214 protein-coding genes and 2 tRNA genes (2 of these 216 only partly in view) are annotated in these 230,686 nt (G+C 29.8%); 117 read left to right on the top strand and 99 right to left on the bottom strand.

Translation table 11 applies throughout. The features are described 5' to 3' along the window. The 4 genes from secA to Q0684_RS06295 form a co-directional block, all read right to left on the bottom strand. On the bottom strand, positions 1–1,525 hold the start of the coding sequence (gene secA, locus Q0684_RS06310; protein WP_299013936.1) for a preprotein translocase subunit SecA. The gene continues 1,817 nt to the left of window position 1, outside the view; 1,525 of the gene's 3,342 nt are visible here — the first part of the coding sequence; it begins with the start codon at positions 1,523–1,525; the stop codon falls past the left edge of the window. Between the two features lie 145 nt (positions 1,526–1,670). After that, positions 1,671–1,892, bottom strand: a complete 222-nt coding sequence (locus Q0684_RS06305; protein WP_299013934.1) for a DUF2795 domain-containing protein — start codon at positions 1,890–1,892, stop codon at positions 1,671–1,673. 268 nt (positions 1,893–2,160) lie between these two features. Further along, positions 2,161–2,733, bottom strand: coding sequence for a cob(I)yrinic acid a,c-diamide adenosyltransferase (locus Q0684_RS06300; protein WP_299013931.1), 573 nt, complete (start codon positions 2,731–2,733; stop codon positions 2,161–2,163). Between the two features lie 136 nt (positions 2,734–2,869). Continuing rightward, positions 2,870–3,622: a class I SAM-dependent methyltransferase gene (locus tag Q0684_RS06295; protein WP_366140195.1), complete on the bottom strand. Its 753-nt coding sequence runs from the start codon at positions 3,620–3,622 to the stop codon at positions 2,870–2,872. Positions 3,623–3,735: 113 nt separating this feature from the next. On the opposite strand from Q0684_RS06295, the gene Q0684_RS06290 reads away from it, so the two are divergent. From Q0684_RS06290 to Q0684_RS06280, 3 genes are read left to right on the top strand one after another with little or no spacing between them, the layout of a single operon-like run. Then, positions 3,736–4,539: a polysaccharide biosynthesis/export family protein gene (locus Q0684_RS06290; RefSeq protein ID WP_299013925.1), complete on the top strand. Its 804-nt coding sequence runs from the start codon at positions 3,736–3,738 to the stop codon at positions 4,537–4,539. Positions 4,540–4,543: 4 nt separating this feature from the next. Further along, positions 4,544–7,006 carry a polysaccharide biosynthesis tyrosine autokinase gene (locus Q0684_RS06285; protein WP_299013922.1) on the top strand — a complete coding sequence of 821 codons (2,463 nt, stop codon included), beginning with the start codon at positions 4,544–4,546 and terminating at the stop codon, positions 7,004–7,006. A 57-nt stretch (positions 7,007–7,063) separates the two neighbouring features. Beyond that, on the top strand, positions 7,064–7,573 hold the full coding sequence (locus tag Q0684_RS06280) for a DinB family protein (RefSeq protein WP_299013919.1): 510 nt from the start codon (positions 7,064–7,066) through the stop codon (positions 7,571–7,573). A gap of 8 nt (positions 7,574–7,581) precedes the next feature. Here the strand turns inward: Q0684_RS06280 and Q0684_RS06275 are convergent, their stop codons facing one another. Beyond that, positions 7,582–8,025, bottom strand: coding sequence for a type I restriction enzyme HsdR N-terminal domain-containing protein (locus Q0684_RS06275; RefSeq protein ID WP_299013916.1), 444 nt, complete (start codon positions 8,023–8,025; stop codon positions 7,582–7,584). Positions 8,026–8,097: 72 nt separating this feature from the next. Between Q0684_RS06275 and holA the strand changes: the two genes are divergently transcribed. The 3 genes from holA (at position 8,098) to Q0684_RS06260 (ending at position 10,258) form a co-directional block, all read left to right on the top strand. After that, positions 8,098–9,099 carry a DNA polymerase III subunit delta gene (gene holA / locus Q0684_RS06270; protein WP_299013913.1) on the top strand — a complete coding sequence of 334 codons (1,002 nt, stop codon included), beginning with the start codon at positions 8,098–8,100 and terminating at the stop codon, positions 9,097–9,099. 116 nt (positions 9,100–9,215) lie between these two features. Then, positions 9,216–9,809, top strand: coding sequence for an MCP four helix bundle domain-containing protein (locus tag Q0684_RS06265; protein ID WP_299013910.1), 594 nt, complete (start codon positions 9,216–9,218; stop codon positions 9,807–9,809). Beyond that, on the top strand, positions 9,806–10,258 hold the full coding sequence (locus Q0684_RS06260) for a DUF1569 domain-containing protein (RefSeq protein WP_299013907.1): 453 nt from the start codon (positions 9,806–9,808) through the stop codon (positions 10,256–10,258). The genes Q0684_RS06265 and Q0684_RS06260 overlap by 4 nt, the downstream gene beginning before the upstream one ends. 8 nt (positions 10,259–10,266) lie before the next feature. Here the strand turns inward: Q0684_RS06260 and Q0684_RS06255 are convergent, their stop codons facing one another. Both Q0684_RS06255 and Q0684_RS06250 read right to left on the bottom strand, forming a co-directional pair. Then, positions 10,267–10,824: an acyl-CoA thioesterase gene (locus Q0684_RS06255; protein ID WP_299013904.1), complete on the bottom strand. Its 558-nt coding sequence runs from the start codon at positions 10,822–10,824 to the stop codon at positions 10,267–10,269. Continuing rightward, the gene (locus tag Q0684_RS06250; RefSeq protein ID WP_299013901.1) at positions 10,817–11,200 is read right to left on the bottom strand and encodes a 6-phosphogluconate dehydrogenase; all 384 of its coding nucleotides are present in this window, start codon (positions 11,198–11,200) and stop codon (positions 10,817–10,819) included. Before Q0684_RS06250 ends, Q0684_RS06255 begins: the two co-directional genes overlap by 8 nt. 259 nt (positions 11,201–11,459) lie before the next feature. On the opposite strand from Q0684_RS06250, the gene Q0684_RS06245 reads away from it, so the two are divergent. Both Q0684_RS06245 and Q0684_RS06240 read left to right on the top strand, forming a co-directional pair. Further along, positions 11,460–12,233 (top strand): choice-of-anchor V domain-containing protein, encoded by a 774-nt coding sequence (locus tag Q0684_RS06245; RefSeq protein WP_299013898.1) that lies wholly within the window; start codon positions 11,460–11,462, stop codon positions 12,231–12,233. A gap of 96 nt (positions 12,234–12,329) precedes the next feature. After that, positions 12,330–13,505 carry a GlmU family protein gene (locus Q0684_RS06240; protein ID WP_299013895.1) on the top strand — a complete coding sequence of 392 codons (1,176 nt, stop codon included), beginning with the start codon at positions 12,330–12,332 and terminating at the stop codon, positions 13,503–13,505. A gap of 74 nt (positions 13,506–13,579) precedes the next feature. On the opposite strand, the gene Q0684_RS06235 is transcribed toward Q0684_RS06240, so the two are convergent. Continuing rightward, entirely contained in the window at positions 13,580–13,966 is a 387-nt protein-coding gene (locus Q0684_RS06235) for a DUF2306 domain-containing protein (protein WP_299013892.1), read from the bottom strand. 176 nt (positions 13,967–14,142) lie between these two features. On the opposite strand from Q0684_RS06235, the gene lon reads away from it, so the two are divergent. Beyond that, entirely contained in the window at positions 14,143–16,614 is a 2,472-nt protein-coding gene (gene lon / locus Q0684_RS06230; RefSeq protein WP_299013887.1) for an endopeptidase La, read from the top strand. 43 nt (positions 16,615–16,657) lie between these two features. Here lon and Q0684_RS06225 read toward each other — a convergent pair whose 3' ends face one another. After that, entirely contained in the window at positions 16,658–17,740 is a 1,083-nt protein-coding gene (locus Q0684_RS06225) for a serine hydrolase (RefSeq protein ID WP_299013885.1), read from the bottom strand. Positions 17,741–18,117: 377 nt separating this feature from the next. Further along, a complete protein-coding gene (locus Q0684_RS06220; RefSeq protein ID WP_299013883.1) occupies positions 18,118–19,476 on the bottom strand; it encodes a hypothetical protein in 1,359 nt (452 codons plus the stop codon). Between the two features lie 163 nt (positions 19,477–19,639). Here Q0684_RS06220 and Q0684_RS06215 point away from each other — a divergent pair, with 163 nt between their 5' ends. The 3 genes from Q0684_RS06215 (at position 19,640) to Q0684_RS06205 (ending at position 23,543) form a co-directional block, all read left to right on the top strand. Further along, a complete protein-coding gene (locus Q0684_RS06215) occupies positions 19,640–21,295 on the top strand; it encodes an amidase family protein (protein ID WP_299013881.1) in 1,656 nt (551 codons plus the stop codon). A 112-nt stretch (positions 21,296–21,407) separates the two neighbouring features. Next, positions 21,408–22,760, top strand: coding sequence for a 30S ribosomal protein S12 methylthiotransferase RimO (rimO, locus tag Q0684_RS06210; RefSeq protein WP_299013879.1), 1,353 nt, complete (start codon positions 21,408–21,410; stop codon positions 22,758–22,760). 51 nt (positions 22,761–22,811) lie between these two features. After that, entirely contained in the window at positions 22,812–23,543 is a 732-nt protein-coding gene (locus Q0684_RS06205) for a diphthine--ammonia ligase (RefSeq protein ID WP_299013875.1), read from the top strand. A gap of 261 nt (positions 23,544–23,804) precedes the next feature. Here Q0684_RS06205 and Q0684_RS06200 read toward each other — a convergent pair whose 3' ends face one another. Further along, positions 23,805–26,288 carry a M14 metallopeptidase family protein gene (locus tag Q0684_RS06200; protein ID WP_299013872.1) on the bottom strand — a complete coding sequence of 828 codons (2,484 nt, stop codon included), beginning with the start codon at positions 26,286–26,288 and terminating at the stop codon, positions 23,805–23,807. Positions 26,289–26,487: 199 nt separating this feature from the next. Here Q0684_RS06200 and bshC point away from each other — a divergent pair, with 199 nt between their 5' ends. Both bshC and rlmF read left to right on the top strand, forming a co-directional pair. After that, on the top strand, positions 26,488–28,080 hold the full coding sequence (gene bshC / locus Q0684_RS06195) for a bacillithiol biosynthesis cysteine-adding enzyme BshC (RefSeq protein WP_299013869.1): 1,593 nt from the start codon (positions 26,488–26,490) through the stop codon (positions 28,078–28,080). A 126-nt stretch (positions 28,081–28,206) separates the two neighbouring features. Then, positions 28,207–29,061, top strand: a complete 855-nt coding sequence (gene rlmF / locus Q0684_RS06190; protein ID WP_299013867.1) for a 23S rRNA (adenine(1618)-N(6))-methyltransferase RlmF — start codon at positions 28,207–28,209, stop codon at positions 29,059–29,061. A 193-nt stretch (positions 29,062–29,254) separates the two neighbouring features. On the opposite strand, the gene Q0684_RS06185 is transcribed toward rlmF, so the two are convergent. The 5 genes from Q0684_RS06185 to argS all read right to left on the bottom strand — a co-directional run bounded on the left by Q0684_RS06185 (position 29,255) and on the right by argS (position 34,191). After that, a complete protein-coding gene (locus Q0684_RS06185) occupies positions 29,255–29,854 on the bottom strand; it encodes a hypothetical protein (RefSeq protein WP_299013865.1) in 600 nt (199 codons plus the stop codon). Next, positions 29,844–30,137, bottom strand: a complete 294-nt coding sequence (locus Q0684_RS06180; RefSeq protein ID WP_299013863.1) for a hypothetical protein — start codon at positions 30,135–30,137, stop codon at positions 29,844–29,846. Before Q0684_RS06180 ends, Q0684_RS06185 begins: the two co-directional genes overlap by 11 nt. A 76-nt stretch (positions 30,138–30,213) precedes the next feature. Beyond that, complete coding sequence (locus tag Q0684_RS06175; RefSeq protein ID WP_299013861.1) at positions 30,214–30,588, bottom strand: LysM peptidoglycan-binding domain-containing protein; 375 nt, start codon at positions 30,586–30,588, stop codon at positions 30,214–30,216. A gap of 175 nt (positions 30,589–30,763) precedes the next feature. Continuing rightward, a complete protein-coding gene (gene lpdA, locus Q0684_RS06170; protein ID WP_299013859.1) occupies positions 30,764–32,152 on the bottom strand; it encodes a dihydrolipoyl dehydrogenase in 1,389 nt (462 codons plus the stop codon). Positions 32,153–32,415: 263 nt separating this feature from the next. After that, positions 32,416–34,191 (bottom strand): arginine--tRNA ligase, encoded by a 1,776-nt coding sequence (gene argS / locus Q0684_RS06165; protein WP_299013857.1) that lies wholly within the window; start codon positions 34,189–34,191, stop codon positions 32,416–32,418. A 155-nt stretch (positions 34,192–34,346) separates the two neighbouring features. On the opposite strand from argS, the gene Q0684_RS06160 reads away from it, so the two are divergent. The 6 genes from Q0684_RS06160 (at position 34,347) to Q0684_RS06135 (ending at position 38,722) form a co-directional block, all read left to right on the top strand. Further along, on the top strand, positions 34,347–35,168 hold the full coding sequence (locus Q0684_RS06160; RefSeq protein WP_299013855.1) for an ABC transporter ATP-binding protein: 822 nt from the start codon (positions 34,347–34,349) through the stop codon (positions 35,166–35,168). Further along, positions 35,169–36,050 carry a hypothetical protein gene (locus Q0684_RS06155; RefSeq protein WP_299013853.1) on the top strand — a complete coding sequence of 294 codons (882 nt, stop codon included), beginning with the start codon at positions 35,169–35,171 and terminating at the stop codon, positions 36,048–36,050. Positions 36,051–36,052: 2 nt separating this feature from the next. Beyond that, complete coding sequence (locus tag Q0684_RS06150; protein ID WP_299013852.1) at positions 36,053–36,418, top strand: GntR family transcriptional regulator; 366 nt, start codon at positions 36,053–36,055, stop codon at positions 36,416–36,418. Next, a complete protein-coding gene (locus Q0684_RS06145) occupies positions 36,419–37,105 on the top strand; it encodes a hypothetical protein (RefSeq protein ID WP_299013834.1) in 687 nt (228 codons plus the stop codon). A 184-nt stretch (positions 37,106–37,289) separates the two neighbouring features. Then, positions 37,290–37,811 carry a YkgJ family cysteine cluster protein gene (locus Q0684_RS06140; RefSeq protein WP_299013831.1) on the top strand — a complete coding sequence of 174 codons (522 nt, stop codon included), beginning with the start codon at positions 37,290–37,292 and terminating at the stop codon, positions 37,809–37,811. Between the two features lie 74 nt (positions 37,812–37,885). After that, positions 37,886–38,722 carry a sterol desaturase family protein gene (locus tag Q0684_RS06135; RefSeq protein ID WP_299013829.1) on the top strand — a complete coding sequence of 279 codons (837 nt, stop codon included), beginning with the start codon at positions 37,886–37,888 and terminating at the stop codon, positions 38,720–38,722. A gap of 62 nt (positions 38,723–38,784) precedes the next feature. Here Q0684_RS06135 and Q0684_RS06130 read toward each other — a convergent pair whose 3' ends face one another. Next, complete coding sequence (locus Q0684_RS06130) at positions 38,785–40,068, bottom strand: DUF1343 domain-containing protein (protein WP_299013826.1); 1,284 nt, start codon at positions 40,066–40,068, stop codon at positions 38,785–38,787. Positions 40,069–40,072: 4 nt separating this feature from the next. Between Q0684_RS06130 and Q0684_RS06125 the strand changes: the two genes are divergently transcribed. Continuing rightward, positions 40,073–41,308, top strand: a complete 1,236-nt coding sequence (locus tag Q0684_RS06125) for an FtsX-like permease family protein (protein WP_299013820.1) — start codon at positions 40,073–40,075, stop codon at positions 41,306–41,308. Between the two features lie 4 nt (positions 41,309–41,312). Here Q0684_RS06125 and Q0684_RS06120 read toward each other — a convergent pair whose 3' ends face one another. Further along, positions 41,313–42,236, bottom strand: coding sequence for a LysR family transcriptional regulator (locus Q0684_RS06120; protein ID WP_299013817.1), 924 nt, complete (start codon positions 42,234–42,236; stop codon positions 41,313–41,315). Between the two features lie 116 nt (positions 42,237–42,352). On the opposite strand from Q0684_RS06120, the gene Q0684_RS06115 reads away from it, so the two are divergent. Continuing rightward, positions 42,353–43,315: a sodium-dependent bicarbonate transport family permease gene (locus tag Q0684_RS06115; protein WP_299013814.1), complete on the top strand. Its 963-nt coding sequence runs from the start codon at positions 42,353–42,355 to the stop codon at positions 43,313–43,315. Positions 43,316–43,686: 371 nt separating this feature from the next. After that, the gene (locus Q0684_RS06110; protein WP_299013812.1) at positions 43,687–45,057 is read left to right on the top strand and encodes a pyridoxal-phosphate dependent enzyme; all 1,371 of its coding nucleotides are present in this window, start codon (positions 43,687–43,689) and stop codon (positions 45,055–45,057) included. Between the two features lie 298 nt (positions 45,058–45,355). On the opposite strand, the gene lipA is transcribed toward Q0684_RS06110, so the two are convergent. From lipA to Q0684_RS06075, 7 genes are all read right to left on the bottom strand, one after another. Beyond that, entirely contained in the window at positions 45,356–46,231 is an 876-nt protein-coding gene (gene lipA / locus Q0684_RS06105; protein WP_299013809.1) for a lipoyl synthase, read from the bottom strand. A 236-nt stretch (positions 46,232–46,467) separates the two neighbouring features. After that, positions 46,468–47,697, bottom strand: coding sequence for a divalent metal cation transporter (locus Q0684_RS06100; protein ID WP_299013806.1), 1,230 nt, complete (start codon positions 47,695–47,697; stop codon positions 46,468–46,470). A gap of 14 nt (positions 47,698–47,711) precedes the next feature. Then, a complete protein-coding gene (locus Q0684_RS06095; protein WP_299013803.1) occupies positions 47,712–48,284 on the bottom strand; it encodes a sigma-70 family RNA polymerase sigma factor in 573 nt (190 codons plus the stop codon). Beyond that, a complete protein-coding gene (locus Q0684_RS06090) occupies positions 48,275–49,378 on the bottom strand; it encodes a glycosyltransferase (RefSeq protein WP_299013799.1) in 1,104 nt (367 codons plus the stop codon). The genes Q0684_RS06095 and Q0684_RS06090 overlap by 10 nt, the downstream gene beginning before the upstream one ends. Positions 49,379–49,391: 13 nt before the next feature. Next, complete coding sequence (locus Q0684_RS06085; RefSeq protein ID WP_299013796.1) at positions 49,392–49,595, bottom strand: membrane or secreted protein; 204 nt, start codon at positions 49,593–49,595, stop codon at positions 49,392–49,394. 81 nt (positions 49,596–49,676) lie between these two features. Beyond that, a complete protein-coding gene (murB, locus tag Q0684_RS06080; protein ID WP_299013793.1) occupies positions 49,677–50,687 on the bottom strand; it encodes a UDP-N-acetylmuramate dehydrogenase in 1,011 nt (336 codons plus the stop codon). Further along, positions 50,688–51,878, bottom strand: a complete 1,191-nt coding sequence (locus tag Q0684_RS06075; protein ID WP_299013790.1) for a pyridoxal phosphate-dependent aminotransferase — start codon at positions 51,876–51,878, stop codon at positions 50,688–50,690. Between the two features lie 272 nt (positions 51,879–52,150). Here Q0684_RS06075 and Q0684_RS06070 point away from each other — a divergent pair, with 272 nt between their 5' ends. Beyond that, on the top strand, positions 52,151–53,374 hold the full coding sequence (locus Q0684_RS06070; protein WP_299013786.1) for a PDZ domain-containing protein: 1,224 nt from the start codon (positions 52,151–52,153) through the stop codon (positions 53,372–53,374). Here the strand turns inward: Q0684_RS06070 and Q0684_RS06065 are convergent. Next, positions 53,371–53,775 (bottom strand): DUF1573 domain-containing protein, encoded by a 405-nt coding sequence (locus Q0684_RS06065; protein WP_299013783.1) that lies wholly within the window; start codon positions 53,773–53,775, stop codon positions 53,371–53,373. The two genes, Q0684_RS06070 and Q0684_RS06065, sit on opposite strands and share 4 nt — an antisense overlap. Before the next feature lie 124 nt (positions 53,776–53,899). Here Q0684_RS06065 and Q0684_RS06060 point away from each other — a divergent pair, with 124 nt between their 5' ends. Further along, a complete protein-coding gene (locus tag Q0684_RS06060) occupies positions 53,900–56,617 on the top strand; it encodes a valine--tRNA ligase (RefSeq protein ID WP_299013780.1) in 2,718 nt (905 codons plus the stop codon). Positions 56,618–56,773: 156 nt separating this feature from the next. On the opposite strand, the gene Q0684_RS06055 is transcribed toward Q0684_RS06060, so the two are convergent. After that, a complete protein-coding gene (locus tag Q0684_RS06055; protein ID WP_299013766.1) occupies positions 56,774–57,229 on the bottom strand; it encodes a hypothetical protein in 456 nt (151 codons plus the stop codon). A gap of 190 nt (positions 57,230–57,419) precedes the next feature. Here Q0684_RS06055 and kdsB point away from each other — a divergent pair, with 190 nt between their 5' ends. The 4 genes from kdsB (at position 57,420) to Q0684_RS06035 (ending at position 59,466) form a co-directional block, all read left to right on the top strand. Continuing rightward, on the top strand, positions 57,420–58,151 hold the full coding sequence (kdsB, locus tag Q0684_RS06050; RefSeq protein ID WP_299013763.1) for a 3-deoxy-manno-octulosonate cytidylyltransferase: 732 nt from the start codon (positions 57,420–57,422) through the stop codon (positions 58,149–58,151). Positions 58,152–58,153: 2 nt separating this feature from the next. Further along, on the top strand, positions 58,154–58,846 hold the full coding sequence (locus Q0684_RS06045; protein ID WP_299013759.1) for an HAD family hydrolase: 693 nt from the start codon (positions 58,154–58,156) through the stop codon (positions 58,844–58,846). A gap of 40 nt (positions 58,847–58,886) precedes the next feature. After that, positions 58,887–59,144, top strand: coding sequence for a hypothetical protein (locus Q0684_RS06040; RefSeq protein ID WP_299013757.1), 258 nt, complete (start codon positions 58,887–58,889; stop codon positions 59,142–59,144). 127 nt (positions 59,145–59,271) lie between these two features. Further along, positions 59,272–59,466: a hypothetical protein gene (locus Q0684_RS06035; RefSeq protein WP_299013754.1), complete on the top strand. Its 195-nt coding sequence runs from the start codon at positions 59,272–59,274 to the stop codon at positions 59,464–59,466. A gap of 49 nt (positions 59,467–59,515) precedes the next feature. Here Q0684_RS06035 and Q0684_RS06030 read toward each other — a convergent pair whose 3' ends face one another. Genes Q0684_RS06030 through Q0684_RS06015 form a run of 4 tightly spaced genes read right to left on the bottom strand, consistent with a single transcriptional unit; the run spans position 59,516 to position 62,593 of the window. After that, positions 59,516–59,965 (bottom strand): hypothetical protein, encoded by a 450-nt coding sequence (locus Q0684_RS06030; RefSeq protein WP_299013753.1) that lies wholly within the window; start codon positions 59,963–59,965, stop codon positions 59,516–59,518. 1 nt (position 59,966) lies between these two features. After that, on the bottom strand, positions 59,967–60,506 hold the full coding sequence (locus Q0684_RS06025) for a hypothetical protein (protein ID WP_299013752.1): 540 nt from the start codon (positions 60,504–60,506) through the stop codon (positions 59,967–59,969). Between the two features lie 33 nt (positions 60,507–60,539). Continuing rightward, complete coding sequence (locus Q0684_RS06020; protein ID WP_299013751.1) at positions 60,540–61,088, bottom strand: RNA polymerase sigma factor; 549 nt, start codon at positions 61,086–61,088, stop codon at positions 60,540–60,542. A gap of 56 nt (positions 61,089–61,144) precedes the next feature. Then, positions 61,145–62,593: a TonB-dependent receptor gene (locus Q0684_RS06015; RefSeq protein ID WP_299013750.1), complete on the bottom strand. Its 1,449-nt coding sequence runs from the start codon at positions 62,591–62,593 to the stop codon at positions 61,145–61,147. A 76-nt stretch (positions 62,594–62,669) separates the two neighbouring features. Between Q0684_RS06015 and Q0684_RS06010 the strand changes: the two genes are divergently transcribed. The 5 genes from Q0684_RS06010 (at position 62,670) to Q0684_RS05990 (ending at position 66,751) form a co-directional block, all read left to right on the top strand. After that, positions 62,670–63,452 carry an MBL fold metallo-hydrolase gene (locus Q0684_RS06010; RefSeq protein ID WP_299013749.1) on the top strand — a complete coding sequence of 261 codons (783 nt, stop codon included), beginning with the start codon at positions 62,670–62,672 and terminating at the stop codon, positions 63,450–63,452. 106 nt (positions 63,453–63,558) lie between these two features. Then, the gene (locus Q0684_RS06005) at positions 63,559–63,903 is read left to right on the top strand and encodes a hypothetical protein (protein WP_299013748.1); all 345 of its coding nucleotides are present in this window, start codon (positions 63,559–63,561) and stop codon (positions 63,901–63,903) included. Beyond that, positions 63,904–64,710: a cell envelope biogenesis protein OmpA gene (locus Q0684_RS06000; RefSeq protein ID WP_299013747.1), complete on the top strand. Its 807-nt coding sequence runs from the start codon at positions 63,904–63,906 to the stop codon at positions 64,708–64,710. 16 nt (positions 64,711–64,726) lie between these two features. Next, positions 64,727–65,212: a Rab family GTPase gene (locus tag Q0684_RS05995; protein WP_299013746.1), complete on the top strand. Its 486-nt coding sequence runs from the start codon at positions 64,727–64,729 to the stop codon at positions 65,210–65,212. 6 nt (positions 65,213–65,218) lie between these two features. Then, a complete protein-coding gene (locus Q0684_RS05990) occupies positions 65,219–66,751 on the top strand; it encodes an ATP-binding protein (protein ID WP_299013745.1) in 1,533 nt (510 codons plus the stop codon). Here Q0684_RS05990 and Q0684_RS05985 read toward each other — a convergent pair. Next, positions 66,748–67,917: an MFS transporter gene (locus Q0684_RS05985; protein ID WP_299013744.1), complete on the bottom strand. Its 1,170-nt coding sequence runs from the start codon at positions 67,915–67,917 to the stop codon at positions 66,748–66,750. The two genes, Q0684_RS05990 and Q0684_RS05985, sit on opposite strands and share 4 nt — an antisense overlap. Before the next feature lie 83 nt (positions 67,918–68,000). Here Q0684_RS05985 and Q0684_RS05980 point away from each other — a divergent pair, with 83 nt between their 5' ends. Continuing rightward, positions 68,001–68,858 (top strand): hydroxymethylglutaryl-CoA lyase, encoded by an 858-nt coding sequence (locus Q0684_RS05980; RefSeq protein WP_299013743.1) that lies wholly within the window; start codon positions 68,001–68,003, stop codon positions 68,856–68,858. Positions 68,859–69,045: 187 nt separating this feature from the next. On the opposite strand, the gene Q0684_RS05975 is transcribed toward Q0684_RS05980, so the two are convergent. Beyond that, positions 69,046–69,816, bottom strand: coding sequence for an alpha/beta fold hydrolase (locus Q0684_RS05975; RefSeq protein WP_299013742.1), 771 nt, complete (start codon positions 69,814–69,816; stop codon positions 69,046–69,048). A 206-nt stretch (positions 69,817–70,022) separates the two neighbouring features. On the opposite strand from Q0684_RS05975, the gene Q0684_RS05970 reads away from it, so the two are divergent. From Q0684_RS05970 to guaB, 6 genes are all read left to right on the top strand, one after another. Then, positions 70,023–71,216, top strand: coding sequence for a DUF4856 domain-containing protein (locus Q0684_RS05970; protein ID WP_299013741.1), 1,194 nt, complete (start codon positions 70,023–70,025; stop codon positions 71,214–71,216). Between the two features lie 83 nt (positions 71,217–71,299). Continuing rightward, positions 71,300–72,388 (top strand): imelysin family protein, encoded by a 1,089-nt coding sequence (locus tag Q0684_RS05965; protein WP_299013740.1) that lies wholly within the window; start codon positions 71,300–71,302, stop codon positions 72,386–72,388. A 78-nt stretch (positions 72,389–72,466) separates the two neighbouring features. Then, positions 72,467–73,855: an HTTM domain-containing protein gene (locus Q0684_RS05960; protein WP_299013739.1), complete on the top strand. Its 1,389-nt coding sequence runs from the start codon at positions 72,467–72,469 to the stop codon at positions 73,853–73,855. A 3-nt stretch (positions 73,856–73,858) separates the two neighbouring features. Continuing rightward, positions 73,859–76,276, top strand: coding sequence for a TonB-dependent receptor (locus Q0684_RS05955; RefSeq protein WP_299013738.1), 2,418 nt, complete (start codon positions 73,859–73,861; stop codon positions 76,274–76,276). An 87-nt stretch (positions 76,277–76,363) separates the two neighbouring features. Next, a complete protein-coding gene (locus Q0684_RS05950) occupies positions 76,364–77,086 on the top strand; it encodes a hypothetical protein (RefSeq protein WP_299013737.1) in 723 nt (240 codons plus the stop codon). Between the two features lie 65 nt (positions 77,087–77,151). Continuing rightward, a complete protein-coding gene (guaB, locus tag Q0684_RS05945) occupies positions 77,152–78,627 on the top strand; it encodes an IMP dehydrogenase (protein WP_299013736.1) in 1,476 nt (491 codons plus the stop codon). A 432-nt stretch (positions 78,628–79,059) separates the two neighbouring features. Here the strand turns inward: guaB and Q0684_RS05940 are convergent, their stop codons facing one another. The 9 genes from Q0684_RS05940 to Q0684_RS05900 all read right to left on the bottom strand — a co-directional run bounded on the left by Q0684_RS05940 (position 79,060) and on the right by Q0684_RS05900 (position 92,400). Next, positions 79,060–80,259 carry a glutamate-5-semialdehyde dehydrogenase gene (locus Q0684_RS05940; protein WP_299013735.1) on the bottom strand — a complete coding sequence of 400 codons (1,200 nt, stop codon included), beginning with the start codon at positions 80,257–80,259 and terminating at the stop codon, positions 79,060–79,062. Between the two features lie 11 nt (positions 80,260–80,270). After that, complete coding sequence (gene proB, locus Q0684_RS05935; protein WP_299013734.1) at positions 80,271–81,041, bottom strand: glutamate 5-kinase; 771 nt, start codon at positions 81,039–81,041, stop codon at positions 80,271–80,273. Between the two features lie 2 nt (positions 81,042–81,043). Beyond that, positions 81,044–81,850, bottom strand: coding sequence for a pyrroline-5-carboxylate reductase (proC, locus tag Q0684_RS05930; protein ID WP_299013733.1), 807 nt, complete (start codon positions 81,848–81,850; stop codon positions 81,044–81,046). Between the two features lie 30 nt (positions 81,851–81,880). Further along, the gene (locus Q0684_RS05925; protein WP_299013732.1) at positions 81,881–82,324 is read right to left on the bottom strand and encodes a GNAT family N-acetyltransferase; all 444 of its coding nucleotides are present in this window, start codon (positions 82,322–82,324) and stop codon (positions 81,881–81,883) included. A gap of 371 nt (positions 82,325–82,695) precedes the next feature. Then, entirely contained in the window at positions 82,696–84,684 is a 1,989-nt protein-coding gene (gene uvrB / locus Q0684_RS05920) for an excinuclease ABC subunit UvrB (protein ID WP_299013731.1), read from the bottom strand. 89 nt (positions 84,685–84,773) lie between these two features. Next, positions 84,774–89,276, bottom strand: a complete 4,503-nt coding sequence (locus Q0684_RS05915) for a T9SS type B sorting domain-containing protein (protein ID WP_299013730.1) — start codon at positions 89,274–89,276, stop codon at positions 84,774–84,776. 44 nt (positions 89,277–89,320) lie between these two features. Continuing rightward, the gene (locus Q0684_RS05910) at positions 89,321–90,166 is read right to left on the bottom strand and encodes an ABC transporter permease subunit (RefSeq protein WP_299013729.1); all 846 of its coding nucleotides are present in this window, start codon (positions 90,164–90,166) and stop codon (positions 89,321–89,323) included. A gap of 55 nt (positions 90,167–90,221) precedes the next feature. Next, positions 90,222–91,121, bottom strand: a complete 900-nt coding sequence (locus Q0684_RS05905) for an ATP-binding cassette domain-containing protein (RefSeq protein ID WP_299013728.1) — start codon at positions 91,119–91,121, stop codon at positions 90,222–90,224. 775 nt (positions 91,122–91,896) lie between these two features. Beyond that, positions 91,897–92,400 carry a hypothetical protein gene (locus Q0684_RS05900; protein WP_299013727.1) on the bottom strand — a complete coding sequence of 168 codons (504 nt, stop codon included), beginning with the start codon at positions 92,398–92,400 and terminating at the stop codon, positions 91,897–91,899. Between the two features lie 70 nt (positions 92,401–92,470). Between Q0684_RS05900 and Q0684_RS05895 the strand changes: the two genes are divergently transcribed. Together Q0684_RS05895 and Q0684_RS05890 are read left to right on the top strand one after the other, a co-directional pair. Then, positions 92,471–92,893, top strand: a complete 423-nt coding sequence (locus Q0684_RS05895) for a PaaI family thioesterase (RefSeq protein ID WP_299013726.1) — start codon at positions 92,471–92,473, stop codon at positions 92,891–92,893. Between the two features lie 8 nt (positions 92,894–92,901). Continuing rightward, positions 92,902–93,972 carry an isochorismate synthase gene (locus Q0684_RS05890; RefSeq protein ID WP_299013725.1) on the top strand — a complete coding sequence of 357 codons (1,071 nt, stop codon included), beginning with the start codon at positions 92,902–92,904 and terminating at the stop codon, positions 93,970–93,972. A 165-nt stretch (positions 93,973–94,137) separates the two neighbouring features. On the opposite strand, the gene Q0684_RS05885 is transcribed toward Q0684_RS05890, so the two are convergent. Both Q0684_RS05885 and Q0684_RS05880 read right to left on the bottom strand, forming a co-directional pair. Next, positions 94,138–94,527 carry a PUR family DNA/RNA-binding protein gene (locus Q0684_RS05885; RefSeq protein ID WP_299013724.1) on the bottom strand — a complete coding sequence of 130 codons (390 nt, stop codon included), beginning with the start codon at positions 94,525–94,527 and terminating at the stop codon, positions 94,138–94,140. Positions 94,528–94,599: 72 nt separating this feature from the next. Then, positions 94,600–96,354 (bottom strand): ABC transporter ATP-binding protein, encoded by a 1,755-nt coding sequence (locus tag Q0684_RS05880; protein ID WP_299013723.1) that lies wholly within the window; start codon positions 96,352–96,354, stop codon positions 94,600–94,602. 206 nt (positions 96,355–96,560) lie between these two features. On the opposite strand from Q0684_RS05880, the gene nusB reads away from it, so the two are divergent. The 9 genes from nusB to Q0684_RS05835 all read left to right on the top strand — a co-directional run bounded on the left by nusB (position 96,561) and on the right by Q0684_RS05835 (position 103,579). Beyond that, on the top strand, positions 96,561–97,499 hold the full coding sequence (gene nusB, locus Q0684_RS05875; RefSeq protein ID WP_299013722.1) for a transcription antitermination factor NusB: 939 nt from the start codon (positions 96,561–96,563) through the stop codon (positions 97,497–97,499). A gap of 53 nt (positions 97,500–97,552) precedes the next feature. Beyond that, positions 97,553–98,017 (top strand): DUF1573 domain-containing protein, encoded by a 465-nt coding sequence (locus Q0684_RS05870; protein WP_299013721.1) that lies wholly within the window; start codon positions 97,553–97,555, stop codon positions 98,015–98,017. A 5-nt stretch (positions 98,018–98,022) separates the two neighbouring features. After that, positions 98,023–98,340 (top strand): preprotein translocase subunit YajC, encoded by a 318-nt coding sequence (gene yajC, locus Q0684_RS05865; protein ID WP_299013720.1) that lies wholly within the window; start codon positions 98,023–98,025, stop codon positions 98,338–98,340. Between the two features lie 102 nt (positions 98,341–98,442). Beyond that, positions 98,443–99,381 carry a CdaR family protein gene (locus Q0684_RS05860; RefSeq protein WP_299013719.1) on the top strand — a complete coding sequence of 313 codons (939 nt, stop codon included), beginning with the start codon at positions 98,443–98,445 and terminating at the stop codon, positions 99,379–99,381. Continuing rightward, positions 99,382–99,972: a dephospho-CoA kinase gene (gene coaE, locus Q0684_RS05855; RefSeq protein ID WP_299013718.1), complete on the top strand. Its 591-nt coding sequence runs from the start codon at positions 99,382–99,384 to the stop codon at positions 99,970–99,972. It begins immediately after the preceding gene. A gap of 144 nt (positions 99,973–100,116) precedes the next feature. Then, positions 100,117–101,652, top strand: coding sequence for a HAMP domain-containing sensor histidine kinase (locus Q0684_RS05850; RefSeq protein WP_299013717.1), 1,536 nt, complete (start codon positions 100,117–100,119; stop codon positions 101,650–101,652). 11 nt (positions 101,653–101,663) lie between these two features. After that, on the top strand, positions 101,664–102,365 hold the full coding sequence (locus tag Q0684_RS05845; protein ID WP_299013716.1) for a response regulator transcription factor: 702 nt from the start codon (positions 101,664–101,666) through the stop codon (positions 102,363–102,365). A gap of 95 nt (positions 102,366–102,460) precedes the next feature. Beyond that, positions 102,461–103,078 carry an L-threonylcarbamoyladenylate synthase gene (locus Q0684_RS05840; RefSeq protein WP_299013715.1) on the top strand — a complete coding sequence of 206 codons (618 nt, stop codon included), beginning with the start codon at positions 102,461–102,463 and terminating at the stop codon, positions 103,076–103,078. A gap of 18 nt (positions 103,079–103,096) precedes the next feature. Continuing rightward, complete coding sequence (locus Q0684_RS05835) at positions 103,097–103,579, top strand: SRPBCC family protein (RefSeq protein ID WP_299013714.1); 483 nt, start codon at positions 103,097–103,099, stop codon at positions 103,577–103,579. Here Q0684_RS05835 and Q0684_RS05830 read toward each other — a convergent pair. Continuing rightward, complete coding sequence (locus tag Q0684_RS05830) at positions 103,576–104,574, bottom strand: glycosyltransferase family 2 protein (RefSeq protein WP_299013713.1); 999 nt, start codon at positions 104,572–104,574, stop codon at positions 103,576–103,578. The genes Q0684_RS05835 and Q0684_RS05830 overlap by 4 nt on opposite strands. A 174-nt stretch (positions 104,575–104,748) precedes the next feature. After that, entirely contained in the window at positions 104,749–106,149 is a 1,401-nt protein-coding gene (fumC, locus tag Q0684_RS05825; protein WP_299013712.1) for a class II fumarate hydratase, read from the bottom strand. Between the two features lie 151 nt (positions 106,150–106,300). Between fumC and Q0684_RS05820 the strand changes: the two genes are divergently transcribed. Beyond that, on the top strand, positions 106,301–106,474 hold the full coding sequence (locus Q0684_RS05820) for a hypothetical protein (RefSeq protein ID WP_298764578.1): 174 nt from the start codon (positions 106,301–106,303) through the stop codon (positions 106,472–106,474). Between the two features lie 199 nt (positions 106,475–106,673). Here Q0684_RS05820 and Q0684_RS05815 read toward each other — a convergent pair whose 3' ends face one another. From Q0684_RS05815 to prfB, 3 genes are all read right to left on the bottom strand, one after another. Next, on the bottom strand, positions 106,674–109,136 hold the full coding sequence (locus Q0684_RS05815) for an outer membrane beta-barrel protein (protein WP_299013711.1): 2,463 nt from the start codon (positions 109,134–109,136) through the stop codon (positions 106,674–106,676). Positions 109,137–109,235: 99 nt separating this feature from the next. Continuing rightward, positions 109,236–109,577, bottom strand: a complete 342-nt coding sequence (gene arsC, locus Q0684_RS05810) for an arsenate reductase (glutaredoxin) (RefSeq protein ID WP_299013710.1) — start codon at positions 109,575–109,577, stop codon at positions 109,236–109,238. 224 nt (positions 109,578–109,801) lie between these two features. After that, on the bottom strand, positions 109,802–110,893 hold the full coding sequence (gene prfB, locus Q0684_RS05805; protein WP_299013709.1) for a peptide chain release factor 2: 1,092 nt from the start codon (positions 110,891–110,893) through the stop codon (positions 109,802–109,804). 164 nt (positions 110,894–111,057) lie between these two features. Here prfB and Q0684_RS05800 point away from each other — a divergent pair, with 164 nt between their 5' ends. The 3 genes from Q0684_RS05800 to Q0684_RS05790 all read left to right on the top strand — a co-directional run bounded on the left by Q0684_RS05800 (position 111,058) and on the right by Q0684_RS05790 (position 115,695). Next, complete coding sequence (locus Q0684_RS05800) at positions 111,058–112,059, top strand: PDDEXK nuclease domain-containing protein (protein WP_299013708.1); 1,002 nt, start codon at positions 111,058–111,060, stop codon at positions 112,057–112,059. 23 nt (positions 112,060–112,082) lie between these two features. Continuing rightward, positions 112,083–114,500 carry a zinc-dependent metalloprotease gene (locus Q0684_RS05795; RefSeq protein ID WP_299013707.1) on the top strand — a complete coding sequence of 806 codons (2,418 nt, stop codon included), beginning with the start codon at positions 112,083–112,085 and terminating at the stop codon, positions 114,498–114,500. Between the two features lie 175 nt (positions 114,501–114,675). Then, positions 114,676–115,695 carry a GntG family PLP-dependent aldolase gene (locus Q0684_RS05790; protein WP_299013706.1) on the top strand — a complete coding sequence of 340 codons (1,020 nt, stop codon included), beginning with the start codon at positions 114,676–114,678 and terminating at the stop codon, positions 115,693–115,695. On the opposite strand, the gene Q0684_RS05785 is transcribed toward Q0684_RS05790, so the two are convergent. The 3 genes from Q0684_RS05785 to Q0684_RS05775 are packed head-to-tail and all read right to left on the bottom strand — an operon-like array spanning position 115,692 to position 117,299. Further along, positions 115,692–116,177, bottom strand: a complete 486-nt coding sequence (locus Q0684_RS05785; RefSeq protein WP_299013705.1) for a hypothetical protein — start codon at positions 116,175–116,177, stop codon at positions 115,692–115,694. The genes Q0684_RS05790 and Q0684_RS05785 overlap by 4 nt on opposite strands. 10 nt (positions 116,178–116,187) lie before the next feature. Continuing rightward, positions 116,188–116,802, bottom strand: coding sequence for a hypothetical protein (locus Q0684_RS05780; protein WP_299013704.1), 615 nt, complete (start codon positions 116,800–116,802; stop codon positions 116,188–116,190). A gap of 2 nt (positions 116,803–116,804) precedes the next feature. Then, on the bottom strand, positions 116,805–117,299 hold the full coding sequence (locus Q0684_RS05775; RefSeq protein WP_299014363.1) for an RNA polymerase sigma factor: 495 nt from the start codon (positions 117,297–117,299) through the stop codon (positions 116,805–116,807). A 118-nt stretch (positions 117,300–117,417) separates the two neighbouring features. On the opposite strand from Q0684_RS05775, the gene Q0684_RS05770 reads away from it, so the two are divergent. The 9 genes from Q0684_RS05770 (at position 117,418) to Q0684_RS05730 (ending at position 126,019) form a co-directional block, all read left to right on the top strand. Beyond that, positions 117,418–118,311 (top strand): MerR family transcriptional regulator, encoded by an 894-nt coding sequence (locus Q0684_RS05770; RefSeq protein ID WP_299013703.1) that lies wholly within the window; start codon positions 117,418–117,420, stop codon positions 118,309–118,311. 62 nt (positions 118,312–118,373) lie between these two features. Next, positions 118,374–119,840 carry a phytoene desaturase family protein gene (crtI, locus tag Q0684_RS05765; protein WP_299013702.1) on the top strand — a complete coding sequence of 489 codons (1,467 nt, stop codon included), beginning with the start codon at positions 118,374–118,376 and terminating at the stop codon, positions 119,838–119,840. Position 119,841: 1 nt separating this feature from the next. Then, the gene (locus Q0684_RS05760) at positions 119,842–120,684 is read left to right on the top strand and encodes a phytoene/squalene synthase family protein (RefSeq protein ID WP_299013701.1); all 843 of its coding nucleotides are present in this window, start codon (positions 119,842–119,844) and stop codon (positions 120,682–120,684) included. A gap of 40 nt (positions 120,685–120,724) precedes the next feature. After that, a complete protein-coding gene (locus Q0684_RS05755) occupies positions 120,725–121,138 on the top strand; it encodes a carotene hydroxylase (RefSeq protein ID WP_366140194.1) in 414 nt (137 codons plus the stop codon). 90 nt (positions 121,139–121,228) lie between these two features. Next, positions 121,229–122,707, top strand: a complete 1,479-nt coding sequence (gene crtD, locus Q0684_RS05750; RefSeq protein WP_299013699.1) for a 1-hydroxycarotenoid 3,4-desaturase CrtD — start codon at positions 121,229–121,231, stop codon at positions 122,705–122,707. Next, a complete protein-coding gene (locus Q0684_RS05745; protein WP_299013698.1) occupies positions 122,700–123,338 on the top strand; it encodes a carotenoid biosynthesis protein in 639 nt (212 codons plus the stop codon). Before crtD ends, Q0684_RS05745 begins: the two co-directional genes overlap by 8 nt. Further along, positions 123,338–124,477: a lycopene cyclase family protein gene (locus Q0684_RS05740; RefSeq protein WP_299013697.1), complete on the top strand. Its 1,140-nt coding sequence runs from the start codon at positions 123,338–123,340 to the stop codon at positions 124,475–124,477. Before Q0684_RS05745 ends, Q0684_RS05740 begins: the two co-directional genes overlap by 1 nt. A gap of 151 nt (positions 124,478–124,628) precedes the next feature. Further along, positions 124,629–125,417, top strand: coding sequence for a metallophosphoesterase (locus Q0684_RS05735; RefSeq protein WP_299013696.1), 789 nt, complete (start codon positions 124,629–124,631; stop codon positions 125,415–125,417). An 11-nt stretch (positions 125,418–125,428) separates the two neighbouring features. Beyond that, complete coding sequence (locus Q0684_RS05730; protein ID WP_299013695.1) at positions 125,429–126,019, top strand: hypothetical protein; 591 nt, start codon at positions 125,429–125,431, stop codon at positions 126,017–126,019. 100 nt (positions 126,020–126,119) lie between these two features. On the opposite strand, the gene argH is transcribed toward Q0684_RS05730, so the two are convergent. From argH to Q0684_RS05675, 11 genes are all read right to left on the bottom strand, one after another. Then, positions 126,120–127,397: an argininosuccinate lyase gene (gene argH / locus Q0684_RS05725; RefSeq protein WP_299013694.1), complete on the bottom strand. Its 1,278-nt coding sequence runs from the start codon at positions 127,395–127,397 to the stop codon at positions 126,120–126,122. Positions 127,398–127,605: 208 nt separating this feature from the next. Continuing rightward, entirely contained in the window at positions 127,606–128,673 is a 1,068-nt protein-coding gene (locus tag Q0684_RS05720) for a M20 family metallo-hydrolase (protein WP_299013692.1), read from the bottom strand. Beyond that, on the bottom strand, positions 128,674–129,450 hold the full coding sequence (gene argB / locus Q0684_RS05715) for an acetylglutamate kinase (RefSeq protein ID WP_299013690.1): 777 nt from the start codon (positions 129,448–129,450) through the stop codon (positions 128,674–128,676). A gap of 73 nt (positions 129,451–129,523) precedes the next feature. Further along, positions 129,524–130,462, bottom strand: a complete 939-nt coding sequence (locus Q0684_RS05710; protein WP_299013688.1) for an N-acetylornithine carbamoyltransferase — start codon at positions 130,460–130,462, stop codon at positions 129,524–129,526. An 86-nt stretch (positions 130,463–130,548) separates the two neighbouring features. After that, positions 130,549–131,313, bottom strand: coding sequence for a glutamate 5-kinase (proB, locus tag Q0684_RS05705; RefSeq protein ID WP_299013686.1), 765 nt, complete (start codon positions 131,311–131,313; stop codon positions 130,549–130,551). Positions 131,314–131,498: 185 nt separating this feature from the next. Then, a complete protein-coding gene (locus Q0684_RS05700; RefSeq protein ID WP_299013684.1) occupies positions 131,499–132,668 on the bottom strand; it encodes a glutamate-5-semialdehyde dehydrogenase in 1,170 nt (389 codons plus the stop codon). A gap of 75 nt (positions 132,669–132,743) precedes the next feature. Beyond that, positions 132,744–133,874 (bottom strand): aminotransferase class III-fold pyridoxal phosphate-dependent enzyme, encoded by a 1,131-nt coding sequence (locus Q0684_RS05695; protein ID WP_299013682.1) that lies wholly within the window; start codon positions 133,872–133,874, stop codon positions 132,744–132,746. Positions 133,875–133,944: 70 nt separating this feature from the next. Beyond that, entirely contained in the window at positions 133,945–134,739 is a 795-nt protein-coding gene (proC, locus tag Q0684_RS05690) for a pyrroline-5-carboxylate reductase (RefSeq protein ID WP_299013680.1), read from the bottom strand. A gap of 248 nt (positions 134,740–134,987) precedes the next feature. Then, complete coding sequence (gene argC, locus Q0684_RS05685) at positions 134,988–135,968, bottom strand: N-acetyl-gamma-glutamyl-phosphate reductase (RefSeq protein WP_299013678.1); 981 nt, start codon at positions 135,966–135,968, stop codon at positions 134,988–134,990. Between the two features lie 99 nt (positions 135,969–136,067). Continuing rightward, positions 136,068–137,243: an argininosuccinate synthase domain-containing protein gene (locus Q0684_RS05680; RefSeq protein WP_299013676.1), complete on the bottom strand. Its 1,176-nt coding sequence runs from the start codon at positions 137,241–137,243 to the stop codon at positions 136,068–136,070. Between the two features lie 39 nt (positions 137,244–137,282). Continuing rightward, positions 137,283–137,894 carry a GNAT family N-acetyltransferase gene (locus Q0684_RS05675; RefSeq protein WP_299013674.1) on the bottom strand — a complete coding sequence of 204 codons (612 nt, stop codon included), beginning with the start codon at positions 137,892–137,894 and terminating at the stop codon, positions 137,283–137,285. 499 nt (positions 137,895–138,393) lie between these two features. On the opposite strand from Q0684_RS05675, the gene Q0684_RS05670 reads away from it, so the two are divergent. From Q0684_RS05670 to Q0684_RS05635, 8 genes are all read left to right on the top strand, one after another. Then, on the top strand, positions 138,394–138,807 hold the full coding sequence (locus Q0684_RS05670) for a DUF2141 domain-containing protein (RefSeq protein WP_299013672.1): 414 nt from the start codon (positions 138,394–138,396) through the stop codon (positions 138,805–138,807). Between the two features lie 40 nt (positions 138,808–138,847). Then, positions 138,848–140,209 carry a 2TM domain-containing protein gene (locus tag Q0684_RS05665; RefSeq protein ID WP_299013670.1) on the top strand — a complete coding sequence of 454 codons (1,362 nt, stop codon included), beginning with the start codon at positions 138,848–138,850 and terminating at the stop codon, positions 140,207–140,209. Next, positions 140,209–140,514 (top strand): 2TM domain-containing protein, encoded by a 306-nt coding sequence (locus tag Q0684_RS05660; protein ID WP_299013668.1) that lies wholly within the window; start codon positions 140,209–140,211, stop codon positions 140,512–140,514. The genes Q0684_RS05665 and Q0684_RS05660 overlap by 1 nt, the downstream gene beginning before the upstream one ends. A 12-nt stretch (positions 140,515–140,526) precedes the next feature. Next, positions 140,527–141,099 (top strand): 2TM domain-containing protein, encoded by a 573-nt coding sequence (locus tag Q0684_RS05655; RefSeq protein WP_299013666.1) that lies wholly within the window; start codon positions 140,527–140,529, stop codon positions 141,097–141,099. A gap of 1 nt (position 141,100) precedes the next feature. After that, a complete protein-coding gene (locus Q0684_RS05650) occupies positions 141,101–141,415 on the top strand; it encodes a 2TM domain-containing protein (RefSeq protein WP_299013664.1) in 315 nt (104 codons plus the stop codon). Between the two features lie 104 nt (positions 141,416–141,519). Beyond that, positions 141,520–142,275, top strand: a complete 756-nt coding sequence (locus tag Q0684_RS05645) for a LytTR family DNA-binding domain-containing protein (protein WP_299013662.1) — start codon at positions 141,520–141,522, stop codon at positions 142,273–142,275. Between the two features lie 195 nt (positions 142,276–142,470). Further along, positions 142,471–144,354 carry a sodium:solute symporter gene (locus tag Q0684_RS05640; RefSeq protein WP_299013660.1) on the top strand — a complete coding sequence of 628 codons (1,884 nt, stop codon included), beginning with the start codon at positions 142,471–142,473 and terminating at the stop codon, positions 144,352–144,354. Positions 144,355–144,422: 68 nt separating this feature from the next. Continuing rightward, positions 144,423–145,388, top strand: coding sequence for a Gfo/Idh/MocA family oxidoreductase (locus Q0684_RS05635; protein ID WP_299013658.1), 966 nt, complete (start codon positions 144,423–144,425; stop codon positions 145,386–145,388). 187 nt (positions 145,389–145,575) lie between these two features. Here Q0684_RS05635 and Q0684_RS05630 read toward each other — a convergent pair whose 3' ends face one another. Then, entirely contained in the window at positions 145,576–147,780 is a 2,205-nt protein-coding gene (locus tag Q0684_RS05630; protein ID WP_299013656.1) for a DNA mismatch repair protein MutS, read from the bottom strand. Positions 147,781–147,826: 46 nt separating this feature from the next. On the opposite strand from Q0684_RS05630, the gene Q0684_RS05625 reads away from it, so the two are divergent. Together Q0684_RS05625 and priA are read left to right on the top strand one after the other, a co-directional pair. Continuing rightward, positions 147,827–148,492 (top strand): uracil-DNA glycosylase, encoded by a 666-nt coding sequence (locus Q0684_RS05625; protein ID WP_299013653.1) that lies wholly within the window; start codon positions 147,827–147,829, stop codon positions 148,490–148,492. Positions 148,493–148,718: 226 nt separating this feature from the next. Beyond that, a complete protein-coding gene (gene priA, locus Q0684_RS05620; protein ID WP_299014361.1) occupies positions 148,719–151,163 on the top strand; it encodes a primosomal protein N' in 2,445 nt (814 codons plus the stop codon). Between the two features lie 400 nt (positions 151,164–151,563). On the opposite strand, the gene Q0684_RS05615 is transcribed toward priA, so the two are convergent. Next, positions 151,564–152,760, bottom strand: a complete 1,197-nt coding sequence (locus tag Q0684_RS05615; RefSeq protein ID WP_299013651.1) for a tRNA modification GTPase — start codon at positions 152,758–152,760, stop codon at positions 151,564–151,566. Between the two features lie 232 nt (positions 152,761–152,992). Between Q0684_RS05615 and Q0684_RS05610 the strand changes: the two genes are divergently transcribed. The 8 genes from Q0684_RS05610 (at position 152,993) to Q0684_RS05575 (ending at position 158,783) form a co-directional block, all read left to right on the top strand. Further along, the gene (locus tag Q0684_RS05610) at positions 152,993–153,550 is read left to right on the top strand and encodes a sigma-70 family RNA polymerase sigma factor (protein WP_299013649.1); all 558 of its coding nucleotides are present in this window, start codon (positions 152,993–152,995) and stop codon (positions 153,548–153,550) included. After that, the gene (locus tag Q0684_RS05605; protein ID WP_299013647.1) at positions 153,537–154,394 is read left to right on the top strand and encodes a hypothetical protein; all 858 of its coding nucleotides are present in this window, start codon (positions 153,537–153,539) and stop codon (positions 154,392–154,394) included. Before Q0684_RS05610 ends, Q0684_RS05605 begins: the two co-directional genes overlap by 14 nt. Positions 154,395–154,506: 112 nt before the next feature. Then, complete coding sequence (locus Q0684_RS05600; RefSeq protein ID WP_299013645.1) at positions 154,507–155,619, top strand: hypothetical protein; 1,113 nt, start codon at positions 154,507–154,509, stop codon at positions 155,617–155,619. Positions 155,620–155,825: 206 nt separating this feature from the next. Then, positions 155,826–156,914, top strand: a complete 1,089-nt coding sequence (ald, locus tag Q0684_RS05595; protein ID WP_299013643.1) for an alanine dehydrogenase — start codon at positions 155,826–155,828, stop codon at positions 156,912–156,914. Positions 156,915–157,013: 99 nt separating this feature from the next. Continuing rightward, positions 157,014–157,355, top strand: coding sequence for a 30S ribosomal protein S6 (gene rpsF / locus Q0684_RS05590; RefSeq protein WP_299013641.1), 342 nt, complete (start codon positions 157,014–157,016; stop codon positions 157,353–157,355). A gap of 3 nt (positions 157,356–157,358) precedes the next feature. Further along, complete coding sequence (gene rpsR / locus Q0684_RS05585; RefSeq protein ID WP_026777666.1) at positions 157,359–157,655, top strand: 30S ribosomal protein S18; 297 nt, start codon at positions 157,359–157,361, stop codon at positions 157,653–157,655. Between the two features lie 13 nt (positions 157,656–157,668). Continuing rightward, complete coding sequence (gene rplI, locus Q0684_RS05580) at positions 157,669–158,115, top strand: 50S ribosomal protein L9 (RefSeq protein WP_299013631.1); 447 nt, start codon at positions 157,669–157,671, stop codon at positions 158,113–158,115. A gap of 200 nt (positions 158,116–158,315) precedes the next feature. Beyond that, positions 158,316–158,783 carry a DUF6495 family protein gene (locus tag Q0684_RS05575; protein WP_299013629.1) on the top strand — a complete coding sequence of 156 codons (468 nt, stop codon included), beginning with the start codon at positions 158,316–158,318 and terminating at the stop codon, positions 158,781–158,783. Positions 158,784–158,868: 85 nt separating this feature from the next. Here Q0684_RS05575 and Q0684_RS05570 read toward each other — a convergent pair whose 3' ends face one another. After that, positions 158,869–159,552: an NAD-dependent deacylase gene (locus Q0684_RS05570; RefSeq protein ID WP_299013628.1), complete on the bottom strand. Its 684-nt coding sequence runs from the start codon at positions 159,550–159,552 to the stop codon at positions 158,869–158,871. A 55-nt stretch (positions 159,553–159,607) separates the two neighbouring features. Here Q0684_RS05570 and Q0684_RS05565 point away from each other — a divergent pair, with 55 nt between their 5' ends. Then, positions 159,608–160,285, top strand: coding sequence for an RNA methyltransferase (locus tag Q0684_RS05565; protein ID WP_299013626.1), 678 nt, complete (start codon positions 159,608–159,610; stop codon positions 160,283–160,285). A 176-nt stretch (positions 160,286–160,461) separates the two neighbouring features. Here Q0684_RS05565 and Q0684_RS05560 read toward each other — a convergent pair whose 3' ends face one another. The 3 genes from Q0684_RS05560 to tsaE all read right to left on the bottom strand — a co-directional run bounded on the left by Q0684_RS05560 (position 160,462) and on the right by tsaE (position 162,575). After that, positions 160,462–160,830 carry a DUF4258 domain-containing protein gene (locus Q0684_RS05560; protein ID WP_299013624.1) on the bottom strand — a complete coding sequence of 123 codons (369 nt, stop codon included), beginning with the start codon at positions 160,828–160,830 and terminating at the stop codon, positions 160,462–160,464. Between the two features lie 129 nt (positions 160,831–160,959). Beyond that, positions 160,960–162,156 (bottom strand): alanine dehydrogenase, encoded by a 1,197-nt coding sequence (locus Q0684_RS05555; RefSeq protein WP_299013623.1) that lies wholly within the window; start codon positions 162,154–162,156, stop codon positions 160,960–160,962. 5 nt (positions 162,157–162,161) lie between these two features. Then, entirely contained in the window at positions 162,162–162,575 is a 414-nt protein-coding gene (tsaE, locus tag Q0684_RS05550; protein WP_299013621.1) for a tRNA (adenosine(37)-N6)-threonylcarbamoyltransferase complex ATPase subunit type 1 TsaE, read from the bottom strand. A gap of 127 nt (positions 162,576–162,702) precedes the next feature. On the opposite strand from tsaE, the gene Q0684_RS05545 reads away from it, so the two are divergent. Continuing rightward, entirely contained in the window at positions 162,703–162,915 is a 213-nt protein-coding gene (locus Q0684_RS05545; RefSeq protein WP_299013610.1) for a DUF4160 domain-containing protein, read from the top strand. Positions 162,916–162,919: 4 nt separating this feature from the next. Beyond that, entirely contained in the window at positions 162,920–163,150 is a 231-nt protein-coding gene (locus Q0684_RS05540; RefSeq protein ID WP_299013608.1) for a DUF2442 domain-containing protein, read from the top strand. A gap of 90 nt (positions 163,151–163,240) precedes the next feature. Here the strand turns inward: Q0684_RS05540 and Q0684_RS05535 are convergent, their stop codons facing one another. Then, entirely contained in the window at positions 163,241–164,785 is a 1,545-nt protein-coding gene (locus tag Q0684_RS05535) for a bifunctional response regulator/alkaline phosphatase family protein (protein WP_299013606.1), read from the bottom strand. Between the two features lie 192 nt (positions 164,786–164,977). On the opposite strand from Q0684_RS05535, the gene Q0684_RS05530 reads away from it, so the two are divergent. The 10 genes from Q0684_RS05530 (at position 164,978) to Q0684_RS05485 (ending at position 175,996) form a co-directional block, all read left to right on the top strand. After that, positions 164,978–166,201 (top strand): HD domain-containing protein, encoded by a 1,224-nt coding sequence (locus tag Q0684_RS05530; protein ID WP_299013604.1) that lies wholly within the window; start codon positions 164,978–164,980, stop codon positions 166,199–166,201. 73 nt (positions 166,202–166,274) lie between these two features. Continuing rightward, on the top strand, positions 166,275–167,306 hold the full coding sequence (lpxD, locus tag Q0684_RS05525) for a UDP-3-O-(3-hydroxymyristoyl)glucosamine N-acyltransferase (protein WP_299013601.1): 1,032 nt from the start codon (positions 166,275–166,277) through the stop codon (positions 167,304–167,306). A gap of 2 nt (positions 167,307–167,308) precedes the next feature. Continuing rightward, on the top strand, positions 167,309–168,700 hold the full coding sequence (locus Q0684_RS05520; protein ID WP_299013599.1) for a bifunctional UDP-3-O-[3-hydroxymyristoyl] N-acetylglucosamine deacetylase/3-hydroxyacyl-ACP dehydratase: 1,392 nt from the start codon (positions 167,309–167,311) through the stop codon (positions 168,698–168,700). A gap of 4 nt (positions 168,701–168,704) precedes the next feature. Further along, positions 168,705–169,490 carry an acyl-ACP--UDP-N-acetylglucosamine O-acyltransferase gene (gene lpxA, locus Q0684_RS05515; protein ID WP_299013598.1) on the top strand — a complete coding sequence of 262 codons (786 nt, stop codon included), beginning with the start codon at positions 168,705–168,707 and terminating at the stop codon, positions 169,488–169,490. A 43-nt stretch (positions 169,491–169,533) separates the two neighbouring features. After that, positions 169,534–170,100 (top strand): elongation factor P, encoded by a 567-nt coding sequence (gene efp / locus Q0684_RS05510; RefSeq protein ID WP_299013596.1) that lies wholly within the window; start codon positions 169,534–169,536, stop codon positions 170,098–170,100. A gap of 61 nt (positions 170,101–170,161) precedes the next feature. Next, positions 170,162–171,091, top strand: coding sequence for a UDP-3-O-(3-hydroxymyristoyl)glucosamine N-acyltransferase (locus tag Q0684_RS05505; protein ID WP_299013594.1), 930 nt, complete (start codon positions 170,162–170,164; stop codon positions 171,089–171,091). Positions 171,092–171,196: 105 nt separating this feature from the next. Further along, positions 171,197–172,069 carry a succinate--CoA ligase subunit alpha gene (gene sucD / locus Q0684_RS05500; protein ID WP_299013592.1) on the top strand — a complete coding sequence of 291 codons (873 nt, stop codon included), beginning with the start codon at positions 171,197–171,199 and terminating at the stop codon, positions 172,067–172,069. 110 nt (positions 172,070–172,179) lie between these two features. Then, positions 172,180–172,926, top strand: a complete 747-nt coding sequence (gene fabG, locus Q0684_RS05495) for a 3-oxoacyl-[acyl-carrier-protein] reductase (RefSeq protein ID WP_299013590.1) — start codon at positions 172,180–172,182, stop codon at positions 172,924–172,926. Between the two features lie 127 nt (positions 172,927–173,053). Continuing rightward, on the top strand, positions 173,054–175,081 hold the full coding sequence (locus Q0684_RS05490) for a VWA domain-containing protein (protein ID WP_299013588.1): 2,028 nt from the start codon (positions 173,054–173,056) through the stop codon (positions 175,079–175,081). A gap of 84 nt (positions 175,082–175,165) precedes the next feature. Continuing rightward, positions 175,166–175,996 (top strand): prohibitin family protein, encoded by an 831-nt coding sequence (locus Q0684_RS05485; protein WP_299013586.1) that lies wholly within the window; start codon positions 175,166–175,168, stop codon positions 175,994–175,996. A gap of 329 nt (positions 175,997–176,325) precedes the next feature. Here the strand turns inward: Q0684_RS05485 and Q0684_RS05480 are convergent, their stop codons facing one another. The 3 genes from Q0684_RS05480 to Q0684_RS05470 all read right to left on the bottom strand — a co-directional run bounded on the left by Q0684_RS05480 (position 176,326) and on the right by Q0684_RS05470 (position 177,391). Then, on the bottom strand, positions 176,326–177,129 hold the full coding sequence (locus tag Q0684_RS05480; protein WP_299013584.1) for a carboxypeptidase-like regulatory domain-containing protein: 804 nt from the start codon (positions 177,127–177,129) through the stop codon (positions 176,326–176,328). 62 nt (positions 177,130–177,191) lie between these two features. Continuing rightward, positions 177,192–177,275: transfer RNA gene (locus Q0684_RS05475), tRNA-Leu, on the bottom strand. 43 nt (positions 177,276–177,318) lie between these two features. After that, positions 177,319–177,391 (bottom strand) — tRNA-Lys (locus tag Q0684_RS05470). 93 nt (positions 177,392–177,484) lie between these two features. Between Q0684_RS05470 and Q0684_RS05465 the strand changes: the two genes are divergently transcribed. Next, complete coding sequence (locus tag Q0684_RS05465; protein ID WP_299013582.1) at positions 177,485–178,000, top strand: shikimate kinase; 516 nt, start codon at positions 177,485–177,487, stop codon at positions 177,998–178,000. Here the strand turns inward: Q0684_RS05465 and Q0684_RS05460 are convergent. Further along, on the bottom strand, positions 177,992–178,495 hold the full coding sequence (locus Q0684_RS05460) for a phosphoribosyltransferase family protein (RefSeq protein ID WP_299013580.1): 504 nt from the start codon (positions 178,493–178,495) through the stop codon (positions 177,992–177,994). The genes Q0684_RS05465 and Q0684_RS05460 overlap by 9 nt on opposite strands. Continuing rightward, a complete protein-coding gene (locus Q0684_RS05455) occupies positions 178,492–178,872 on the bottom strand; it encodes a S4 domain-containing protein (protein WP_299013578.1) in 381 nt (126 codons plus the stop codon). Before Q0684_RS05455 ends, Q0684_RS05460 begins: the two co-directional genes overlap by 4 nt. Positions 178,873–178,952: 80 nt before the next feature. Between Q0684_RS05455 and Q0684_RS05450 the strand changes: the two genes are divergently transcribed. Continuing rightward, positions 178,953–179,783 carry a peptidylprolyl isomerase gene (locus Q0684_RS05450; RefSeq protein ID WP_299013576.1) on the top strand — a complete coding sequence of 277 codons (831 nt, stop codon included), beginning with the start codon at positions 178,953–178,955 and terminating at the stop codon, positions 179,781–179,783. Positions 179,784–180,184: 401 nt separating this feature from the next. Here Q0684_RS05450 and Q0684_RS05445 read toward each other — a convergent pair whose 3' ends face one another. The 5 genes from Q0684_RS05445 to smpB all read right to left on the bottom strand — a co-directional run bounded on the left by Q0684_RS05445 (position 180,185) and on the right by smpB (position 183,937). Beyond that, the gene (locus Q0684_RS05445; RefSeq protein ID WP_299013574.1) at positions 180,185–180,787 is read right to left on the bottom strand and encodes a porin family protein; all 603 of its coding nucleotides are present in this window, start codon (positions 180,785–180,787) and stop codon (positions 180,185–180,187) included. Positions 180,788–180,830: 43 nt separating this feature from the next. Further along, positions 180,831–181,784 (bottom strand): transketolase family protein, encoded by a 954-nt coding sequence (locus Q0684_RS05440; RefSeq protein ID WP_299013572.1) that lies wholly within the window; start codon positions 181,782–181,784, stop codon positions 180,831–180,833. Positions 181,785–181,899: 115 nt separating this feature from the next. Further along, the gene (locus Q0684_RS05435; protein WP_299013570.1) at positions 181,900–182,478 is read right to left on the bottom strand and encodes a Maf-like protein; all 579 of its coding nucleotides are present in this window, start codon (positions 182,476–182,478) and stop codon (positions 181,900–181,902) included. A gap of 97 nt (positions 182,479–182,575) precedes the next feature. Next, a complete protein-coding gene (locus Q0684_RS05430; protein ID WP_299013568.1) occupies positions 182,576–183,424 on the bottom strand; it encodes a geranylgeranylglycerol-phosphate geranylgeranyltransferase in 849 nt (282 codons plus the stop codon). A 51-nt stretch (positions 183,425–183,475) separates the two neighbouring features. Continuing rightward, positions 183,476–183,937 carry an SsrA-binding protein SmpB gene (gene smpB, locus Q0684_RS05425; RefSeq protein ID WP_299013566.1) on the bottom strand — a complete coding sequence of 154 codons (462 nt, stop codon included), beginning with the start codon at positions 183,935–183,937 and terminating at the stop codon, positions 183,476–183,478. A gap of 139 nt (positions 183,938–184,076) precedes the next feature. Here smpB and Q0684_RS05420 point away from each other — a divergent pair, with 139 nt between their 5' ends. Together Q0684_RS05420 and Q0684_RS05415 are read left to right on the top strand one after the other, a co-directional pair. Beyond that, entirely contained in the window at positions 184,077–184,805 is a 729-nt protein-coding gene (locus Q0684_RS05420) for a DUF6503 family protein (RefSeq protein ID WP_299013564.1), read from the top strand. 129 nt (positions 184,806–184,934) lie between these two features. Beyond that, complete coding sequence (locus tag Q0684_RS05415; RefSeq protein WP_299013561.1) at positions 184,935–185,756, top strand: class I SAM-dependent methyltransferase; 822 nt, start codon at positions 184,935–184,937, stop codon at positions 185,754–185,756. Between the two features lie 175 nt (positions 185,757–185,931). Here the strand turns inward: Q0684_RS05415 and Q0684_RS05410 are convergent, their stop codons facing one another. Both Q0684_RS05410 and clpB read right to left on the bottom strand, forming a co-directional pair. Then, positions 185,932–186,432: a phosphoglycerate mutase family protein gene (locus Q0684_RS05410; RefSeq protein WP_299013559.1), complete on the bottom strand. Its 501-nt coding sequence runs from the start codon at positions 186,430–186,432 to the stop codon at positions 185,932–185,934. Between the two features lie 222 nt (positions 186,433–186,654). Next, the gene (gene clpB, locus Q0684_RS05405) at positions 186,655–189,264 is read right to left on the bottom strand and encodes an ATP-dependent chaperone ClpB (protein ID WP_299013556.1); all 2,610 of its coding nucleotides are present in this window, start codon (positions 189,262–189,264) and stop codon (positions 186,655–186,657) included. A 202-nt stretch (positions 189,265–189,466) separates the two neighbouring features. Between clpB and ytxJ the strand changes: the two genes are divergently transcribed. The 7 genes from ytxJ to Q0684_RS05370 all read left to right on the top strand — a co-directional run bounded on the left by ytxJ (position 189,467) and on the right by Q0684_RS05370 (position 197,052). Beyond that, the gene (gene ytxJ, locus Q0684_RS05400) at positions 189,467–189,847 is read left to right on the top strand and encodes a bacillithiol system redox-active protein YtxJ (protein WP_299013554.1); all 381 of its coding nucleotides are present in this window, start codon (positions 189,467–189,469) and stop codon (positions 189,845–189,847) included. A 59-nt stretch (positions 189,848–189,906) separates the two neighbouring features. Then, positions 189,907–191,451: a DEAD/DEAH box helicase family protein gene (locus Q0684_RS05395; RefSeq protein WP_299013552.1), complete on the top strand. Its 1,545-nt coding sequence runs from the start codon at positions 189,907–189,909 to the stop codon at positions 191,449–191,451. Between the two features lie 370 nt (positions 191,452–191,821). Next, positions 191,822–193,213: an arginine decarboxylase gene (locus Q0684_RS05390; RefSeq protein ID WP_299013550.1), complete on the top strand. Its 1,392-nt coding sequence runs from the start codon at positions 191,822–191,824 to the stop codon at positions 193,211–193,213. A gap of 42 nt (positions 193,214–193,255) precedes the next feature. Further along, positions 193,256–194,197, top strand: a complete 942-nt coding sequence (gene speB / locus Q0684_RS05385; protein WP_299013548.1) for an agmatinase — start codon at positions 193,256–193,258, stop codon at positions 194,195–194,197. Between the two features lie 12 nt (positions 194,198–194,209). Further along, positions 194,210–195,739, top strand: a complete 1,530-nt coding sequence (locus tag Q0684_RS05380; protein ID WP_299013546.1) for a bifunctional GNAT family N-acetyltransferase/carbon-nitrogen hydrolase family protein — start codon at positions 194,210–194,212, stop codon at positions 195,737–195,739. A 6-nt stretch (positions 195,740–195,745) separates the two neighbouring features. Continuing rightward, entirely contained in the window at positions 195,746–196,714 is a 969-nt protein-coding gene (locus Q0684_RS05375) for a deoxyhypusine synthase family protein (RefSeq protein WP_299013544.1), read from the top strand. 56 nt (positions 196,715–196,770) lie between these two features. Then, positions 196,771–197,052 (top strand): hypothetical protein, encoded by a 282-nt coding sequence (locus Q0684_RS05370; protein WP_299013542.1) that lies wholly within the window; start codon positions 196,771–196,773, stop codon positions 197,050–197,052. A 176-nt stretch (positions 197,053–197,228) separates the two neighbouring features. On the opposite strand, the gene Q0684_RS05365 is transcribed toward Q0684_RS05370, so the two are convergent. Together Q0684_RS05365 and meaB are read right to left on the bottom strand one after the other, a co-directional pair. Next, positions 197,229–198,464, bottom strand: coding sequence for a DEAD/DEAH box helicase (locus Q0684_RS05365; protein ID WP_299013540.1), 1,236 nt, complete (start codon positions 198,462–198,464; stop codon positions 197,229–197,231). 68 nt (positions 198,465–198,532) lie between these two features. Next, the gene (meaB, locus tag Q0684_RS05360; RefSeq protein ID WP_299013538.1) at positions 198,533–199,600 is read right to left on the bottom strand and encodes a methylmalonyl Co-A mutase-associated GTPase MeaB; all 1,068 of its coding nucleotides are present in this window, start codon (positions 199,598–199,600) and stop codon (positions 198,533–198,535) included. 199 nt (positions 199,601–199,799) lie between these two features. On the opposite strand from meaB, the gene cysS reads away from it, so the two are divergent. The 5 genes from cysS to Q0684_RS05335 all read left to right on the top strand — a co-directional run bounded on the left by cysS (position 199,800) and on the right by Q0684_RS05335 (position 206,802). Next, positions 199,800–201,278, top strand: a complete 1,479-nt coding sequence (cysS, locus tag Q0684_RS05355) for a cysteine--tRNA ligase (RefSeq protein WP_299013536.1) — start codon at positions 199,800–199,802, stop codon at positions 201,276–201,278. Positions 201,279–201,449: 171 nt separating this feature from the next. Continuing rightward, complete coding sequence (yidD, locus tag Q0684_RS05350) at positions 201,450–201,698, top strand: membrane protein insertion efficiency factor YidD (RefSeq protein WP_299013534.1); 249 nt, start codon at positions 201,450–201,452, stop codon at positions 201,696–201,698. Positions 201,699–201,756: 58 nt separating this feature from the next. Further along, the gene (lgt, locus tag Q0684_RS05345) at positions 201,757–202,581 is read left to right on the top strand and encodes a prolipoprotein diacylglyceryl transferase (protein ID WP_299013531.1); all 825 of its coding nucleotides are present in this window, start codon (positions 201,757–201,759) and stop codon (positions 202,579–202,581) included. 77 nt (positions 202,582–202,658) lie between these two features. Continuing rightward, on the top strand, positions 202,659–206,450 hold the full coding sequence (locus Q0684_RS05340; RefSeq protein WP_299013529.1) for a beta-propeller fold lactonase family protein: 3,792 nt from the start codon (positions 202,659–202,661) through the stop codon (positions 206,448–206,450). A 40-nt stretch (positions 206,451–206,490) separates the two neighbouring features. Continuing rightward, positions 206,491–206,802: a DUF6787 family protein gene (locus Q0684_RS05335; RefSeq protein WP_299013527.1), complete on the top strand. Its 312-nt coding sequence runs from the start codon at positions 206,491–206,493 to the stop codon at positions 206,800–206,802. Between the two features lie 133 nt (positions 206,803–206,935). Here Q0684_RS05335 and Q0684_RS05330 read toward each other — a convergent pair whose 3' ends face one another. Beyond that, positions 206,936–207,202: a hypothetical protein gene (locus tag Q0684_RS05330; protein WP_299013525.1), complete on the bottom strand. Its 267-nt coding sequence runs from the start codon at positions 207,200–207,202 to the stop codon at positions 206,936–206,938. Between the two features lie 81 nt (positions 207,203–207,283). Between Q0684_RS05330 and Q0684_RS05325 the strand changes: the two genes are divergently transcribed. Both Q0684_RS05325 and Q0684_RS05320 read left to right on the top strand, forming a co-directional pair. Next, positions 207,284–207,913 (top strand): CoA pyrophosphatase, encoded by a 630-nt coding sequence (locus Q0684_RS05325; protein ID WP_299013523.1) that lies wholly within the window; start codon positions 207,284–207,286, stop codon positions 207,911–207,913. Between the two features lie 54 nt (positions 207,914–207,967). Beyond that, positions 207,968–208,783, top strand: a complete 816-nt coding sequence (locus Q0684_RS05320; RefSeq protein WP_299013521.1) for a lysophospholipid acyltransferase family protein — start codon at positions 207,968–207,970, stop codon at positions 208,781–208,783. 19 nt (positions 208,784–208,802) lie between these two features. On the opposite strand, the gene Q0684_RS05315 is transcribed toward Q0684_RS05320, so the two are convergent. Together Q0684_RS05315 and Q0684_RS05310 are read right to left on the bottom strand one after the other, a co-directional pair. Next, positions 208,803–209,234: a DUF4268 domain-containing protein gene (locus Q0684_RS05315; RefSeq protein ID WP_299013519.1), complete on the bottom strand. Its 432-nt coding sequence runs from the start codon at positions 209,232–209,234 to the stop codon at positions 208,803–208,805. 227 nt (positions 209,235–209,461) lie between these two features. Beyond that, positions 209,462–210,043, bottom strand: coding sequence for a tRNA-(ms[2]io[6]A)-hydroxylase (locus tag Q0684_RS05310; protein WP_299013518.1), 582 nt, complete (start codon positions 210,041–210,043; stop codon positions 209,462–209,464). Between the two features lie 310 nt (positions 210,044–210,353). Between Q0684_RS05310 and Q0684_RS05305 the strand changes: the two genes are divergently transcribed. Next, positions 210,354–212,174 carry a sodium:proton antiporter gene (locus tag Q0684_RS05305; protein WP_299013516.1) on the top strand — a complete coding sequence of 607 codons (1,821 nt, stop codon included), beginning with the start codon at positions 210,354–210,356 and terminating at the stop codon, positions 212,172–212,174. Positions 212,175–212,617: 443 nt separating this feature from the next. Here Q0684_RS05305 and dnaX read toward each other — a convergent pair whose 3' ends face one another. Next, positions 212,618–214,324 (bottom strand): DNA polymerase III subunit gamma/tau, encoded by a 1,707-nt coding sequence (gene dnaX / locus Q0684_RS05300; protein WP_299013514.1) that lies wholly within the window; start codon positions 214,322–214,324, stop codon positions 212,618–212,620. Between the two features lie 290 nt (positions 214,325–214,614). Between dnaX and msrA the strand changes: the two genes are divergently transcribed. Then, positions 214,615–215,274: a peptide-methionine (S)-S-oxide reductase MsrA gene (gene msrA, locus Q0684_RS05295; protein WP_299013513.1), complete on the top strand. Its 660-nt coding sequence runs from the start codon at positions 214,615–214,617 to the stop codon at positions 215,272–215,274. Between the two features lie 262 nt (positions 215,275–215,536). Here the strand turns inward: msrA and Q0684_RS05290 are convergent, their stop codons facing one another. From Q0684_RS05290 to Q0684_RS05280, 3 genes are all read right to left on the bottom strand, one after another. Then, a complete protein-coding gene (locus Q0684_RS05290; protein WP_299013511.1) occupies positions 215,537–216,721 on the bottom strand; it encodes an aspartate aminotransferase family protein in 1,185 nt (394 codons plus the stop codon). Continuing rightward, a complete protein-coding gene (locus Q0684_RS05285; protein ID WP_299013509.1) occupies positions 216,722–218,344 on the bottom strand; it encodes an OstA-like protein in 1,623 nt (540 codons plus the stop codon). Positions 218,345–218,412: 68 nt separating this feature from the next. Further along, entirely contained in the window at positions 218,413–219,117 is a 705-nt protein-coding gene (locus tag Q0684_RS05280) for a DUF542 domain-containing protein (RefSeq protein WP_299013507.1), read from the bottom strand. Positions 219,118–219,373: 256 nt separating this feature from the next. On the opposite strand from Q0684_RS05280, the gene Q0684_RS05275 reads away from it, so the two are divergent. Beyond that, positions 219,374–221,170, top strand: a complete 1,797-nt coding sequence (locus Q0684_RS05275) for a hypothetical protein (protein ID WP_299013505.1) — start codon at positions 219,374–219,376, stop codon at positions 221,168–221,170. 68 nt (positions 221,171–221,238) lie between these two features. Here the strand turns inward: Q0684_RS05275 and Q0684_RS05270 are convergent, their stop codons facing one another. From Q0684_RS05270 to Q0684_RS05235, 8 genes are all read right to left on the bottom strand, one after another. Then, complete coding sequence (locus Q0684_RS05270) at positions 221,239–222,510, bottom strand: adenylosuccinate synthase (RefSeq protein ID WP_299013503.1); 1,272 nt, start codon at positions 222,508–222,510, stop codon at positions 221,239–221,241. A 129-nt stretch (positions 222,511–222,639) separates the two neighbouring features. After that, positions 222,640–223,086 carry a transcriptional repressor gene (locus tag Q0684_RS05265; RefSeq protein ID WP_299013501.1) on the bottom strand — a complete coding sequence of 149 codons (447 nt, stop codon included), beginning with the start codon at positions 223,084–223,086 and terminating at the stop codon, positions 222,640–222,642. Between the two features lie 72 nt (positions 223,087–223,158). Next, positions 223,159–225,381 carry a RelA/SpoT family protein gene (locus Q0684_RS05260; RefSeq protein ID WP_299013499.1) on the bottom strand — a complete coding sequence of 741 codons (2,223 nt, stop codon included), beginning with the start codon at positions 225,379–225,381 and terminating at the stop codon, positions 223,159–223,161. A 70-nt stretch (positions 225,382–225,451) separates the two neighbouring features. After that, positions 225,452–226,684, bottom strand: a complete 1,233-nt coding sequence (locus tag Q0684_RS05255) for a M48 family metallopeptidase (RefSeq protein ID WP_299013496.1) — start codon at positions 226,682–226,684, stop codon at positions 225,452–225,454. A 7-nt stretch (positions 226,685–226,691) separates the two neighbouring features. Beyond that, entirely contained in the window at positions 226,692–227,435 is a 744-nt protein-coding gene (gene ppgK, locus Q0684_RS05250; protein ID WP_299013493.1) for a polyphosphate--glucose phosphotransferase, read from the bottom strand. A 30-nt stretch (positions 227,436–227,465) separates the two neighbouring features. Continuing rightward, on the bottom strand, positions 227,466–228,257 hold the full coding sequence (locus Q0684_RS05245; RefSeq protein ID WP_299013490.1) for an RNA methyltransferase: 792 nt from the start codon (positions 228,255–228,257) through the stop codon (positions 227,466–227,468). A 215-nt stretch (positions 228,258–228,472) separates the two neighbouring features. After that, positions 228,473–229,768: an amidohydrolase family protein gene (locus Q0684_RS05240; protein WP_299013488.1), complete on the bottom strand. Its 1,296-nt coding sequence runs from the start codon at positions 229,766–229,768 to the stop codon at positions 228,473–228,475. A gap of 4 nt (positions 229,769–229,772) precedes the next feature. After that, a protein-coding gene (locus Q0684_RS05235; RefSeq protein ID WP_299013486.1) for an amidohydrolase family protein crosses the window boundary here: on the bottom strand, positions 229,773–230,686 show its 3' portion. It continues 2,047 nt past the right edge of the window; 914 of the gene's 2,961 nt are visible here — the last part of the coding sequence; its start codon lies beyond the right edge, outside the window — the gene reads right to left on this strand; the stop codon is at positions 229,773–229,775.

Below are 230,686 nucleotides of genomic sequence, written 5' to 3'. Positions count from 1 at the left end.
TAACAACGTATTCCACATCTTTTTCAAAAACAGTGTATGCTTTTAAAAGTTGATTCATGGTATGAATACGTTCACTTTTAATGCTAAAGTCTTTGTATAATTCTTCTTTTTCAGATGCTTTTTCTTCGGCAGTTTTTTCAGAGTCATCAATTTGACCAATTTTTACGCCAATGTCTGGTAAAACAAAGAAAGAATCGTTGTTTGTTTTGTCTGATAAATGCGCAATACCTTTATCGGTTAAATCTATTTGATTATTTTTTTCTTCAACAACAAACCATAAATCTTCATCTACTTCTGGCATTAATTTGTTGTTATCTTGCATGTAATAGTTTTCTGTTTTCTGCAAGATTTGTTTGATACCTTCTTGAGATAAAAACTTAATTAATGCTTTGTTTTTTGGTAAACCTCTGTACACTCTTAACAGTAAAAAACCACCATCTTTATCATTACCATCTGCAATTAGTTTTTTAGCTTCTGCTAAAACACCAACTAAATGTTGTTTTTGCAAGCTAACAATGTCCGCCACTAATGGTTTTAGCTCTGTAAATTCATGTCTGTCTCCTTGTGGTATTGGACCAGAGATAATTAAAGGTGTTCTAGCATCATCAATTAAAACAGAATCTACTTCATCTATAATGGCATAATTTGGTGCTCTTTGTACCAAATCGTCTTTAGAACTTGCCATATTATCACGTAAATAATCAAAACCAAATTCGTTGTTTGTACCATAAGTAATGTCTGCATTGTATGCTTTTCTTCTGGCATCTGAGTTTGGTTGATGATAATCGATACAATCTGTAGTAAACCCGTGAAACTCAAACATTGGTGCCATCCACGCTTTATCACGTTTTGCCAAATAATCGTTTACGGTAACCAAATGCACACCATTTCCTGTTAATGCATTTAGGTAAACTGGTAAAGTAGAAACTAATGTTTTTCCTTCACCTGTCATCATTTCTGCAATTTTACCTTGATGTAAAACAGAGCCTCCAATTAGTTGCACATCATAATGTATCATGTCCCAAGTAATTGGTTTTCCTGCGGCATCCCAAGAATTTGCCCAAAACGCTTTATCACCTTCTAAAACAACATTTTCTCTTTCTGCAGACAATTCTCGGTCAAAAGGTGTTGCTGTAACTTCTATTTCTTCGTTTTCTACAAAACGCTTAGCAGTTTCTTTAACCACAGCAAAAGCAGCAGGCATTATTTCTTCTAAAACACTTTCAGAAATGGTGTAGGCTTCATCTTTTAAAGCATCTATTTCTGTATAAATATCTTCTTGCCTATCTATATCTGCAGATTTTGCTTCACTTTCTAAAGCAGTAATTTTGTCATCTAAAGTTTTGGTAGCTTCTTTAATTTGGGCTTTAAATTCTAAAGTTTTCGCCCTTAAATCGTCATTAGAAAGCTTAGAAAATTCGGTTTCAAATTTTCTAACATTGTCTACAATAGGTTGTAATGTTTTTAAATCTTTTTGCTGTTTGTCTCCAACAAAAAGTTTAATTACAGAGTTTAAAATATTCATTTTTATATATTTTTTTAATGCTAAATACTTAGCTATTTTATTTGGTTGTGTTTCAGGTTTTTAAAAACTGAAATATTGTCTTTTTGATTGATAAATATAAAACAAAAAAAAAGCCTCTTAAGAGACTTTTTATATTTTTTGTAATTTAATATTCATCTTCGTTCCAAAGATAGTCATCCTCTGTAGGATAGTCTGGCCAAATTTCTATAATAGAATCATAAGCATCACCTTCGTCTTCTATATCTTGTAGGTTTTCTACAACTTCTAGAGGGGCTCCAGTTCTTATAGCATAATCTACTAATTCATCTTTGGTTGCTGGCCAAGGTGCATCTGCTAAATAAGATGCTAATTCTAATGTCCAATACATTTCTTAATGTTTAATTTTGTGCAAAAATAATTTTTTTGCTGAATTGTGCAAGTCTTTTTCAAGAAATTAATTGCAAAGCTATTGTTAAATAAATTACAATACTGTTTAACAGTTGTTTGCTATGTAGTTTTATTAACAAATACTTTAAATCGATAAAAAAAGAACTTTATGAAAAAAGATTTCCTTAGGTTTTGCCTGAAGATTCATTTAAAATTGCCTTTCCTTTACAAATAGGAATCTAAATAAAGCATTTACTGTATTAATTTCTTTATTGTTTCTCAGGAATCCATTTAATTTCATCCACGTTTAAATCAAGAGTCAACTTTCGTGCCAACACAAAAAGATAGTCAGAAAGTCTGTTTAAGTACTTTAAGACTGCCTGGTTAATGGGTTCTTGGTCATTTAATTCTACAGTAAGTCTTTCTGAACGCCTGCAAACACATCTAGCTACGTGACAAAATGACACAGCTTGATGACCTCCAGGAAGAACAAAATGAGTCATCTGTGGCAATACAGCATCCATTTCGTCAATTTTGTTTTCCAAATACGCTATTGCGTCTTCATTAATTTTAGGAATATTTAAGCGGTCTTTACCAGATTTTAAAGTTTCTTTTTCTGGTGGAGTTGCTAGCATTGCACCTAAAGTAAAAAGTTCGTTTTGTATTTTTAGTAGTGAAGCCTTTATAACTTCTGAAATTTCTTGGTCTTTGATTAAACCTATGTAAGCATTTAATTCATCTACAGTGCCATAAGCATCTATACGTAAATTAAACTTTTTTACACGTGTGCCTCCAAAAAGAGCAGTGGTACCATTATCTCCGGTTTTTGTATATATTTTCATTTTTTAAGTAACAAGGATTTATAATTATAAAATGTATGTTTTTAATCATTTTAAAATTTAAAAACCAAAGTTACAAACTAATCTCTTTGAAGATTTAGTAGTTAACATCTTTTAACAGTTTTAAATGCTGTAATTATTAGACTCTAATTTTAAAATGTTCTTTAGCTTGCTCTTTTCTAAAGAAAACCAATCCAAAGTAAAAAACATCTACAGTTACACTAACTTTTGTATGGTTTTTAATAATTTTCCAAGCCTCACACATTTCTTTATTCCAATAAATATCATCAAAAATAAAAAAGGAATTGTTATGTATTGTTGATAAGCAAGTTTCAAAATATTTTAAAGTTGCTTCTTTGGTATGGTTTCCATCAAAATAAATGCAATCAAATTGGTTGTTTTTGGTAGCTTTTAATAGGGTTTCCTTAAAATTTCCATTAATAATTTTAATCGTATTAAATTTATTTTTTAAAAAATTTTCTTGGGCAATTTTACTTGTTTCTTGGCAACCTTCTAAAGTTGTTATTTTTCCTTTTTTATAACCTAATTGCATAGCGCATGTTCCTAGGCCCAAAGAAGTGCCTATTTCTAAACTATTATTTGGTTGAAAATACTGTGTTAATTTTATCAGTAATTTTGCTTTTTTATTGGAAATTCCTGCAATTTTTGCAATTTTACTAATGGTTCTATAATTGTTTTTAAAAACTTTAGAACCACTACCAAAGTCGGTTACTTGTATTTTGCTTTTATTTTTTAGTAAAGATTGTTTTATGTCTTTAAATTGAAGCCAGTCGTTTTTATTAATTTTTTGATAAAAACACAAGGTTACTAAATTATATATAAAAGGTGAGTGTACACCATGCTGATTGGTGGCTTTTGTTAAAAATTGCAAGTACTTTTTTTGTTGAAACAGCATTATTTATAAATGAAAAACGAAAGTAAAATAAAATTATAGCTTTACGCTTATAAAAAGTATATTTGTAACTCTTACAAGTAGACCAAACAATGAATAAATATCTTCCTTTTTTAATTATAGTAGTTGCATTAAGTGCTTGCGTTTCTAGTAAAGAGTTAACTTATTTACAAGGCAATCTTGTAAAAAAATCGGAAATAAGAAGAATAAACAATGTGCCCTATAAGTTACAAATAGATGATATTTTAAATATTACAATTACTTCTAAAAACGAAGAAATTGTGGCGGCTTTCCAAAAAAATAGTTTGGGTAATGGCACAAATTTAAATGGAGCAGGAGGTGGTCAAGGAAGTAACCCAGGTTATTTTTCTGATTATACTATAGATAATTATGGTAATATAAGAGTGCCTACTTTAGGAGAAATTAACGTTTTAGGGTACACAGCTTTAGAGGTGCGAAAAAAAATTGAGGCAAAATTAAGAGAAGAATATATTAATAATGACAATAGCTTATTTGTCTCTGTAAAACTTTCGGGTATTAGGTATACTGTAATTGGGGAAATAGGCACACCAGGTACAAATACGATTTTTCAAAATAGAGTTTCTATTATAGATGCTATTGCTAATTCTGGCGGTATTACAGATGTTGGAGATAGAGAGCATGTAGAAATTATTAGAACAATTGGTAATAGTACAGAAAAACATACCTTAGATTTAACAAATATTGATGTTTTAAACGCGGCTGTTTTTTATATTCAGCCAAATGATATTATCAATATAAAACCGCTTCGAGAAAAATCTTGGGGTACAGGAACTACAGGTTTACAAAGTTTATCTACTATAGTTTCTATTTTTACATTGATTGCATCTACTGTTATTTTAGCAAGAAATTTATAATTGTATGAACACACCTTCGAAAATTTCTAATGTAACATCTGCAGATAGAAATATAGACGTAAAAGAGTACCTATATAAAGTTTTAGCTTATTGGAAACTATTTGCTGTAGCCATAATAATTGCACTTATTGTTGCAAAATTTATGAATGGATATTTGCAAAAGAAATACTCATTAGACACTATAATTGCCGTGAAAGAAGAAAATAATCCTTTATTTTCTACAGGTACAAATATTGCTTTTAATTGGGGTGGCGCAAGTGATGAGTTAGAGACTGTAAAGGTTATTATTAAATCTAGATCGCATAACGAACGTGTTGTAAAAAAGTTAAACTTTTTTATAAATTATTTACAAGAAGGTAAATATAGAATGGAAGATAGGTTTGGTTACACTCCTTTTCTTGTAAATTTAAATACCAACAAACCACAAATTTTAAATACCCTAATTCAAATAGAGTTTACAGGAGAAGATACTTTTAATCTTTCTTTTCCCTTTAATAAGTCTGGCAACAATGCTGTTATACATTATGATAGTAATACAATTACCTCTAGACCCTCTAATAAGCCTAGGTTTTTAGCTAATTATAAGGTTGGAGATGCAATAGATACGCCTTTTTTAAATTTTTCGATAAAACAAATAAAGCCTTTTACTATTGGCGAAAAATACCTCATTCAATTTGCAAGTTTTGATGGCACTGTTGGCGCCTACAGAGGTGTAAGCGTAAGTAGCATTACAAATGCAGCATCTATGTTAAGATTGCAAATGCAAGGTGTTAACAAAAAAAGATTAGAAACCTATTTAAATGCAACAGTACAAGTTTTAGATTCTGTAAAACAGGTACAAAAAATTGAATATGCTTTAAGAACTCAAGCTTATATAGATACTTTATTTAAAGCAGAAGCTATTAAACTAAAGCAATTAGAAAAAGACTTAGGCAATTACAGAGAAACCAATAATATTTTTGATTTATCTACACAAGGGACAGAAATATATGAAGAAATAGTAACGCTAGAAAAAGAAAAGCAAGAGTTTCAATCTTATAACGATTATTTAAGTAATTTAAGAAATTACATAAGAAATAATGATAGGTTTAATAAAGATAATTTAGTTCCTGCTTCTTTACAAACAGAAGACCCTAAAATTGCAAATTTAATTAACGAATTGGTTTTTAAATCTAGTGAACGTGAAGCTTTTAGAGATTTGGTAAAAGACAATCATCCAGATATTATGCGAATGAATAAAGAGGTTACAATTATTAAAAACAACCTTTTAGAAAATATCAATTCTTTACAAACGATAAATAAAGAGCGACTAAAAAAATTAAATGCTGGCTTAAGGCAATATGCAGTAAAAAAGAAAAAATTACCTAAGCAAGAGCAGGGCTTGCTTACTTTTCAAAGAGATTATGAAATTTCGGAGGCCAACTACAATTATTTAAAACAGAAAAAATACGAGGCAGGTACCGCAATTGCAGCAAATGTATCTGATGTTAAAATAATAGATACTGCCAAAGATTTAGGACAAGGACCAAATTACCCAAACCCAAACTTTAACTATTTAGTAGCTATAATGCTAGGTGTGGTTTTTCCGTTGTTTTACATTATTCTTAGAGAGTTATTAGATAATAAAATTCATACGGCAGAAGAAATTCAGAATAATTATGCCATACCTGTTTTAGGTGTGGTTGGTAAAAATCCCGGAAATAATAACTTGGCAGTTTTTGAAAGACCAAAATCTTCTGTAGCAGAATCATTTAGAGCTTTACGTTCTAATATTCAATTCTTATTTAAAAATGCTGGAAATAGTGCCGAAAGTAAAACATTAATATTAACTTCATCCATTAGTGGAGAAGGCAAAACAATGATTTCCATAAATATGGCTACCGTTTTTGCGTTAAGTGGCAAAAAAACAATTTTAATAGGTTTAGATTTAAGGAAACCAAAAATATTTGATGATTTTAACTTGCCAAATGATGTTGGAATAGTAAATTATTTAATTAACCAAAAAACTTTAGAAGAGGTTATTATGCCTACTAAAGTACCTAATTTAGATTTAATTTTATCAGGACCAATACCGCCAAATCCATCTGAATTATTATTAAGTAAAGCTGCAGACGACATGATAAAAAAGTTAAAAGAAACTTACGACTATGTTATTATAGACACACCTCCTGTTGGTTTGGTTTCAGATGCCTTAGAGTTATTTAAATATTCAGATTCGGTAATTTATGTAATTCGCCAAAACTATACAGAAAAGGGAATGATGAGGATGATGGATGACAAATATAGAAATAATGAAGTAACAAATATAAGTTATGTTTTAAATGACTTTTCTATAACAAGCAAATACGGTTATGGCTATGGTTATGGTTACGGTTATGGCTATGGAAAATACAGCTATGGTTATCATATAAATGAAGAACCAAAAAATATATTTCAAAAGTTTACGAGCTTATTTAAATCTAAATAATAATGTGTTAATTATTAAATTATACGAAACATTTTTATTAATAATTTTATTTTAAAGATGATACCAAAGAACGAATACGCACCCTATTTTGAGCAGTATATGCAACTTGTAGCTCAAGAGAATAAGTCTATTATAGAAAATTTAGAGTCTTCACAGCAAGAATTTCAATCTATTTTACAAAACGTATCCATAGCAAAACAAAATTATGCGTATGCAGCAGATAAATGGACTTTAAAACAAGTAGTACAGCATATAATAGATACAGAACGTGTTTTTACATATAGAGCCTTGTGTTTTGCTAGAAATGATAAGACTGATTTACCTGGTTTTGATCAAGATATTTTTGTAGCAAATGACAATGCTCAAAATAGAGATTTTAAAGATTTGCTAGAAGAAATGCAAACTTTAAGAAAATCATCCATACAATTATTTCAAAGTTTTTCTGCTGATGTTTTTACAAGGGTTGGTAAAGCATCAGGTAACAAAATGTCTTTAAGAGCACTTGGTTATTTGTTTTCTGGGCACCAAAAACACCACTTAAATATTATTAAAGAAAGGTATTTGTAAATTTAAGTTTACTTGTAACTAGGTAGTTCTTCCAAAAAAATGTAGGCTTCTTTTTCAAAATCCATTTTACAATAATAATGAGACAAGCCGTTTGTTACAATCAAATAGTTTGCTTTTAATTTTAAATTATAACGTGCAATTTGGTCAAAAGTATCTTGTGTAATTTTTATAGACGGTGCTTTGCATTCAACTATAATATCATGCATACCATTTTTATCAAAAATTAAAATATCTGTTCTTTTTTTGCGGTTATTTACAACAAGTTGTTTTTCTAAAGCTATAAGGGAGACAGGGTATTTTTTTTCCTGAATTAAAAATTGAACAAAATGTTGTCTTACCCATTCTTCTGGCGTTAAAACCAAGTATTTTTTTCTTAAAATATCAAAAATAAGCGTCTTATTTTCGCTACTTTTGATTTTGAAATCAAAGAAAGGTAAATTTAGTTTTTGCATTCAACAAAAATATTAATTATTTTTAGTATTCAGCTTAGGTCTGGTGCATAAAATATTTCTCTAAAGTAATACATGAACGAAATAAAAACAATAGTTGCAGATATTAAAAAAGGCAATATAAAACCTATCTATTTTTTAATGGGTGATGAGCCTTATTATATTGATAAAATTTCTGATTTTATTGAGCAAAATGTGCTAGAAGAATCAGAGAAAGGTTTTAATCAGCAAATTATGTATGGCAGAGATGTTGCTATAGAAGACATTGTAAGTGCAGCCAAACGTTACCCAATGATGGCAGAAAAACAAGTAATTATTGTTAAAGAAGCACAAGATTTAAGTAGAAATATAGAAAAAGTAGTGAGTTATGCAGAAAACCCACAGCAAACAACTGTTTTAGTTTTTAATTATAAATACAAAAAACTAGACAAACGTAAAAAACTACATAAAGCAATAGCAAAAACAGGTGTTATCTTTGAAAGCAAGAAGCTATATGAAAATCAGGTTGCAGATTGGATTAGAAGAGTTCTTAGTGGCAAAAATTATAAGATTGAGCCTAAAGCAGCGCAAATGTTAGTAGAGTTTTTAGGTACAGATTTAAGTAAAATTACCAACGAATTAAGTAAGTTAATGGTTGTCTTACCAATAGAAACCATTATAAATGCAACACATATAGAAGAAAATATTGGTATTTCTAAAGATTTTAACAACTTTGAGTTAAAAAAAGCAATAGGGCAGAAGGATGTTGTAAAATGCAATAGAATAATTAATTATTTTATAGAAAACCCGAAGAAAAATCCAATAGTTGTTACCATTTCTCTACTAAATACTTTTTTTACACAGTTATTACTTTTTCATGGTTTAAAAGATAAATCTAAAAATTCGGTTGCTAAAAACTTGGGTGTTAGCCCTTATTTTGTGGATGAATATTTTTTAGCAGCAAGAAATTTTCCAATGCGTAAAGTAGCGCAAGTAATAGCTCTGCTTAGAGATGCAGATGTTAAAAGTAAAGGAGTTGGGGCTAATAATACTACAAAAGATATTTTTAAAGAATTACTTTTTAAAATACTTCATTAACGATAGTAAACAACAATTGCGATGTTATTTTAAATTATTCTATATTATTTAACAAATGTCTATTTTTTTGATACTAGATAATAATTATATTTGAGGTGAATTTATAATCTTATTATATGACAGTATTCAGCAAAATTAAGTGGATTTTAGGAATAGCAATGATATTTTTACTAATTATTGCCACTAACTTAATCGATAAAAATAATTTTTCTAGAGTACGAGATTCTGTAAGTACAATATATAAAGATAGGATTGTAGCAAATGATTTAATTTTTGAAATTTCTAATGCAATTCATAAAAAAGAGATTGCGATAGTTTTAAAAGATTCAATATTTTTTAAAAGAATAAATATTGAAGTGAATAAGCATATTTCAGAAAAAATAGAGAAATATGGCACAACTAAATTAACTACAAATGAAGCAAAAACTTTTGCTGAATTAAATCAAAATTTAGACCTTTTAAAAAATGAAGAGTCTAAATATATAAACTCTAATTATATAGATAACAATTCTTTAACCACTAGAATTTCTGCTATTACAGAAAATTTATTTACACTATCTAAAATTCAATTAGAAGAAGGTGAACGACAAATGGCAATTAGTGAAAAAGCTTTTGCTAAAGTAGATTTATTTACGCAAATAGAAATTTATGTATTAATATTTTTAGCAATTGTAATTCAGCTAATTGTTATGTATGATAAAAAGGAATGAAAAATATTTTTGAAGAAGAGGTTGTAAACGAAGTTATTAAAAGAATAGAGCGTCTAACCCCAGAAACCAAGCCAAATTGGGGCAAAATGAATGTAGCACAAATGTTGGCGCATTTATGTGTGCAATATGATTCTATTTACACCAATAAATACCCAAAGCCAAATGCTTTTGTAAGATTTATGCTGAAGTCTTTTATAAAAAAGGCTGTAGTTTCAGAAAAACCATTTTCTAAAAATGGCAGAACAGCAGCACAATTTATAATTACAGATAAACGTGAGTTTAAAGAAGAAAAACAAAATCTAATTGACGGTATTGTAAAAACCCAAAAATTAGGAGCGTCTGCATTTGATGGAAAAGAATCTGCTTCTTTTGGCGCTTTAACAGCACAAGAATGGAATAATCTTTTTTACAAACACATAGATCATCATTTAACACAATTTGGTGTTTAGTTTATAAACTAGTCTTGCTTTTTTAATTCAATTTTAGAGTTACTGTTTATTAAAAGATTCAAATAATTTTCAGATTTAAAAACAGTACTATTAAATCTAGAGGTTCTATTTCTACCTTCTTTTTGTCTTACAATAGATCTGGTAAAGCGCCTTATTTCTGCTTCTGTAGTTAAAATAATACCAGGAGTTGGAGTACTTTTTCCATTTTCATCCTTTGCAACCATTGTAAAGTAAGAAGAGTTGCAATGTTTTGTTTCGCCTGTTCTAATATTTTCAGATTCTACTCTTAAACCTACAACCATAGATGTTCTACCTGTAAAATTTATAGAGGCTTTCATAGTAACCAATTCACCTACTTCTATAGGATTTAAAAAATCTACCTTGTTTACAGATGCTGTTACGCAATAATTTTCTGAGTGTTTAGAGGCGCAGGCAAAAGCAATTTGGTCCATTAAATTTAAGATATGTCCACCATGTATTTTTCCACTAAAATTAGAGTGGGATGGTAACATTAATTCTGTAATTTTAATTTGAGAGTCTTTTATGTATTTGAATTTTTTAATCATCTGTATGGTTTTTACTTCTAAAATGTGGAGATTCTTCTTGGCTTACTTCTGTTATAAAATATTTGGTATCACCTAGCCAGAAAAAGGTTTTATAACGTTCTTTATAGGATAGTTTTACATACCTACCTTGGTACTTTTTCAGTTTTTGTATTACTTCTGTATTTTTATCTTCCACAGAAAAAGTAAAAATTTGAGCCCCAGATATACCTTGACTGATTTCTCCTTCCCAAGTTTTCACTAAAACTCCTTTTCTGCTAATTTTTATCAACTCACCAGATCTTACACCATTACTGTAAGTTATAAAATAAATAAAACAATAATAAAGCGCGGTTATAATAAGTATTGTGGTAAGTAATACGCCTATAATTTTTTTCATTTGCCAAAAATACAAATCTATTTTCAGGTTTGTTTAGAATATTTCACCAATTATTTTTCCTTTTTAAAGACTTTTTTTCCCTTTCAGCTTAATTTTATTTAGAAATCTTTAAAAATTTATTTCTTTTGGAGTACTGTGATGGCATAAAAATATTTTAAATAAAAAACTTTTTAACAAAACATTCTTAAAATTATTTTTTTTAAACAAGTAATTTTAAAGATATATCAACGACAAACAAATTAACTATAAATCAAATATTATGAATAAAAATTACTTATTTAAATTTTTACTGTTATTAATTCCTGTTTCTGCCTTTTTATTTATGGCAAGTTCTGGAGGAAGACAAGATGGAAGATCAGGTTCACCTGGCGATGGAGGAAATACTTGTGCACAATGCCATAATGGAGGAAATCTTAATGCATCTGTAGAAATAACTACTAATATTCCAGTTACAGGTTATTTATTAAATACAGACTACACTATAAATGTTAACACAACATCAGATTCTAATACACATGGTTTTCAAATTGCAGCAGAAAACAGTGGGGCTAACAAAATAGGAACATTTGTTGCTGGAGATGGTTCTAGAGTAGCAAATAACAGAGTTACGCATTCTAGACCTTCTAATACAGGAGATTGGTCTTTTACATGGAGATCTCCAGCAACAGATGAAGGTAGAGTAACATTTTATACTGCTGTAAATGCTGCAAATGGAAATGGACGTGCTTTTGACAATGCAGATCAAACAGTAACTGCTACTACACAATTATCTTCTTTAAGTATTTCAGATGCTCAAAGATTAGAATTTAGTACGTTTCCAAACCCTGCTTCAGATAATATAAGTTTGCAATTACCCACAGGTACAAACAGTGCTAAAGTAGAGTTTTATGATGCTGTTGGTAGATTGGCACTAACTTCTAATATATCTAACGAAAATAATAGTATAGATGTAAATTCACTAGCTAAAGGAATTTATCTTTTAAAAGTGGCGACTACAGATAAAATAGGAACGCAAAGATTTGTTAAAAATTAAATTTTATAAAATTTCAATTTGCAAAACCGAGTGCACTAAGCATTCGGTTTTTTTTATGACTATTTTAAGCTAAATTTGCAATTTAAATAAGGCAAAATGAATTACATTTTATTTGATGGTGCAGTTAGAAACGCGCTTTTACCATTTACATATACAAGACCAGTAGCAGATATTAGAATTGGTATTTTAACCATTAGAGAAAAGTGGGAGAAATTTTTAGGTTTAACCACAACTACAATTACAGAAGAATATTTAGAAGAAAAATATCCTATGGTAGAAATGGAAGAGAATATTCTAATTAATGCCTCTTTCTGCCCAACAGAATCTTTGGTAGAAAAAATAAAAAACCTTTCTGAAAATGAAGCTATTTTTAAAGGTGATGATGTTATTGCTTTTTTTTCTTCGGATAAACAAGAAGAAGTAATTTTTGAAGATTACAAGCAAATAGAATTTGAAGAAGAGGTAATTCAAATAAAAAACACTTGGGATATTTTTACGTTTAATGGTAAAGCAATTCAGCAAGATTTTAAATTACTTACAGAAGATAGAACATCTCAACCCATACCAGAAGGTATTCGTTTTTTAAATAAAGAAAACATTTTTATTGAAGAAGGCGCAACCTTAAACTTTGCCACTTTAAACGCTACAGAAGGTCCTATTTACATAGGTAAAAATGCTACTGTTATGGAAAACGTAGCTGTAAGAGGTCCTTTTGCCATGTGTGAGAATGCAGTGCTTAAAATGGGTGCAAAAATTTATAAAGATACCACTGTAGGTCCTTTTTCTAAAATAGGAGGCGAGGTAAGTAATGCTGTAATTTTCGGGTATTCTAGTAAAGGACATGATGGGTATTTGGGCAATTCTGTAATTGGTGAATGGTGCAATTTAGGAGCAGACACCAACAACTCTAATTTAAAAAACAATTATGCAGAGGTAAAACTTTGGAGTTATGAAACTGAACGTTTTGCAAAAACAGGCTTACAATTTTGTGGCTTAATGATGGGAGATCATTCTAAATGTGGCATTAATACCATGTTTAATACAGGAACCGTAATTGGTGTAAGCGCCAACCTTTTTGGTAGTGGTTTTCCAAGAAACTTTGTACCTTCTTTCAGTTGGGGTGGTGCAGCAGGTTATACAGAATATAAAACCAACAAAGTTTTTGAGGTTGCAACTGCGGTAATGAAAAGAAGAAATTTAGATTTTGATTTTATAGAACAACGTATTTTAGAAAACGTCTTTGAGCAAACTGCAAAATTTAGAAATTATTAGAATTATTGTTTAGTTTAACAAAAGCAAGTGTATTTTTTATTCGTAAAAAACACCAATTGGCAATAAATTTTAGACTAATTGAAAAAGAGAGAATGCAAATACCTACCAGGATAAAAGGTAAACCCACCAGCAATAATTATTGCACCAAAATATAACAAAACCATTTTTCTTTGATGTACTTTTATATTGCCTTTTTTAATGGCAGTATATGCAGTAGGCACTGTATACAAGGTTAAAATACTAAACAGATGTATCCAACCAAAATGGTTTAAAAATTTAGGGCCAACTTGCGCTTTCATAAATAAAGTAATAATTGCAGTAATCATCATTAAAATCATATACACTTTACCAGCTGTTTTATGAAAATTAGTCCCCTTTTTTATAATCAGTAAAATTGCTCCAATAAGCACACAAGGTAAAACTGTTACTAGATGGGCATACATTAAATAAGTAATATTCATCCTATCATATTTTGGTATAAGTTAACCTTTTAAAATTAAAGGGATCTGTTCTTTGGCACAACAATTGTTTTATTTGGGTAGAAAAGATATAAATATAAATATAAGTATCTGATTTTCAGTATTTTAATAATAATATATACGAGTTGTTTTTTAGTAAAATAAATTGCAATGTCAGTATGACAGATATAAAGCAGATGAGTAAACCAAAAGTAATGAGATTAGACAATTTGTCGTTACAAAATATGATGAATGAAGATTCTGAGTTGATTCCTTTAATGACGCCAGAAGATGAAGAAATTATTAACAACGAAAGTGTACCAGAAACCTTACCTATTTTACCTTTAAGAAACACAGTTTTATTTCCTGGTGTGGTAATACCAATTACTGCAGGTAGAGATAAATCTATTCAGTTAATTAAAGACGCAAATAAAGGTGATAAAGTAATTGGAGTTGTTGCACAAAAAAATGAAGAGGTAGAAGAGCCAACTTTAAAAGACATAAACACCACAGGTGTTGTAGCGCAGATTTTACGTGTTTTAAAGATGCCAGATGGCAACACAACCATTATCATACAAGGTAAAAAACGTTTTGAAATTGATGCAATTATTCAAGACAAACCGTATTTAAAAGCTACTGTAAAAGAGGCAAATGAAGATAAGGTAATTATAGATAAAAAAGAATTTGAAGTAATTATTGAAGGAATTAAAGAGCTAGCATTAGAGGTTATTAAAGAAAACCCAATGTTACCTACAGAAGCATCTTTTGCTATTAAAAATATAAAATCAGATTCTTTTTTAGTAAATTTTATTTCTTCTAATATGGATTTGTCTGTCGCTAAAAAGCAGATAATTTTAGAAGAAGATAATTTAAAAGAACGTGCTTTATTAACGTTAAAAAACTTAAATAAAGAACTACAGAAATTAAAATTACGTAATGATATTCAATCTAAAACTAGAGAAGATTTAGATCAGCAGCAACGCGAGTATTATTTGCATCAACAATTAAAAACCATACAAGAAGAGTTGGGTGGTGTTTCTAACGATCAAGAGTTAGAAGAAATGCGTCAGAAAGGTAAAGCTAAAAAGTGGAACAAAGAAGTTGCTGCAGTTTTTGAAAAAGAATTAGGTCGTTTAAAGCGAATGAATCCGCAAATGGCAGAGTTTGGCGTGCAAAGAAACTATTTAGAGTTAATGCTAGAATTGCCTTGGGGAGAATATACAGAAGATAAATTCGACTTAAAAAGAGGGCAAAAAATATTAGATAGAGATCATTTTGGCTTAGAAAAAGTAAAAGATAGAATTATAGAACATTTGGCTGTTTTAAAGTTAAGAAAAGACATGAAATCGCCAATAATCTGTTTGTATGGACCTCCAGGAGTTGGTAAAACTTCTTTAGGGAAATCTGTAGCAGAGGCTTTAGGACGTAAATATGTGCGCATGTCTTTAGGCGGTTTAAGAGACGAAGCAGAAATTAGAGGCCATAGAAAAACCTATATTGGTGCCATGCCTGGGCGTTTAATTCAGAATTTAAAAAAAGCAGGCAGTTCTAATCCTGTATTTGTTTTAGATGAGATAGATAAGTTAGGGCAAAGCCATCAAGGAGATCCTTCATCTGCTATGTTAGAGGTTTTAGACCCAGAACAAAATGAAGCTTTTTATGACAATTATTTAGAAGTTGGTTACGATTTATCTAAAATACTATTTATTGCAACTGCCAATAACTTAGGTCAAATTCCTTGGGCTTTAAGAGACAGAATGGAAATTATAAATGTTACAGGCTATACTATAGAAGAAAAAGTAGAAATTTCCAAAAGACATTTACTGCCCAAACAATTAAAAGAACACGGTTTAACTACCAAAGATTTAAAGTTAGGTAAAGCACAAATAGAAGCAGTTGTAGAAGGTTATACCAGAGAATCTGGAGTAAGAGGTTTAGAAAAGCAAATAGCCAAAGTAGTGCGTTTTGCTGCAAAATCTATTGCTATGGAACAGGAGTATGAAGTTACTTTAACTACCAAAAAAGTAGAAGAAATTTTAGGAACACCAAGAAATAGAGACAAATACGAGAATAATGGTGTTGCAGGTGTGGTTACAGGCTTAGCTTGGACAAGCGTTGGTGGAGATATTTTATTCATAGAATCTATTTTATCTAAAGGAAAAGGAAGCCTTTCCATTACCGGTAATTTAGGTAAAGTAATGAAAGAATCTGCAACTATAGCCTTAGAATATATTAAAGCAAATGCAGAAGAATTTGGAGTAAATCCACAAGTTTTAGAAAAATATAATGTACATATTCATGTGCCAGAAGGTGCAACACCAAAAGACGGTCCAAGTGCAGGTATTACTATGCTAACCTCTTTAATTTCTTCCTTTACACAACGTAAAGTTAAAAATAAATTGGCCATGACAGGCGAAATCACATTACGTGGAAAAGTATTACCAGTTGGCGGAATTAAAGAAAAAATATTGGCTGCTAAAAGAGCAAATATTAAAGAAATTATTTTGTGTGATGATAATAGAAAAGACATTTTAGAAATTAAAGAAAGCTACTTAAAAGGCCTAACTTTTCATTATGTTACAGATATGAAGCAAGTAATAGAAATTGCACTTACAAAACAGAAAGTGAAAAATGCTAAGAAATTAGTTTAGAATAGAAAGCCTCCAAATATGGAGGCTTTTTTAATAAGTAATTTTAATTTACAAAAGCATTTATTTTTTCCCACAATTCGTTGTCAAAAGAAGAAAGTGCAAAATTAGAATTTTCTGCGGATTCTCCCATTCTAACAATTACTAGTTTTTTGCTAGGTACAACGTATATTTTTTGATCGTTTTTGCCTAATGCACAAAATGTATCTTTTGGTGCATCTGGTATTAAATTACCAGAAAAAGTTTGTTGACTTTGTGGTAAATGAAAAGAAGATTTTCCGTTTAACCACCACAAATAACCATAGGATAAATTAATATTTTGAGAGGTATTTGTAGCTTCTAATAAAAAGGTTTCAGGAATTATTTGAGTGTTTTCCCATTTTCCATTTGCCAAATTTAATAAGCCAAAACGTGCCATACTTCTTGTATTGCTCCAATATACATTAAAGTTGTCAGTTGTTCTCCATCCGCCCGTCATTCCTATTTTATTTTTTAATTTATCATTAAAATAGGTTTCCCAACTTGTTTTGGTGGCTTGTTCTACAATGTCTTGAAGTTTTACATAAACATTATGATAAGCCCATCTTTGATTAGCATCTGCTATGTATTTTAAGTTTTGCGAAGCAACATCATTTCCTAAGCTATCATCTAAACCAGAAGACATAGACAATAAATTTTTAGGAGTTATTAAGTTTTCTTTTTCCAAAGGAATACTTGTCCATTTTTGACCTAAATAATCAGCAACTTTGTTATTAATATTTATAAAGCCTTCTTCTTGTGCAATACCAGTTATTGATGCAGTTAAGGTTTTACCAGCACTTGCCCAGTACCAAAAACGATTTACATTATGGTTGTTAAAATATTCTTCTACTACAATTCTACCATTGTAAAGAATTATAAAACTTTTGGTGTTTTTTTCCTCTAAAAAGTTAAGTAATGGTTCTAGTTGATCAGTATTCCAATTTAAACTTTGGCTAGAGACTTTGTCCCAATTGTCTGCATTTATTGGCGGAAAATAAAGATTATTTAAATTGTTGTTTTCTTGTATTGGTTCTAATTCTACTTCTTTTTCAGAACAAGAAAGCAACATAAAAAAGGCTATCAAAAATATAAAGTTTTTACTTTTCATAAGATCGTTTAGAAGTTAGACAAGGTAAAAATAAAAAGGTTTAAACTCAAGTAATCAAAATGTTAGAAGTATTTTAACCATAGGATATTAGAAAGTAAAAATAATATTTCTATATAAAGTGACTTTATTTTAATAAATTTTGCTTTCAAAAAAAACTTAAAAAAATCTTAAAGTAGAACTATATCTAAACAACCCTTTTCACCTAAATTTTTTAAGAACATTTTTTTGTTAATGTAGAAAAGTTAGTAAACTTTAAAAAACAAAGAAATTATTTCTAAAGAAGAGTTTGAAAATAAAAAAGCACAACTTTTAGCAAGATTCTAAAGTTTATTTTAAGCTATTATATACTATTTTTTTATTCATAAAATTTATATCGATTAAAAATCTATACTCATTCCAAAATAAGGTCTTACTTGGTTGGTTGCAATAAACTTGCCTGCTTCATTTGCTGCAAAAGTCCATTGATAATCTACACCAGCCTCAAAAATTCTTCCTACTTTGTAGGTTACAATTAAATTTGCCAAAGATCTTTCATCTAAACTAAAAGCATCACTTAAATTATTTAAACCAGCTTTTAGGTAAGTACCTCTTGCTTTAAAACGTCCTATTTGTTTGGTTTCTAAATCTAAACTAACAATAGCGCCTCTACTTTCTGGGTCATCTTCATTCAGGTCATCAGGTATTAATAAAGAACCACCAATTTTTACCGTTTTTAAAATCTCTGCACTTAGCGTACCAAATATACCTTGCGCACTTGTTGCAGTTAGCAATTCACGTAATCTTGCATCTTTATTAATTTCATAAGCAAAATTAAAAAGCTGTGGTAAATAATTATCTCCATACCATTGTCTTTCTATTCTGGCATTCATAAAAATTGTGTTTGCAAGAAACCTAAAATCAGTTTCTACACCAACAGCAAAACCTGTTCCAGCATCATAATCTGCTAAAGGATTATCTGCTGCCAATAAATCTATTTTAGAAATTTTAGTGTATTGTGCATCCACTCTTAGGTTTAATAAACTGGTTCTTAAAAGACTCATTCCTAAATCAAAACTATTGGCGCTAACGCCATCTGCACTATATCTAGTTGTTATCTCATCTACACCTTCTTCCTGAAAATCGTCACTATCTGTTACAAAACTCGCACCAATTTCCATCGTTTTTATAATGGGAATGTCAGTAGAGCCAAAAGGCTTTATAAAAGGTCTTAAACCTAACATTTTTGTAGCACCACTAAAATTTAAGTCACTGTAAATAGCTTCTAGACCAAATACTTTTTTGATTAATAGAGATGCACTTGCTCCAACTTTTCTTCTTTCGAAAGAAGTTGCATTCGTGTAATTTCCTATTAAAGAACCAAAACCTAAACGTTCCCCTGTTAAATCTCCAATTTTTACGTAAACAGGATCTGTATTTTTATTTCCATATCTAAGAAAGCGAATCATTCTTAGTGCTCCTGCACCTTGCTCAAATTCTTCTTTTCTTATTTGGCCACTTTCTAAGTCAAAAAGTATGGGAATGTCTAGTCCTAAGCCAAATTTACCAAAACTAAATTCTGGTTGAATTCTCATTCCAAAGAAATTCTGACCATCAATATTTGTTAAACCAATGTTGGCATTAAATGCATTGTTCCCATCAAATGCACTTTTAAAGGCACTTTCTATAGGATCATCTTGAGCTTGTAAAAATTGAATGCTTGCAATTGTAATAAATAATAGTAAAGTAATTTTTTTCATAATAGTTTATTTTTTTTTTGCAATTTATACTTTATTCTAAAAAAATAAGGTACTTAATTCAAATTTTTATTTGTTATTGGTTTACAATCGTACTATTTAAATATTGGTCAGTATTCAAAAAAAATATTAAAATCATTATCTTTGATTGCTAAATCTTGTATTAATGAAAAAAGTACTTACCATTTTATTTTTCGCATTCTTTGTTTTTGCTTGTCAACAAAAAGAAGAAAAACAAAAGCAACCATCAATAGTTTTTAGAAAATATAATGAAACTGCTGATTTAGAAAAACAGCAAAGTCATAAAAGCGGTAGAATGCAGTTTAAGCTATTTCAATCTAAAGTATTAGATTTAAATGCTGTTTTTAAACCTTTTGAAGAAGATTTGGCTTATTTTTCTGAGGAAGATTACAATGCTTTAAAACCACTTATTTTAGAGCAAAATATTCCATCAATTCAAAAAAATATTACAGCAGGTAAATTGAATTACGAGAAACTTACATTGTTTTATTTATACCGAATTCGAAAGTTTGAAAGTGATTCTACAAAGTCTTTAAATAGTATTATTACCTTAAATCCAGATGTTTTAAAAGAAGCAAGAGTAAAAGATAAGTATAGAAATTTAACTTCAGATTTTTCTATTTATGGTATGCCAATTTTATTGAAAGATAATATTAATACCAATAATATGCCAACTACAGCAGGTGCAATTGCTTTAACAGAAAATAAAAACACAAAAGATGCATTTATAGTAGAGAAGTTAAAAGAAAATGGCGCTTTAATTATAGGGAAAGTGAATTTAAGTGAATGGGCTTACTTTTTCTGTTCTGGCTGTCCTTTAGGGTATTCTGCAATTGGTGGGCAAACTTTAAACCCGTATGGAAGAGGTGAATTTGAAACAGGTGGAAGTTCTGCAGGAAGTGGTGTAACTGTTGCAGCAAATTTTGCAGTTGCAGCTGTTGGTACAGAAACTGCGGGTTCTATTACATCGCCATCAAGTCAGAATTCTGTTGTTGGTTTAAAACCAACTATTGGTGTTTTTAGTAGAACTGGTATTGTACCTATTTCCTCTACTTTAGATACACCAGGGCCAATGACTAAAAATGTTATTGATAATGCTATTTTTATGAATGCAATGCGTGGTTTTGATAAAAACGATGTAGCTTCAAAAGAAATAAAAGACGATTATTTTAAAAATGGGTTTAATAACGATTTTGGTAAAATAAAATTAGGTGTTTTAAAGCCATTGTTAGGCGATTCAATATACAGTGCAGCTATTGATAAATTGAGAAAAGTAGGAGTGGAGCTTGTAGAAGTTACGCCTCCAAATATTTCATTCAATGGTTTTGTAACCCTTTTAAATATTGATATGAAACACGATTTACCTAAATATTTAGAAAACAATGCAGCTAAAAATATTGCTTTAAAATCTGTAAAAGATGTGGTTGATTTTAATTTAAAAGATTCAATTTTAAGAGCACCTTATGGTCAACAATTATTTGACGGAATTGTGGCAGACCAAACTACATTGGAAGAGCTAGCAGTAATAAAAGAAAATCTAAGCAAAGAGAGTAAAAATTATTTTAGAGCTTTACAAGAAGAAAATTTAGACGCTATTTTATCTATTAACAATTATCATTCTGGTTTTGCAGCTACAGCCAAATACCCAACATTAACAGTGCCTATGGGTTATAAAACCTCTGGAGAGCCTGTAAGTTTAACTTTTGTAGGTACTCCTTTTTCTGAAAGAAAATTGTTAGAAATTGGTTTTGCTTTTGAGCAGTTAACCAAGGTTAGAAAAATGCCTAAAAACTATCGTTAATACTATTTATCTATAATTTTAAAGTAGTATTTTTGCATTCGTTTAAAAACGAATTAAAATCACGATTTCATATTCTGCTAATGGCAATTGCTAAAGGCAAAAAGCTTTTTATATGCGCACAAAAACCATCAAAAAAAATAAGATAAACGTTGTAACTTTAGGTTGCTCTAAAAACATTTACGATAGTGAAGTTTTAATGGGGCAATTGAAAGCAAACGGAAAAGAAGTAGTTCATGAAGATGAAAATGATGATGGAAATATTGTTGTTATTAATACGTGTGGATTTATAGGCAAAGCCAAAGAAGAATCTATAGATACTATTTTGCATTACGCACAAAGAAAAGAAGCAGGCGAAATAGATAAAGTTTTTGTTTCTGGTTGTTTAAGTGAGCGTTACAAACCAGATTTAGAGGCAGAAATTAAAAACGTAGATCAGTACTTTGGTACGCACGATTTACCAAATTTATTGCAAGCTTTAGAAGCAGATTACAAACACGAATTAATTGGAGAACGTTTAACTACTACACCAAAACATTATGCATATTTAAAAATTGCAGAAGGTTGTGATAGGCCTTGTTCTTTTTGTGCCATTCCTTTAATGCGTGGTAAACACAGGTCTACACCAATAGAAGATATTATAACTGAAGCAGAAAAGTTAGCAGCAAAAGGCATTAAAGAAATCATGCTAATTGCACAAGATTTAACGTATTATGGTTTAGATATTTACAAGAAACGTGCTTTAGCAGATTTATTAGTTGCCTTAACAAAAGTAGACGGAATTGAGTGGATTAGAATGCATTATGCTTTCCCAACAGGTTTTCCTATGGATGTTTTAGACGTAATGAAAAGCGAACCAAAAGTGTGTAATTATTTAGATATTCCTTTACAACACATTAATACAGAGTTGTTAAAGTCGATGAAAAGAGGAACAACACACGAAAAAACCACAGCTTTAATACATAAATTTAGAGAAAAAGTGCCAGAAATGGCAATTAGAACCACTTTAATTGTGGGTTATCCTGGAGAAACAGAAGAAATGTTTCAAGAGTTAAAAGATTGGGTAGAAGAAATGCGTTTTGAACGTTTGGGTGCTTTTGAATATTCTCATGAAGAAAATACAGGCGCTTACGTTTTAGAAGATGATGTACCTGCAGAGGTGAAGTTTAAGCGTGTAAACGAAATTATGGAAGTACAATCTCAAATTTCTTGGGAATTGAATCAGCAGAAAATAGGGAAGACCTTTAAATGCTTGTTTGATAGAAAAGATGGCGAGTTTTTCTACGGAAGAACAGAATCAGATTCGCCAGATGTAGATAATGATGTTTTGGTTGATGCCAAAGAACACTACATAAAAATTGGCGAGTTTATAGATGTAAAAATACACGAAGCAGGTGATTACGATTTGTATGGAACACCTGTTAAAAAACAAGAAAAACCAGTTCCTTTACATCAAAAAAGGAAGTAAATAGACCAAAAAATCCTACTTATTGTAGGATTTTTTTATACCTAAAATTGCATGAAGAAAACATATTTTAATTGGAGCACAGGTAAAGATTCTGCTTTGGCATTGTATAAAATGATGCAAGATAAAAAGTACAATGTAGATTTATTAGTTACCACTGTAAATACAGATTATAAAAGGGTTTCTATGCATGGTTTGCGAATAGATTTGTTGGTTGCACAAACAAAAGCGATTGGAATTCCTTTAAAAAAGATAGAATTTCCTGCAAATGTTTCTATGGAATCGTATTCTAAAACTATGAAAATAGCAATGGATTCTTTGGTTGATAAGAAATATACAAACGCTGTTTTTGGCGATATTTTTTTAGAAGATTTAAAAAAGTATAGAGATACTAAATTAAAAGAGGTTGGTATTAAAGGTGTTTATCCGCTTTGGAAAAAGGATACCAAAGCAATTTTAAAAGAGTTTTTAGCATTAGGATTTAAAGCAATTACAGTTTGTGTAAATGCAAAATTGTTAGGTGAAGAATTTGTTGGTAGAATTATAGACGAACAATTTATAAAGGATTTACCTGAAAATGTAGATGTTTGTGGAGAAAATGGAGAGTTTCATACGTTTGTTTTTGATGGCCCAATTTTTAAAAATCCAATAGATTTTAAAATAGGAGAAAAAACATTGCGTTCTTATGAGGTAAAAGATGATGATGGAGATACTTGTAATACTTCTAATGATGATAACAAAAATTACGACACCAGTTTTTGGTATTGTGATTTGTTGTTGAAGTAGTTTTTAGCGTTTTTTTTAAATTACAGCGTAAGAAGAATTAATCTTAACAAGATTATATATTTCTTTTGTCCATTAGATTAATCTAACACTTTTCATTTCTACGTAAGAAGAAATCTCATAAAGAGCAAAAAGGTAATTAACTAATAAATGGATTTCTTTTACAACAGTAGGCGCGTTAGGGATAGAACGACCTGTTTGAGCTCTCCCGCTTTTAGCGGGAAGCGAGTAGTGATAGCCCGTTAAAACGCCGAAATAAAAATATTATTTCAATTTATCTGAATTTAATAAAAAAACAGCATTTGCCATAAATAACTTTCCATTTTCCCAGAAAGATCTAAATAACGGATTGTCAACCATATACACAATACTGCCTCTTCCCATGGTTTGCTCGCCAATTAGTAAAGATTCTGGCACATTTTTTACGGCTTTACTACCTGCATAACCAGATATGTTTTTGGTGTTTTTATCGAAAAAACCAACGTTGTAACCATTGTTTAAATAACGGTATGTGGTGCTGCTAAGTTTTAAAGAAAAATAGTTTTTTTGATAACCAAAAGCCAGCGGATGTGTGTTGTCTAAGGTACTTTTAAAAATACTTCCTGTAATTAAATTGGCTACATTTTCTCTTTCTCTATCTGCATAAGGCGTTAAATTATTGTTTTGCTTTTGGTTTTCTGGTGTTTTTGTTTTTAGACTAAAACCGCTTTTATTGGCAAAAGAATTTAATGCATTGCCAATAGCAATTACGGTTCCTCCAGCGCGTGTAAATTTTTTAAGTTTGTCTAATCCAGCTGTATTTAAGATACTGCTATAAGAACCACTTGGCAGAATTAAAACATCGTATGTATTTAAATTAGTAGTACTAAAATTGGTTGAATTTATATTGCTAATTGGGTATTTTAATTGTGTTTCAAAGAAATGCCAAACTTCGCCAAAGCTTAAAGAAGAAGTTGCTTTACCAGAAATTACTGCAATTTTTTGTCTGTTTATTGGTTTTACAGAAGAAGATCCAAAATCTAGACCTTTATCTACAAAACCAGTGGTAACAGTCGTTAATTGACGATTGTTTTTATTGGCAATTTCAATTAATTTGTTGTCAAAATCGGTTGTTTTATTGTCATTTCTTAAAATGATTAAACTACCGCTTTTAAATTTTTTGCCGTTTATAGTAAATGCTTTTTCGGCAAATCTTGGTACAATATTTTGTTGTAATAATGCGCCTAAAAAAGTGGCATCGTTTACACTATTCCATTTAGAAATGTAAGCATAACTGCTTTTGTTAATGGTATTGTTAACTGTAGTTTTGTTGTTTTGGTAAGCAGAGTTTACTTTGGTTTTTGATGCTATTGCTAGTAAACCATGTGCATAAGGTAAAGACCAAGCAGTAATATCATAAGTTAAAGAATCTACTAATTTTGCTTTGGGTTCAAACAAAACTTTTACCATTTTACCTTTAGGTTGGTTTGTATGTACTACAAAATCATTCTCAGTAACATTTAATTTAGACTCTTTTTGCGTTGCATAATTGTAGCCTTTAACGGTTCCTGTTTTGGTGTTTTCGTACTTTATTTCGTGTAAATCTAGCAATGCTTTTAAACGGTTGGTTTTATCTTGATTGTCATTTTTTAAAACATAACTTTTGTATGGTAAGCTATTATTATTATTATTAAAGTACTTTTGAAACTCGCTATTTAATTTTTCTGCATTTTTAGATGAAATTTCTACGGTAGATAAACCTGTGGTGGTATGGTGTAAAGCTCTATCTTTTAAGGTTAAAATTTCACCTTCGTCTGTTGCGATTCCTAAACCAGCTCTTCCATGGCCAGCTTGTTCATAAGTCATACCAATTGCACCCATATATGTTGGGTAGGTATCACCATAACTTGGGTACAATAAATCGAAACTTTCTTTTGTAAAATACAACCAACCTTCTTTATCGAAATATTTAGCATGGTTTTTACCAATTTGGGTTTGAAAACTGCGTTGCCAATCAGAAATAATTTCATGAAAAGGTGCTGCTGCTGGGGCAAAATAATAAGGATTGTTAATACCTTGCTCATGAAAATCTACATGGACATGAGGCATCCATTTGTTATACATTTTAATTCTTTGCGCAGATTCTACTTGTGTTGCCCATGCCCAATCTCTATTTAAATCGAATAAAAAATGGTTTGGTCTTCCACTTGGCCAAGGTTCTTTATGTTCTTTGGCATTTTGATCTATATTAAAAGGTGTACTTTTTACTTGATTGTACCAATTTACATAACGATCTCTACCATCTGGATTTACACAAGGATCTATAATTACAATCGTATTTTTTAACCATTTTTTTTTGTTGGTTACCAATTCGTAAAGCGTTGTCATTGCAGCTTCTGTGCTAGAAGCTTCATTACCATGTACATTATAACTTAACCAAACAATGGCTTTGTTATTGGTTTTGTTTCCATTGATAATGCCTGTTTGCGCTAAATTATTTTTTCTAATTTCTTCTAAATTGGTTATGTTTTCTGGTGAAGAAATATAGCTTAAATATAAAGGTCTGTGCTCGTTAGTTTCTCCGTATTTTTCTAATTTCACATTGCTTAACGTTTTAGAAACATACGTAAAATAGTCTACTACTTGGTGATGTCTTGTAAAACGAGAACCAATTTCATAGCCTAAAAATGCTGATGGCGTTTGAATTTGTTGTGCAAAAAAAGATGGGATAGAGAAGGCGAGAACTAGGAGAATAGTACTTATTTTCATACGATTTTTTGAAATTAAGACTCAAAAATAAGCAAATTAATTTGGTTTGTTAAAGTGAATATTAGTAAACCTGTTAAAAGTTTGTTAGATTGATTTCAGCTTTGCGACTACCCGTAAAATAATTGTACTTTTAACAAAAATTATTGTAAAATGAACGACGTTGATTGTTGTATGAATTGTGTTATAATATTGTAAGTTGATGAAAGTAACACAAATACCTTTTAAAACTACTGGTTTTTTCTCTAAAACTATGGTAGATTATTTAGAGCAAAAAGAGCGCACACAAGATTTTTACAATAATTTTCCAGATATTTCTGGTTTTTACAATCAAATTGAAGAAAAAGAAAACGCTTACCGTTTACAATCTCGTTTGGTTTTAGCAGATGCTTTAGAGAACCAATACAAAGGTTTTACTATTGCCGAAAAAACTGCTGAAAATATTACCATTTTAAAGCAAAAAAATACATTTACAGTTACTACAGGTCATCAATTAAACTTATTTACTGGACCTTTATATTTCTTATACAAAATTATTGCTGCTATTAATTTGGCAGAAGAATTATCTGAAAAATTTCCAGAGAAAAATTTTGTGCCTGTGTATTGGATGGCTACAGAAGATCATGATTTTGAGGAAATTAATTATTTTAATTTTCAGGGTAAAAAAGTATTGTGGAATCGTGAAGATGGTGGAGCAGTAGGTCGTTTTTCTACAGAAGGATTAGCAGATGTTTTTGAGGTTTTTGCAAATCAGTTGGGCAACACTAAAAATGCCCAATTTATTAAGCAATTGTTTGCTGATGGTTATTTAAAACACAACAATTTAGCAGATGCCACGCGTTTTATAGCAAATGAATTGTTTGCTGAATTTGGTTTGGTAATTGTAGATGGCGATGATGCGAAACTGAAAGAATTATTTATTCCGTTTGTAAAAGATGAATTGGAGAATAATACTTCTTTAAACGAAGTTTCTAAAACTATAGAAAAATTAGAAAAAAACTACAAAGTACAAGTAAACCCTAGAGAAATTAACTTGTTTTATTTGAGTGAAAATTTGAGAGAACGCATAGTTTTTGAAGACGGAATTTACAAAGTAAATAATACAACAATTACTTTTTCTAAAAGTGAAATTTTAAAAGAGGTTGAAGAAAATCCGTTGGCTTTTTCGCCAAATGTAATTATGAGACCTTTGTACCAAGAAGTTATTTTACCTAATCTTTGTTATATTGGTGGAGGAGGAGAAATGGCTTATTGGTTTGAGTTGAAAGCTTATTTTAACAAAGTAAATGTTCCTTTTCCTATTTTGTTATTGCGAAACTCTGTGCAAGTTTTAGCGGAGAAACAACAAAAGAAGTTAGATAATTTAGATATTTCTCATGAAGAAATGTTTTTAAAACAACACAAATTACTTTCTAAGAAAGTGATAGAAAATTCTGATTTAAAAGTAAATTTTGATGAGAAAATTAAAGCTTTACAAAAGCAATTTGCAGAATTAAAAACGGTTGCAGAAAAAACAGATGTTTCTTTTATTGGAGCAGTAAAAGCACAAGAAGTAAAACAAATTAAAGGTTTACAAAATCTTCAAAAAAGATTGATAAGAGCAGAAAAAAGAAGACAAAACGATTTGGTGGAAAGAATTACAATACTTCAAAATGAAATTTTGCCAAACCAAAGCTTAGAAGAAAGACAGCGTAATTTTTCTGAATATTATTTAGAATACGGAAGTTCTTTTATAAAAGCGTTAAAAGCATCTTTGAAACCACTAGATTTGCAGTTCACTATTGTAGAGTTGTAGTAAATTCTAGAAGTTCTCTAATTTAGTTTACTTTATTTTTTGCCATTTTTAATTGACCTTTTTTAAGTCTTTTGTCTATGCTTAAAATAAACTTATGAGAAATCTCATAATTAATTATCAAAAAACATGAAAGACAAAGGATTACATCCCAAAAATAAATTCAATAAAGGTTATAATTTTGAAGAGTTGGTTGCCACAAATTCAAACTTAAAATCTTTTATTATTGAAAATAAACATGGCAATCAAACCATAGATTTTTCTGACCCAAAAGCGGTAAAAGAACTAAACAAAGCCTTACTGTTTTCTTATGATAAAATTTCTATTTGGGATTTTCCTGATGAAAACTTATGTCCACCAATTCCTGGAAGATTGGATTATATGCATCATTTAGCAGATTTAATACAAGAAAAAGAAAAGGCAACTGTGTTAGATATTGGCACAGGAGCAACCGCAATTTATCCGCTTTTAGGAATTGTAGAATACAACTGGAATTTTGTGGCAACCGACATTGATCTAGATGCTTTAGATACTGCACAAGATATTATAGATGATAATAATTTTACAGATAAAGTTACACTTCGTCAGCAATTTGATGAGCAAAATATTTTAAAAGGAATTATAGAAGAAGCAGATGCTTTTGATGTGGTCATGTGCAATCCACCTTTTTATAAATCAGCAGAAGAAGCCCAAGGTGCAAACAGAAGAAAAACGAGAAACTTAGGCAATAATGCTGTTCGAAATTTTTCTGGGAATAATAATGAGCTTTGGTATGTAGGAGGAGAAAAAGCTTTTTTGCATAACTATTTGTATGAAAGTTCTTTGTTTAAAGAAAAAAGTACTTGGTTTACAAGTTTGGTTTCAAAGAAAGAAAATGTAGAAAGTTTACAAAAATCAGCTACTAAATTAGGCGCCAAAGAATTTAAAGTAATTCCTATGCAGCAAGGGAATAAAGTTACTAGAATTGCTTGTTGGCAGTTTTAATTTCCTTCTTAATTTTCTCAAAATCACCTTTGTCTTTTAGGCATTTCCCCAAAGGAGAAAGTTGAGCAAGATTACCTATTTATATTATTGGAAATAATGTCAAAAGTGGTGGGTTTAATTTGTGAAATCTAAGTCTTTTAAAAATTAACGCTGCCAGTCTTTGTGTTTTTCTCTGCGAATCTCTGTGAAATAATCAATTGAAAACTACATCTTCAATTTTATACTTTTTACAAATAAAATGAAGAATTGTATACACTAACATGTGCACAAAAACCAAACAAATAAAAGCATATAAAGGCACACCAAAAAGCTGATAAGGCCAATAATACGTCCAAACTCCAAGATAAATGGTAATAACTTCGCCAAAAGCAGGTAAAATTAAAGCCAATAAAATAGCAAGTATAATTTTATTTTTCTGAGACGGATTTTTCAATAACGGAATCAACTTTCCTTCTAGCTTATACAGGTAATGAAAAGCCAATATCCAAGCAAATGGCAACCATAAAGGCAATGCTCTAGAAACTGCATGATATTCCCAATAGCCATTGGCAACACCCCAAGTTTCTCCTACAACACCACCAAAACAAGTAAGCAACATACCCGCTAATAACAACCAGTTTTTTTGCGTTGGTTTGTAAATATCTTTATATAAGTTGTGTAGAATTTTTAAAAACAGGAGCAAAGCAATCCAAAAATCATATTCTTTGAAGTAGCCAATAAAACCACCTGCAATAACTAATTTTAAAAGTCCTTTTAGAAACTCAATAAAGAACTTCTTTTTATTAGTGATCAAAATTTTGGGATTCTTTCATTAATTTTTGATATTTCTTTTCATATATATTATAAGTGATGTAATATGTTAGTAAGAAATAAATACAAAATATAGAAACAAATTTAAATAGAAATTGTAAACTTAAAAAACCGCTAAAACTTTCTAAAGCTTGAAAAATAAAACTAAAAGGAACTGCAAAATATAAAGTTTGTAAGACTGCATATTTAAGTCTGTTTTCTCTTTTAGGCTCCCAGTATTTTAGCAAACCATCATTTTTCTTTTTGTAGTAATCTTTAGAATTCATTTTTTTATTTTAAAGTTCAAATATAAAAAAAACCGAAGTAAAAACTTCGGTTTCAATTTTATAAAACTAATATTTCTTATAAATTAGGAATTACTAATTCTTGACCAGGATGAATTACATCTGGGTTTTTAAGAACATCTGTGTTTGCTTCAAAAACTTCTTTATATTTCATTGCGTTTCCAAAGTAGTGTTTTGCAATTCCACCTAAAGTTTCTCCTTTAGCAACAGTATGGTTTGCGTAAACAGATTCATCTTCAACGTTAATATTTGCTATAATATCTGTAGGGTTTTCGCCACCTACTTTTTTAATTTCGTCCCATAAAAGATTTTTTTCATAAGGTGTTTTTGCAGTTCCTGTTAAATGTAAAACACCATTTTCTTCTTTTACATCTCCATTTTTAATCGCTAATTCTTCTCCAAGACTTAATACGCTTTGATATTTTGCTTTCATTTTAATTTTTAGTTTTTTTGATTATTACTTTATTCTGACTTTAATATACAAAAAAACCAAAGCAAAAAGCTTTGGTTTTTCGACAAATGTATATATAAACTCGTTAAATCGTCATTTTTATAGTAATTCTTATAATCTAACCGTTTAAAAATTAAAATTCTTATTAAGTTTAGGCTTATAAATGAATCACTTCATCATAAGCATCTGCTACTGCTTCCATTACAGCCTCACTCATTGTTGGGTGTGGGTGAATTGTTTTTAAAACTTCATGCCCGGTAGTTTCTAACTTACGTCCTAAAACAGCTTCAGCAATCATATCTGTAACACCAGCACCAATCATGTGGCAACCTAACCACTCGCCATATTTGGCATCAAAAATTACTTTTACAAATCCATCTTTTGTACCAGCAGCACTTGCTTTACCAGATGCAGAAAATGGGAATTTACCAACTTTAATTTCGTAACCAGCCTCAATTGCTTTTTCTTCTGTCATACCAACAGATGCAATTTCTGGCGTTGCATATGTACAACCAGGTATATTACCATAATCTATGGTTTCTGTATGTAAACCAGCCAATTTCTCAACACAAGTAATTCCTTCTGCAGAAGCAACGTGTGCTAAAGCAGGTCCCGGAGTAACATCTCCAATAGCAAAATAACCAGGTATGTTAGTTTGGTAAAAATCGTTTACTAAAATTTTATCTCTATCAGTAATAATACCAACATCTTCTAATCCAATATTTTCAATGTTTGTTTTAATACCAACTGCAGATAATAAAATGTCTGCCTCTAATTTTTCTTCACCTTTTTTGGTTTTTACTGTAGCAACAACGCCATCACCAGAAGTATCAACAGATTCTACAGAAGAATTTGTCATTACTTTAATACCCGCTTTCTTAAAAGAACGCTCAAATTGTTTAGAAACATCTTTATCTTCTACAGGTACAATGTTAGGTTGAAACTCAACAACAGTAACATCAGTTCCCATTGTATTGTAAAAATGTGCAAACTCAACACCAATAGCACCAGAACCTACAATAATCATAGATTTTGGCTGACTAGGCAACGTCATGGCTTGTCTATAACCAATTACTTTTTTACCATCTTGAGGTAAATTTGGTAAAACTCTAGAACGTGCACCAGTTGCAATAATAATATTGTCTGCACTATATTCAGTTACAGTTCCATCTTCTGCAGTAACATCAACTTTTTTACCCGTTTTAATTTTACCAAAACCGTCTAAAATGTCAATTTTGTTCTTTTTCATTAAAAAAGCAACACCTTTGCTCATTCCGTCTGCAACACCACGACTTCTTTTTATTACGGCATCAAAATCTTTATCAATCGCCTCAGCTTTTAAACCATATTCATCAACATGCTTTAAATAATCATAAACCTGTGCAGATTTTAATAAGGCTTTTGTAGGTATACATCCCCAGTTAAGGCAAATTCCACCTAAAGATTCTTTCTCTACAATGGCAACTTTAAAGCCTAATTGAGATGCTCTGATTCCTGTAACATATCCTCCAGGACCACTTCCAATAATAATGATGTCGTATTTCATTCTATTTAATTTTCTTATTTTTTTATGGGCGTTTTAACGGGCTTTCACTACTCGCTTTTTTTATTCAGAAAAAGAATAAAAAAGAGCTCAAACAGACCGTTCAATCCCTAACGCACGCAAATTTACGAACTTTCTGTTTTTACAAAAAGCAGATTTCAATTTTTATTTTATTTATTCCTAATATTCAGAACAATACAAAACCAATTCCACATAACTAACAGCAGAGTAAAAGTCCCTTCCCTTTGGGAAGGTTAGGATGGGATTTACATTCGCTCAGGAACATCAATTCCCAACAACAAAAACGCTTGTTTTATAACATCAGCTACTTTTTTAGCCAATTGCACTCTAAATATTTTTTTATCTAAATCTTCTTCACCCAAAATAGACACATTCTGATAAAAAGAATTAAACTCCTTTACCAAATCATACGTATAATTGGCAATAACTGCTGGCGAATAATTAGCCGCTGCTTGCTGAATGGTTTCAGGAAATAGCTCCAATTGTTTCAACAATTCCTTTTCCTTTTCATGTAAATCTCTAGTAACAGGATTTGAATAGTCAAAATCTGCTTTTCTAATTATAGATTGTATTCTTGCGTATGTATATTGAATAAAAGGCCCAGTATTTCCTTGAAAATCTACAGAACTTTTTGGGTCGAATAAAATTCTCTTTTTAGGATCTACTTTTAAAATAAAATATTTTAAAGCACCCAAACCAATCGTTTTGTACAATTCTTCCTTTTCCTCTTCAGAATAGCCATCTAATTTGCCTAATTCTTCAGAAATTTCTTTGGCAGTAGTTGCCATTTCTACCATTAAATCATCAGCATCAACTACAGTTCCCTCTCTAGATTTCATTTTTCCAGAAGGTAAATCTACCATTCCATAACTTAAATGAAACAAGCTTTCTGCCCAAGAATATCCTAATTTTTTCAAGATTAAAAACAATACTTTAAAGTGATAATCTTGCTCATTACCAACTGTATACACCATTCCACCAACATCTGGTAAATCTTTGGCTCTTTGTATGGCTGTACCAATATCTTGTGTCATATACACTGCAGTTCCATCAGAACGTAAAACTAGTTTTTCATCTAAACCATCTTCAGTTAAATCGCACCAAACAGAACCGTCTTCTTTTTTGTAGAAAACACCAGATTCTAAACCTTCGTCTATAATGTCTTTTCCTAATAAATAGGTATTGCTTTCGTAATATAGATTGTCAAAATCTACGCCTAAGTTTTTGTAAGTTACATCAAAACCAGCGTAAACCCAAGCATTCATGGTTTTCCAAAGTTTTACTACTGCTGCATCTCCAGCTTCCCATTTTAAAAGCATTTGTTGTGCTTCTAAAAATAAAGGCGCTTCTTTTTTAGCCTCATCTTCAGTTTTACCTTGGGCAACTAAGTCGCTAATTTCTTTTTTATATTCTTGGTCGAACTTTACATAATAATTCCCAACCAATTTATCTCCTTTTAAACCAGTAGATTCAGGTGTTTCTCCATTTCCAAACTTTTCCCAAGCCAACATCGATTTACAAATGTGGATTCCTCTATCATTTATAATCTGTGTTTTGTACACTTTTTTACCTGATGCTTTTATAATTTCTGCAACAGAATAGCCCAACAAATTATTTCTAACATGGCCTAAATGCAAAGGTTTGTTGGTGTTAGGTGAGGAATATTCTACCAAAACCGCTTTCTCATCCGCCTTTGGCGAATTAAAACCAAACACGGCATCTGTGTAAATACTGTTGAAAAAGTTAGTGTAAAAACTGTCTTCTATAACCAAGTTTAAAAATCCTTTTACCACATTAAAATTGGTAATTTCTGTAACATTTTCTACTAAATATTGCCCTAAATCTTCACCTATTTGTACAGGATTTCCTTTTTTGTAACGCAATAAAGGAAAAACAACAACAGTTATGTCTCCTTCAAATTCTTTTCTAGTGGCTTGAAATTCTACAGACGGAATTTCAATATTATATAATGCTAAAAACCCTTCTTTTACTTTGGTTTCTATAGTATTTTGAATGTTCATTGGTTCTTGAAAATTGAGATGCAAAACTAACATTTTTATTTATTTAAATGGGTAGTTTTTAGCATGTTTCAAAAAGTTTATTTTGTTTTTCTTGTAAAATTAAAAACAAACCCTATCTTTGTGTCATAGTTAAATAGTACACTAATACATTATTTATGATTGCAATTGAAAATATATCTTTTGGTTACACCAAAAAAAAGTTTTTGTTTAAAGACTTTAATTTTACCCAAGAATCGGGAAATATTATAGGTTTATTGGGCGAAAATGGTGCAGGAAAATCAACTTTATTAAAAATTATTTCGGGTTTACTCAATGTAAAACAAGGAAATATTTTAGTTAACAACGCAAAACCTATAAAGCGTGAACCCGATTTTTTATCGGATATTTTTTTGGTAGACGATACGCCATTTTTACCAGCACTTACCATAAAAACTTACTTAAATATTTATGGTGCTTTGTATAAAAATTTCGATTTTGAGAAGATGCAGAAATTGTTAACCGATTTTCAGTTGACTGAAAATCAGAAATTACAGAAAATTTCTCATGGACAACAAAAAAAGTTCATTATCGCTTTTGCACTGTCTACCAATTGTAAATTGTTGTTGTTAGATGAACCAACAAACGGATTAGATATTCCTTCCAAAAAAATATTTAGAAAAGTTTTAATAGAATCTGTAGCTGAAAATCAAACTGTAATTATTTCTACACATCAGGTAAAAGATGTAGAAAATGTAATTGATAAAATTGTACAAATTGCAGATGGTAAAATAGTTTTTGAACAAGAAATCTTTAAAATCACAGAAAAATATCAGTTTCAAACGGTAAGTTCTATTGCCAATTTAGAAAATGTAAAATATTACGAGAAAAATCCTTTTGGCTACAAAGTAATTGTACCTGTTGCAGGCAATGAGGAAACTGAAATTGATATCGAATTATTGTTTAATGCGATTGCGAATAAAGCAGAAATAAATTTATAAATGATGAACTTAAAAAAATATTTTAGTGTCCAAAGATTTTATCAATATTTAAAATACGATTTGGTTTTAAACGGCAAAACCTATCTTTTTACCTTAATTGGTTTGTGTATTGTATTGTTTGTTGTTGATTTATTTAATTTATTTAATTTATTTGACTTTTATGATAAATCAAAATATCAAGTGGTACCTTTTGCTTCAAAGGAATACAATGTAAATATTAGCTTTTTTAAAAAAGACTATCTACCTGTATTTATGGTTTGTTTGTTAATTGGTTTATTAATTAGCGGTGGTACTGCGTTTTCTGCTTTAAGAAACAGCAAAAATAGTGCTACTTATTTGCTTTTACCAGTTTCTAATTTAGAAAAATATTTAGTTCAATTTTTATTGAGAATAGTGGCTTTTACCTTGCTCTATTTTGTGCTGTTTTGGTTGATTTTTAAAAGCGCTTATTTGTTTTTTGAGTTTTTTGAACCGCTTTCTAACACCATTAAAAACTATGATATTTTAGATCCTCTGTTTATTTATCAAAAATATCCTTACATTTTTGAGGTAGATTATTTTGAATATTTCATGTTTATTACCATATTTTTATTTGTAGCAATATTTTCTTTTGCGGGAGCAAGTTTTTACAAAAAATATGCACTTTTTAAAACTATTTTTACGTTTGCCATACTTGCATTTACTGTCTTTTTACTTTTGGTAGGTTTTTCTCATTTATTTTATACACATGGAGAAAATGATTTTTTTCAAATAAAATGTATGACTTATGATTTATCCAAAGATTTTTCAAATAAAGATTTTTACCTTCTAACACTTTTTTCTGGCTTCAGTTTATTGCTTTTACCATTGGCTTATTTTAACTTAAAAGAAAGGGAGGTTTAATTATGGAATTTAAATCAAACAGAGGAATTTATTTACAAATAGCAGATAATTTGTGCAACAAAATATTGGCAGGTACTTTAAAGCCAAATGAGCGTGTATTGTCTGTTAGAGATTTGGCAGTTGCTTTAGAAGTAAACAGAAACACAGTTATGCGCAGTTATGCGTATTTACAAGATGAAGGAATTTTTGAAAACAAACGTGGTGTTGGCTATTTTGTATCTGAAATTGCTATTGAAAAAATAAGAGCCAATGAAAAAGAACACTTTTTTGAGAACGATTTGCCTTTGTTAATTCAGAAAGTAAAACTCTTAAAATTAAACACCACAGATTTACAAAACTTAATACAAGAAATACAAAAAAATAATTAAATGAAAACGTCTAGATACATACACCTTATTATGTTGGTATTTATTTTTGGTGCAACATTAACGTTGTTTATAAATGCGAAAAATCACAAAGAAAAATTGTATGAAAAACCTAAATATACTTACCAACAAAAAAAACTACCCTTATTTTCTGTAATTGTTGTTAATGAAAACGCAAAAATTAGTCTGTATAAGAATAAATTTAATATGGTTAGTTGTTCTGCTAAGAATAATAAAATAATACCTGAAGACTTTAGTTTAAACAATTTTTCAGTGAGAAACGATACACTTTTCGTAAAAGAAACTAATCAGGATTATAGTATATATATTTCTGCAGAAAAAGTGAAAACGATAATTGGTTTAGAGAACTCAAAAATTGATTTAAAAGGCTTTTATTCAGATAGTTTACGTATAAATCTAACAAAAAGTAAATTAACGGGTTCTATAAAAGCAGATTCTATAAAATCTTTTTCTTTATCGGCACAAAAACAATCTTACGTTAGATTAAATAAAAATGTTAGAGTAATTACAATAAATAATCAAACTAAAAAGAAAACATATACAAGAGATAATGCTCATTTGAATAACGTAGATATTAATTTGAAAGATAAATCGAAACTTTGGATGCCAAAACCTAAGAATTTAACGATTCAAACAGATAGTTTAAGTATTTATAATTTAATAAATTAAAACAATATAAATTTAATATCCCTTTTTTAGACTAAATTATTAAAGCATTTAAAAGCCAACTGACCCAATTAACATTATTTGAGTCAGTTTATTGACTGTATTTACATTAATACAGTCAGTTTAAATGTTTTCAATCATTTTTTAGTTAAACTTTTTTTCATTTTAAATATTGTAATTTTGCACCATGGAAAAACAGTTACAAGAACTTCCGAAGAAAGCACAAGACGCTAAGAAAGAAAATTTGAAATATTTTTCGAATCTAAAGCGAAGAACACCTAAAAACTTAGATTATGTAATGCAAGAATTGCATACAGAAGAATTTAAAAAAACAGACTGTTTGGCCTGTGGAAATTGCTGTAAAACAACTTCGCCAATTTTTACAGAAAAAGATATTGAGCGTATTGCCAAACATTTAAAAATGAAGGTAGTTGATTTTAAAAATCAATATATAGAACTAGATTCAGATGATTTTTTAGTTTTAAAAACAGCACCTTGTTCTTTTTTAGATGAAACAGACAATACTTGTTTTATTTATGATGTTAGGCCAAAAGCTTGTGCAGAATATCCACATACAGATCGTAGAAAATTTATTCAGCTTACAGATTTAACCGTGCAAAACACCTTTGTTTGTCCTGCAACTTACAATATTATAGAAGCTTTAAAACAACGTATTCCTATGGAATCTCGTAAAAAAATAAGAAGATAGTATTTTTAAAATCAGCAATATATGTTTCTTTAGCGTCTTATTAAATTTTTACTATTTTAGTAAAAATTTATTTTATGGAAACCATATTTAATTATTTCGAGACGATTCCTTCTTCACATAGAAGTCTTATTTTAGTTGGAGGAATTACTTTTTTTTGGTTTTTAGAAGGTGCAATTCCGTTATTTAAGTTTGATTATAAAAAGTGGAAACATGCTGGGCCAAATCTATTTTTTACCCTAACTACAATTATTATAAATTTTACTTTAGCGTTTTTATTATTAAAAACTGCAGATTGGGTGCAAGCCAATAATTTTGGTTTCATTAATTGGTTGCCAGAAATGCCACTTTGGTTATATGTAATTTTAGGCCTGCTTTTATTAGATTTTTTTGGTGCATATTTGGCGCATTATGTAGAGCACAAAATCCCAAAATTATGGATGGTACATTTGGTGCATCATTCAGACCATAAAGTAGATACAACAACAGCAAATAGGCATCACCCAATAGAAAGTATTATTCGTTTTGCTTTTACTTTATTAGGTGTTTTTGTGGTGGGCACACCAATTGCAATTGTTTTTATGTATCAATCTTTGTCTTTAATATTTACACAGTTTACGCATGCAAATATTAGAATTTCGCCAAAAGTAGATAAAATATTAAGTTATTTTATTATTTCTCCAGACATGCACAAAGTTCATCATCATTACAAACTGCCTTACACAGATTCTAATTATGGTAATATTTTTTCTATTTGGGATAGAATTTTTGGCACTTACATGGAATTAGACAGAGAAAAAATTATGTATGGTGTAGATACTTTTCCAGATGAAGAAAAAAATTCTACTTTAAAAGAATTGTTAAAGCAACCTTTCCAAGGATATAAAAAACCAACTGGTTTAGAGGAAGTTTGATTTTTCTATTATTCCTCCTTCCGTAGGAATGACAAATCACTTTCTTTCTAAGAATGTAAAACTTATTTATAGATCAAATATTTTTCTCTAATTTTCTTAAAACTTTCCAAATCTTTTTCCCAACTTTTTCTAATTTCTTCTGCAGATAAACCTTGCTCTATTTGTTTTTGTAAAGTTGTGTTTCCTGTATGAATGGTAAAAGTAACACCGAAGAATTTTTCTGTTTTTGGTGTTTTTTGATAAGCATCAATTAAAAAAGAGATATCAATTTTAGATAAATGTGGCGTTTCAATTAAATTTACACCATAACATAATTTGTTTTGATGTTTTGGGTATTTAGCGCCAAAATTTGCTTTTGGAGTATAACTAAAATCACTTTTAGCAAAAAATGGAGCACCATATTTTTGAAACTGAAATTCTGTTCCACGTCCTGCATTTATAGTAGTTCCTTCAAAAAAACCAAGGCTAGGGTATAGGTTTATACTTTTGTCATTGGGTAAATTAGGTGAAGGTCTTATAGGTAAATGATATTTAGAATTATGCGTATAATTTTCTAAAGGAATCACTTTTAAATCACATTGAATTCCGTTTTTAAGCCATTTTTCTCCATTTATCATTTGTCCATATTCGCCAATTGTCATTCCGTAAACCACAGGTACAGGATGTTTACCCACAAAACTGCTATGTTTCATTTCTAAAGTTGGGCCATCAACATAATGTCCATTTGGGTTAGGTCTGTCCAATAGAATAACAGAAATTCCGTTTTCTGCACAAGCTTCCATTACAAAATGTAAAGTAGAAATATAAGTGTAAAAACGCACACCAACATCTTGAATATCAAAAACTACAATATCAATTCCTTTTAATTGTTCTTTTGTTGGCTTTTTGTTTTTGCCATATAAAGAAATTATGGGCAAACCAGTTTTAGTATCAAAACCATCTTTTACCAATTCTGCAGCATCTGCTTTTCCTCTAAAACCATGTTCTGGAGAAAACACTTTTTCTACAGATATATTTAAAGATAATAAACTGTCAACCAAATGTATATTTGGATAAGAGACTTTTTCTAATCCTTTTTCATTTGTTTCTGGATCTACCCAAAAAACAGAATCTCTTTTCTTATAAATTACAGAAGTTTGATTGGCAACCACAGCTACGTTTTTACCTTTCAATAAATTCAAATACAAATCAGTTTTTGCTGCACCTGTTATTATAATGCTATCTTTTTTTAGACGCAGCACTTTTAATTCAGAACTTTTAACTCGTTTTGCACAAGAAATCAACTGAAAATTGAACAAAAGAAATAAGAATAAATATGTACTTTTGATGTGAATAAATTTTATCATTAATTTGAATTACGAGTTATTTATAGCCAAACGCATTATTGCTGGCAAAAAGTATAAAAGTAGCATATCCTCACCAATAATAAAAATTGCAACTACAGCAATTACTTTGGGTATAATTATTATGCTAATTGCTGTGGCAACTGCTAGTGGTTCGCAATTAAAAATTCGTGATAAAATGGCCGCTTTTAAAGGGCATGTGCAAATTTTAAATTACGATAATAATAACTCAGACGTTTCTACAACTCCTATAAGTAAAACACAAGATTTTTATCCGGAATTTAAAAATATTTCTGGCGTTAAAAACGTACAAATTTATGCCAATAAAGGTGGTATTTTAAGAACTAAAACTAATTTTGAAGGTATTGTTTTTAAAGGTGTTTCTACAGATTATGATTGGTCTTTGTTTAAAGAATATATTATTAAGGGGAAGTTGCCAGATTTTAGTTTACCTAGAACAAAAGGTATTTTGCTTTCTGAAACTATTGCCAATCGTTTACAATTAAAATTAAACGATACCATAAATGCTACATTTTTAAAAACTACAAACAGTAAATTACCATCTACCAGAAAATATACAATTGTTGGTATTTACAACTCTGGTTTTGCGCAGTTTGATAAAAATATGATGATTGGTGATATTAGAGAAGTGCAAAAATTAAATAAATGGACAGAAAATCAAGTTGGTGGTTTTGAGGTAGTTTTAGATGATTTTGATGATATTAAAGCAAAAGGAGAGGAGATTTATGGTGAAATTGGAGCAACTTTAAATGCAAAATCTATTCTAGATTTATACCCAACTGTTTTTGATTGGATCAAATTATTTGACAATAACGTTTGGTTTATAATTGCAATAATGATTTTAATTGCTGGTATTAACATGATAACTGCATTACTTGTGTTAATTTTAGAACGCGTGCAAATGATTGGCATTTTAAAAGCCTTGGGGAGTAATAATTCTAGCATTAGAAAAGTATTTTTATACAATGCGTCATATTTAATTTTAAAAGGACTTTTCTGGGGAAATATTATTGGTTTGTCAATTATTGCGATTCAGTATTTTTTTGAAATTATTACCTTAAATCCAGAAACTTATTATGTCTCTGTAATGCCAGTACATATTTCTGTTTGGGCAATTTTAGCATTAAATATTGGTACTTTAGTGCTTTGTTTTTTAATGTTGATTATCCCTTCTTACATAATCACTAAAATAAATCCGGCAAAATCTATAAAATTTGCGTAGCAGTTTATTCTTTTAAAACCCAAGAAAAATGTTTTTCGGTTAAGCTTTGTTTCTCTTTTTCTATATGATTTTTAAATGCTTTTGCCACTGTAGATAGATTTTTGGTTTTTAACCAGATTAAATTCCAATTGGTTTCTAAGGGTAAGGTTTTAATATCTAATATTTGCAATTCACCTGTTTGTAATTCGTTTTTAATACCAATAATGGGCATAATAGAAATACCTAAACCTGCAATAACAGCTTGTTTTAAAGCCTCATTAGAAGTAAGTTCCATTTTCTTTTTAATTTTTACTTTGTGTTTTACTAAAAAACGTTCCATAGCCAAACGCGTAGCAGAACCTTGCTCTCTAAATATAAATATATTTTCGTTTAGGTTTTTAATTGCCAAACTATTTTTAGATGTTTTAAAATCTTTATTAGCAACAAAATAAAGCTTGTTTTTCATTAACTCTATATTGTGTGTTTTTAGTTTTTTAGGAATGGTAGAAACCATTGCAAAATCACATTGGTTGTTTTCTAAACTTCTAATTACAGACATTTTATTGGTAACATCCATAGTTAGATCTACGCTCTCATTTTGCTGAATAAAATCTGCTAAAAAAAAGGGCATTACATATTTTGCTGTAGAAACAATAGCTATTTTTAGTTTACCTGCCAATTCACCTTCAAAAAATGCCGATTTGTAATTAATAGCATCTACCTGCTCTAAAATTTTTGCGGCAGTCTCAGAAATTTCCTCACCAAATTCTGTAATGTATAATTTTCTGCCAACTACTTCAAACAAAGGTAAATTAAACTGGTCTTGAAAGTTTTTTAACTGAATAGAAACTGCGGGTTGTGTTAAAAAGAGCTGTTCAGAGGCTTTAGTAACGCTTTTAACTTCTGCTATTTTTCTAAAAATTTCTAATTGATGTAAAGTATAATTCATAAATAAATTTAATGTACTACATAATAAATATAAATAAAAATATATAAAATAATAGGTATTTCTTTGTCAAAAATTTTAAAACAAATTAATTACATCTATTTTCCAAAAATTAACACATGGATTTACATTATTTAGTAGACAATTTAACAAACCCAGCTTTATTATTCTTCTTTTTAGGTTTAATTGCCGTAAACTTAAAAAGCGATTTAAAAATTCCAGAAAACTCCTCTAAATTTATTTCTTTATACCTTTTATTGGCCATTGGTTTTAAAGGTGGTCAAGAATTGGCGCATAGTGAAATTACATCAGAAATTATTGGTTCTCTATTTTTTGGAATCTTATTAGCTTTAGTAGTACCTATTTATTGTTACTTTATTTTACGCATAAAATTAAGTGTAGAAAATTCTGGGGCAATTGCATCAGCCTATGGTTCTGTAAGTGCTGTTACTTTTGTAACAACTATCTCTTTTTTAGAACTTTCTAATATACCTTTTGGTGGGCATATGGTTGCAGTTATGGCCTTGATGGAAGCTCCGTCTATTATTGTAGGTGTTTTATTAATTGCTATAAATAATAAAAACAAAAAAGATAAAATGTCTTTTAGTAAGGTTATTCATCATTCTTTAACCAATGGTTCTGTAGTGTTAATTATTGGTAGTTTATTTGTTGGGTATTTTACAAACGATTTACAAGCAGCAGGTATTAAACCCTTTACCACAGATATTTTTAAAGGGTTTTTAGCAGTTTTCTTATTAGATATGGGAATAACTAGTGGTGGTAAATTAAAAGCATTAATTAAAAAAGGTTGGTTTACACTCTCTTTTGCTATTATAATTCCGTTAATAAATGGTTGTTTGGTAGCTATTATTAGTGGCTTGTTTATGGAGGAAGTGGGGAATAGATTATTAATGGCAATACTTGCGGCAAGTGCTTCTTACATTGCAGTGCCAGCTGCTATGAAACTAGCTGCACCAAAAGCAAACCCAGGTTTATATATACCAATGGCGTTGGCAATTACTTTTCCGTTTAATATTACTTTAGGGATGCCTTTGTATTTAATGATTATAGAATCTTTCTAAAATATTTTGGGCGTTCTCAAGCAGAAAAAGCTTGGGCGCGCTTGAGTTTATATTGAGCCAAGTCGAAATACACTCGCTTCCCGCAAAAAAAAGCGGGAGAGCTCAGACAGACCGTTCAATCGCTAACGCAGAAATTCTAGTAACTTTAGGCAAAACCATTAGCTGTTAGACTTTCTGCGTTAGTGATTGCAATGGCATCCTTTTTATTGCCAATTTCATTTTGTATCTTTAAAAACAATTCGCTTTTTGGTAGCAAAACTATAGTTTAAAAAAGCAATATTAATAAAAAGATATAATGGAAAGCACGACCACGCTTTTTCTGCGTGGGAACGCCCAAAAAATAATTTATATTTGTAATAGAATTTAAAGAAATGAATTACGCAGAAAATATATTAGAAACTATTGGCAACACACCAATGGTAAAATTAAACACTTTAACTAAAGAATTGCCATGTTTGGTTTTGTCTAAATACGAAACTTTTAACCCAGGAAACTCTGTAAAAGATAGAATGGCGTTGCAAATGATAGAAGATGCAGAAGCAGATGGCCGTTTAAAACCTGGTGGCACAATTATAGAAGGAACTTCTGGAAACACAGGAATGGGATTGGCTTTGGCAGCTATTGTAAAAGGCTACAAATGTATTTTTGTAATGGCAGACAAGCAGTCTAAAGAAAAAATAGATATTTTACGTGCAGTTGGTGCAGAAGTAGTGGTTTGCCCAACAAATGTAGAGCCAGATGATGCACGTTCTTATTACTCGGTTTCTAAACGTTTGGGAGAAGAAACACCAAATTCTTGGTATGTAAATCAGTATGACAACCCTAGTAATTGTAAAGCGCATTTTTTAAGTACAGGACCAGAAATTTGGGAACAAACAGAAGGAAAAGTTACGCATTTTGTAGTTGGAGTAGGCACAGGAGGAACCATTTCTGGCGTTGGAAGTTACTTAAAAATGAAAGCCAAACAAGAAGGTAAAACCATAAAAGTTTGGGGAATTGATACCTATGGTTCTGTTTTTAAAAAATACCACGAAACTGGTATTTTTGATGAAAATGAAATTTATCCTTACATAACAGAGGGAATTGGAGAAGACATTTTACCAAAAAATGTAAATTTTGGAGTAATAGATGGTTTTACAAAAGTAACCGATAAAGATGCTGCCATTTACACACAACGTTTGGCAAAAGAGGAAGGTATGTTTTTAGGAAATTCTGCTGGAGCTGCTGTAAAAGGTTTGTTGCAATTAAAAGAACACTTTACAAAAGATGATGTTGTGGTGGTTTTATTTCACGATCATGGAAGTAGGTATGTTGGTAAAATGTTTAATAACGATTGGATGCGTGATAGAGGTTTTGTAGAAGAAGATATTAAAACAGCAGCAGATTTGGTAGAAAACCATAGTGATAAACCTTTATTGGCTGTACAAACCGAAGAATTGGTTTCGCATGCAATAGAACGCATGAAAAGTTTAAAAATATCTCAATTGCCAGTAAAAGATGTAAATGGTTTTGTAGGTTCTTTAGATGAATCTGTGTTAATTCATCATTTTATGAATGATAAGCATATTGCAGATAAACCTATTAAAGATATTATGGGCAAACCATATCCTGTAGTTTCCAAAACAGCTAAATTAGAAGAAATTTCTAAATTGATAAGCATAGAAAATCAGGCAGTTTTAGTAGATTTAGAAGATGGGAACCACCAAATTATTACAAAGTATGATATAATTAGTGCTATTTAATTTACAAGTAATATTAAAGATAAACAGCGATTATTTGTTGTTAAATAAAAAACCATCTCTTTCGAGATGGTTTTTTTAACTAACTAATTCAAATAATTTACACAATGAAAACAGTTTACTAGGTTGCTTTCGTTTATTCAAATACAAACTGCGTGCCAAAGTGTACATAAATAAAAACGATTCTCTTTTGAGAATCGTTTTTATTTATTTAATATACGCTTACAGCGTGAATTTTTTTGGAAGAGTTCCCTATAATTCAAGAGTATTTCTCTCCTTTGGAGAGATTAAGAGAGGCCTTTTATAAATCTTGTGCATGTTTATGTGCCTTGTAAGAAGAACGCACTAAAGCACCACTTTCTACAAACATAAAGCCCATTTCTAGTCCTAAGGTTTCATATTTTTTAAATTGATCTGGAGTTATAAATTCCTTTACAGGTAAATGCATTTTGGTAGGTTGTAAATATTGCCCAATGGTAATTATATCGCAATTTACTGCACGTAAATCTTTCATGGTTTGTATAACTTCCTCTTCTTTTTCACCTAAACCTAACATTAAACCAGTTTTGGTTCGCATTCCGTTTTCCTTTAGATATTTTAAAACACCCAAACTTCTATCGTATTTTGCTTGAATACGTACTTCTCTGGTTAACCTTCTTACAGTTTCCATATTATGAGAAACAACTTCTGGATGCACTTCTATAATTCTGTCTATTTGCTTTGTATTTCCTTGAAAATCTGGAATTAAAGTTTCTAGTGTAGTTTTAGGGTTTGCTCTACGAATTGCATCTACAGTTTCTGCCCAAATAATAGAGCCACCATCTTTTAAATCGTCTCTATCTACAGAAGTTATAACAGCATGTTTAATGCCCATTATTTTAATAGAACGAGCTACTTTTTCAGGTTCATCCCATTCTACAGTGTCTGGTCTTCCCGTTTTTACACCACAAAAGCCACAAGAACGTGTACAAATATTCCCTAAAATCATAAAGGTAGCAGTTCCTTCTCCCCAACATTCGCCCATGTTTGGACAACTACCACTAGTACAAATGGTATTTAGTTTGTATTTATCTACTAAACCTCTAAGTTCTGTGTATTTTTTACCAACGGGTAGTTTTACACGAAGCCATTTTGGTTTTTTAGGTCTTTCTGGTAGTATTACAGATTCTACAGCCATATTGCTCTTTAATTTTTATACTTACAAAGATACAAAGGAAAGTTTAATATACATGTTAAAAAGTACCAAAGAGTCCTGCTTTAAAATGTTCCCAATCAGAAAAAATAGTTTTAAAAATGATAAAGAAAATAAAAGCAATAAAAATTTTTAATATTTTTCCATTTTTTTCTCTTTGTTGCTTTTTGAGTATTTTATTTTTGAAATCACAGCTAATTTTTTCGTAAATATTATATATTTTACAAATTCAATAAAAACCAAACACTAAATCCTAATAAAAAAAGAATGCCAACAATGCTTAAAATTTTTAAGTAGATATTTGGTTGATATTCTTTAGGTGTATGTTTGCCTGTAATTAAAACAAAATTTAAAATAGCGTAAAAAGGTGCAGTTAAAAAAGATAAAATAGTTGCTATTTTTACGAGTAAACCCATATCTGCTAAAAAGAAATTTAAAATAACAAAAGTTCCTAGAAATAGAAAAACAATCCAAAACCAATAACCAAATTTTAGCTTTTTATGAAATAGTAGCTTTGTTGTTCTATTCATTGTTCTAGGGGAAGCATCTAAAGTAGTTATTGTAGTGCTAAACATAGTGGTAAATGCTGCTATAGCAATAAATATAGACGAAAATTCCCCCAGGTTTTTTGTATAAAGGTTTATAAGTTGTTGTGCAAAGACGGTACCTTTATTAGAAAAAGATTCGCCAGATTTATACATTACTAAAGCACCTAAAAGCACAAAACAAATGCCCAAAAATAAGGCTCCAATATAACCAATATTAAAATCTGTAATAGCGTCTTTGGTTTTTGTTTTAACTATTGTTGTTTTGTCTTTTTCTACAGACCAAATAGAGTGCCAAATAGAAACATCTAAAGGAGCTGGCATCCAACCTAAAAAGGCTATTAAAAAGGTGATTTCTACCGTGCCAGAAGGTATTATTTGAGTAACATCAAAAGCTTGTTTGTTACTAAATAATGCCACTAAAACAGCTATAATTGTGCTAATAGTTAAAATAACAATAATGTATTTCATTACATTATCTAGTAATTTGTATTTACCAATTACTAAGAACATTAAGCTTACAAACATTAAAATTGTAGCCCAAATAACTAAATTATTTGCACTACCAAAAGCACCAAAAAGTTGTGTTGCCAAACCTGCAGTAACAATGGTAACAGCAGCTTGTATGGTAAACATGGTAGCAAAATTTAGAACATAATATACTATTAAAACACTTTTACCTAGTTTTTTATAACCGTCTAATAAAGTTTCGCCAGTAGCAGTTGCATAACGTGGCCCAAATTGAAAAAAAGGATATTTAAAAATATGGACTAAAAGTAACGCCCACAATAAACCAAAACCAAACTCTGCACCTGCTTTTGTAGATTGTACCAAATGAGATACGCCAATTGCTGCTCCAGCAAATAATAAACCTGGACCTAAAGATTGGAGTATGGATTTTTTCATTATAACAAGTTGGGTTAGTGCTTATCGTTTTTTTTAATAATTTCTGAAAGTAATTTTTTAGCACGAAGTAATTTTACTTTAACATTATTCATAGGTTCATTAATTTCTTCTGCAATTTCTTTATAGCTTAACTCTTGAAAATAACGCAATTGAATAACTTCTTGGTACTTTGGTTTTAGTTTTTTAATATCTCTTAGCAATTTTGCTAAGTTTTGTTCTCTAATTATTTTGTCTTCAGGTGTTGGGTTTTCGTCAGGTATTAATAGTACTTTTTCCTCTTGTTCTTTGCTTGTCTCAAAAGCAATGGAACTCTTTTTTTTACGTAACAAATCAATATGTACATTTTTAGAAATGGCAATTAACCAAGTTTTAAAAGCGTATTTTTCGTCAAAAGTATTTATTTTATCAAAAGCCTTAGAAAATGTTTGTATGGTAATATCTTCTGTTTCATTTTCACTTCCAGTTCTTTTAAGCTGATAGCCATAAACAGTTCCCCAAAAAGAGTTCAGTAAAAAACGAAACGCAACTTGATTACCGTTTTTAGCTTTTACAATGTTTTCTTGTAACTTTTTTTTGTCTATTTCCAATGATTGGGCTTTGAAGTCAAATTAATGCTAAAGATACTAAAATGAAAGAATATTAAACCAATTTCTAAAAATGGTAAAAAGTAAATAATTTGAGTTTCTTTTAGCTTTTTTGCAGCAAAACCTATTACTAAAAACTGTATTAAGTAATATACAATTACTAGTGGTAAAATTATTTGCCAAGAACAGAGAAAAAACAATAAAATAGCTAATATTATAAACAACGCTTTACTGCTAAAAAATAAGCCAAGTAATAGCTTGTGTTCGGTTTTATAATGTGGTGCTGTAGAAATATGCCTTCTTTTTTGCTGAAACCAATCTGTAAAAGATTTTGGTGCTAAGGATTCTGTAAAACTATTTTCGTGCAAGCAAATAGTTGTATTTTCTTTGTTAGCTGCATCTTGTATAAATAAATCATCATCACCAGATTTTATTTTAATGTGATTTATAAAACCTTTTACTTTAAAAAAATCGGTTTTTGTATAGGCTAAATTTCTGCCAACACCCATGTAAGGATTTCCTAATTTTGCATAACTAAAGTATTGCACAGCAGTTAATAAGGTTTCGTATCTCACAAAAAGGTTAACCCAGCCTTTGGCTTTTTTATATTTTCCATAGCCTAAAATAATGGATTTTTTGTCAGAAAATTTAGCACTCATCTCTGAAATCCAATATTTAGAAACAGGTTTACAATCTGCATCTGTAAACAACAAATGCTCATAAGATGCCGTTTTAATACCTAAAGTAAGCGCATATTTTTTATTTCCCCAAAAGGCTTCTGTATTTTCAACATTTATAAGTTTAATCTTTGGGTGGCTATTCTTAAAACCTTGCATTACTGATGCAGTATTATCAGAAGAGGCGTCGTTAATTAAAACAATTTCATAATTGTTGTAGTGCTGATTAAGTATAGATGGAATAAATTTTTTAAGATTATTTGCTTCATTTTTGGCACAAATAATTACAGAGATAGGTAGCTCTAGGTGTTCCTTTTTTTCTTTTTTATTAGAAAATAAAAAAGAAGTAAAAGTAAGGTAATAAATTATTTGAACGCCTGCAACTACTACAAAACTGTAGAAAAGTACAGATAAAATCATTTAAGAAAAACTATTAATTATGTTGTGGCTCTGAGCAAGTAGCGTATTCTTCTGGTGTTTTACCACAAAAACCACAATTTTCTCCATCTTTATTTAACATTGGGTTCTGACTTGCACAAGTACCGGCAAATTTACCGTCTTTTTTTGCCCAAAGTTTTATTGCAATTCCTGCAACACCTAAACCTAATAAACCTAAAGTAAGTAGTAATAATTTCATAATTAATAATTCTAGCACAAAGATACAATTTCTAAGTTTTAAGATTAAAAAATTATCTTAAAATTATAGCAAACATTTACTCTAGCAGATTACGTTTACTTCAATTTCTAGGGTAATATTAAATTGATCTAAAATTGTAGCTTGTATTTTTTTGGCAAGTTGATAAATTTCTGTTCCTGTAGCATTACCATAATTTACTAAAACTAAGGCTTGTTTTTCATGCACACCATAATTGCCAAAGCGTTTTCCTTTAAAACCAGCCTGTTCAATCAACCAACCAGCAGGAACTTTAATAGCTGTGGCTGAAACAGGATAACTTGGTATGTTTGGATATTCTTTTTGAATTTCTAAAAAAAGCGATTTTGTAATGACAGGGTTTTTAAAAAAACTACCGCTATTTCCTATTTCTTTTGGGTCTGGTAGTTTAGATTTTCTAATGGCAATAACTGCGTTAGAAATATCTTTTAAAGTAGGATTTTTACTATTTTTTGAAGACAGTTCACTTTCTATTGCACCATAAGAAGTGTTTAAGTTGTGGTTACGCTTAGTTAATTTAAAACTAACTGAGGTAATTATATATTTGCCTTTTTCTTCATTTTTAAAAATTGAATTTCTATAACCAAATTGGCATTCTTTATTAGAAAAGGTTACCAATTTACCGGTTTTAATAGCTATAGCTTCTACTTTTGTAATAGTATCTTTAACTTCTACACCATAAGCACCAATATTTTGTATTGGGCAAGTACCAACATTGCCAGGTATTAAAGATAGATTTTCTATTCCACCATAATTATTAGCAACACACCATAACACAAAATCGTGCCAATTTTCGCCAGCATTTACAGTTAAAAAGACGTCATCTTTATTTTCATTGTCAATAGAAATTCCTTTAACATCTATATGTACTACTAATTTTTCAATGTCTTTGGTAAGTAGCATATTGCTTCCACCAGAAATTAAAAAAAGGTCTTTCTCTATTTGCAAAAGCTGTTGTAAATTATAAACAGCATTTATGCTTACAAATCGTTTGGCAAATACTTCTATGCCAAAAGTGTTGTAATTTTTTAAAGATATGTTTTGTTGAATTTTCAATTAACCTTTGTATTGTTGTAAAGCTTCCTTTAAAATTAAAGCAGATTTTATAAGTTCTTCTTTATTTAAAACATAAGCCATTCTTATCTGGTTTTTTCCTTCTCCTTGGGTAGAATAAAAACCACTTGCAGGAGCTACCATAACTGTTTCGTTATTATGATTAAAATCCTCTAAGAGCCATTGTGCAAAATGGTCTGTGTCTTTTACGGGTAATTCTGCTACACAATAAAAAGCTCCTTTTGGCTTGGCAACTTTTATACCGTCAATTTTTTCTAATTCGTTAATTAAAGTATCACGTCTTTCTACATATTCATTTATAACATCATCAAAATAAGATTGTGGTGTGTCTAAAGCGGCTTCACTTGCCATTAACGCATAAGTTGGCGGACTTAATCTTGCTTGTGCAAATTTTACAGCAGTGTTTCTAAACGAATCATTTTTAGATACAATACAACCAATTCTTGCACCACACATGCTGTATCTTTTAGAGACAGAATCTATAACAATTGCATTATCCTCTAAACCATCAACAGATAAAACTGATTTGTGTTGCAAACCATTATAGGCAAATTCTCTGTAGACTTCATCTGCAATTAAATATAAATCATGTTTTAAAACAATGGCTTTTAGTTTTTCTAATTCTTCTTCAGAATATAAATAACCTGTTGGGTTTCCTGGGTTACAAATTAAAATTGCTTTGGTGTTACTTGTAATTAATTTTTCAAAATCTTCAATTTTTGGTAATGCAAAATTATCTTCAATTTTAGAAATTACAGGCACTACTTTTACACCAGATGCTGTAGAAAAGCCATTATAATTGGCATAAAAAGGCTCTGGAATTATAATTTCGTCTCCAGGATCTGTAATACTACCAATGGTAAACAGTAATGCTTCTGAACCACCCGTGGTTACCACTATATTATCTGCAGAAACGTTTATATTATTTTTTACATAATACTTTGCCAACTTTGTTCTGTAAATTTCAGATCCTTCAGAGCGGGCGTAAGATAATGTTTCTATGTTATTATTTTTTACGGCATCTAAAGCAACTTTTGGTGTTTTAATGTCTGGCTGACCAATGTTTAAGTGAAAAACATGTACTCCTCTTTTTTTAGCATCTTCTGCAAAAGGAACTAGTTTTCTTATTGGAGATTCTGGCATTAATAGCCCTTTTTGTGATATAGTTGGCATAAAATGAGTATTTTTTATTTCGCAACAAAGTTCCGAAAATAATTTTAGTTTTGGTGGTATTATTCTAAATCTTTAAAGGTTAAAGTTTTGTAAAAGAGAAAATAATTAAAAGCAATAGTCGTACTTTTATTTGTTATAATACACCAAAACAATTGAATAAAAAACAACTGCTTATTTTCTTGCTATTTTTTTGTATTTGTCTGCAAATATCTGCTCAAAATAGTTTTAATTTTTTAAATGAAAAGAATGCTAAAGAAACCGTTTCTTTCAAGTTGATTAATAACTTAATTGTTATTCCCTTAGAAATTAATGGTAAAAAATTGTCTTTTATTTTAGATTCTGGCGTAAACAAAACCATAATTTTTGATTTAGCTCAAAATGATAGCATTGCCTTACTAAATACAGAAAAAATTGAACTAAGAGGTTTAGGTACTGGAGAAGCTGTAGATGCAATTCTTTCTACTAAAAATATATTAAAACTTAAAGGTATTGTAAGTTATAATGAAGCTGTTTATGTTATTTTAAAAGATTATTTTGATTTATCTAGCAAAATGGGAGTTACCATTCATGGTATTATTGGCTACAATTTATTAAGAGATTTTGTGGTGAAAATTAATTATAAATCTAAAAAGTTAACATTTTATAGTTCCAAAGATTATCAACTAAAAAAATGTAGAAAATGTGAAATTTTACGCTTACAAATGCATAGGAAAAAGCCATATATAAATGTAGATGTGCAGTTAGATACTATTGGCACCAAATTAACTAAGGTAAAAATGCTAATTGATTCTGGTGGTAGTGATGCTTTGTGGCTTTTTGAACACAGTAAACCAAATATAAAAACACCAATACTATTTTTTAAAGATATTTTGGGTGAAGGTTTAAGTGGTACTATTTATGGAAATAGAAGTAGAATACCAAAATTAAAAGTTGGTAATTTTACGCTTTTAAAACCAACAATTTCTTTTTTAGATACTGTTACCAGTAAAAATGCAAGAAGTTTTAAAGCTAGAAATGGCAGTATTGGAGGTAATATTTTAAAGCGTTTTAAGATTTGGTTAGATTATAGAAATCAAAAAATAATGCTAAAAAAGAATGGTTCTTTTACTAAAGGGTTTAACTATAATATGAGCGGTTTAGAAGTTGTGTATAATGGTAAACAATTGGTAAAAGAAAGAAAATACCAAGCAGCCTCAAATGGCTACGGAACTGAAGGAAAAGGCAAGAATGATAGAATCTCTTTAATTACAAGGTATACCTTTAACTTTAAGTCTTCTTATAAAGTAAAAACAGTGCTTAGAGGTTCTCCAGGACATAAAGCTGGAGTGCAGCCTGGTGATATTATACTAAAAATTAATGGCACCAACACTTACGATTTAAAATTAACAGAAATTGTTGGTAAGTTTCAACAAAGAAACAACAAAAAGATAAAACTTTTAATAGACAGAAATGGAGCGTATGAAAAAGTAAGTTTTCGTTTAGAAAAAAGAATTTAATTATCAGAAAGCATACTTTTCTCTTTCTCTAATGTAATTTCTTTATTTACAAAACCTCTTATTTTTATCATTTTTCTAGGCTGTTTTGCATTAGACATAATTGTTATTTGCTTAGAAAAACCGCCAATTCTATTGGTATCGTAAGAAACTTTAATTTCTCCTTTTTCTCCTGGCATTATTGGTTCTTCTGGCTTTTTAGGCACAGTACAACCACAAGAAGATTTTATACTTGTAATTACTAAAGGAGCATCACCTATGTTTGTAAAAACAAAAGTTCTTTGACCATCTGCGCCTTTTGCTATTTTACCATAATTTATGGTTTCTTTTTCAAACTTAAATTCTTGTGCATTTACAGTAAACGAAATTAAAAAAAGTACTAACAGTGTGCTTAAAATCTTCATAAGACTAAATATTTGGTGTAAAAATAATGTTATTTATTTGTTTTAAAAAATCAACTACTAATTTTCTCTACAAATTCAGATAATTGTATTTTTGTAAAATAAATATCAAAAAGGATACCAAAGTATGACAATTCCATCTAAATATGATGCTAGTAAAGTAGAAGATAAATGGTACGATTACTGGATGAAGAACGATTATTTCCATTCGACGCCAGATGAAAGAGAACCTTATACTATAGTAATTCCTCCACCAAATGTAACTGGGGTTTTACATATGGGGCATATGTTAAACAACACCATTCAAGATGTTTTAATAAGAAAAGCAAGATTATTAGGTAAAAATGCTTGTTGGGTTCCTGGTACAGATCATGCCTCTATTGCTACAGAGGCTAAAGTGGTTGCCAAATTAAAAGAGCAAGGAATTAAAAAAAGCGATTTAACAAGAGAAGAGTTTTTGCAACACGCTTTTGATTGGAAAGATGAGTATGGAGGTATTATTTTAGAACAATTAAAAAAGTTAGGTGCTTCATGCGATTGGGAAAGAACTGCCTTTACAATGGATCCAGAAATGTCTGAATCTGTAATTAAAGTTTTTGTTGATTTATACAACAAAGGTTTAATTTATAGAGGTTACAGAATGGTAAACTGGGACCCTGAAGCTAAAACCACACTTTCTGATGAAGAAGTTATTCATGAAGAAAGACAGGGGAATCTGTATTACTTAAAGTATAAAATCCTATCCCCAACCCTTTCCAAAGGAAAGGGAGCAAATGAGGAAAACCACAACAGTAAGAATTCCCTTCCTTTGGAGGGGTTAGGGGAGGATTCAGAATTCTTGATTATTGCAACAACGCGTCCGGAAACTATTTTTGGAGATACTGCAATTTGTATCAATCCCAATGATGAGCGTTTTACACATTTAAAAGGTAAAAAAGCAGTTGTGCCTTTATCTAATAGAGTTATTCCTATTATTGAAGATGAATATGTTGATTTAGAATTTGGTACAGGTTGTTTAAAAGTAACGCCTGCACATGATGAAAATGATAAGAATTTAGGAGACAAACACAATTTAGAAGTAATTGATATTTTTAATGATGATGCTTCTTTAAACTCTTTTGGTTTGCATTACCAAGGAAAAGATCGTTTTGTGGTTCGTAAAGAAATTGCAAAAGAACTTGATGAAAAAGGGATTTTAGTAAAAACGGAAGTTCATACTAATAAAGTTGGGACATCAGAAAGAACAAAAGCAGTTATAGAGCCAAGATTATCAGATCAATGGTTTTTGAAGATGGAAAAATTAGCAAAACCAGCTATAGATGCAGTTTTGGGTGATGATACTGAAATTAATTTAGTGCCTAAAAAATTCGAAAATACTTACCGCCACTGGATGGAAAATGTGCGCGATTGGAATATTTCTCGTCAACTTTGGTGGGGACAACAAATACCTGCTTATTTCTATGGTGATGGAAAAGAAGATTTTGTAGTTGCAGAGAATATTGAAAAAGCTCTTGAGCTTGCGAAAGACAAGACCAACAACCAACAACTAACAACCAAAAACCTTAAACAAGATGAAGACGCATTAGACACCTGGTTCTCTTCTTGGTTGTGGCCAATGTCTGTTTTTGACGGAATTAGAAATCCTGAAAACGAAGAAATTAAATACTATTACCCAACAAATGATTTAGTTACAGGACCAGATATTTTATTTTTCTGGGTAGCACGTATGATTGTTGCAGGTTATGAATATAAAGATGCAAAACCTTTTGAAAACGTATATTTAACAGGTTTAGTTAGAGATAAACAACGCCGTAAAATGTCTAAGTCTTTAGGTAATTCTCCAGATGCGTTAAAATTAATTAGAGAATTTGGTGCAGATGGTGTTAGAGTTGGTTTGTTATTAAGTGCACCTGCAGGAAACGATATTTTGTTTGATGAAGATTTATGTCAGCAAGGTAAAGGTTTTGCAAATAAAATTTGGAATGCTTTCCGTTTGATAAAAGGTTGGGAAGTAGCTGAAAGTATAGCACAACCAGAAACTTCTAAAATTGGTTTAGAGTGGTATGAAGCAAAGTTTCAAAAAACACTTGCAGAAATAGAAGATCATTACTCTAAATACAGACTTTCTGATGCGTTAATGGCAATTTATAAGTTAATTAATGATGATTTTTCATCTTGGTTATTAGAAATTGTAAAGCCTGCATATCAGCAACCAATAGACAAAACTACGTTTGATGCTATTATTGAAGTTTTAGAAAACAATTTAAAAGTGTTGCACCCATTTATGCCGTTTTTAACGGAAGAAATTTGGCAATACATTTCAGACAGAACAGCAGAAGAAGCTTTAATAATAGCAAAATATCCTGTGGTTCAAGATTTTGATTCAGCAATTATAACCAATTTTGAATTTGCAACTGGAGTAATTTCTGGAATTAGAACCATTAGAAAAGATAAAAACATCTCTTTTAAAGATGCAGTAGAATTATTTGTTATTGATAATGAAAACAATACCAAACAATTTGATGCTGTAATTCAGAAATTAACAAATACAGCTACAATTAATGTTGTAAAAGAAAAGGTAGATGGTGCTTCTTTTAGGGTAAAGTCTAATGAGTATTTTGTGCCAGTTTCTATTGAAAATATAGATGTTGAAGCAGAAATAGAAAAGCTTTCTGGAGAGTTAAAAAGGGCACAAGGCTTTTTAATGGGTATTCAGAAAAAGTTGTCTAATGAACGCTTTGTGGCAAATGCGCCAGAACAAGTAATTACATTAGAACGTAAAAAAGAGGCAGATACACTTGCCAAAATAGAAACGATTAATGGGAGTTTAAACTCCTTGAAATAATAAAAAGCTTGTCTAAAAAGTAATAACATTTGTCATTTTGAGCGAAATGAAATGGAGTCGAAAAATCTATTTGTTTTAAATTTAATAAGTTAGATTTCTCCATGAAGTCGAAATGACAGACACAAAATACTTTTTAGACATTCTTTATTCTATTTATTAAGCCTTCATCTTAATTTTAATCTTTTCAGGATTTTTATAGAGTTGCATTATGGTAAATGCACTAATAAATGAAGATGCCATACCTTCTATAAATAAACTAATTACAATTTCTGCTAAAGATAAATCACCTCCTATTAAAAAGGAATTGTTCATTACAGCTAAAAAATCTGGATTTATCAATTCAATATATACAATAATACCAGTTATAGATAAGATTACAGCAATTGCAGCTGTTCTTATACCAATACCTAAATTATGTATATAATTTGTTTCTCCGTTTTTTAAAGCACTTTCTTTTATGGCATTTTGTACGCCAAAAAATACAAACGCTAAATTTAAAAATCTCAAATACGGGTTATCTGCAACTTCTAAAACCTTACATAAAAGAAAATAACTTCCAATTAACAAAGTAATTAGTACTGCATTTTTTGCAACAATTTGGTCGTTTTTCATTTTGTTTAATTTTTTAAGTTAATAGTTAAACAAATCTAAGAATTAATTTAGGTTTATTCTCTTAAATAAATGGTAAAATATTGATTATTAATTTTTTAAATAATTTCTAGAATTAAACAAAAAAAAATAAAACATAGATTATTGCTGTTTTTATTTAAGTCTTATCTTTGAAAGACCTACAATATAGTATATGAAAATAATAGCAATGATTCCTGCAAGATACAGCGCAAGCCGTTTTCCTGGTAAACTAATGAAAGATTTAGGAGGAAAAACAGTAATACAAAGAACTTATGAAGCTTCTGTAAATACCAATTTATTTGATACCGTTTATGTAGTTACAGATTCTTACATTATTAAAGAAAATATAGAAAAAGCAGGTGGTAATGTAATTATGAGTAAAAAGGAACACGAATGTGGTTCTGATAGAATTGCAGAGGCTGTAGAAGATATAGACGCAGACATTGTTATAAATGTACAAGGAGATGAACCTTTTATAGATACAATTTCTTTAACAAAGTTAATTACTGTTTTTAAGGAAGATAAAAAGCAAGAGGTAGATTTGGCTTCATTAAAAGTACAAATTACCAATCCAGAAGAAATAGCAAATCCTAATAATGTAAAAGTAATTACAGATGTAAATAATTTAGCAATTTATTTTTCTAGAAGTGTAATTCCGTTTCATAGAGATCAAAATGTACATGTAAAATACTACAAGCATAAAGGGGTTTATGCGTTTAGAAAACAAGCCTTGCTAGATTTCTATAAAACACCAATCACGCCTTTAGAGGCCTCAGAAAAAATAGAAGCCGTACGTTACCAAGAAATTGGTAAAAAAATAAAAATGGTAGAAACTTCTGTGGAAGCTGTGGGTATAGATACACCAGAAGATTTAGAAAAAGCCAAACAATATTTGAAATTATAAAAATGAATTCAGCTATAAGAGTTATTGCTTTTGATGCAGATGATACACTTTGGGTAAACGAAACCTATTTTAGGGAAGCAGAAGAAGAATTTGCAGTTTTACTATCTAAATACGAAACCAAAAACAAAATAGATCAAGAATTATTTAAAACTGAAATTAAAAATTTAGCCATATATGGTTATGGAATTAAAGGTTTTGTACTTTCTATGATAGAATGTGCTTTAGAGCTATCAAATTATAATTTACCGCAAACAATTATTAATAAAATTTTAGATATTGGTAAAGCCATGTTAGCAAAACCAATTGTTTTATTAGATGGAGTAGAAGAGGTGTTGCACAATTTACAAGGTAAGTATAAACTAATTGTAGCTACAAAAGGCGATTTATTAGATCAGGAAAAGAAACTAGAAAAGTCGAACTTGCTTAAATACTTTCATCATATAGAGGTAATGAGTGACAAAAAAGAGAAAGATTATCGTAAATTAATAAAACATTTAGATATTGCACCAAATGAGTTTTTAATGATAGGAAACTCTTTAAAATCAGATGTTTTACCATTGTTAGCAATTGGGGCAACAGCAATGCATGTGCCTTTTCATACAACTTGGGTTCATGAAGAAGTTTCAAAAGTTGAATCTGATAATGCAAATTACCAAACGTTAACAAATATCAAGGAAGTTTTAGCGCTCTTTTAAAATTTTAAAGTAAATTTGTAACTTCAAAAAAATACATATTATGGCAAGCATTAAAAATTTAAAAAAAGACATTAATTATACATTAGGAGATATTATTGGTTATGTTTCTGAAAAAATGCAAGGTTCTGCAGATAGAAAGAAAGGGGAAGCAATTATAGACGAAACTATTGAAACTTTTGATGCTTTAATTGCACAAGTGCATGCAAAAGCAGAAAATAAAAAAACACATTTTAAGCAAGTGAGTGCAGATTTAGAGACAAAGGCTTTAGCACTTATAGAAAAGGCAAACGCACTTTAATCTTAATACATTTTAAGCATATTTTAACAGCCACTAAATTTAATTTAGTGGTTTTTTTGTTATATTTGGTTGGTTATGAAATGCTAATTATCAGAATTTTACGTTTAACTAATTATAAAATAAAACTATGGCAAGAGCAATGTTTGAGTACACGATAACCGTGTTACAGAAAGTAAGTTTTAACTCAGAATTATTTTGTAGAGAATTAGACAAGGCAATTAAAAGGTTGTTACCCTATGAAGTTAGTGAGTTAAGAATTTGGCTACAAAAATTTACTGAAAATAAACCAGATTTAATGGTTTGTATGAACATTATAAAATAGAAAAAGAGGCTGTAAGCCTCTTTTTTGTATTACAAATAATACTTACCAGTTATTCTTTATTTCTCTTACCGTACTTTCGCATCAATTTTCTTGTAAATTCTCTTTCTGAAACTTGTAAGTTTAATATTTGTTTAATAGATAAAATTTCTTTCAATTTGGCAATGTATTTTTCTTCCTCTTCATATTTTTTTTTCTGAAGATTTCTGATGTTGTCAAAAAGTTCTTTTGCTTTTTTATCATCTAAATTTTGTACACCTCCTGCCTGCTTAATTTCTCTTTTTATTTCCTCAATTTTTCTTCTAATAAATTTGTTGGTTTTATAATCGTGAGCATTATAAACTGGCCAAAATTTTTGAGCTGTATTAGCCGTTAATTCAAGTTGTTCTGTAATATAAGCAACTTTTAAAGTTCTAATTTTATCTTTACTTTCTTTAGGAACTTGGCAATATGTGTAAGAAGTACTTATTAGAAGTACCAATAATAGTATGTGTTTTTTCATATTAATAATTTTCTATAGGTAAATAAGAGTGATCTGTATTTAATAAATAATCTTCTATTGCATCGTTATTTAATTCTGTAAAAACAAAATCGTCTTCGTTCATTATTTCAGTATTTAGAATCGTAGCAAAATCTTCTGTAGTTAACGCTGTTGAGTTATTTACAATCCAATTTTCAATATCAGTATGTGCAATAGTATTAAAGTTTAAATTTTGCTTGCTTGTTGTAAGGTAATTTATACTTAAAATTAGCACTATAGAAGCAGCCACACTTAAAGGCACATATTTTAAAACTTTAGCTTTTAAAGAAACTACTTTTGTATCATTTTGTTTTTCAAGTTTCTGTCGTATTTTATTTTCTACATTCTCAAAATAATTTGTTGGTACTTTTAAACCACTTTTAGTTGGCAGCTGTTCTTCAAAAATAGCTGCCGTTAATTTATCCTCTATGTTAGAAAAGTAATTTTCAGGAGTTGTAAAACCACTGTTTTTATCTTTTATAGATTTAAAAAAATCGTTATTATTTTTATTTTTGCTTTCCATCTTAAACTTTAGACCTTTTTTGAAACAAAAGGTTTAATTTGTATTATTTTTTACAAAATTTTCTATTTTTTTTACTGCATGAAAATAGGATGCTTTTAATGCCCCAACAGAAGTATCTAATATTTCTGAAATTTCTTGGTATTTGAGTTCATCAAAATATTTCATGTTAAAAACCAATTGTTGCTTTTGTGGCAAAGTAGCAATAGCTTTTTGTAATATTAATTGAATAGCATCACCAGAAAAATAAACATCACTCTCTAAAGTTGATGCCAATTGTGTTTGCAACTCAGAAATGTCTACATTTCTATTTTTAGCTCTTTTGTTTATAAAAGTTATGGCTTCATTGGTTGCAATTCTATACATCCACGAGAATAATTTACTTTTTCCGTTAAATTTATCTATATTTTTATAAATCTTTATAAATGTGTTTTGTAAAACATCATCTGCATCTGCATGCGTAATTACAATTTTACGAATATGCCAATACAAACGCTCTTTATATAACGCTATTAATTGCCTAAAAGCCTTTTCTTTGGTTTTTGGATTTACTAATTGTTCAATTAAACTAATTTCGTCTGTCAATTAATTATTTTTTATTTAGACAGCAGTATTTAATAAAGGTTTAAAAAGAAAAAAAATTATTTTTTAATACGCGTTCTAGAATAACCAAACAAACGCTTTTGTTTTATAATTTCAGGTATTCCTTCTGGCAGCATATCTTCCCAGCCTTTTTCTCCTTCAGTAATCATTTTAAGTACTGTTCTAGAAAAAATATCCATAATTTTTTTATCAAAATCATCAATATTTATTAAACGACCGTTGTTTTTAAAGAATTTATACAATTCTTTCATTCTAGGATGTACCTTAAGGTTTTCGCTATTTATGTATTCACCTGTTTCTTGATCGTGATAAGGATACATATATACTTTTAAATCTCTATAAAATAGTTTACCAAAAGCTTCTAAAATTCCTCCACTTAAATTTCTGTAGTATTTTTCATCAAAAATTTGCACTAGATTGTGCACTCCCATTGCAAGTCCCATTCTTTCTTTGGTAAATTCACTAAAATATTCTACCAATTTAAAGTATTGTTGAAAACTAGTAATCATAACATTTTGGCCCAAAGAACATAGTAATTCTGCCCTATCTAAGAAATCTCTCTCGTTAATTTTACCTTCAGATGTTAGGTTACTTAATGTAATTTCAAAAATGATTTGTGTTTTTTCTTCTTGCACCTTATTTTCTTGTAAGAACAGTCTTTTAGACTTTTCAAACATATCCATATTTACTTTAGTTACGGGTCTAAAGCTACCTCTTAAAGCTAAGATGTTTTTTTTGTAAAGTACTTGAGCAGGTAATAAGTTGTTTCCATCTGGACCAAACATTACCGCATTTGTCATTCCGTTTTTAACCAGTTGTAAACTCATTAAGCGATTATCTACATACATAAAACGAGGTCCAGAGAAATTGATCATATCAATTTCTAATTGATCTTGACTTAGATTATGGTAAAAAGATTTTACCAATTCTTTAGGGTTATCGTTTAAGTAAAAAGCACCATAAATTAAATTTACACCTAAAATACCTAATGTTTCTTGTTGCAAACGCGCATCTGTTTCTTTAAAACGCAAGTGTAAAATAACTTCATTATATTCTTCTAAAGGATCTAATTGAAAGCGAATACCAACCCAACCATGGCCTTTAAATTTTTTAGCAAAATCTATTGTGGTAACCGTGTTTGCATAACTAAAAAATAATTTATCTGGATGTTTAGATCTGCTTAAACGGTCTTCCATTAAATCAATTTCATGACGTAGCATCTTTTTTAATCGAGGTTGAGTTACGTAACGTCTGTCTTCTTCCATACCATAAATGGCATCAGAGAAATCTTTATCATAAGCACTCATAGCTTTGGCAATTGTACCAGAAGCCGCACCAGATCTAAAAAAGTTTCTAGCCGTTTCTTGGCCAGCACCAATTTCTGCAAAGGTTCCGTAAATATCTGAATTTAAGTTAATTCTAAGTGCTTTGTTTTTGGTAGTAGGTACACTACTTATTTCTTGATCTCCTTTTAAAGAAACAGCCATAAAATGATTTTTATTAGTTCTAACAAATGTACGGAATAACTGTGCAATCCATCAATTTTATACTATTTTTGTTTTAATGAAAACTAATAAAAAACTGTTAAAACTTACATTTTTAGGCACAGGTACTTCCCAAGGAATTCCTATGATTTCGAGCAAAGATCCGGTTTGTTTATCTACAGATTTAAAAGACAAACGTTTACGCTCTTCGGTTTTGTTTTCTTATGATAATAAAAATTATGTAATAGATTGCGGTCCAGATTTTAGGCAACAAATGCTTAGAGAAAATGTAGCTTTAATAAATGCTGTTTTATTTACTCATGAGCATGCAGACCATACTGCAGGTTTAGACGATTTAAGACCTTATTGTTATCAAATAGGGGAAATGCCTATTTATTTAGATGATAGAACTTTAGAGAGTTTAACGCAAAGGTTTCAATATATTTTTTCTACAGAAAACAGATACCCAGGAGCGCCAAGTGTAAAAGCGAATTTAGTAAACAAAAGCAGTTTTTTTGTAGATGATTTAGAAATAATTCCCATACACGTTTTTCATGGTAAGCTTCCTATTTTAGGTTATAGAATTCAAAATTTAGCCTATTTAACAGATGTGAAATCTATAGATGAGCAAGAAAAAAGTAAACTTAAAAATTTAGATGTATTGGTTGTAAATGCGTTAAGAATAGCTGCCCATCCCACACATTTTAATTTGGAAGAAGCGCTTTTGTTTGTAGCCGAAATAAAACCTAAAAAAGCATATTTTACACATATTAGTCATAAATTAGGTTTTCATAAAGAAGTATCTAAACAATTGCCACCCAATGTTTTTTTAGCTTACGATGGATTAAAAATAGAAATCTAAACTTTATCAAAATAAATTTTAATGTATATTTGTTTACCCTACAATATTAAAGTTTTTAATGTTGTACAAAACACTCTAAAAATTTTAAAATTTAAAAAGTAAGAAAATGTCTGAAAAAAATAATCCAGAAGAAGAAAAACAGCAAGTAGATAATAGAATTGCAGCAGTAAGAGACCTTATTTTCGGTGAAAACATTCAACAGTATAATTCTGAGTTTGAGGATGTTTTTAATAGAATTAAAGCCTTAAAAGATAGTAACGAGAAAAAATTAAGCGACTCAGTTACAGATTTAGAAAATAAATTAGCGGATCTAGAAAGTTTAATGGAGCACAAAATAGCCGATTTAAATGAGGATTTAGATAAAAAAATTGCTGATTTAGAAGATGAAAAAGCAGACCGTAAAAAATTAGGAAAAGCGTTAGCAAAGATTGCGCAAATGCTGCAAGAATAAATGGGAAATAAAACTGTAAATAATATAAAAGATAATCGTTTTGAGTTACTCAAAGAGCTCTTGCTAGAAGACGATAGACAAAAATTTACAGCTTTAAGTAAAGAAATCATTTTAAAGGAAAAATTAGAAAAAAGTATAGATCCTTTAATAGATAAAAGAATAGAAGATCTTCGCCAAAACTTTCCAGAATATTTTGGAACTACAATTACAGAAACTATTAAATCTCAAATTAGAAATTCTCAAGACGAGGTTGTAGATGCTTTGTACCCAATTATGGGTAAATTAATAAAAAAAGCAATTGTTAGTGAAATTACCAAACTGTCTGAACGCATTAATAAAACCATTTCAGAAAAGTTTTCTGTAAAACAAATATTTAAACGATTTATTAAAGGTAAAAATACAGATGCAGATGATATTTTGCAAGAAGTATTTGAAGCAAGTATAGAGCAAGTTTTTATTATTGAGAAAGATTCAGGTTTGCTTTTTGGTAATTATTCTAAAGGAGATATAGCAGATAAAGATATGATTTCTGGCATGTTAACCGCTATTAAATCTTTTGCTGAAGACGCTTTTTCTAAAGAAAATCAGAGTTTAGAAGATATAAAGTTTGACAATTTTCAGCTAACTATTATCAGTTTTAATACGGTATATATCGCTATTGCCACTTCTGGAGTTTTAACAGCCGCTTTTAAAGAAAAAATAGTAGATAATACCAATAATTTGGCAGAAGTCATATTACGAGAACGCAAGTATTTAAAAGACGAAACTAAATTAAATGTGCTTATAGAACGCCATTTAATAGCTTAAAAACAGAATTTGAAAAATGGTTGCTAAAAAAGTCTTGTTAGTTGGTAATTTTGGAGTTGGCAAAACTTCACTAATAAGAAGGTTTGTTTTAAACGAATTTTCTGAAGATTATATTAGTACAATTGGTGTGCGCGTTAGTTCTAAACTCGTACAGTATAAAAATGAAGAAATAAAGCTTTTAATTTGGGATGTTGCTGGTACTCATAATGATGAAAAAATACCCAAATCTTATTTTTTAGGAGCAAGTGCAGCAATGTATGTTTTTGATGTTAGTAGGGCAGAGACATACAATAATATTACTTCTTACATAAAAAATATTAAAGAGTTATCTGGTTTAGATAAAGTTACTGTAGTTGGTAACAAAAAAGATTTATTAACCCAAGAAGCCATAATTAGCTTACAAGAAACTATTGCCGAGCCAATAGATTTGATTACAAGTGCTAAAGAAAATGATAATGTAGAAGACGCTTTTTTAAAATTAGCGGCACAAGCCATAAAATAAACTATTTTGATACCAAAGAATATTGCATCAATCTTTATACAAATTACAACCCAGTTTTCTGGGGAAATAATTAGTATAGATGCAGGTAATTTTATTAAAAATGAGTTTTCTGTAAAAGATTCAATTTACAAAACTTGCCCATTTTTGCAAGGCACTTTAGAGGCTATAGAAGAAAACAGATCATTTTTATTAGAAGGGATGTTAATTGTTTCTAATGGTGTAGAATATAATGTAGATGTTGAACTACAGAAACAAATAAACAATGTAACTGTTTTAGTACATAATAGAGCAAGTGTGTACAAGTTTGTAAATCAATTAAACCAAAATAGAAACGATTTATTTTTTTTAAAAAGAGAGATAGATGAGAAAAATAAAGAATTAGAAGAACTTAGAAAAATTGCGGATAAAGCCAATGAACAAAAAACTCGTTTTTTAGCAATGATGAGTCACGAAGTTAGAAATCCGTTAAACGTTATTTTAGGCTATTCTAAAATGATTTCTGAAGAAGATATCAACGCTAAAGTTAAAGAGTACAGTAAACTTTTATCACTCTCTGGAGAACATTTAAAAGTTATTGTAAATGATATTTTAGATTTATCTAGAATAGAAGCTGGTAAATTAAGCTTAGAAAGCAAACCAATACAAATTGCAGAGATTGTAAAAAATTGCTTCGAAAATTATACCCACCAGAATAAAAAAGATACAGTTCGTTTAGTTTTAAGCAATCATACAGAATTACCAAAACTTGTTTTAGGAGATGATGTTCGTTTAAACCAAGTATTATCTAATTTACTTTCTAATGCTTTAAAGTTTACAGAGAAAGGAGAAATTAAAATAGATGTAAAAGTAGTTAAGGAAACCGATGAAAAAATTTACATCGGGTTTTTAGTTTCCGATTCAGGAAGAGGAATGATGGACGTACAAGTTTCTAAAATTTTTGATGAGTATACACAAAACAAAAAAAGTGACAATAGAGTTTTTGGAGGAGCTGGCTTAGGTTTATCTATTGTAAAACGGCTTTTAAAAGCTATGGATGGTAAAATAACAGTAAATAGTAAGTTGAATGTTGGTACTACTTTTACAGTAACTATTCCATTTTTAAAAGTGAAATCTAAAAAAAATGAGCATAAAAATACTATAACAAACCAACTTACTAAAGGGGTAGATTTAAATGGAAAACGCATATTAGTCGCAGATGACGATGCTTTAAATCAGACTATAGTTGCACACATTTTAAAGAAAGAAAAAGTAGACTTTACCCTTGTAAAAGATGGTTTAGAAGCTTTAAATATCTTAAAAAAAGAAGCATTTGATATCGTTTTATTAGACATACATATGCCAAATATTACAGGAGAACAATTGGTACAAAAAAAATACGAGTTTTTTAAAGATAATAGCACAATTCCTTTTTTAGCCTTAACTGCAAACACTGCAAAAGAAGATATAGAACGCTATATAAAAATTGGTTTTAATTCAGTTATAGGAAAACCTTATACTGCAGCAGATTTTATTAAAACCATTAAAACTACCCTAAGTTAAGATTTACTTTTTCTTAAAGAAAATAAGCCTATTATTGGACCAATAGCAAGAAAAACAAAAATTAAAATTTCTGAAAATTCCACTCTTAAGTAACCAATTAATTGAATACTAATTATGGTTATGGAAAACCCTAAACAGTTTACTATTGTTAAAGCAGTACCTCTATCTTTTTCGGGTGCATTTTTGGCTACTAAAGTTGATAGTAAAGGCGAATCTGCAATAACAACCATTCCCCAAAAAAGTAAAAATATTATAAAGATAACTTCATTGTCTATTATAAAAAATAGCGGAGAAACAATACAACACAAACAAGACAACGTTAGCGCATAAAATGCTGTTTTTTTAGCACCAAATTTTATAGCTACAAAACTACCTAAAACACAAGCCAAACTTCCAATACCAATTATTAGAAAAGATAATAAGGGAATATTAAAATGTGTTATTTGTTGTTTGCTACTATAAATTTCTAAAATTACAGGTACAAAGACCCAAAAAGCATAGAGTTCCCACATATGGCCAAAATAACCAAATGCCGCTTTTCTAAAATTGATGTTTTTAAACACATTTAAACAAACAGAAAGGTTTAATTTTTTTGCTTTTTTTCTATAAGGACCATTAGGCACTAGTAAAAGCATAAAAAAACCACCTAAAATAGAAAGGCTAGAAGTTGTATTAACAATAGTTTGCCATTTAAAATTAGTAAATAAATCTTTTAATAAATGGGGTAGGGCAGTACCTAAAACTAAAGCACCAACTAAAAACCCTAAAGAAGTTCCTAAACCTTCTTTAAAATAATCGGTTGCAATTTTCATTCCTACAGGATAAATTCCTGCTAAAAAAAAGCCAGTTAAAAAACGAAACAACAATAAACTACCTATGGTATTGCCATTAAAATTGATACTAAAATTAAAAAATGCGCCTAAAACTGCACATAAAAAAAATACTTTAGATGGTGAAAAGCGATCTGCAATTGTAAAAAGGGCAAAAACTAGTGTACCACTTATAAAACCAAATTGTACAGCAGAAGTAAGGTGTGCCAAATCTGTACTTTTTAAACTAAAAAAAGCAATTAAATCGTTTATTATTCCATTACCTGCAAACCATAAAGATGTGCAAAAGAATTGCGAAATAACAATTATAAATAAGATAAATTTAGGATGTTTCATTTAGATTACGAATGTATTGAAAACTATAGAATAAACAATTTAAAAAATTTTAGAAATCACTTTGTTTGGCTATCTTTGAGATAATGAAAAATGTAAAAATCATAGAATGTCCTAGAGATGCCATGCAAGGTATTAAATCTCACTTTATTGCTACAGAAAAAAAGGCATTGTATATCAATTCACTATTAAAAGTAGGTTTTGATACTATAGATTTTGGCAGTTTTGTTTCGCCAAAGGCGATACCACAAATGCGAGATACAGCTGCAGTTTTAGGGCAATTAGATTTATCTAGCACCACAAGTAAATTATTAGCAATTATAGCAAATGTAAGAGGCGCAAATGATGCCTCTCAATTTGAAGAAATTGATTATTTAGGATATCCATTTTCTATTTCAGAAAATTTTCAAATGCGTAATACACATAAAACAATTGCAGAATCTATAAAAACCTTAGATGAAATTTTAAATATCGCTTCTAAAACAAATAAAGAAGTTGTTGCCTATTTATCTATGGGTTTTGGTAACCCTTATGGAGATCCTTGGAATGTGGATATTGTAGCCAATTGGACAGAAAAATTATCCAATATGGGTGTAAAAATTTTGTCGTTATCAGATACTGTTGGCAGTTCTACACCAGACGTAATTGATTATTTATTCTCTAATTTAATACCACAATATACCAATATAGAATTTGGTGCACATTTGCATACCACGCCAGATAAATGGCACGAAAAAGTAGACGCTGCATTTAAAGCAGGATGTTACAGATTTGATGGTGCAATAAAAGGCTATGGAGGTTGCCCAATGGCAAAGGACGAACTTACAGGTAATATGCCAACAGAAAAGTTATTGTCTTACTTTACTTCAGCAAAAGCAAATACAAATATAAAGCCTATGAGTTTTGAGAGTGCTTACAATAAAGCTTTAGAGGTTTTTAGTTAAATGTTAATTGAAAAATATAGTTTTATTTTTTTAGAAAATTAAGTATAATCTTATTAATCTCTTTTGGTTTTTCTTCTTGAATAAAATGTTTTGCATCAATAATATGTATATCTTTTTCGGTAATATTTAAAGTTGTAATTAATTGTTGCTTTTGAGGTTTTATTTGCAACATTTTGTCATGTTTTCCTCAAATAACAACAACAGGAATTTGTAAACTTTTTATAAGCGCAGCGTAATCTGGTAGTGTATTACAGGTTTTACTAAAAAAGTAATACATACCTCTTGTTTTTCCTTCTTTTAAGGGTTTTTTATAACCTTCAATTTCATTTTTAGAAAGCGTATTGTTAACCAAACCAGTTTTAAATAGTGCTTTTAGCAACATATTAGTTGTTACACCATTGCTATACATCCACATACTGGTTTTAGCAAAAAAACCTTTTTTCATTCTAATTGGCGGATTAAAACCTTCCTCAAAAACAATAGAATTGAGTATTATTAATTTATTTATTCTTTTTTTATCTTGTTTTAACAATTCCCAAGTCCATAAGCCTCCTGCATCATGGGTTACATGTGTCCAACTCTTTATATTAAGGGCATTCATTAATTCTAAAATCCTTTTACCATGATTTTCAGCGTTGTAAAGTTCATACCCTTTTGGGTTTTCACTATTTCCGTAACCTAGCATATCTGGTGCTATTACTCTGTAACCTTCAGCAACCAATTCATCAATCATTTTTCTATATAACCAAGAAGATGTAGGTACACCATGTAACAATAATAGTACTTTGCCTTGCCCTTTATCTATATATTTTAGGGTTCCATCAGAAGATAAAAAAGATTTTTGACTTTCTCTAAAACTAGTGTAGGCTAGGGTAGAGGCATCAACACTGTTTTTAGCAGATTTACAGCTAACTAAGCTTATTAAAAGGAATATTGCAAAGATATTACGCGTGCTCATAAAGTATATTGTAAATTATTTGTACTAAAAGTAGGAATTATTTAAAAGTTAAGGTCACTCTTTTTAGAATAAATAAAAAATTTCAAACCTTTTGTTGCGAATTACAATTTTTATTTTAATTTATTCTAAATAAGCTTTGATAAACTATTATTGTATTGTACATTTGCCAAAAATCAATTAAATTATTTATAATTAATCTTAATAAAATGAAAAAAGTAATACTTTCTCTAGCCATAGTAGCTAGTTTAATGTCTTGTTCTAGCAGTGAAGAGGAAAACGTTGTAAATACAGTAGCGCCTGCAACTTATAGTTTTGAAAGAGGTGGAGAAACTTCTGTTAGTTTTAGCGGACAAACGACAAGAATTAGAATGGCAGACGAATTGGCAAAAGGTTTATTAAAGCCAGATAGTGAAACTTTAGCATCTTTAAATGCAAAATTTGCGCATACAGAAGGGGCAGCATCCTTTGCTGAGGTAGCTTTAAATGCATCTTCTAAAAATGTAAAAAGTAAAGTAGCGGCTTCTAGAGATTTTTTCTCGGCTAACACTACAGATGCAGCAGCAATTAAAGCAGATTTTGATAGTTGGATTGCAGCACAGGTAAATGATGTTTTTCCGAATTGGAATGTAGATGCAGCCAAAGGTGTTGCAGGCCAAATGCAAGAAGCTGGTGGAGGCGCAACAAGATGGGTAAATGCAAAAGGTTTAGAATATGATCAAGCTATTGTAAAGGGATTAATAGGTGGTTTAATGTTAGACCAAATGTTAAACAATTATTTAAGTACAAGTGTTTTAGATGAGGCAAGTAACGTAGAAGATAATAATGGAGACGTTACAGCTAGTGGTAAAAATTACACAACTATGGAGCATAAATGGGATGAAGCTTTTGGTTATTTATACGGTAATGAAGCAAACCCAGAAGTACCTGTTTTTGGAGCAGATAGCTATTTAAATAAATACGTAGGTAGGTTAGTAGGTGATGATGATTTTGGTGCAAAGCCAAAAGAAATTTACGACGCTTTTAAACTGGGTAGAGCTGCTATTGTTGCTAAAGATTATGCAACAAGAGATATTCAAGCAAATATCTTAAGAGAAAAAATCTCTGAAATAATTGGTATAAGAGCTGTGTATTATTTGCAACAAGCTAAAAGTACTTTGGCAAATGATAAAGCAACTGCTTTTCATGATTTATCTGAAGGTTATGGTTTTATTTACAGTTTACAGTTTACAAGACAGCCAAATACTAATGTACCTTATTTTACAAAAGCAGAAGTAGATGCATTTCTATCAACTTTAATGGCTGGTGACGGTTTTTGGGATCTTACCAATGAAAAGTTAGATGAAATGTCTGCTACAATTGCTTCAAAATTTAAATTTACAGTAACAGAGGCCGGTAGTTAATCTATATTTTTTGTAAAAAAGTAGTCTTTTTAAGATTGGTTTTTACTATTTTTGTGCCTTTATTTAGAATAAATAGAAATAATATGTTAAAACAAATTTTTTACCTTTTTGTATTTGTAGTAGTAGTAACTTCTTGTGGTTCTTCCAGTGAAAATGATTCAGAAGTTATTACAGATAGTTTTGATAGAGTTGCAATGTTAACAAACATTACAGACAACATTATTATACCTTCTTACGAAGATTTTAGTACTAAAATGAGTGCTTTAAAACAAGATGGAGAAACTTTTACAGCAACTCCAAATATTCAAAATATGAATACGCTTAGAGCTTCTTGGTTAAATGCTTATAAGTCTTGGCAACATATAGAAATGTATAATATTGGCAGAGCAGAAGAGATTCAATATTCTTTTTTTATGAATATTTATCCTTTAACTGTTAGAGATGTAGAAAACAATATTGCAAGTGGTAGTTACGATTTGGATAGCCCTAATAATCACGATGCACAAGGTTTTCCTGCATTAGATTATTTATTACATGGTTTAGCAGATTCAGATGAAGCCATTTTAGAGAAATACACAGCAACTGAAAATAAAGATAATTATAAAGCTTATTTAACAGATGTTCTAGCTCAAATGGATGCTTTAACTACAGAAGTAGTTAACGATTTCATAAGTAATAAAAGTGCTTTTGTAGCTAGTGTTTCTAATACAGCTACAAGCAGTGTAAATAAATTAATTAACGATTATATCTTTTATTACGAAAAAAACTTAAGAGCTGCCAAAATAGGAATTCCTGCTGGTATTTTTTCATCAAACCCTTTACCGGAAAAAGTAGAAGGTTTTTATAAACAAGATATTTCTAAAACTTTAGCTTTGGAAGCGTTATCTGGAGTAAAACTTTTTTTTGAAGGAACAGATACGCTGCCAACATTTAAACAATATTTAGAGTCTTTAGACAGGCAAGATTTGGCTACAAGCATTACAAATCAATTAGTGACTGCACAAACACAAATAAATACACTAGATGACAATTTTTTCAATCAAGTAAATACAGATAATACTGCAATGACAAAGGCTTATGATGAATTACAAAAAGTTGTAGTTTTAATAAAAGTAGATATGTTGCAAGCTTTTAATGTAAGTGTAGATTTTATAGATGCAGATGGCGATTAATTATAGCATTAAATAACTGAAATTACCTGATTATATTTTTACAAAAATATAATCAGGTTTTTTTATGATACTAAATTTATGTACAATTTTAAAAAACAAACCAATGCAGCACCTTTAGCTGTTTTCCGTTTGTTTTTTGGTTTAATGATGTTTGCAAGCATTGTTCGTTTTTGGGCAAATGGTTGGATAGAAAAACTGTATTTAAAACCTAATTTTCACTTTTCTTACCTAGGTTTTAGTTGGGTAAAACCACTTGGTAATTACACGTATTTATTTTTTGTTATTTGTGGTTTAGCTGCATTGTTTGTGGCAATGGGTTACAAATATAGGGTAGCTATAATTACTTTTTTTCTTTCGTTTTTGTACATTGAATTAATGGATAAAACTACCTATTTAAACCATTATTATTTTATAAGTATTCTTAGTTTTTTAATGATTTTTTTACCTGCAAACGCTACATTTTCTGTAGATGCTTTCATCAACAAAAAAAAATACACAAACATACCAAAGTGGACTATTGACAGTATAAAACTTCTTTTAAGCGTAGTTTATTTTTATGCAGGTTTAGCCAAATTAAACTCAGATTGGTTGTTTAGAGCACAACCCTTAAAAATTTGGTTGCCTTCTAAGTATAATTTGCCTTTTATTGGCGAAAACTTAATGCAGCAAAATTGGTTTCATTTTGCCATGAGTTGGTCTGGTATGTTGTATGATTTGGCAATTCCGTTTTTACTCTTGTACAAAAGAACACGCATTATAGCCTTTGTTTTTGTAGTATTTTTTCATGTATTTACTAGAGTTTTATTCCCAATTGGTATGTTTCCTTTTATTATGATTGTTTCTGCATTAATTTTCTTTGATGCAAAATTACATCACAAAATAATCACTATAATTCAACAATTTTTATCTAAATTTTCTTTTCTAAAAAAGTCAAAAAATCAATCGAAGGCGAATACTATTTCAATAATTGATCACTATACATTTTCAAAAACCATAGCAAAAATTAGCTACCCAATTCTAATCTTATTTTTTGCGATTCAATTTTTATGTCCATGGCGTTATTTGTTGTATCCTGGAGAATTATTCTGGACAGAAGAAGGCTATCGTTTTTCTTGGCGTGTAATGCTCATGGAAAAGGCAGGTAGTACAAATTTTAAAATTGTAGACACCAAAACAGGCAAATTTTTTATGGTTGATAATACTGATTTTTTAACATCATTTCAAGAAAAACAAATGAGTTTTCAACCTGATTTTATTTTAGAATATGCCCATTTTTTAGGAGATCATTTTACAAAACAAGGGCATAAAAATGTAGCAGTTTTTGCAGAAAGTTATGTAGCACTTAATGGAAGATTAAGTACTAAATTTGTGAATAATACTGTAGATTTGTACCAAGAAAAAAGAACATTTAAACACAAAAAATGGATACTTCCGTTTTCTACTAAAATAGAGATAAAAGGTATATAAAATATGAAGATTAAAATTTTATTAGGTTTTTTATTGTGTTTTCAATCTTTACTTTTTGCACAATATAAGATTACTGGTAAAGTAGTTACAGAAAAAGATATACCAATTAACAAGGTACAAATTTATGACCAAAGTGGAAATTTATTAGGACAAACAGGTATTTTAGGGAAGTTTTCTTTTGCGATTAAAAATAAAGAGATAGGCCTAATTTTTTACGCAGAAGAGTTTAGGTTGCAAAATAAATATGTAACCTCAGAAAACTATACCAATTTAAATGTAGTACTAGCATATTTTTCCGAAGATTTATCTGAGATACAAATTCAAGCTAGAAAAGAAAAAGTATTCGAATTAAAACGTTTAAAAGACGTAGAAGGCACTTCTATTTTTGCTGGAAAAAAAACAGAGGTTGTTTTGGTTAATCAATCTGCAGCAAATTTAGCAACCAATAATGCCAGGCAAATTTACAACCAAATTGCAGGCTTAAATATTTTTCAAAATGATGATGCTGGTTTGCAATTAAATATTGGTGGCAGAGGTTTAGATCCCAATAGAACAGCTAATTTTAACACAAGGCAAAATGGTTATGACATTAGTGCAGATGTTTTGGGTTACCCAGAAAGTTATTATACACCAGCAACAGAAGGTTTAGACGAGATTCAAATTGTAAGAGGTGCAGCATCTTTACAATATGGTACGCAATTTGGCGGCTTAATTAATTTTATCACCAAAAAACCAAGTAAAAAACCTTTTGAATTAATTACAAGAAATACTGCGGGTAGTTTTGGCTTGTTTGCCAATTTTACAAGTGTTAGTGGCACCAAAGGTAAATTTTCTTACTATACTTATGTAAATTATAAAAGAGGAGACGGGTTTAGACCAAACTCTAATTTTGAGTCAAAAAATGCATTTGCCAATTTTAAATATGCACCTAATGATAAAGATACGTTTTCGGTAGAATTAACCTATTTAGACTATTTAGCAAAGCAGGCAGGTGGTTTAACAGATACTAGTTTTAATGCAAATCCGTTTCAGAGCAACAGAAGTAGAAATTGGTTTAAAGTAGATTGGTTTTTGTACAATCTAAAATGGGAACATAAATTTAATAGTAAGGCGAATTTCTCTTTTAATTTTTTCGGTTTAAATGCGTCTAGAAAAGCCATAGGATTTAGAAACAGAAGGGTAGATTTACCAGATTCTGGTGGGGCAAGAGAATTATTAATTGGCGATTTTAATAATTTTGGTTTTGAAGCAAGATTTTTAAAAAAGTATACAATTGCAAATAAAAAAGCTACCTTTTTAATAGGTACAAAATTTTATAAAGCAGAAAATACAGATTCACAAGGGCCAGGAACAGCAGATGCAGATGCTAATTTTTCTTCTGCTATAGCAAAGTTTCCAGATTATAGAATTCAAGGAGAATTTACCAATCCCAATTTAAATTTGGCTTTTTTTGGAGAAAATATTTTTTATTTTTCTGATAAGTTTTCTGTTACGCCAGGAGCACGTTTAGAGTATATAAAGACAGCCAGCAATGGTTTAGGTAAAATTACAAATACAGACAATGCAGGCAACCCAATTGGTAGTATTGTAAATGAAGTAGACAATGTAAAAGAACGTTCTTTTATTTTATTAGGATTGGGGGCAAGTTATAAAAAAAATAAATCTTTGGAATTTTATGGCAATATTTCTCAAAATTATAGGTCTATTACGTTTTCAGATATTAATATTGTAAATCCTGCGAATGCAGTGGATGTAAATTTAGAAGATGAAAATGGTTTTTCTACAGATTTTGGTCTAAGAGGAAATTGGAATAATTTTGTGTCTTATGATTTTAATGTTTTTGGATTGTTCTATAAAAATAGAATTGGTTTTTTGTTTACTGAAATTCCGCCAGTAAACAATTTGGGACAGTTAAGAACAAATATAGGAGATGCTAGAATTTTGGGAGTAGAATCTGTATTTGATTTTAATTTAAAAAAGGTTTTACAGTTGAATAACGATTTTGTGTTGAATTACTTCATAAACACTAGCTTTATAAATTCTGAATACACCAATGCAATTACAAACGGTATTTTGGGTAAGAGGGTAGAATTTGTGCCAGATGTTAATTTAAAAACAGGGCTAAAATTTGGGTATAAAAATTTTACTACAAGTTTGCAATACACGTATTTATCTAGCCAATTTACAGATGCACAAAATTCTGGTTCTGGAGATATTAGTGGTATCATAGGAGAAATACCTGCTTATTCTATATTAGATTTTAGTCTTGCTTACAAATATAAAATTGCAAAAATAGAGGGTGGTGTAAATAACTTATTAAATGCTAATTATTTTACAAGAAGAGCAACAGGTTATCCCGGGCCAGGAATTATACCTTCTGCACCAAGAAATTTTTATTTAGGTTTAGAATTGAAATTTTAATTTAAAATAGTTCTAAATAATCGGGTTTTTCTGAAGTATTTTGAAAATTGGGATTTCTGTTCTATCTTCGAGTAAAATTTAGAAATTATGTTACAACCAATTGATATTCAACAGAAACTAATAGAAATTAGAGGTAAACAAACAAATTCTGAGCAAGTACTATCTTGGGTACAAACTATTTTTAATGAAATAGATATTAAACAAGATTCTGTTTTAGAGCGACTTTCTAAATCACCTATAAACCGAACTTTAAATTCTTTTAATATTGATAAAGTATCTGCAGATGCAATTTTTCACATTTCACAGATAGAAAAAATTTGTGTTGACTACCGTTTACGTTTTTTAGATACAAAATATTTTAAAGGAGATTATCCGCAAGATGTTGTTTCTAAAATTAATCAGATAGAAGAGGAGCATAATACCATTTTAGACGGTTTTAAAATTATAGCACCATCAAAATTATTTACCTTGAATGAGGCAGATGATCCTTTGTTATTTGCACCAATGGGAAATGGATATTATTATTTAATACACAAATGGGGGACAGATTTACACCCATTGAGAAAAGCAAAATTTTGGGCAATTAAAAATGTGGAAAATTTATTAATAGCAGTTTTACTTGCCAGCGTATTTGGTACTTTTATCACGAAGGACTTATTTTATGGAGACATGTCTAACTTTGGCGAATTGGCAATTTTATTCTTGTTTTTTGTAAAAGGAATTATTGGTATGTTTTTCTTTTACGGGGTAGCATCTGGTAAAAACTTTAGTGCATATTGTTGGACTAGTAAGTACAATAAAATATCTTAACTATTTATTTACTTTTAACTCAATTAATAATTGTAAATTTGCACGCAATTATACTTTAATTGCACATGACAGCACACGAAAATAAAATTGTAGGAGAAGGATTAACATACGATGACGTTTTGTTAGTTCCTGCCTTTTCTGAAGTACTTCCAAGAGAAGTTAACATTCAAACAAAATTTACCAGAAACATTACTATAAATGTACCAATTGCTTCTGCAGCAATGGACACAGTAACAGAATCTGCCTTAGCTATTGCAATTGCTAGAGAAGGTGGAATTGGTGTTTTACACAAAAATATGACTATTGCGCAACAAGCACAAGAAGTGAGAAGAGTGAAACGTGCAGAGTCTGGGATGATTTTAGATCCTGTAACCTTACCTTTAACGGCAACTGTTTCAGATGCAAATGCCAACATGAAAGAACACGGTATTGGAGGAATTCCTATTGTAGATGATAATGGGATTTTAAGAGGTATTGTAACCAACAGAGATTTACGTTTTGAGCATGAGAGTAAAAGACCTATTGTGGAAGTGATGACAAGTGAAAACTTGGTTACAGCTGCTGTTGGTACTTCTTTAAAAGATGCAGAATTAATATTGCAACAACATAAAATAGAAAAGCTTTTAATTGTTGATAAAGACAACGTTTTAAAGGGGTTAATTACTTTCAGAGATATTACAAAAGTTACCCAAAAACCAATTGCGAATAAAGATTCTTTTGGTAGGCTTAGAGTTGCAGCTGCCTTAGGTGTTACAGGTGATGCTGTTGAAAGAGCAGAAGCCCTTGTAAATGCAGGTGTAGATGCTGTAATTATAGATACAGCTCATGGGCATACAAAAGGTGTGGTAACTGTTTTAAAACAAGTAAAAGCTAAGTTTCCAGATTTAGATGTTGTTGTGGGTAACATTGCTACAGCTTCGGCTGCTAAATATTTAGTAGAAGCTGGTGCAGATGCTGTAAAAGTTGGTATTGGACCAGGTTCTATTTGTACAACAAGAGTTGTTGCAGGTGTTGGTTTCCCACAGTTTTCTGCGGTATTAGAAGTTGCAGCGGCTATCAAAGGTAGTGGAGTGCCAGTAATTGCAGATGGAGGAATTCGTTATACAGGAGATATACCAAAGGCGATTGCAGCAGGTGCAGATTCTGTAATGTTAGGTTCTTTATTGGCAGGTACAAAAGAATCTCCAGGAGAAACAATTATTTACGAAGGAAGAAAATTTAAGTCTTATCGTGGAATGGGTTCTGTTGAAGCTATGAAACAAGGTTCTAAAGACAGATACTTTCAAGATGTAGAGGCAGATATTAAAAAATTAGTTCCAGAAGGAATTGTTGGAAGAGTGCCTTATAAAGGAGAACTTTTTGAAAGTATACATCAATTTATTGGTGGTTTACGCGCAGGAATGGGCTATTGTGGCGCAAAAGATGTGGCTACATTAAAAGAAACAGGGAAGTTTGTTAGAATTACCGCAAGCGGAATTAATGAAAGTCACCCTCATGATGTTGCAATTACGAAAGAATCTCCTAATTATAGTAGAAGGTAGAAATAGAATTATCTTATAAATTTTAAACCCCCAAGAATTTAATTCTTGGGGGTTTTTATTCATTTTTTAGAATTTAACTTAAATATTTTATAAATCTATTTACAATAACTTTTTTATTTACTTTATAACTAGTTTTCCGTATTTAGAAATGCTTTCTACAATTATTAATTAGCCCTATATTAACAGCGCTTTAAAAAGATACTTTTTCATTTCTATTTTTACCCGTTTTTAAATTTGGATTCTAAAAAACGGCTGGACTTAAATCTTGTATTTCCCAATTTAATATAGTTATATTTTGGTGCTTAAAACTTTTTCTTAAGAAAAATAATTGGTAACATGTTTTTATAAATTCCTATGGTTTATTTAATACTAAATAAACCTTTACCTGTATGGGTATAATATTTTTTTGATTATTTTTCAAAGTTAAAAATATTAGACACGCAAATGCCCATCTCCAAAAATATAGTATTTGTTGGTCACCAATTCTTTTAAACCTAATGGGCCTCTGTGATGTAACTTATCTGTACTTATTGCCAATTCTGCACCAACACCTAATTCTCCACCATCTGTAAAACGTGTAGATGCATTTTTATAAACAGCAGCACAATCTACTTGTTGCATAAATTTGTTTGCATTATCATTATTTTTAGTCATTATTGAAGCTGAATGACCACCTGAGTTTTCATTAATAATAGTAATAGCTTCCTCTAAATCATCAACAGATCCAAGACAACATTTTAAAGCTAAAAATTCCTGTTTCCAAATACTTACATCCTTTATTAACGTAGCCTCTTTTAGAGTATCTTTTACTTTTTTATCTACTAATATTTCCACCTTTTTTTCTTTTAAAATAGCTTCTAGCTCTCTTAATTTCGCGTTATAATTTGTAATATTTGAATTGATTAAAATTTTATCTAAAGCATTGCAAGCGGAAATTTTATCTGTTTTTGCGTTAATAATTACATTTAAGGTTTTATCCCAATCTACATTTTTATCAACATATATAAAATTATTTCCTCTACCACTAATTAAAACAGCACATGTTGCATGTTCTTTTACAAAAGAAATTAACTTTTCTCCACCTCTTGGTACAATTAAATCTAATTGTTCTTTTGGGTTTTTTAAAAAGGCTTGTGTTTCTTCTCTGTTTAGTTGCATTAACTTTATGTAATCTGTAGGTAGATTATTTTCAATTAATGCTTTATGCCAGAAAGACACTAAAACTTTATTACTATTTATAGCTTCTTTACCACCTTTTAAGAGTATTTTATTATTAGCTTTTAAGGCTAAAACAGCTGCTTCTATGGTTACATCTGGTCTAGATTCGTAAATAATCATAATAGTACCAAAAGGTGCAGTTTTGTTGGTTACTTGTAAGCCGTTTGCTAAATATTTATCACTTATAATTTGATTTACTGGGTCTTCTTGTGCTTTTACTTCATTGATGGCTTTTATCATTCCATCAATTTTTTTATTGTTTAAAATGAGACGGTCAAACATAGCTTGATCTTCTTTTGAAAAAGCATCTAAATCTTTTTTATTTGCTTGTAATAATTCTTCTCGATTATTATCGAGAATTTTTGTCATACTTATTAAAACGTTATTTTTTAGTTCTGTATTTATTAATTTCATCTCTTTTATTTTTATAAGGCTACTTTTGTTCCGACAGATTTTCCATCGATAATATCAATAATTGTATTATCTCTTTTTCCATTGGCAATAAAAGTAGGAATATTATTAGCAGCAGCTTTTTGTGCATAATCTAATTTAGAACCCATTCCACCTCTTCCTTCACCTGGTTTTTTATTGTTTTTTTGGATGTATTTATTTAAATTTTCATCAGGATTTACATCGGATATTAAATCACTATTTTTGGAATCTGGATGACCAGTATACAGGCCATCAATGTCTGTTAAAATAATTAATTTATCAGCATTAATTAACTGTGCAATTAAACTCGCCAATTCGTCATTGTCAGAAAACATAGACATGGTTACAGAAACTGCATCATCTTCATTAGCAATAGGTATAACTCCTTCAGACATTAAACCTTCGCAACAATTAATCATATTTTGCCTGTGAACTCCTGGACTAAAATCTCTTTTTGTAGGTAAAACCTGTGCGCATTTCATACCATAATCGTTAAATAAGTTATAGTAATGACGCATCATTCTTGGTTGTCCAATGGCAGAATAAACCTGTCTTCTTTGTGGCTCATTTTCTATGGAAGATTCTCCTAAAACTTCTCTACCTGCAATTACAGATCCAGAAGAAACTAAAATGGTAGAAATACCTCTTTCATACAATTCTGCAACTTGCTTTACCAAGCGTCTTAAAACAGGTCTCACAATTCTGTTATCTCTATTTGTCATTACATTTGTACCTACTTTAATAACTATTCTTTCTTTGTTCATTTTTAATTTTCTTTACCCAGTTCTACAGCTCTATTAAAAGCAGCAAAAGCGGCATCTTTAATTAATTCGTTTACATTATTATCTTCCATTGAATCTAAAGCAGCACGTGTTGTGCCTCCTTTAGAGGCTACTTTTTCCATCCAAGAATTAGGGGAAAGGTTAGATTGATTAAAAAGTTCTACAGCACCTGTAAAGGTTTGGCTTACTAAAACAGTTGAATCGTTTTTAGAGAAACCCATTTTTAATGCAGCTTCCATCATACTTTGCATAAAATAAAAAACGTAAGCTGGTCCACTTCCAGAAATACCTGTAGATGCATCAATAAATTTTTCACTGGTAACTTCCATAGATTTTCCTGTAGTATCTAACAGACTTTCTACAGTTAATTTTTCTATTCGAGAAACTTCTTGAGAAGTAACGTAAGAAGTTAATCCTTTACCAATTTGAGCAGGTAAATTGGGCATTGCCCTTACAATTTTTGTTAATCCAGAATATTTTTTAATATTGTTAATATGTACACCAGCCATTATAGAAATTAAAACTTGCCCTGGTTTTGTAAACGATTTTAAAGCTTTAAATAAATTCTCTGCATGATAAGGTTTTACAGCAATAAAAATAATATCTGCTTTAGGCACACAGTCTTCTAATTCTTTAAAAGCGTCGAAATGAGATATTTCATTCAGTGCCTCTAGTTTTTCTTCGGAATTGTCTAAAACCATAATATTTTTTTTCTTTAATAATTTTGATTTCGACATTCCTTCTGCATAAGTTAAGCCCATATTTCCTGCTCCGATAACTAAAATTTTCATTTTTACTTTTTATTATTTGTTATTAATTATTTACTTTTTTTTATGAAGAGTCATTTCTATTTTGTTTGATTCAAAGCCATTTTTTTCGAAAAGCTTTATAGCTTTGTTCTCTTTTTTTATATTTAAAGTGATGTTACCATTGCAATAATTTATAGATTTTTTAATTAGCTTTGTAGCGTAGCCTTTTTTCCTGTAGTTTTTATGAATCGCTAAATAAGTCATTAAATTTTCTGATTGATATTCACTCATACCAGTTTTATTAATAACTACCGCACCAATAATTTCATCACCTTTTTTCATTACAAATGTGTAACCTCCTAAACTAGTAATTTCTTTAGCAGCATAATTTAAAGAGTTGAGAATAGCTTTTTTTGGATCTTTACAATCCTCTAAATGTTCGTGTAGAAAGTTGGTAATTCTATTAATGTTTAAGAATGACATCCTGTTGAAGGCATCAAAAATTTCAATGGTCATTATCTATGATTTAATGTTTTTATAAAACGTTAAAGTGATTGCTATAATAAGCTAATAAGAAATAGGGGATAAATAAAAATATTTATCTAAACAAGGAAAAAATACAAGTAATAATGTATTTAAAATAAAGGGTGAGGAGGTATAAATTTTTTAGTTTGATTTCTAAAAACTAAAAAGTTGAAATTAAATATTCTGAAGTTTCTTGCTTTGTGTATCCTAACTGTCACATTGCAAAACTATAAAAATGAATACCCAAAAACAAATTGTAATAGGTTTATAATATTTAATTGCGATAATATTACTCTGATGATTGTTTTATTGAGATGTTGATAAATACAGTTCGTAATTTGTATAGAATTTAAAGTGTAAATTTATACACTTTCTTTTAAAACTGCAATTTCATCCCTTAATTTTGCAGCTTCAATAAAGTCTAAAGATTTTGCAGCGGCTTCCATTTTTTTACGCGTGTCTCTTATGCGTTTTTCAATTTCTTCTTTAGGTAAATATTGCAAATCTTGTTCTGCAGCCACTTGTTTTGCATTGTCATAATGATAACTAGAAACTGCAGATTTGGTTAAAGTATCTTCTATTTTTTTGTTGATTTGTGTTGGTGTAATATTATGTTTTGTATTGTATGCAATTTGTTTTTCCCTTCTTCTATCGGTTTCATCTATGGTTTTTTGCATACTATCTGTTACTTTATCAGCATACATTATTGCCAAACCATTTACATTTCTTGCAGCTCTACCCACAGTTTGTGTTAACGATTTTACGTTTCTTAAAAAACCTTCTTTATCTGCATCTAAAATTGCCACTAAAGAAACCTCTGGTAAATCTAAACCTTCACGTAATAAGTTTACACCAATTAAAACATCAAACAAACCTTTACGTAAATCTTGCATTATTTCTACACGCTCTAAAGTGTCAACATCAGAATGTATGTATCTACATCTAATATCTACTCTTGTAAGGTATTTGGTTAATTCTTCTGCCATTCTTTTGGTAAGTGTTGTAGCTAAAGTTCTTTCATCTTTTTCTACACGCAATTGAATTTCTTCAATTAAATCGTCTATTTGATTCAGACTTGGTCTTACTTCAATTGGTGGATCTAATAAACCTGTAGGTCTAATTACTTGCTCTACAAAAACACCTTCTGTTTTTTGTAGTTCATAATCTGCAGGAGTTGCAGACACAAAAATGGTTTGATTTTGGATAACCTCAAATTCATCAAACTTTAAAGGTCTATTATCCATTGCAGCAGGCAAACGAAAACCATATTCCACCAAGTTTTCTTTTCTGCTTCTATCTCCACCATACATGGCATGGGTTTGTGGCACAGTTACATGGCTTTCATCTATTACCATTAAATAATCGTCTGGAAAATAATCTAGCAAACAGAAAGGCCTTGTACCAGGTTCTCTGCCATCTAAATATCTTGAGTAGTTTTCTATACCAGAACAATACCCTAATTCACGTATCATTTCTAAATCGAATTCTGTGCGTTCTTTAATTCGTTTTGCTTCTAAATGTTTACCAATTTCATTGAAAAAATCTACCTGTTTCATCATATCTTCTTGAATCTGATGAATGGCATTTTGTAAAACATCTGGAGAGGTTACAAATAAGTTTGCAGGATAAATATGTAGTTCTTCAAAAGTATTGATTATGGCATTGCTTTCTAAATCGAACAATTCTATTTCTTCAATTTCATCACCAAAAAAATGTACACGATAGCCATTATCTCCATAAGAAGGATAAATGGTAACTACATCTCCCTTTACTTTAAAAGTACCGCTTTTAATTTCATGTTCTGTTCTAGAGTATAAACTTTGTACCAATTGATGTAGAAATTTTGTTCTACTTATCAATTGCCCAACTTCAATAGGAATTACGTTTTTTTTAAATTCCGTAGGATTTCCTATACCATACAAACAAGAAACAGAGGCAACAACCAAAACATCTCTTCTGCCAGAAAGTAGGGAAGAAGTGGTGCTTAAACGTAAGCGCTCAATATCTTCATTTATAGATAAATCTTTTTCTATATAAGTCCCTGTTACAGGAATGTATGCTTCTGGTTGATAATAATCATAGTAAGAAACGAAATACTCAACCGCATTTTCTGGAAAAAATTTCTTAAATTCTGAATATAATTGTGCAGCAAGGGTTTTGTTATGCGCTAAAACTAAGGTTGGTTTTTTCACATTTTTTACAACATTAGCAACTGTAAAAGTTTTACCAGAACCTGTAACTCCCAATAAGGTTTGGTACTTCTCGCCACCACTTATTGATTCAGAAAGCTCTTTAATGGCTTGTGGTTGATCCCCTGTTGGAGAAAATTCAGAAACTAATTTAAAATCCATACTGTAAAAATACGGATTGTTATTGTATTTTTATTTTCTAATTAAAGTAAAGTTGCAATTAAAATACAACTTTACTTTAATCAAAAAAATTATCTTCTAAGCAAAGAAAAATGGCCTTTTTTGTTGATTGTTGGTTTTGTGTTATCTGCAGGAATTAAGGTAATATTATACCAATAATCGTCTGAAGATAATAATTTACCATTGTACATACCATTCCAACCACCAGATTCTAGTGGAATTTGTGCTACCAGTTTACCAAATCTATTAAAAATATTAATACTGCTATTTGGGTAAAACTCTCTATTTGCTCCTTTTACTACCCACGTATCATTGGTGCCATCACCATTTGGGGTAAAGAATTTTGGAAATTGAATTACTGATACTTGCAAAGTTGCATCTGGTTTACAACCGTTTTTGTCATTTACAATAATGGTATAAATACCACCTTCTAAATTTTCAAAAATAGGTTCATCTTGAAACAATGTTGTGGTATTTTTATCATCATTTCTTAAAGCAAATTGATAATCTCCTATACCTAGGCTGTTACTTATAGTGTCGATATTAATCGATAAATTATTTTCACTACCAATATTATTTCCTTCATCTACAATGGTTACAAATTCTGGTAATAAAACAGCAGGGTTAGATTCATTTATAGTAATTGTTTCTACTCTAGAGCAATTGGTACCATCTGTAGTTGTTGCAGTTACAGTGTAATTTCCGCCAACACTTATTTCTAAATCTTGCGAATTTCCTAAAATATCTCCATTGGCATTTCTCCATTCGTAGTTATAAATTTCTGCTGGGTTTTCGGCAGAAATGGTTAAAGGCGTATCGTTTAAACAGATAATTTGTGGTGTTGTTATTGTAAAATTTGGTAACGGATTTACAATTACATCAAAACTTCCATCATCATTAATACAGCCTGTAGCTTTATTTTCTATTCTTACAAATATGGTTTCTGTGGAATTTGTATTTGTGTAAGGTGATGAAATTGCTGCAGCTCCAGAAGTTGCATCTGAAGGTGAACTGTGAAAGGTAACAATAAAATCGTCTGGATCTTGAGCTCCTAAAAGTGCAGGAATTTGACTTTCTAAGTCGATGTTTTGTATAATTCCATTGGTATCATCTCCATCAATAGCATCATCACAATAAGATAAATTGGAAACAGGATTAACTTCTGGCTCAGGATTTACAATTACTCTAAAATTAGAGATTGTATTTGCACAGCCTGTGTTGGTATTTACAATTCTAATAAAAATGGTTTCTTGGTTAGGTGTTAAGTTTGAATATGGCGTTACTAAAGGTGTATCTCCACTCTGTGCATTTTCAAAAGTTCTGTGATAAGTAACATTAAAATTGTTTGCATCTTGTGTACCTAAAATACCCAAAGTTTGACTTTCTAAATCTATATTTTGAGAAAATCCGTTTCTTGCAGAACCATCAGCATCATCATCACAAACTTCTAAATCTGGGACAAGATTAGCTTTTGGTAATGGGTTTACCATAATATTAAATGAAGTACGAGCCGTAAAACAGCCACTTGAATTATTGGTAACTCTCACAAAAATCTCTTGAGAATTTGCAACAGTATTTTCAAAAGGAGAGGGAATAGGAGCATTTCCAGAATTAGCATCTTCAGGAGTAACATGATAAGTTACCGTAAACTGACTACTATTTTGAGTACCTAATATGTCTGAATTTTGTGACTCTAAATTAAAGTTTTGCACAATTCCGTTGGAATTATCTCCATCTACGACATCATCACACAATTCTAAATCTAATACTGTTTCTGCTGTGGGTACTGTGTTTATTTGCACAGGGAATTCTCCTAAACCTTCACAATTGTTGTTAACGTTACTCAGGATTTTATAATAAATAGGAAATTGAATTCCGCCAGCTACATTGGTTGTATTATTTTTAGAAATATCATTTCTAAAGTTAGTAATGTCTATTTCATTTAAGGTGTTATTTCTATCTGCTAAACTTTCAAAAAACAGGACTCTTGTGTTGTTAGGCGGATTAATACCACTCATAATATTAGTCTCGTTTAAAGAGAAGTTTGTAATTCCATCTGTATCAGAATTACTACCAGGAGTATTGTTACCATTAGCATCTAAAAAATCATCACAAACAGGAGGTTGTAGATCTGCATAATTATTATTTGGGGTTTCACCAACATTAATTTGTAAAGTAACTATTTCTCTTGTACAGTTTTGAGGTGTAAAAACCTTTACAAATACATTTTGTGTAATATTAGATTGCACAGGATAGGCTGTTATATCTGTAATAGTGTTTGTTCCTCCTGCATCTGTAAAATATTCAAAACGTACATTAGAGGTGCTAGAAATACTAGGTTCTGCAAGTGTTAAATTAACTGTTGGGTTAGTAGTACCTGCAGCCACACAATGTTCTAAAGTGGGATTTGGAAGTAAAACTGGTAATGGATCTACAATTAATTCTAAAGTTAAATTAGCGTCAAAACAAAGGGCATTGTCTACATTTTCAACTCTTATAAAAACGGTTTCAGCATTTGTAACCGAGTAAGTACTATTTTTATCTATTAGTGTACTTGCATCATTACTAGCAGCCCCTATCTGAGAAGTGTGGTAGGTTACATTATATTGTGCGCTATTTAAATCTCCTAAGATTTCTGTATCTTTTGTATTCAATAAAAAGGTATTAATAATACCATCTGTATCGCTAGAACTCTCTAAATTATCACAAATTCTATAAGGTTCTGGTTGTGTAGGAATTGGAAGGCCTGTTACAGCTAAAGTAAATGTAGTAATATCAAAACAAACATCAGCTACAAAAATATTTTGTATTCTAGCATATATGGTTTGTGAACTAAATGGAGTTAAATTTGTAAACTGATTAGGTAAGGCGTTTTCACCTGAATTTGCGTCTGTAGGATTATCAAAATACAACACTTCAAAAAGACCAGCATCTAATCCATTTCTAATTTCATCCGATTTTTCTGCTTGTAAATCAAAGGTATTAAAGCCATCATTATCAGTGTCACAAAAAATAAGATTTTCGGGTGCTGTTGCACTCGCTGACTCAAATATATTTATTTCAAAATTGGCTTCAAATCTTGTGTTATTTCCACACTCGTCTGTTAAGTTTACCTCTAATGTGTATGTACCTGAATTTTCTCGTTGTAAATCGGTTAATGTCAAATTAGGTGTTGTTGCTATTGTATTTCTTATAGTACCATTATTAAAAAACCACTCGTATGTTAAATCTGTACCTGTAAGTGCTTCAGGAATAATAGTTTTACTAGAACCTGTACAAAAACTTAAACTTTGGTTATTAATTATAGTTGCTGTGTCTGAATCTGTAACTTCTATCGGCAGTAATAAAGAGGATAAAAACGGTGGAAGTCCTTGACTAGCGGTAGCAACAGTACCAACATTTACAGATAGATGACTATAATCAGAATTTTCTCCTAATTCATCGGGTTTGTTAATAACGCTAATGGAATTTGAATTGTTGGCAGACCAATATATTTTTCCATCTGGCCCAAGTTGTAAAGCGGCTCTAGAATTTCTGTAGCTTCTTATGGTTGCTCTTGAATTATTTATATCTTCAATTGACTCCTGCTTAAGGTCATACTGATATAGCATAGCATTTAAACTTTGATCGTTAAAAAAACCGGTAGAAACGTATAAAACATTGCTTGTAATAGAAAATTCAACACCATAGCCATCTGAAGATCCATTTCCTGATGTATTTAATCTACTAAGTGAATTTTCTCCATTATAATTGGTAACTACACCAGTTGCAGGATCAAAATCGAAAAGAAAGGTTCCTGCGCTCATATTTGCAGCAACTAACTTGGTTCCATCAGGAGATACTTTTAAATAACCTCTTACATCATCTGTAAAGAAATTACGAATATTACTAATTACAGGGTTTGCAATATCTACTCCTGTTTCATTTACTCTGTAAGCATAAAATTCATTATTCCCTCTAGTTCCAGTTCCTTGAACCATAGAAATAACCCAAAATGTATTACATTCTGTAGCTCTAACAGCAGTAACTTTTTCCGTCCAATTACTATCTTTGTTTTCTGATAAATTAACTGCTCCAGTAGTATCGCCAATAGTTGTATTTATATCTCCTAATCCACCGTTTAAAGACATGTCAATTTCATAGTAAAAAAAACCTGGTGTACCAGGAAAAGGTGAGTTTCCTGTGGCGGTTGTTCCTACTGTAAATAAATAAAAAATATTGGGTTTGCCAGGTGCAGGTACCGTTAATGCAGATTGAGAACTGGAAGAGTCTCCTTTTAAACCTGTGGCATTTGGCATTGGGTTATTATTTCTATCCCAAATGGTTAGATTTCTTGCTTCTCGTAAACTGTCATCATTTGTTGGTGCACCAACATAAAACAGTAAATTACCATCTGCATCAGAAAAAGAAGAACAACCTTCTAAAGTATTTAGCTGACTGCCTGAAACAGGCACAGGAGAACCTGAATTAAAATCTAAAGCTGCACCACTTCCAAAATACCAAAAGTTTGCTTCTTTTTGAGAAAATGCATTTAAAGTAATAAATAATACTATTAGGGGTAATAAATTCTTCATTTGACGGTATTTCAATTTTAAACGTCAAATATATTTAAAAAGTACTACAAATCGCGTTTTTTTAACAAGGTAAAAGATAGATACATAAATATAAAAGTCCAAATAGAAACTATTACTATCGTAGAAAACTCTACCGCATAATTTTTAGTAATCGTTTCTCCCATTTGGTTGGCAAACGTTTTTACTGCACCTAATTTAGAGCCAGGTTCTTTTATTAAGTTAGACATGGCTTCTAAAGGCAAAAATTGCATAATATTAGCTACAATTTCAGCGGTAGTTTCTTCACCTCTAAAATTCCAATACAAAAAGCCTCTAAAAATATTTTCGCCAATAAACCATACTAAAATTGCACCTACAGCAAATGCAGATTTTTTAATTAACATACCAAAGAAAAGACCCATGGAAAAAAAGCATACTAATTTTAAAAAGAATGCAAATAAATAGATTAAGTCTGATGTTATAATTGCTAATTCTGTATAATCTGAATATATAAAACCTAAAATTAAGGATACTATAAACACAAAAAGAGTAGAAATAGTAGCAAAAGAGAGTACAGTGTAAAATTTTGTAAGTATAAATTCTTTTTTGCTTAAACCGTCTATTAAGTTTTGTTTTAAGGTTTTATAACTGTATTCATTAGACATCATAGAAACAATAACTAACAATAAAAAAAACTTTAAAATTGAAGCTACATAAGTATTAAAATGCCAGATATATGGGAAATTAAAAATACCCATTTCAGCTAAATGAAATTTAATTGGACCAATATCAAACTTAATGGTAGCAATTAAAGCAATACAAGCTAATAGACCAAAATAGATAAAAGATAAAACTTTACTGGCTCTATTATATTTTAATTTGTAAAACTCTATAGTTAATAATCTTAACATGCTTTTTATTTTTTTGTTGATGAAATTTTCGTCTTATAAGAGACTTAGAAATATTTTAATTGTTACTCGTTAAGTTTAAAAATTGCTGTTCTAAACTTGGTTTACGCTTTACAAGATGACTTAAAACAATACCTTTCTCAAATAAGAGGGTATTTATTTCTGTAGCTGTTAAGTTAATGTTTAAAGTAGCAATAAATGTTTTATGTTCTTTGCTAACTTTAGCAATTGCTGGGTGGTTTTGTAATATCGCTATCAATTCGTCTTCTTTATGATCAACTTTTAGTTCAAAAAAACCTTTAGAGGCGGTCATTTCATCTACACGACCTGCATATAATTTTACACCGTTTCTTATAACAACTACATGAGAGCATACTTTTTCGACTTCATCTAATAAATGAGAAGCTAAAAGAATAGTAGTGCCTGTACTTGCAATTTTTTGTATAATTTGCCTAATTTCATGAATTCCTTGAGGGTCTAAACCATTTGTTGGTTCATCTAAAATTAAAATTTCAGGATCGTTTAATAGGGCAGAGGCAATAGCTAAGTGCTGTTTCATTCCTAAAGAAAAGGTTTGAAACTTGCTATTTCTTCTCTCATAAAGGTTTACAGTTTTTAACTTTTCGTCTATTTTTTCTTCGGATATTCCTTTAATTATGCAAATTAATTTTAGATTTTGAAAAGCAGTCATGTATGGGTAAAAGTTTGGCCGTTCAATAATTGCGCCTACTTTTTTTAAAGCATCATGGGTAGAAAGTTTACCATCGAACCAAGAAAAATCACCGGAAGTTTTATTAACAACATTTAAAATAATACCAAGCGTGGTAGATTTTCCACTTCCATTTGGACCAAGAATGCCGTAAACATTTCCTTTTACAATATCAAAAGAAAGATTATTTACGGCGTGTACTTTACCGTATTTTTTATCGAGGTTTTTAAGTGATAAAATTGTTTTCAAAGAAATTGTTTTATTTGATTATATATTTGAGACGACAAATTAAAGAATTTGTTACGGTATTGCTTTTTAAAATTATATAATTTTAAAAGTTATAGTTGGGTTTAACTTTGTACAGTAAAATAAACAATAATGGCTCAAACGTTCTCTTCATCAATCAAATTTCCAAAAATACTGTCTTTTATAGACGTAATTTTTACGCTTTACCTATTGAAAACTTTAATGTTACTGCTAATTTTAGCAAATTACCTTTTTTTGTTGCAGTTTGGAGTAATGCTATAGCAAACATTATTCTAGTATTTATTTACATGTTTTTCTTCTGATATTATAGAAATTTTCTTAGAAATTGTGCTTACAGATATTTTAAAAATCAAACTAAAAACTTTCTAAATAAACCAGTTTTGCATTATGTAGAAACTTTAGATTATCGTAGCATAAAATTTTTCGGTTCTACTCTGTTTCGATCAAAAAGACATTCGTTTTTCATTTCCACCTAATGGAAAAACTTCACCACAAATTTACTTTTTAAATATATTATGGTGCAAGGGGCAATTAGAGGAGAAAAAACTACTATAGAAGATTATAATGAAGTTTAACGGAAAGTTCTTTATCCAAATCAATAGCAGACCTTTTAACTCAACAAAAAAACAAAATTGCAACAGATTTATCAAGAATAAGAAAGTTAGAAGATATCAAAAAGATTGAGTTACAAAAAACGACAACTGTACAGTTGTCGTTTTTTTATGTTAATTTATTGTTGAATAGGTTTCTAATCACTTTAATATTCATTAAAATCAAAATCATCATCAAAATGCCCATATTCATCATCAATATCCCCATCATCTCCAAATAATTGTTCTGGATTTTCTGCAACAAATTCTTTGTCAGGTGCTTCTTCTGGTATTTCGCCAACAGTTAATATAATTGCTGGTAAATCTTCTTTTATTTCATTTGAGATTTCCACAACTTCTACATAGAAGGTCCACATTTTTAGAAAATCGTAAACGTAAATTAGCTTGCTGTTTTCTGCTGGTAAAGTATCTGTTAAGTTGCAGGTTTGCATAGAAAGTCCTTCACCTGCTTCTGCCATGTTAAAAAGAGGAATTTCCTCACCTTGTATCCATTCATCATCTGTTCTATAAAAAGAAGCCATTTCTTGACCAACAAAACCAAAAGATTTTGCAATGGTAAAATGAAGGTCTTCTAAATTAAAAGAATCTGATACTAAAATAGTTCTAATAACATCTGCTTTGGTATCTAAAATTATACGTATTTTGTACATAAAGGCTTTAACTTTTCTGCAACAAAAATACAATTTTTTATATGTATTTTTACCTTATAAATAATTAGATATGGACAAAATTGCTATTTTAAAAAAATTTAATGAGCACTCTAAAAATACGCTTATGGAAACACTTGATATAGAATATATTAATGTGGGTTCAGATTTTTTAACTGCAAAAATGCCAGTAAATTCAAAAGTGCATCAACCTTATGGGCAGTTGCATGGTGGTGCTACTGCAGCTTTAGCAGAAAGTGTAGGTAGTGCTGCTTCTAATTTTTTTATAGACAATAAAAACCAATTTATAAACGGTATACAGCTTTCTATTAATCATATTAAAAGCAAAAAAGAGGGGGTTGTATATGCTACTGCAAAAAATATTCATAAAGGTAAAACTACCCATTTATGGGAGGTAATTATAGTAGATGAAGATGAGCAATTGATTTCTGTTGCGAAAATGACCAATATTGTTTTAGACATTAGAAAAAAATAAGTTTTATATTGAATAGTTTACTTAAAAAAATAGCGCAACATTACCAAAATAGCCTTCCTTTTGTAGTCTACAGAAAGCCTAACAAAAAAGAGGTTTATGGTATTTTTATGCAAGATGATGTCTTAACATATACTGGTAATTTTAATGAAGAAGGTTTTGTTTTTGCACCTTTTAGCAGCAAACAAAAAGCAATATTGTTTCCTGTTGAAAATGCATTATGTATTTCTGAAGTTTTAAAACTAGAAAACGAAAAGGTTGCCAAAAAAACACATACATCTATAAACAACAATAAAGAAAAACATATAGCAATTGTTGAAAAAGCAATTGCTCAAATTAAAAATACGCCGCTACAAAAAGTAGTAATATCTAGAGAAGAAATTATTCAATTATCTCATTTTGATATTTTAGAAATTTATAAAAATTTATTGGTTTCTTACGCAAATGCTTTTGTGTATGTATGGTATCATCCTAAAATAGGATTATGGTTTGGTGCAACTCCAGAAACTTTATTATTTACTGAAGAAAATAGTTTTAAAACAATGTCTTTAGCAGGTACACAGGTATACAAACCTAATACAGCTGCTAATAAAACGGTGTGGAAATCTAAAGAACTAGAAGAGCAACAATTGGTTACAGATTTTATAGGTAGTCAATTAAAAGATATAGCAAAAAACTTAAGTATAGATAAAACAGAGACGGTTAGAGCAGGAGATTTGTTGCATTTAAAAACAAAAGTTACAGGTGTTTTAAATGAAAATGCAAACTTAGAAGTTTTAATAAGAGCTTTACACCCAACACCAGCAGTTTGTGGTCTACCAAGAGATTTGGCAAGAGATTTTATTGTAAATAATGAAAGTTACCAACGCACGTTTTATACTGGTTTTTTAGGGGAACTAAATTTAAAAAAGTCAGATAGTTTGGCTAAAAGTAGTCAGCTTTTTGTAAATTTAAGATGTATGCACGTACAAAATAAGCAAGCATTTTTATTTGTTGGTGGTGGCATTACAAAAGATAGTGTTGCTAAGAAAGAGTGGGAAGAGACAGTGTCTAAAGCTTTAACAATGAAACGAGTTTTGTAAGTTGTTCGTAAAAGTTGTTCTTAACAAATTATAATCCTTAGAAAATCTATTTTAAATAAAAAAAGCCATAAATGTTATATTTATGGCTTTTCTAGTAAAGTGTAAAATTGAATTTGAATTAAAATTATAGTATAACCTTTGGGTTACATAAATTGTATCTTGTGCTTAAATATCATCAAAAGAAACATCTGTAAAACTATCTGCAGATTTTGGAGCTTCACTAGTAGTTTTAGCATCTTCCGTAATTGGTTTTACTTCTTCTTTCTTAAAATCTTTTTGATGTCTTTCGCTAATTACTTCATCTCCTTTTTCAGTAATTATGTAATCTGTAGCTTTCTTAAGCATTTCATGAAAATCAGAAAAATCTTCTTTATATAAGTATATTTTATGCTTTTGATAGTGAAAAGTACCATCATCATGCGTAAATTTTTTACTTTCTGTAACTGTTAAATAGTAATCGTCTGCTTTTGTTGCTCTTACATCAAAAAAATAGGTTCTTCTACCAGCTCTTAATACCTGTGAAAAAATTTCTTCTTGTTCAACTCTCTCTGCCATGTTATTTATAAATAAAATTAAAAAAATTGTGTAACAAATCTAATAAAATAATTTACTTGGCAATGTTAAAGGTTAATTTTCTTTTTCTAAAAGCTGCTGATTGTATAAATCTTTATAATAGCCATTTTCTGTTACTAGCTGATTATGAGTGCCTTCCTGTGAGATTTTGCCGTTTTCTAAAACTATAATTTTATCTGCATTTTTTGCAGAAGAAACTCTGTGACTTATAATAAAAGTGGTTTTATTTTTAGAAACTTGCTTTAAATTGGCTAAAATTTGTTCTTCTGTTTCTGTATCAACAGCAGACAAACAGTCATCGAAAATTAAAATTTTAGGTTTTTTAATTATAGCTCTAGCAATAGAAACTCGCTGTTTTTGTCCTCCAGAAAGTGTTACACCACGTTCTCCCAAAATAGTATCATATCCTTTAGGGAAATCTATGATATTATCGTGTACAACAGCATCTTTAGCCGCTTTTATAATTTCTGCTTCTGTAGCGTCTTCTTTGCCAAATTTAATATTGTTGCTAATACTTTCTGAGAATAAAAAAGGATCTTGAGGTACAAAACCAATTTGGTTTCTAATGGCATCTAAATTCGCTTTCTCTATTGGCTCGTCATCTATATAAATAGTACCTTTTTGGGTGTCATATAAACGCGCAACTAATTCTATAATGGTAGACTTTCCAGAGCCAGTTTTGCCCAAAATAGCTATGGTTTCTCCGCTATTTGCCGTAAATGAAATGTTTTTTAAAGCGGTAATATTGGTATCATCATAAGTAAACGTTACATTTTTAAAGGTTACTTTACCTTTTAAAGTTATAGGTTTATTAGAGTTACTTGTTATTTCTGGCTTTTCATTTAAAAACTCGTTAATTCTTACTTGAGATGCTTCTGCTTGTTGTATCATAGAAGTTACCCAACCAATAACGGCAACTGGCCACGTTAAAATATTAACATACAGCATAAACTCTATAATGGTTCCAATTTGTATTTCATCATTTATATAGCGTTTGCCACCCACATAAATTACTATTAAATTACTAATACCAATTAAAAGAATCATTACAGGAAAGAACAACGCGTTAGCCTTATGTAAATTAATATTTTTCTCTTTGCTCAAGTTAGATATTTCATCAAAATCTTTGATTATTGATTTTTCAATTCCGTAAGATTTTACCACACTGATACCAGAGAAAAACTCCTGATTAAAAGTGGTTAATTTTGATAAATATTCTTGTACAATGCTACTTCTTTTATGAATTACTTTACTTAGTAGAAAAATAGAAAGCGATAAAACAGGAAAGGGTAAAAGCGTATACATTGTTAGTTTTACATCTATATTTATCATTTGTGTAAAACCAACTGCTATTAAAACCAGCATATTCATAGTGTACATTACTGCAGGGCCAACATACATTCTAACTTTAGATACATCTTCAGAAATTCTATTCATTAAATCTCCAGTTCTATTTTTTTTATAAAAATTAAGAGATAGTTGTTGGTATTGTTGATAGATTTCGTTTTTTAAATCAAATTCTATTAATCTAGAAGTAACAATAATGGTTTGGCGCATTAAAAAAGTGAAAAAACCAGCTAAAATTGCTACACCAATTATTAATAATACATTTATAAGTAACTCATGTTCTATAACTTTTAAATCGGTAATTTTTCCTTCTGTATAGTCTTCAACAACATTTAAAGAATCGCCAACAACTTGGGGCACCTTAAGTGCAAGTAGTTTAGATAAAATAGTAATTAAAAGCCCAATTAAAATGCGCCACTTGTACTTTATAAAATATTTGTTGATGTATTTTAGAGCTTTCAAAAAAAATTATTTTATAGGTATATTTTTAGAGTTGACGAAGATACATCATTAAAAACAAAAAGTTAGAATTGCAGTTTGTAGAAAGGTTAAAAAAATGAAAAAAAGAATTAAAAATACTATCTCTTTAGAAACAAATAAATAGTATTTTTGTGGCGAAAGTTTATAGTATTAAAAAAGCCAACTAAAAAAACAAAAGTTCTTTAAAAATGATTAATAGAAGACATATAAGAGTTAAAGTAATGCAGTCTATTTATGCCATGTCTCAATCGCATAATGATGATTTAATTAGAGAAGAAAAGTTTTTGAAGCATAGTATTTTAAAAATGTTAGATTTATATGTTTTAAATCTTTTATTATTGGTTGAAGTACAAAAGTTAGCAGCAAAAAAAATGGCGCTTTCTAAAAATAAAATTCTTGCCACAAAAGAAGATTTAGCTCCTAATACCAAGTTTGTTAATAACCGTGTAATTAACGCAATTGCAGAAAGTGTAAGTGTAGAAGGTTATGTAGAATTGAATAAATTAGATAATTGGCAAGAAAATGACGAGTATGTAAAAATTATTTTTGATGAATTGCAAAAGAGCGATTTGTATGCCAAATACTTATTGGCAAAAGAAGATAATTTTAAGAAAGACAAGAACTTTGTAATCGATTTTTTTAAGGAAATTATTGCACCAAATGAAAAGCTGGCAGACTATTATGAAGACACTTTAATTTCTTGGGTAGATGATATTCCTTTTGTAAATACCTGGATTACTAAATCTTTAAGTAAGTTTAAAGAAAACAAAATTTTTGTTGTTGGCGCTTTGTATAAAGATAAAGATGACGAAGATTTTGTATCTAATTTGTTTAGAAAAACAGTGTTAAAACAAGCAGAATACGAACAAGATATAGAAGACAAAACGCCAAATTGGGAAACAGATAGAATTGCAGATATTGACATGATTTTGATTAAAATGGCAATAACAGAATTTATTAATTTTCCATCTATACCTACAAGAGTTACTATAAATGAGTTTATAGAAATAGCTAAAGACTATTCTACAAAAAAGAGTAGTTACTTTATAAATGGTGTTTTAGATAAAATATCTAAAGAATTTATAGCCAATAAAAGAATTGTTAAAATAGGTAGAGGATTACTTTAAAATTCTTTTTAAATAAAAATATTTATTATTTTTACCACTAAAATATATTAAAAATGAGAAAAATTACAATAGCACTTGCTTTTTTAGTAGCAACAACGTTTATGGTTTCTTGTGGAGATACAGGAAATGCAGCAAAAAAAATTAACCAGACAAATTTAGAGTCTGCAAAGTCTAGAGATGCAGAAATTAAAAAAGGTGTGGCTTCTTTATCTGTAGAAAAAAGAGAATATGATTTTGGTACAGTTACAGAAGGAGAAATTGTTGAAACTACCTTTAAAATTACCAATTCTGGTAAAACAGATTTAGTAATTACAGATGCACAAGTTACTTGTGGTTGTACAGTGCCTGTTTGGCCAAAAGCACCAATTAAACCAGGAGAAACTAAAGACATAGAGGTAAAGTTTAATACCAATGGTAAAAGAAACAAACAACAAAAAAATATAACATTGGTTACAAACACACAATCTGGTAGAGAAATTTTAACTCTTAAAGGAATGGTAACTCCAAAAGCGAAATAATTTAGATGTTCTATACAATTTTTTTACAAGCAGATTCTAGTAGTTTAATGAGCATGTTGCCTTTTGCAGCTATGATTTTGGTTTTATACTTTTTTATGATAAGACCACAAATGACGCGTCAGAAAAAGGAAAAAGCTTTTCAGGCAGAAATTAAAACAGGTTCTAAAATAGTAACTTCTAGTGGTATACATGGTAAAATTACAGAAGTTAATACTACAGATAATACAATTACAATAGAAACAGGAGCAGGTAGAATTAAGTTTGAGCGTTCTGCAATTTCTATGGAGTTAAGTAAAAAGTATTTAGCACCTGCTAAAAAATAAATTAATAAGCTTACAATATTTAAGTGAGTAATATCTTTTTAGATGTTGCTCACTTTTTTGTTTAATCGCTTTTATGTAGATTGCATAGTAAATAAACTCAATTTGAAGCCTAAAAATAAAATATCAAAAACTTTTATTGGTTTTTTAATAACATCTGTTGTAATCTGGTTGTTAATTACATTATCTAAAGAATATGTGGTTAATGTAAACTTCCCTTTAAATTACCAAGGTATTTCTAATAATAAAGTACTGCAATCTCAAGCTAAAAATAATTTAGAATTAATAGTAAAAGCAAGTGGTTTTAAAATTTTAAAAACTAGAATTAATTCTAAAACCATAAATATAAATGCAGGTGCTGCCAATAAAAAAAACGGAACAACTCATTACATATTAACAAAAAACCAGCAAGGTAGTTTGCAAAAACAATTACCAACTGGTTTAGATTTAAAAGAAATAGTAAAAGACACTTTCTTTTTAGAATTAGGCAGTTTAGTAACTAAAAAAGTGCCAGTAAAACCAGATTTAAAGGTCAACTTTCATTTAGGTTATGATTTTGTAAAACCCATAACATTAGTACCAGATAGTATTTTAGTTTTTGGGCCAGAAAATTATATAAACTCTTTACAAACGGTTACTTTACAACCATTAAGTTTAGATGACGTTAAAAGTGATTTTGAAAACAAAGTATCCATTATTAAACCTAAAAACGTAACCAATTTAAAGTTTAGTAGCCAAACAGTTACTATTAAGGGTAAAGTAGAAAACTTTACAGAAGGTACGTTTGAGGTACCTTATAAAATTATAAATATTCCAGACGGAGTTTCTGTAAGTACATTAACTAAAAATTGTACAGTTTCTTTTATAATCAGCTTAAAAAACTTTAATAAAATAAATAAAAACTCATTTGAAATTGTTTGTGATTATGCTGTTGCAGAAAAAAACAATCTAAATTATCTTGTACCTAAGCTTTTAAATAAATCAGATTTAATAAAAAGTTACAAAATAGCGCCTAACAAAATAGATTTTTTAATAGAAAAATAGATGATAGTAGGTTTAACAGGTGGCATAGGAAGTGGCAAAACAACAGTAGCAAATTATTTTAGTAAATGTAATAATGTAGCCATATATATTGCAGACGCAGAAGCAAAAAAGTTAATGCATTCCTCTAAAATTATACAAACAAAAATAACAGCCCTTTTTGGCGATTTAGCATATAAAGATGGTATTTTAAATAGGCCTTATATTGGCAATATTGTTTTTAATGATAAAGAAAAATTAAAAGCTTTAAATGCTATTGTACATCCAGCAGTAAAAAAAGATTTTAAACAGTTTGTTTTAAAAAATAGTGATAAGGCATTTATAGTTTATGAAAGTGCTATTTTATTTGAAAGCAATTCTCAGCAAGATTTTGATTTTATAATAACCGTGCATGTAGATTTAAAAACACGAGTTGAACGTATAATAAAAAGAGATCACATTACAAAAGAACAAGTATTTGCTCGCATAAATAATCAATACAAAGAAGATAAAAAATTACTGCAATCTAATTACATTATTTACAATAATTTATTGGAAAAAACAGAATTTCAAGTAAATTATATCTGCAAAATTTTAACAGAAAAGTTACATTAAATTTTAATAATGTTAGCATTTTTGTTAAAAAACACTTAAAATTTTATTAAGTTTAATAATTTACTTAAAAAAACTCATTTTGAATTATTGAATGTATTAACTTTGATTATGCGCAAAAAAATGTTTATAATTATTGTTGTTCTAATGAGCATTTCCTTAATAGGAATTATTGCAGTACAGGTGTATTGGATCAATAATGCGTTAGAGAGTAAAAAAGAACAATTTAAAAATGATGTTCAAATATCTTTAGCAACAGCTTCTGAAAGAATAAATCAAAAAGAAAATGCTGTTTTTAGAACTAAGGTTAGAAAGTTTATCAATACAAAAGGTAATCCTGATAGCGCAGAGATTAAACAGTATTTAATACAGGAAATTGATACGGCAACACAGCAAAAATTTACTTATGGCTCTACTATTTTAGAAGAAAATTTTAATTTACCTACAGAAATGTTAGATAACGATTCTATTATTTTTAAGCGTTTTAGCGGTAAAAAAGATTATTTTAAAGCAAAAATAAGTTCAAGTATAGACGGTTTATTTTCTTCCTCAGATGAAACTAGGTATTCTTTTGAGCAAGATTTTTTAAATTTTGAAGAAATTCAAATTACAGAACTTTTTAAAGATTATAATAGCAAAAAGCCAATTCACCAAAGAATTAGTAATACAGAGCTAAATAATACAATTAAAGATGAATTAGCTAAAAGAAATATATTTTTAGATTTTAAATATGGTGTTTACACAAAAGAAGGTTTAGCGACAAAATTAAAATCTGGCTATTACACAATAAATACTAAAGATTATTATAAATATCCTTTATTTAATGAAGATTTACAAGGTGGTGTGGGTTATAATTTATACGTAACATTCCCCAATAAAAATGAGTTAATTTTATCAGGTATCTCTAGTATTCTATTACTTTCTTTATTTTTTATTTTTATAATTATTGTCGCTTTTTCTAGTTCTCTTTATCAGTTGATCAGACAGAAAAAAATATCTGAAATTAAAACAGATTTTATCAATAATATGACGCATGAGTTTAAAACGCCAATAGCAACTATTAATTTGGCAATAGATTCTATTAGAAATCCTAAAATTTTAGGAGATAGTGATAAGGTATTACGTTACATACAAATGATTAGAGATGAAAACAAGCGTATGCATTCTCAGGTAGAAAATGTGCTAAGAATTTCTAGATTAGAAAAAAATCAAATAGATTTAAGTAAGGAAACTATAGATTTACACGACATTATAGAAGATGCAATTTCTCACGTTAATTTATTAGTACAAAGTAGAGAAGGTAGTATTACTGTGCATTTTAAAGCGGTAGTTGCAGAATTGCCTGGAAACCAATTTCATTTAACCAATGTAATTGTAAACATGTTAGAAAACGCTATTAAGTATTCTAATAACGCACCTCAGATAGAAGTGTATACAGAAAGTACCAACAAGTTTTTTGTGTTTAAAATTAAAGACAATGGTATTGGAATGAGTAAAGCAGTACAAAAACAAGTATTTGATAAATTTTATAGAGAACAAAAAGGCAATATTCACGATGTAAAAGGCCATGGTTTAGGTTTGGCGTACGTAAAAGAAATTGTAGAAAAACATCACGGAACAGTATTTGTGGAAAGTGAGAAGGGTGAAGGAAGTATTTTCACAGTAAAATTACCAATAATTTAAATTAGATAACAATGGGAAGTAAAAAGATTTTATTAGTAGAAGACGATCCAAATTTTGGAACGGTCTTAAAAGATTATTTAGCGTTAAATGATTACAACGTAACACACGCAAAAGATGGTATAGAAGGCTTAATCATGTTTAAAAACAGCGATTATGATCTATGTATTTTAGATGTTATGATGCCAAGAAAAGATGGTTTTTCTTTAGCACAAGACATTAGAAGCACCAACAAAGAAATACCAATTATATTTTTAACAGCAAAAACATTAAAAGAGGATGTATTAAAAGGTTATGCTGTTGGTGCAGATGATTATTTAAACAAACCATTTGACTCTGAAGTACTTTTACACAAAATAAAAGCAATTCTTCAGAGAAAAGAAACAGATGTAACAGCAGAGTCTGAGCAGTTTGAGTTTCATATTGGAAACTTTTTCTTCAATTCTAAATTACGTCATTTATCTATTGGTGAAGATGGAGAACCAGCAAAATTATCGCCAAAAGAAAGCAAATTGCTACGTATGCTAGCCATACATAAAAACGATTTAATGCCAAGAGAATTGGCATTAACTAAAATTTGGAGAGATGACAACTACTTTACTTCTAGAAGTATGGATGTTTATATTGCCAAATTACGTAAGTATTTAAAGTTAGATGAAAACGTAGAGATTTTAAATATACATGGAGAAGGATTTAGATTAGTAGATAAAACTTAATTTAAATACACTTCCCTTTATAAAATACTCAGTTCGTTTTTTAGCGAACTGAGTTTTTTTATTTTTACTATCTTTAATTATATAAAATAAATGCTATGGCGCAATTTTTAAAAATATACAACGAAAATCCTAACCCTAAAGAAATTGAAAAGGCAGTTAAGATTTTAAAAGCAGGCGGTTTAGTAATTTATCCAACAGATACTGTTTATGGTTTAGGTTGTGATATTACCAAAACAAAAGCATTAGAAAAAATCGCAAAAATTAAGGGCGTAAAATTAGAAAAAGCAAACTTTTCTTTTATTTGTAACGATCTAAGTCATCTTTCTGAATATGTAAAACAAATAGATTCTAGCACGTTTAAAATTTTGAAAAGAGCATTGCCTGGCCCTTATACATTTATTTTGCCTGGCAGTAATAATCTGCCAAAAGTATTTAAAAAGAAAAAAACTGTTGGTATAAGAATACCAGACAATACCATTATAAGAACATTAGTAGCAGAATTGGGCAATCCAATTATTTCTACTTCTATAAGAGATGAAGATGATATTTTAGAATACACAACAGACCCAGAATTAATTTTTGAGAAATGGCAAAATAGAGTCGATTTAGTTATAGATGGTGGTTATGGAGATAATGAAGCATCTACAGTAATAGATTTAACAGAAGAACCAACCTTAGTAAGAGAAGGTAAAGGTAGTTTAGACATTTTGTAAAGCTTTAGTTTAGTTATTATGCCAACTATACATTTAACTACAGTTATAAATACGAATAATATTGAGCTTGTTTTTAACTTGATTAGAAGTATCGATTTGCATATAATATCTACAAAGAAATCAAACGAAAAGGCAATAGATGGTAAAACTAAGGGACTAATAGGCTTAAATGAAACGGTAACTTGGCAAGCAAAACACCTTGGAGTTACCCAAAAACTAACGTCTAAGGTTACAGATTATGTTTTTCCAACTTTTTTTGCTGATGAAATGGTAAAAGGTGCTTTTAAGAGTTTTAGACATGAACATTATCTAGAGCAAAAAGAAGGACAAGTAATTATAAAAGATGTTTTTAAATATAGTGCTCCTTTAGCATTTTTAGGAAAAGTGGCAGATTTTTTATTCTTGAAAAAATACATGACCAACTTTTTAAAAGACAGAAATGTTACTATAAAAGACTTTGCTGAAACTGAAAAATGGAAATTGATACTAAAAGAATACTAATTTAATTCCTCAAACTTTTTTCTATCCAAAACAAAATACTGCCAAACAATACTAGTATGTAAATTGTAATCTTGTTTTTTTTGAAGTTTTTTACGTTTGCTTAAAAATTTAAAAAAGTTTTTATAAAAACTGAAATGTGCTTTTAAAATGGCTAATGTGTGTATTGGTCTTAATTCTAGTAAAAATTTAATTCCAGCAATACCGTCTAAAATTAGTCTTGAAAAAATTACAAATAGAAACCATTTTTTAGGAACGTTTTTAACCACATTTAGTAAACTATTTCTAAAATTTAAATATGTTTTCTGTGGATTTTTTTCTTGTAAAGTTGCGCCTCCAACATGATAAACTAAAGATGAACCTACACATTTAACTTTATAACCTATATTTTGAACACGCCAACACAAATCAATTTCTTCTTGATGCGCAAAATAATCTTCATCTAAACCATTTACTTGATGGTATATTTTAGAACGAATAAACAAACAAGCACCAGATGCCCAAAAAATTTCTTTGGTATCATTAAATTGTTGCTTGTCTTTTTCTAGGTGATTAAAAACACGTCCTCTACAATAAGGATATCCAAATAAATCTATAAAACCGCCTGCAGCACCTGCATATTCAAAATTACTTTTGCTTTTATAATCTAATATTTTAGGCTGAATAATACCTGTGTTTTCTTCGTTTTTAAACGTTTTTAAAATAGGAGGTAACCAGTTTTCTGTAACGGCTACATCAGAATTTAAAAGACAATAAATATCTGCATCAATAGCTTGTAGAGCATCATTATAACCTTTTGCGTAGCCACCATTACTTTTATTTTTTATAATTTCTACAGTTGGGTAGTTTTCTAAAATGTATGGTATAGATTTATCTGTAGATGCGTTATCTGCAACATAAACTGTAGCTAAACCTTTACTAAAGTTAACTACAGATGGTAAAAACTGTTCCAACAGTTTTTCTCCATTCCAATTTAATATGACTATTGCTGTTTTCAAGATTGCGAAAGTACATTTTAAAAACTAGTTAACGTTTACTATTTTACAAATTAGCGTTAATCTATTGTGAAAAAAGACCATCTAAAAGGTAGCGTGCATCCAAAATTATTAGTTTTAAATACTGCATCATTTTTTTAGATGGTCTTTTGTAAGATCTAGTAAGTTAAAAGGAAATTATTTTAAACTTCCCGTCATTTCTTCTGGTTTTACCCAAGCATCATATTCATCTTCTGTAACATAACCCAAACGTACAGCCTCAGTTTTTAAGGTTGTTCCGTTTGCGTGGGCTGTGTTTGCAATTTCTGCAGCTTTATAATAACCAATTCTGGTGTTTAAAGCGGTTACAAGCATTAAAGAATTGTTTACCAATTCTGTAATTCTACTGTGATTTGGTTCTATACCAGATGCACAATGCTCGTCAAAAGACTTACAAGCATCACCAATTAATTGTGCAGATTGTAAAACATTTGCAGCCATCATTGGTTTAAAAACATTCAATTCATAATGCCCTTGCGTACCACCAACAGTTACAGCAACATCATTTCCCATAACTTGTGCACAAACCATAGTTATTGCTTCTGCTTGCGTTGGATTTACTTTACCTGGCATTATTGAAGATCCTGGTTCATTTGCAGGAATTATAATTTCTCCAATTCCAGAACGTGGGCCAGAAGCCATTAAACGAATGTCGTTTGCAATTTTATTTAAAGAAACTGCAATTTGCTTTAAAGCACCATGTGTTTCTACTAAAGCATCATGTGCTGCTAAGGCTTCAAATTTGTTTTCTGCAGTTACAAAAGGCAATCCTGTAAATTCTGCAATATATTTTGCCACTAAAACATCATAACCTTTTGGTGTATTTAAACCTGTACCAACTGCTGTACCACCTAAAGCCAATTGAGATAAATGTGCTAATGTATTTTTTAAAGCTTTTAAGCCAAAATTTAATTGTGCTACATAACCAGAAAATTCTTGTCCTAAGGTTAGGGGAGTGGCATCCATTAAATGGGTTCTACCAATTTTAACCACGTCTGCAAATGCTTCTGATTTGGCTTGTAGTGTGTCTCTTAATTGTGTAATACCTGGAATGGTTGTTTCTACTATTTTTTTGTAAGCAGCAATATGCATTCCTGTAGGAAAAGTGTCGTTAGATGATTGTGATTTGTTTACATCATCATTAGGTTGTATGGTTTTGTCTCCTTCGCCAATAACCTTGCCTGCAATTTCGTGCGCTCTGTTTGCAATAACTTCATTTACATTCATGTTAGATTGCGTACCAGAACCTGTTTGCCAAATTACTAATGGAAATTGATTGTTGTGTTGGCCTGCCAAAATTTCATCGCAAACTTGTGCAATTAAATCTCTTTTTTCTGTGGCTAAAACACCCAATTCTGCATTGGTAAATGCTGCTGCTTTTTTAAGATAAGCAAAACCATAAACAATTTCTAATGGCATAGAGCCAGAAGTACCTATTTTAAAATTATTTCTAGAGCGTTCTGTTTGTGCACCCCAATATTTATCTGAAGGAACTTCTACGTTTCCCATTGTATCTTTTTCGATTCTAAACTTTGTCATGTATGTAAAATTTTAGTAGAACAAATTTACAAAAAGCAACTTATATTTTATGAACAATAGCTTTAAAATACTGTGGAAAAAAATGTTTTTTTAAGTTGATTTTATAAAAATATGTATTATTTTTGTGAGGTAATTATTCAAATAAAAACAAATGTTAGATTTTTCTCAATTTTCAGGTTTAATTTTATTCATGTTTATTTTTACAGCTGGTTTTTGGTTGTTGATATTCTTATTAACTTTTGTAGTGCCTTATTGGATTGGTGGTACAATTTGGGAAAACTTTATTTTAAAGAAAGAAGCTAGAGAAGCTGCTGAAGGTAAGTAGTATTTCTTAGAAATATTTATAATAAAAACTCATAATGCGAATAGCATTATGAGTTTTTTTATGGGTTTGAGAGCGCGCGTTAGGGGTTGCGGTTGTAATCCTTTTTGCTGGTTCCTGAATTTAATTCAGGATAAAGCAAAAAGATTGCAACGTAAAGCCCGTTAAAACCTGCCTACCGCAGGCAGGCGCCCAAAAAATATTATCCTTCAAAATCGTCTCCACCACCATTATCTCTATTTCCTCTGCTTGGTTTTTTCTTTTGATTGAAACGATATACAAAGCTTACTCTAAATTGTGGCTCTCTCCATTGAAACTCTGCAAGTTGATTTAAAACGCCAGGAATATTAGTTAATCGTCTACTTATTCTACTGTTAAAAACATCGCTAAAATTTAAACTTAACGTTGCTTTTTCATTAAAGAAATCTCTACTTGCTGCAAGGTTTAGGCTAAAAATACCTTCTCTGGTAGATTGGGCGTTTTCTGATGGCCCAAAATAATTGGTGTTAATTTGTACATCTGTTTTGCCTGGCAATGTAATTTTTTGATTTAAACGTATAAAATAAGAGGTGTTTACAAAATCGAAATTGGTGATTTCATTAGTTATTGGGTTTGTGTAATCTCCTGCGCTTGTAACGTTAAACAGATTAAAATCACTATTGATATTCCATATTTTAAAAGGTTTGTAATTTAAGGTAAACTCTAAACCAACTCTCTCTTCTGTAGATAAATTTATAGGAAATCTTCTTATAACTGGGTCTCCATTGTCTGTAATTTCGCCTGTATCTTCTTGTATTCTTTCCCAATTGTCTTCGCTTCTGTTGTAGTAAATAGAGCTGCTTAAGGTAAATTTACTCCATCTTTTAAGGTAACCTAAATCTATTGCATCTGTAATTACGGGGTTTAAATCTACATTACCTGTGTAAATATTAGATTCACTAGATCTACTAGGAAAAGGGTTTAAACTTCTGCCTCTTGGCCTTCTAATTCTTCTATTATAGCCTAAAGTTATGTTTTCTCCATCTTTAATTTCGTAGCCTAAATTTACGGTAGGAAAAAGGTTGCCATAATTTTGATTATCTGTTGTTGTTGCAGTTTGTTGTATAATTTCTACAGCTGTATATTCATAACGCAAGCCTGCTAATAAAGAAAAAGCATTAAATTTTTGGCCATATTGAAAGTATGCAGCATTTACGAACTCCTCATAATTAAAAGCATTGTTTAAGCCAGCATCTGGCACTAAAGGTCCGTTTGGAAAATCTAGTCTTTCTGCTAAAAAAAAGCTATTAAAAATATCTCTGTAATTACCTCTGTAACCTATTTCATACTGCACATTTTCTCCCACAGGAAGCACATAATCTATTTGTAGTAATGCTCTGTTTTCATTTTGATCTTCTAAAACTTGTTCTAAATCGTTTAATACGTTTGCTTGGGTGTCTATTTCTGTTATACCGTTGTTAATTTCTTCTACCTCTGTAGAGTATTGTAAGTTTACGGTTAGTTTTTTACCAGTGTCGTTAAAATTATTTACATAATCTAAAGTATATTGAATTCTAGCTTCGTCTTCTCCTTCGTTTTCTCTTCTAAAAGTAGCTTCGTTTAGATTTCCATTACTATCAAAACGATCTATTGTGTTTGAGTTTACATCATCATCATTACCACCATTATAAACAATGTTACCAATAATACTTGAGTTTTCTGTAAGGTAATATTCTGCTCCAAAACTGGTAAAAATAGACCTTCCTAAACGATCGAATCTTCTACGCTCTATTACTTTCGCGTTTTGTGCAGAGGCAGAAAAGAAGTCTGAATCTGTACTTGCATTTCCAGGAGTTTCATTATATCTGAAACCAGTATTTGTAAATAAATTCCATTTTTTTGTGCGCCAATTGGCGTTAAAAGCGGTTCCTAAACGTTCTGGTATTCCTAAGTCTAATTGTAAAGAACCATTAAAACCTGTTAGTTTATTTTTTCTTAAAATGATGTTTAAAATACCAGCAGTTCCTTCAGCATCATATCTAGAAGAAGGAGAGGTAATTACTTCTACCTTTTCTATGGCTTCTGCAGGAATTTGTCTTAATGCCTCTGCACCATTTAAACCCACTAGAGCACTTGGTCTGCCGTCTATTAAAATGGTTACGTTTTCGTTACCACGCAAACTTACAGCGCCTTCTACATCTACTTGTACAGAAGGTACATTGCCTAAAACATCACTTGCATTACCACCTCTTATAGATAAATCTTTACCGATGTTGAAAATCTTTTTATCTAAACGAATATCTACAGTAGTTTTTTCTGCAATAAGCACAATTTCATCTAAACTACTAGTGTCTTCTGATAACTTAATAGTGCCCAAATTTTTATTTGTTGATAAGGTTTGTGCAGGAAATTTTACCGGTTTAAAAGAAATAAACTCGATACTGATTTGATAGTTTGCTTTTGGAGTATCTATACTAAATTTACCATTTATGTCTGTAATTCCGCCAGAAACTACATTTGTTTTGGTGTTTTTTAAAATAACGGTAGCATACTCTAAAGGTTGATTTGTTTTGGCATCAACAACAGAACCTGTAAGCTTTATGTTATTTTTTGAAGATGGTTTTTGAGCGAATAAATGGTTAATGGAAAGAACTAGTATTAAAATCGATAGTGCTTTTTTTGTCAAAACTTATTTTTTTAGTTTGTATAGTTTAAACAACAAAGTTCTATTTAAGTTTAGTGTAAAGGGGTTAAAAAAAAGTTAAACAAAGAAGTGTTTTCTAATTTAGATTATTTCTAGAATAGATTCAGAAGGTCTGCCAATTCTAGCTTTATTGCCATTTATTACAATAGGTCTTTCTATTAATTTTGGATTTTTTAACATTGCTTTAATTATTTCTGAATCTGTTAACACTTTGCCCTTGTAATCTTCTTTCCAGATTTTTTCTGTCTTTCTAACCAGTTGCATAGGAGAGATGCCTAACATTGTTATAACTGTTGTAAGTTCTTTCTCTGTAGGTATATTTTCTAAATATTTAATAATTTCAAATTCTTTACCTGATTCTTCTAAAATAGCCAATCCTTCTCTAGATTTTCGGCAACGTGGATTATGGTATATTTTTATCATTTTTTTGTTTTTTAAAGTTGAAAAGTTGAAAAGTTGAAAAGTTGAAAAGTTGAAAAGTTGAAAAGTTTTTAAAGTATCAAAGTTGTAAAGTTGTAAAGTTGTAAAGTGGAAAAGTTGTAATGTGAATATTGTTTATAAGTTAATTTGTTTAAGGGTTTAAAAGAGGTTAATTTTTACAAATTTTTAGCCAAAAACCATCAACCAACAACCAACAACCAAAAGCCCTATCCCTTTTGTCCGTTTAACATTAAGTAGGATTTTAAGAAGGCATTAATATTACCATCCATAACTGCATCTACATTTCCTGTTTCGTGCGCAGTTCTTACGTCCTTTACCAATTTATAAGGATGCATTACATAATTTCTAATTTGACTTCCCCATTCGTTTTTCATTTTATTGGCTTCAATATTATCTCTTGCAGCCTGCTGTTTTTGCAATTCAATTTCATACAATTGAGATTTTAGCATTTGCATTGCAGTAGCTCTATTATCGTGTTGAGAACGCGAGTTTGAACAAGAAATTTGAATTCCAGACGGTTTGTGCGTTAATTGTACTTTAGTTTCTACTTTATTTACATTTTGCCCTCCAGCACCACTAGAACGTGCTGTAGTAATTTCTATATCCGCAGGATTAATATCAATTTCTATAGAATCATCTGCAACAGGATATACATATACAGAAGCAAAACTTGTATGGCGTTTGGCATTTGAATCAAAAGGAGAAATACGTACCAATCTATGCACACCGTTTTCGCCTTTGAGCCAACCAAATGCATAATCTCCAGAAACTTCAAAAGTTACCGTTTTTATGCCAGCAGCATCTCCTGCTTGATAATTTAATGTTTTTTGTTTAAAGCCTTGTTTTTCAGACCACATGGAGTACATTCTAAATAACATTTCTGCCCAATCGCAACTTTCTGTACCACCTGCACCTGCAGTAATTTGCACGGTTGCAGAGAGTGCATCGCCATCTTCAGAAAGCATGTTTTTAAACTCAATATCTTCTAAAAAAGTACTTAAAATTTCAAATTGATTTATAATTTCTTCTTCTTCAACCTCACCTTCTTTGTAAAATTCATACAAAACGTTTACATCTTCATTTAAAGAAATGGATTTGTTGTAATCTTCTACCCATTTTTTTTTGATACGTAACTCTTTCATTACCAATTCTGCCGCTTTTGGATTGTTCCAAAAATCTGGATTTGCCGTTTTTTCTTCCTCGTTGGCAATTTCTATCAGTTTTTTATCGATTTCTAAATAATCTTTTAGCTTATCAATTCTAACTTCAATATTTTTTAATTGGTCTTGTGTAATCATAGTTAAAACAAAAATAAATTAAATTTTAGGATGTAGACTGTTTTTAAGAAAACAATTATTGGGTTAAATCATAGACTTCAATTTCTATTTATTATTTTTATCGAATTAAAGCTCAAACAATAAAGTTAAATTCTAATTTTTGTAATTTCTTAAACCTTAATTAAATGTCAAAAGATGTAAATACAATTTTGTTTAGCCAACTTTCTGAAATAATTATAACAGGTAAGCAACATATTACTTCTAATATTAATAGTGTATTAACATTAACTTATTGGCAAATTGGTGCAAAAATAAATGAGCATATTTTAAATAATAAAAGAGCTGATTATGGAGAAAAGGTTGTTGTTAATATTTCTAAGCAATTAGAAAAAAAGTTTGGTAGAAGTTTTACAGTGCGTAACGTTAGAAGGATGTTGCAATTTGCGGAACAGTTTAATGATTTAGAGATTGTGACACCATTGGTAACACAATTGAGTTGGACACATTTTTTACAGTTATTACCTTTAAAATCAATGGAAGCAAAACTGTTTTATGCTCGAAAATCTATTGAAGAAAAATGGAGTAAACGTGTTTTAATTAGTCAAATTGAACGCAAAGCATTCGAAAGAAATGAAATAGCAAGTTTACAAACAATTAAGGAGTTAGAAGGCTTGCAAAACACATTTAAAGATCCTTATTTTTTAGGTTTTCTTGGTTTAAAAGACGGTTATTTAGAAAACGATTTAGAAACGGCGATAATTAAAGAAATAGAAAATTTTATTTTAGAGTTAGGTGTTGGTTTTTCTTTTATTGAAAGGCAAAAAAGAATAATTTTAGATAGCAAAGACTTTTATTTAGATTTATTATTCTTCCACAGAAAATTAAAACGTTTAGTTGCTATAGAACTTAAAATAGGAGAGTTTAAACCCGCTCACAAAGGGCAAATGGAACTCTATTTAAAGTGGTTAAATAAAAATGAAAAACAAGAAGGAGAAAATACTCCTATTGGTTTAATACTTTGTGCAGGCAAAAGTAATGAGCAGATAGAACTTTTAGAGATGCATAAAGACGGAATTATGGTTGCAGAATATTGGACAGATTTACCTCCCAAAAAAGAATTAGAACAGAAGTTACAAACTTTAGTTTTAGAGGCAAAAGCAAGAATTGCACAACAAAAAAGACTATAAACAAATAAAAAATAAATTTTATCATGAAAAAACAAGTATTTATTCTTCTTTTCGTTTCGTTATATTTTCAAGGGTTTTCTCAGTTTTTTACTGAAAACTCAACAAAAAAAATACAGAAAGGTATTACAAAATATCAAGGTTATTTCACTTTTTATTATGATGAAAATGAAGATAAAATTTATTTAGAAATAGACAAACTAAATACTGATTTTTTATATGTAAACGCATTGTCTGAAGGAATTGGTTCTAATGATATTGGTATAGATAGAGGGCAATTAGGTGGTGGAGTAGTAGTGCATTTTAAAAAGGCAGGGAATAAAATTTTGTTGGTGCAACCCAATTTAAAATATAGGGCAATTACCAATAATATTGAAGAAAAAAAATCTGTAAAAGAAGCGTTTGCAAAATCTGTATTGCATGGTTTTACCATTAAAGAGACTAAAAATAACACCTATTTAGTAGATGCTTCTTCGTTTTTTATGAGAGATGCACATGGAGTTGCAAATACGTTGGCTAGAAATAATCAGGGGAATTATAGTTTAGATAAAAGCAGAAGTGCTTTTAATTTAGAGCGAACCAAAGCATTTCCTAAAAATGTTGAGTTTGATGTTTTACTTACTTTTAAAGGAAAACCTAAAGGTTACAATATAAGAAGTGTAACGCCAGATGCAACAGCAGTTTCTGTAAATCAGCACCATAGTTTTGTAGAATTACCAGATAACAATTACAAACCTAGAAGTTTTGATACACGTTCTGGAGGTTATGCCATGTCTTATTTAGATTATGCAACACCTGTAAACGAATCTATTACCAAACGTTTTATTTATAGACATCGTTTGGAAAAGAAAAATCCAAATGCTAAAATTTCAGAAGCCAAAGAACCTATTATTTATTATTTGGATAGAGGAACTCCAGAACCTGTGCGTTCTGCTTTGTTAGATGGTGGTCGTTGGTGGAATCAGGCTTTTGAGGCTGCTGGCTATAAAGATGCTTTTCAATTTAAAATGTTACCAGAAAACGCAGATCCTTTAGATGTGCGTTATAATGTGGTACAATGGGTGCATAGATCTACCAGAGGTTGGAGCTATGGAGCAAGTATTTCTGACCCAAGAACCGGAGAAATTATTAAAGGTCATGTAAGTTTGGGAAGTTTAAGGATTCGTCAAGATTTTTTAATTGCACAAGCTTTACAAGCGCCTTATGCCAATAATAATGCAAATGACGATTTTGCTTTACAAATGGCTTTGGCAAGAATTAGACAATTGTCTGCTCACGAAATTGGGCATACTTTAGGTTTTGCTCATAATTTTGCTGCAAGTACCAATAATAGAAGTTCTGTTATGGATTATCCACATCCAAAATTTTCTTTAAAAGAAGATGGTAGTATCAATTTTTCTGATGCTTACGATACCAAAATAGGTGCTTGGGATAAAGTAACAGTTGCTTATTTTTATCAAGATTTTCCTGAAGGTAAAAATGAAGCAGAAGAATTGAATCTTATTTTAGAAAGTGCTACAAAAAAAGGTTTAAAATATTTGTCAGATCAAGATGCAAGATCTCAAGGAAGTGCAAGTTCTGCAGCACATTTGTGGGATAATGGAGGTAATATACATGATGAATTATACAATATTTTAAAAATTAGAAAAAAGGCAATTGCTAATTTTTCTGCGGATAATATTAAAACAAAACAACCCTATTCTGTTTTAGAAGATGTTTTTGTGCCACTTTATTTTTTCCATAGATACCAAACAGAAGCAACTACAAAATTAATTGGTGGATTAGAGTACAGTTATGCTGTAAAAGGAGACAACCAAACCATAGTAAAAAGAGTGTCTGGCACTACAGAACGCATTGCCTTGCAAGCAGTTTTACAAACCTTAAATGTTAATGAAGTTGCTATTCCAGAAGAAAAGTTAGCCTTATTTCCGCCAAGGGCGATGGGTTTTGGAAGAACAAGAGAATCTTTTAAAAGTAAGTTAGGCGTAGCTTTTGATGCTTTTAGTGCTGTTGAAACGGCCGCTGAAATGAGTTTAAACTTATTGCTAAATCCACAAAGAATGTCGCGTTTAATTGCACATAAAAGTTTAAGTGAAAGTCAATTAGGTTTAGAGGAGTTAATTGATGAGTTGACAAATAAAACCATTAAAAAGACGCATAAAAATAAGTATTATCAAGAATTGCAAAATGTAATAAATACTAAGGTTTTGGAACAATTATTTTATTTGGGAGCTAACAAAAGCCAATACCAACAAGTAAATGCTATTGTTTTGTATAAGCTGAATGACATCAAAGAAATTCTTGAGAATAAAAAAAGTAATGGAGTTCAAATAATATATAATAAAGCAATGGTTAACATGATTGAAGTTTATTTGAAAAATCCAAATTCACATAAAAAAACATTAGCACCACAAATTCCAGATGGTTCTCCAATTGGTAATTAATAATATCTTATGTTAAGCTTTCCAAAAGGAAGCAATTACTTTTCTAAGTTAGTTTAAAAAAAATAATGATTTAATATTTCTTTTCGACTATTTTAGAATACATATTAAGAACCAAGAACCAAGAACCAAGAACCAAGAGCCAAGAGCTAGGAGCCAAAAACCAAAAGTCCAAAAAATGATAATAGACCTAATTTCGGATACAGTAACCAAACCATCAAAAGAAATGTTAGAAGCAATGTTGCATGCAAAAGTAGGTGATGATGTTTTTCAAATGGATCCAACTGTAAACCAACTTCAAGAAAAAGTAGCAAAAATGTTTGGTATGGAAGCAGCACTTTTTTTTCCATCGGGTACAATGGCAAATCAAACTGCAATAAAATTACACACACAACCAGGAGATTTGGTAATTGCAGATAAATATGCACACATTTATAATTACGAAAGTGGAGGAGTGGCTTTTAATTCTGGAGTAACCTGTAAATTAATAGACGGAGAAAGAGGAATGTTTACAGCAAGCCAAATTGAGGAATTTGCAGCAGTAAAGCCACAAATATATTTGCCATTTACAAAATTAATTTGTGTAGAAAATACTACAAATAAAGGAGGTGGTGCTTGTTGGGATTTTACTGAATTGGAAAAAATACAGAAAGTAGCTCAAAAAAATAATTTAGCTTATCATTTAGATGGTGCGCGTTTATTTAATGCTTTGGTGGCTAAAAATGAAAACCCTAGACAGTTTGGGCAACTTTTTGATACCATTTCTATTTGTTTGTCTAAAGGTTTAGGAGCTCCAATTGGCTCGTTATTATTAGGTTCTAAAGAAAGTATTGCAAAAGCATTACGATTGCGTAAATTGTTAGGTGGCGGAATGCGACAAGTTGGTTTTTTGGCAGCAGCTGGTATTTATGCGCTAAATAATAATGTGCAACGTTTGGCAGAAGATCATAGAAAAGCCAAAGAAATTGCTATAGTTTTAGAAAAATGCAGTTACATAACCAAAATAGAACCTGTAGAAACCAACATTCTCATTTTTTATGTGGATGATAAAATTGGGGCAGACCATTTTATTGAAAAAATGAAAGCCAAAAATATTTTATTAACGCCTATGGGTGAAGGTAAAATAAGAATAGTTACCCATTTAGATTATACAAATCAAATGCATGAAATTCTATTAAAAGAATTGCAAAATTTTTAGAAGTAAAAACGAACAACAGGAGATATTGGTGAAGCAAATACACTATTATTTTCGTCATACAAAACATCATATCTTAAACCAACTGCAAACCTGCCTTGGTTGTAGGCCACACCTAAATGCAATGCCGGAAAGTTTAAGTTTGTAGTGCCACCTCCTAATATTTGCTGATTAGCGAAGTTATAATCAAATTCACCAGAAAGTTGAAAACCAAATTTTGTTTGGTATAGAGAGATTAAACTTGCCCCGTAAAGGTTTGTGGTAAAATCGTTAATTTTAGAATGTAAGTAGTTTACACTTGCACCTAAGGCAAAACCATTATCAAAATTATAAATAGCACTAGGAGCGATACCTATATTGGTTTGGTTATTTGCAAAATTAAGTGTAAAACCACCACCAAATTGCACGTGTTCCCAAAAGTCAGACTTTTGAGAAAAACTAGTCATAGAAAGTCCTAAACAGAATAAAGTTATATATTTTTTCATTTGTATTATGTTAATTATAGTCGTCTAATTTAGCCAATTCTTTATAATTACGTTTTAATTTTCTTAATAAAAAACCATAAAGTAATTGATAAAAAAGCAACAAACACCCTAAAAGTACCAAACAAACAACCAAACTAAGTAGTAAAACTAATAGAATTTGTTTTGCACTTATATCATCAATATTTAAATTAATTTCGGCAACAACTACAATAAACATAATTAATGCCATGTAACCTAGATTAAAGATTACATAATTTTTTACAGATTTACGGGTTTGTATTATTTTTTTCATTAGAACTTTTGTAGAGTCAGAAACAGAAATTCTTTTATAATTTCTATAGAATTGGAATAGAAAGTAAAAGATAATCGCATAAGCAAAAAATTGCGAGTAAAACACAAAGTTATACAAACCTAATTTTTTATATTCTGCATAAGCGGCATCCATATCAACAAAAAAGTACATCGAATTTAAAATAACAAATTCTAAAATACCGATAATAAAAATCCATTTTACAATAGATGATGATTTAGATTTGGCTAATTTGTAAATTTCTACGCTGTTTAGCTTATCTGTTTCTTTGGACTGATTGTCCCAAGCTTTTTTATAATTTTCTAATAAATCCATAGTTATGGGTTTAAAATGTTTTTTAATTTTTCTTTGGCTCTATTCATTTTAACTCTTGCATTTACACTAGATATTCCTAATGTTTCCGAAATCTCTTTATACGGTTTATCTTCTAAGTATAAAAAAATGAGTGCTTTCTCAATATCATTTAACAGATGTATCGCTTTGTACAACGCTTTTAGCTGTAATTCTTCTGTATCATCATAATCTGTAGCTTTTATTTTAAACGAAACAGCATCAAAATCTTGTGTTTTAACCCGTCTTGTAGATTTTCTATACAATGATATTGCTGTGTTTAAAGCTACTCTATACATCCATGTACTAAATTTAGAATCTCCCCGAAACTTTGGGTAATTTTTCCAAACCTGTATGGTTATCTCTTGAAATAAATCGTTGTGCGCACTTTGGTTTGTAGTATAAATTCTACAAATTTTATGTGCTATATTCTGATTTGTTTCAAAATCATCTAAAAATTTTTTTTCTAATTCTTTTCGCACTTTCAATTTTGGTTTGTTAATTATTAGTAGAAATAAGTTAAATAATGTTACATTTTTTTTAAAATTATTTTTTCTGCTGAAAAACTCCTATATTTGTCTAAGTTAAAATGATTTTAGGTTGAACAATATAAAACAAGATTTTACGATTAAAGACCTTGAAAATATTTCAGGTATTAAGGCGCATACCATTCGTATTTGGGAAAAAAGATATAATTTATTAGTTCCTCAAAGAACAGACACAAATATAAGATATTATTCTCATGCCAATTTGCAAAAGCTTTTAAACACGGTATTGTTGAGTAAAAACGGTTTTAAAATATCTAAAATAGCAAAAATGTCTGAAGAAGAGTTAAAAATTCAGGCAAGGCAAGTAGCATTTGCAACTGCAATAAATGATGAAGCGATAAATTCTTTTAAGCTTGCCATGTTGCAATTTGATAAAGTTTTGTTTAACAATACTTATGATAAGCTACTACATAAAAAACCTTTCAGAGAAATATTTAAAGATGTTTTTATTCCGTTTTTAGAGCATATTGGTCTTTTGTGGCAAACAGACACACTTTTACCTGCGCACGAACATTTTATTTCTAATTTAATCGCTCAGAAAATTCATATCAATACAGAAAATTTACAATACGGAATTTCGGATACCAACAAAACCTATGTTTTGTTTTTACCAGAAAATGAAATTCACGATTTAGGTTTATTGTATTTAAACTATGAGTTGGTTTTAAGAGGGCATCATACTATTTATTTAGGGCAAAGTTTACCGTTAAACAATTTAAGCTATTTTTTTGAGAATAAAAGAGATTTGTGTTTTATAACCTCTATGACAGTGCAACCTTATGATGATAAAGTTGCGCCATATTTTGAAGAAATAAATTACATTTTAAAAGATACTGACCATAAATTTATTGCAATTGGTAGGCAAACAGACTTTGTTAAAGACAATAACTACGAATTTGACATTTCCTTTTACAACACAGTAACCCATTTGTTAAAAGAATTATAATTTTAACGCTCAAAAATTGTATTGTTTAATTTTTAAATATATTTGTTAAACAATCAACACAAATGAGCAAAGAAATATATATTATTGGTTCTGGTTTTTCCGCTTTATCAGCATCATGCTACCTTTCTAAAGAAGGTTTTAAAGTAACCGTTTTAGAAAAAAATAGCACTTTAGGCGGCAGAGCAAGACAGTATAAAAAAGATGGTTTTACTTTTGATTTAGGTCCATCTTGGTATTGGATGCCAGATGTATTTGAAAAATTCTTTGCCGACTTTGGTAAAAAACCTTCAGACTATTATACTTTAGATAAACTAAGTCCTGGTTATGAGGTTTATTTTGGAGAAAATGATTCGCTAGAAATTTCGGATAAGTTAGAAAACATTTATGCAATGTTTGAAAACGAAGAAAAAGGGAGTTCTAAGCACTTAAAATCGTTTTTAGATTCTGCAAAATCAAATTATGATACTGCTATAAAAGATTTGGTGTATAGACCTGGTATTTCTCCTTTAGAATTGGTAACAACAACAACTGTTGCTCGCGTTTCTCAATTCTTTTCTACCATTAGGAAACAAGTTCGTAAAAATATTAAAAGTAATAAGTTAATTCAAATTTTAGAATTTCCTGTATTATTTTTGGGTGCTAAACCAAGTAATACGCCTGCATTTTATAATTTTATGAATTATGCAGATTTTGGCTTGGGTACATGGCACCCTAGAGGTGGTATGTATAAGGTAGTAGAAGGTATGGTGTCTTTAGCTACGTCTTTGGGTGTAAAGTTTGAGGTAAATGCAAATGTAGAGCAAATTCTAACAGATAAAGCAAATAATGTATCTGGTTTAGTAGTAAATGGTAAAACAATTGAAACAGGTTTGGTTTTAAGTGGTGCAGATTATCATCATACAGAAACTTTATTAGACCAGAATAAAAGACAATATTCAGAGAATTTTTGGAGCAAAAAAACGTTTGCACCTTCATCTTTATTGTTTTATGTTGGGTTTGATAAAAAAATAGAAAATGCAAGTCATCATACGTTGTTTTTTGATACCGATTTTGATAAGCATGCAGAAGAGATTTATGATGCTCCAAAATGGCCTTCAGATCCATTATTTTACGCTAATTTTACTTCTATGACAGACAAAACATCTGCTCCAGAAGGAAAAGAAGCTGGTTTTTTCTTAATTCCCTTAGCACCAGGTATAGAGGATACAGAAGAATTAAGAGAAGAGTATTTTCATAAAATAATTGATAGGTTTGAGAAATTAACCAATCAAGAAGTTAAAAATAGTGTTATCTTTAAAAAATCTTTTTGTGTAAAAGACTTTAAAGAAGAATACAATTCTTATAAAGGAAATGCTTATGGTATGGCAAATACACTTTTACAAACGGCATTTTTAAGACCTAAAATAAAAAGTAGTAAAGTAAATAATTTGTTCTTTACTGGGCAATTAACAGTGCCTGGGCCAGGTGTGCCACCTGCTTTAATTTCAGGTAAAATAGCATCAGAATTAATTAAAAAAAACAATCACTAATATGAAAGAATTATTTGATACCGTTTCTAACGGTTGTAGTAAGTTAGTTACTAAAAAATACAGCACTTCTTTTTCATTAGCTGTAAACATGTTATCTCCTTCTATAAGAACAGATATTTACAATATTTACGGGTTTGTAAGATTCGCAGATGAAATTGTAGATACTTTTCATGATTATAATAAGGAAGAATTAATGGCGCATTTTGAGCGTGATTATTACATTGCAAAAGCGCAAGGCATTAGTTTAAACCCTATTTTAAATTCTTTTCAACAAACCGTAAATCGTTACAATATTCCAGATGAAATGGTAGTAGCTTTCTTAAAAAGTATGAAAGCAGATTTGCACAAAACCCAATATACAACTCAAGAAGAGTATAACGAATATATTTATGGCTCTGCAGATGTTGTAGGTTTAATGTGCTTAAAAGTTTTTGTAAACGGAGACGATAAACAATATGAAGAATTAAAAGATGCAGCAATGCGTTTAGGGTCAGCTTTTCAAAAAGTGAATTTTTTGAGAGATTTAAAAGACGATTTTGAGTTGTTAAACAGGTCTTATTTTCCTAATGTAGATTTGAATCAATTAGATGCGAACTCTAAGCAATTGATTATAAATGAAATTGAAGCAGATTTTGAATATGCCTATACAAATGGTATTTTAAAATTACCTGTAGAAGCTAAGTTTGGCGTTTACATGGCGTATAGATATTATAGAAGATTGCTTAAAAAGTTAAGCAATGTACCATCAGAAAAAATTATGGATACAAGAATACGTATTTCTGACCCAATGAAAATAAATTTATTGGCAAGAAGTTATGTAAAGTATAAATTAAACATGATTTAAAATGTTATTCGCTTTAATTACTCTTGCAGTTTTTTGCACTATGGAAGGCATAACCTGGCTAACGCACAAGTATGTAATGCACGGTTTTGGTTGGTATTTGCATGAAGATCATCATCAACCTAAATATGAAAATCTATTTGAAAAAAACGATTTGTTTTTTGTGATTTTTGCTTTACCAAGCTCATTATCTATATACTTTGGTTTGGGTAATCAACTTTTTTGGTTGGCAGCAATTGGTTTTGGAATTTTATTTTACGGTTTAGCTTATTTTTTAGTGCACGATATTTTAATTCACCAACGTTTTAAATGGTTTAAGCACACCAAAAATAGATATTTGTTAGGTTTACGAAAAGCACACAAAATTCACCATAAAAATATGGGAAAAGAAGATAGTGAATGTTTTGGAATGTTGTTTGTGCCTTTTAAGTACTTTAGAAAACCTAAGTTAAGTTAATTTCTTATGTAATCTATATTCGCGTTTTTTTGCAACACTTTATCTTATAAATCGTAACCTTTATCAGACTCATTATTTACACCAATTCTAATGAATAAAAAATCAAAAAAAGCAATTGTTGTAGGTGCAGGTCTTGGTGGTTTATCTACTGCGATTCGTTTACAATCTAAAGGATATTCAGTTACAGTTTTTGAGGCGAATGCTTATTTTGGAGGCAAATTAACAGCTTTTGAAGAAGAAGGTTATCGTTTTGATATGGGGCCATCTTTATTTACAATGCCCCAATTTATAGAAGATTTATTTTCTATTACCCATAAAAATATAGCAGATTATTTTAATTATAAGAAAAAAGAAACGGTTTGCAATTATTTTTATGAAGATGGTACACGTTTTTCCGCTAAAGCGGATGTAAAACAGTTTGCGGACAATGCAAAAAAATCTTTTAATGTTGATGATTCATCCATTGAAAACTATTTAGAAAAAAGTAAAAAGAAGTACGATTTAACAGCATCACTATTTTTAGAAAAATCTTTACATAAATTAAATACGTATTTGTCTAAAGACACTGTAAAAGCTATTTTTCAAGTAAATAGTTTAGATATTAATACAACTTTGCACAATTATAATGCAGCTGTTTTTAAAGATGATAAATTAGTACAATTGTTCGATCGTTTTGCGACTTATAATGGTTCTTCACCTTATCAAACACCAGGAATTATGTCTATGATTCCGCATTTAGAGCAGTATTTTGGTACGTATTTTCCAAAAGGAGGCATGCATTCCATAACTAAAAGTATGTATCAGTTAGCTAAAGATATTGGAGTTACTTTTCAGTTTAATACTTTAGTTGATGAAATTTTAGTGGAACAAAAAACAGCAATAGGTATTATAGAAAATGAAAATAAGCATTTGGCAGATGTAGTAATTTCTAATGCAGATGTGGTACCTTCTTATCGTAAACTACTAAAAAAGCAAAAGGCACCAGAAAAAACATTACAACAACCGCGTTCAAGTTCTGCTTTAATCTTTTATTGGGGTATAGAAAAACTATTTCCAGAATTAGATTTGCATAATATTTTCTTTTCTGAAGATTATAAAACGGAATTCGATTATATTTTTAACAAAAAAGATGTTTTTGAAGATGCAACAATTTATGTGAATATTACTTCAAAAGAAGAAAAAACAGACGCACCACAAGGTAAAGAAAATTGGTTTGTAATGGTAAATGTACCTTCTAATACTGGGCAAGATTGGGATGCTATTATTAGCAAAACAAAACAAAACATTATTACAAAACTTTCTAGAATTTTAAATGTAGATTTTGCTAAATTAATTGGCTATGAATCTATTTTAGATCCTAGAAAAATAGAATCGAATACGCAATCTTATCAAGGTGCTTTGTATGGTGCATCTAGCAACAATAAATTTGCGGCTTTTTTAAGACACCCTAATTTTAGTCAAGAAATTAAAAACCTTTATTTTTGTGGAGGAAGTGTGCATCCTGGAGGCGGAATTCCATTATGCTTGCTATCGGGTAAAATAGTGTCTGAACTTATTTTAAATGATTAAAATGATTGCAAAATATAAAGTTTACATTTCCATTTTTACCGTTTGGTTGTTTAATATTTCTGGTATTTTGGGCATATTATCATCTCAATCAGAATGGTTTTTAAGTTTAACACCATTAAATCTAATGCTAAACTTAGTTTTTATTCTTTGGAATTTAGATAAAATTAATTCTCGCTTTTTTCTCGCATTTTCTATTCCGTTTTTTATTGGCTTTTTGGTTGAATATTTAGGCGTAAATTATAGTTTATTCTTTGGCACTTATGTGTATGGAGAAAACTTAGGTTATAAAATAGGCGGCGTTCCTTTAATGATATGTGTAAATTGGGGAGTATTAACAGTTATTACAGCAGATTTAGCGCAAATAATCTCCAAAAATACATTCGTAAGATTTTTATTGGGTGGTTTATTAATGATGTTGTTAGACATTGTTATAGAAATATCTGCACCTCGTTTTGATTTCTGGGAATTTGAAAATGGAGTAGTACCATTAAAGAACTATATTGCTTGGTTTGTAATTGCAGCTATAGCGCATTTTTTCTACAATAAATTTCAAATTCAATCGCATAAAAAAGTTTCCATTCATATATTAATTGCTATTACTGTATTCTTTTCAACCTTTTTATTTTTTTAATGAAAAACTACGATTACATAATAGTTGGGGCAGGTGCTGCTGGTTTAATGATGGCCTACAGAATGGCAAAAGATACTTTTTTTGATAATAAAAGTATTTTAATTGTAGACAAAGAAAAGAAAACCCAAAACGATAGAACTTGGTGCTATTGGGAGAATGGTGCAGGAGAGTGGGATGCTATTTTGCATACTTCTTGGAAAGAAATTATTTTTGATAGCGAATTTTATGCCACCCAAGAAAACATTGCGCCTTATCAATATAAAATGATAAGAAGTAGCAGTTTTTACAACAAAATTTGGGATTTTGTAGCTACTAAAAATAATTTCGAATTCTTATCTTCAACCATAAAAAAAATAGAACAACAGAATAATTTTGCGTTAGTTACTACTAACAGTACTACATATAAAAGTAAGCATGTTTTAAATAGTGTTGTTTTTGATAAAACGTATTTAGAACAAACAAAATACCCAGTTTTAAAACAACATTTTGTGGGTTGGTTTGTAGAGGTAGAACAAGATACTTTTAATGATAGTGTTGCTACTTTTATGGATTTTAAAATTCAGCAACAAGGAAATACACGTTTCATGTATATTTTACCATTAAGTAAAAAGGTAGTACTTTTTGAATATACGTTGTTTTCTGAAGATTTACTGGCATACGAAACTTACGAAAAAGCAATACAAAACTATCTTGCAGAAAAAGGAATTACCAACTATAAAATAATTGAAAAAGAGGATGGTATTATACCAATGACATCTTATAAATTCTGGAAAAGTAATTCAAAAAATATTGTAAATATTGGTACTGCAGGTGGTTGGTCTAAAGCAAGTACAGGTTTTACCTTTAGAAATACCACAAAGAAAACAGCTGTTTTATTAGATTTTTTAAAGCGTGATAAGCCCTTAAATACATTTCATAAAAGGAATAAATTTTGGTTTTATGATTTGTTGATGTTAGATGTGCTATCTAAGGAAAATTATTTAGGAGCGAGTCTTTTTTCAAGACTATTTAAAAGAAATAAAACACAACAAATTTTAAAATTTTTAGATGACGAGACTTCATTTTTAGAAGATTTAAAAATTATGGCTACCATGCCAACTAGTAAATTTCTGAGCGCTTTTTTTAAAAGATTATTTTAATCAATGCAATAAAAGTGTTTTTTTAATAAGGCTTTACCTTGTTTTTGTTTATCCTTGTACTCTCTTATAATTTGTGTATAATTTTTAAATTTTTTGCGACTAACTCTTTTTAAATTTAAGAAATAAATCATTTTACAATACATAATAATTAATGAAATATTTACAATTTAGTTTACTCTTTTTTTTAGTAATTATAATTGCTTCTTGTGACAATTTATTTGAATTTAGTGTATATGATGCTGATGTTAAGCAAGAACAACAAAATACAACCAATAAAAATTTAGATTTATTAAAAGAAATACAAGTACAATCAGATACTTTTAAGTTTGCATTTCTTACAGATGCACATTGGTTTTATGATAATTTAGTAACAGTGGTAGATGATATTAATAAAAAGGATGAAATTCTTTTTGTAATATTTGGAGGTGATATTACTGAACAGGCAATTTTAAAAGAGTATACCACCTTTTATGATATTATGAGTAAATTAAATAAGCCTTATTTTACTGTAATTGGTAACCATGATTATAATACAAATGGAGGTTTAATTTATTCTAGAATGTTTGGAGCATATAATTATAGCTTTGAATTTAACAATAACAAATTTATTCTTTTTGATAATGTAGTCTGGGAAAGTGAAAAATTACCAGATTTTAATTGGTTGTCTAATGAGTTGCAAAATAACGCGGCTTACAATCAAGTATTTTCAATTGCTCATATTCCGCCAAATGGCGATCAATTTACAGAGGAAATGAAAAAAACTTATGAAGGTTTAATGGAAGACAATAATGTTCCTTTATCCATTCATGGTCATAGGCACTCTTTCTCTTTTTTAGAAGGAGATGTTAGTTATCTAACACTACCATCACTTAAAGACACTGCTTATGGCATCATAACAGTAGAAAACAAATCTTTTAATCAAGAATTGATAGAATTATAATATTTTAAAAAATGAAGCATATATTTAGTTTTCTATTCGTTTTTTGTTTGATAAACACATCTTTTGCGCAAAAGACGCCTTTAAATAATGACAAATCTTGGTATGTGCCAGATTATACAACCGTTCAACTTGCAGGTAATATTGGTTTTTTATCTACAGGAATAGGTTATGAAATTTTTGATGATGTTTGGTATGCAGAATTACTTTATGGCTTTGTACCTCCTTCAATATCTGACGCTGATGCAATTCATTTAATAACCATAAAAAACACTTTTCCAATTTTCACCAAAGATTTGGGTAATAACTATTCCATTTCTCCTATTGCAGGTTTAGGTTTTACATATGATGTTGGTCCAAATACATTTACAACATTACCAAGCAGATTCCCTGCAGGTTATTACGTTCCTAATGCTTTTCATTTTACCGTTTTTGTTGGTGGAAAATTGCACAAAGAATTTGCAAATGCCACTACTTTTAAAGGTGTAGATCTATATTTTGAGCTAGGTACTGTAGATTCTTATTTATGGACTTTAATAACCACTAACGAGTTTACTTTGTCTGATGCTTTTAGCACTGCTATTGGTGTAAACCTTTATTTTTAAATTTTAGAATACCTGTAATCAATCAAATTTAATATACTAAGTTCAATTGATTTTAGAGAATTTTACCAATTGAACTTAGAAACGTATATTTATAAATCCATTATAGTTTAGGATATTTATTTTTAATTTTATCCAATCCTAAATTATGAATGCTACCTAAATGAGAATGTTCTTTACCTAAATCTGGTTTATAAGAACCTTCTTGAACTTGGCCACCAATTTTTTGGTAAGCTTCTCTAAAAGACATGCCTTCAACAACCAAATTATTTATAGAATCTACCGTAAATAAATATTGATATTTTTCATCATTTAAATCGATGTCTTTTACAATTACTTGCTGAATTGCATAATTAAAAATATCTAAAATATCTTTTACATCTTCAAAAGCAGCAATAATATTTTCTTTTAACAATTGAAAATCTCTGTGGTAACCTGTTGGTAAATTATTGGTTATCAACAACATTTCAGAATGTAAAGCCTGAATTTTGTTGCATTTTCCACGAATTAATTCAAAAACATCTGGATTTTTCTTGTGCGGCATAATGCTACTTCCTGTGGTTAATTCATCTGGAAACGTAATAAAGCCAAAATTCTGACTCATATACAAACAAACATCCATTGCAAAACGCGCCATTGTATTACACAAACCACCTAAAGCAGATGCTATAGAACGTTCACTTTTTCCACGGCTTAATTGTGCAGCAACAACGTTGTATTTTAAGGTTGCAAATTTTAATTCTTTGGTAGTTAATTCCCTATCAATAGGGAAGGAGCTACCATAACCAGCAGCAGAGCCTAAAGGGTTTTGGTCTACAACTTTAGAAACGGCATTTAAAACGTAAACATCATCAATTAACAATTCTGCATACGCAGAAAACCACAAACCAAAAGAAGAAGGCATTGCTACTTGTAAATGCGTATAACCAGGTAATAAACTCGCTTTATGCGTTTCTGCAAGATTTAATAACGTATCAAAAAGTGTTTTTGTTTTCTCATTTATTACTGCCAAATTTTCTTTGTAATACAATTGAAGCGCTACTAAAACTTGATCATTTCTAGAACGAGCAGTATGTATTTTTTTACCAACTTCACCTAGTTTATTAGTCAATTCCCATTCAATTTTAGAATGGACATCTTCAAAAGAAGGCTCAATTACAAAGGTTCCGTTTTCAATATCTGCAGCTAATTCATTTAGTCCTTTTTTTAAATCTACTAACTCATCAGCAGAAATAATACCAATAGATTCTAGCATTATAGCGTGTGCTAAAGAAGCTTGAACGTCATATTTTGCAATATGTATATCAATTTCTCTATCATTACCTACTGTAAAATTTTCTATTTGTTTGTCTATTGAAAATCCTTTATCCCACAACTTCATAATCTATATATTATTTTATTTGTCATTTTTAGCGAAATGCAATGGAGTCGAAAAATCTCTTTATTATAGATTTCTCCACAAGGTCGAAATGACACTCAATTCTATTAATTTAATTTTTATAACAATTAGAACCAAGAATCAAGATTTTTTACTCTTTTCTTTTATCTTGATTCCTGTCTCTTTTCTTTTATCTTGTTTCTCTTTTTTTCTAAACAATTACACGATTCAATAATTCCACATAAATTTGTATTCCTTCTTCAATTTCTGCCAAATATATAAATTCATCCGCAGAATGCGAACGTGTGCTATCTCCTGGTCCCAATTTTAAAGATTGGCAAGACAAACAAGCTTGATCAGATAAGGTAGGCGAGCCATAAGTGGTTCTTCCCATTGCTATTCCTGCTTTTACCAAATCATGATTTGTATTTATTGAAGACGAATTTAAGCGTAAACTTCTTGGCGTTATTTTAGTACAAGGCGATTCGTTTTGTAAAATAGTTGCAATTTCTTTATTAGAGTAAGCATCATTTACACGAACATCTATTACCAAATCTACATGGGCAGGAACTACATTATGTTGAGAGCCTGCATTTATTTGTGTTACTGTCATTTTTACATCACCTAAAGCTTTAGATGGTTTGTTGAATTTAAAATCTTTAAACCACTGTAAAACTTCTATAGTATTGTAAATAGCATTGTTGTTATTTGGATGCGCAGCATGACTTGGTGTGCCTTCTACAACTGCATCAAAAACTACCAAACCTTTTTCTGCAACTGCCAAATTCATTAAAGTAGGTTCACCAACAATGGCAACATCTATTTTAGGAATTGTGGATAACATAGAATTTAAACCATTTGGTCCAGAGTTTTCCTCTTCTGCAGAAGCCACAATTACCAAATTGTATTTTAAATTTTTTTGCCCATAAAAATGCGTAAAAGTTGCCAGTAAAGCAACCAAACAGCCACCAGCATCATTACTACCTAAACCATATAATTTGCCATCTTTTACAAAGGCCTCAAAAGGGTTATTGGTGTATGCCGAATTTGGCTTTACAGTATCATGATGAGAATTTAATAATAACGTTGGTTTATTTTTATCAAAATATTTGTTGGTTGCCCAAACATTATTTTTTGTCCTGTTAAACGGAATTGTATTCTCTGTAAACCAAGCTTCAATTAATAAAGCGGTTTTTTCTTCTTCGGATGAAAATGATTGAGTTTCAATTAAATTTTTTAAAAGTTCAATTGCATTTTCTGTTAATTTTGCTAAACTCATTTATAAGGTAATTGTAGTAAAATTATCGTTTTCTTTTGTGAACATAGATGAATTTCCAATGTGTACTTTTTGCACGCCATTGTTAAGGGCATCAAAACAATTGTCTATTTTAGGGATCATTCCGTCTGTAATAATTTTTTGTGCTAATAATTCTTTATAGGTTGCTGAATTGATATGTTTTACAACCGAATTTTTATCATTAAAATCTTGCAAAACACCATTCAATTCGAAGCAATAATAAATGGAAACATCATAAAGAGTACTCATTCCAACTGCAATTGTACTTGTAATTGTATCTGCATTGGTATTTAATAATTGTCCGTTTCCATCGTGCGTAATTGCACAAAAAACAGGAGTAAAATCGGCTTTAATTAATTTATCTATAGAATTTGAAGCTACTTTTTTAACATCACCAACAAAACCAAAATCAATTTCTTTTACAGGTCTTTTATCAGATTGTATACTATTAATATCTGCACCCGTTAAACCAATTGCATCTATCTGTAAAGCTTGTAGTTTTGCTACAACATTTTTGTTTACCAAACCGCCATAAACCATGGTAATTACTTCTAGCGTTTCTGCATCTGTAATACGTCTACCATTTATCATTTTAGATTCAATTCCTAATTTTGAAGCAATATGAGTAGCACGTTTTCCACCTCCATGAACTAAAATTTTATGACCTTCTATATCAGAAAATAATTTTAAGAATGAGTTTAAAGAATGCTCATCTTCTATAATATTTCCTCCAATTTTTATGATTGATAGTTTTTGCATTTTTTCGCTTTTCGCTTTTCGCCTCTTCGCTTTTCGCACTTAGTTTTGCGAAAGGCCAAAGGCTAAAAGCCATTTACAGATTTTCTAATATTTTCTTTAATACCAATTGTGCAGCATAAGTTCTATTGTTAGCTTGTTGTATAACCAAAGAACTATCAGAATCTAAAACTGCATCTTCTACCACAACATTTCTTCTTACAGGCAAACAATGCATAAATTTAGCATCACCAATTTTGTCTTTTGTGATTAGCCAATCTTCATTTCCGCCTAAATTTTTTCCGTAAGTTTCATAAGAACTCCAGTTTTTGGTATACACAAAATCAGCATCTTTAAAAGCTTCTTCTTGATTGTGATAAATAGCTGTGTTCTTTGTAATTTCAGGGCTTAAATCATAACCTTTAGGATTTGCAATTACAAATTCTACATCCATTTTTTGCATGGCTTGTGCAAAACTATTGGCAACAGCATGTGGTAAAGCTTTAATATGTGGCGCCCAACTTAATACCACCTTTGGTTTCTTTTTAGTAGTATTTTCTGCAATGGTAATGGCATCTGTTAAACCTTGTAAAGGGTGCCCAGTTGCACTTTCCATACTAATAATTGGCACAGACGCATGTTTTGTAAAAGCGGTTAAAACCTGTTCAGATTCATCTTTTTCTTTGTCGGTTAACGTTGGAAAAGCCCTAACAGCAATAACGTCACAATATTGAGAAACTACTTGTGCAGCTTCTTTAATATGCTCAGCAGTATTTCCGTTCATTACAGTTCCATCTCCAAATTCAATTCCCCAAGCATCACCAGAAACATTCATAACAATAGGATCCACACCTAAATTTAAAGCTGCTTTTTGTGTGCTTAAACGTGTACGTAAACTAGAATTAAAGAATAACAGGCCTAAAGTTTTGTTTTGTCCTAATTCTATATTTTGTAAGGGATTTGCTTTAATTGCTCTAGCTTCATCAATCCAATCTTGGATATTATTAATGTCATTTATGGAGGTGTAGTTTTTCATTTTTTATTGTTTAATCGTTTAATCGTTTAATTGTTTAAAAGTTCTAAGACGATTAAACAATTACACATTTAAACAGTTACACTTTTTTATTTAATTTTAGTGAACGAAACTTTGTTTTCAAAAGCATTTGTTATAAAATCATCTTCTAATCCGTTTACAATCCAAGTTTCTATTTTTGCTTTTTTTGCTACTGCTGCTGCTGCAATTTTAGATTCCATTCCTCCACTTCCATGAGAAGATTTAGAATCTACAACTTCAGCTTTAAGTGTTTCAAAATTTTCTACAATGGCTATTGTTTTTGGTGCTTTATTTTTTATAGATTCTTTGGTGTAAATTCCATTGGTATTTGTAGCTATAATTAACAAATCTACGTTTAATAAAGATGCTGTTAGCGCCGCTAATTTATCATTATCACCAAACTGAATTTCATCGGTTGCAACTGTATCATTTTCATTAATGATAGGGATATAATTGTTTTGTACTAAAACATTAATTGTGTTTACAATATTGGTTTTACTTTGTTTTTTTTCAAAATCTGAGTAGGAGAGTAGGCATTGAGAACTTAAAAGACCATATTCTCTAAAAATTTCTTGGTAAATTCTAATTAAATGTGGTTGCCCAATAGAAGCCAAAGCTTGTTTTACAAAAACATCTTTACTTTTGCTTTCTAGTTTTACAAACTGCTTAGCCACAGCAATAGCACCAGAACTAACAATAACAAACTCGCAAGTATCTTTTAATTTTGCAATTTGATTTGCAATATCTTCAATTTTACCTCTAGAGATGTTATTGGTTTCTTTGGTTAAGGTATTAGAACCAATTTTTAGTAATATGCGTTTCTTTTTTTGCAAAATATTTAATTTTTATATTTAAAAGTCATTGTTAGCATTACTTTCAATCAAAATTTATTTTGATTGAAAGTAACTTGTGTAGAAAAAATGAGTTTAAAGAATTTTAAACAGTAAGATTTCTCCACAAAATAGAAATGACATTTAATTATAATTTATCATTATAATTTTTAATTAACTTCAAACTCCTAATTCCTAATCTGTCCTTCACCATGAATATACCATTTGTTGGTAACTAAATGCTGCAAACCAATTGGCCCACGTTGATGCAGTTTATCTGTACTTATGGCCAACTCTCCGCCTAAACCTAATTGACCACCATCTGTAAAACGGGTAGATGCATTATGGTAAACAGCAGCAGTATCTACATTTTGCATAAATAATGTTGCTGCATCTTTATTTTTGGTAATTATTGCAGAAGAGTGCCCACCAGAATATTTGTTGATTTTAGCAATAGCCTTATCATTAGATTCTACTTTACCAATTAGAATTTTATAATCTAAAAACTCCTCGTACCAAATTTCATCAGAATTAAAGTTTTTAGCTTTTAAAACCTCAATATTTAAGGCAGTTAATTTTGTAATTAATTCATTTACAAATTCGATTCTATTTGGAAGATTTTCATCTATTAAGATTTTATCAACTGCATTACATGCCGAAATTTTAGACTTTCCGTTTACAATTATATCTAAAGCCATTGCTGTATCTGCATCTTCATGCACATAAACAAAATTATTGCCTCGTCCGCTAATAATAACAGGGCAAGTAGCATGTTGTTTTACAAAAGCAATTAAACGCTCGCCACCTCTGGGTACTATTAAATCTACTTTTTGCGTTGGCTTTTCTAAAAACGCCTGTGTTTCTGTTCTATTAAACTGTAAATATTCTACCCAATCTGTAGACGCATTGTGCATTTTTAAAGCTTTGTGCCACAATTCTACAATTTTAAGGTTGCTTTGTAAAGATTCTTTACCACCTTTTAAAAGTATTTTATTTCCAGACTTAAAAGCAATTCCTGCAGCTTCTACAGTAACATCTGGTCTCGATTCATAAATGATTAAAACGGTACCAAAAGAAGCAGTTTTGTTGTAAACCTGCATGCCATTATCATGTTTAAAACTAAAACGCTCTACACCAACTGGGTCTTCTTGAAATGCCAAGTGCTTTGCAGCTTTAATCATCTCATCAACTTTAGTATCATTTACTTTTAAACGATCAAACATAGAAATATCATCACCTGTATACGCCTCACAATCTTTTTTATTAATTGCTATAATTTCTGCGCTATGTTGTGCTAATAATTTTGCCATAGTTTGCAATACATTATTTCTGGTTTCTATGGATAATAATTTGTTCATGATTTTTTATTTGTAGTTTTTGTTGGTGTAATTACAATTTTATAAACACGCAACACTTTTAACTTTACACTTGTCTTATTTGTCTAAAGCATCAATTAAAGCCTCAAAAAACTGATCTATATGATTTCTTTTTACCGTTAAAGGAGGTAAAATTCGCAATACTTTTTTATTTTTTGCGCCACCTGTAAAAATTTGATAATCGTAAATTAAAGTTTTTCTTAACTCACTAACTTCAAAATCAAATTCTAAACCCAACATTAAACCTTTGCCTTTTATGGCCTTAATTTTTGGTATTTTTTCGGCTATTTTTAAAAAATAAGCAGACATGGCATTCACATTATCCATTAAATTTTCTGATTCTATAGTATTTAGTACCGCCAAACCTGCAGCACAAGCCAAATGATTACCACCAAAAGTAGTACCCAACATACCAAATTTAGCCTTAATATTTGGGTGAATTAAAATACCACCAATAGGAAAACCATTACCCATTCCTTTTGCTATAGAAATAATATCTGGAGTTACATTATAATGCTGAAATGCGAAAAATTTACCAGATCTACCATAGCCAGATTGTACTTCATCTGCAATAAACATGGTGTTATTTTTTTTACACAATACATCTACTTCTTCAAAAAAAGCAGTGGTTGCTTGGTCTAAACCACCAACACCTTGTATAAATTCTACAATAACCGCACAAACATCACCTTTTTCTAATTCTTTTTTAACGCCATCAATATCATTAAGGGCTAAAAAAGTTACTTTTTGTTGTGCGTTAATAGGTGCTACTACATTAGGGTTATCTGTTGCAGCAACAGCAGCAGAAGTTCTACCATGAAAACCATTTTTAAAGGCTATAACCCTAGATTTATTGGTTTTAAAAGACGCTAATTTTAAAGCGTTTTCGTTGGCTTCTGCACCAGAATTACATAAAAATAATTCGTAATCTTTACAACCAGAAAGCGCCTCTAATTTTGCGGCAAATTCTTGTTGCAAAGGGTTTTGTACAGCATTAGAATAAAAACCCAATTCACTAACTTGTTTTGTAATTGCTTCTACATATTTAGGATGTGCGTGTCCAATAGAAATTACAGCATGCCCACCATATAAATCTAAATATTCTGTTTCTTTTTCGTCATAAACATACACTCCTTTTGCAGAAACAGGAGTAACCTCGTATAAAGGGTAAACATTAAATAATGGCATAATTTTGGCGTTTTCTTGTTAATTTTATAATTAATTACAATTTTAATTGGTTAAAATTGTAGGCAACTTATTAGTTCTTTTTTAATTGATTTATTTTTTCGAAAGAAGCTACAACTCCTTGTATTAAAGCAGAGCTTAAACCTTGGTGTTCCATTTCATTTAAACCTTCTATGGTGCAACCACTTGGTGTGGTAACTCTATCTATTTCTTGTTCTGGGTGTCTGCCAGATTCTTTTAATAAACTTGCAGAACTAAAACAGGTTTGCACAGCTAACTCATGTGCTTGATCTGCTTCAAATCCTAATTGAATGGCAGCTTGTGTACTTGCACGTATCAAACGCATCCAAAAGGCAATACCACTTCCACAAATAACGGTAGCTGCTTGCATTAAGTCTTCAGAAATTACCATTGTTGTTCCTAATTGATTAAAAATATCTTCTGCTAAAGCAATTTTATCTTTTCCAGTATCATTTGCAGCAATACAGGTCATAGATTTTCTTATAGAAATTGCCGTATTTGGCATAATTCTTATAATATTTTTATCACTTCCTAAAATATTTTCTATTCTATCTATACCAACACCAGCAGCAACAGACATAACAATATGCTTTTTAGTAATTTTTGATTGTACACTTTTTAAAACTCCATCAATATGTTTGGGTTGTAACGCAAAAAGAATAATATCAGAATTTTCTACCGCCAATTCATTATCATCAGTTAAAAAAACATGTGCTAAAGTTTCAAATTCTTTTACAGCTTTTGTGTTTCTATCACTTAAATATAAAGAAGTAAACGATTTGTTTTTTATCAATCCTTTTGCAATTGAGCTTCCTAAATTACCTGTTCCTATAATTGCTATTTTCATAAATGTTAGTTTCAAAGTTTTAAAGTTTGAATGTTTCAAAAGTTAAAACTGTCTTTTATATGGGCGTTACCACAAGGGTCGCGCTTTTCGTTTCAAGTCCTCGTTCCTTCGTCTCTGTGGGCTTTCCACTGCAATCGCTAACGCGGGCTTATTTATTTAAACATTTTCTTCATTTATACTTTTATCATTTCTAAATGAGAAATCGTTTATTTAGATTTTAAAACAAGTTCAGTATTACAAACATCGTTCTAAAAATAATTCGCTTTTAAATTTAAACCTGTACTTTCTTCAAAACCATACATTAAATTTAAGTTTTGAATCGCTTGCCCAGATGCTCCTTTTAATAAATTATCAATTGTACTAGTAATTAACAATTTATTGCCATGTTTTTCTACACCAATAATACATTTATTGGTATTAACAACTTGTTTCATGTGCACAGCTTCGTTAGAAACAAAGGTAAATTTGGCATCTTTATAATAGGCTTTGTACAAAGCAATTCCTTCTTCCAAAGTCCCTTTAAATTCAGTATAAACTGTAGCAAAAATTCCTCTAGAAAAATTACCACGATTTGGCATAAAGAAAACCTCACTTTTACAACCACTTTGCAGTTGCTGTATGGTTTGGTTTATTTCACCCAAATGCTGATGATTAAATGCTTTATAATGTGAAAAATTATTATCTCTCCACGTAAAATGTGTTGTTTTAGATAATGAAGTTCCTGCACCAGTTGCACCAGTTACTGCATTTATATGAATATCGTCTGTTAACAAACCATTTGCAGCCAATGGTAAAATTGCCAATTGTAAAGCTGTTGCAAAACAACCCGGATTTGCAATATAATTCGCGGTTTTTATAATTTCTTTATCTAATTCTGGCAAACCATACACAAAGTCTTTACCATCTAAATTCTTGTCAGCAAGTAATCTAAAATCGTTACTTAAATCGATGATTTTTGTAGCCTCAGAAAAACTATTTTCTTTTAAAAATGCGGTTGAATTTCCATGACCTAAACACAAAAATAAAACATCTACATTGTAATTTATATCTTGCGTAAAAGAAATTTCTGTACTACCAATTAAATCTTGGTGTACTTTATACAATTTATTGCCAGCATTAGAAGTGCTGTACACAAAATTGATATTCGTTTCTGGGTGATTTAACAATAATCGAATCAATTCTCCAGCAGTGTAACCTGCACCACCAATAATTCCTACTTGTAACTTCATTGTGTACTTGTATTAGTTGTAATGTTTTAAAGTTGAAAGTTTATAAAGTTATAATTGAATTTAACCACTTTATAAACTTTTAACTTTTTTACTTTTAAACTAGTTATTTACTTGTCTATATATCTTGTTTTGGTTTCCTATAATCTTAATAAAACCTTTGGCATCATCTGCAGTCCATGCTTTATTTTCTTCACCATAAGTACTAAAAGCACTAGACATTAAATCGTGTTTAGACACAATACCATCTAAAGAAAAATGATAAGGTTTTAACGTTACAGTTACATCACCAGAAACCATTTTTTGAGAACTTTGTAAAAAAGCTTCTGTATCTCTCATTACAGGATCTAAATATTGACCTTCATGCAAATGCATTCCATAAAAACTAGACAAATATTCTTTATGTTGCAGTTGCCATTTTGTAAGCGTATGTTTTTCTAATAAATGATGCGCTTTTACGGTAATTAAAGCAGCAGCAGCCTCAAAACCAACTCTTCCTTTAGTACCTACAATAGTGTCTCCAACATGAATATCTCTACCAATTGCATATTTAGCAGCTATTGTGTTTAGATTTTCTATATTAACTTCAGGTGCATTTTCTTCACCATTTAAAGCTACAAATTCGCCGTTTTTAAAAGTTAAAGTAACTTTTTCTTCGCCTTCTTTTTCTAATTGAGAAGGATACGCTTCACTTGGTAAAGGTTTTTCTGATTTTAAGGTTTCTACACCACCAACAGAAGTACCCCAAAGTCCTTTATTTACAGAATATTTAGATTTTTCCCAAGGCATATCAATTCCTTCAGATTTTAAATAATCTATTTCTTCTTGTCTTGTTAATTTTTGGTCTCTAATTGGCGTAATAATTTTTATACCTGGTGCTAAGGTTTGAAAAATCATATCAAAACGTACTTGGTCGTTTCCTGCACCTGTAGATCCATGAGCAATATATTCTGCATCTATGCTTTTTGCATATTCTATAATTTCTATAGCTTGAATAATCCTTTCTGCACTAACAGAAAGCGGATAAGTAGCATTTTTTAATACATTACCAAATATTAAATACTTTACCACTTTATTGTAAAAAGTTGCAACAGCATCTATGTTTTTATAAGTTGTAACGCCCATTTTATAAGCATTACTTTCTATATTTTTAATTTCTTCGGTTGTAAAACCACCTGTATTTACACTTACTGCATGTACATCAAATTCTTTAGATAAACTTACGGCGCAATAAGAAGTGTCTAAACCTCCACTATATGCAATTACTAATTTTTTCATTTTTTATGGGTATCTTTTATTATCCGCTTTAGCGAAAAATTATTTTTTATCTTTTTTTAAGAATAGCGCTTCTTTAATATTTTTAAGTCTTTTAAAAGTGCCTTCTTTTACTGTTTTTTCTTGTTCTTTTGCTTTTGGGTCGTATAACATTCCTGTGCACAAACACATTTTACGGTTTGTACGTGTTAAAACATCAAAATTTTTGCAAGTTTGGCAACCATCCCAAAAAGATTGATCGTCTGTAAGTTCAGAGAATGTTACAGGTTTGTAACCTAAATCGCTATTTAATTTCATTACGGCTAAACCTGTGGTAATGCTAAATACTTTAGAATCTGGGAATTTTTTACGAGAATGTTTAAAAACAACTTCTTTAATTTTTTTTGCCAATCCTAAATTTCTAAAATCTGGATGTACAATTAAACCAGAGTTGGCTACAAACTTGCCATGTCCCCAAGCTTCTATATAACAAAATCCTGCAAATTTACCATTACTTAAAGCAATTACAGCATTACCATTTTCCATTTTGGCAGCTATATATTCTGGTTTACGTTTTGCAATACCTGTTCCTCTAACTTTAGAAGCTTCTTCTATAGTATTACAGATGGTTTCTGCGTAAATTATATGTGATTTATCAGCAATTACAATTTGCATTGTATTGTTTTTTAAATTGATTTTATTTGTATTGAAATGTAATTTTGAAGAAAGAATTGGACTCACCTAATTCCATAAATAATAAAACACCCTAAGGGCGACGAAAAGAAATGCGGCGTAAAGATCTATTATCTGCAGAAGATAATGAGAAATTTAATATGTAGTTAAGTGCTTTCATTTTTGTTTTTACTTTGTAAAAGTAATTTTAAATTTTTATTTGATACGTAAAAATGAATACTTTTTTCTAATTTTTATTAAATAAGCAAAAACAATGCGTGTAAATTATAATATTAATGGTTTTGCATCTATTTTTTATCTAAAAATTAAAAGTTGATAAATGAAAAGGATAGACTAATCTGCAATTTTAGGTATAAAAGTTACTGTTTTTAAGATTGCTTTACAATTCAGCCTAAAAAAAATACAGTTGGGTAAACTATAATTTATAAAACTGAAGTTGTATCGCATCTTTGTGCCATAATTAATCATAAAAAACAATATCATGAAAATTTTAGTAGCAATTGTAGCAGTAACATTATTAAGCATTACAAACAGTTTAACAGCGCAAAACAAATCAATTACAGTAACTGTAGAAAATATTAATTCTGAACAGGGAAATGTGAAATTTGCGTTGTACACAAAAAATAACTTTCAAAAAAAACCAATACAAGGTAATTTAGGAGAAATTAAGAATGGTAAAACCGAGGTTATTTTTAAAGGTATAGATTCTGGTGAATATTCAGTAATCTGTTATCATGATAAAAATAATAATGGTAAGTTAGATTTTTCTACTAGAGGAATGCCAGTAGAAGATTATGGTACATCTAATAACAATATGTCTTTTGCACCACCAACTTTTGAAGATTCTAAATTTACCGTTGGAAAAGAAAATGTAGATTTAAAAATTAAATTTTAGAAAATTACTTAAATTTAGCACAAGTTAAACACAGGAAAGAATGCAAACCCAAGAAGTATATACAATTAGAAATATAAAAGAGGCGGCAATACTTTGTCTTAAGATGACACTTATTTTTGGCGTTATTTTCGGAATTATTTTTGGTCAAAGAACAATAGAAGGTGTTTTATGGTCTTTAGCAATCTCTGGTATGTATTCTTTTGGTTTGGGTTTTGGTAATGGTATTATAAACAATTATTTGAGTAGCAAATGGAGCTGGATTACACAAACCAATACCAGAGTTTGGATAGGAATTATAACAACCATTTTGTACACAATACCTGCAGTGCTTTTAATAAATTATGTAGTATTTGTAATTATTAATGGTAGCAGTCCAAACGTATTTTTTAAAGGGAGTTATTTCTGGGCGCATTTGTTTTATATTATTTTAGGTTTAGGCGTTTCTACTTTTTTGCACGCTAGAGGTTTTATGATCAATTGGAAAGCAGCAATGTCTAAGGAAACCACAAAACAAGAAATTGTAGCCAAAACAGAAACCGCAAAGTTTGAGTCTTTAAAAAATCAATTAGATCCGCATTTTTTGTTTAATAGCTTAAATGTATTAACAAGTTTAATTGGTGAAAATCCCAATTTAGCAGAAAAATTTACAACCAAATTATCTAAAGTATATAGGTATGTTTTAGAACAAAGAAATAAAGATTTGGTGCCTATTGAAGAAGAATTAAAGTTCGCAAAAACGTATATGGAATTATTAGGAATGCGTTTTGAAGACGCTGTAAAGTTTAATATTCCAGATGGTATAAGCAATAACGATCTTAAAATTGTACCGCTTTCTTTGCAATTATTGTTAGAGAATGCAGTAAAACACAATGTGGTTTCTTCTTCTAAACCATTACAAATTTCTATTTATGAAGAAGAAAACCATTTAATTATAGAAAACAACGTTAATCCAAAAGAAGCTATTGGTAAAAGTACCAAAGTTGGTTTGCAAAATATTGCAGACAGGTATGGCTTAATTACAGATAGGGTTGTAAAAATAGAAAATAATAACCAAACTTTTAAGGTGAGTTTACCGCTCCTTTATAAAATGAATAATATGATGTATACAGAAGAATTAGAAAATAGCAAATATGTAAAAGCAATAGAAAAAGTAGAAAGATTAAAAGAATTTTATCAGAATTTAGTTTCTTATTGTTTGGTAATTCCTTTTTTAGTTTTTATCAATTTACGTTTTTCACCAGGATTTTACTGGTTTTGGTTTCCTTTATTTGGATGGGGAATTGGCTTAACTTTTCACTTTTTAGAAGTAAATAACTATAGCCTATTTTTAGGTAAAAATTGGGAAGAGAAAAAGATAAGAGAATTAATGGAAGAAGAAAATAAACAAAAAAGATTAAGATAATGGAAATTAGAAACGAAGACTACAAATATATTTTAGTAAAAAAAAGGGTTGAAAAAATTGCTAAATTTTACAAACACTTTTTAATATACCTTGTTATTAATACAATTTTATCTGCAGTGTTTATTGTTGGAGATATTAATGACGGGGATACTTTTAACGAAGCTTTTTTTAATTATGGAAACTATAAAATTTGGTTTTTTTGGGGAATAGCTATTGCTTTTCAAGCTTTTAATGTGTTTGGCTTAAGCTTATTTCTATCTAAAGATTGGGAAGAAAGAAAGTTAAAACAATACATGAAAGAGTAAAAAAAAGTAATTATGAAACTAAGAGAAATAAACGAACAAGAAAACCATAAAATTCAAAAAAGAATTACAGACTTAAAAGGGTTTTATACGCACATAATTGCAAGTTTTATTATACCGCCGTTTTTAATTTTTATCAATTTTAAAACAGTACCAAGCTTTCACTGGTTTTGGATTGCTTTATCTGCATGGTTTTTAGGTCTATTTATACATTGGTTAGTTGTTTTTGGGTTTGATAAATTGCAAATCACTAAAAAATGGGAACAAAATCAAATGGAAAATTTATTGAATTCAAAGACCATACAACCAACAGCTTTTATAAAAGAGCAATACTTTGTACAAATCAAAAAGAAGGTTGCACAAATTAAAGATTTTTACATTCATTTATTAATAACCATTTTTTGCATAGTTGTGGTAGTTTTTGTGAATATAAAATTTGTGCCTAATTTTAATTTTTATGGGTTTGCTATTGCAGCCTTATGTATAGCTCTGTTTTTGAACTGGCTTGGTGTTTTTGGCCTAGATTTATTGGGATTTGGAAAAAAATGGGAAACAAAAAAAATTAAAGAAATTACAAAACAACTATAAAATGGAACAAGATATTATAAAACGACAAAATTACATACGTGCTAAAAAGAAAGTTAAAGAAATGAAGGCTTTTTACATTCATCTAACTGTTTATGTTTTAGTGAACTTATTTTTAAGCGGTATTATTATTTTTGGATTGATGAAAAGTGGAGATTCTTTTAACGAGGCAATTACTAATTTTGGGGTGTATTCTACTTGGCTATTTTGGGGAATTGGTATGTTTTTTCATTGGATGGGCGTTTTTGGATTTAATTCTATTGGTTTTGGAAAAAATTGGGAAGAGAAGAAGATTAGGGAAATGATGGATAAGGAGTAAGTTTTAGTTATAAAGTTATAAAGTTGTAAAGTTGTAAAGTTTCAAAGTTATAAATTTTGAGTATTTTTTAACCATCAACCATCAGCTAAAAACCACCAACCAACATGAAAATATTAGTTATAGAAGACGAAAAACCGGCAGCAAGAAGGTTAAACAGAATGTTAACAGCTTTAGATTTAGAAGTAGCACAAATGTTACATTCTGTGGAAGAATCTTTAGATTGGTTGCAAAATAATGAACATCCAGATTTAATTTTTTTAGACATTCAATTATCAGATGGTTTGTCTTTTGAAATTTTTGAAGAAGTGGAAGTAAAATCGGCCATTATTTTTACAACTGCTTATGATGAATATGCTTTAAAAGCTTTCAAATTGAATAGTATAGATTATCTATTGAAACCTTTAGATGAAGATGAATTGAAAGTTGCTGTAGATAAGTTTAAAGAACATCAACCAAAACAAGCGAATGTTCAAGTAAATTTAGACGATATTAGAAAACTATTGATAAACCCAGTAGATAGAAAATTTAAAAAACGGATTTCTATAAAAGTTGGGCAACACATTAAAATTATAAATACAGAAGATATTGAGTGTTTTTACAGCGAAAATAAATCTACCTATATTCATACTTTAGAAAATAGAAACTTTTTGTTAGACAATTCATTAGAGCAGTGGCAAGAGCAACTAAACCCAGAAATATACTTTAGAGTAAATAGAACTTTTATTGTAAATATAAATGCAATTAAAGACATCATTGCGTATTCTAATTCTCGTTTAAAATTAATTTTAAAATCGTTTTCTGAAGCTGAAATTATTGTGAGCAGAGAAAGAGTAAAAGACTTTAAAAATTTTATAGCTTAACAGTTTAAAGTATAACTTCTTGTTAAATTTATTGAAAACTCATTTTTTTAAATGGGTTTTTTTATCTTCCTCAAAATTTCTAAAATGAGTTCAAAAAAACAAGTTTGGAGCAAAGAATATACACTAGTTTTAGTTGCTAATGTTGTATACATAATTGCGTTTTATTTTATTACCAAATACTTTACCGTTTAAATTATGGATGTAGCAAGTAAATTACACCTTGTAGATTGGTTAGTACTTTCTTTTACGCTAATTTTTATAGTAAGTTATGGTACTTATGTTACTAGAAAAAATAGCAATGTAACCGATTTTATAAAGGGAGGAAATGACACAAAATGGTGGACCATTGGTTTGTCTGTAATGGCAACACAAGCCAGTGCAATTACTTTTTTATCAACTCCAGGACAAGCATTTCATAGTGGAATGGGTTTTGTGCAATTTTATTTTGGATTGCCAATTGCCATGGTAATTATTTGTGTAGTATTTATACCGATATATCACAAATTAAAAGTATATACAGCTTATGAATTTTTAGAAGGAAGATTTGATTTAAAAACTAGAAGTTTAACGGCAATTTTGTTTTTAGTGCAACGTGGTTTGGCAGCAGGAATTACCATTTTTGCACCGGCAATTATTTTAAGTGCCGTTTTAGGTTGGGACTTATTAACTTTAAATATAATTATTGGCTTTTTGGTAATTATTTATACCGTTTCTGGTGGTACAAAAGCTGTAAACGTAACGCAAAAACAACAAATGGTTATCATATTTATTGGAATGTTAATTGCATTTTTTATGATAATGAGTCAACTTCCAGAAAACATCACTTTTACAAATGCATTAGAAATTGCTGGCGCAAATGAAAAAATGCAAGTGCTAGATTTTTCTTTCGATTTAAGTAATAGATACACAGTTTGGACAGGGATTTTAGGCGGAACTTTTTTAATGTTGTCTTATTTTGGTACAGACCAAAGTCAAGTACAACGTTATTTGTCTGGTAAATCTGTAAGAGAAAGTCAGCTGGGTTTAATTTTTAACGGACTTTTAAAAGTGCCAATGCAGTTTTTTATTCTGTTAATTGGTGTTATGGTTTTTGTTTTTTATCAATTTAATCCTGCACCATTAAACTTTAATCCTGGTGCCAATGAAGAAGTAAAAAATTCTGATTATGCTGCAAAGTATGAAGCATTAGAATTTAGACACAGAGAAATAGAAAAAACAAAGACAGCCATTTTTGCTGATGGTTTTCAAAAAAGTGAGAAAAAAATGATTCAGCTTTTAAATGCAGAAGATGCAAAAGTAAAAGCACAATCTAAAGAAATTATAGACAAAATAGATGCAGAAAATGAATTGAAAAAAATAGAATCTAATGATAAAGATTATGTATTTATTCACTTTATTTTAAACAATTTACCAAGAGGTTTAATTGGTTTGTTGTTGGCAGTAATTTTATCTGCAGCAATGTCTTCTACAGCATCAGAATTAAATGCTTTGGCAAGCACAACTGCCATAGATTTATACAAAAGAAATGTAAAAGGAGCTAAAAGTGAAGCACATTTTGTAAAAGCATCTAAATGGTTTACACTTTTATGGGGTTTAATAGCTATTTCTGTGGCTTGTATTGCCAATTTGTTTGATAATTTAATTCAGTTGGTAAATATTATTGGTTCCATTTTCTACGGAAATGTTTTGGGAATTTTTCTACTGGCTTTTTTCTTTAAAAAAGTAAAAGGTAATGCCGTTTTTGTGGCGGCTGTAATTACACAATTACTAATTTTTGCTATCTTTTATTTCGGTATTTACTTACCAGAGCTAAATGGTTTAGCGCCTGTTATTAGTTATTTATGGTTGAATTTTATTGGCTGTATACTTGTTTTGTTTTTTGCTTTAGTTCTTGTTTTTAAATTAATAAATACACAAAGTAAAATAACATTATTAATAACAGCTGCTGCTATTTTTAAAATCTCTTTTGATATTTTAAATGAAGTTTCTTTAAGTATAATTCACGTAATTACATTAATAATTTTATTTTTGGCACTAGGTTTTTTAAATATGGATAAGAGAGCCTTTAAAAAAGAGTAAAATATAATTATACAGTGCAACTTTTTTAAAATCTGTAAGATTTTTAAATTGAAAAATTGAATAGAAAAATGAAAAAAATTAAATGGGGGATTATTGGACTAGGAAGAATTGCCAATAAATTTGCAACAGATTTAGCATCTATAAAAGACGCAGAATTGGTTGCTGTAGCTGCAAGAAATCAAGAAAATGCCAATAGTTTTGCAGATAAATATAACGTAGATAAAGCCTATGGTTCTTATGCAGATTTAGCAAAAGATGCAAATGTAGATGCTGTTTATATTGCAACGCCACATAGTTTTCATAAGGAACATAGTATTTTGTGTTTACAACATAAAAAAGCTGTTTTGTGTGAAAAACCTTTTGCAATGAATTTGCAAGAAGTAGAAGAGATGATTGCAGTAGCAAAAGCCAACAACGTTTTGTTAATGGAAGCCTTATGGACTTATTTTTTACCACATTATCAATTTGTTTTAGAGCATTTAAAATTGAACACATTTGGTAAATTAAAGCAACTAGACGCAGATTTTGGTTTTTATGATGAATACGATACTTCTAGAAGATTGTTTAAAAAAGAAGTAGGTGGTGGTTCTTTGTTAGATATTGGAATTTACCCAATTTTTGCAGCATTATCTACTTTAGGAAACCCTAAGAAAATAGCAGCAAATGCCACTTATTTTGAAAACGGTGCAGATGCTAGTTGTGCTATGGTTTTTGATTATGAAAATGTAAAAGCCAATTTAAAAAGCACATTATTGGAAGAAACAAAAACAGAAGCTATTTTTACTTTTGAAAAAGCCGTCGTAAAAATGAATACCATGTTTCATCAACCTACAACAGTTTCAATAATAAAAGATGGAGTAGAAGAGGTTAAGGATTTTGGAGTGAAAACAATTGGTTATAACTACGAAACTGAACATTTTAATCAGCTTTTAAGAGAAGGTAAAAAAGAAAGTGATGTAATGACTTTTGATTTTTCTAGAAGATTGATAAAAATGCTAGATGCTGTTAGAAAGGAAATTAATTTGGAGTATTAGGTTTTTGTACAGTTTAAAAGTTTAAAAGTTGAAAAGTGGCAAAGTGAAAATTGTTTATAAGTTTATTTGTTTAGAGGTTTAAAAATGTGTGATTTTTTAGAAATTCTTAGCCAACAGCCAACAGCCAACAGCCAACAGCCAACAGCCAACAGCCAACAGCCAACAGCCAACAGCCAACAGCCAACAACTACTTCCCTTTCTGTACTAATTCAATTTTGTCTACTGTAGTTTTTGTAGTAAACACGCCGTAATTTATGGTAATGTTTTTACGATCTATTTTATCGATTGTTCCAACAGAATTAGAGTCTATAATTCTAACTTTATCATTTAATTTATAGATGTAAGCCGCTTTTTCTTTGGCAACAATAGCCTCTTTTACTTTCTTTTCTTTACGTACTTCAACAACTTTTTCTAAAACCTCTTTTTCTACCTTTTTAATCACATTTTGCAATTGTTTTTCTACCACTTTTGCTTTTTGTTTCTGAGATTTTGTTTTTAATTTAATTGGGTTTTTCTTAGCATATTTTACTTTTTCGTCTGCTACCCACTTGTTGAATTTTTGATTCAACTCTTTTTTATTATTGGTTTGAAAGTATTTGTTTAAAAGTTCGTTTGTTTTTCTTCCTAAAGAAAGCATTTTTTGGTTTTGGTCATACAGTTCTTGAAAACCAGCCAATTTTGCTTGTATTTTTTCTTCTTTTTCCTGTAAACTCTCTAAATGCTCTTTCCCTTTTGTTTTTTGCTTTTCTAAATTATCGGAGTTTTTTTGTAAACGATTTCTTTCTTTTTGTAATTTAGAAATCGTTCTATCCAAACGTATTTTTTCGTTTTCCACACGTTTTTTAGCTTGATTAATCAAACTGTACGGAATTCCGTTTTTTTGCGCCACTTCAAATGTAAAAGAACTACCAGCTTGCCCAACAAATAATTTGTACAAAGGTTCTAGAGAACGCTCATCAAACTGCATATTTGCGTTGGTTACGTTTTCTAATTCTGCAGCTAAAACTTTAAGGTTAGAGTAGTGGGTGGTAATAATTCCAAACGCTTTTTTATTGTAAAAATCTTCTAAAAATATCTCTGCTAAAGCACCACCCAATTCAGGGTCTGAACCTGTTCCAAATTCATCAATTAAAAACAAGGTGTTTTCATTACATTTTCTTAAAAAATAACGCATATTTTTAAGACGATAACTATACGTACTTAGTTGATTTTCTATAGATTGATTGTCTCCAATATCTGTCAAAATCGTATCAAAAATATAAGTACTACTTTTTTCTTCCACAGGAATTAAAATACCACTTTGTACCATTATTTGTAGTAAACCAATGGTTTTTAAGGTAATGGATTTTCCACCTGCATTTGGTCCAGAAATAACAATTATTTGTTGTTTTTCGTTTAACTCTATGCTTTGAGAAATAGTTTTTATATTACTTTCTTTATTTTTTTTCCATAAAATGGGATGATATGCATCTCTAAAAAATATCTTTTTCTCTTTTGTTATTTTTGGCAATAAACCGTCTATTTCTCTAGCATATTTCGCTTTAGCGCCAACAACATCTACATGAATTACGTAAGCCAAATATTCTTTTATAATTTCTATTACTGGTCTTAAAATATCAGCTAAATTTCTAAGAATTCTAACAATTTCTTGTTTTTCTTCGTACAATAAATTTTGATATTCTCTAGAATAAGTAAGGGTTGCTTGTGGTGCAATATAAACAATGTTACCAGATTTAGAAGATCCCATTAAACTACCTGCAACTTTACGTCTATGCATTGCCAATACCGCTAAAACACGCTGATTTTCTATAACAGATTCTTTAATATCATCTAAATAACCAGCAGACATTGCTTTGCTTAGGGCACTAGAAAAACTGGCACCAATTTTACCACGCACATTATTAATATCTCGTCTAATTTGCTTTAATTCAGAAGATGCATTGTTTTTTACAATGCCACTAATTTCTATGATTTTTTTAACCTCATCATCAACATAAGTGGTGAATTCTAATTTCTGAGTAGTTTCAAAAAAAGTAGGAAATTGTTCTTTAAATTTTTTAAAAAATTTAATATGCTCATTTACTGTTAAAGAAATACTTGCTATTTTTAAATAGGCTTCTGGCTCTAAAAAGCTATTTTCTATAGCTAATCTGTGTATTGCATCTGTAACATTATCAAAACCATGATTTGGCACTCTGTTTTCGCTGGCAAAAGATTTTAAATATTCATCTACAAGGTTTAGCTCTGTAAAAAGTGTTTTTCTATTCTGAATTGGTAAAATTTCGCGAACACTTTCTTTACCCAAACCAGAAATACAAAATTCAGAAATATGCTGTAAAACCGTAGAAAATTCTAAATCTTGTAATGTTTTTGATGATATATTATAGCTCAATTGGTTATTTTTGATTTTATTAAATTCGTTACAAAAATAAGGAACAATGCAAGTAAAAATAGCTGATAGCTGGAAAAATATACTCCAAACCGAGTTTGAAAAGCCATATTTTAAGAGTTTGATAACATTTGTAAAGGAAGAATACACCAAAAACCAATGTTTCCCAAAAGAAGAAGAAATTTTTGCGGCCTTTAATTTTTGTAGTTTAAAAGAGCTAAAAGTGGTAATTATTGGCCAAGATCCTTATCATGGAGAGAATCAGGCAAATGGTTTGTGTTTTTCTGTGCAAGATGGTATAAAACATCCACCGTCTTTAGTAAATATATTTAAAGAAATTCAAACCGATTTAAACAAAGAGTATCCACAAAGTGGGAATTTAGAAAAATGGGCAAAACAAGGCGTTTTGTTGCTAAATGCTACCTTAACAGTTAGAGCACACAATGCTGGCAGTCATCAAAAACAAGGCTGGGAAACCTTTACAGACACTGTAATTCAAAAAATATCCAAAGAAAAAGAAAATGTAGTTTTTTTACTTTGGGGCGGTTTTGCAAAGAAAAAAGCCAAGTTAATTCACAAGAAAAAACATTTTATTTTAGAAAGTGGGCATCCAAGTCCTTTAAGTGCCAATAGAGGCTATTGGTTTGGCAACAAACATTTCTCTAAAACCAATACTATTTTGCAAGAAATTGGAGAAAAGCCAATTAGTTGGTAATTTTTTTTGAAGCTTAATCGCGCTTTCAACACTCGCTTTTTTTGTTCAGAAAAAGAACAAAAAAGAGCTCAAACAAATGTTTCAATCACGGCTAAACTTGTTTGCTAGCCTAAATTCTAAACTTAGCTTTAGTTTTTTTTAAGGACTCAATTTTAATTCAATTATTCTAACATACATAACAAGAATCACTTCATTTTATGTAATTTTGATATTCTAAAACATAACAATTATTCATTTTATAGATCTCATATTACCCATTCCACTGCAAAAAACATTTACCTATGCAGTAACTGAAGAAGAAGCCAATTTCTTACAAAAAGGAATGCGTGTTGCTGTTTCTTTCGGAAAAAGTAAAATGTACACAGGTTTGGTATTTAACATTCATACTACAGCACCAACTTTGTATGAAGCAAAAGATATTCATCAAATATTAGACGAAAAACCATTGGTAAATGAGTTGCAATTGCAACATTGGCAATGGATTGCTAATTATTATATGTGTTCTTTAGGCGAAGTTTACAGAGCTTCTTTACCGTCTGCTTTTTTGTTAGAAAGTGAAACCATTATTTATAAAAACGAAACGTTTACAGACGAATCCATTTTAGAAGATGATGAATTTTTAATTTTTGAAGCTTTGCAGCATCAATCGCAATTAACCATTCATCAAATTGCAGACATTTTGGGGAAGAAAAAAGTAATGCCTATTGTAAATGCTTTAATAAAAAAATCTGCACTGTATATTAAAGAAGAAATTTACGAAACGTACAAACCAAAATTGGTAAAATATATACGTTTGCAAGACCAATACAATTCAGATACTGCTTTAAATACGCTTTTAGAAGAGTTGTCTAGAGCAAAAAAACAAAGAGAAGCTGTACTTACCTTTTTTCAACTAAACACTACAAAAAAACCAATAAAAGTTAAGGATTTAGAAACACAAGCCAAGGTTTCTGCAGCTATTTTAAAAAGTTTAGTAACCAAAGGTATTTTTGAATTTTATGAAATTCAAAAAGACAGAATTAGTTTTAAAGGAACTACAAATGCTTTAAAAACGCTTAATGAACATCAAGAAAAAGCATTAGACGAAATTAAGCAAACCTTTAAAGAAAAAGACGTTACATTATTACACGGAATTACAAGTTCTGGTAAAACAGAAGTCTATACACGTTTAATACAAGAAGTTTTAGATGCTGGCCAGCAAGTTTTATTTTTATTGCCAGAAATTGCGTTAACCACACAAATTATAACCCGTTTACAATTTTATTTTGGAGATCAAATTTCTGTTTTTCATTCCAAATACTCTATAAATGAAAGGGTAGAGGTTTGGCAGAATGTTTTAGAAAATAAAACCAAAGCGCAAATTATTTTAGGTGCAAGATCGTCTGTGTTTTTACCGTTTTCTAATTTAGGTTTAATTGTGGTAGATGAAGAACACGAAACTTCCTACAAACAATTTGAACCATCACCAAGATATAATGCAAGAGATGGCGCTATTGTATTGGCAAAACTGCACAAAGCAAAAATTTTGTTAGGTTCTGCAACACCATCTTTAGAAAGCTATTTTAACGCGCAACAAAAAAAATATGGTTTTGTAGCACTCAATAGACGACATGGCAATGTGCAATTGCCAAAAATTGAATTAATAGACGTAAAAGAGAAACACAGAAAAAAGGAAATGAAAGGCCATTTTTCTGACAGGTTACTAAAATTAATAACTGAAGCTTTAGAGGAAAAAGAACAAGTTATTTTATTTCAAAACAGGCGTGGTTATTCGCCAGTTGTAGAATGCAAAACTTGTGGTGTTTCACCTGAATGTCCAAATTGTGATGTTACCTTAACGTTTCATAAATTTAGGTACGAATTACGTTGTCATTATTGCAATTATCAACGTGCAATGCCCAATTCTTGTTCCGCTTGCGGAAGTAATACTTTAGATACCAAAGGTTTTGGTACAGAGCAAATTGAGTTAGAACTTAAAGAGTTATTTCTAGATTATAAAATTGGCAGAATGGATTTAGACACGACTCGTGGTAAATTTGGCTATCAAAAAATAATTGGCGCTTTTGAAGCGAAAGAAATAGATATTTTGGTGGGAACCCAAATGCTATCTAAAGGTTTAGATTTTGAAAACGTTTCTTTAGTTGGCGTTTTAAATGCAGATACTATGCTAAATTATCCAGATTTTAGAGCGCATGAACGTGCTTATGATATGATGGTACAAGTTTCTGGTAGAGCAGGACGTAGCAAAAAACAAGGTAATGTTGCCATACAAACCTACAATCCTTATCATCAAATATTACAACAAGTATCTACTACAAATTATACAGAAATGTATAAAGAACAGCTACAAGATCGTTGGCAATATAAATACCCACCATTTTATAGGATTATTAAAATTACACTAAAACACAGAGATTATAATAAGGTAGATGTTGGTGTAAATTGGTTGTTTAAAGCCTTGTACAATTCTTTTGGTGAAAATGTTTTAGGACCAACAGCACCTGCTGTAGCAAGAATTAGAAATCAATATATTAAAAATATTGTGATTAAAATTCCGCCAAAACAAAGCTTAGGAAATACAAAAGCACAAATTACTAAGATTAGAAATACCTTTGAAGCTGTAAAAGATTTTAGACCTATCCGTTTTATTATTGATGTGGATGCGTACTAGTGAAACTCAATTTTTAAAAGTTGCAAAGCAACGCATTAAAAATTGTAAGTTGAACTAGTCCCGATTTTACATCGGGATCTTTTAAAATTAAAACTTTCTTTATTATTAAAATTTAAAAAGTGCGATTACTTGAAAGTTGCAAAGCAACGCATTAAAAAGTAAGCAGTACTCAGTAAATCAGTATGCAGTTTTAAATTGTAAGTTAAAACAGTCTTGATTTTTTCATCGGGAATTTTTAATAATTATACGTTCTTTATTATTAAAATTTAAAAAGGGCGATTACCTAAAAGTTGTAAAGCATTTCATTAAAAGCTTTAACTTAAACTAGTCCCGTTTTTATATCGGGACTTTTTTTTGCTTAAATTTTAATTTTAAAAAAGCATTAAAATTTAAGGATTCTTTAAAATAATGTATAACCTAATACAAGAGATGTAGAATTAAAATCTCCAATTCTGTTAATATAGCCTAGCGCATCTCTAGTGGTAAACATTCTATACTCAATACTAATTTTGTCCTTAAACTTATAGCCCAAACCAAAACTATAATTTATTACAGGGTCAATTTCTAAATTATTTTCTCCAGTTATTTTAGAGTTTAAAGGGATATCATATACAATTGATGCATTTATAAAAAGTTTAGAATTTTTATTTGTATACATGTAATGTCTCAGGCCAAAAGGCACTTCTATAGAAGAATATTCAATTATAGTTTCTCTACCTATAGTATCTGCTCTAGAGGATTTATATACAGAAACATAAGAAGGTTCTGTAATTAAAGCCCATTTGTTATTGTTAAATGCCATTACGTATTCTAGCTCTAAACCAAATCTAAAAGTTGCTATATTTCCGAAATCAAGGTCTCTTAGTGCACTCACGTTATCTTCCAAAAAGAACGAAGAAAAATTAACGCCAGACTTCATATTTATATTCACTATATTTTTTGAGGTTTTTGAATTTTCTAAAGTATAGTTCGTTATTTTTGAATTAGTACAGGTATTGTAAAATACAAAAATATTAACTAAATCTGCCTTACGATATTTTAACTTTTTAACTTTTCCCTCTGTAATTTTTTTACAGATTAAATCATTAAGTATTTGTTGTTTAAAATAGTTGTTTTTATTTACTTTATATCCGTCTCTAGTTAAATAGCTCTTGTAAACTAATTGTTGTATATTCCCATTGTTATGGCTGTAAAAAAACCTAGATAAACCTGTTTCTGCATAATAATATAGGTTTGCTTTACCTTCAATTAATACTTTTAAAAACAACTGCTCTGTATAAAATTTAACTTTTCTTGTTAAGCTCAATTCACTCAAGTTTTCACTAGATCTATCTATATCTACTGTATGTCTTTCGTATTTTGATATGTTGTAGATTTCAAATAGTTGTACATCATCAATAGATGCTTTTAATGCTTTACTGTCTTCATTAATTTTATAGGTGAAGTCTTTAGGATTATTTAATAAATCCAAATTTTTTATAAGACAATTCACTTTTTCTCCAGAATTTTTTATAAAATATCCTTTCTCAAAAGTATCTTGAGAAAATGAATTGAAATAAGAGATTAGTAATACAGTAAATGCAATTATTTTTTTCATGAATAAATTTTGTTATTAAAAATTAATAATTAATACTCCTATACGAAAATACAACAATATCAATTAAAAATAATACAGTGGGTATGCGTTTTTTATCATAATATACTTTGTTCAAAATTTATATTACAAGTAAAAACAACTGATTTCATAAAAATTATTTTTTTTCAGGCAACCTTTTTAAAACCTTGGTAGTCTATATATTTGTAAGGCAACAAAAATCAAATTCAAAAGCTTGAAAATTATAAAATTACAAAGCGAAAAATCGTTAATTAAAAAGGCGATTGACAACAATAGAGAAGCGCAAAAACAATTGTTTGATCAGCATTCTCCTAAAATGTTGGGTGTTTGTAGGCAATACGTAAAAGATTTACATCATGCAGAAGATTTATTATTACAAGGTTTTTTTAAAGTTTTTAAAAACTTAGATAAATTTAATTTTGATGGAAGTTTTGAAGGTTGGATAAGAAGAATTATGGTAAATACTTGTATTTCTTATTTGCGTAAAAAAAAGGTTATCAACTTATCTGATGATGATTATGTGTTTGATAATGAAGCTACAGTAAATTTAGAAAATACAAGCGTTGAAGACATTCAAAAGTTAATAGATAGTTTGCCAGAAGGTTACAAAATGGTGTTTAATTTATTTGCCATAGAAGGTTACAAACATTCAGAAATTGCAAAGAAATTAAGCATTTCAGAAAGTACATCAAAATCGCAATTGTTTAAAGCACGTAAACTTTTGCAGCAAAATTATAATAAAATGAATACGATAATTCATGAAAACAAATAAAATAGATCAAGAAATAAAAGAGAAATTAGCAAACAGAACATTTGCAACTTCAGCCTCTGCTTGGGATCGTTTGTCTGCGCAATTAGATGAAGAACCAAAACAAAAAAAGAAAGCATGGTTTTATTATGCAGGTTATGCAGCAGGTATTTTGTTACTAATTTATGTAGGTTTTTCTGTTTTTTCTGATGATAACATGCAAGGAAAACCCGTTAAAGAAATTATTGTTAATAATCCAATTGTTATAGATACATTTACTGTTAAAAATAAAATAGATGAAATTTTTACGGAGATAAAAGAAGAGAAGGTTATTGTAGCGAAAGATGTTTTAGAAGAAGGAAAAGAGACATCAGTAAGTGGAAAGGAGACAATAGACAAGAGACAAGAGACAAGACTGAATAAATTAGCGAATATAGAAAGTAGAACAAAGGAAAAAATAAATTTTACTTCTAATGCAATTAGTAAAAACGAAAAATTAGAGAAGGATACCTTAACAAAAGAAAATATAGTTATTGCAAAAGTTGATAAAAAAATGCAGCAAATATCAACGGAAAAAAAAGAAGATAATATTACAATTAAAGTAAATGGCGCAGATTTGTTATACGCGGTAACACATACTAACCAAGAAGTAAAAGCCTATTATGCAAAACATAATATTACTAGAGATCAAGTTTTAAAAACGATTAAAAGTGAGCTCAAAAAATCGAATTTAGAAGTAGATCCTGAAACTATTTTGGCAGAAGTAGAAAATACGATTAGTGAAGATGTTTTTAACAACAATTTCTTAAAATCATTAAAACGAAGAGTAACAGATATTGCCTCTGCAATTGCATCTAGAAACGAATAACAATTGTCATTTTAATGAAACGCAGTGGAATTGAGAAATCTTAATACTGGCCAAATTAAAGATTGCTCCGTAAAACCTTAATAAAAAAAATAAAAATTTTAAAACCATAAACATGAAAAGAATACTATTTACGCTAGTGTTGTTATGCACAACAATTGTCCAATCACAAGAAAAAACTTTTGAAAAAGAAGTACAGAAAATAGCCAAAAGAATAGAAATTATTACCAAAAGTCAGAAAGATTCTTTAAAGTTAAAAGTTGTAGATATTGATAAAAGACTGAAAAAAGGAGAAATTTCTGAGAGCACAGCAACCACCTTAAAACAAGAGCTTGCTGCCTATCATGCCAAACAAATAGAAGTTAAAGTAAGTGAGCAAGAACATTTATTACAACTATTGGTACAAGATAAAACCAATGGTAAAATTGCGAGCTCTAATAACACAAATTTAGATAACGAAGACGTAAGTACTTTTAAAGTGGGGGGTACAACTTTTCGTTTTAAAATTGATACAGACGATGAACAGGAGACAAAAAAAGAAATCAAAAATAAAATAAAAAAGAAGAGAAAAAAGAGTCAAAGTAGAAGAACTACAACCCAAGTTGTGTTTGCATTAGGTGCAAATAATGTTTTAGAAGACAATCAATTTAGCTCTTTAAACGATTCTAATTATCAATTTTGGCGTTCTCGTTTTTATGAAGTTGGTTTTAGTTGGAAAACTAGGTTTACAGAAGATGCCTCTAAATTATATTTTAAATATGGTGTTTCTTTCCTTTGGAATAATTTGCGATTAGAAGACAACCAATTTCATGTTAAAAATGGAGATTTTACAGAAATACAGGTCTTTCCAGAAGATTTATCAGAAAGTAGATTAAGGCATGTTCAAATGAATTTTCCTGTACATTTAGAATGGGATTTCTCTAAAAATAGAAAATATAAAGATGGTTTTGTAAGAGATAGAAGAAATGAATCTGTAAAAATTGGAGTAGGAGGTTTTGTAGGTTTTAAATTGGGCACAAGACAGTTTTTAGAATTTAGAGACACAGATGGTGTAAATGTAGAACAAGTACAATTTAATAATTTTAATATGAATACAATAAATTACGGTTTAAGCGCTTATGTTGGGTATAAAACTACTAGTTTGTATGTAAAATATGATATGAATCCTCTTTTTCAAGACACAGAAATTAGAAATATTTCTATGGGACTTCGTTTCGATTTTGATTAAATTAATTTGTTAAAAAAAATAAAACAAAAATCAACAATCTGATTTTTGTTTTTTTGATAAAAAATATCATAAAAATAATTGATAATTGTCTTTGTTATAATTATAAATTATTGAATTAATAAAAATCAAAATGAACACTTTTTTTAATTGCACTACTTTATTTTTAGTATAAATTTATGCACTTAAAAACCATTAAATTTAGCAAAATGAAAATCGGTGTTCCAAAAGAAATTAAAAATAACGAAAGTAGAGTAGGTATGACACCTGCAGGCGTTTTTGAACTTACAAAAAGAAATCACACAGTTTACATTCAAACCACAGCAGGAGAAGGAAGTGGTTTTTTTGATAAACATTATAAAGAAGTTGGTGCCATAATATTACCAACTATAGAAGATGTGTATCAAAAGAGTGAAATGATTGTAAAAGTAAAAGAACCAATTGCATTAGAATACCCTTTAATTAGAGAAAACCAAATTGTATTTACCTATTTTCATTTTGCTTCTAGTGAAACTTTAACCAATGCAATGATACAAAGTAAAGCCATTTGTATTGCTTATGAAACTGTAGAAGATGCAGAAGGTACTTTACCATTACTAACTCCAATGTCTGAAGTTGCAGGAAGAATGGCAATACAACAAGGCGCAAAATATTTAGAGAAACCTGTAAAAGGTAGAGGCATTTTATTAGGTGGTGTACCAGGAGTTACACCAGGTAAAGTGTTGGTTTTAGGAGCAGGCGTTGTTGGCGTGCAAGCTGCAAAAATGGCAGCAGGTTTAGGCGCACATGTAACTATAATGGATATTAATATGAAACGTTTACGTTATGTAAATGATGTTTTACCAAACCACGTAATCACTGCTTTTTCTAGTGAATACAGTATAAGACAACTTATTAAAACACATGATTTAATTGTAGGTGGCGTTTTAGTAAAAGGAGGTAAAGCACCAAAATTAATTACTAAAGACATGTTAAAAGAAATGCGCGCAGGAACAGTAGTGGTAGATGTTGCAGTAGATCAAGGAGGTTGTTTTGAAACTACCAGAGCTACAACACATCAAGATCCTACATATATTATAGATGATGTTGTACATTATTGTGTAGCAAATATGCCTGGTGCAGTGCCTTACACATCTACTATGGCATTAACCAATGTTACTCTACCTTATATATTGAAATTGGCAAACCTTGGTTGGGAAAAAGCTTGCGAACAAGATGCTAGCTTATTTAAAGGTCTAAATATTGTAAAAGGAGAGGTTATTTATAAAGAAATAAATGAAGCTTTTAATTTGAATTAAGTCTTTTTTTATCTAAAAAAACATTTTTAAATTTTTAGTGTAAATCGCTAAAAAGTAACTATATTTGCACCCTTAAAATAAACATTAAATTATTAATTTATGAATCATTACGAAACTGTTTTCATATTGAATCCCGTTTTATCTGACACTCAGATAAAGGAGACAGTACAAAAGTTCGAAGATTATTTAGTTTCTAAAGGAGCTAAAATGGTCGCTAAAGAAGATTGGGGCTTAAAAAAATTAGCTTACCCAATCCAAAAGAAAAAAAGTGGTTTTTACCATTTATTCGATTTTGAAATCGCTGGAGAAGAGATTTCTGCATTTGAGTTAGAATTTAGAAGAGATGATAGCGTTATGCGTTATTTAACTGTTAAATTAGACAAACATGCAGCTGCTTGGGCAGAAAAAAGAAGAGAACGTGTTAAATCTATTAAAAAATAACAAATGGCATCAATAGAACAACAAGCAAAAGGTGGTAAATCTGCTGACGTTAGATATTTAACGCCATTAGATATAGATACTAAAAAAGAAGCTAAATACTGTAGATTTAAGAAAAAAGGCATTAAATATATCGATTATAAAGATGCAGATTTCTTAATGTATTTAGTAAACGAACAAGGTAAAATTTTACCAAGACGTTTAACAGGAACATCATTAAAATATCAACGTAAAGTTGCTCAGGCAATTAAAAGGTCGCGTCATTTAGCGTTAATGCCTTATGTTGGTGATTTACTAAAATAATAAAGACGTAGACATGGAATTGATATTAAGACAAGACGTAGAAAATTTAGGATTTAAAGATGATGTTGTAGACGTTAAAAACGGATATGGTAGAAACTTTTTAATACCTACAGGACAAGCTGTTTTAGCAACTTCTTCTGCTAAGAAAGTATTAGCAGAAAACTTAAAGCAACGTGCTTATAAAGAGGCTAAAGTAATTGAAGACGCTACTAGTTTAGCAGAAACAATTAAAGGTTACGAAATTAAGATTACATCTAAAACTGGTTCAGGAGACAAATTATTTGGTTCTGTAAACAATATAGATTTAGCAAACGCTTTAGAAAAAGCAGGAACAGCAATAGATAAGAAATTTATTAAAGTTGTTGGTGGTTCTGTAAAAAGATTAGGTAAATACGATGCTTCTGTAAGATTACACAGAACAGTAGTTGCTGATATTACTTTTGAAGTTATTGCTGAGTAGTAATAAAATTATTTTAGAGTTTACTCTAAAACTAGAAAAGCTCGTTAGAAATAACGAGCTTTTTATTTTAAGATAGTTTTTGAAAGAAAAAATATAAATTGTCATTTTGAACGATGGTAGCGAAATTGAGAAATCTACTTTTGCTATCAACATTAGAAATGATATTAAATTTTCCCCTTTGGGGAAGTTAGATTGCGCCCATGAAATACAGACAATTAACCAAAGAACAATTTGAAAGCTTACACGAAGAATTTGCCCGCTTTTTGGCATCACAAAGTATAGATGTTAAAGAATGGAATGAAATTAAAACAGAAAAGCCAGCTGTTGCAGAAGAAGAAATGAATGTTTTTTCTGATGTAGTTTGGGATGATGTTTTAACAAAAACTAAATATGTAGAGCATTTCTCTAAAACATCTGCCAATTTATTTAAGTGCGAAGGCGAAGAAATCCATAGAATTGCTATTAAAGTTACTTGGGATATTGATTTATTAGAGCAAAAAGGTTTTGAGTGGTTAATGCAAAATCCTATGGATAATTCTGTAGAAATTTTTAGAGGAACCAAACCTTATCACTCAGAAAGAAATACAGAAATTTTTGATTTGATAGAAAAAGGAAGTAACATTTCTAAAGGAGAAATTTACGAGTATTTTAATAATTTGATTTCTTAGATGTCTCCACAAGGTTGAAATGACATTTGTATTCATTGTCATTTTAAGAGAAGTTTTACGAAGTCGAAAAATCTTACATTTTTAATTAGGCCATTAACAATTCAATCAACTTAGCTGTTCCAGCACTAGCAAGGTCATCTATAATGGTTAAATTTTCAAAGTCGTATTTAGAGACAGAAGGTTTTGGATCTATAAAATAAATTGGTGTATTTGGTTTTACATAGTTTACCAAACTAGCTGCAGGATATACTTGCATAGAAGTACCAATAATTACTAAAATATCTGCAGTTTTAGTTATTTCTATTGCTTTATCTAACATAGGTACCATTTCTCCAAACCAAACTATATGAGGTCTTAATTGGCTGCCTTTTTCACATAAATCGCCTAAAACTAAATCTTTTTCCCAGATTTTAATATCATTTTCATTAGCAGTACTTCTTACTTTTAGAAGTTCTCCATGTAAATGTGTAACTTTTGTACTTTTTGCTCTTTCATGTAAATCGTCTACATTTTGTGTTATAATTTCTACATCGAAATTATCTTCTAATTCTGCCAAATTAAAATGTGCTTTATTTGGCTTTACTTCTAGTAATTGTTTTCTGCGTTGATTGTAAAAATCTAACACCAATTCTGGATTGTTCGCAAAACCTTCTGGTGTGGCTACTTCCATAACATCATGGCCTTCCCATAAACCATCTGCATCTCTAAAAGTTTGTATGCCACTTTCTGCAGAAATTCCTGCACCTGTTAAAATTACTATTTTTTTCATTTAATTTTTTATAATCGCTATCGCTTATAAAAATAATAATTTTAAGTTTGTAATTATGATTGATGCTAATTTATTAACTTATTTTGAGGGTTTTCTTACCGATAAAAGAAAAAATCTTTTTAAAACTGTTTTAGAACAAAGGACAAGACATTTTACTGTGGTTTTAGAAGATATTTTTCAGCCACACAATGCTAGTGCAGTAGTTAGAACCTGCGATATTTTTGGTGTGCAAGATGTGCATGCTATTGAAAATAAATATACCAATAAAGTGTCTAGGCATGTGGCTAAGGGTTCTCAAAAATGGATAACATCTACACGTTATAAAACAGATGGAGATAATACCAAAATTTGTTTGGATAATTTAAAGGAAAAAGGCTACCAAATTATAGCAACAACACCACATAACGATTCTTGTCTTTTACAAGATTTTGATATTACCAAAAAATCTGCTTTTGTATTTGGAGTAGAGGCAGATGGTGTTTCTGATTATGTTTTAGAAAATGCTGATGGATTTTTAAAAATACCAATGGTTGGTTTTACAGAGAGTTTAAATATTTCTGTTGCAGTGGCTATTATTTTACAGGAGGTTACTACTAAATTAAGAAATTCTAATATCGATTGGCAATTATCAACCAAAGAAAAGGAGGTTTTATACTACGATTGGGTTAAGAAAACCATTAAAAATGTAGATAAAATAGAGGAAAGGTATTTAAATTCTCAAGAAAGTAGATAAACAGGTTTAGCCCTGATTGAAACGGCATCCTTTTTATGCTTTTCTGTAGTTTAAGTGTATTTGTTTAGAAGTAAAGAAACTTTTAATAAGAACTGATGTTAAAAATAAACAGGCATAAAAAGATATAGTGGAAAGCAGGAACCTGCCTGCCGGCAGGATGGCTTCAAAAAAAACAATTATTGTTTCATCACTTTTTCTATGGTTGCAGAAGAATCGCAACGTTTTACAAGTAAACTAATATTTTTTAATTCTTTTTTACCTGTAATAAAATAGTCTGCACAAGGTTTGTTTCTTGGGTTTCCTTTGCTAAAATCTACATCGCCTGTTTTTAAAATAGTACTAATTTTTGCAGTGTCCAATTCAAAACGGTTCATTGACGTTTTAGCATCATTAGAAAATAAACGTTTTTTAATTCTAATGGTTTTTAATGTTCTAGCATCCATACCATAATCAAAGGAAGCATTTTTCTTTTGCCAGAAAAAATATACGCCTACAGAACCTAAAGAAACACCTATTAAATAATAAAAAATACGTTTTACAAGCATTGTAATAATTTAAGTTGCAAATTTAAGTTAATGCTGCTTAGCATTTAAATTTAAGTAAGAAAAATTTAAAAAAGTTTTATAAATGTGAATATGAAATGCATTAGTAGATTAAAATTATCTCCTGAAAAATTATAAGAATAATAGATTAATGTCTCTAAAAGGTAAATCAAACCAATTGGCAACGGTTTTATTGGTTAAAATTCCGTGGTAAGCATACATTCCGTTTCTTAAGCTTTTATCAAATCTTGCCGTATTTTCAAAACCGCCTTCATCTGCAATATGCAAAAGGTAAGGTGTAAAAATATTACTGATAGAAACAGATGCAGTTCTTGAATATCTTGCAGGAATATTTGGCACACAATAGTGAATTACGCCATGTTTTACAAAAGTTGGGGTTTTGTGGGTGGTTACGTTAGAGGTTTCAAAACAACCACCTCTGTCTATAGCAACATCTACCAATATAGCGCCTTCTTTCATGCGTTGTACCATTTCTTCTGTAGCACAAATAGGACTCCTGTTTTTACCTCTAACGGCGCCAATGGCAACATCGCAACGCATTAATGCTTTATGAATAGATTTTGGTTGTAAAGTAGATGTGTAAATAGGCGAACTTAAACAGTCTTGTAATTTTCTTAATTTACTAATAGAATTGTCAAAAACTTTTACCCTAGCACCTAAGCCAATGGCAGTTTTTGCGGCATATTCGCCTACAGTGCCTGCGCCAAAAATTACAACACTGGTAGGTGGTACACCACCAATATTACCTAATAACAAACCGTTTCCTTTATTAGTGCCACTCATTAATTCTCCTGCAATTAGCATAGAGGCTGTACCCGCAATTTCGCTTAACGATTTTACAATTGGGTAAGAGTTATGATCGTCTTTAATATAATCAAAAGCAATGGCAGTAATTTTCTTTTTTGTTAAGGCTTCAAAATAGCTTTTGCATTGTGTTTTTAATTGCAAAGAAGAAATTAAAATGGTTTTTGGATTTAGATATGCTATTTCTGTTTCTGTTGGTGGTGCAACTTTTAAGACAATATTGCATTTAAAAGCCTCTTCTACATTATAAGAAATTTTTGCACCAGCATCTGAATATTCTTTGTCTGTAAAATTTGCGCCATCTCCTGCGCCAGTTTCTATTACAATTCTATGGCCGTTTGCAGACAAAGCAGCAACTGCGTCTGGAGTTAAACAAACTCTTTTTTCGCTTAAATAGGTTTCTTTAGGCAAGCCAATAAATAGTTCTCCTTTTTGCTTTTTAATTTCTAACTTTTCTTCTTGCGGAATTAATTCTTCTTTGCTAAATGGAGAAAATTGACTCATTATTTTTAGGTATATTTTAGTTGAATGTTACGTTTACTGTTCTCTAATGTTGTTAGATGAATTTCAACAGCATCTAAAGGTAATAAATTTTCTACATTTTGTGGCCATTCAATTAAACACCAAGCATTATTATAGAGATAATCTTCAATTCCCATGTCTAAAGCTTCGTTTTCATCTTCGATTCTATAAAAATCGAAGTGAAAAACTTTTTCTTGTTTTGAGGTTTCATATTCATTTACCAAAGAAAAAGTAGGAGAGGAGATGTTATCTAAAACGCCCAATTGTTTGCAAATTTCTTTGATGAGTGTAGTTTTACCCACGCCCATTTCTCCGTAAAACAATAAGGTTTTGTTTTTTACAGTTTGTATTAACTCAGAGGCAATTTCTGGTAAATTTTCTAACGTGTAGTTTTTGTTCATGTCTATAAAAAAAAAACAAAAGTAAGAAATGCTAACGATTATTGTTGTTGATATTAATTATAGAATCCTTTTTTTTTTTTGTAAATTGTAGAACAAAATAAACTTATGCCTACATTATTTAGAGCTTTTGGTTTGCGTTTCTTTTTTTTATTCAAACGAACACAAACCTATTCATGTTCATGTTAAAAATGCCGATGGAGAAGCAAAATTTAACGTAATTGATATGCTTTGGATTAAAAACGTTGGTGTAAAAAGTAAAGATTTAAAATTGGCTGAATCTTTAATTGATGAGAATAAAGATTTAATAATAAAAGCTTGGAATAATTATTTTAACGCATAATCTAATGGAAATACAGAAAATTTGGTTTGATGAGAATTCGATATTTTTAAGAACAAAGCAGGGTGTAGAGCAGTCTTTACCTTTAAAATGGTTCCCAAAACTTGAAAATGCTAGTGTAATAGAAAAAGAAAATTATGAGCTTTCTCCTTTTGGAATTCATTGGGAATCTATTGATGAGGATTTAAGTTTTGAAGGCTTTTTTGAATTTAAAGCTTCAGAAAAACAGCGTACTTAATTTTCTAATTTAATGGTAAAAAAATCCTATTTTAATCTTCCCTTATGTAAGATTCAAATAGGATTTCCTTCATGTAGTTAAAAAGACTTTTTATTTAGGACTATAAACCGCACAAGGAATAATCATTTCTTCTAAAGAAACCCCACCATGTTGGTAAGTGTTTTTGTAATATTTTACAAAGTGATTAAAGTTGTTTGGATACGCAAAAAATAAATCTTCTTTAGCAAAAATAAAAGGTGCGTTCATGGCTATTGTAGGTAAAAAAATATCTTTTGGATTTCTAACTGCATACACATCTTTCTCTTCAAAAGACAAACTTCTACCCGTTTTGTAACGCAAATTAGAACTGATGTTTTTGTCGCCAATTACTTTTGAAGGTGCTTTGCAATTAATAGTACCATGATCTGTAGTAATTATAAGTTTTTGACCCAAACTTTGTGCTTTTTGTATAATTTCAAATAAAGGTGAATTTTTAAACCAGCTTAAAGTTAAACTTCTATACGCCTTATCATCTCCAGCCAATTCTTTAATTACTTCCATTTCTGTTTTAGAATGGCTTAAAATATCTACAAAATTATACACAATAGCAGTTAAATCGTTTTGTTTTGTACCATTGTAGTTGTTGGCTAATTCTTTTCCGTTTTTAAGCGAAGAAATTTTATAATATTCGTGTTTAATATCTAAACCAAGTCGTTTTATTTGGGCTGATAAAAAATCATTTTCAAAGAGATTCATACCACCTTCATCTGTATCATTTTTCCAGAAATTAGGATGTTTTTTTTCCATTTCTGAAGGCATTAAACCAGAGAAAATGGCATTTCGAGCATATTGCGTTGCTGTTGGTAAAATTGAAAAATAGGTGTATTCTTCTTCTTTTTTGTAATGATTATTTAACAAAGGTTCTAAAATACGGTATTGATCGTATCTTAAATTATCTATAACTACCCATAAAACACCTTGGTCTTTACTTAGTTCTGGAACCACATAATCTTTAAACAAAGTATGCGAAAAAGTTGGTTTATCAGGAGCTGTTAAATAATCTTCGTAATTCTTTTTGATGAATTTAAAAAATTGAGAGTTTGCTTCTTGTTTTTGAGATTCTAAAATACCTAACATTCCAGGGTCGCTAATATTTTCTAACTCTAACTCCCAGTGAATTAATTTTTTATATAAATCTATCCATTCTTCATAAGAATTTACCATGGCTAAATCCATAGCAATTTTTCTAAATTCTTGTTGGTAGTTAGAGGTTGTTTTTTCTGAAACCAAGCGCGAATTATCTAAATTTTTCTTTAAGCTTAATAAAATCTGACTCGGATTTACAGGTTTAATCAAATAATCTGCAATTTTAGAGCCAATGGCTTCTTCCATTATATATTCCTCTTCACTTTTAGTAATCATTACAACAGGCAAATTGGCTTGCTTTTGCTTAATTGCAGTTAGCGTATCTAAACCAGACAAACCTGGCATGTTTTCATCTAAAAAAACAATATCAAAATTTTGTTCCTCAACTAAATCTATAGCATCTGCACCATTTGTGCATGTAGTAACTTTGTATTCTTTTTTCTCTAAAAATAAAATATGTGGTTTTAATAATTCAATTTCATCATCTACCCATAATATATGTGCGCTCATATTTTTTGTTTTAATTGTAACGTTAAAATTAGGGTTTTGTTATTGTTAGTAAAGTTTAAAAATGATAAAATATTGCCAATTTTGTAAAACTATCAATTGGTAATTATTGACATTTTTTTGAATTAAAAGAATAAAAAAATGTGAGACTTCGCATAAATTTGTACTTTGCATTTACTTGTTAAAATTATAGCTTTGAAACAAAAAACACCCAATAAACTTAAAATTTTAAATGACCCGATTTATGGTTTTATTCAAATTCCAAATTCTTTAATTTTTGATATTATAGAACACCCTTATTTTCAGCGATTAAGAAGAATTACACAAATGGGGTTTTCTAATTTGGTGTATCCTGGTGCAAACCATACCAGATTTCATCATGCAATTGGTTGCATACATTTAATGCAAAAAGCCATACAAGTTTTGCGTTTTAAACAGGTAGCAATTTCTAACGAAGAAGAAAATGCACTGCTTATTGCCATTTTATTGCATGACATTGGTCATGGTGCTTTTTCACATGCTTTAGAACATAGTATTGTTAACGGTATTTCTCATGAAGAAATCTCTTTAAAGTTTATGCATCAATTAAATAAAGAGTTTAATGGGCAATTAAGCTTGGCTATCGAGATTTTTGAAGGAAAAAACAAGCGTAATTTCTTATACCAATTAATTTCTAGTCAGTTAGATATAGATCGTTTAGATTATTTAAAAAGAGATAGCTTTTATACGGGCGTAACAGAAGGTAATATTTCTTCAGATCGTTTAATTGCTATGATGAATGTTAAGAATGATGAATTGGTTATTGAGCAAAAGGGAATTTATTCTGTAGAAAAATTTTTAATCGCAAGAAGACTTATGTATTGGCAAGTGTATTTGCATAAAACAGGTTTAGTTGCAGAAAATATGTTGGTTAATGTTTTAAAAAGAGCTAAGGAATTGGCAGATAAAGGAGAAGTGCTTTTTTGCAGTGCAGCCTTAAAATACTTTCTTTACAATAAAATTACATCAGAAAATTTTACACTAGAAACATTAGATTTATTTTCTAAATTAGACGATTATGATATTTTGTCTGCAATAAAAGAATGGATAAATCATAAAGACAAAGTTTTATCACTATTAAGTAAAATGATTGTTGATAGAAAATTATTGAAGATTGAAATGCAAAAGAAACCTTTTAAAAAAGAATTTTTAGATGACAAATATAAAGAGGTTACAAGTTCTTTGGGTATTTTAAAAGAAGAGTCATCATTTTTTGTTTTTACACAAAAAATTACAAATCAGGCATATAATTACAATAAACCTGTTTTAATTTTAAGCAAAAAAGGTAAATTAAAAGATATTGCCAAAGCATCTGATCAATTAAATTTAGAAGCTTTAACAAAACCAGTAATTAAACATTTTATTTGTTACCCTAAATAGCACGATATACTTATAAATATTGTCAAATCTTAATATTAGTCAAAACCGTATTATTTTTATATTTTTGCCGTTTATGAAATTTAAAGCACAACAAATAGCAGATATTTTAGAAGGTGAGGTTTATGGTAACCCAAATGAAGAAGTATTTAAACTATCTAAAATAGAAGAAGGAGAAAAAGGGTCTTTAACCTTTTTATCTAACCCCAAATATAATGGGTATTTGTATACCACAAATGCTTCAATAGCTATTGTAAATAAAGATTTTAAATTAGAAAAAGAAGTAGAAACTACCTTAATAAAAGTTTCGGATGCTTATGCTTCGTTTTCTAAACTTTTAGAGTTTTATAACGAAGTAAAAAATAATAAAGAAGGCAGAGAACAGCCACTTTTTATAGCAGAATCAGCCACTATAGGTAGTAATGAATATATTGGTGCTTTCACTTACGTAGGAGAACATGTGAGTATTGGTACAAATGTAAAAATTTACCCAAATACTTATATTGGAAATAATTGTAAAATTGGCGATAATACTGTAATATTTGCAGGCGTAAAAATTTATTCTGATACGCAAATAGGTGAAAATTGTAAAATACATTCAGGTACAATTATTGGTGCAGATGGTTTTGGTTTTGCACCCAATGATAAAGGAGAGTATAAAGCAATACCACAGATAGGGAATGTTATTTTAGAAGATAATGTAGATATTGGAGCGGGAGTTACTATAGATAGAGCTACACTAGGATCTACAATAATAAGAAAAGGAGTAAAGCTAGACAATCAAATACAGGTTGCGCATAATGTAGAAATAGGAGCACATACTGTTATTGCTGCACAAACAGGTATTGCCGGTTCAACAAAAATTGGCAAACACTGTATGATTGGTGGTCAAGTAGGTATTGCTGGCCATATTAAAGTTGGCGACAATACAAAAATATTGGCAAAAGCAGGAGTTACTAAAAGTGTAAAAGCTAATCAAATATTAAATGGAAGCCCAGCATTTAATATTTTGGATTTTACAAAAAGTGCCGTGCATTTTAAAAATTTACCAAAAATAGTTTCTAAACTTAATAATTTAGAAAAAGAAATTAAGACTCAAACAAAATAAAAATGAGTAATAAGCAAAAAACAATACAAAAAGAAGTTAGCTTATCTGGTGTAGGTTTGCATACTGGTAACACTGTAAATATGGTTTTAAAACCAGCACCAATTAATCACGGATTTGCTTTTACAAGGGTAGATTTAGAAGGCGCTCCAACCATTGAGGCAAAAGCAGAGTATGTTGTAAATACACAAAGAGGCACAAACCTAGAGAAGAATGGAGTCCAAATCCAAACTTCAGAACATGTTTTGGCAGCTGCAGTTGGTTTAGGTATAGATAACTTACTTATAGAGATTGATGCCTCTGAACCACCAATTATGGACGGTTCTTCTAAATATTTTGTAGAGGCTTTAGAAAAGGCAGGTTTAGCAGAGCAAAATGCAACAGTAGAAGAATATGTTGTTAAAGAAATTATTTCTTATAAAGATGAAACTTCTGGCAGCGAAATAATTTTAATGCCTTCAGATGAATATCAAGTTACTACTATGGTAGATTTTGGTACTAAAATTTTAGGTACTCAAAATGCTAATTTGAATACGATTTCAGATTTTAAAGAAGAAATTTCTGCAGCAAGAACATTTAGTTTTTTACACGAAATAGAAATGTTGTTGGAAAATGATTTAATTAAAGGTGGAGACTTAAATAACGCTATTGTATATGTAGACAAAGAGTTGTCTAAGCGTACAATGGGAAAATTAAAAAAGGCTTTTAATAAAGAAACAATAGCGGTTAAACCTAACGGAATTTTAGATAATTTAACTTTGCATTGGGCAAATGAAGCAGCAAGACATAAATTACTAGATGTAATTGGAGATTTAGCTTTGGTAGGTACCCGAATTAAAGGTAAAGTTATTGCCAATAAGCCAGGCCATTTGGTAAATACAATTTTTGCTAAAAAACTAGCTAAAATTATTAAAGCAGAAAAAAGAAATAACGTACCAATATACGACTTGCACAAACCGCCATTATTAGATATACATCAAATAATGGATATTTTGCCACACAGACCTCCGTTTTTATTAATTGATAGAATTATAGAACTTTCTGATACGCACGTAGTAGGAATGAAAAATGTTACAATGAATGAAAACTTCTTTGTAGGTCATTTTCCTGGATCACCAGTAATGCCTGGTGTTCTACAAGTTGAAGCTATGGCCCAATGTGGTGGTGTTTTGGTTTTAAATACGGTACCAGATCCAGAAAATTACTTAACCTATTTTATGAAAATGGACAATGTTAAGTTTAAGCAAAAAGTAATTCCTGGAGATACATTAACGTTTAAAGCAGAATTAATTACACCTATAAGAAGAGGTATTTGTCACATGCAAGCGTATGCCTACGCTAATGGAAAATTGGTAGCAGAAGCTGAGTTAATGGCACAAATTGCTAGAAAAAAATAAATTTATGAATCAACCCTTAGCATACGTTCATCCGCAAGCAAAAGTAGCAAGAAATGTAGTAATAGAACCGTTTACAACAATTCATAACAATGTAGAAATTGGTTCAGGTACATGGATTGGTTCTAATGTAACAATTATGGAAGGTGCTAGAATTGGTAAAAATTGTAGAATTTTTCCTGGCGCTGTAATTTCTGGTATTCCACAAGATTTAAAATTTAATGATGAGGAAACTACTGTTGAAATTGGCGATAATGTCACCATAAGAGAATGTGTTACTATCAATAGAGGTACAGCAGACCGTGGTAAAACTAAAATTGGCGACAACTGTTTAATTATGGCCTATTGCCATGTTGCACACGATTGTTTTGTAGGCGATAACTGTATTTTTTCTAACAATTCTACTTTAGCAGGTCATGTAACTATTGGAGACAATGTTGTGTTGGCAGGTATGGTTGCAGTGCATCAATTTGCATCTGTAGGCAAACATGCATTTGTAACAGGTGGTTCTTTAGTAAGAAAAGACGTGCCTCCTTATGTAAAAGCTGCTAGAGAGCCACTTTCTTATGTAGGTATTAATTCAGTTGGCTTAAGAAGACGAGGTTACACTACAGATAAAATTAGAGAAATACAGAATATTTACAGAATTTTATTTCAGAAAAATTACAATTATACGCAAGCAATAGATATTATTGAGGCAGAATTAGAAGCTACCCCAGAAAGAGATGAAATTATTCAATTTATAAAAGACTCACATAGAGGAATTATGAAGGGATATTTCAATTCAAATTAATACAAAAATTACAAACAACTATTAATTTAATTTAAACATATAAATGGCAACAACATCAGATATTAGAAACGGATTGTGTATTAAATATAATAATGATATTTTTAAAATTGTAGAATTTTTGCATGTAAAACCAGGTAAAGGTCCTGCTTTTGTAAGAACAAAATTAAAAAGTGTTACCAACGGAAAAATTATTGATAATACTTTTCCTGCTGGTAGAAAAATTGAAGATGTTCGTGTAGAAACGCATAAATTTCAATATTTGTATAATGAAGGAGAAACCTATCATTTTATGAATGAACAAGATTATTCTCAAATTCAATTGCAAAAGAGTGCTTTAGATACTCCTGAATTAATGAAAGAAGGAGAGGTTGTAACTATTATTATAAATTCTGAAGATGATATGCCACTTTCAGTAGATATGCCAGCAAGTGTTATCTTAGAAGTTACACATACAGAGCCTGGTGTAAAAGGAAATACAGCAACAAATGCCACAAAACCAGCTACAGTAGAAACTGGTGCTAGTGTAAATGTACCTTTATTTATTAATGAAGGTGATAAAATTAAAATTGAAACTACAAAAGGCACCTATCAAGAACGTATTAAAGAATAGGTTTAGTTTTTAGCGGTTAGCTTTTGGCTAATAGCTAAAAGCCCAAAGCTAATAGCTAAATATGAAATTCAAAAAATCACAAACTTTACAACAAATAGCAAAATTAATTAATGCTCAGCCAGTTGGTGAGTCTAACTTTCAGATTTTAGGAATTAATGAAATTCATGTTGTAGAAAAAGGAGATATTGTTTTTGTAGATCATCCAAAATATTATGATAAAGCTTTACAGTCTAAGGCAACAACAATTTTAATTAATAAAAAAGTTGATTGTCCAGAGGGTAAAGCTTTATTAATTTCAGATGATCCTTTTCGTGATTTCAACAAAATTACAACACATTTTAATCCTTTTATAGCGGCCAAAGTTTCCATAGCAGACTCTGCTATTATTGGAGAGCAAACTATTATTCAACCCAATGTTTTCATAGGTAATAATGTTAGTATTGGTAAAAATTGTGTAATTCATCCAAACGTTACCATTTATGATAATACTGTAATTGGTGATTACGTTACAATTCATGCAAACACGGTTTTAGGTGCAGATGCTTTTTATTATAAGAATAGACCCTCAGGTTTTGATAAATTAATTTCTGGTGGTAGAGTTGTTCTTAAAAACCATGTAGATTTAGGTGCTTCTTGTTCGATAGATAAAGGAGTTACAGGAGATACTACCATTGGTGAAGGAACAAAAATAGACAACCAGGTACATGTTGGTCATGATACTATTATTGGAAAAAAATGTCTAATTGCATCTCAAACAGGTATTGCTGGCTGTGTTGTTATAGAAGATGAAGTAACTATTTGGGGTCAAGTTGGCACAAATAGTGGTATTACAATAGGCAAGGGTGCTGTAATTTTGGGACAAACAGGAGTAACAAAATCGGTTTCTGGGGGTAAGAGCTATTTTGGCACACCAATAGCAGAATCAAGGGAAAAATTAAAAGAATTAGCAGGAATAAAACGTCTTTTAAAAGAAAAAAGAGAAGAATTATAAAATTTTAACTTTTTATATAGTTTTCAGAGGTTAAGAAACCTTTCAATTTCTTTTTTAAAAAGGCACAATAAACTATTTTTGCTTTAGAAAATAAAAAATAAGCCAATGAGTGTTTTAGTAAATAAAAATTCAAAAATAATTGTACAAGGTTTTACAGGTAGTGAAGGTACTTTTCACGCGGGTCAAATGATAGATTATGGTACCAACGTTGTTGGTGGTGTAACTCCAGGTAAAGGAGGTCAAGAGCATTTGGGTAAACCAGTTTTTAATACAGTTGTAGAAGCTGTTGAGAAAGTAGCTGCAGACACGTCAATTATATTTGTACCACCTGCTTTTGCGGCAGATGCAATTATGGAATCTGCTGATGCAGGAATTAAAGTAATTATTTGTATTACAGAAGGTATTCCTACTGCAGACATGGTTAAAGTTAAGGCTTATATTGCAGATAAAGATTGTAGATTGGTTGGCCCTAACTGTCCAGGTGTCATTACACCAGACGAAGCTAAAGTTGGTATTATGCCAGGTTTTATCTTTAAAAAAGGTAAAGTAGGTATTGTTTCTAAATCTGGTACTTTAACCTATGAAGCTGCAGACCAAGTTGTAAAACAAGGTTTTGGTATTACTACAGCAATTGGTATTGGTGGAGATCCAATTATTGGAACTACAACAAAAGAGGCAGTAGAATTACTAATGAATGACCCAGCAACAGAAGCTATTGTAATGATTGGTGAAATTGGTGGTAACTTAGAAGCAGAGGCTGCACAATGGATTAAAGCTGATGGAAATAGAAAGCCAGTAGTTGGTTTTATAGCAGGACAAACTGCACCAGCAGGAAGAACAATGGGACATGCAGGAGCAATTGTTGGTGGCGCAGATGATACTGCACAAGCAAAAATGAAAATTTTAGCAGAAAACGGAGTACACGTTGTAAGCTCTCCAGCAAAAATTGGAGAAATGGTGGCTAGCGTTTTAAAATAAATAAAAATGTAAGTTCGAGCGGTGTCTAGAACTATTCATTAACAAATAGTAAATTCCCGCTTTTAAAGTGGGAATTTTCATTTAAAACAATCAACTAAATAATCTTAGATATGAAATTATTAGAAAATAAATCTGCAATAGTTACAGGTGCTACAAGAGGTATTGGTAGAAGTATTGCCGTAGAGTTTGCAAAACAAGGTGCAAATGTAGCTTTTACATACAGTTCTTCTGTAGATGCAGCTAATGCTTTAGAAGAAGAATTAAAATCTTATGGTGTCTCCGCTATAGGTTACCAATCAAATGCTGCAGATTTTAATGCGGCTCAAGAATTGGCAAAAACAGTTCAAAAAGAATTTGGAGCAATAGACATTTTAGTAAATAACGCAGGTATTACAAAAGACAATTTGTTAATGCGTATTTCTGAAGAAGATTTTGATAAGGTAATTGAGGTAAATTTAAAATCTGTTTTCAACCTAACAAAAGCAGTAATAAGACCAATGATGAAGCAGAGAAGTGGTTCTATTATTAATATGAGTTCTGTTGTAGGTTTAAAAGGAAATGCAGGACAAGCAAATTATGCAGCATCTAAGGCAGGTATTGTTGGTTTTTCTAAATCTGTAGCTTTAGAGTTAGGTTCTAGAAACGTTAGAAGTAACGTTATAGCACCAGGTTTTATAGAAACAGAAATGACTGCAAAATTAGATGAAGCAACTGTAGAATCTTGGAGAGATGGTATTCCTTTAAAAAGAGGTGGGCAACCTATAGATATTGCAAATGCTTGTATATTTTTAGCGTCAGATATGAGTGCTTATATTACAGGGCAAACACTTTCTGTAGATGGAGGAATGCTAACATAAAATAGTTTTTTTTAATTTCAATTCATATTGAAAAGTAAAAGAACAAAAACATAAACCTGTAACAATTTATTGTTGCAGGTTTCTTTTTTATCTATGTTATTTATATCTTCACCTTAAATAATTTACATTGCAAACAACTACCATTTTATATATAATTATTGCACTTTTAATAAGTGTATTTGTTGCTTATTTTCAATACTTTTATAAGCGTAAGAGTAAACCTAGAATTCATATTTTATTATTTGTATTAAAAACGTTTAGTCTTTTTTTGTTGTTATTGCTTTTTATAAATCCAACAATAAAGAGCAAGCAGTTAGAAAATATAAAGCCTAGCTTATCTTTTTTAATTGATAATTCTAAATCCATACCTTTTTTTAAAGAAGATGTAAATATTATTAATTTTAAAAATAGTTTGAGTAACAACTCAAAACTCCAAGATAAATTTAATATCGATTTTTTCAGCTTTAGCGATAATTTAAACGTTTTAGATTCGCTAACCTTCAATAAAAATGCTACAAATATTGCTAACGGTATTTTAAAATTAAATGAATTAAACAAAAATAAAAACAATGCAATTGTATTGCTAACAGATGGTAACCAAACTATTGGTAGAGATTATGAATTTATAAAAAGTAAATCGAAGCTTTATCCTGTAGTTTTTGGAGATACTACGAAATATAAAGATGTAAGCGTTACACAAATAAACGTAAATAAATACAGTTATATAAAAAATAAGTTTCCCGTAGAAGTAATTCTAAACTATGAAGGAGATCAACCCATAACAACAAAATTCTCTATTTTTTCTGGTGGAAGAAGTGTGTATTCTGAAAAGGTTCAATTTTCCAAAAATGAAAATTCTAAAATAGTACTCGCAAATTTAACATCTACCAAAGAAGGTTTAAGTTATTATACAGCTTCCATTCAAAAAATAAAAGACGAAAAAAACATAAGAAATAATATTAAGAATTTTTCTGTTGAAGTAATAGACGAGCAAAGTAAAATTTTAATACTAACATCAATATTACATCCAGATATTGGTGCCTTAAAAAAAGCAATAGAAAGCAATAAACAACGTGCTGTAGATGTTTTTGAAATCTCTAAATTTAAAAAAGAAATATCAGATTATCAATTAGTTATTCTATATCAACCAAATAACAACTTTAATAGTGTTGTTGATGATATTATGAAACAGAACTTTAATTATTTTTTAATTTCTGGCGGAATTACAGATTGGAATTTCATTAATAAAAAGCAACTAGGTTTTACTAAAAATAGTATCAATCAAACAGAAAATTATAGTGCAATTTATAATGATACTTTTTTAACTTTTCTTCAAAAGGACTTTGGATTTAATCAATTTTCTCCTTTAAAAGATAAATTTGGTGAAGTTAATTTTACTAAAGACCATCAAGATTTATTATTTCAAAATATAAACGGATTGCAAACAGAGCAGCCTTTATTGTCTGTTTTAGAACAAAATGAACAAAAAGCAGCGGTACTATTTGGTGAAGACATATGGAAGTGGAGAGCGGCAAGTTTTTTAAATTCCAATAATTTTGAAGAATTTGATCAATTTGTTGGGAATTTAGTGCAATATATTGCTTCAAAAAAGAAACGCAGTCGTTTAGAAATTAATGCAGAAAATATGTACCCTGCAAATTCACCAATAAAAATTAATGCGTTTTACACAGATAAAAATTACAATTTTGATGATCGTGCATCTTTAGAAATAGCGATTACCAATAAAGAAACTAAGACCATTAAAAAGCTACCATTTTCTTTAGTAAATAATAATTATCAGGCCTTGGTAAACAATCTTCCTTCTGGAAATTACAGTTATAAAGTAACCGTTTTAGGGCAAAATATTAAAAAATACGGTAGTTTTAAAATTACAGATTATATTATTGAAGAGCAATTTACCAGTGCAAATGATGCCAAATTAGAAGTTTTAGCAGAAAAAACAGGAGGGAAGCTTTTTTATAAAGACCAATCAGATAAATTGATTAATACACTATTGGTAGATAAAAACTATTTTATTGCACAAAAGTCTACTATAACAGAACAGAGTTTAGTAAATTTTAAAAGCTTACTTTTTATAGTTTTAGCCCTTTTAGCAATAGAATGGTTTCTTAGAAAATACTATGGCAAAATTTAAGATTTATCTAACATTATAAGCCATTTACAAATTGCTTTTACTAAAGTTAAGTCGTAAATTTGATTAAACTTTAAATGTAATATAATGGCAAATAATCAAATGGATATTAAGTTTCCTAAAGGAGGTGTTTTTTTTATAATTATCGCAGTAGCTGCTTTAATTTTATTTTCTAAATCTACAGTTACTATTGGTCCTGGAGAAGGAGGTGTAATTTTTGAAACGCTTGGAGATGGAGTGAATACAGAAAAAACTTACGGTGAAGGTTTTAATATCGTAGCTCCTTGGAATAAGATGATTGTAAGAAAAGTGCGTCAGCAATCTATTTCAGATGAGATGAATGTACTTTCCGTGAACGGATTAGAAGTTAAAGTAAACGGTACAATTTGGTACGAACCAGAATTTGAAAACCTAGGGAAATTAATAAAAACAAAAGGAGAAGATTACGAGAGAGAATTATTGGATCCTGCAGTTAATGCGGCTGCAAGAAGTGTTGTAGGACGTTATACACCAGAACAATTGTATTCTAGTAAAAGAGATGTTATTGAACAAGAAATTTTAGACGAAGTAACTAAATTATTAGAAGGTCAGTTTTTAACTGTTAAAAGAGTTTTAGTAGAAGACGTTAAATTGCCAATAACAATTAAAGAAGCTATTGAAAGAAAGTTAAAACAAGAGCAAGAATCTTTAGAATATGAATTTAGATTGGTAACAGCTCAAAAAGAGGCAGAAAAAGTAATTATTGATGCAAAAGGTAAAGCTGAATCTAACCGAATTTTAAGTGCGTCTTTAACCGATAAAATTCTACAAGATAAAGGTATAGAAGCAACAGTTAAATTATCTGAATCTCCAAACAGTAAAGTAATAGTTATTGGTTCTGGAGACTCTGGAATGCCTATTATATTAGGAAATCAATAAAAAATTAGACTTTATAATAAAATTAAAAATCCAGCTTTTTGCTGGATTTTTTTATTGCTTTAAAGTAAATAATAAATTTACTTTAAAGCGTTGTGAGTGCATAAATTAATCTATTCAATATTTTAAAGCAAAATATTTAAAGTTCTAAGAAGTTGGCAGAAATATAAGAAAAGGAAGCAATTAAGAAAGTATTAGTTGTATGAAAAATAACTATTTGGAACTTGCAGAGAGAAGAGTATAAGCACAAATATGCAACTACGAGGTTTTACTGTAAAGCCGAACATAAAAAAAGGTCAGAAAATTTTTTCTGACCTTTTTATTTTGTTTATTTAATTTTTAGAAGGAATTTTATCCCTTTTAATTTCACCCTTTTTTAAGGCCTTGTATTTTTCATAACAATCTAAAACGGCCTCAATCATTTGTAAATCTGATGCTTTTTTGATAAAATACGCAGAATAGTTGCAATCGGTTAGTAAATCAGATAACTCTTTTCTATCCATATCTAAATACTCCATCATTACTTCTCTATCAAATTTACCTGCGAGCATTTTACGTAAATCGTCTTCTTTTTTTAGTGTTTGTAACTTTTTTAATTGCTTTGGCTTTTTACCAAATAAATTATACAAGAAATCTACAGGTTGAAAAATGGCAGCAATAGGCGAGGAAAAGTTTCTTTTAGAGGGCTTACCAACTTCGTAAGATTGCGGTAAACCATTTATATGTATTCTTGTAAAACGGTCTTTAGGTACCATTTTTACGTCTATTTCTAAAACTCCAATAAGTTTTGTAGACCTAATAACCACCTCTTTTACATCTTCTGGCCTTTCATAAAGGGCAATTTCCAATTCATTACCTTTTAATAAATCGTTGGTAACTTTTAGTTTAATAGACTCAAAGCCTAAATAAGAAACCAAAATTGTATCATTTACTCTTGTAGGTAGTTCAAAAAAGCCTTTATCGTTGGTTATGGTACCATTTACAGTATTTAAATTTAAAACATGCGCCGCACTTAAAGCGTTGTTTTTAACAGCGTGTATAATTTGCCCCTTAAGTTTTTGAACCTTCAGGCTATCTGTTTGAGAATAATAGCTTACCGCAAAAAGTAAGCAAAAAATAAAAAATAATCTTTGCATACTACAATAATAGTGATATAAGTTAAGAGTTAGGTTAAATTTTTGTAAAAGAAAGTAAAATGTGCGCACGAGAAGATTCGAACTTCCACTTTCTTGCGAAAACAGCCCCCTCAAGGCTGCGCGTCTACCAGTTTCGCCACGTGCGCTTTAAAAAAAAAGAAAGGTTAAGTAATAAAACTTAACCTTTTGTGACCGGGCTGGGGCTCGAACCCAGGACCCTCTCCTTAAAAGGGAGATGCTCTACCAACTGAGCTACCAGGTCTTTTATTAATCGGTTGCAAATATACTATCAATGATTGGTATTAGTGCTATAAAAATGAATAATTTTTAACGATATTTGTAAAAATTTTAAAAAATGAAAATAATTCTTTTGGGATATATGGCTTCAGGAAAAACTTCTATTGGTAAGAAGTTAGCTAAAAACTTGTCTTTGAATTTTTTAGACTTAGATGACTATATTCAAGAGAAAGAAAATATGACTATTCCAGAAATTTTTAAGGTAAAGGGAGAAATTTATTTTCGAAAAATTGAAAATACATATTTATTGGAAATTTTAGAAATGGAGCAAGATTATATTTTAGCTTTAGGAGGAGGAACCCCATGTTATGCTAATAATATGAATGCCATTAACAAAACAGAGGCTATTTCTATTTATTTACAAGGAAACACAAATACCATGATAGATAGAGCAGTTAGAAAAAAAGCAAAAAGACCTATAATTGCTTCTTTAAGTGATGATAAAATACCCGAATTTGTAGCAAAACACCTATTTGAAAGACGCCCTTATTACGAGCAAGCTAAAATGACTGTAAAAATTGATCAGAAAACTAAAAAAGAAGTAGCTCAAGAACTAACTAATTTATTAAGCTAAAAAAGCTTTAGAATCATTATTTGTAAAAGAAACTTGCACATGCTCATTTATGGAGGTAGATAAAGAAATACCTTTAAAATCAGCCTTTACAGGATATTTTTTGTGATTTCTATTAACTAATACAGCCGTTTTAAATCTTTTTAAGGGTACATCTAAAAAGTGTTTGATTCCGTAAATTAGGGTAGTGCCAGAATTTAAAACATCGTCAACTAAAACTAAAGATTTCTTTTTATATTCCGTAATTGCTATAGAAGTACTTACTTTTTCTAATGGCTTTTTTTTGTTTATGTTAACTTCACAAAGTATTACTTTTAAATCAGAGATATTCTCTAAAATAGTTGCTATTTTTTTTGCAAAAATATACCCATTACCAATAATTCCTGCTATAATTACTTCTTTTTCAGAAGTATTGCTTTCGTAAATCTGATACGCAATTCTTTTAATTTTTTGATTTATCTGTTGGTTGTTTAAAATTATAGTGTCTACTGTTTTCATAACTCTGGGTTTGTATCTTCCTGAAAATTATCTATATCTCTCCTGTCTTTTTTTGTTGGTCTTCCAACTCCTTTTTTTCGGTAATAATCTTTTGCAAATTTTAATAAGGCTGTTTTTTCAAACTCCTCTTTAGGTGTGCAATCTTTTCTGTAAAGATCTACAATTTTAGCACCAACTCTACTTTCTGGTAAATCTAAAACTTTTATTTTGTAATTTATTTGATTTTTTCTAATCATTAAAAGTTCATCGCCAAAAATGTCTTTAGAAGGCTTCACAATTTTACCATCTATTTTTACTTGACCTTTTTTACACGCAGTTGTTGCTATGCTTCTTGTTTTAAAAACACGAATGCACCATAAATATTTATCTATCCTCATAAAAAAAGTTAAAAAGTACTTATTGTCTTTTTACAAAGATATAAAAATGGTAAATTGCCAACCTAAATTTTGAGTTTAAAATGAGTAAAATAAAAAGTATTTTTTTTCTAGTTGCTTTATCTGTAATTGTATTTATTTCTTGTGATGAAGAAAATTTTGGTTTTATTAATCCGTTTGAAGATGTAGATTATGAAGCATTGGCAAAATCTGATAACGACTCTATAGTACAATTTTTAAGCACTCATTACTATGATGCGAATTTAGATGATATTAGATTAATTAACGCAGGACAAACTGCTTTAATTAATGATACTGAAAATTTAAAAATAAAAGACGTTACTCAAAATGATATTGATTATAAACTATACGTTTATATAACTGAAGAGGGTAAACCAAATTCAACAAAAGGTAACCCTACCAAAGTGGATTCCGTTTTTATAAGTAGAACAGAAATACCACTTATTAATAATAGCATTGCATTTGACCCTACAAGGAGAAACAATAAGATATGGTGGAATTTAGTACGAACGTTTGTACCAATATCACCAGATGAAAGGGCTTTAGTGGGTGCAGTAAATGCTTTTCCTTTTTTTAGACCTGGAGAGAATATTACTAATAACGGGCCTATTACATATCAAAATACCGGTAAAGGATATGTTTTTATGCCTAGTGGTTTGGCGTACCCTTCAATAGATTTTGTGCCAGGACCAAGGCAAAATATTGATCCTCTTTTTGATATAATTATTGTTTATAAATTAGAATTATTAGATTTTGTAGAAAATACAGATCATGATAATGATGGAAAAGCAACAATAGAGGAAGATGCTAATGGAGATGGCGATCCTACAAATGATTTTAGTGATACCTCAAGACCTAATCTGCCAGATTATTTAAATCCGAATATCAATTAAAGTATACTAGAAACAATTTAATAAAAAACTCTTGAGAAGTCAAGAGTTTTTTGTTTTTGGTATTTTAAATAAGGAGTTAATAATGTATTAAAAGAGTTTAGATTCTTTTTAATAATTATGCAATACAGTATTTAGTTTTGCTATTTAATAAATCTTTTTAAATGCAATTTAACAATATTGTCTTTTACGATTACTTATAGTTATTATAACGACTGTACTTAAATTATTATAAGAATATTTTGCTTGTTTTTTGAGTTAATCTCTTTAAAATCCTTTTTAGAAGAATTTAATTTCGTTACTTATTTTTTAATGATTTAATTTTTCTTGTAATGAAAAATTAAATAAAAAAAGCCCTTGAAATTTTTCAAGAGCTTTTATATAAATTATAGTGTGTTTTGTTATTACAGCTTTAAAGATAAGCCAATTATAATTTGGTTTACTCTGGTATCAAAGTTTACTTCTCTACCAGTTCTAGAGTTTAAAAAATTAGATTCTATTCCGTTAAAACCTCTTTCATATCTTACATCTAAACCAATTTTACCAAATTCGATTCCTGCACCAAATTGTAAACCAACTGTAATATTATCGGTTTCTACATTTGGTATCTCATCAAAACCAAAACTAGAATCTAAAACATATTGAAAAGAAGGACCAACAAAAACGTTACCAATGCCAAAAATCTTTTTTCCTATTAATACAGGAACATCAATTTTTTGAAAACTATAAGTTGTTGTGGTATTTGAATCAAAAATCACATCATTTTCTAGGTTGGTATAAATTAATTCAGGTCTAATATATAAGCCTAAAACAGGTATTTTTGCACGTAACCAAACACCAGCATGAAATCCTGTTCTGCTATCTCCTCCTTCTAAAACATCTGCGCCAACTTCTTTAATAGATTCTGAGTTGTAATTAATACCACCCTTAACACCAAAATTTAGTTGTGCATTAGAATAATGGCTAAAACCAAAAGCCAAACAAATTATTAAGATTACTTTTTTCATAATTTTAAGTTTTATTATTTTGAATATCTAAATATAAACAAATTTATTTTCTTGAAATTACTTTCTTTACAGCTTTAACCACTGCACTAGCATCTAAACCATATTTTGCCATTAATTCTGCAGGTGTTCCAGATTCTCCAAAAGTATCATTAGTTGCTACAAATTCTTGCGGCGTAGGCGTGTTTAAAGCTAATGTTCTGGCAACACTTTCTCCTAAACCTCCTAGTTTATTATGTTCTTCAGCTGTTACTATACAACCTGTTTTTGCTACAGACTTTAAAATAATTTCTTCGTCTAAAGGCTTTATGGTATGTATATTAATTACTTCTGCAGAAATACCAGCAGCTTCTAATTGTTCTGCTGCTTGTAAAGATTCCCAAACTAAATGCCCAGTGGCAACAATAGTAACATCTGTACCTTCTGTTAACTGAATACCTTTACCAATTACAAACTCTTCGTCTGTTGGCATAAAAACAGGTACTTTTGGTCTACCAAAACGCAAGTAAACTGGTCCTTCAAATTCTGCAATAGCAATGGTTGCAGCTTTTGTTTGGTTATAATCACAAGGATTAATAACAGTCATACCAGGCAACATTTTCATTAAACCAATGTCTTCCAATATTTGGTGTGTTGCACCATCTTCACCTAAAGTTACCCCTGCATGCGATGCACAAATTTTTACATTTTTGTCTGAATACGCAACAGATTGTCTTATTTGATCGTAAACTCTACCTGTAGAAAAGTTTGCAAAAGTACCCGTAAATGGTATTTTACCACCAATTGTTAATCCTGCTGCAATACCAATCATGTTTGCTTCTGCAATACCAACTTGAAAAAATCTTTCTGGATTTTCTTTAATAAATTGATCCATTTTTAAAGAACCAATTAAATCGGCACATAAAGCAACTACATTTGGGTTTGTTCTACCTAATTCCGTTAAACCATCACCAAAACCAGAACGTGTATCTTTTTTTTCTGTGTACGTGTATTTTTTCATTATAAAATTGTAAAAATTGTTGTGTTGTATAATTTGCCGTAAAAATAACCTTTTATTTCACTTTAAGGAAAGGAAACAATAGAATAGTTTAACAATTTGTTATAATTTGATTTATTTACAAATTAGAAAGCGCTTTATAAAGTTTATGAACAGGCAAACCTACCACTGTAAAGTAACTTCCTTCAATTTTTTCTATTCCTATAAAACCAATCCATTCCTGTATGCCATAGGCACCTGCTTTGTCAAAAGGTTTATAAGTAGTAACATAATACTCAATTTCTTCTTTTGTTAAGGTTTTAAAAGTAACTTGGGTGCTATCGCTTATTATTTGCTGATGTTTCTTGCTTTTTAAAGAGACAGATGTAATAACTTTATGCGTTTTTCCAGACAACTCTTGTAACATTTTAACGGCTTCAACTTTGTCTTTTGGCTTGCCCAAAGCTTTGTTTTCTAACCAAACAATGGTGTCTGATGTTATTAAAATATCTTTTTCCGTTAAATTTATAAAAGCTTTCGATTTTAAATCGGCCAAATAATTGGTGATTTCCTCGGCTTGTAATGTTTTAGGATAGATTTCTTCTACAGGTTTTAATTGAATCGTAAAATCGATATCTAAATCTTTAAAAAATTGCTGCCTTCTTGGTGAACCAGAGGCTAATATGATGTTATAATTTTTAAGTTTTTCTCTTAACATTTTTTATTGATTAATAGTATTAAAGCTGATCTTATTAAAGCTTAGTGTAACGTGTGAGTTTTAATTTTTAACTAAAAATTGTTCACTGACAAATATTTTATATTATTCTGAATAATAGCATAGATAAAATTCCAAAAAACATAATTATTTTCATGAATCCACTCAATTTAGAATAATCTTTTTTGCCTTTTGCAAACCACAATTTGCATACAAAATAGAGTAGTGGTAGCAATAAAAAGAGCAAACTATAAATTAAAGGAATCACTGCATAGGTTATATTTCTTATTATAAGTATTAGAAAAATCAATAAAATTACAGTAAAAAAAAAAGCAACATTTTTAGTTCTCTTTCTACCAAATACAATGGGTAATGTTTTGGCGTTAATTTTTAAATCGCCATTTACATCTTCTATATCTTTTATAATTTCTCGAATTAGTGTAGTTAAAAAAGCAAATACTAAATAAAAATAAGTAGCATAATATATTGGGTTGTCAAAAGTTGAAACATTTGTCTTAAAAGGAATAAAATCAATTAAGTAAACCATATAAATAGGTAATGGAACTAGTATTGAAACAATTAAATTACCAACAAAAAGTGTTCTTTTAAAATATTTAGAGTACAAGAATAAAAGAATTGGTGTACCAAAAAATAAAACATAATGAATTGGTTTTATAGAAAAAGAAAAAGCGATAACTCCCGCAAAAACAGTTAAAATAAAATATAAAATTCTACCATTTTTTAAAGAAATTATTTTAGAAATGTATGTTTTTTGTGGCTTATTTATAAGGTCCGTTTCAATATCAAAAATATCGTTAATAACATAACCAGCAGCAGTGGTAAAAATTATTGAAATTGCCAATAAAATAAACCGATTTAAACTTATAAAATTATATTCAAAAGAGTGTAAAAGCGCATACTTTGTTAAAACCATCGTTAATAAAATCATCAGTAGATTTTTGTAACGAATCAATTTTAAAAAAGCAATCATAAACAAAAATTACGAATTAAAACTCTTTTTAATTCTTGCCAAATCACGTTTATTGTCTCTGTCTTTTAGTGTGTTACGCTTATCGTGTGTCTGTTTACCTTTAGCCAAAGCAATCTCTAATTTTGCAAAACCCCTATCATTAATAAACAAACGCAAAGGTACAATTGTATTCCCTTTAGCCTCTACATCCTTCTTTAAACTGCGCAATTCACGTTTATTTAGCAACAATCTACGCTCACTTTTTGGCTTATGATTAAAATGATGCCCAAACATATATTCTTGAATATACATATTTACAATAAACAACTCGCCACGCTCATTAAACTCACAAAAACTCTCTGTAATTCTTGCCTGGCTAAGTCTTATCGATTTTATTTCTGTACCCGTTAACTGAATTCCAGCCACAAATTTGTCTAGAATTTCAAATTCAAAACGCGCTTTTTTATTTTGTATGTTTATTTTTTTCTGCAACCTTAGGTTGTTTTTGTGTGATTATTGTATCCCAAAAAAGAAATCAATAAATCAATTATATTTTTAACAAATATACATTATTCAATTCAAGAAAGAAATGTAATTTTGATTTCAATTTCCGACAAAAAATCAAAACTTAATGAAATATTTATCAATATTTATTTTTCTACTTTTTTTAGCCTGTAAACCAGCTCAAAAAGAGCTTACTGCGCAAGAAATTATAGATAAAAGCATTCTAAAGTCAGGCGTAAATAAAGTAGCAAATGCAAAAATTGCGTTTCATTTTAGAAACACATTATTCGAAGCAAAAAGAGCCTATGGAAATTTTACATTAACCAGAAAAAAAGATTCAATTACAGATATTTTAACCAATAACACTTTTAAAAGATTCATTCACAGTCAAGAGGTAAAACTAGCCGATAAAAAAGCTAATACCTACAAAAACACTGTAAATTCCGTCCATTATTTCTCGGTTTTACCATTTGGTTTAAATGATAAAGCAGTGCATAAAAAACTACTAAAATCTTCAATAGTAAAAGCAAAAGCATATTACAAAATACAAATTACATTTGCAGAAGAAGGTGGTGGAGAAGATTTTAACGATACCTTTATTTATTGGATTGGTAAAAAAGATTTTTTGGTAGATTATTTGGCCTATTCTTACCAAACAAATGGCGGTGGCAAGCGTTTTAGAGCCCTAAAAAAAGAAACTATTGTAAACCAAATTAGATTTGCAGATTTTGATAATTACAAACCCAAAAACAACAATATTACCTTAGAAAATATAGACAAAGCTTTTGAAGAAAATCAACTAGAAAAAATTTCTGAAATTGTTTTAGAAAACATAAAAGTTACCCAATTTAATTAATTTTTTAAGTAGCTTAATCGTGGTTTTCGCTATATCTTTTTGCCGAAAAAGGCAAAAAGGATGTCGCTTCAATCACGGCTAAATCTATTTGCCAACTTTTAGAATGTTAAAATAGTTTATTACAATTTTATGAACAAAAAATCACTCATTTCCAAAGAATTAGAAAATTTTTACAACCAAGCATCAGAAGAAACACGTTTAGATTCTGGTATGGGTTTTTTTGAGTTCGAGCGTATAAAATCTTTAATAGAAAGGCACATAAAAAAGCCTAAAATAACTATTGTAGACGTTGGTGGTGGCACAGGAAAATACAGTGAGTGGTTGGCACAAAATAATCACGAAGTACATTTAATAGAACCTGTAGAAAAGCATATTAAACTAGCACAAAAAAGAGCAGGTAAACTAAAAAATCCGTTTACGGTAATTTTAGGCGAAAGCAGAAATTTACCTTATAATAATGAAAGTGCAGATTTAGTAATTTTACACGGACCTTTATATCATTTACAAAAAAAAGAAGACCGTTTACAAACCATAAAAGAAGCCAAAAGAGTACTTAAAAAAGGCGGATTAATTTTAGGTTTTGCAATCAATTCATCTGCAAGCACAGTTGCAGGTTTAATGCAAGGTTTGGTGCATAAAAAACCGTTTTTAGAAATGTGTAAAACAGAATTAACAACAGGAATACACAATCCGCCAGAAGAATTTCCATGGTTATTAGCAGACGGTTATTACCACAAACCCAAACAATTAAAAAAGGAATTTACCTCACAAAATTTAGAAATCTTAAACCTTTTTGCAGTAGAAGGCATGATTTGGTTAGACAATGAATATTTTGCAAATATGCTAAACCCTAAGAAAAAAGCAACACTTTTAGAAATCTTAAAAACCACAGAGTTAGACGAATCTGTTTTGGCTTTTAGTCCACATATGATGTTGGTTGCTAGAAAATAATGTTAGCTTTTAACTTTTAACTTTTAGCTCTTTGCTTTTGCTTTTGGTTCTTGGTTCTTGTTTCTTGGCTCTGGGCTCTTGTTTCCTAGTTCGTGACTCTTGTCTCTTGTTTCTTGTCTCTTGTTTCTTAGCTCTTTATTTTTAATTAATAGTTGTTAGTTTTAAAATTCAGATTTTACAATTCAACCTTAATGATTTCACTTTTAATTTGATGGGTGTTTAACGTGATTTTATATAAACTAGAGTTGTCATTATCTTTCATCCACTCATATCTTTTATCACCTAAAATTGCATTTGCAAAATCAGGAGTAGTGTTGCTATGTCCAACAATTACAACAGATTTTCCTTTGGTATTTGCTTTAAAATCAGAATCATATAATTTGGAAGGGTTATAGCTTTTAACTTCTAAGTTTTTGCTGTTTGCAGTAGGTGCAGCTGTTTGTTGCGTTCTATTATAGTTAGTAGCATAAATAGCATTTAATTGAATATCTTTAAAATAAGTAGCCCATTTTTTGGCTCTTTCTTTACCTTTTTCATTCAAATTAGGGTTTCTATTGGTTTTATCTGTTCTATCTTTTTCTGCATGACGAATTAAATAATACGTAGTAGTTTCATCTTTAGAACAAGATGTTAAAAATGCAAAAGCAAAAACGAATAAGAATAATATTTTTTTCATTGTAAGAATATTTAGAATCAAATATAATTAAAAAAGAAAAAGCAATGTTTTTATAAACATTACTTTTTCTAAACTAACCAATCAAACTAAATATACTTCGTTCCTGTTGTCATTTCAACGATAGGATAAATCTCATAGTTTTAAATTAATGTTATAAGATTTCTCGACTCCACTGCGTTTCGCTCGAAATGACATTCGTTTTTTACATATTTCTTGAGAATATTAAATTTCTTCAACCAAATCAGATTGATTTCTAAATACTAACTTTTCATCAAAAGCGTCTAGTAAAATAATACTATCTGTGGTCATTTTACCTGCTAAAATTTCTTTAGAAAGTGTATTTAAAACTTCTTTCTGAATGACTCTTTTTACAGGTCTAGCACCAAACTCTGGCTGATATCCTTTTTTAGCTAAATATTTAATAGCGTCATCTGTAGCATCTAAAGTAATATCTTGCTTTGCAATCATTTTTCTAAGATGTTCTATTTGTAGTTTAACAATTTCAAAGATATTTACCTCATTTAAAGGTGTAAACATAATTACGTCATCTATTCTGTTTAAAAATTCTGGTCTTACAGATTGTTTTAACAAACCTAAAACTTCAATTTTTGCCAGTGCAGTAGTGGCTTCTATATCGGCTTTAGTATCTGCAAATTTTTCTTGAATAATATGGCTTCCCATATTTGATGTCATTATAATAATGGTATTTTTAAAATCTGCAATTCTACCTTTATTATCCGTCAATCTTCCTTCATCTAAAACTTGCAATAAAATATTAAATGTATCAGGATGTGCTTTTTCAATTTCATCTAAAAGTACCACAGAATAAGGTCTTCTTCTTACAGCTTCTGTTAATTGGCCACCTTCATCATAACCAACATAACCAGGAGGCGCACCAACCAATCTACTAACCGCATGTTTTTCTTGATATTCACTCATATCAATACGTGTCATAGCATTTTCATCATCAAATAAATACTCAGCTAAAGCTTTTGCCAATTCCGTTTTACCAACACCTGTAGTTCCTAAAAACAAAAAGCTACCAATTGGTTTGTTTGGATTTTGTAAACCAGCTCTAGAACGTCTAACAGCATCAGAAACTGCAATTATTGCTTCTTCTTGGCCTACAACTCTTTTGCGTAATTGTTGTTCTAATTTTAAGAGTTTTTCACGTTCAGATTGTATCATTTTGGTAACAGGAATCCCTGTCCATTTTGCTACAACCTCTGCAATATCGTCCAACGTAACTTCTTCCTTTATTAAAGATTTTTCATCTTTATTAGTCTTTAATATTTGCTGAAATTCTTCTAGTTTTGTTTGTGATTCCTTTATTTTACCATACCTAATTTCTGCAACTTTACCATAATTTCCTTCACGTTCTGCTTTTTCAGCTTCAGCTTTAAAGTTTTCAATATCAGATTTTGCATTTTGTATGTTATCTACAACTTCTTTTTCAGATTTCCATTTGGCATTAATTTCATTTCGTTCTTCTTTAATATTAGCTAGGTCAGAACGTAAAGATTTTAGTTTTACTTCATCTTTTTCACGCTTAATAGCTTCAATTTCAATCTCTAATTGCATTACTTTTCTATCTAAAACATCTAACTCTTCTGGTTTAGAGTTTATTTCCATGCGTAATTTAGAGGCAGCTTCATCCATTAAATCTATGGCTTTGTCTGGTAAAAAACGGTTGGTAATGTAACGTTGAGATAATTCTACAGCACCAATTATAGCTTCATCTTTAATACGAACTTTATGGTGTGTTTCATACTTTTCCTTAATTCCTCTTAAAATAGAAATTGCACTTTCTGTATCTGGCTCATTTACTTGCACTTTTTGAAAACGACGCTCTAAAGCTTTATCTTTTTCAAAATATTTTTGATATTCATCTAAAGTTGTCGCCCCAATTGCTCGCAATTCTCCACGCGCTAAAGCAGGTTTTAAAATATTTGCAGCATCCATAGCTCCTTGGCCACCACCAGCACCAACAAGCGTGTGAATTTCATCAATAAAAAGTACAATATCACCTTCAGAAGTGGTTACTTCTTTAATCACTGCTTTTAAGCGCTCTTCAAACTCGCCTTTATATTTTGCACCAGCAATTAAAGCACCCATGTCTAAAGAAAAAATCAATTTATCTTTTAGGTTTTCTGGTACATCTCCATCTACAATTCTGTGCGCTAAACCTTCTGCAATAGCAGTTTTACCTGTTCCTGGTTCACCGACTAAAATTGGGTTGTTTTTGGTTCTTCGCGATAAGATTTGCAATAATCTGCGTATTTCTTCATCTCTACCAATTACAGGATCTAGTTTACCATCTTGCGCTAATTGATTTAAGTTTTTGGCAAACTTATTTAAAGAATTATAGGTTTCTTCTTGCGATTGAGAAGTTACGCGTTCGCCTTTTCTAAGTTCGTCAATAGCACTATTTAAGTGTTTTTCTGTAACCCCTTGATCTTTTAAAACTTGCGCTATATTAGATTTCGATTTAAAAATAGCCAAAACCAAATGTTCAATAGAAACGTAATCATCGTTTCTGTTTTTAGAGATAATAGCAGCTTCATTTAATGTTTTTCCTGCTTCCCTAGATAGCATTAATTCTGCTCCCGTAACTTTAGGTAAACTTTCTAACTGTTTGTCTACAATTTGATTTACAACGGCTATATTAATATTTAATTTTTTTAATAAATAGGGTAGTACATTCTCATCAACTTTAGTTAAAGCCTTAAAAATATGTTCGTTTTCTATTTGATTATGACTGAAACCTTGCGCAATTTGTTGCGCCATTTGTATGGTTTCTTGTGATTTTGTGGTATAATTATTAAAATTCATATTTCTTCTTTTTTTTTACAATGGTTTTAAACTCATTGTTACGTTATTTTTTCTTTTTACAATCCACTAAAAGCAAATTCAGTACCAATTTATAAGTGTAATAGAAATAAGTCATAATGTCTTGTTAAACCTTGTTTTTACTGACTTTTTGACAATTGAAAGTTTCTTATCTTTGTATCGACTATAATATAAAACATATAAAATGGGCTTATTTGGCAATAAAAAAAAGAAAGAAGTACAACCAAGTTTTTTAACATGGATTCCTTTAACTTCTAAAGCACAATTAGAAGAAATTAAGACGCAATCTAAAACTGAAGCTGTTTTTATTTTTAAACACTCTACAAGATGTGGTATAAGCAGCATGGTCATCAAGCAGTTTGAAAAACTGTTTACAGAAGAAACTAAAAATTTAAAGGTGTATTATTTAGATTTGTTAAATTATAGAGATATTTCAGACGAAATTGGTTATGCTTTTCAAGTAATGCATCAATCGCCACAACTTGTTGTAGTTAGAAATGAAGTTTCTGTGCACAATGCTTCTCATTATGATATTACGCAAACGAATTTAACAAGATTTGTATAGTGTTTTTTGGGAAAAACCTATTTTAAGTCTTATTTTTGTTGCTTAAAATTTTTAAACTTTTGGCAGACACAAATACTCCACAACAAGTAGGTAAAGAATTATACGGTTATCAAAAAGATGCACTTCAAGAGATATTTCATCGCTTTGAAACAGCTCCTAAAGATTATCATTTATTGTATCAATTACCAACAGGTGGTGGAAAAACAGTAATTTTCTCGGAAATTGTTAGGCGTTATCTAGAGACATTTAAAAAGAAAGTTTTAGTTTTAACGCATAGAATTGAATTGAGTAAACAAACCTCTAAGATGTTAGATGAGTTTGGTGTAGCCAATAAAATTATAAATTCTACTGCAAAATTAGACGACCAAGACCAATTCAATTGCTTTGTTGCAATGGTAGAAACCTTAAAAAATAGGTTAAATGATGAAATTTTAGATATTTCTGATATTGGTTTGGTAATTGTAGATGAGGCGCATTACAACTCTTTTACAAAAATCTTTAAATTTTTTGATGAGTCTTTTATTCTAGGAGTTACTGCAACACCTTTAAGTTCGAATACAAAATTACCAATGTATGAGAATTACCAAGAATTATTTGTTGGTGAATCTATACAACATTTAATAGACAATGGCTATTTAGCAAAAGCTAATTTATACTCTTACAATGTTGGTTTAACCTCTTTAGAAGTAGGTGCTAATGGAGATTATACTGTAAAATCTTCAGAGGATTTGTATACCAATTCAGACATGCTATCTAAATTGATAAGCGCGTATGAAGAGAGTGCAAAAGGTAAAAAAACACTAATTTTTAACAACGGTATTAATACTTCTATACAGGTATTTCATGCTTTTAAAAAAGCAGGTTACCCTATTGCACATTTAGATAATACCAATACCAAAAAAGAACGTGAGTTAATTTTGCGTTGGTTTCATAAAACACCAGGTGCAATTATTACGTCTGTGAGTATTTTAACCACAGGTTTTGATGAGCCTAGTATTGAAGCTATTATTTTAAATAGGGCCACAAAATCGTTAACTTTATATTATCAGATGATTGGTCGTGGTTCTCGTATTTATAAAGACAGAATAGAGTTTGATGTAATCGATTTAGGAAACAATTTCCATAGATTTGGTGCTTGGGGTGCAGATTTAGATTGGCAAAAAATGTTTAGAGCGCCAGATTATTATTTAGATGCTATTCTTTCTGATGAAGATATAGAAAGTACTTTTAGATATGAACTTCCTGCAGATGTTAAAAAGGAGTTTGCAAAAGCTACAGATACTTATTTCGATATGAAAAAAGTATATATAGACACCATTAAAGCAGGCGAATCTTCTAAACGTGTGTTAGAAAAATCGATTGTGCACCATGCAAAAATGTGTATAGAAAATTCAGAAGATGTTTTTGATGCTTTAATTTTAGCTAAAATGCTAGGAGAGGAGATAGATGATAGAATTAACAGATATGCAAAATGTATTTCTAAAAGCACACATAACTTTGTAACTTGGTTAAAAGACGATTACAGGAAGAAATTAAACGCTTATTTAAGAGAAAACTTCGATAGAGACTTTGAAGAAATACATGGTTATCCGCCAGAAGAGTAGTGTTTAAAGGCAAAAACTAAAGTGAAAATTATTTTCACTTTTTTTTTGTTTTTTAATTTTGTATTCAAAAATAAATTACATTTGCTTAACTTTTTTAAGTAAAATGTTTCGTTTTTCTTATTTCGGTAGTGCAACTTTTTTGGAGAATAAAGTGTACACAGCATTTTGGAAATGCGACGAAAAAATTAAGGTTTCTCCTTCTTTTTATCTAAAAGAATTAATGCAACTTTACGCTAGGTTGCATGTTGTTTACTTGCAAATTTTACAGTGATACTCTTTTTCTTATTGAATTAGAAAATTTCTATGCTATTTTTTATTTTAAAAAATTAGCTAAGAAGCAATTACTGTATAATTATTTTAAAAAAATAAAGTGAACACAAAATATAAAGATTTAATAGAACAAACCTTCTATTTCCCACAAGAAGAATTTAAAACAGAAAATAACAAACTGTTTTGGCATGGTATCAATTTAATGGAATTGATTGAAGCCTATGGCTCTCCGCTTAAATTTACTTATTTGCCAAAAATATCTGAAAACATAAATAAAGCCAAAGGTTGGTTTCAAAAAAGTTTTGATAAACACAATTATAAAGGCAAGTATTTTTATAGTTATTGTACAAAAAGTTCTCATTTTAAACATGTTTTAAATGAAGCTTTAAAAAACGATATTCATATAGAAACTTCTTCTGCTTTTGATATAGATATTGTAAACAGTTTAAAAAAAGAAGGTAAAATTAAAGATGATACTTTTGTAATCTGTAATGGTTTTAAAAGAGACCAATACATACAAAATATAGGTAATTTAATAGAATCTGGCCATAAAAACTGTATTCCTATAATAGATAATTATGAAGAGTTAGGTTTAATTCAAAAAGAAACAACAAAACCTTTTAAAGTAGGTATTAGAATAGCTTCTGAAGAAGAACCAAAGTTTGAATTTTATACCTCTAGACTAGGAATTGGATATAAAAATATTGTATCGTTTTACGAACGTGAAATTGCAGAAAACACACAAGTAGATTTAAAAATGCTTCATTTTTTTATCAATACAGGTATTAAAGACAATGCTTATTATTGGAACGAATTAATGAAATGTTTAAAGGTGTACATCAACTTAAAAAAAGTATGTCCTACTTTAGACTCTTTAAATATTGGTGGTGGTTTTCCTATAAAAAACTCATTGGCCTTTGATTATGATTATGAGTATATGATTGATGAAATTACCAACCAAATTAAAATAGCTTGTGATGAAGCAGAAGTAGACGTACCCAATATATTTACAGAGTTTGGTAGTTTTACGGTTGGTGAATCTGGAGCAGCTATTTACAACGTTTTATATCAGAAAAAACAAAACGATAGAGAACTGTGGAACATGATTAATTCGTCTTTTATCACAACTTTACCAGATGCTTGGGCAATAAATAAGCGTTTTATAATGCTACCAATTAATAAATGGAACACAAAATATGAACGTGTTTTGTTAGGTGGTTTAACTTGTGATAGTGATGATTATTACAATTCTGAGCAACACGTAAACGGAATTTATTTACCAATTTACGAGAAAGAAAAACCTTTGTATATCGGCTTTTTTAACACAGGTGCTTATCAAGAAACTATAGGTGGTTTTGGTGGTTTGCAACACTGTTTAATTCCAACTCCAAAACATTTATTAATTGATAGAGATGAAAAAGGAGCATTAAAAATTACAGTTTTTAAAGAACAACAAAAAAGTAGCGAGTTATTATCAATCTTAGGCTATTAACAATACAAATTCAAGGGCTTTTACCCTTCAATAAAAAATAAAATGAACACAAATAAAACATACGCAAGAATTCCTCAAGAATTTGGAAACCTGTCAACATCAAAAATAGTAGTAATTCCTGTACCTTATGATGGTACAAGTACTTGGCAAAAAGGCGCAGATAAAGGACCACAGGCATTTTTAAATGCTTCAGAAAATATGGAGTTGTATGATATAGAAACAGATTCTGAAGTTTATAAAGAAGGTGTTTTTTTAGCAGATGCAATTACAGAAAATACTTCTCCAGAGGCAGTTGTAGAAGCAGTGCACCAAGAGACTAAAAAATATATTAACAGAAATAAATTTGTTACTGTTTTTGGTGGAGAACATTCCATTTCTATAGGTACAATTAGAGCTTTTAGTGAGTGTTTTAACGATTTAACCGTTTTACATATAGATGCACATGCAGATTTACGTAAAGAATACGAAGGTTCTAAATGCAACCACGCTTGTGCAGTGTACGAAGCAAATTCTACCACTAATTTAGTACAAGTTGGTATTAGAAGTATGGATATTTCTGAGAAAAGAACCATGAATACTGATAAAGTATTTTTTGCACATGAAATGGCTGTAAATGAAGATTGGATGGAAGATGTAATAGATCAATTGGGTAAAAATGTATTTATTACCTTCGATTTAGATGCGTTAGATCCATCAATAATGCCAAGTACAGGAACTCCAGAACCTGGAGGTTTGTTTTATTATGAAACTTTAGAATTTTTAAAACAAGTTTTTGAACAAAAAAATGTAGTTGGTTTTGATATGGTTGAATTATGCCCAAATGAAAACGAAAAATCATCTGACTTTTTAGCAGCAAAATTATTCTATAAAATGTTAAGTTATAAGTTTGCTTCTAATGACGATGATTATGATAATGGCGAAGAATCTAGCTTAGAAAAAAACAGCAAAATTTCTAAGTTTAAAAATAATGACTACGAGTTTTAGTCTAAAATTATCATGGAAAATATAGAAAATATTGAGTTACAGTATTTAACAATTGATGATTATCAAGAGTTAAAACAAGCAATGATTGAGATTTATTCGAGTATGGAAAACACTTACTGGGAAGAGGCTCAAATACAATCTTTAATAAATAAATTTCCAGAAGGGCAAGTTGTTATTAAAATTAACGGCCAATTAGCAGGTTGTGCATTGTCTATAAAAGTAGCTTATGATAGTTTTGATGAAACCCATACTTATGAAGATATTACAGGAAATTTCACCTTTAGCACACATGATGAAGATGGAGATGTTTTATATGGAATAGATGTTTTTATAAAAAAAGAATTTAGAGGTTTACGTTTAGGACGCAGATTGTACGATTATAGAAAAGAACTTTGTGAAACGTTAAACTTAAAAGGAATTGTTTTTGGAGGTAGAATGCCAAATTATCACAAATTTGCCAAAGAAATATCACCAAAAGAATATTTAGAAAAGGTAAAGCGTAAAGAAATTTACGATCCTGTTTTAAATTTTCAAATTTCTAATGATTTTCATCCTTCAAAAATATTAAAAGGATATTTAGAAGGTGATGCAAATTCTGGCGAGTTTGCAGTGTTGTTAGAATGGGATAATATTTACTATCAGAAAAAATCTAAAAAAGCAGCAACTAAAAAAACAGTAGTGCGTTTGGGTTTAATTCAATGGCAAATGCGTTTGTACAAAGATTTAGAAGAATTAATGGAACAAGCAGAATTTTTTGTAGATTCTGTTGCTGCATACAGAGCAGATTTTGCATTATTTCCAGAATTTTTTAACGCGCCTTTAATGGCAGAATTCAACCATTTACCAGAATCTGAAGCGATTAGGAAATTGGCAAAATTTACGCCAGAAGTGGTAGAAAGATTCTCTAAACTAGCAATTTCTTACAACATTAATATTATTACAGGTAGTATGCCAGAAATTAAAGACGGTTTGCTATATAATGTAGGTTATATCTGTAAAAGAGATGGCGCTTTAGATCGTTATGAAAAACTGCATGTAACACCAAATGAAGCAAAAGTTTGGGGTTTACAAGGTGGAAGTGAGCTAAAAACATTTGATACAGATTGTGGAAAAATAGGGGTTTTAATTTGTTATGATTCAGAATTTCCAGAATTAAGTAGATTGTTGGCAGAAGAAGGTATGGATATTTTGTTTATTCCGTTTTTAACAGATACACAAAATGGATATTCTAGGGTAAGACATTGTGCACAAGCAAGAGCTATAGAAAACGAATGTTATGTTGCCATTGCTGGTAGTGTTGGTAATTTACCAAAAGTAAATAATATGGACATTCAGTATGCGCAATCTATGGTATTTACGCCTTGTGATTTCTCTTTTCCTGCAAACGGAATTAAAGCAGAAGCCACAACAAATACAGAAATGATTTTAATAGCTGATGTAGATTTAGACTTGTTAAAAGACTTGAATCAGTTTGGTAGTGTACGTAATTTAAAAGATAGAAGAACAGATATTTTTGATTTAAAAAAAATAGCTAATACATAAAAAAACATGAGTAAACCAATTACAAATTTTATAGAAAAATACTTTTTACACTTTAATGCAGCAGCTTTGGTAGATGCAGCTAAAGGGTATGAAGAGCAGCTTAAAAAAGGAAACAAAATGTTAGTTTCTTTAGCAGGTGCAATGAGTACAGCAGAATTAGGAAAGATTTTTGCAGAAATGATTCGTAAAGATAAAGTGCAAATTATTTCTTGTACGGGTGCAAATTTAGAAGAGGATATTATGAATTTGGTAGCGCATTCTCATTACAAAAGAGTGCCAAATTATAGAGATTTAACACCCCAAGATGAGTGGGATTTATTAGAAAAAGGTTTAAACAGAGTTACAGATACGTGTATACCAGAAGAGGAGGCTTTTAGAAGAATACAAGAACATATTGTTAAAATTTGGAAAGATGCAGAAGCAAAAGGCGAACGTTTTTTACCTCATGAATACATGTACAAATTATTGTTATCCGGCGTTTTAGAGCAATATTATGAAATTGACATTAAAGATTCTTGGATGTATGCAGCAGCAGAAAAAAACTTACCAATTATTTGTCCTGGTTGGGAAGATTCTACAATGGGTAACATTTTTGCATCTTATGTAATGAAAGGTGAGTTGAAAGCATCTACCATGAAATCTGGTATTGAATACATGACGTTCTTAGCAGATTGGTATACAAATAATTCGCAAAACGGAATTGGGTTTTTCCAAATAGGAGGAGGAATTGCAGGAGATTTCCCTATTTGTGTGGTGCCAATGTTATACCAAGATATGGAAAGAACAGACACTCCATTTTGGAGCTATTTCTGTCAGATTTCAGATTCAACTACAAGTTATGGTTCATATTCTGGTGCAGTACCAAATGAGAAAATTACTTGGGGAAAATTAGATATTAATACCCCTAAGTTTATTATAGAAAGTGATGCCACTATTGTTGCACCTTTAATATTTGCTTATTTGTTAGAAATGTAGCACTGCAGCTGCTTCAATTATAAAAAACTGAACTATTAATTTTTTTTGTAAAAAACATGAAAAGAGTAATCGTAGAATACGCAAAATTAACAACAGACATATTAGACATGTTAATAGAAAAATATCCTGATGGATATGATTATGACGATATTATTTCCTTTAAAAATGCCAAAGGAGAAACTGTAAAAGCTATAGAAGTTAAAACAGCAGAAACTATTTATTTGGTAAAAATAAGTGAACGCTTAGAAAATGCGATGGAAGAGTATGCAGAAGATGAAGATTTCTTTGAAGATAATGACGATTTTGACGTAAATTTGCCAGACGAAGTCGAAGATTAAATTCTAAAAAAAAGAGGTCGTCAAAAAAGTATTTTCAACCTGTCATTTCGACTTTATGGAGAAATCTAAATTATTGAATTTTAATTGAATAGATTTTTCGACTCCATTACATTTCGCTCAAAATGACAAAATTTAGTTCTTTTCAGACAGCCTCTTTTAATTTTAAGTAATAACTATTAATACCAGCGTTTTTTCTTCTTTTTAGAAGCTTCAGATTTTCTACCTTTTTTATTTTTACTGATGGTATTTGGCTGTTTTTTGGTGTGTTTTGGTTTGTTAATTACATAAGGATGCTCTACAATAACTTTAATCGGTTTTTCAATTAAAGCTTCTATATCTTTTATATAATTGTTTTCATCTGGCGAACAAAAAGAAAACGAAATACCAGATTTACCAGCTCTACCAGTTCTACCAATTCTGTGCACATAGGTTTCTGCTACATTTGGTATGTCAAAATTAATAATAGCATCTACATTGGTAATATCTATACCTCTTGCAGCTACATCTGTTGCAATTAAAATAGTGGCTTTTTTATTTTTGAAATCTTCAATTGCCTTATTTCTTATAATTTGTGTTTTATCTCCATGAATGCTTGTGGCTAAATATCCATTTTTTAACAAAGTTTGTTCTAATTTATCTACACCAAATTTGGTGCGTCTAAAAATAATTATTTTACCATTTATTGTATTTCTTAAAAGGCGCAAACACAAATCGGTTTTGTTTTTCTTTGGTAAATAATATAATAATTGTCCAATATTTTTTGCTGTAGTTTCTTCAGGTTCTATAACAATAGAAACAGGATTTTTTAAAGTAGTTTTTGCCAATGCCACAATTTTATCTGGCATTGTTGCAGAAAAAAGCAAGGTTTGTTTTTTCTTAGGACATAGGCTTTCTATTAATTTTACATCTTTAATAAAACCCATATCTAACATTAAATCGGCTTCATCTAAGACAAAAACTTCAACAGTATCTAAAGCAATATTACCTTGTTTTTGTAAATCGATTAATCTACCAGGAGTTGCTATTAAAATATCTACACCTTTTGCTAAAACTTCTTTTTGAGGTTCTAAAGAAACCCCACCAAAAACAGCAGTTGCTCTTAAATTAGTGTATTTGCTAAAATCTTTACAATTTTCTAAAATTTGAATTGCTAATTCTCTTGTTGGTGTAACAATTACTGCTTTTATTTGTTTTTCAACTTTTTCTACATCTTGTTTTTCAAACAGATTTTCTAAAATTGGTAAGGCAAAAGCAGCTGTTTTACCAGTCCCCGTATTTGCAGCAACAATTACATTTTTCTTTTTTAAAATTGCTGGAATCGCCTTTTCTTGCACCAAAGTTGGTTTGTGAAACCGTTGTTCTGCAACTGCTTTTAAAATAGATTTGTTGGTTAGTAATTCTGAAAACTGCATTGTTTATTTTTTATGCAAATGTAGTAGAAAAGAAAATAGAAATACTTTTAAATCTGTGGATTTCAAAATTATAAATCTAGTAGTCTTTTTGCGGCATTAAAAGGAGTCGTTTTATCGTTTTCTAAATTTTCAATTTCTTTAACTAATGCTTTTTTTATTGTAGCATTTTCAAAAAAACTAGCTTTTAATTGCTGTTCAATGGTAGCTAATAACCAAAATTTATTTTGCTCGTTTCTTTTTTTCTGAAAATAACCGTTTTCATAAGTAGTACCAATGTAGTTGTTTATCATTTCACTTACTTTTTCAATTCCTAAATTATGCAAAGCACTTGCAGTAATTACTTTTGGTTGCCAATTGCTTTCTTTTAAAGGATACAAATGCAAAGCTCTATTAAATTCAACCTTAGCAATCTTGGCGTTTTTCTCATTATCGCCATCGGCTTTGTTAATTACAATGGCGTCTGCCATTTCTATAATTCCACGTTTAATGCCTTGTAACTCGTCTCCAGCTCCTGCCAACTTCAACAATAAAAAGAAATCTACCATAGAGTGTACAACCGTTTCTGATTGTCCAACACCAACCGTTTCAATAATAATGGTATTAAAACCTGCTGCTTCGCACAAAATAATAGATTCTCTTGTTTTTTGAGCAACACCACCCAAAGAAGTGCCAGAAGGCGAAGGTCTAATAAATGCATTTTTATCGGTTACCAATTGTTCCATTCTAGTTTTATCACCTAAAATAGAGCCTTTATTTACAGAGCTACTAGGATCTACAGCCAACACTGCTACTTTTTTATTTTGGGAAGTTAAGTGTTTTCCAAAAGTTTCTATAAACGTACTTTTTCCAACTCCAGGAACTCCTGTAATGCCTATTCTAACAGAATTATTTGCATGTGGTAAACACTGTTCTAAAATTTCGTTTGCTTTTTGTTGATGCTTTGCGTTTGTGCTTTCTACCAAAGTAATTGCACGACTTAAATAGGTAATATTTCCTTTTAAAATTTGTTTTACAAACTCATCCACAGAGTTTTGTTTTGCTCTGTTTTTTTTAATTATTTCTGCAGCAGATTTACTTGTATTTCCTGGTTTAGAAACACCTTCTTTTTCGTGTAAAGCTGAAGAATTTTTAGACATTAAAACAATATTTTAAGTAAAAATAAGCAATTAATCAATAGTTTATTAAAGGAATCCCTTAAAAATTTAAGAAGTTTAATTTATTCAAAATAAAGAGAAAGTATTCTCTTTAAATGATATAAAAACTTCCCTTAATTTCCATTTCTCTATTCTCAATAAAGTGTCTATCTTTATCCTCTGTTAATAGTCACTTTTTTTAATGGAACGTTACAAAGAAAATCAATTAAAAGTATACAATTCTTTAAGTAAAACTAAAGAGAATTTTAAACCCATAACAGATGGTTATGTTGGCATGTATGTCTGTGGACCAACAGTTTATAGCAATGCACATTTAGGAAACGTAAGAACTTTTATGTTTTTTGATGTTGTATATAGATATTTGTTGCATTTAGGTTACAAAGTGCGTTATGTACGTAATATTACAGATGCAGGTCATTTAGAAAACGATGCAGATGAAGGCGAAGATAAAATTGCAAGAAAAGCACGTTTAGAGCAGGTTGAACCAATGGAAGTTGTACAACGATATACTGTAGATTTTCATGATGTTTTAAAAAACTACAATTTTTTACCACCAAGTATAGAGCCAACAGCAACTGGGCATATTGTAGAACAAATAGAAATGATTAAAGAAATCATAGCAAAAGGTTTTGCTTATGAAGTAAATGGTTCTGTATATTTTGACGTTCACGAATACAATAAAAAAGAAAACTACGGAATTCTTTCTGGAAGAAAAGTAGAAGATTTATTAAACAATACAAGAGCTTTAGATGGGCAATCAGACAAGAAAAATCCACAAGATTTTGCACTTTGGAAAAAAGCAGATGAAAAACATATAATGCGTTGGCCTTCTCCTTGGAGCGATGGTTTTCCTGGTTGGCATTTAGAATGTTCTGTAATGAGCACCAAATATTTAGGCGAAAGTTTTGACATTCATGGTGGTGGAATGGATTTAAAATTTCCACATCACGAATGTGAAATTGCACAATCTAAAACCTGTTCTGGAGTAAAACCCGTAAATTATTGGATGCACACCAATATGCTTTCTTTAAACGGACAAAGAATGGCCAAGTCTACTGGAAATTATATTTTACCAAATCAGATTTTATCTGGAGAAAACAATATTTTGCCAAAATCATTTTCTGCATCTGTTGTACGTTTTTTTAACATGCAAGCCAATTATAGAAGTATTTTAGATTTTTCTGGTGATGCTTTAGAGGCTTCAGAAAAAGGACATGCTAAATTGCTGGAGGCTGTTAATTTCTTAGAAAAAATTGAAGCAGCTAAAATATCTACTTTTAATGTTAAAACTTGGAAAAAAGAGTGTTATGCAGCAATGAATGACGATTTTAACACACCAATTTTAATATCTCATTTGTTTGAAGCTGTAAAAGTTATCAATCAAATAAAAGAAAATACAGCTAGTTTAACAGCAGAAGATTTAGTCATTTTAAAAGAAACTTTAAACGCATTTGTTTTTGATGTTTTAGGGTTGATGAATGAAAACATGCAAAACAATTCAGAAAAAATAAATGGAGTAGTAGAGCTGTTAATCAAATTAAGAAAAGAAGCAAGAGAAAATAAAGACTGGGCATTGTCTGACCAAATTAGAGACGAGTTAATTGAATTAGGCATTCAGTTAAAAGATGGTAAAGAAGGCACAACGTTTTCTCTGAATTAAATTCCCATCCCAACCTTCCTATTTCGACTTTGCTCAATGTAGGCTGGGGAAGGAGTTTCATTATTAATGAAGGTGAGTAATACTGATAACGCAATAGTATCACTAATTGTAAAAAACGATTGTCATTTCGACGTTAGGAGAAATCTCATAAATGAAGAATAAAAATTAAGTTTGAAAAAAATACTATCATATCCATTTGTACTATTAGTTCGTTTTTATCAAGTAGCAATTTCACCATTTACACCAGCAACTTGTAGATACAGTCCAACTTGTTCACATTATACCATAGAAGCTTTGCAAAAACATGGTTTAATTTCCGGTGGTTGGTTATCTTTGAAAAGAATTTTTAGTTGTCATCCTTGGGGAGGTAGTGGTTATGATCCTGTGCCAGAAAAGTTAGGGAAAGAAATAAGAAAATAGAATAAAGACACAAGACTTTAACTTTGAATGTAAATTTTAAAACATTGAAACATAAAATATGAATTTTTTAGCAATAGAGTGGAATCCTTCCATAGGAATAGATTTAGGTTTTTTTGTAATTAGATGGTACAGTTTAATGTTTGTAGCCGCTTTTTTATTGGGTTTAAGATTCATGAAAAAAATCTATAGAGAAGATAAAATTCCAGTAGAAAAAATGGATCCACTATTTATGTATGTATTTATCTCTATGTTAATTGGTATGCGTTTGGGAGATGTTTTCTTTTATAGTTGGGATTATTATCAGTATAACTTGTTAGAAATTATTTTACCATTTAAAAAATCCGCAGAAGGTTGGAAATTTACAGGTTTTACAGGTTTTGCAAGTCATGGTGCAGCAATTGGTATTCCAATAGCAATGTACTTTTATGCTAAAAAACATTTACAAAAACCTTGGTTGTTTATTTTAGATAGATTAGCAATTATGGTGGCATTAGCAGGGTTTTTTATACGTTTTGGTAATTTTTTCAATTCAGAAATTTATGGAAAAGAAAGCGGTTCTAATTTTGGTGTAATTTTTAAAGCAGCAGGAGAAACCGCGGCAAGGCATCCAACGCAGTTGTACGAAGCCTTTAGCTATTTAATTTTATTCTTTGCAATGTGGCACTTGTATTGGAAAACAGATAAGAAACAACAAACAGGTTTCCTTTTTGGTCTTTTTATGGTTGTTTTATGGTCTTTACGTTTTGTAATAGAATTCTTAAAAGAGCCACAAGTGCAAGAAAGGGGAGAAGATTGGTTTTTTAGTCCGTTAAATACTGGCCAAGTTTTAAGTATTCCTTTAGTGTTAATAGGTGTTTGGTTAATGTTTAGAAACAGAAAATAAGTGAGTTAAAGTTTTATATTTTTTTTTTTTTGTATATTTGTTTCATTTTGTGTTCCCCCGCATTTAAAGGATTACACATGAAAAGAACAAAAAATGTTATAGCCGTAGTAATATTTTTTTTTACTACATTCTCTTTCGCACAAAGTTTAGATTATTCTGGTGCAAATCTTTTTGATATTTCTTCCCCTAATTTTGTAGATGCTATTGCTTTAATATCTCATGAAATTTCGCCTACAGGAATGGAGTTTGGAGATAATGGTACTAAATTTTATACTGTTGGTGCTGGTGGAGATTTTGTAGTACAACATAATTTATCTGTTGCATACGATTTATCAACCATTTCTGGTATAGATGGTTTTATATCTGTAGAAGGGCAAGATACAAACCCACATGATGTTACGTTTAACGATACAGGTTCAAAAATGTACATCACAGGAGATACAGGTAATGATATTACTGAATATGATTTGTCTATAAACTGGGATGTTTCTACAGCGGTTTTTACTGATGTTTTTGATTTTGAAGCTGCTGTTTTTGCTTTTGACAGTTCAAATGCAAATAGACCACAAGGAATTGCTTTTAATAATAATGGTTCAAAGTTATATGTGGTTGATAGGAATAGAGATAGGGTTTATGAGTTTGATTTAACCGTAAATTATGATGTATCTACAGCAGCAGTTGGTGGAGTAATAAATGAATTAAACATTAATGCTTTTGAAGGCAATCCAAGAGGAATAACTTTTAATAACGATGGTAGTGAAATGTATATTACTGGGCAAAATGGAGATGAAGTAAACATTTTTACTTTTTCTTCAGGAAATCAGTTTGATTTATCCGCTGCTTCACATTCCTCTGTTTTTCCAATTGATACAGAAGAAATACTACCACAAGATATCCTTTTTAATAATACAGGTAGTAAATTTTACATTATTGGTTCAGATGGAGATGATGTAAATGAATACACATTGTCAAATAATTTCGATTTTACTTCAACGGTTTCTTTAATTAATAATTACAAGGTACTTTCTTTTGATAGATCTCCGCAAGATGTACTTTTTAATAATGATGGAACAAAGATGTATGTTGTTGGAGACAATTTTAATAAAATTGCACAATATACGTTACCAGTGGCCTATGATATAAGCAGTGCTATTTTTGAGGATTCCTATTCAGTATCAGATGAAGAGTCAAACCCAAGAGGTATGGCTTTTAACAACACAGGTTTAATATTTTATATTGTAGGTACTAGTGGTGACGAAGTGAATGAATATTCTCTTTCAACTCCTTATGATTTAACATCTACGGTTACTCATCTTGCAGCTTTTGATATTTCTGCAGATGATAATAATGCCACAAGTATAACCTTTAATGATGTTGGAACGTTGCTATTTGTTTTGGGAAATGATACCGTGAACACAGCTCTTAATGATGTTATTGTTTACACATTGCCTTCACCTTTTGATTTAACAGGTATAACATCTGGTCCAACAGGTAGGTTTTCTGTATCATCCGAAGACAATGCACCATTAGGAATGACTTTTAGTAATGACGGTCTTTCTCTTTTTGTAGTTGGAAATCAAAGAGATGATATTAATGAATATGCCTTAGCTTCTGCTTATGATGTGTTAACAGTGGCACCAACTTTCGTTCAAAATATATCTATAGCTGCTCAAGATGTTATACCTTCGGGAATTGTATTTAACAATAGTGGTTCTAAGTTTTTCATATCAGGAAATCAAGGAGATAGTATTTATGAGTATGCAACTACAGGTATTTTTCGAGAGACACCAAATGACGGTTCTATAGATACTGTAACATCACCCTTAGTAATTACCTTAAATGGAGATACTTTTGCAGATACAGATGGTGATAATTTACTAGATGAAGGGACGGAATTTATAATTGCAAACTTACCAGAAGGCTTAACACCAATTTTTACATTGTCTAATGGAGATACAGTTTTAACCTTAACATTTACAGGAAAAGCAGACAGTCACCTTAATAGTGACGAAGCTGCAGCCAATTTAGAATTTACTTTTACAGATGCTGCTTTTACAAGCTCCAATGCTGTTGATGTAGATTTTGCGGTTGGATATACAGACTTTTTAACTTTCGATTTCATTGAGTGTACTGATAATGAAATTGTTTACAACGGAAGTTGGGTCGGTGGTAATAATGGTGGTGTTCCAGATGATAGTGCAACAGATTTATTATTAGGAATTCGTATACAAGAAGATATTACAATTACCGCAAATACAAATTGCGATTGTTTACATGTAGAAAGTGGACAAACATTAACTATAGCAGATGGTGTAGAATTAACAGTAACAAATGCATTAGAATTAGAGGGCGATTTACGTTTACTAGGTTCATCGCAATTAAGGCAAACACACACAGGAATTAGAAATGTTTCTGGAAATGGTAACTTGTATAAAGATGTAAGAGGTACGTTAACCAATGTTTATCAAAGTGGTTATTGGGGTTCACCAGTAACAACAGACGGTAAAACATACAGTTTAGCCGGTGTATTTAAAGATGGTACTACACAATTAACAGCAACAAACACTCCTTTAGATATTCAGTTTACGCCTGGTTTAGATGGAGATGATACTACAGTACCTATAACCATAAGTAATAGGTGGATTGCTAAATTTACTAATAGTTCAGATTTTACTGTAAATATTGATGAAAATTCTAGTTTTACACCAACAGAAGGCTTCAATAAAAAAAGTACAGGAAATTCTTTAGGGCAAAACTATACCTTTTTAGGAACACCTAATGATGGAGAATATACCACTGAAATAGATGCTTTTGACGCTGCTACTGGTACTTACAGTCTTCTTGGAAATCCTTACCCGTCTCCAATTAATGCAGATACTTTTATTTTAGATAATGCAACAACAGCTGGAAGTATTATAGGGACTTTATATTTTTATGAATCTGGTCCAGATACTTCGCATATTAGAGCACAATATTTGGGTGGTTATGCAACAAGAGTTATAGGTATGGGAGTTTCTGCAAGTGAAATTGGAGCTGGCGCTAAAATTCCTGGGCAAAATATAGCAGTAGGACAAGGTTTTTTTGTGCAAGCTTCTGATACAGGTGGTACCATAACTTTTAATAATAATCTAAGAGTTTTTGATGTAACCGATACAAACACTGTGTTTTTTGGAAAAACTAATCTTGATAAAAAAGTAGAAGAGTTTCCAATTTTAAGAATAGGTTTTGAATTTCTCTTAGAAAATGAAACCTTTCACAGGCAATTAGCTATTGGATTTAGAGGACTTACAAATAAATTTGAAAATGGTTTTGATGCTGTAATGTGGGATTATAAACCAACAGATATTGCTTTAAAAGTAGAAGATTCACAAGCACCTTTTGTAATTACCGGAATAGAAGATTTTAACATAGACTTACAAATTCCTATTACCTTAAAAAGTGATTTAGATAGAGCAGTTACGTTTAAAATAGATGAAAGTAATTTAGATGCAGACACTTATTTGTATGATAGTTTTACAGAGACTTACCATCTCTTAAATAATAAAGATGTAAAAATTAACATAGCATCAGGTACTTTTGATGATCGGTTTTTTATCACTTTTAAATCAGAAACGCTATCTCTAACAAAAGATATTTTAGATAAAAGTACGATATACAATTTAAATGAATTATTAACCGTAAAAGTTTTTAAAGACGCCATAGAAACAGTTGAGATATTTAACGCAATTGGTCAAAAAATAAAATACAATACAACTAGAGAAAGTTTAAAAGAGAAAATTATAGCAACTAATAATTTTAAAACAGGAATTTATTTTGTTAAAGTAAAAACAGGAAAAAATATTATTTCTAAAAAAATTATTATTGAGTAAATTTCTTATATCCGTTTGCTAATTGTAATTTTGCGCTAATATGGATAAATTAAAAGAACATTGGGACATAGATAGTAATTGGTCTCTATTAGCAATTTTTGTTGTATTTGCCATTAACGGCTCTTTTGCTGCTTGGGTAGCAAAACCAGTAACTTCTTTTTTAGGTTTAAGCCCAGAAATAGTTTCTGCTTGGTTGTATTATCCATTAAGAATATTACTTATTTTCCCTATATATCAATTAACACTGCCATTTGTGGGTTGGTTGTTTGGTCAATTTAAATTCTTTTGGGCTTTTGAGAAAAAGTTTTTAAGCAGATTAGGATTAGGTTTTTTATTTAAAAAAGAAAACTAATTATTAATTGCTGTAGAAGGCTTTTAAACCATCTCAAACTAAAATAAGATTCATACAATTTTATAGAAAACTTTAAAAAGTACGTTGTAATTTTTAAGTAAAATCGTCATGTAAAATACACTTTTAATTAAATTTAGCCCTCAATTAAAATTTCTTTTTTTTGTTTTTTTATGATGTAAGTATATAACCACATAATGGTAAATGTTGGTAGAAAGTCAAAAGGTAAAATTTCTTCAACAAAACTTACAATACCCGCAATCTTTCCTTCGGTTCCTTTATACATTTTTGTCATTAAATAACCAGATATGGGAGCCCAAAATAAGTCAAAAGGTAAAAAAGGTACTAAACCAACAGCATCTAAGGCAATACTAGCTAGTAATTTCTTATATTTATTATTCATATTTGAAAGTGGTCAAAATTCTTGCCAAAAAGAACTTTATAGTTAAAGCAAGCATCATTTTATTAAAAATAGTAATTTATTTTGAATTTTAAAGAGTTTAAAAATAGAATAGAAGCTTATAAAACAAAAACATTAGGTGGTTTAGATGCGCAATTTAAATTAGCCCCAGAATTACGTTTACGTTACGATGCTAATAAAATAAAAATTAAAAACCCTAAAAGAGCGGCAGTTTTAGCTTTGTTTTATCCAAATAAGAAAAATGAAGCTACCTTTCTTTTAACGGAACGTGCTACTTATAAAGGTGCACATTCTGCCCAAATTAGTTTCCCTGGAGGTAAAGTAGATGTATTGGATAAAAATTTACAAGAAACTGCGCTTAGAGAAACTTTTGAAGAGGTTGGTGTAACAGTTTCTAAATTAGACATAATTAGAGAGTTAACAGAAGTCTATATACCGCCAAGTAACTTTTTAGTAACGCCATATTTGGCATATTTAGACAAAAGGCCAACATTAATTACAAATTATGAAGTAGAAAGCACAATAGAAGTTTTAGCAGAAAATCTCATTAATGATAGTTTTTTAGCTACTAGAAGAATAAAGACTTCTTATATGAATATAGCAGACGTACCGTGTTTTAAGTTTAATAATTATATTGTTTGGGGAGCAACAGCAATGATGCTCTCTGAAATTAAAGAGCTAATAAAGTACTAAATTTTATAATTTGTTTTGTAAGTTTGCTTTTAGCAAAAAAATAAAATAAATAAAATGCCTTTATTAAAGAGAAATCCTTTCGGACACATTTTACTTTTTAAGAAATGGATAATTCGGATTTTTGGACTAATATCTCACGGGAGATATCGTAAGTTTAATAATTTGCAGATAGAAGGCTCGAATATATTGAGAAATTTACCAGATAAAAACGTTTTATTTATCTCAAATCATCAAACTTATTTTGCAGATGTTGCAGCTATGTTTCATGTTTTTAATGCTGCTTTAAAGGGTAGAGACGATAGTATTAAAAATGTTGGTTATATTTGGAATCCTAAGTTGAATGTTTATTTTGTGGCTGCAGGAGAAACTATGAAAGCGGGTTTGCTTCCTAAAATTTTTGCTTATGCAGGATCGGTTTCTATTGATAGAACCTGGCGTAGTGCAGGTAAAAATGTAAATAGACAAGTAAAAAATTCTGATATTTCTAATATACAAAAAGCTATAAGAGATGGTTGGGTAATTACGTTTCCACAAGGCACAACAACCCCTTTTAAACCCATTAGAAGAGGTACTGCGCATATTATAAAAACATGTAAACCTATTGTTGTACCAATAGTTATAGACGGTTTTAGACGTTCTTTTGATAAAAAAGGATTAATGATTAAAAAAAGAAATGTTTTACAGTCTATGGTTATAAAAGAACCATTAGAAATAGATTATGAAAATGAAGAAGTTGCAGATATTGTAACAAAAATAGAATATGCAATAGAGCAACATCCGTCTTTCTTAAAAGTATTGTCTCCAAAAGAGGCAGAAGAATATATGAATGAAGAAGAGAAGTTAAATAAGCAAAGGGAGTTTTGGAGCTAATGGAATTGGAAAATTAATACTAAATATTTTTTATAACCGCTTCATATTCATAAAAGAATAATTCTAATTTAGACATATTTTCAACATAAAACTCATAGCAATCTCGCCAAGTATTTTTGTTATAAATACTAAATTTCTTTTCAAACGGAATGTAAATTCTCTGTATTGTTTTTCCACTTTCTAAAAGATAATCGGCGTCAAAAATTACATTTAGTAAGTCCTGTTCTAACAAGCTTTTTAAAGACAGCCATTGGTCATAGTATAAGAGGTTTTTTAATTCATCAGGGTTTTCTAAATCCAAACAAACCAAAGCTTTTTTTCTGTCTGCTACAAATTTAAAGGCCATTCCTTTAATTTTGGTATTGTATAGCAACCATTTTCTTGGAAATGACTTCCCAAAACTTGTCCAAAATTCTTTTCTTATTTGTTCTGCCTCAGCTTTGCTAAACATTATTTTTATGGTTTTAAAGGTTGAAAAGTTTTAAACGGTTGAGGTTGAAAAGTTTTAAAGTGCTAAAGTAACAAAGTGGTAATGTTAAAATTGTTTATAAGTTTATTTGTTTGTGGTTTTAAGAGGCTGAAATTTTTTTAAAATTTCAGGTTAAAACTCAGAACTCAAAACTCAGAACTCAAAACTCAGAACTCAAAACTCAGAACTCAAAACTCAGAACTCAAAACTTACCCATGAATCTTTGCAGCTGTTCCGCGTTCTTTCATCAATTCTGCTTCAAAAGCTAATAATGTATTCCACTTTTCGTCTACAATGGCTCTATCTTGGTATTGTCTTGCAAACTGTAAAAATGTAGTATAATGTCCAGCTTCAGAAATCATTAGATTTTTATAAAATTTACGTAATTCTTCATCTTCCATATTTTCAGAAAACACTTTAAAACGTTCGCAACTTCTTGCTTCAATTAGAGCAGCAATTAACAAACGTTGTACTAATGCATCTGTTCTGTCACCTGTTTTCTTAAAAAACTTTTGTAAACGAATGGCATAGTCGTTTTTTTGCTCTCTTCCTAAAACCATTCCTCTTTTTACCATTAATAAATGCACCATTTTAAAGTGCTGCATTTCTTCAATAGCAATATTGCTCATTTCTTTTACCAATTCTGTTTCTTCAGAATAATTAATTATAATAGAAACTGCATTAGATGCTGCTTTTTGTTCTAAAAAAGCATGATCGGTTAATATTTGTTCTAAGTTAACTTTGGCAATTTCTGCCCAAGAAGTTTCTGTTTCAAATTGTAAGCCTAACATAAGTTTGTTTTAAAAGAACAAAAATAATGAATAAAAAAGTTCAATGGTATTATTTAAGTATCAAATATAAAACATAATACTTCTAGAGTTATTTTGGTAACAAAAAAAGATATAAATTTAATTATTGATGTAATTTTTTGATGCTTCAATTGATAGAAATTAAAGCATTTTAAACAAATTACTTTAGCCTTTTAGTGACTGTCTTTTTATGAATAAACCGCGAAATACAAAATATCGTTAAAAAACGTGTTTTTTAGCTGTTAGATTCACAAACATTGTTAAATTTACAACAAAACCTATATTTGGAAATATGTTAGAATTAGCAGGAATTATTATTTTAGGAATATTAGCACAATGGGTAGCTTGGAAATTTAAAATCCCTGCAATATTGCCGTTAATTTTAATTGGCCTTTTAGTAGGGCCTATTGCTGCTGCATATTTAAGTGAAGATGGGAGCAAATGGATAGAGCCTGTTTGGAATGGCACAAAAGGATTGTTTCCTGGAGAAAGTTTGTATTATTTTGTTTCTTTAGCCATAAGTATTATACTTTTTGAAGGTGGTTTAACCCTTAAAAGAAGTGAGATTAAAAATGTAGGACCAGTAATAACTAAATTAATTACATTAGGCTCTGCAATTACTTTTTTTGGTGCGGGTATTGTAGCGCATTATATTTTTGATCTGGGTTGGGAAATTTCATTTCTTTTCGCTGGTTTAATTATTGTTACTGGACCTACCGTAATTACACCAATTTTAAGAAATATTCCATTAAAAAAAGATATTTCTACCGTCTTAAAATGGGAAGGTATTTTAATAGATCCCATAGGAGCTTTAGTTGCAGTATTGGTTTTTGAATTTATAAGTGTTGGTGGTGGTGGTGGTTTTACCAAAACTGCATTAATTGAATTTGGTAAAATTCTATTATTTGGTACTACTTTTGGTTTTACATTCGCACACGCTTTAGCTTATGTTATTAATAAAAAACTGGTGCCTCATTATTTACTTAATGTAGTTTCTTTATCTACAGTTTTATTAGTTTTTGTTGAATCTGAAATATTTGCTCACGAGTCTGGTTTATTAGCAGTTGTAGTAATGGGAATGGTTTTAGGAAATGGAAAATTAAAAAATTTAAAAGAATTACTATATTTTAAAGAGTCACTTAGTGTTTTACTAATCTCTATATTATTTATATTATTAGCTGCAAATATTAATATAGAAGATTTAATGCTCTTATATACTTGGAAAACGGCTGCTTTATTTGCTATTGTGGTTTTTGTAATAAGACCCTTGGCTGTTTTTTCTAGTACTATAAATTCTAAGTTAAAATTAAATGAAAAACTGTTTATTAGTTGGGTAGGTCCAAGAGGTATTGTTGCTGCTGGTATTGCTTCTTTATTTGGTAGTAAACTGCTAAAGCAAGGCGTGGCAGGAGCAGAGTACATAACACCTTTGGTTTTTATGATTGTTTTAGGAACCGTACTTTTAAATGCAACAACGGCAAGATTTTTTGCTAAAATTATAGGGGTTTTCTTAAATAAATCTGATGCTATTTTATTTGTAGGAGCTTCCAATCCGTCAAGGTTAATTGCTTCTTATTTAAAGGAAAAAGGAAAGCGTGTAATTTTAATAGATTCTAATAATAATTTTATTGAACAAGCTTTAGATGCAGATTTAGAGGCGTTAAAAGCAGATGTTTATGATGATGATTTGGCAGATAACATAGAGTTAAATGATGTAGGTTATTTAATTGCTATAACTGGTAGTGATATGGTGAATAAGTACGCATTAAACAGGTTTTCTGATGTTTTTGGAGAACATGGTTCTTATAAAATAGCATCTTCTATGGAGGTTACAGAAGCATCCATAGAAGAGAGAGAACACTTTTTTACACCTAAAGACGATTTTATTAATTTAAGTGAAGCATATAGGGAAAATCCCAATATTATTGAGGTTGTTATTGAGAATGAAGCGAAATATATTAAAGTTGTAGATTTACTTTGTAAAGAAGAAAAATCCATACCGCTATTTATTGAAAAAGGAGACGGTATTTATTTAATACCCGAATTTGAAAAAACTGGTAATGCCAAAGAGAATTTAACGCTTTCTTATTTAGGCAAGGAATTAGAATTTTAGAAAGGCAGTTAGTAGTACTAAATTTCTTTGAGTTATGGTTATGTATTAGTATTACTGATTTAGGGGAAATATTACATAGAATACACATGTTTCTTTGATGTTGTTATTTTATTTTTAATTTAAAATCTAGATTCAAAAAACATTTTGGTGTATACTTTTTGTTAAACTTTCAAAAGTTCTAATCCAATTTTATTAAAGTGAGATTGAAGATTCTTTACATTTTCAGTTTTAATATTAAAATAATAGTGTTCGTATTCATATCTTATGTTTTCTGTACCAAAATTTAAAATCATCTGACGGTGTATTTTCTTTAATTTCTTTGTCGTTTTAAACTTAAATCTTTCCATTGTAAAGCTGTTTTATTTATTACTATTTTTAACAACATTTACAATTAAAATAAATTTTATTAAATCAAAGTTGTTAACTATAATTTGACAATTCTCCTATAAATCTAACTCAAAAGTTTGTCTTAGTTTATCTAAAAGTGGATTTTTTTCCTTTAGTTTATTGTATTTTTCTTGTGGAGTATAAGCGAATTTCTTTTCTATTTTTTCGTTTAAAATTACTTCAATGGCAATACCGTAATTGTTTAATTTTTCTCTAAGAAAATTTAATAATTTTGGTCTCCCTTTTTTAAACTGATCTTCCATTAATTTATTGGGTACTGTAAAATTAATGGTAAATTTCCCTTGTAACTTTGGTAAATCTGTACCTACAATAGAAGCCATACTTTTTTCACCTTTTTTAAATAAAAGATCAACATAAGATTTCCAAAGTGTTTGCAGTGTTTGTTCATCAAATGCATCTTTAGGATGACTATCAAAGTTTTCTTCTACAACCTTCTTTTTTACGTTTGTCTGTTGATTAAACCCTTTTAAAGAATATTTACTGGGTTGTTTGTTTAAACGACCAATATTTTTCAATACAGGTCTTTCTTTAACCACTTTAGCAGGTGCAACAGTTGGCGTTGTTTTTACATCAGGTTGCTCAGGTGTTTTAGAAGTTGTAGTAGTCTGTTTCTTTTTTGCAGGAGAGAGCGCCTGAAAAAATGTAGCAGGAATTATGTAGTTAGCTGACTTTTTTTTTTCTCCATCAAAAGTGATAGAGGCAATCTGCATTAAACTTAATTCCACCAGCAAACGCTGGTTTTTACTAGCTCTATAATTTAAATCGCACTGATTTGCCTTTTCTATAGATTGCATTAAAAAAGGAATACTTGCTTTTTCTGCTTGTTTTAAATATTTCTTTTTAGCAGTATCACCTACTTCTAACAATTGAATTGTAGCCGTGTCTTTTGCCACCAACAAATCTCTAAAATGACTTGCCAAACCGTTTATAAAATGATGCCCTTCAAAACCTTTAGCTAATACAGCATTAAAAGCATTTAAAACATCTGGAATTTTATTCTCTAGCAGTAAATCTGTCATACCAAAATAGGTATCGTAATCTAAAACATTTAAGTTTTGTGTTACAGCCTCTCTAGTTAACTCTTTTCCAGAAAAACTAACCACCCTATCAAAAATAGAAAGTGCATCTCGCATTGCGCCATCTGCTTTTTGGGCAATAATATGTAAAGCATCATCGTCTGCTGCAATGGCTTCTTTTTCTGCTATCTTTTTTAAATAATTTTTTGCATCTAAAACCCCAATTCTTTTAAAATCAAAAATTTGACAACGAGATAAAATAGTTGGTATTATTTTATGTTTTTCTGTGGTTGCTAAAATAAAAATAGCATGTGCAGGTGGTTCTTCTAAAGTCTTTAAAAAAGCATTAAATGCTGCTTGAGACAACATGTGTACTTCATCTATAATATAAACTTTATATTTTCCGGTTTGTGGTGGTATTCTTACCTGATCTGTTAAACTTCTAATATCATCAACAGAATTATTAGAAGCTGCATCTAATTCAAAAATGTTAAAAGCAAAATCTTCTTCTTCAGAATTTTCCAAATCCTGTTGATTTATTTTTTTTGCAAGAATTCTGGCACAAGAAGTTTTACCAACTCCTCTTGGTCCTGTAAATAGTAAAGCTTGTGCTAAATGATTGTTTTTTATAGCATTCTCTAGCGTATTTGTTATGGCTTGTTGCCCAACAACATCCTCAAAGTTTTTAGGACGATATTTACGCGCAGATACTATAAAATGTTCCATTTGTATAAAAGTTTAATTTTAAATTGGAAAAGCTAAAATTTACAATTTTATTTTTAAAAGAATATTAATTAGAAACCAGTACTAGTCTATTTTTGAATAGAAAATAAATTTTAGCCCTAAGAAATTCACATCCTTTTAACAAAAATAGCCATCTCAAAGGTTTTAAACAAAAAGGTTTCTTAAAAAAAAAATAAAGTTGTAAACAACTGTAAAAAGATGCTTAAATTAGCTGTAAAATATAAGGTTTCTATTCAAACGTATGACTAAGAAATAGTTTAATCACCAAAAAAATGAAAAAAAGGGTAAAAAATTTATCTATAGCAGTGGCAAGTATTGTTGCTCTTGCTCTAATTTTTAGTTTCTCAATAGATTTAAAAGAAATTCAACTTAAAACATATGAGCCAAATCAAAATACAAAAGTGGCTTATTTTGCAAGTGGTTGTTTTTGGTGTGTAGAAGCTATTTTTGAAAGCGTAAATGGAGTAGAGGAAGCAGTTTCTGGTTATGCAGGAGGAAATACTTTAAACCCAACTTACGCTAAAATAGGAACAGGAAAAACAGGGCATGCAGAAACTGTTGCCGTATATTACAATCCTGAAAAAGTAAGTTTTGAAACTTTGGTAACAGTATTTTTTGGCTCACATGACCCAACTACTGTTAATGGCCAACATCCAGATTATGGAACCCAATATAGATCTATTGCTTTTTACGAAACAGCGAAAGAAAAAGAAATCATTACAAATGCAATTGATAAATTGAATAGAGAAATTTATGATAACAAAATAGTAACTCAAATTACAAAACTTAAAAAGTTTTACAAGGCAGAAGATTACCATCAAGATTTTGAAAGGAGAAACCCTAATCAAGGCTATGTAAAAGCGGTTTCTGTGCCTAGATTAAATCGTTTTAAAAATAAATTTCCAGCGCTTTTGAAAAAGGAATCGCATTAAATTATTATTATTATTATTATTATTTTACAAGTTAAAATGCTAAAAATGATATAATAATAAGGTTTAAAGTTTTGATAATAAATAGACTATGTAAATTTTTAATATGTATTGCTTTGATTTTAAGCGAATTCTTGTAAAATAAACTTGCATAAAGTTTACAATGCTTAAGATATATTTCTTTTTAGTATAAAATATGTTGTTTATACTTTTTTTAATATATCACTAGTTTTAGACAGCCTTCAAACTAAAACCAGAAATAAACTTAATTTTTTACAACTTCATCTAATACTTGCAAAATGATTTTGCAACCTTCAATTATTTCATCATCTGAGATGGTTAAAGGAGGAGTAATTCTCATCGCTTTTTGTTCAAACAGTAAAAAGAAAAGGATTAAACCTTTTTCTAAACAGGTTAAAATTGTTTTTGAAGCCAATTCTGGGGTCTCTAAAATTACTGCCAACATTAAACCTTTTCCTCTAATTTCTTTTATGGCCTTATGTTGTAAATGATGTCTAAGGAGCTGCTCTTTTCGCAAACTTTCTAAAATTAAGTTTTCTTTTAAAATAGTTTTAGCCGTTGCTAAACCAGCTGCTGCAATAAGTGGGTGACCCGCAAAAGTAGAAATATGCCCTAATTTAGGATTGTCTTTTAAGAGATTCATCATTTTAAAAGAAGCTATAAATGCACCAATTGGCATGCCACCTCCTAAACCTTTGCCTGTAATTACAATGTCTGGGATTATATTATAATTTTCAAATCCCCAAAATTTACCTGTTCTACCAATTCCTGTTTGTATTTCATCTAAAATTAAAAGGGCGCCAACAGCTTTACATTTTTGGGCTACTTTTTGTAAATAATTGTTTTGTGGTTGTATAAAACCAGCACCACCTTGTATGGTTTCTAAAATTACTGCAGCAGTTTTCGAGGTAATATTGTTTAAACAATAATCGCAATTAAAAGCTATAAATTTGGTACCAGGTATTAAGGGTCTAAAAGCTTGGTTTTGTTTTTCTACACCAGAAACACTCATAGAACCCATTGTATTGCCATGATAGGAGTTTTTAGCGGCTATAATTTCTGACCGTTGTGTAACTCTTTTGGCTAACTTTAAAGCACCTTCTGTTGCTTCTGTACCGGAATTGGTTAAATAAACCGAGTTTAAATTTTCAGGTGAATTTTCTGCTAAAATTTTGCACAGCTCAACTTGTGGTTTTTGAATAAATTCGCCATAAACCATTACATGGGTATAATTGTCTAATTGTTTTTTTATGGCTTTTGTAACCTCAGGATGATTGTGGCCTAAGCTATTTGCAGAAACACCTGCAACAAAATCTAAATATTTTTTACCAGAAGTGTTGTAAATATAACTCCCCTTTGCATGCGATATTTCTATAGCAAGTGGGTGAGGAGTGGTTTGTGCTTGAAATTTAAAAAAATCTGACTTCATCTACTTGTCTTTAGAAGAAATTGAAGTTTTTGCTTTACTCTTTTCTGGAGGTTTATTGGCTAAAATAGGTTTGTTAAAATCTTTATCGCTTTTAGGTTCTTCCTTATTTTTACCATCATCTTTTTTAAAGATGTCTTGTTTAGTTTTAGGTTGCTCGTTTTCTCGCCAAATAAAACCCTTTAGTTTTTTTACATCTTCTGGCAAAAGAGAAGGAGGATAAGTAACTCCGTCTGAGGTTTTTAGGTATTTTATAGTTTCTATTTGTCCGTCTACAAGCGTAAATTCTATATTACTAGATATTTCTTTAGTAATGGTTTCAATACTATCTGTTTCTTCATTTCTATTGTAATACACAGATTCTGCATCACCTTTTACTAAAAGGGTTTTTAGTTTATTTTGATAAAACTTACCAAACATATTTCTACCTTTAATTTGGTTGTATTCATCTGTAGACAAAGAGTCTTTTGAGACAATAAATGAATTGTTTAATACTTTTAAAGAGTCCAATTGCTCTGTTTCTGTATTAGAAATTAAAAAGATAGTGTCTCCTGTAATTTGGTTTCCTTCAGACCAAAGTACGGGTTTTCTAAACATTTTGGTATATCCAGTTTCCTGATTTGTGTGTATAGAATCGCATTTTCCTTGTAAATCAGATTTAAAAATTTTTACTCTTGGATAAATTCTTACAATTCTTTTTTCTGGAGCACCAGTTACTAGCAATGTATCTCCATGTATAAAGGTAGAATCATTTTCTACAATAGAAATTGCAACCGCTCTTTTAACAACAAATAACGAATCTTTTTCTTCAAAAATTTCGGCATAATTGCCTTTTGTTACAAAGTTTTTTACGGTGTCTATCACCTGAATATTATTGGTGGCAGATGCAAAACCTTTATTTTTATCATAATACAAACTATCACCTTCTACAGTTCTTTCTTTCAAAAAAAGTTTTGCATTTTTCACAAAATAAGAAATATCTGTTTTGGTGTTGTAAAAACCACGTTCACAGTAAATTCTATTCTCATTTTCTGTATTTGTTATGGTTGATGGGCCATATAAATAAGTTAAACCAGAATCTGTATAATAATCTAAATGATTAGACGTAAGATTGTGCTTAGGATTTACAACGGTAACTCTGGTGGTTGCTGTAAATTTTTTAGTTTCTAAATAATAATTGCCATTTTTACTTTTTAGGGTATTAGTTTGGTCTTTAATAGTGGCAAAACTTTGGTAGTATAATTTCTGATTTAGCCTATCAAATTGCAAAGTATCCGTAGTCAAGGTCATAACTGGGTCTTTTAAAATCACATTACCCCAAGACAAAGCTTGTTCAGAATTTACATCATAGTCTACATAATCACTAGTTTGGGTTATGGTGTCTCCTTGTTTAATAACTACATCTTGTAATGCCTTAAAGAAATTTTGTTTTTTGTAATAATACGCTTTTTTACAAGTTAGAATAACACCTTTATGCTTCATTTTAACATCACCAATTAAAATTGTTGCTCCAGGATATTTTTCTTCATCTGCTTCTTGTAATGCAGCACTGTAAACCATTTTTTTAGATTGTGAAAAACCTAAAAAAGAACAACTTATAAAAAGAAATATGAATAATTTTTTCAACAAATAATATTTTGAAACAAAAGTAAAGAAAAGTTTAAAGCTACCTCTTAAAGAAACCTAAAAAAAGCTTAAGAAGTACTATTAATATTAGCAAGTAACGCTAAAACCTTAGGGAAAAGAATATTATTTTCTAAATGTAAATGTTTTTGAAAATCTAAATCAAAACTTTTAAGTGTATAAAAGTAGGCACTTAAAGTTTTACTTTCAATTTTGGGTTGTGTATAATGGTTGGTTAAATTTCTTATTTCTTTAATTGTAGCAAGTAAATTAGCATGGTCTATTTTAGAACTTTCAATTAATGTTTCAAATTTATTTTCATATTTATTATTTAAAACAAGCTCTTGTATTGCTGGGAAAACTAAGTATTCTTCATATTTCATTTGTTTAGTTAGTTCTATTGAAAAGTTAAGAAATATTTCCCTAATATTATTTAGACTTGGATATTCTTTACTGTAGTTTTCGCAAACAGTGTTCGCAAGATTCATTACTACAGGTATTCTATCTTCTACATATTGATGGTGTATTTTAATAATGTAATCGATTAAAAACGCTAAAGACCAGGTATTGTAATTTTTGAAAAAAGACAATTTATTGTCAATACTTTTTAATTCTGATAATAAGAAAACAGGCTCAATGTTTCTGTTTTCGCAAACTTGCAACAGATTTTTAGTACCATTTAAAGCATAATTTATGTGATACTTTTGAAATACTTCTGCCGTTTTTATGTTCTCTACAACATAATCGGCTACGGTTTTGGTTTCTAAAGTATGCATTTGGTTTTGGTTTAATTATTAACAAATATGATTTATATTATTCATTTAAAACATGATATATATCACTTTTATAATTTTCAATAGGTCTAAGGTTTTTTTTTAGGTGTTTATATGTGTAATAAATTCAAAAATTTGTTTACAATTTTACTTTTTTAAGTTAAATCTTGTTTATATGATATTAGTCATATTATGCAGACTAATTTAAAAATATATTGCGCTCTTATTAAAAAATGAATAGTAATATTAACTATAATTAATGAAAAATAGACACACGTTTCATATTCCTGTAATGGGAATTGGTTTTACAATAGATTCTCCTTTAAAAGTAGCACAATATGGTATAGACTCTGTAATATCTCTGGTAGATGATATTTTAGTTGAAAAAATGCGAAAATTATACAGCGAAAAATTTGAGGTTCCTTATAAAGAGATTTCAGATAAAGTAGATGATTTTAGAGCGAAAAGAATAACTTCATACTTAAATTTTTTACAAGAACAGTCTGAATTAAAATTTAATCAACTCAAAAATATTACTTTAGAAACGAACAAGAGTTTAAAAGAATATGTGGCTATGTTACCAGAATATTCTTCTTTAAAAACAGAGTTTTTAAAATTAGTAGAAGATGGAGAGGATTTTATAAAGTTAAAAGATTGGGCTGCAGCACATTTAAATATGGGCAGTATAGATGTTAATATTATGACTAAGGTTGATAAGGATAATTACAACAATACAGAAGCATTACCCAAAGAATATAATGATGCGCATGCAGCTTTAAGAGGTTTTGCAAATAGCAAATTAGCATCTTCTCTAGTACTTTCTGCTGGTATGAACCCAAGATTATATAGTTATATAAGTAATTTTAACGATTTTTTTCCTGACAAAGAAGGATATATTAAAAAGAAAATTATCTTAAAAGTAAGCGATTACAGGTCTGCTTTTATACAAGGAAAATTTTTAGCCAAAAAAGGAATTTGGGTTTCTGAATATAGAATAGAATCTGGTTTAAATTGTGGTGGTCATGCTTTTGCAACCGAAGGTTTTTTATTAGGTCCTGTTTTAAAGGAATTTAAAGAAAATAAAGAAGCTTTAAAAACACAAACGCAGCAATTACTATTAGAGGCTTTAAAAGAGGCTAATAAAGTAATACCAAGTGGTAATTTAGATTTAAAAATAACAACACAAGGTGGCGTAGGTACAGATCAAGAGCATGCTTTTTTATTAAAAGAATATCAGTTAGATTCTGTAGGTTGGGGCAGTCCGTTTTTGTTAGTGCCAGAAGCTACAAGTGTAGACGATAAAACACTAGAAAAATTGGCAAAAGCCAAAGAAGAAGATTTGTATTTAAGCAATACTTCGCCACTTGGCGTACCTTTTAACACGCTTAAAGGCAATACAAAAGACCTAGAAAAAGATAGTTTTATTGCTAAAAACAGACCAGGAAGTTCTTGTCCAAACAAATTTATTGCTTTAGATAAAGAGTTTAAAGCGTCTGGGTTATGCACAGCATCTAGAGAATATCAATATTTAAAATTAAAACAATTGGATACTTTATCATTAAATGCTGAAGAAAAAGAAAAAAAACAAAGTGAGATTACTGCAAAATCTTGTATTTGTGTAGGCTTAAGTACTGCTACATTATTACTAAATAGTATGGATACCAAAAAAGTAGGAAAAGGAGTTTCTGTTTGTCCAGGTCCAAATATGGCTTACTATGATAAAATAGTTAGTTTACGCGGAATTACAGATCATATCTATGGAAGAAAAAATATGATGACTAGAGCAGATAGACCAAATGTATTTGTTAAGGAATTGTCTCTTTATATTACTAATCTTCAAGAAAAACTAGAAAATATTAAAGTAAATATTGATAAAAAACAGTTACGATCTGTAAAGAAGTTTAAAAATAATTTAGTGGAAGGTGTTAACTATTATATAAACCTATTTATAGAGCGAAAACAGGCTTTTGCAAATCAAAAGCAAGCACTTTTAACTGCACTTAAAGTAGAAAACGATAAATTAATTGCTATTGGTTTAGAAATAGACAAATTGTAATAATTTAGCATAAAAAAAAGCATCTTTTACTTTTAAAAGATGCTTTTTTATAATATGTACGATTTAAATTATCTTACAATCGTTTGTTTTCTATCTGGCCCAACAGAAACAATTTTTACAGGTACACCAGTTTCTTTTTCAATAAAAGCAACATAGTCTAATAAATTCTGTGGTAATTGATCTGCAGAAGTCATTTTTGTTAAATCATCTTCCCAACCTTTAAATTCAGAATAGTTTACAGAAACATTTTCTGGTTCTATGTTGTATGGTAAATGAGAAATTTCTTCACCTTTATAATTATAAGAGGTACATACTTTTAGGGTATCAAAACCAGAAAGTACATCACCTTTCATCATCATTAATTGGGTAACCCCATTTACATCTACAGCGTATTTTAAAGCTACTAAATCTAACCAACCACAACGTCTTGGTCTACCTGTAGTAGCTCCAAATTCATGACCAATTCTAGCCATATCTTCACCATCTTTGTCAAACAATTCTGTAGGAAATGGTCCAGAACCAACTCTGGTTGTATATGCTTTAAAAATTCCAAAAACTTCACCAATTCTATTTGGTGCAACACCTAAACCTGTACAAGCACCTGCTGCTGTTGTGTTAGAAGATGTTACAAAAGGGTAGGTACCAAAATCGATATCTAATAAAGAACCTTGAGCGCCTTCAGCTAAAATAGTTTTATTGTCTTTAATAGCTTGGTTTAAAAACTCTTCACTATCTATAAATTGTAATGTTTTTAATTTGTCTATTCCTTTTTTGAATTCAGCCTCTAATTCTGCTAAATTGTAATCAATTTTCACATCGAAAAAAGCTAACATTTTAAGATGTTTTTCCGTTAAAGCGTCGTATTTTTCTTTCCAGTTTTCTAATTCTAAATCTCCAACGCGCATTCCGTTTCTTCCAGTCTTATCCATATAAGTTGGACCAATTCCTTTTAAGGTAGAACCAATTTTAGCTTTTCCTTTAGAAGTTTCAGAGGCTGCATCTAACAATCTATGTGTTGGTAAAATTAAATGTGCTTTTCTAGAAATTAATAATTTAGAAGTGTAATCTATATTATGTTTGTCTAGATTTTCTAATTCTTTCTTAAAAATAACAGGATCTATAACAACACCATTTCCAACAACATTTAATGCTGTTTTATGAAAAATTCCAGAAGGAATGGTATGTAAAACGTGTTTTGTACCGTCAAAAATTAAAGTGTGTCCTGCATTTGGGCCTCCTTGAAAACGAGCAATAATATCGTAGTTTTTAGTAAGTACGTCTACTATTTTCCCTTTTCCTTCGTCTCCCCATTGCAATCCGAGTAATAAATCTACTGCCATTTTTATTGTATAATTGTGTGTTTGTTTAATCGTTTATCTGTTTAAACGTGTAATTGCTTATTTGTGTACTTGTAATAAAATAGATTATTTTTCATTTTACTGCTACTAAAAGCTGAAACTTGAATTTGCTTACTTTTTCTTTTTAGTTCCGTAAAAATAAAGTGAATGATTGTGAATGTCGATATCAAAAATTTCTTCAATTGTTTTTTTAATGGTCTGTATTCTTGGATCGCAAAATTCTTTTACGTCTCCAGAATCTGTAAAAATAACATGGTCGTGATTTTTGTCGAAATAACTTTTTTCGTAACGTGCCATAGATTGCCCATCAAACTGATGTTTTCTAACCAAACCACAGTTTAATAATATTTCTATTGTATTATATAAGGTTGCTCTACTAACCCTATAATTTTTGTTTTTCATTTTGATATAAAGAGATTCTATATCAAAATGTTCATCTACAGCATATATTTCTTGAAGAATTGCATAACGTTCAGGTGTTTTTCTGTGTTTGTTTTCTTCTAAATATGCGGTAAAAACATTTTTAACTACTTCTTGATTTTCAAGAGAACTACTCATTTTCTTAAAATTTTACGAAAAAACAAATTTACAGTTATTTCTTTATAAATACGCATTTTTTAAAAAGGATATTTATAAAGTATTAACACGATCTACTTTTTTTATGCCTTCTACTTTTTTAATGTTTTGAATCATTTTAGTCAATTGCGCTTTATTCTTTACGCTTAAACTTATTTTACCATCAAAAACACCTTGATTTCCAGAGATGTTTATACTGTTAATAAAAACATCCATATTACTAGAAATTACTCTTGTAACATCATTTACAATTCCTTTATTATCTACACCACTTAAATGTAATATTGCTTTAAAATCTTGCTTTGTAGAATCTATCCATTTTGCAGGCATTATTCTATAAGCGTAATTAGATTGTAATGATATTGCGTTTGGACAATTTTTTTTGTGCACTTTTAAACCATCATTTATGGTTAAAAAACCAAAAACAGTATCTCCTGCAATAGGATTACAACATTTAGACAAAGTATATTCTAATTTTTCTTCTTCTTGCCCAAAAACTAAAGCATCATATTTATGTGTTACTTCTTCTGTATCTATAGTTTCTTTATTGGTAGAAGGGTTTCGTCTTAATTTTGTTTTAAAGAAATTTAAAAAAGTACTATTTCTCTGTGCTATAAATGCTTTTAATTGTGCGTTTTCTATAGCGCCATTTCCAATTCTAAAAAACAGATCAAAACTTGTTTTTAATTGAAAAAAGACAACTAATTCGTTAATTGTTTTTTCATTAAAAGGAATTTTTAAATGGCGTAATTTTCTTTTTAAAATAGCTTTTCCTTCTTCTGCTATTTCTTTTTCTTCTTCTTTTAAAGCAGCACGTATTTTAGTTTTTGCTCTTGCAGTAATTACAAAATCTAACCATCTTGCATTGGGTTTATTTACACTAGAAGTAATTACTTCTATTTGATCTCCACTTTTTAAGGTGTAACTTAATGGCACTAATTTACCGTTTACTTTTGCTCCACGGCACTTTAAACCCACATCTGTATGTATAGAAAAAGCAAAATCTAAAGCAGAGGCATCTTTGGGTAAAGATTTTAATTCTCCTTTAGGTGTAAACACATAAATTTCTTTAGAATATAAGTTCAATTTAAATTCTTCTACAAAATTTACAGCATTTAAACTTTGGTTTTCTAAAGATTCTTTTAATTTATTCAACCATATTTCAAGACCACTTTCGTTATTGTTGCCTTGTTTGTATTTAAAATGTGCTGCATAGCCTTTTTCTGCAATTTCATTCATTCTTTCTGAACGAATTTGAACTTCTACCCATTGTGCATCTGGTCCTACAACAGTTATGTGTAAAGCTTCATAACCTGTAGATTTTGGTTGCGAAATCCAATCTCTTAAACGCGTTGGATTGGGTTTAAAAACATCAGTTACTATGGTATATATTTTCCAAGCATCAAATTTATCATCTTGAGAACTTGGTTTATATATAATTCTAATCGCATATTTATCATAAACTTCATCAAAAGTTACATTCTGATTTCGCATTTTTTTGCGAATAGAATAAATAGATTTAAAACGTCCTTTTATTTCATAATTAAAATTCTCTTTATCTAAATTTTCTTGCAGTGTTTTAGAAAAGGTTTCCAAATAATTTTGCTGTTCTTCTTTACTTTCTTTTATTTTTTGAACTATAGATTTAAATACGTCTGGTTCTGTGTATTTTAAACCTAAATCTTCTAAGGCTGTTTTTATATTATACAAACCTAATCTATGTGCTAAAGGAGCATAAATATACAGCGTTTCAGAAGCAATTTTAACTTGTTTGTGTGCAGGCATTGCATCCATAGTTTGCATATTGTGCAATCTGTCTGCAATTTTTATAAGAATTACCCGTACATCATCATTTAAAGTAAGCAGCATTTTTCTAAAATTTTCTGCTTGTATGCTTGCGTCTTGCTCTTTGTTTAAACGAGATATTTTGGTAAGGCCACTTACTATTCTTGCAATGGTTTCACCAAATAACTGCTCCATATCATCTATGGTATATTCAGTATCTTCTACAACGTCATGTAATAATGCAGCAGCTATAGAAGTTGCACCTAAACCAATTTCCATAGCTACAATTTTAGCTACAGCAATTGGGTGAAAAATATAGGGTTCTCCTGTTTTTCTTCTCTGCTTAGAATGCCCATCTACTGCAATCTCAAAAGCCTTACGAATTAGTTTTTTATCTTCTTCAGATAAAACTTCATAAGTACCTTTAAGCAAATCTTTATATCTGTTTGCTATTTCTTTATTTTCCTCTTCTATGGTTGCAGTATATTCCATAAATACTAAAGCTATTTGAAGTATTAATTCTTAAGTGAATTTAAGGATATATCCTTAATTAAACAACTATTTATAACCTTAAATTTTTAATTCTTTCCAACAAAGTTGGATGTGAATAATGCATAAAAACATATGCAGGATGTGGTGTTAAATTACTTAAACTATTCTTAGAAAGTTTTTTAAGCGAACTAATTAATGGTTTTGCAGCAAATGTATTTTTAGCAAAATTATCTGCTTGATATTCAAATTTACGCGATATATAATTCATAAACAAACCTGTAAGTTCTGATATTGGAGAATATAAAATACCAAAAGCAATTAAACCAATATGAAAACTTGGTATGGCAACACCTAATGCATTTGATAATATAGGCGAATTTATAAATAATGATAAAATAAAAAGAGTTAAACCAGTGAGTAAGGTAGAGGCAATTAAATTAAAAATGATGTGCTTTTTTTTATAATGGCCAACTTCATGTGCTAAAACTGCAACAATTTCGTCTGTTTCTAAATCGTTAATTAAAGTATCAAAAAGTGTAATTCTTTTTTGGCTACCAAAACCAGAAAAATAAGCATTTGCCTTTGTAGAGCGTTTAGAACCATCAATTACAAAAATGTTATTCAATTTAAAACCAACTTTAGAAGCATATTTTTCTATTGCTGTTTTTAATTCGCCATTTTCTAATGGTTTTTGTTTATTAAAAATAGGTACAATTAATTTGGCGTAAAATAAATTCATAAATAAAGAAAACACAGCAACTAAAGCCCAAGCATACAGCCAGAAATTAGCGCCTGCAAACTCATAAAACCATATAATTAATGATAATATTGCACCACCAATTACAATACTCATAAGCCAACCTTTTAGCTTATCTAGCCAAAATATTTTTTTTGTGGTTTTGTTAAAACCAAATTTTTCTTCGATTACAAAAGTTTTATAGTAGGAGAGTGGTGTGCTTAAAATATCTGAAGCAAACATAATTACCCCAAAAAATATGAGTGCAATTAAAATGGAATTGTTGGTAAAACTACGAGCAAAATTATCTACCAATTTAAAGCCGTCTAACAAGAAGAAGGCAATCATTAATACAAAAGAAAATGTACTGGTAATGTTAGAAAAACGCTCATTTGTTGTTTTGTATTCTTGAGACTTTTTATATTCCTCTGCATCATAAACATCAGCTAATTCTTTAGGTATTTCTGCATTAAAACGGGTTGCATTTAAGCTATTTATAATTTTATCAATAATAAAACTAAGTACCAAAATGGTAATTAATAAAAAAAACAAATTGTTAGACGTCATATTTTAATTATTTTCTCATTTTTTTAGCATACAATGCTGCACCAATAATACCAGCATTATTTTTAAATTCGGCAACTTTTACTTTTACGTTTGTGGTTAAGTGTTCTTTAAAATCATCAAACTTTTTACTAATTCCGCCACCTAAAACTACCAAACTTGGGGTGTATACAATTCTTACGTATTCTAAAAGTTCGTCAAATCTTTTTGCCCAAACTTCTAAATCTAAATTCTCTTTTTTTCGAATAGAATCTGCAGTATATAATTCTATGATTTGGCCATTTTTGTGTAACATTTTTCCCAATTCTAAATTCGGAATTAATGCTTTGTTATAAAAAAGACCAGAACCAATTCCTGTACCAATTGTAACAACAATTACAACAGCTTTCTCTTTTTTTGCTGCGCCCAAATTAACTTCAGCTAAACCAGCCAAATCAGCATCATTACTAATATAAAAAGATCGTTTACATTCTTTTTTGAATAACTTTTCTACATTTACATTAAGCCATTTTTCGCTTAAATTTCCTGTGTGAATGCATTTTCCTTTCACTATAGTTGTTGGAAAACTACAACCTACTTCTTTTTTCCAATTAAAATGATCAATCATTTCCTTTACAACGCTAGCAACAGCTTCTGGAGTTGCTGGCTTTGGTGTTGGAATTCGAAATCTTTCTGATAAAAGTTCTCCATTTTTAGTATTTACAATAGCTCCTTTAATTCCAGAACCACCAATATCTATTCCTAACATTTTCATACTGCTAATCTCTTTACTATATTATATGCATTAAAACCCACGTTGCCTTTTAGCTTCAAAAACAACAATTGCTGCAGCAACAGAAACATTCATAGAATCTATTTTACCTTGCATGGGTATGTTAATATTTTGGGTTGCTTTTTCTCTAAAAACTTCACTTAAACCTGTAGCTTCTGTGCCCACAACAACGGCTGTTCCTTTTGTGTAATCTTCTTTGTAATATTCGTTTGAATTTTGCAGAGTTGTTGCAACAATATTTACGTTATTTTTTTGTAAAAACGTAATAATTTCTTCGGAAGTTCCTACACCAATTTGATTGGTAAATACACAACCTACACTAGAACGTATAATATTCGTGTTATACAGATCACTTTTAGGATTTGCTATAAATACAGCGTCCACATTTGCAGCATCTGCAGTTCTTAATAAAGCGCCTATATTACCAGGTTTTTCTAAGCTTTCTGCCACTAGAATTAGTGGCCTTTTATTGGTAAAACTTATATTTGTTAAGCTAAAATCTTTTGATTTGGTTACTGCTAAAATGCCTTCTGTAGTAGATCTATACGCTAATTTTTGATACACTTCTTTAGAAATTATAATTCGGTTTATATTTTCATTAAAAAGGGCTAGAATTTCTTGTTCAGAAATTAAGTCTGACACAAATAAAATGGTATCAAAAGTATAATTGGCTTGTATGGCTAGTGAAATTTCTCTTTTTCCTTCAATTATAAAAAGACTTTTCTTTTTGCGCTCTCTAGCTTTTTCTTGAAGTTTTAGCAACTCTTTAATATACGAATTGTGAATACTGGTAATTTCTTTCATTAGCACAAATATACCTATTTGTAGGTATTGTATACAATTACATTTAATTGAATATTTGTATTTGTAATAAAGCAATTGTTTTTCAATTAACCAATTATTTGAATTTGTATTGCTAAGAAAAAGAGAAAGTTAAGGTTGAACTTTATTACAAGTATTGTTTTTGATCTAAAAAGGCTCGCAAATTGCGAGCCTTTTTTTATACTTTATAACGATACTTATTTTGATTTGTATTTGTTTGCGTAACGTTTCCAAAGGTTGGTTTGGTGCGTTTCTAAACTAATTTTTCTACCTTGTATAAAGGCTTCTGTAAGTCTATTTCCTCTCATTTCTAAAGCATCGCCTTCAGAAATAAATAAAGTAGCGTCTTTACCAACTTCTAAAGAGCCTGTAAAGTTGTCTATTCCTAAAATTTTAGCCGCATTTAAAGTTATTAATTTTACAGCTTCTTCTTTTGCCAAACCATGTGCTGCAAAAGTACCTGCATAAAAAGGAATGTTTCTTGTATTCATACGTTCCATTTGTCCTTCCATACCAATACTAACAATAACTCCTTTTTCTGTAAGTGTTTTTGCTATTGTGTAAGTTGAATCATAAGCATCATCTTCACTATTTGGGTTTCTGTGCGGTCTGTTTAAAATTACAGAAACATTATTTTTTACTAGAAAATCGGCTATTTTATCCGCGCCTTCAGCTCTTACAATGGTTATTTTATTAATTCCTAATTCTTTGGCAGTATGTATTGCATCTGTAATTTCTTTTTGTCCGTTTATGTGAATATACAGTCTTTTTGAGCCGTCAAATAAACCTGCTGTTGCTTCATAAGGTAAATGTGTTTTTTCTTTTTTACCAGATAAATATAACTTTGCATTCTCAAAATAGGTCTTTACCTGTTCAGCTCTTGAGCCATATTTAGTATCTGGTTTTAAAGCAGGATCTTCTCCTAACCACCATCTTCCTCTGGTAAAACTTCCTGGCCAATTTATATGAATCCCTCCATCTGTTTTAATTGCAGCGTCTTCCCAGTTCCAAGCATCTAATTGTACCACAGAAGATGTGCCAGAAATAACGCCTCCTCTTGGTGTAATTTGTGCCATTAAAACACCATTTGGACGCATAGATTCTACTACTTTACTTTCTGCATTATAGGCAATAATACTTCTAATATGCGGATTCATTGCACCAATTTCATCTTCATCGTCACTTGCTTTTACAGCATCAATTTCTACTAAGCCTAAAGTAGCATTAGCAGCTATAAAACCTGGATAAATGTGTTTTCCTTTGGCATTAATTACTGTTCCCATTCTTGCAATTTTTGTCATTGCAGATCCAACAAAAGTAATTTTACCTTCGTTAAACATAATTAATGCGTTTTCTATTATTTCTCCGTTTCCTAAATGTGCAGTAGCACCTTCAATAGAAAAAGGTGTTTTTTGTTTGTCTGCGGGCGTTTGTTGTGCTAAAATATTTCCTACTAAGAAGAAAAATAGCAAACTATATATTGTTTTTTTCATGGTTTTAGTTTTTAAGTTCTTCTAAAGTATCACATTCAAAATTTCTGTCTTCTCTAATCATTGGTGGCTTGGTTTTACCACCATTCATTTTTTCATTCAACATCATGTTAATAAGTGTACTTTTTTCTTTCTGAATTGCCAAACGCTTTTCTTTGTCTTTTGCTCTATCAAAGAAAATTCTACCATCTATAATGGTTTTTTCTGCTTTGGTGTAAATAGACATTGGGTGATGACTCCATAAAACTACATCTGCATTTTTGCCTTCTTTAATACTACCAACTCTATCATCTATATGTAATAATTTTGCTGGATTAATTGTAACTGTTTTCCATGCATCTAATTCAGACATTCCACCATATTTTATGGTTTTTGCAGCTTCTTGATTCAAACGTCTAGACATTTCTCTATCATCTGAATTAATAGCAACAGTAACGCCTGCATTGTGCATAATTGCAGCATTGTATGGTATGGCATCATTTACTTCGTATTTATACGCCCACCAATCTGAAAAGGTAGAACCACCAACACCATGTTCCTTCATTTTATCGGCAACTTTATAACCTTCTAAAATATGAGTAAATGTATTTACTTTAAAGCCCATTCTGTCTGCAACCTTCATTAACATGTTAATTTCTGATTGTACATAAGAATGACAAGAAATATGGCGTTCTCCGTTTAAAATTTCTGCCAATGTTTCCATTTCGTCATCTTTTCTATACGGTTTTCCATTTTTTTTAAGAGCATCATATTCTTTTGCTCTTGTAAAATAGTCTACAAACAATTGTTCTACACCCATTCTTGTTTGCGGAAAACGGGTTCCATTTGGACTTCTAGACTGTTTTACGTTTTCACCCAAAGCAAATTTTATAAACTTTGGCGAATTGTCATAAATCATATTGTCTGCATTTTCGCCCCATT

Source organism: uncultured Polaribacter sp. (genome assembly GCF_947503875.1).
Classification (GTDB): domain Bacteria; phylum Bacteroidota; class Bacteroidia; order Flavobacteriales; family Flavobacteriaceae; genus Polaribacter.
Note: the sequence above shows the minus strand (reverse complement) of the source record. Positions and strands in the feature narration are given on the sequence as shown.

Coding starts and splice junctions, on each gene's coding strand:
- Q0684_RS06305 (WP_299013934.1), bottom strand. CDS start 1,892: ATGTATTGGACATTAGAATTAGCATCTTATTTAGCAGATGCACCTTGG.
- Q0684_RS06300 (WP_299013931.1), bottom strand. CDS start 2,733: ATGAAAATATATACAAAAACCGGAGATAATGGTACCACTGCTCTTTTT.
- Q0684_RS06290 (WP_299013925.1), top strand. CDS start 3,736: ATGAATAAATATCTTCCTTTTTTAATTATAGTAGTTGCATTAAGTGCT.
- Q0684_RS06285 (WP_299013922.1), top strand. CDS start 4,544: ATGAACACACCTTCGAAAATTTCTAATGTAACATCTGCAGATAGAAAT.
- Q0684_RS06280 (WP_299013919.1), top strand. CDS start 7,064: ATGATACCAAAGAACGAATACGCACCCTATTTTGAGCAGTATATGCAA.
- Q0684_RS06275 (WP_299013916.1), bottom strand. CDS start 8,025: ATGCAAAAACTAAATTTACCTTTCTTTGATTTCAAAATCAAAAGTAGC.
- holA (WP_299013913.1), top strand. CDS start 8,098: ATGAACGAAATAAAAACAATAGTTGCAGATATTAAAAAAGGCAATATA.
- Q0684_RS06265 (WP_299013910.1), top strand. CDS start 9,216: ATGACAGTATTCAGCAAAATTAAGTGGATTTTAGGAATAGCAATGATA.
- Q0684_RS06260 (WP_299013907.1), top strand. CDS start 9,806: ATGAAAAATATTTTTGAAGAAGAGGTTGTAAACGAAGTTATTAAAAGA.
- Q0684_RS06255 (WP_299013904.1), bottom strand. CDS start 10,824: ATGATTAAAAAATTCAAATACATAAAAGACTCTCAAATTAAAATTACA.
- Q0684_RS06250 (WP_299013901.1), bottom strand. CDS start 11,200: ATGAAAAAAATTATAGGCGTATTACTTACCACAATACTTATTATAACC.
- Q0684_RS06245 (WP_299013898.1), top strand. CDS start 11,460: ATGAATAAAAATTACTTATTTAAATTTTTACTGTTATTAATTCCTGTT.
- Q0684_RS06240 (WP_299013895.1), top strand. CDS start 12,330: ATGAATTACATTTTATTTGATGGTGCAGTTAGAAACGCGCTTTTACCA.
- Q0684_RS06235 (WP_299013892.1), bottom strand. CDS start 13,966: ATGAATATTACTTATTTAATGTATGCCCATCTAGTAACAGTTTTACCT.
- lon (WP_299013887.1), top strand. CDS start 14,143: ATGACAGATATAAAGCAGATGAGTAAACCAAAAGTAATGAGATTAGAC.
- Q0684_RS06225 (WP_299013885.1), bottom strand. CDS start 17,740: ATGAAAAGTAAAAACTTTATATTTTTGATAGCCTTTTTTATGTTGCTT.
- Q0684_RS06220 (WP_299013883.1), bottom strand. CDS start 19,476: ATGAAAAAAATTACTTTACTATTATTTATTACAATTGCAAGCATTCAA.
- Q0684_RS06215 (WP_299013881.1), top strand. CDS start 19,640: ATGAAAAAAGTACTTACCATTTTATTTTTCGCATTCTTTGTTTTTGCT.
- rimO (WP_299013879.1), top strand. CDS start 21,408: ATGCGCACAAAAACCATCAAAAAAAATAAGATAAACGTTGTAACTTTA.
- Q0684_RS06205 (WP_299013875.1), top strand. CDS start 22,812: ATGAAGAAAACATATTTTAATTGGAGCACAGGTAAAGATTCTGCTTTG.
- Q0684_RS06200 (WP_299013872.1), bottom strand. CDS start 26,288: ATGAAAATAAGTACTATTCTCCTAGTTCTCGCCTTCTCTATCCCATCT.
- bshC (WP_299013869.1), top strand. CDS start 26,488: ATGAAAGTAACACAAATACCTTTTAAAACTACTGGTTTTTTCTCTAAA.
- rlmF (WP_299013867.1), top strand. CDS start 28,207: ATGAAAGACAAAGGATTACATCCCAAAAATAAATTCAATAAAGGTTAT.
- Q0684_RS06180 (WP_299013863.1), bottom strand. CDS start 30,137: ATGAATTCTAAAGATTACTACAAAAAGAAAAATGATGGTTTGCTAAAA.
- Q0684_RS06175 (WP_299013861.1), bottom strand. CDS start 30,588: ATGAAAGCAAAATATCAAAGCGTATTAAGTCTTGGAGAAGAATTAGCG.
- lpdA (WP_299013859.1), bottom strand. CDS start 32,152: ATGAAATACGACATCATTATTATTGGAAGTGGTCCTGGAGGATATGTT.
- argS (WP_299013857.1), bottom strand. CDS start 34,191: ATGAACATTCAAAATACTATAGAAACCAAAGTAAAAGAAGGGTTTTTA.
- Q0684_RS06160 (WP_299013855.1), top strand. CDS start 34,347: ATGATTGCAATTGAAAATATATCTTTTGGTTACACCAAAAAAAAGTTT.
- Q0684_RS06155 (WP_299013853.1), top strand. CDS start 35,169: ATGATGAACTTAAAAAAATATTTTAGTGTCCAAAGATTTTATCAATAT.
- Q0684_RS06150 (WP_299013852.1), top strand. CDS start 36,053: ATGGAATTTAAATCAAACAGAGGAATTTATTTACAAATAGCAGATAAT.
- Q0684_RS06145 (WP_299013834.1), top strand. CDS start 36,419: ATGAAAACGTCTAGATACATACACCTTATTATGTTGGTATTTATTTTT.
- Q0684_RS06140 (WP_299013831.1), top strand. CDS start 37,290: ATGGAAAAACAGTTACAAGAACTTCCGAAGAAAGCACAAGACGCTAAG.
- Q0684_RS06135 (WP_299013829.1), top strand. CDS start 37,886: ATGGAAACCATATTTAATTATTTCGAGACGATTCCTTCTTCACATAGA.
- Q0684_RS06130 (WP_299013826.1), bottom strand. CDS start 40,068: ATGATAAAATTTATTCACATCAAAAGTACATATTTATTCTTATTTCTT.
- Q0684_RS06120 (WP_299013817.1), bottom strand. CDS start 42,236: ATGAATTATACTTTACATCAATTAGAAATTTTTAGAAAAATAGCAGAA.
- Q0684_RS06115 (WP_299013814.1), top strand. CDS start 42,353: ATGGATTTACATTATTTAGTAGACAATTTAACAAACCCAGCTTTATTA.
- Q0684_RS06110 (WP_299013812.1), top strand. CDS start 43,687: ATGAATTACGCAGAAAATATATTAGAAACTATTGGCAACACACCAATG.
- lipA (WP_299013809.1), bottom strand. CDS start 46,231: ATGGCTGTAGAATCTGTAATACTACCAGAAAGACCTAAAAAACCAAAA.
- Q0684_RS06100 (WP_299013806.1), bottom strand. CDS start 47,697: ATGAAAAAATCCATACTCCAATCTTTAGGTCCAGGTTTATTATTTGCT.
- Q0684_RS06090 (WP_299013799.1), bottom strand. CDS start 49,378: ATGATTTTATCTGTACTTTTCTACAGTTTTGTAGTAGTTGCAGGCGTT.
- Q0684_RS06085 (WP_299013796.1), bottom strand. CDS start 49,595: ATGAAATTATTACTACTTACTTTAGGTTTATTAGGTTTAGGTGTTGCA.
- Q0684_RS06075 (WP_299013790.1), bottom strand. CDS start 51,878: ATGCCAACTATATCACAAAAAGGGCTATTAATGCCAGAATCTCCAATA.
- Q0684_RS06065 (WP_299013783.1), bottom strand. CDS start 53,775: ATGAAGATTTTAAGCACACTGTTAGTACTTTTTTTAATTTCGTTTACT.
- Q0684_RS06060 (WP_299013780.1), top strand. CDS start 53,900: ATGACAATTCCATCTAAATATGATGCTAGTAAAGTAGAAGATAAATGG.
- Q0684_RS06055 (WP_299013766.1), bottom strand. CDS start 57,229: ATGAAAAACGACCAAATTGTTGCAAAAAATGCAGTACTAATTACTTTG.
- kdsB (WP_299013763.1), top strand. CDS start 57,420: ATGAAAATAATAGCAATGATTCCTGCAAGATACAGCGCAAGCCGTTTT.
- Q0684_RS06045 (WP_299013759.1), top strand. CDS start 58,154: ATGAATTCAGCTATAAGAGTTATTGCTTTTGATGCAGATGATACACTT.
- Q0684_RS06040 (WP_299013757.1), top strand. CDS start 58,887: ATGGCAAGCATTAAAAATTTAAAAAAAGACATTAATTATACATTAGGA.
- Q0684_RS06035 (WP_299013754.1), top strand. CDS start 59,272: ATGGCAAGAGCAATGTTTGAGTACACGATAACCGTGTTACAGAAAGTA.
- Q0684_RS06030 (WP_299013753.1), bottom strand. CDS start 59,965: ATGAAAAAACACATACTATTATTGGTACTTCTAATAAGTACTTCTTAC.
- Q0684_RS06025 (WP_299013752.1), bottom strand. CDS start 60,506: ATGGAAAGCAAAAATAAAAATAATAACGATTTTTTTAAATCTATAAAA.
- Q0684_RS06015 (WP_299013750.1), bottom strand. CDS start 62,593: ATGGCTGTTTCTTTAAAAGGAGATCAAGAAATAAGTAGTGTACCTACT.
- Q0684_RS06010 (WP_299013749.1), top strand. CDS start 62,670: ATGAAAACTAATAAAAAACTGTTAAAACTTACATTTTTAGGCACAGGT.
- Q0684_RS06005 (WP_299013748.1), top strand. CDS start 63,559: ATGTCTGAAAAAAATAATCCAGAAGAAGAAAAACAGCAAGTAGATAAT.
- Q0684_RS06000 (WP_299013747.1), top strand. CDS start 63,904: ATGGGAAATAAAACTGTAAATAATATAAAAGATAATCGTTTTGAGTTA.
- Q0684_RS05995 (WP_299013746.1), top strand. CDS start 64,727: ATGGTTGCTAAAAAAGTCTTGTTAGTTGGTAATTTTGGAGTTGGCAAA.
- Q0684_RS05985 (WP_299013744.1), bottom strand. CDS start 67,917: ATGAAACATCCTAAATTTATCTTATTTATAATTGTTATTTCGCAATTC.
- Q0684_RS05980 (WP_299013743.1), top strand. CDS start 68,001: ATGAAAAATGTAAAAATCATAGAATGTCCTAGAGATGCCATGCAAGGT.
- Q0684_RS05975 (WP_299013742.1), bottom strand. CDS start 69,816: ATGAGCACGCGTAATATCTTTGCAATATTCCTTTTAATAAGCTTAGTT.
- Q0684_RS05970 (WP_299013741.1), top strand. CDS start 70,023: ATGAAAAAAGTAATACTTTCTCTAGCCATAGTAGCTAGTTTAATGTCT.
- Q0684_RS05965 (WP_299013740.1), top strand. CDS start 71,300: ATGTTAAAACAAATTTTTTACCTTTTTGTATTTGTAGTAGTAGTAACT.
- Q0684_RS05960 (WP_299013739.1), top strand. CDS start 72,467: ATGTACAATTTTAAAAAACAAACCAATGCAGCACCTTTAGCTGTTTTC.
- Q0684_RS05955 (WP_299013738.1), top strand. CDS start 73,859: ATGAAGATTAAAATTTTATTAGGTTTTTTATTGTGTTTTCAATCTTTA.
- Q0684_RS05950 (WP_299013737.1), top strand. CDS start 76,364: ATGTTACAACCAATTGATATTCAACAGAAACTAATAGAAATTAGAGGT.
- guaB (WP_299013736.1), top strand. CDS start 77,152: ATGACAGCACACGAAAATAAAATTGTAGGAGAAGGATTAACATACGAT.
- Q0684_RS05940 (WP_299013735.1), bottom strand. CDS start 80,259: ATGAAATTAATAAATACAGAACTAAAAAATAACGTTTTAATAAGTATG.
- proB (WP_299013734.1), bottom strand. CDS start 81,041: ATGAACAAAGAAAGAATAGTTATTAAAGTAGGTACAAATGTAATGACA.
- proC (WP_299013733.1), bottom strand. CDS start 81,850: ATGAAAATTTTAGTTATCGGAGCAGGAAATATGGGCTTAACTTATGCA.
- Q0684_RS05925 (WP_299013732.1), bottom strand. CDS start 82,324: ATGACCATTGAAATTTTTGATGCCTTCAACAGGATGTCATTCTTAAAC.
- uvrB (WP_299013731.1), bottom strand. CDS start 84,684: ATGGATTTTAAATTAGTTTCTGAATTTTCTCCAACAGGGGATCAACCA.
- Q0684_RS05915 (WP_299013730.1), bottom strand. CDS start 89,276: ATGAAGAATTTATTACCCCTAATAGTATTATTTATTACTTTAAATGCA.
- Q0684_RS05910 (WP_299013729.1), bottom strand. CDS start 90,166: ATGTTAAGATTATTAACTATAGAGTTTTACAAATTAAAATATAATAGA.
- Q0684_RS05900 (WP_299013727.1), bottom strand. CDS start 92,400: ATGTACAAAATACGTATAATTTTAGATACCAAAGCAGATGTTATTAGA.
- Q0684_RS05895 (WP_299013726.1), top strand. CDS start 92,471: ATGGACAAAATTGCTATTTTAAAAAAATTTAATGAGCACTCTAAAAAT.
- Q0684_RS05885 (WP_299013724.1), bottom strand. CDS start 94,527: ATGGCAGAGAGAGTTGAACAAGAAGAAATTTTTTCACAGGTATTAAGA.
- nusB (WP_299013722.1), top strand. CDS start 96,561: ATGATTAATAGAAGACATATAAGAGTTAAAGTAATGCAGTCTATTTAT.
- Q0684_RS05870 (WP_299013721.1), top strand. CDS start 97,553: ATGAGAAAAATTACAATAGCACTTGCTTTTTTAGTAGCAACAACGTTT.
- yajC (WP_299013720.1), top strand. CDS start 98,023: ATGTTCTATACAATTTTTTTACAAGCAGATTCTAGTAGTTTAATGAGC.
- coaE (WP_299013718.1), top strand. CDS start 99,382: ATGATAGTAGGTTTAACAGGTGGCATAGGAAGTGGCAAAACAACAGTA.
- Q0684_RS05850 (WP_299013717.1), top strand. CDS start 100,117: ATGAGCATTTCCTTAATAGGAATTATTGCAGTACAGGTGTATTGGATC.
- Q0684_RS05845 (WP_299013716.1), top strand. CDS start 101,664: ATGGGAAGTAAAAAGATTTTATTAGTAGAAGACGATCCAAATTTTGGA.
- Q0684_RS05840 (WP_299013715.1), top strand. CDS start 102,461: ATGGCGCAATTTTTAAAAATATACAACGAAAATCCTAACCCTAAAGAA.
- Q0684_RS05835 (WP_299013714.1), top strand. CDS start 103,097: ATGCCAACTATACATTTAACTACAGTTATAAATACGAATAATATTGAG.
- fumC (WP_299013712.1), bottom strand. CDS start 106,149: ATGACAAAGTTTAGAATCGAAAAAGATACAATGGGAAACGTAGAAGTT.
- Q0684_RS05820 (WP_298764578.1), top strand. CDS start 106,301: ATGTTAGATTTTTCTCAATTTTCAGGTTTAATTTTATTCATGTTTATT.
- arsC (WP_299013710.1), bottom strand. CDS start 109,577: ATGATAAAAATATACCATAATCCACGTTGCCGAAAATCTAGAGAAGGA.
- prfB (WP_299013709.1), bottom strand. CDS start 110,893: ATGATTACACAAGACCAATTAAAAAATATTGAAGTTAGAATTGATAAG.
- Q0684_RS05800 (WP_299013708.1), top strand. CDS start 111,058: ATGTCAAAAGATGTAAATACAATTTTGTTTAGCCAACTTTCTGAAATA.
- Q0684_RS05795 (WP_299013707.1), top strand. CDS start 112,083: ATGAAAAAACAAGTATTTATTCTTCTTTTCGTTTCGTTATATTTTCAA.
- Q0684_RS05790 (WP_299013706.1), top strand. CDS start 114,676: ATGATAATAGACCTAATTTCGGATACAGTAACCAAACCATCAAAAGAA.
- Q0684_RS05785 (WP_299013705.1), bottom strand. CDS start 116,177: ATGAAAAAATATATAACTTTATTCTGTTTAGGACTTTCTATGACTAGT.
- Q0684_RS05780 (WP_299013704.1), bottom strand. CDS start 116,802: ATGGATTTATTAGAAAATTATAAAAAAGCTTGGGACAATCAGTCCAAA.
- crtI (WP_299013702.1), top strand. CDS start 118,374: ATGAGCAAAGAAATATATATTATTGGTTCTGGTTTTTCCGCTTTATCA.
- Q0684_RS05760 (WP_299013701.1), top strand. CDS start 119,842: ATGAAAGAATTATTTGATACCGTTTCTAACGGTTGTAGTAAGTTAGTT.
- Q0684_RS05755 (WP_366140194.1), top strand. CDS start 120,725: ATGGAAGGCATAACCTGGCTAACGCACAAGTATGTAATGCACGGTTTT.
- crtD (WP_299013699.1), top strand. CDS start 121,229: ATGAATAAAAAATCAAAAAAAGCAATTGTTGTAGGTGCAGGTCTTGGT.
- Q0684_RS05745 (WP_299013698.1), top strand. CDS start 122,700: ATGATTAAAATGATTGCAAAATATAAAGTTTACATTTCCATTTTTACC.
- Q0684_RS05740 (WP_299013697.1), top strand. CDS start 123,338: ATGAAAAACTACGATTACATAATAGTTGGGGCAGGTGCTGCTGGTTTA.
- Q0684_RS05735 (WP_299013696.1), top strand. CDS start 124,629: ATGAAATATTTACAATTTAGTTTACTCTTTTTTTTAGTAATTATAATT.
- Q0684_RS05730 (WP_299013695.1), top strand. CDS start 125,429: ATGAAGCATATATTTAGTTTTCTATTCGTTTTTTGTTTGATAAACACA.
- argH (WP_299013694.1), bottom strand. CDS start 127,397: ATGAAGTTGTGGGATAAAGGATTTTCAATAGACAAACAAATAGAAAAT.
- Q0684_RS05720 (WP_299013692.1), bottom strand. CDS start 128,673: ATGAGTTTAGCAAAATTAACAGAAAATGCAATTGAACTTTTAAAAAAT.
- argB (WP_299013690.1), bottom strand. CDS start 129,450: ATGCAAAAACTATCAATCATAAAAATTGGAGGAAATATTATAGAAGAT.
- Q0684_RS05710 (WP_299013688.1), bottom strand. CDS start 130,462: ATGAAAAACTACACCTCCATAAATGACATTAATAATATCCAAGATTGG.
- Q0684_RS05700 (WP_299013684.1), bottom strand. CDS start 132,668: ATGAACAAATTATTATCCATAGAAACCAGAAATAATGTATTGCAAACT.
- Q0684_RS05695 (WP_299013682.1), bottom strand. CDS start 133,874: ATGCCATTATTTAATGTTTACCCTTTATACGAGGTTACTCCTGTTTCT.
- proC (WP_299013680.1), bottom strand. CDS start 134,739: ATGAAAATAGCAATTATAGGAACAGGTAATTTAGGAAGCTCAATTGCA.
- argC (WP_299013678.1), bottom strand. CDS start 135,968: ATGAAGTTACAAGTAGGAATTATTGGTGGTGCAGGTTACACTGCTGGA.
- Q0684_RS05680 (WP_299013676.1), bottom strand. CDS start 137,243: ATGAAAAAATTAGTAATTGCATATAGTGGAGGTTTAGACACTTCTTAT.
- Q0684_RS05675 (WP_299013674.1), bottom strand. CDS start 137,894: ATGCAAATTGTAATTGCTGATAAATCACATATAATTTACGCAGAAACC.
- Q0684_RS05670 (WP_299013672.1), top strand. CDS start 138,394: ATGAAAATTTTAGTAGCAATTGTAGCAGTAACATTATTAAGCATTACA.
- Q0684_RS05665 (WP_299013670.1), top strand. CDS start 138,848: ATGCAAACCCAAGAAGTATATACAATTAGAAATATAAAAGAGGCGGCA.
- Q0684_RS05660 (WP_299013668.1), top strand. CDS start 140,209: ATGGAAATTAGAAACGAAGACTACAAATATATTTTAGTAAAAAAAAGG.
- Q0684_RS05655 (WP_299013666.1), top strand. CDS start 140,527: ATGAAACTAAGAGAAATAAACGAACAAGAAAACCATAAAATTCAAAAA.
- Q0684_RS05650 (WP_299013664.1), top strand. CDS start 141,101: ATGGAACAAGATATTATAAAACGACAAAATTACATACGTGCTAAAAAG.
- Q0684_RS05645 (WP_299013662.1), top strand. CDS start 141,520: ATGAAAATATTAGTTATAGAAGACGAAAAACCGGCAGCAAGAAGGTTA.
- Q0684_RS05640 (WP_299013660.1), top strand. CDS start 142,471: ATGGATGTAGCAAGTAAATTACACCTTGTAGATTGGTTAGTACTTTCT.
- Q0684_RS05635 (WP_299013658.1), top strand. CDS start 144,423: ATGAAAAAAATTAAATGGGGGATTATTGGACTAGGAAGAATTGCCAAT.
- Q0684_RS05625 (WP_299013653.1), top strand. CDS start 147,827: ATGCAAGTAAAAATAGCTGATAGCTGGAAAAATATACTCCAAACCGAG.
- Q0684_RS05615 (WP_299013651.1), bottom strand. CDS start 152,760: ATGAAAAAAATAATTGCATTTACTGTATTACTAATCTCTTATTTCAAT.
- Q0684_RS05605 (WP_299013647.1), top strand. CDS start 153,537: ATGAAAACAAATAAAATAGATCAAGAAATAAAAGAGAAATTAGCAAAC.
- Q0684_RS05600 (WP_299013645.1), top strand. CDS start 154,507: ATGAAAAGAATACTATTTACGCTAGTGTTGTTATGCACAACAATTGTC.
- ald (WP_299013643.1), top strand. CDS start 155,826: ATGAAAATCGGTGTTCCAAAAGAAATTAAAAATAACGAAAGTAGAGTA.
- rpsF (WP_299013641.1), top strand. CDS start 157,014: ATGAATCATTACGAAACTGTTTTCATATTGAATCCCGTTTTATCTGAC.
- rpsR (WP_026777666.1), top strand. CDS start 157,359: ATGGCATCAATAGAACAACAAGCAAAAGGTGGTAAATCTGCTGACGTT.
- rplI (WP_299013631.1), top strand. CDS start 157,669: ATGGAATTGATATTAAGACAAGACGTAGAAAATTTAGGATTTAAAGAT.
- Q0684_RS05575 (WP_299013629.1), top strand. CDS start 158,316: ATGAAATACAGACAATTAACCAAAGAACAATTTGAAAGCTTACACGAA.
- Q0684_RS05570 (WP_299013628.1), bottom strand. CDS start 159,552: ATGAAAAAAATAGTAATTTTAACAGGTGCAGGAATTTCTGCAGAAAGT.
- Q0684_RS05565 (WP_299013626.1), top strand. CDS start 159,608: ATGATTGATGCTAATTTATTAACTTATTTTGAGGGTTTTCTTACCGAT.
- Q0684_RS05560 (WP_299013624.1), bottom strand. CDS start 160,830: ATGCTTGTAAAACGTATTTTTTATTATTTAATAGGTGTTTCTTTAGGT.
- Q0684_RS05555 (WP_299013623.1), bottom strand. CDS start 162,156: ATGAGTCAATTTTCTCCATTTAGCAAAGAAGAATTAATTCCGCAAGAA.
- tsaE (WP_299013621.1), bottom strand. CDS start 162,575: ATGAACAAAAACTACACGTTAGAAAATTTACCAGAAATTGCCTCTGAG.
- Q0684_RS05540 (WP_299013608.1), top strand. CDS start 162,920: ATGGAAATACAGAAAATTTGGTTTGATGAGAATTCGATATTTTTAAGA.
- Q0684_RS05535 (WP_299013606.1), bottom strand. CDS start 164,785: ATGAGCGCACATATATTATGGGTAGATGATGAAATTGAATTATTAAAA.
- lpxD (WP_299013601.1), top strand. CDS start 166,275: ATGAAATTTAAAGCACAACAAATAGCAGATATTTTAGAAGGTGAGGTT.
- Q0684_RS05520 (WP_299013599.1), top strand. CDS start 167,309: ATGAGTAATAAGCAAAAAACAATACAAAAAGAAGTTAGCTTATCTGGT.
- lpxA (WP_299013598.1), top strand. CDS start 168,705: ATGAATCAACCCTTAGCATACGTTCATCCGCAAGCAAAAGTAGCAAGA.
- efp (WP_299013596.1), top strand. CDS start 169,534: ATGGCAACAACATCAGATATTAGAAACGGATTGTGTATTAAATATAAT.
- Q0684_RS05505 (WP_299013594.1), top strand. CDS start 170,162: ATGAAATTCAAAAAATCACAAACTTTACAACAAATAGCAAAATTAATT.
- sucD (WP_299013592.1), top strand. CDS start 171,197: ATGAGTGTTTTAGTAAATAAAAATTCAAAAATAATTGTACAAGGTTTT.
- fabG (WP_299013590.1), top strand. CDS start 172,180: ATGAAATTATTAGAAAATAAATCTGCAATAGTTACAGGTGCTACAAGA.
- Q0684_RS05485 (WP_299013586.1), top strand. CDS start 175,166: ATGGCAAATAATCAAATGGATATTAAGTTTCCTAAAGGAGGTGTTTTT.
- Q0684_RS05480 (WP_299013584.1), bottom strand. CDS start 177,129: ATGCAAAGATTATTTTTTATTTTTTGCTTACTTTTTGCGGTAAGCTAT.
- Q0684_RS05465 (WP_299013582.1), top strand. CDS start 177,485: ATGAAAATAATTCTTTTGGGATATATGGCTTCAGGAAAAACTTCTATT.
- Q0684_RS05460 (WP_299013580.1), bottom strand. CDS start 178,495: ATGAAAACAGTAGACACTATAATTTTAAACAACCAACAGATAAATCAA.
- Q0684_RS05455 (WP_299013578.1), bottom strand. CDS start 178,872: ATGAGGATAGATAAATATTTATGGTGCATTCGTGTTTTTAAAACAAGA.
- Q0684_RS05450 (WP_299013576.1), top strand. CDS start 178,953: ATGAGTAAAATAAAAAGTATTTTTTTTCTAGTTGCTTTATCTGTAATT.
- Q0684_RS05445 (WP_299013574.1), bottom strand. CDS start 180,787: ATGAAAAAAGTAATCTTAATAATTTGTTTGGCTTTTGGTTTTAGCCAT.
- Q0684_RS05440 (WP_299013572.1), bottom strand. CDS start 181,784: ATGAAAAAATACACGTACACAGAAAAAAAAGATACACGTTCTGGTTTT.
- Q0684_RS05435 (WP_299013570.1), bottom strand. CDS start 182,478: ATGTTAAGAGAAAAACTTAAAAATTATAACATCATATTAGCCTCTGGT.
- Q0684_RS05430 (WP_299013568.1), bottom strand. CDS start 183,424: ATGATTTTATTAACGATGGTTTTAACAAAGTATGCGCTTTTACACTCT.
- Q0684_RS05420 (WP_299013564.1), top strand. CDS start 184,077: ATGAAATATTTATCAATATTTATTTTTCTACTTTTTTTAGCCTGTAAA.
- Q0684_RS05415 (WP_299013561.1), top strand. CDS start 184,935: ATGAACAAAAAATCACTCATTTCCAAAGAATTAGAAAATTTTTACAAC.
- Q0684_RS05410 (WP_299013559.1), bottom strand. CDS start 186,432: ATGAAAAAAATATTATTCTTATTCGTTTTTGCTTTTGCATTTTTAACA.
- clpB (WP_299013556.1), bottom strand. CDS start 189,264: ATGAATTTTAATAATTATACCACAAAATCACAAGAAACCATACAAATG.
- ytxJ (WP_299013554.1), top strand. CDS start 189,467: ATGGGCTTATTTGGCAATAAAAAAAAGAAAGAAGTACAACCAAGTTTT.
- speB (WP_299013548.1), top strand. CDS start 193,256: ATGAACACAAATAAAACATACGCAAGAATTCCTCAAGAATTTGGAAAC.
- Q0684_RS05380 (WP_299013546.1), top strand. CDS start 194,210: ATGGAAAATATAGAAAATATTGAGTTACAGTATTTAACAATTGATGAT.
- Q0684_RS05375 (WP_299013544.1), top strand. CDS start 195,746: ATGAGTAAACCAATTACAAATTTTATAGAAAAATACTTTTTACACTTT.
- Q0684_RS05370 (WP_299013542.1), top strand. CDS start 196,771: ATGAAAAGAGTAATCGTAGAATACGCAAAATTAACAACAGACATATTA.
- Q0684_RS05365 (WP_299013540.1), bottom strand. CDS start 198,464: ATGCAGTTTTCAGAATTACTAACCAACAAATCTATTTTAAAAGCAGTT.
- meaB (WP_299013538.1), bottom strand. CDS start 199,600: ATGTCTAAAAATTCTTCAGCTTTACACGAAAAAGAAGGTGTTTCTAAA.
- cysS (WP_299013536.1), top strand. CDS start 199,800: ATGGAACGTTACAAAGAAAATCAATTAAAAGTATACAATTCTTTAAGT.
- lgt (WP_299013531.1), top strand. CDS start 201,757: ATGAATTTTTTAGCAATAGAGTGGAATCCTTCCATAGGAATAGATTTA.
- Q0684_RS05340 (WP_299013529.1), top strand. CDS start 202,659: ATGAAAAGAACAAAAAATGTTATAGCCGTAGTAATATTTTTTTTTACT.
- Q0684_RS05335 (WP_299013527.1), top strand. CDS start 206,491: ATGGATAAATTAAAAGAACATTGGGACATAGATAGTAATTGGTCTCTA.
- Q0684_RS05330 (WP_299013525.1), bottom strand. CDS start 207,202: ATGAATAATAAATATAAGAAATTACTAGCTAGTATTGCCTTAGATGCT.
- Q0684_RS05320 (WP_299013521.1), top strand. CDS start 207,968: ATGCCTTTATTAAAGAGAAATCCTTTCGGACACATTTTACTTTTTAAG.
- Q0684_RS05315 (WP_299013519.1), bottom strand. CDS start 209,234: ATGTTTAGCAAAGCTGAGGCAGAACAAATAAGAAAAGAATTTTGGACA.
- Q0684_RS05310 (WP_299013518.1), bottom strand. CDS start 210,043: ATGTTAGGCTTACAATTTGAAACAGAAACTTCTTGGGCAGAAATTGCC.
- Q0684_RS05305 (WP_299013516.1), top strand. CDS start 210,354: ATGTTAGAATTAGCAGGAATTATTATTTTAGGAATATTAGCACAATGG.
- dnaX (WP_299013514.1), bottom strand. CDS start 214,324: ATGGAACATTTTATAGTATCTGCGCGTAAATATCGTCCTAAAAACTTT.
- msrA (WP_299013513.1), top strand. CDS start 214,615: ATGAAAAAAAGGGTAAAAAATTTATCTATAGCAGTGGCAAGTATTGTT.
- Q0684_RS05290 (WP_299013511.1), bottom strand. CDS start 216,721: ATGAAGTCAGATTTTTTTAAATTTCAAGCACAAACCACTCCTCACCCA.
- Q0684_RS05280 (WP_299013507.1), bottom strand. CDS start 219,117: ATGCATACTTTAGAAACCAAAACCGTAGCCGATTATGTTGTAGAGAAC.
- Q0684_RS05275 (WP_299013505.1), top strand. CDS start 219,374: ATGAAAAATAGACACACGTTTCATATTCCTGTAATGGGAATTGGTTTT.
- Q0684_RS05270 (WP_299013503.1), bottom strand. CDS start 222,510: ATGGCAGTAGATTTATTACTCGGATTGCAATGGGGAGACGAAGGAAAA.
- Q0684_RS05265 (WP_299013501.1), bottom strand. CDS start 223,086: ATGAGTAGTTCTCTTGAAAATCAAGAAGTAGTTAAAAATGTTTTTACC.
- Q0684_RS05260 (WP_299013499.1), bottom strand. CDS start 225,381: ATGGAATATACTGCAACCATAGAAGAGGAAAATAAAGAAATAGCAAAC.
- Q0684_RS05255 (WP_299013496.1), bottom strand. CDS start 226,684: ATGACGTCTAACAATTTGTTTTTTTTATTAATTACCATTTTGGTACTT.
- ppgK (WP_299013493.1), bottom strand. CDS start 227,435: ATGAAAATGTTAGGAATAGATATTGGTGGTTCTGGAATTAAAGGAGCT.
- Q0684_RS05245 (WP_299013490.1), bottom strand. CDS start 228,257: ATGAAAGAAATTACCAGTATTCACAATTCGTATATTAAAGAGTTGCTA.
- Q0684_RS05240 (WP_299013488.1), bottom strand. CDS start 229,768: ATGAAAAAAACAATATATAGTTTGCTATTTTTCTTCTTAGTAGGAAAT.